Raw genomic sequence first — 230,686 nt, forward strand, 5'->3', positions numbered from 1 at the left:
ATGGACGACGAGCAGAACGTACTGGCCACCGTGTGGCCGGAGGTGGTCGCGGAGTTGACCACCGGTTCGCCCGACGGCGCCATCGGCGCGGTGACCCGAGCTCAGCAGGCCTGGCTCAAACTGGTCAAACCTTTGATGGTCGTCCAGGGCTTCGCGCTGCTCTCGGTTCCTTCCTCACTCGCTCAGGAGGCCATCGAACGTGACCTGCGTGAACCCATTCTCCGGTCGCTCGGCCGCCGGCTCGGCCCGCAGGTGGAAGGTCTCGGGGTCCGGATAGCCGCGCCCCTGCCCACCGGATCCGACAACGGTCCGGCCCGGCACGCGCGGATGACCAGTCGCCCGGAGCCGGCTCCCCGGCCCGACCATTTCGGCAACGGCCGTTCCCGACCGGCACCGTCCACATTTCCCGCGGCCGGACCGGTCGAGACCTCATGGCCGGCCGAGGCCGTGCGCGAACCCGAGGGCGCTGAGTACCCGGGTCGCGGATACCCACCGGATCCCGGATTCCCGCATCCCGCGGAGATCCCCGGTGAGCCGCGTTTCCCCGGGCGGGACTTCTCCCATGAGGCCGAACTGCCGCTGACCGGTGAACTGCCCCACAACCCCACGCTGCCGCGCCCGACCGACCCGCTCGCGGAGGCGCCGCGCCGGTCGACCCTGCCCGAGCTACCGCACGCCGGAGGCTTTCCTTCCGATCCGGCGCTACCCCGCGATATCGAGGACCCGATCCGGGACCCCTACCCGGCACCACGGTCCTACCCCCGCGAGTACACACCGGCCGCGGAATATTCGCGGGACACCGGTTACGAACGGGACCGGGAGTATCCACCCGCGGAATACCTGGACCCCTACGCGGGCAGCCGGGGCGATATCGGCGATCCGGTGACCAACGGCCGGGAGCGCGGTGCGCCATCGGCCCGGGACGGCGGACCCGAACTGGATCCGCTTCTGCCGCCGCGACGTGCCGCCCGGCCCGCCCAGGAAACTCTGTTCGCGCCCGACCTCGCCCCCGGTGATCTCGCGCCGCGGGACGAGGTCCGCGATACCGATCGCGACAGCCTGCGCGAAAGCGTCCGTGACCCGGGGGTCGATCCGGAACCCGATGTGCACCTCGAGGACGAGAAGGTGGTGAACGTCCGGGACTCCTGGCCGACCTTCTTCGCGAAATCCTCGGGTGCCGGGGATACGGCGAAACCGGCGGCCAGCCTGAACGCGAAGTACACCTTCGAAACGTTCGTCATCGGCGCGTCCAACCGCTTCGCGCACGCCGCGGCTGTCGCCATCGCCGAAGCCCCGGCCCGCGCCTACAACCCGCTGTTCGTCTGGGGTGCGTCGGGGCTAGGCAAAACTCACCTGCTGCATGCCGCCGGCCACTACGCCCAGCGGCTCTTCCCCGGGATGCGGGTCAAGTACGTCTCCACCGAGGAATTCACCAACGACTTCATCAACAGCCTGCGCGACGACCGGAAAGTGGCTTTCAAGCGCCGCTACCGGGAGACCGACATCCTGCTGGTCGACGATATCCAGTTCATCGAGGGCAAAGAAGGTATCCAGGAGGAGTTCTTCCACACCTTCAACACCCTGCACAACGCGAACAAGCAGATCGTGGTCTCCTCGGACCGGCCACCCAAACAGCTGGCCACGCTGGAGGAGCGGCTGCGCACCCGCTTCGAGTGGGGTCTGATCACCGATGTGCAGCCGCCTGAACTGGAGACGCGGATCGCCATTCTGCGTAAGAAGGCGCGCATGGACCGCCTCGATGTGCCGCACGATGTTCTAGAACTCATCGCGAGCCGGGTGGAACGCAATATCCGCGAGCTCGAGGGCGCACTGATCCGGGTGACCGCTTTCGCGTCGTTGAACGGGCAGCCGCTGGATCAATCGGTGGCCGAGGTGGTGCTGCGCGATCTGATGCCCGAATCACAGGATGTGGAGATCACCGCGTCCACGATCATGGGCGTCACAGCCGAGTACTTCAATACCTCGATGGACGAACTCACCGGCCCGGGTAAGGCCCGGCCGCTCGCCCAGGCCCGGCAGATCGCGATGTATCTCTGCCGGGAACTCACCGATCTGTCGCTGCCCAAAATCGGTCAGGCGTTCGGGCGCGACCATACGACGGTCATGTACGCGGAGAAGAAGGTCCGCAAGGAGATGTCGGAGCGACGCCGGGTGTACGACCAGGTCCAGGAACTCACCGCACGGATCAAACAGCGCTCCCGCTGACCGTCGCCCACCCGCCGCGGCCGGCGGCGGGCCGCACGGGCTTCGGTCGGGGCAGATGTCTCCGCCCGGTAGGCAGTCGCGGTGCCCACGCCGGCAGCACCGTCGGCGGCACCCGCAGATCGCCTGGCGCGAGTACGGCGACCGGGTCCGGGCGCTCGCCGCCGGCTCGGGGTGGGCCTGTTCGTGTGGGCGGCGGGCCTGTGCCAACCGGCAGTCGACGCAGCGGTAGTGATGTGGAGGCCGGGACGACCCGGGATCCCGAGCGTGGAACCGAACCGGTGGGCAGCCGACGGTTCGGGAGAGCGGCAGGGATGTCGTTCGCCGAACTACCGGCAACCGCGGCGTGGTCGCATCGGGATGCCCGGTCTGGCTTCGCGGTCGTCTATTTGAGCCGGGATAACGACGGCCATCGCCTGGACGGCTGCACCACCGCGGTCGAGGACTATCAGACCTGGTTCGTACGCTACGAGATCACTGTCGATGCGGGCTGGGCGACCCGTACCGCCCGCATCATCAGCCGATCACCGACCGGGGTGCATACGGTGCTGATCGAGTCGGACGGCGCCGGACGGTGGCTGATCGACGGTACGGCGGTGCCGGATCCGGACGGTTGCCTCGACGTGGACCTGGAATCGTCGGCGCTCACCAATACGCTGCCCGTGCACCGCCTGGGACTGCCCGTGGGTGGTCGCGCCGTGGCGCCCACGGTCTATGTCCGCGCGATCGATCTTCCTGTCGGACGCCTGGAGCAGGAGTACCGGCGCACCGCCGACCACGGCACCCGGCAACGCTACGACTACTCTGCGCCCGCATTCGATTTCGCCTGCCGCTTGACCTACGACACGTCGGGCCTCGTGCTGAGCTATCCGGGAATCGCCACCCGCGTCGTCTGAGCGATCCTATCTCCCCGTGCGGGCTGCTTTGGACCCGTGTGGGCCGGTCCCGGTTGTCGCCGCTCCCGGGGGGGGAGAGTGCCTGCCACATCGAAACTCTCACCACTGCTTTCCTTCTGCGACAGGCGCCCGTGCATGCCGTGGCGCCCGAACGGCCCGATGCCGAGCCGCCTGCCCGCAGGGAAGAGTCGGACGAGGATCACCTCGCCCACCGATCCGATCGCGCTCGCCGGGCGGGGGATCCATCGGACGCAGGCTTCGAGCCACTCGCCCGGCCCGAAGCATCGGACGGGCGGGCCGGAATCGTAAGTTGTTCCGCCGCAATCCGCTTGGCGGGCCCGACGAATCACCCGTTTTCCCGCTGCTCTACCCTGCTTCGACCGGCGTCGGCGTGTCGGAAACATCCACAGGTGTGTCGCTAACAGCCTGTGGGAGCCCTGAACTGCGGGTTCGCGGTATCCACACCTGTGGATTCCCCAGGTTGTCCACCGGTCCATCCACAGGATCGGAGGGGTGCTGGGGGCAAGTTGTCCACATGCTGTTTATCCACAGTTTCCACAGGCGATTTCGTCCACAGCTACTGAACAGCGATGTTCCGGTCAGAGGGTTGGGGACAACCTGTGGATTCCTCGAGGAATCCTCGAGGAATCCACAGGTTGTCCACGGATCCATGCACAGTGTGCACAACTGGCGAGAATCTGGGGACCAAGTTGGGGACGAGCTGTGGACGCGGTGTGGACAACAAAACCTGTCCACAGCCGCCCTCGATTCATCCTCGAGTTATCCCCTGGCCATCCACAGGCCGACACGCGGTGTGAACTGCGAAAACAAGCCGAATCCACAGTTTCCACAGGGCCTATTACTACTCCTGTTCTTCATCTAGAAAATTTCTCTTCAAAACAGGTTGTGTGGACAAGTCTCGAGCGGACCGCACCGCCCGACAGCGCCCGGAGGGAGACAAGGAGGGCAGGGGAGGCTCCGGGGGAACGAAGCGATCGCGGGCCGCATACGGCTCTCCCACTGCGCACAGATCTCTCATCTGTTCGGCGTCGAGGAGCCGGGCCGTCCCCTGTTCGCTCGCCGCGGCGCTCACAGCACCGTTCTCCGGCGCTCGCGCAACCGCCCAGCCCGCGCCACCCGGGCCACTGTCCGAAGAGACGGAATCCCGTACTCACGACCGGTCGCACGTCCGGGTTTCCGGCCTCCTTGCCACACCGAGGGGGAGGGCAAGCGCCGCCCGGACGACGAGAAGTCGGGCGCCGGCAATTGCTCGAGGTCACTCGCTCCGGATCTGTCCACACCGCTACCGTGGGACGACTGTGGATACGGCCACGCCACGGGGGAGCGCGACTATCGGCCATCGCGCCCGGATGATCCACAGCGGCCGCCTCCGCGGTTCATCCACACCGGTACACAACTGATCCGCCCAGGCAGCGGCGATTCGATTCGATTCGCCCGCCCGGCCTGGCCCGGGCGCCGCCGGAAGACGTATCCTCCAGTCGGAGGGGCAGCCGACCGCGTAGCTCTGAACGGGGTACGGTCTGATGTCGGCCGCTTGTGCCAGACTCCTGGGGCGGCCGGTCCGGTTTTCCGGCCGCCGCATCGACCGCCGTGCCCCGCGCCGGTGGCGGAGTCGGCGCAGCGGGATACACGGGGGCAGCACAGCCGTCGATCCACACTGAACGGGAGAGGACACCTCGGGCGATGGACCTTGCAGGCATGAAGTTTCGGGTCGCGCGTGAGGATTTCGCGGAGTCGGTCGCCTGGGTGGCGCGCAGTCTGCCGTCCCGCCCGCCGGTCCCGGTACTCGGCGGAGTCCTGCTGGTCGTGGACGAGGACGGCCTGACCGTCTCCGGGTTCGACTACGAGGTCTCCGCGCAGATGCGGGTCGCCGCCGAGGTCGCCGGTCCCGGGCGCGTCCTGGTCTCGGGCAAACTGCTGGCCGATATCACCAAGGCACTGGCCAACAAGCCGGTGGACGTTTCCGTGGACGGCACTCGCGTGCTGATCCAGTGCGGTAGCGCCAAGTTCTCGCTGCCGACCATGCCGGTGGAGGACTATCCCCAATTGCCGGAGGTGCCGCAGTCGAGCGGGGAACTGGCGGTCGAGGTGTTCGGCGAGGCGGTCGGCCAGGTGGCCGTCGCGGCCGGCCGCGACGACACGCTGCCCATGCTGACCGGTATCCGGGTCGAGATCGAGGGACCGCAGGTGGTCCTGGCGGCGACCGACCGGTTCCGGCTCGCGGTGCGGCACATCCAGTGGCAACCCGCGCGCGCCGATATCGAGACCGCGGTGCTCATTCCCGCCCGCACCCTGTCCGAGGCCGCCAAGACGCTGGGGACCTCCGATCGGCCGGTGCAGCTGTCGCTGGGGTCCGGAGCGGGCGCCGACGGGCTGCTGGGCATCGTCAACGGCGGTCGCCGGACCACCACCCGACTGCTGGACGCCGAATTCCCCAAGTTCCGTCAGCTGCTCCCCAAGGAGCACACCTCGATCGCGACGCTGGAGGTCGCCTCGCTCGCCGAGGCGATCAAACGTGTCGCGCTCGTGGCCGAACGCGGCGCCCAGGTGCGGCTGGAGTTCTCCGGCGAGGGTCTGCTGTTGTCGGCGGGTGGCGACGATGCCGGCCGGGCCGAGGAATGGCTGATGGCCGATTTCCGGGGCGAACCGCTGACCATCGCCTTCAACCCCGGCTACCTGATCGACGGCCTGTCCGCGCTGCGGTCCGAGCGGGTCACCTTCGGGTTCACCACACCAAGTCGCCCGGCTGTGCTGCTGCCCGCCCGCGAGGAGGAGCCGGAGCCGCTCGATTCCGGTGCGTATCCGGCGCTGGAGAGCGACTACATCTACCTGTTGATGCCGGTTCGGCTCCCGGGCTGAGCGGGAGTGGGTTCGGAAACGACGAACCGGCGCACCTCCGCCCGGTACCAGGGGGATGGGTGTACCGTACCTGCGATGGCGGTCGGTAGCGATACCTCCGCAAACCACTGCCGCGACCTGCGCTCTCCCCAGTTATCCACAGCTGTGGATAACTGGGCTGTCATTTGCCGGATGGTGTGAACAGGTGCATATCCGTGCTCTGACCTTGCGTGATTTCCGATCCTGGGAGCACGCTGAGATCGAGTTATCCACAGGCCCTACGGTTTTCCTGGGGGCGAACGGTAACGGCAAGACCAACCTGCTCGAAGCGCTGGGCTATCTGTCCACGCTGGGGTCGCACCGGGTCTCCACCGACGCGCCACTCGTCCGGGCCGGCGCCGAACGCGCCCGGATCGGCGCGAACGTGGTGCATCTGGGCCGCGAATTGCGGATCGACATCGAACTCAACCGCGGCGCGGCCAACCGGGCCCAGATCAACCGGTCTCCGGTGCGCCGGCCGCGTGAGATTCTCGGCATTCTGCACACGGTGTTGTTCGCTCCCGAGGATCTGGCGCTGGTCCGCGGCGACCCTGGGGAGCGGCGTCGTTTCCTGGACGAGCTGTGCACTGCGCGGCGCCCCGGCCTGGCCGGTGTACGTGCTGATTACGACCGGGTGCTGCGGCAGCGTTCGGCTCTGTTGAAAACCGCGGGCCGGTCCGCGCGGGCGGATCTGAGCACATTGGATGTCTGGGACGGACATCTGGCGGATCATGCGTCGATCCTGCTCGCGGAGCGATTGCGTCTGGTCCACGAACTCCATCCGCATCTCGTCCGCGCGTACGCGGCTCTCGCGCCGGAGTCGCGGCCGGCGGCGATCGGGTACCGCAGCGGGGCGCTGCCGGCCGACTTACTCGATCCCGGACGGCCGCCCGATCCCGGGGACGCGGCGCTGTTGGAGGAGGTCCTGCTGCGCGAACTCGCCACCGCGCGGTCGAAGGAGCTCGAACGAGGCGTCTGCCTGGTCGGTCCGCATCGGGACGAACTGGAGTTGATGCTCGGCGAAACTCCGGCCAAGGGCTTCGCGAGTCACGGGGAGTCCTGGTCGTTCGCGCTGGCGCTGCGGCTCGCGGCATTCGAACTGCTCCGCGCGGACGGAGCCGAACCGGTCCTGTTGCTCGACGATGTCTTCGCCGAACTCGACCGGCGTCGCCGCACCGCGCTGGCCACGGTGGCGGCGGCCGCCGAGCAGGTACTGATCACCGCGGCCGTCCCCGAGGATGTGCCCGCCGAGCTGATCGGCGCGACTCTGCGGGTGACGACCACCGGGGACCCGGAGCATCGGATATCCGGTTTCGCGCCGGATAGTCCGGTCGCCGGAGGCGACCCACCGCCGGCTGTCGCCGGTGATCCGCCCGGATGACGGACACGCGCCGCCGCTGTCTTGCATGCGCGCCGGGCCGTTCGTAGAGTGAGCCGGTACACCGGACCGTTATCCCCCGTCCGGCATCGGAACCAGGTTATCCACAGCCTGTGGATAACCTATTCGACCAGGTCGTCGCCACTTACTCCGGACGGCTGCCCGGTCCATTCGGTGACAACCGGAACCGGCACCTGAAATACCAGCCCTGAGCTGCGCGTATTCTCGATGGCTCGGCCTTCGGGCCGATCCGGGAGGCGCGATGCCGGACGCAGGTTCCCGGATGTGCACAGACTGAGGAAAAACCGGTCGAACCTGGGGATAACTCGCACCGGTGAGTGGAGCAGCGATGACCGACCAGCCCGGAACGCCCGGAGGTGCAACGCCTCCGACCGAACCGGAGTTGCGCGGGGTCGACCTGGCCCGCCGGGCGCTGGAGGAGGCTCGGGCGGCGGCACGCGCCAGCGGTAAATCCGTCGGTCAGGGACGTTCCTCCCCGCGTCGTGGTGTCCGTTCCGGTGCCCGCCGCCGCAGCGGGTGGTCCGGCCCCCGCCCTGACGACCGCGACCCGCAGCCGCTGTCCAAACTCGCCACCTCGATCGCGCGCAGCCGCGGCTGGTCCACCAAGGTCGCCGAAGGCACAGTGTTCGGGCACTGGTCGGGTGTGGTCGGGGAGGACATCGCCGCCCATGCCAAACCGGTCTCTCTCGAGAACGGGGTATTGAGTGTCGCGGCCGAGTCCACGGCCTGGGCCACACAGTTACGCCTGCTGCAGGCGCAGCTGCTCGCGAAGATCAGCGCGGCGGTGGGGCCCGGGGTGGTGCGTTCACTGCGGATCTCCGGGCCGACAGCGCCGAGCTGGCGTAAAGGGCAACGTCATATCCGGGGTCGTGGACCCCGCGATACCTACGGTTAGAACCCGGTTTCACGTGGAACGCGGCCGTGCGTCCGGGGCCCCCGCGCCTCAGTGAACTCTCAGGCCGAATCTGGTGCTTCGAAACGGCCACATCGCGAGGGGACCCGTGCCGGTCCGATTTCTCTCACCCAGGAAGCCGTCAGGGGTGTCGCAGGTGCACTGTAAGTTGGGCCGCGAAGTAGGATGGAACTGTAAATCAGCGGCGATACCCTCGGCGCGTTGCGTGCAGCCCTCTGATCGGTCCCGGGCCCACGTGCGCTGTCCCACCGCCGTCCCGGGGATCAGCAAGTAAGGAGAGCTACCGACCAGTGGCTGCCAAAGACTCCAAAGCATCAGGCTCGAGCGCATCGGAAAAGCAGGACTACGGTGCCTCCTCCATCAAGGTCCTGGAAGGCCTCGAGGCGGTGCGGATGCGCCCGGGCATGTACATCGGCTCCACGGGTGAGCGCGGTTTGCACCACCTGATCTGGGAGGTCGTGGACAACTCGGTCGACGAGGCGATGGCCGGCCACGCCACCAAGGTCGAGGTCACTCTCCTCGCCGATGGCGGTGTCCAGGTCGTCGACGACGGCCGCGGTATTCCCGTCGCCATGCACGCCCAGGGCATTCCGACCATCGAGGTCGTCATGACCCAGCTGCACGCCGGCGGCAAGTTCGACTCCGATTCCTACGCCGTATCCGGCGGTCTGCACGGTGTCGGTATCTCCGTGGTCAACGCGCTGTCCAGCCGGCTCGAAGCCGAGGTGGACACCGACGGGTACCACTGGAGCCAGACCTACAAGGACGCGGTCCCGGGGCAGTTGGTCCAGGGCGAGCCGACCAAGGCCACCGGCACCACCATCCGGTTCTGGGCCGATCCCGCGGTCTTCGAGACCACCACCTACAACTTCGAGACCGTATCGCGGCGCCTGCAGGAGATGGCCTTCCTGAACAAGGGCCTGACCATCGTCCTGACCGACGAGCGCGTCAGCGATACCGAGATCACCGACGAGGTGGTCAGCGACACCGCGGAAGCGCCCAAGCACGACGACAACGGCGAGAAGCCCGCGGCCGAACCCAAGGTGAAGACCCGCACCTACCACTATCCGGGCGGTCTGGAAGATTTCGTCCGGCACATCAACCGGACCAAGCAGCCGATCCACAACTCTGTGGTCTCCTTCAACGGTAAGGGCACCGGGCACGAGCTCGAGGTCGCGCTGCAGTGGAATTCCGGCTACTCCGAGTCGGTGCACACCTTCGCCAACACCATCAACACCCATGAGGGCGGCACCCACGAAGAGGGCTTCCGTGCCGCGCTGACCACGGTGGTCAATCGGTACGCGAAGGAGAAGAAGCTCCTCAAGGAGAAGGACGGCAACCTCACCGGGGACGATATCCGCGAGGGCCTGGCCGCCATCGTCAGCGTCAAGGTGAGCGAGCCCCAGTTCGAGGGCCAGACCAAGACCAAACTCGGCAATACCGAGGTCAAGTCGTTCGTGCAGCGGTCCTGCAACGAGCATCTCGCGCACTGGTTCGAGGCCAATCCGGCGGATGCCAAGACCATCGTCAACAAGGCGGTGTCCTCGGCGCAGGCCCGGGTCGCGGCGCGGAAGGCCCGTGAGCTGGTCCGGCGCAAGAGCGCGACGGATATCGGCGGCCTGCCGGGCAAGCTGGCCGACTGCCGGTCCAAGGACCCGAGCAAATCCGAGATCTACATCGTCGAGGGCGACTCCGCCGGCGGTTCGGCCAAATCCGGCCGGGACTCCATGTACCAGGCGATCCTGCCGCTGCGCGGAAAGATCATCAATGTCGAGAAGGCGCGTATCGACAAGGTCCTCAAGAACGCCGAGGTCCAGTCGATCATCACCGCTTTCGGCACCGGTATCCACGACGAGTTCGATATCGCCAAACTGCGATACCACAAGATCGTGCTGATGGCCGACGCCGATGTCGACGGCCAGCACATCTCGACGCTGCTGCTGACGCTGCTGTTCCGCTTCATGCGGCCGCTCATCGAGCACGGGCACGTGTTCCTGGCGCAGCCGCCGCTGTACAAGCTGAAGTGGCATCGGGTCGATCCCGAGTTCGCCTACTCCGACCGGGAGCGCGACGGTCTGCTGGAAGCCGGTCTGGCCGCCGGTAAGAAGATCAACAAGGACGACGGTATCCAGCGGTACAAGGGTCTCGGCGAGATGAACCCCAAGGAACTGTGGGAGACCACCATGGACCCCTCGGTCCGGGTGCTCCGTCAAGTGACGTTGGACGACGCGGCCGCCGCGGATGAGCTGTTCAGCGTCCTGATGGGCGAGGATGTGGCGGCTCGCCGCAGCTTCATCACCCGTAATGCCAAGGACGTCCGCTTCCTCGACGTATAGGGCGGTCCGCCCGCAGCGCTCACGCGCGCGGTGACCCGCCGTATTCCGTCAGTACCTAGGAGATTGCATGACCGACACCACCCTGCCGCCGGAGAGCGCGGGCGACCGGATCGAGCCGGTCGATATCCAGCAGGAGATGCAGAGCAGCTACATCGATTACGCGATGAGCGTGATCGTGGGCCGCGCGCTCCCCGAGGTCCGTGACGGCCTCAAACCGGTGCACCGCCGGATCCTGTACGCGATGCACGACAACGGTTACCGACCCGATCGCAGCTATGTGAAATCGGCGCGCCCGGTGGCCGACACCATGGGCAACTACCATCCGCACGGCGACTCGGCCATTTACGACACCCTGGTCCGCATGGCCCAGCCGTGGGCGATGCGGTACCCGCTGGTCGACGGCCAGGGCAACTTCGGCAGCCGGGGCAACGACGGCGCCGCCGCCATGCGGTACACCGAATGCCGGCTCACCCCGCTGGCCATGGAATTGTTGCGGGAAATCGACCACGACACGGTCGATTTCATCCCCAACTACGACGGTAAAACCCAGGAACCGGTAGTTCTGCCCAGCCGGGTGCCGAACATGCTGATGAACGGCAGCAACGGCATCGCGGTCGGGATGGCGACCAATATCCCGCCGCACAATCTGAACGAGCTGGCTGCGGCGATCTACTGGATTCTCGACAACCACGAGGCCGACGAGGAAGCCGCCCTCGCCGCCTGTATGGAACGGGTGAAGGGCCCCGACTTCCCGACCTCCGGTCTGATCGTCGGGTCTCAGGGCATCCACGACGCCTACACCACCGGTCGCGGTTCCATCCGGATGCGCGGTGTGGTGGAAATCGAAGAAGATGTCCGCGGGCGCACCACGATCGTCATCACCGAACTGCCCTACCAGGTCAACACCGACAACTTCATCAACGCGATCGCCGAACAGGTCAAGGACGGCCGGATCGCGGGCGTCGCCGATATCCACGACGAATCGTCGGACCGCGTGGGTATGCGCATCGTCGTCACGGTCAAACGCGACGCGATCGCCAAGGTCGTGCTGAACAACTTGTACAAGCACACCCAGCTGCAGACCAGCTTCGGTGCGAATATGCTCTCCATCGTCGAGGGCGTTCCGCGCACCCTGCGGCTGGATCAGATGATCCGGCTGTATGTGAACCATCAGCTGGAAGTCATCGTCCGGCGTACCCGCTACCTGCTGCGCAAGGCCGAGGAACGGGCTCATATCCTGCGCGGTCTGGTCAAGGCGCTGGATCAGCTGGACGAGGTCATCGCGCTGATCCGCCGGTCGGCCAATACCGAAACCGCGCGGACCGGCCTGATGGAACTGCTCGATATCGACGAGACCCAGGCCACCGCGATCCTGGATATGCAGTTGCGGCGTCTCTCGGCGCTGGAGCGGCAGAAGATAGTCGACGAACTGGCCAAGCTCGAGGCCGAGATAGCCGATCTGAAGGACATTCTGGAGAAGCCGGAACGGCAGCGCGCGATCGTCAAGGACGAACTCGCCGAGATCGTGGAGCGTCACGGCGACGAGCGGCGGACCCAGATCATCTCCGCCGACGGCGATGTGGCCGACGAGGACCTGATCGCCCGTGAGGACGTGGTCGTCACCATCACCGAGACCGGGTACGCCAAGCGCACCAAGACCGATCTGTACCGCAGCCAGAAGCGCGGCGGCAAGGGTGTGCAGGGCGCGGGTCTGAAGCAGGACGATATCGTCCGGCACTTCTTCGTGACCTCGACCCACGACTGGTTGTTGTTCTTCACCAACAAGGGCCGGGTGTACCGGGCCAAGGCATATGAATTGCCGGAGGCCAATCGCACCGCGCGTGGACAGCACGTGGCGAATCTGCTGGCCTTCCAGCCGGACGAGAAGATCGCCCAGGTCATCCGGATCAAATCCTACGAGGATGCCGCCTACCTGGTGCTGGCCACGCAGAAGGGCTTGGTCAAGAAGTCGCGCCTGGTCGACTTCGACTCCAACCGCAGCGGCGGGATCGTGGCGGTGAACCTGCGCGACAACGACGAATTGGTCGGCGCCGTACTGTGTTCGGCCGAGGACGACCTGCTGCTGGTCTCCGCGCAGGGGCAGTCGATCCGCTTCTCGGCCACCGACGAGGCGCTGCGCCCGATGGGACGCGCCACCTCCGGGGTGCAGGGTATGCGGTTCAATGCCGAGGATGCCCTGCTGTCGCTGAATGTGGTCCGGGACGGGACATACCTGCTGGTAGCGACCTCGGGTGGCTATGCCAAGCGGACCGCTATCGAGGAGTACACCGCCCAGGGACGCGGCGGAAAAGGTGTATTGACGATCCAGTACGACACCCGGCGTGGCACGCTGGTAGGGGCGCTCATCGTCGACGACGACGACGAGTTGTATGCCATCACCTCCAGTGGAGGCGTTATCCGTACTGCCGCCCGGCAGGTGCGCAAGGCCGGTAGGCAGACCAAGGGCGTGCGATTGATGAACCTCGCCGAGGGCGATACCTTGCTTGCGATCGCACGTAACGCCGACGAGCCCGAACAGATCGACGGCGGCGGTTCTCCCGAGCAGTAATCCCATATCGGCGGCAAAGAACGGATCCGAGGATTCCCATTGACCACTCCGAAACAGCCGAGCGACGAGCGGCAGCAGACGAACGGCGTGACCGAGCGGGTCACCCCGTCCCCGATTTCGCCGCGCCCGACTCAGCGGCCGGGCGAGGCCGCGGACCACGAACAGGCAGGCGGGCAGCCGGGCGGTAACCCGTCCGGCGGTGCGCCCGCCGGTGGTCCGCAGCCCGAAAAGCAGGAGCAGCAAGGCGAATTCGCGTCCGAATCGCGCAACGCCCCGACGGACCGGAGTTCCGGTCCGTCGGCCGGTGGCGGACCGGGCGATCAGCAGGGCGGCGCGGGCAACCAGCAGCCCGGCAACGGGCAGGACACCAACCGATACCAGGAGGGCTGGTCGCAGCTGCCGCAGCGGGAACCACAGTCGAATCTCTCGCGGCCCGGCCATATGCCGGTGGGCGGCGCCCAGCGGTCGGTCGGCCTGCAGGGCGGCGGCGGCCTGCAGGGCGGCGGCCTGCAGGGCGGGGTCACCAATGCCCGCACCACCAGCGACCTGGCGGCCAAGGCGGCACGCAAGGAAGCGGCCATGTCCAAATCCGTTGGGCTGGACGGGCCGACGCGCAGCATCGCGCGTCCGGAGCTGGTGAAGGATATGCCGGATCTTTCCGAGATCCGGCATCCGCTACCCCCGGAACAGCCGCCCAATCAACCGCACAATCCGTACACACCGCCGGTCGCGACCCCGTCCGCGCCGGCGGCGCCGCGCGGGCTGCCGCAGGCGGTGCTCGGCGGAGAACCGTTGCGCGCCACCGTGCAGGTGCGCCGGATCGATCCGTGGTCCACGCTGAAGATCACCCTGGTGATCAGCGTGGCCATGTTCTTCGTGTGGATGATCGCCGTCGCGCTGCTGTACATGGTGCTCGCGGGCATGGGTGTTTGGGAGCGGCTCAACAGCACCTTCACCGATATGGTGTCTCCGGACAGCGGCTCGGTGGGGCTGATCGACGCGGGTACGGTCTTCGGCTACGCCGGGGTGATCGGGCTCATCAATGTCGTCTTGTTCACCGCGCTGGCCACGGTCGGCACATTCATCTACAACCAGTGCTGCGATATGGTCGGCGGGATCCAGGTCACGCTGGCCGACCCGGACTGATTCGTACACATCTGGAACGGCCGGCGCCAGGCCTGGGCGCCGGCCGTTCCGCTTCTCGGTCGAGCTTCGACGTCAATGCTCTGACCAGCTGTTTTGGTTGAAATCACGGTTTCCTGTAGTCTCTGTTCTCGGTCATAGAACTACAGTTCACGTGCGAAACTGAAGTTCGATGCACCCCGCGGGTCTATAGCTCAGGCGGTTAGAGCGCTTCGCTGATAACGAAGAGGTCGGAGGTTCAAGTCCTCCTAGACCCACACTTGTACGAGACACCAGCCCTCGAACCTTTCCAGGTTCGGGGGCTGATTCGTTTCCCTCGGCGTTCCCGGATACCGTCCGGTCCGGAATTGAGCTGTCCCGGTGCCACAGGACTAGGCTCGAGAGCATGAAATACGTTCTCACCATCGGTCTTGTCGCTGCGGTTCTCATCGGTATCAGCAAGCTGCGCCAGCGTGACGACGCCGACCTGTGGCACGAGGTCACCACACGCTGACCTTGCCCCGGGCGACGTTCGCTGTCGTTGCCGGCGGACCCGGTGACAACCGGGTCGCCGTGATCACGGCCGGGCCAGCAGTTCGATGACCGAGTACACCTGTTCGGTGGTCGGCGTCGGCAGATTGTCCCGGCCGTGGATCAAGCCGAGGCCGATGTAGACCATCGCGCCTGCCCGGAGGCCGGCCTGGTTCTCGTCGAATCCCAGGTCCAGCATCGTCCGGTGAACCGTCTCGAACACCCGCTGGTCGAGGGTGCGTACCGCATCGGCCACCTTGGGGTTGCTACGCGACCATTCCCGCACTGTGGTCTCCACGATCCAATGCCGGTGGTCGACGAGCATGGCGGCCATCTTCTCGATCCGCTCCTCCACCGGGATCTCCACGAAGCCGCCCAGCTCCCGTATCGTCTCGCTCTGTACCGCGCTCCAGCGGTCGGCCATTGCCGCCATGAGCTGTTCGATATCGTCGAAATGCCAGTAGAAGCTGCCCTTGGTCACTCCGAGCTCCTGGCACAACCGCGGAATCCTGATCGCCGCGATGCCTTCGCGGGACAGCAGTTCGAGCGCCCCGTCGACCCAGTCGTCGTAGGACAGCCGGGCGGTGCGCCGGCGCCGGGTCTGTTGGGCGCGAGCCTTTTTCGATCGGGGTCGGGGTGGCGCCGTCCGGTCGTCGGCGGGATCGGGGTGCGAAGCCGTTGACGAACCCGCCGTCATCGGTTCGACAGGTCAGCGCTGAGTCTCATACTCCGATGGTAGGGGAGGGGGCCGACGGCCTCGACGTATTCGCCCATCATGGCCGGACGCCGGTCGAGCCCGCGATCTGTGTCTCTGCCGTGCGGAAGTGTCCGATGCCATCTCCGTACTATGAAGTACAGTTAATCCATACGATTCGGTATGGGTGGGATCGCGCGCCGTCGCGGTTCGCCACCAGGTCCCGGGCGGCCCCGGTGAGGAGAGCAGCGATGTCGATACCAGCGGCGACACCGGCCGGGGACGCAACGGACACACAATGCCCGACGGCCTTCCGTTACTGGCAGGCGCGAGACACTCCCACGGTCAGGCGAGTCGAACGGGTTTTCCGGACGATGACCGTTCGGGGCTGTTTCCGACCGACGAGCAGGCGCGGGCGCTGTGCGCGGATATGTTCGCCGGCGATCCGGTCGCGGAACGTTTCGCCGCGGAGGTCATGTGCGGGGAGACCGGCCGGGAGCACGGCCGTCGGCTGCTGGACACCGCGCTGCGTGGCGGCATCGACTCGGTCCCCGACGCACCGATGGCCATGCGCGAGCTGTTCGACGAGTTCGAGACAGTACCCGACTGGGTCCGTCCGGAGCTGGTCGAACGCGGCGCCGCGGTCTGGCGGCGCTGGGGCACCGTGCTGTTCGGTTTCGCGGGTGCGGAGACCTTGGAGATGTACACCGAATCCGCGGTCGCGACACCACTTTCGCTGGCCGGTGGTTACGCTGGGGACAGCGCGCTGCGCCGCTTCCTGGAGACCTGCCGGTTCTGGATGGATGTCTCCCAGCCCGGTGCGCTGCTGAGTCCGGGCTCACCGGGGTGGGCCACCGCGCTGAAGGTGCGGATCATGCACGTCTCGGTGCGCGCGGGTGTACAGCGGCATCCGGAATGGGAGATCGAGCGGTGGGGGCTGCCGATCAGCCAGACCTATCAGTTGCTGACGCTGATCGCCGGGAGCACGATTCCGGGCCTGGGGCTGTGGGCGCTGGGCCACCAGACGACCCCCGCGGAGTTCCGGGCGCTCCTGCATTTCCAGAAGTACATGGGATATCTTCTGTGCGTTCGGCTGACGTGACACCCCGAGACCGTGGCCGACACGCTGCGGGTGATGGCGATGACGATGGTCGCGAGGTCGTACGACTCCGGTGCGCAGGGCGCCGAACTCATCGAGTCCTATCCCGCGGCATTCGCCCCCCGCCCGGAGCAGCGGGGCGCGGCTCGGCCGGGTGCATGAGCGGATCATGCTCTGGCACCGGGAGAACTGGTATCGCGAACAGATGCAGGGCCGGGAAGCGGAGTTCGAGGCGACCGGTGCCCTACGGCGCTGATCGGTGCCCGCGGGTATCCTTGTTTGACGGTGTACGTGTCGGAACGCTAGTGTTTCGCAGGCAACTTGCGGCTCCGGCCGCACGACTGCCCGGGGCCTTAGCTCAATTGGCAGAGCACTGCCTTTGCAAGGCAGGGGTTAGGGGTTCGATTCCCCTAGGCTCCACTTCGGGCGATTAGCAGGCGACTGCGGCCAGATGGCCGCGGTGCCTGTCTCCCCATTCCTCGAGCGGACGCAGCGCCTGGGCGAGCTCCTCCCCGAGCGGGGTCAGCGAGTATTCGACCCGCGGCGGGACCTCCGCGTACACCTCCCGCCGGACGATGCCGCCGGCCTCGAGTTGGCGCAGATTCTCGGTCAGCACCTTCTCGCTGACCCCCGTCAACGCCCGGCGAATCTGGCCGAACCGCTGTGGGCTCGCACCCAGGACCCACATCAGGTGCAGTTTCCACTTGCCACCGACCACCTCGATGGCCAGCGACATCCCACACACTTGGTGATCCGCATCACTCGCGCCGGCCACCTTGTCCTCCTGACCTCGTTACGGACCTGGCGGTAAGCAACCACATCCGCAGGTGCGTTCTTGTCCGACTCTACCCACGTGACCAGCATCGGTATCGGCGCCGCAACCAGCTGAACCACTACCGAGAAGGACATCGAATGTCTCAGGAGAAGATCCGGTCCGTCAGTGTCATCGGGCTGGGGCCGATGGGCCGGGCGATGGTGCGGGCGTTCCTCGCCGCCGGTATCGAGGTCACCGTCTGGAATCGCAGCGGCGACAAGGCCGACGCGATGGTGGCCGAGGGCGCGAAACGTGCCGCGACCGCGGTCGACGCACTGGAAGCCAATGAAGTCACCGTGCTCAGCCTGACCCATTACGCGGCGATGTACGACGTACTCGGCCCGGCGGCCGGCAGTCTGCCCGGCAAGGTGATCGCCAACCTGTCCTCGGATTCGCCCGAGAACGCGCGTAAGGGTGCGGCATGGGTGCGTGAGCAGGGTGCCGAATTCCTTTCCGGCGGTTTCATGTCCGCCGGGGACAATATCGCCCACCCGGCCTCGTATGTGTTCTACAGCGGACCGCGGGAGGTTTTCGACGCCCATGCCGAACTCCTGCGGCCGTTGAGTCCGCAGGAGTACCTCGGGGTGGACGACGGTCTGGCGCAGGTCTTCTATCAGGCGTTGCTGACCGTCTTCCATCCGTGGATGCTCGCCTTCGACCAGGCGCTCGCCGTTATCGACCGCTCCGGGGTCGATATCGACCAATTCCTGCCGTACGCTGTGCGGTCCAGCGAGGCGTATCCGTTCTTCATGAGCGAGTACGCCGCAGCGGCGAAGGCCGGAGGCTGGGGCGATCTCGCTGCCTTCGAGATGATGGACGCGGGAGCGCAGCATGTCATCGATGCCGGTGCCGAGGCCGGCGTGGACACCACCCTTTCCCGTGCGGCTCAGGGGTTGTGGCGCCGGGCACGGAGCGCGAGTGAGAAGGCCGGACGTCCGGTACCCATCTTCGAACTGATGCGAGGCGGCGACTCCGCATAGGTTTCGGCCGGGCCCGGACCCCCGCTATCCGCGGGGGCCGGGTTCCGGTGCCGGATTCGCCAGGCGGGCCTTCTCCGTGATCTCGGCGGCGTACTCCATATGGTCCACGCCCGGAAGTTGCTCCAGGGTGAGGCTTTCGATATCCCAGCGCGGCCGGGCGTCGGCGATGAACCGGATGGCGTCCCGGACGAAGCGCTCACCGGCCGGTCTGCCGATATGCGCCGACGGCGTGAAGAGGCGGAGCCAACCCAGCAGATCCGCTGCCGTGCCGTCGATCCCGGTGGCTTTCACGGGTTCGCCGGCCGTCGAGGTGTCCGGCAGTAGAAGGCTGGTCGGTGAGACGCCGAGCGCGACCGCCAGTGCGATCAGATCGTCCACGTCCACCCGGCGCTCACCCCGTTCGATCCGGGCCAGGCCGAGTACCGGGATCGGACGTCCGATGGCCTCGAGCCTGCGCGCCAGATCGGCATAACCGAAGTTCATCCGGTTGCGATACCGCAGGACGTTCGCGCGCACAGTATCGCCGGTGGGGCCGAGCGGGTTCTTCTTGATCACCACCTGACCAGGGTTATCTATCGAAATGATGCCGTCAAATATCGTTTCGATGTAGTGATCGAGAGCACGGCACGCGGGCTGTTCGCGGGAAAACCGATCAACCTGATACCTATCAAAATGATGTCATACATGATCCTTTTGATAGAAATAGCGGTTTCTATCAACTCGAGCGGGTCGCCATCAAGTACGCCTGCCCGGTCCGTTCCCCGTCCTCGGCGCTGCGGTCGAGCCGCAACTCGATGCTGAATCCCATCACCGTAAGGGAATCGGCGAGCTCGCCGGTCGAGATGCGGTGGAAGTCCAGCGATATGGCGTGCCCGTAGCCCTCCTCCAGATGCAGGACGTCCGCACCCGACTGGAAGGCCAGCAGCAGTTTGCCGCCGGGGCGCAGAACTCGCCGGAACTCGGCGAGCACACCGCCGCGTTCGGCCGCCGGGATATGAATGAGGGAATACCAGGCCACCACGCCGGCCCGCGAGCCGTCGGGGATATCGAGCGCGGTCATGGATCCCACCTCGAAATCGATATCCGGATAGGTGTTCCGCGCCAGTTCCACCATTGCCGGGGACAGGTCGATACCGTGGACCCGGATCCCTTGCGCCGCCAGATGAGCGGCGATCCGGCCCGGCCCACATCCGATATCGGCGACCGGACCCGAAACGCCGACCGACTCGGCGAACGCGGTGAGTACCGCTCGGTCCCAGAACCGCCTGTCCATTTCGCCGGCCGCATGCTCGGCGTAGGCGGTGGCGATCGCGTCGTAACCGGCGCGGGTACGAGAGAGAAAACAGGATTCGGTCACCGGGAAGACAGTAGTGTCCAAGGCGTAACCCGGCGGCGCTCGTGACGTTCGCGGTGCCGGGGCGTAGCTTTGGTGGTGTCGCCCCTGCGCAGACGAGGGAGAAGACCTGGTAATGCCTGCTACGGATTTCAGCGGGCCCGGGATCGACGGATCGGACTGGAGACGCGGACGGGTCTTCTGGTTCGACTCGGAGAAGGGCTTCGGCTACATAAAACCCGACGACGGAACCGATCAGGTATTCGTCGAGTACCGGTGCATAGAGACCGACGGCTACCGCACCCTGCACGCGGGTCAGCCGGTGCTGTTCGTCAGCACTGCCCGGCCCCGCGGGCACGAGGCGGTGACGGTCCGGCCGGAGGCCGGCGCCGGACTACCCGATACCGTCCCGGGCGGCGGCCGCAGCCGGAATTAACGCCGGACCCGCATGGCGCCACAGAGCGGTGCCGGCCAATCCACCGCGGCCGCTGTGAGTTCCCGGTCGAGGGCGGCCGCGGTATCGGCGGCGAACGCCGCGGCCGTACGGCTGTGCGTTTTCGGGGTAGTACCGGATGTGGTGTTCGCCGGTGAAGAAACCGGTACCCCGGTCGGCGCGGTATTCGTCGGTGATTCCCGCCCGTTCGAAGACCCCGGTCGCGGCCGATACGCACAAGGCGAAATAGTGCGTGACGTTCATATGGTCGTTCTCGTCGCGGTAGACCTCCGGGACTGTGTATGGCCGAGCTCGCGGGGTAGCGTCACCACCTGCTCGTAGCCGGGAATCGAAATCGTCCCGGTCATGATCAGCTCCTCCTCGTCCCCGGCGTTTCAGAGCGGCCGCACATCGATAACCTTACGCAGCCGTGCCTTGTCGCGTTCGAGCCTGCGGGCCTCGTAGGCGATGGGGAAGTACCGCAGCCGTTCCGGCAGCAGCGGGACCAGTCGGGCGAGGAACCAGCCGAGGACGCGCAATTTCCGTTCGTCGGATTCGCTCCAGGTGAGACCGAGTTTGCGGCGGGCCGCCTCCGGCGTGGTACCCACGGTGACGAAGTACTGCATCCGGCCGAACGGGCCGGTCAGCGTCTGCCACACCGGGCGCAGCGCCCCCGGCAGCTGGGTGGGTGGGGCGATGGTCCGGATGACCTTCAGATAATCCTTCGCGGTCTGTGTGGCCTCCAGATGGTTCTCGACCTGGTCGGCGAAGAATTTCTCGAAATCGGCGTAGGTGGCCGGCAGTTCCTTGGGGGGTACCGAGAAGTTGCGCATCAGCTGCAGGGCTTCGCGATAGTAATCCTCTTTCTCTGCCGCGGTGAGCGGGCGCTTCGAGAAGTACTTCGCGTTCTCGGAGAAGGCGAAGGTGCCGGTGTGCAGCACCCAGGCCCACGGGCCGCTGGACAGCGCGGTGTGCCGGACGCCTTTGGCGTCGGTGGTGTTGAGGGTGGCGTGCATCTTGCGTAGCCGGTCGGTCTCGCCCAGCGATTCCTCCCCGCCGTAGGTCCACATCATCACCGCCGAGAGGCTGCGTACCGCGCGGCCGACCGGGTCGGTACGGAAGGTGGAGTGGGCATCGACCACCGCGGAAATGGTGGGTTCCATGGTCTGCAGGAGGAAGGCGGAGCCCGCGGTGAGGGAGAAGGTGATCAGGCCGGTTTCTTCCCAGGTCCGGGTGCCGGGACCGAAGGGGCGGCGCTCCACCGGAGCGTGCGTGTCGGTGGCTACGACGGACGCGGTCATGCGGATCTCCCTTGATCTACTGCATCGATCTGATGAGACGATGATACTGCAAATCTCTCACTATTGCGTTGGGGGATGTGCGCGGCGTCCTGATGTAGGGCGGGAAGTGGTTTCGGGAGCCGTACGTGACCGATGTTCGCGGAGCGGAACGCGGTACCCGAAAAAGGGGGAGCGGGGGCCGGGTGTGCGGTGGCGACGGAGCCCGGATATGAGAGCGGGCCTCGGCGAAGGGGGGGAGTTAGCCGAGGCCCGCGTAAGGTCGGCCCGGGGGGGAGGGGCCGACGGCACCGATCCTACGCGATATCGCGAAAGTACGCGCATATGGGGCCCAGGAGTTTCGAACTTTTTTCGGTGCGGATCACAGTGTCGTGCCGGGGTCGGTGGACCATGCGGAAGAACGGCCGGAAGTGTTGTCGATCAATCGAATTGACCTACCGGTCCGTTGTATTCCGCCCAGCGGAACACGGCGATATGCGGCCCTCGCCGAGCATTGTCCGGGCCGACTTGTCGGACCCGGCTGTCACTATGCCGTTGTGCACTGTCGGCGTGCGCACGGCCACTTCGACTGTCGTGCTCCGGAGCGCACTCGAGTAGCCGCGGAAACCGAATCGAGTGGTGCGCCACGCGCGATTTCGCGACCGGGAGCGATGGATATGAGATCCGGTGTGTCCCGCATCCGTTGCCGGTCCGCGATGGGCCCTGGAGTAGTGGGGGAGGACGCCGGAGAACCGGATAAATCGGATGAAAACGTCGGTGGCCGCGACGATACTGCACAGTGTCGGCCGGGCGGCCGAAGCGCCTGAGGTCGGTGGCTCGCCACCGGCGATATACGACTCGTCCTTGTCGATCACTCAGTTCAGGAGAATCATGCCCGACGCAATAGTCGCCGAGGGTCTCGTCAAACACTACGGCCGCCGGGTGCGCGCACTCGACGGCCTCGATCTGACCGTGCCCGAAGGCACGGTCACCGCGCTACTGGGACCCAACGGAGCCGGTAAGACCACCACCGTTCGAGTGCTCACCACTCTGCTGGTGCCCGACGCCGGCCGGGCGACTGTCGCAGGGATCGACGTACTCGCCCGGCCGCGTGCGCTCCGCTCGCGGATCGGGGCCTCGGGGCAGTACGCGGCGGTCGACGAATATCTGACCGGTTTCGAGAACCTGGAAATGGTCGGGCGGCTTTATCACATGGGCACGCGGCGCAGTAAGGAACGCGCGCGCGAGCTACTGGAGAGATTCCGTCTCAGTGATGCCGCCGACCGCCCGGTCCGCGGCTACTCCGGTGGTATGCGCCGTCGGCTCGACCTGGCCGGGGCACTGGTGGCCAACCCGCCGGTGCTGTTCCTCGACGAACCCACCACGGGTCTGGACCCACGGGCCCGGCTGGACCTCTGGGATGTCATCGAGGAACTCGTCGCCGGCGGTACCACCCTGCTGCTGACGACCCAATATATGGAAGAGGCCGACCGCCTCGCCGATGCCATCGCGGTCATCGACCGGGGTCAGGTGATCGCCCGCGGCACCGCCGACGAATTGAAGAGCATGGTCGGGGGTGATCGGATCGAGTTGACCGTCGATCACATCGACAATCTGGCCGTGGCCCGGCGGACGCTCGCGCCGCTGGCCGACGGCGATATCCATATCGAACCCGGGCTGCGTCGGGTGGTGGTCCCGGTCAGCGACGGATCCCAGGCGTTGGTCGCCGCCATCGGCAAGCTGAGCGACGAGGGGGTGAAGATCCAGGACGTCGGGTTGCGGCGGCCCTCGCTCGACGATGTGTTCCTCACGCTCACCGGGCATGAGGCCGAGGAAACGGCCGATGACGGCGGCGATTACGAGCAGGGCCGGACGTCCGAGGGCGGTGGGCGCCCCGGAGAGGTCCCCGAGGCGGATACGGCCGGCGGATCCGGTCCGCCGCGCGAAGTCGAAGCAATCGAGGCGATGGAAGGAAGAAGCAGATGACCGCGCTGGCGACCGTCGGTGATATCGGGGAGAACCCCACCTTGGTCGAGCGGCTGTCCATGGTGGTCAGCGACAGTCTGACCGTCACCAAACGCAATGTGATCAAGATAAAGCGAGTGCCCGACGTGCTGATCTTCAGCACCCTCTCGCCGATCATGTTCGTCCTGTTGTTCGCCTATATCTTCGGTACCGCAATCAAGGTGCCCGGTATGGAGGGCGGCTACCGCGAATTCCTGATCGCGGGCATCTTCGTCCAAACAGTGGTGTTCGGGTCCACGTTCACCGGGCTCAGCCTCGCCGAGGATATGCAGAAGGGCATCATCGATCGCTTCCGCTCGCTGCCCATGGCCCCGTCCTCGGTGCTGATCGGACGCACGGTCAGCGATGTGGTCATCAACGTGGTCAGCCTGGTGGTCATGTCACTGACCGGACTGGTGGTCGGCTGGCGGATCCGCGGGTCGGTCGTGGACGCGATCCTGGCCTACGTCCTGCTGCTGCTGTTCGCCTACGCCATCTCCTGGATCATGGCCGTGGTCGGCCTGATCGTGCGCACGCCCGAGGTGTTCAACAACGCCAGTTTCATGGTGATCTTCCCACTCACCTTCCTGGCGAACACCTTCGTGCCGATGGACGAGCTGCCGACACCGCTGCGCGTTTTCGCCGAATGGAATCCGGTCTCGGCCCTCACCCAGGCGTCCCGGGAACTGTTCGGTAATACCGCGCCGCTCACCGCGGAGTCCACCGCCTGGTCGATGCGGCACCCGGTGGCGACCACCCTGGTCTGGGTGGTCATCATTCTGGCCGTGTTCGTCCCGCTGGCGCTGCGGCAGTACCGCAGGACCGTCAGCCGCTGAGAACGGTCAGTCCGCGGTGGCTTCGGGACCGTCCGGAGCCGCCGCGGCGCCGTTGCGCGTATAGCCGATCCGGGGCGGTGCCGGGGCCGGCTCGGGCGGTTGTGGGCGCTTGCTGCGCACCAGCCACGCGGTACCGCCCGCAGCCGCCACCGCGGCGGCGGCCAGCAACCGATAGCGCGAACGACTGGATGGACGCAGTGGCCTCGAGCTCATGGCACAACTCTGACACAGCCCGGCGGATAACGCAGACCGGCAGGTCAGGGCGCTGTCATCGGCCCGGAGTGCAGCACCGTCGAGCTACGGACCGCGGGCGCGCATGGCACGATGGGCTGGTGAGTACGACACGCCCGGCCAGGTCGGGAGCGCACTGCGGAACAGCTCCGGCAACGAAGCGGAGTCCCTGGTGAACCCCCAGCAGCCCTCGACCCCGGCTCGGGTGTGTGTCCGGCACGCCGACCGCCCGACCGGTCTGTCCTGTACCCGCTGCGGCCGTCCGGCCTGCCCGGAATGCCTGCGTCCGGCCTCGGTCGGGCAGCACTGTGTCGATTGCCTACGCGCCGATCAGCGCAGCACACCGCAGATGCGGACCGTATCGGGTTCGGCCGCGGCCCGTAGCTCGGTCCCGTTCGTCACCTACACCCTGATCGCGCTCAACATCGTGATCTACGCCGTCACCGCGGCGCAGTCCCGCAGCGTGATGGAGAACGAGCGCGGGTCGGCCCTGTTCGTGGATTGGGTCATGTACCCGCCCGCCGTGGCCGGCGGCGACTGGTTCCGCGTGATCGGTTCCGGGTTCCTGCACTACGGGCTGATCCACCTGCTGCTGAACATGTTCGCGCTGTATATCGTCGGCCGCGATATCGAACTGGTGCTGGGCCGGACCCGCTACCTGGCCGTATACCTCATATCGCTGCTCGGCGGATCGGCCGCGGTGATGTTGCTGGCCCAGGACAGTCTCACGGCCGGCGCCTCGGGCGCGGTCTACGGCTTGTTCGGCGCGATCACGGTCGTGCTGATCCGGTTGCGGCAGAACCCGAACAATATGTTGATCCTGATCGCGATCAACGTATTCATCAGCTTCTCACTACCCGGCATCTCGCTGTGGGGGCATTTGGGCGGTCTGGCCGCGGGCACGCTGGCGACCCTCGGCGTCATGTTCCTACCCGCCTGGCTACGGGTTCGCACGCCGGAGCGGGCACGGCTGGTCGGGGTGCTCGCGTTGGCGGCTCTGGCGGTGGTGGCCGTCGCGGTGATAGTGCTCGCGGCGGTTTCGCTGCGCTGAGCCGGACGGGCCCGGCCGCAGCTCCGACGCCGTGGGCCCCGGCATGTTCAACGTGAAACATTCGGCCGCGCGGAGTTCATGTGGCCATGATGCCGCCCGCCTGGGTGCTCAGCGCGCGGCGTCGCCACGCAACCGCAGTTCCGTCCGCACCGCGTCGTAGACATCCTCGGGGCTCGTGCCCAGATCCCAGCGGCCGAAGATCAGCAGCCGTTCGGATCCCAGATGGTCCACATCGATCTCCAGCATCGGCGACTTCCGGCCCAGGCGGCGGTAGCCCACCACCCGGGCACGCAGGATCTGGTCACGGGTGTACTCGGTGACGCCGGTGAGGGTGCGCAGCACCAGCCGCGGATTCTCCCCGGGTACCACCGCGAGCCGGGGCCGCTGGCGCATTCCCAGCACGGCCAATCCCAGCAGTACCAGTGCGGCCACCCCGAGCAGGAATTTGCCGGGCAGCTCGGTCATCAGTACCGCCGCTACCGCCAGGACCACCCCGCCACCGGCCGCCGCGATCAACGCGGGCAGGGGAGTCGTCCAGGCGAGACCGGGTTCGGTGCGGTCGGGCTGCACGCGGTGTACCTCCATCTGAGGTCGAGGGTTATCCACAGAGTTATCCACAGGTGTGCATTAATTACACCGGTGTAACCCCGGTAGAGGTGCCGCTAGCGCCACCGCATCGTCATGATCAGCCCCACCACCATCAGCCCGAACCCGATCAGGAAGTTCCAGGCATTCAGGTTGCTCATCCAGCTGATCTGATCGGCCGCGAGGTAGTAGACCAGCAACCAGACCAGGCCCGCCAGCATGAAGCCCAGCATGATGGTGACGTACCAGACAGGCGACGGACCGGCTGCCTTCACCTTCACCGGCGTACGGCTGGCGGGGTTGATCGTGTAGTCGGTCTTCTTCCGGACCTTCGACTTGGGCATGATGTCCTCGAGTTCAGCGTGCAGGTCGTATTCCAAGGCTATCCCACCAGGTAATCGGTGTGATGCCCAGCGGCCGTACGGTCCGCGTGCCCGATTGTGTCGCAAACGCAGGCCGGACCGGGTGTCCGGGCGTGCGAACACGTAATCTTTGGGCATGCGTGTACTGGTCGTCGACAACTACGACAGCTTCGTCTTCAACCTGGTCCAGTATCTGGGCCAGCTCGGCGTCGAGGCAGTGGTCTGGCGTAACGACGACCCGGAGCTCGCGGACCCGAGGGCCGTGGCTGGCGAATTCGACGGAGTTTTGATCAGCCCCGGCCCCGGCACCCCGGATCGCGCGGGCGCCAGTATCGACCTGGTACGCGCCTGCGCCGACCGGCGGACCCCGCTGCTGGGCGTCTGCCTCGGACATCAGGCCATCGGCGCGGCCTTCGGCGCCACGGTGACCCGGGCCCCGGAACTGCTGCACGGGAAGACCAGTTCGGTATTCCATATCGGTACCGGCGTCCTGGCCGGGCTCCCCGATCCGTTCACCGCCACCCGCTATCACTCGCTCACCGTGGTGGAGAAGACACTCCCGCCCGAATTCGACGTCATCGGCCGGACCGAGACCGGGATCGTGATGGCCCTACGTCACCACGAACTGCCCATCCACGGTGTGCAGTTCCATCCGGAATCGGTCCTCACCCAGGGCGGGCACCGGATGCTGGCGAACTGGCTGGAAGTCTGCGGCGAGCGCCCCGAGGAGGGACTGGTGCAGATGCTGGAGGCGGAGGTCGCCTCCCTGGCCGTCTGATATACGAAACCGGGCGGCCGATGCACGGCCGCCCGGTTTCGTATATCCAGGTGAGCACGCCGGGCCGGGCCCGGCAGCGGATCAGGGCGGTCCCAGGGGGAGTACGCCGGTATTGACCGTCACCGTTGTCGACGAGGGCACGGTGGTTCCGGCAGAGGGCTGCTGGCTGAGCACCTTGCCGGCCTGGTCGGAGTTGAGCGTGATCTGCGTGATCTGGCGGACCTGGTTGGCGCTGCCCTGCCAGCCGCTTTCGCGCAGCTTGTCCACGACCTCCGCGGTGGTGAGCCCGACCAGGTTCGGCATGGCGATCCGATCGCTCTGCGCCACCTGTACCGTGACCGTGGAACCCTCGTCGGCCGTCGAACCGCCGGCCGGGCTGGTGGAGAGGACCTCGCCGCGCGGCCGGGCCGACTGGACCTGCTCGATCACGATCTTGAAGCCGGCACCCTCCAGGTTGGGCTGGGCCACGTCGATCAGCTGGCCGACCACCTCGGTGACGCGGACCTGCTTGGGGCCGGTGCCGATGGTCAGCGTGATCGGACTGCCCGCGTCCATTTCGATACCGGGTGAGGGATCCTGTCCGATCACCTTGTCCTTGTCCTGCGCGCTGGACGGCTCCCGCTTCACATCCGGGTTCGCCTGGAGCCCGACATTGTTGAGTTCCTGTTCGGCATCCTGCTGGGACAGGCCGGTGAGCCGGGGGACCGGCACCTGCTGCGGGCCGGTGGACACCTGTACGGTGATGGTGCTGCCCGCGTCGGCGCGCGAGCCGCCCAGCGGCTGGGTCGCGATCACATTGCCGGCACCGATCTTGCCGTCGGGTTTTTCCTGGACGGCCACATCGAAGCCGAGCGAGTCGAGCTTCTTCTGGGCCTCGCTCGCGGAGGTGTTGGACAGATCCGGGACGGCGACCTGATCGGGTCTGCTACCCGGGCCGAGTAACATCCAGAACAGCCCGAAGGCCGCTACCACCGCGGTGACCACGCCCACCGCGATATAAGCCGTCCGGCGGGAACGGCCCCCGGAATCGTGCGCGTAATCGTCGTAGTCGCCGTCCTCGTCGCCGCGATAGCCTCGGCCGGAGCCTTCCGCCGGGCCCAGCATGGTGGTGCGGTCCTCGTCGGTCATCACCATCGGCGCCCCGGGTTTCTGGCCGCCCAGTACCCGGATGAGGTCCGCGCGCATCTCCGCCGCGCTCTGATAGCGATTGGCCGGATTCTTGGCCATGGCCTCGAGCACGACCGAATCCAGTTCCCGCGGCACCCCCTCGTAGACGAGCGAGGGCAGCCGGGGATCCTCCCGGACATGCTGGTAGGCGACGGCGACCGGCGAGTCACCGGTGAACGGGGGCTGTCCGGTGAGGATTTCGAACAACACGCAACCGACCGAGTAGACATCGGACCGGGCGTCCACCGTCTCGCCGCGCGCCTGCTCCGGCGACAGATACTGAGCCGTGCCGATCACGGCCGCGGTAGCGGTCATCGGGTTGGCGGCGTCGGCGATCGCCCGGGCGATGCCGAAATCCATCACCTTCACCGCACCCGCACGGTTGATCATGATGTTGGCGGGCTTCATATCGCGGTGCACGATCCCGGCCTTGTGGCTGAAATCGAGTGCCGCGCACACATCGGCGACGACCTCCATCGCGCGCCGGGGCGGCAGCGGTCCCTCGTTGCGCACGATATCGCGCAGCGTGTCACCGTCCACGTACTCCATCACGATGAACGGCAGTGGACCGCCGTCGATCTCGGCTTCGCCGGTGTCGTAGACCGCCACGATGGCCGGATGGTTCAGCGCGGCGGCATTCTGCGCCTCACGTTTGAAGCGCAGATAGAACGTGGGGTCCCGGGCCAGGTCGGCGCGCAACACCTTGATCGCGACATCCCGGTTCAGCCGCAGATCGCGGGCTTTGTGGACCTCGGACATACCGCCGAACCCGATGATCTCACCCAGCTCGTAGCGCGAGGAGAGATTCTTCGGGGTGGTCATGGCTGTCCTTGCGGATTAAGGTCCGGCGCGATGTTGCTGACATTCCCCGGGAAGGGGATATCGATCGACGGCACCGGCGGGCGGCGACGCGTGGTGGTCTCCTCCTCGCCGGTGGTTTCTTCGCTCGCCGTCGTCTCGGTGGTGCTCGGAGCCGCTGAAGTGGTGGTGGTCGGCGGCTGAGTCGTCGTGGTGGTGGGCTGCGGGGGCGTGGTGGTCGTCGGGGCCGGCGGCGCGGTGGTGGTGGGTTCCACGGTCGGCGTCCAGACCGGGGGCTCGGTCACCTCGTAGGTGGCGGTGACCGGTGGCGGCAGCGGACGGGTGGTGGGTGCCGTGGAGGAGGTGCCCGGCGAAGTTCCCGCCGGGTTGGTGTCCCCGCCGAACAGCAGCCACACCACGGCACCGCCCAGCAGCAGCGCGCCGATACCCAGCGCGATCATCCACTTCTGGTTCTTGTTGAGGCTGCCGCCGCCGGGTTTGTCGTCGCGGTAGCCGTCGTCGCCGGGATCGTGCGCGCCGCGGTCGTACGTGGTCGCCGGCCCGGCCATGGCGGCGGGCGGTGTGTTGTACCGGACGGTCGCGGTCTCGTCGTAGCCCGGCTGCGGCGCAGCGATCACGCTGGTGGGCCCGGCCACCGGGAGATTACGGGGTGGGGGCGGGCGGCGGCCCGAACGCACCGCGGCGACCGCCTCGGCGAATTCACCGCCGTCGGCATAGCGCTGGGCCGGGTCCTTGGCGAGCGTGATCTCGACCAGTTCGCGTACATTCGGCGGCAGGTCGGTGGGCATCGGCGGCGGCACTTCGCGGACGTGCTTCATCGCGACGGTGAGGGCACCGTCGCCGGTGAACGGCCGCTGCCCGGCGAGCGCCTCGTATCCGACGACACCGAGGGAATACACATCGCTGGCCGCGGTGGCGTCCTCACCGACCGCCTGTTCGGGCGCGATGTACTGCGCGGTGCCCATCACCATGCCGGTTTTGGTGACCGGGGAGGCATCGACCGCCTTGGCGATACCGAAATCGGTGATCTTCACCTGGCCGGTCGGGGTGACGAGGATATTTCCCGGTTTCACATCGCGGTGCACCACGCCGGCCAGATGTGCGACCTGGAGTGCGCGGCCGGTCTGCTCCAGCAGGTCCAGGCCCTGGGCCACCGAGAGTCGGCCGAGCCGGTTCAACACGGTGTTGAGCGGCTCGCCCTGGACCAGTTCCATCACCAGGTAGGCGGTTTCGCCGCCCTGGGGATCGTAGGTCTCGCCGTAGTCGTAGATACCGGCGATACCGGAATGGTTCAGCTGCGCGGTGGTCTTGGCCTCGGTGCGGAACCGGTGCCGGAAGGTCGGGTCCGCGGAGAACTCGGACTTGAGGACCTTGACGGCGACCCGGCGATCCAGCCGGGTGTCCAGGGCTTCCCAGACCTGGCCCATCCCACCGGTGGCGATCAGCCGCTGCAGCCGGTAGCGGTCCGCGATCAACGCGCCGTTTGTCAGCATCGGGTTCCCCGCAGATTCACTCGCACATCCATCTCGTTCAGCGACCTCGCAGACCTGCGTCCAGCACCGCCCGGGCGACCGGCGCGGCGACCGACCCGCCTGTTGCCGCCAGCGCCCGGTCACCGCCGTTCTCCACGATGACCGCGATAGCGATCTTCGGGTTCTCGGCGGGTGCGAAAGCTATGTACCAGGCATGCGGCGGAGTGTTCCGTGGATCGGCGCCGTGCTCGGCCGTACCGGTCTTCGACGCGATCCGGTAGGACGTTCCGCCGCTGCCCGCGGTGTTCTCCTCCGAGGCGACCATCAGCTCGGTCAGCGTAGACGCTACATCGGCGCTCACGGCCTGGCCGACCGAGACCGGCTCGGTTGTGGAAAGCTCGCTCAGGTCCGGGTTCTGCAACTGGTCGACCAGGTAGGGCTCCATCCGGACACCGCCGTTGGCCACGGTAGCGGCGATCACGGCGTTGTCGAGCGGGGTGAGCGCGACATCACGCTGGCCGATACTGCTCTGCCCGAGCGCGGCATTGTCCGGGATATTGCCCACGGTGCTCTCGGCGACCGGCATCGGGATCCCGCGATGCGGTCCGATACCGAACGCGGCGGCCTCGTCTTCCAGGGCGGCCGCCCCGACATCGACGCCGAGTTCCACGAACGCGGTGTTGCACGACCGCCGGAACGCCTCGTAGAGGGTGGCGGTGGCACCGGATCCGCAGGTCGAGCCGTTGTAGTTCTCCAGGGTCGTGTTCGTGCCCGGCAGGGTGATATTGGGCGCCGCGGTGAACTGGGACTGCGGATTCGCCTTCCCGTTGGACAGCGCGGCCGCCGTGACGACCACCTTGAAGGTGGAACCGGGAGGGTAGGTCTGCGAGATCGCCCGGTTGAGCATCGGCTGCTTCTCGTCGGCGCTGAGATCCTCCCAGGCCTGGGTGCCCTGGGCGCCGTCGTGCCCGGATAGCAGGTTCGGGTCGTAGCTCGGAGTGGACACCATGGTGAGGATCTTGCCGGTGCTGGGTTCGATCGCCACCACCGAGCCGGTGTAACCCTTGCTGGTGAGCTCGTTGTAGGCGACCTGCTGCATCATCGGGTCGATGGTGGTGACGACATTGCCGCCGCGGGGGTCACGACCGGAGATCAGGTCGATCAGCCGGCTGCCGAAGAGCTGGGCGTCCGAACCGTTGAGCACCGGATCCTCGGCCCGTTCCAGCCCGGTGCTGCCGTACTGCATAGAGTAGAAACCGGTGACCGGGGCATAGGCCTGCGGATCGGTGGGGTAGACGCGCAGATACTTGTAGCGGTCGTCGGTGGCCACCGAACTGGCCAGCACGGCGCCACCGGCCGAGATCTGGCCGCGCTGGCGGGAGTACTCGTCGAGCAGCACCCGCGAGTTACGGGGGTCGGCGCGGTAATCGTCGGCTTTGATGACCTGGACGTAGGTCGCGTTGAGCAGCAGGGCGACGATCATCACCATGACCGCCATGGCGACGCGGCGTAATGGTGTGTTCAACGCTGCAGACCCCCTTGCCGTCGTGACACCATCACTGTCTGCGCTTCCGCCAGCGGCGCGGGGGCCGGTTCGCGGCGGCGGGCCGGCGCGGGTTCGCGAGCCGCGTCGGAAATCTTGATGAGCAGGGCGATCAGCACATAGTTCGCCAGCAGCGAGGAACCGCCGTAGGAGACGAACGGCGTGGTGAGACCGGTCAGCGGGATCAGCTTGGTCACGCCGCCCACCACCACGAAGACCTGGATGGCGATGGTGAACGAGAGCCCGGCCGCGAGTAGTTTGCCGAAACTGTCCCGGATCGCCAGCGCGGTGCGCATACCGCGCAGCACCAGCACCAGGAACAGGATCAGGATCGAGGTCAGGCCGATGAGACCGAGTTCCTCACCGATGGTCGTCACGATGAAGTCTGTTTTGGCGAACGGCACCTGCGACGGCCGCCCGGCACCCAGGCCGGTACCCGCCAGACCACCGGTGGCCAGGCCGAACAGCGACTGCACGATCTGGTAGCCGGTGTTGTTGTAGTCGTCGAACGGATGCAGCCAGGTCGCCACGCGCACCCGGACGTGCCCGAACATCTGGTAGGCGAACACGAACCCGAGAGCGAGCAGACCGCCACCGATGAGCAGCCAGCCCACCCGTTCGGTGGCGATGTAGAGCATCACCAGCACCGTGCTGAAGATCAGCAGCGAGGTGCCGAGGTCCTTCTCGAGTACCAGGACACCGATGCACACGATCCACACGGCCAGGATCGGGCCCATATCGCGGGCCCGCGGGAATTCCATGCCGAGGAAGTGCCGCCCGGCCGCGGTGAACAGCTCACGCTTCGAGACCAGCACCGAGGCGAAGAAGATGATCAACAGGATCTTCGCGAATTCGCCGGGCTGCAGGCTGAGACCCGGCAGCCGGATCCAGATCTTGGCGCCGTTGACCTCGGACAGCGAACTGGGCAGGATCGCCGGGATCGCCAGTGCCACCAATCCGACGAGTCCGAGGGTGTAGGCGTATTTGGCCAGCGTGCGGTAGTCGCGCAGCACCAGCAGGATCGTGACGAACAAGATGATGCCCAGCGCGGTCCACAGGATCTGCTGGTTCGCGTCGGGGGAGGGGATCTCCCACGAGTTGTAGGCGGCGGTCTGCTGATCGGCCAGATCGAGCCGGTGGATCAGCACCAGGCCGATACCGTTGAGCAGCGCGACGATCGGGAGCAACAGCGGATCGGTGTAGGGCGCGAAACGGCGCACCGCGAGGTGCGCGACGGCGAAGAGGCCGAGATAGGCGAGACCGAGCTTGGCGATATCCCAGGTCAGCGATTCTTCCTGGCTCGCTTCCACCAGTGCCAGTGCGGCGGTGGTGATCAGCGCCGCGAATCCGAGCAGCATGAGCTCGGTATTGCGCCGGGTCGTCGGCGACGGCGCCGGAGCGAAACCGCCCGGGGGACTCGGAAAAGCCCCGGCGGACGGTGGTGCCGGTGCGGACATCAGTCCGTCACCCGGCAGTTCTCCCCGGCGATCTGGGGCTGGGCGGTGGTCGTCGGAGCCGGGACGGTGGTGGTCGGCGGCGCGGGCGGCGCGGGATTCTCGCCATTTACGCCGGGCGCGGGCGGCTGGCCGGCCGGGGCCGGGGGAGCCGCTTCGGTGGGCGTCGGCGCGGGCGGCGCCGGAGCGGGGGCAGGGGCGGGAGTGGTGGTGACCACGCCCGGCTGCGCGGCGGAGGCGTTCTTCTTGCACACCGGCAGCAGTTCACGATCGGCCAGCACGGCCATCTGTGCACGGGCCTTGTCCAGGGTGCCGGGCGGCAGCCCGCGCTCGACCTGGTCGCGGCCGGTCTGTTCCAGATCGCCGACCTTCAGCACTCGGCAGCCCTGGGGCAGGGGAGCGCCGCTCTCGACGAGGCCGAGCTCGCCCTTGACGGTGACGCAACCGACCAGGTTCACCTCGTTGATCGAGTAGCCCAGGATCGACCCGGGCAGCCCCTGCATGACCACGACACCGTCGTTGTCCGCCCCGACGTAGTAGTTCGTCCGGATCATCTTGTAGCCGACGACCAGCCCGACCACCACCGCGAGCACGAGGGCGACCGCCAGCAGCAGCCAGCGCAGTTTGTGGGATTTCTTCGGCTGCGGTTCGGGCTCGCCGGCGGCCCGGCGCGGCGCGGCGGCCGGTGGGCGCATCGCGGCGGCCCGCCCGGCCGCGGTGTTCGGCGGCGGGTTGTCGTCGGCTTCGCCGGACGCGGCCCCGGCCACGATCGGATGACTCTGGCCGTAGTCGAGGTCGATGACATCGGCGACGACGACGGTCACATTGTCCGGTCCGCCGCTGCGCAGCGCGAGCTCGATGAGCCGGTCGGCGCATTCGTCGGTACTGCCCTCGCGCATGGTGTTGGCGATGGTCTCGTCGCTCACCACATCGGACAGGCCGTCCGAGCAGAGCAGATAGCGGTCCCCGGCCCGGGCCTCGCGCATCACCAGGGTCGGCTCGATCTCGTTACCGGTGAGCGCGCGCATGATCAGCGAGCGCTGCGGATGGGTATGAGCCTGTTCCGCGGTGATCCTGCCCTCGTCCACCAGCGACTGGACGAAGGTGTCGTCGCGGGTGATCTGGGCCAGTTCGCTGTCGCGCAGCATATAGGCGCGCGAATCGCCGATATGGACCATGCCGAGTTTCTTGCCGGCGAACAGGATGGCGGTGAGCGTGGTGCCCATGCCGTCGAGTTCGGGTTCTTCCTCGACCTGTTCGGCGATGGCGGCATTACCGGCGTGGGTGGCCCGGTTCAATTTGCCGAGTAGATCCTCGCCGGGTTCGTCGTCGTCCAGATGCGCCAGGGCGGCGATCATCAGTTGCGACGCCACCTCACCGGCCGCGTGGCCACCCATGCCGTCGGCAAGGGCCAGCAGCCGGGCGCCGGCGTAGACGGAATCTTCGTTGTTGGCGCGGACCAGGCCGCGGTCGCTGCGCGCTGCGTAGCGGAGAACAAGTGTCACGATCGGAGCTCGATCACTGTCTTGCCGACCCGGACAGGAGTGCCGAGCGGAACGCGGACTGCGGTGGTGACTTTGGCACGATCCAGGTAGGTACCGTTGGTCGAGCCGAGGTCTTCGACGTACCAGTCGTCACCGCGTAGGGACAGCCGGGCATGTCGGGTAGAGGCGTAATCATCGGTGAGCACCAGCGTGGAATCGTCCGCACGGCCGATCAGCACCGGTTGGGTACCGAGCGTTATGCGGGTACCGGCGAGAGAACCTTGAGTCACCACAAGATATTTGGCGCCCTTCTGGCCTCGGCGCATGGACGGCAGCACCGCGGAACCACGCGGTCCCCGGGTCTGCAGTCGTTTGCCGGAGGCCGCGTAGATATCACTGCGGAGGGTACGCAGGATTGCCCAGACGAACAGCCACAGCAGCAGGAGGAACCCGGCTCGGGTCAACTGCAAGATCAATCCCTGCACGGCGCTCCACCTCCTGTTCGACCGTGTGTCGGCGCTGTAGGCGTGGTGCGACCCACCCCACGGCGATGCTCGTCCCGGCGGACCGCTGTGCGGTGCCGCGCGTGTGTTGGCACATCATAGGGCCGTCGGACGATACCGATCACGATTAGGCCGCCCCATTATGCGAGAGCTGCCTCATGATCCGCACGGCGAGCCTACGGCATCAGACAATACGGATGAGGATCTCGGAGTGCCCGGCACGGATGACATCGCCGTCGGCGAGTTGCCAGTCCTGGACGGGAGACCCGTTCACCAGGGTGCCGTTGGTGGAACCGAGGTCGGACAGCATTGCGGTCTGGCCGTCCCAGCGGACCTCGATATGGCGTCGGGACACACCGGTGTCGGGGAGACGGAAGTGCGCGTCCTGCCCGCGGCCGATGATGTTGCTGCCTTCCCGGAGCTGGTAGGTGCGGCCGCTGCCGTCGTCGAGCGCGAGGGTCGCCGAGAAGCCGGGCCCCGCCGCCGGTGCTGCGTATCCGCCCGGTGCCCCGTAACCGCCCTGCTGGGCCTGCGGGGGATAGCCCTGGCCCTGCTGCTGGCCGTAGGCCTGCTGGTCGTAACCCTGGTCGTAGCCGGGCTGCTGGGCGTAGCCCTGCTGGTCGTAACCCTGGTCGTACCCGGGTTGGGCGTAGCCCTGCTGGTCGTATCCACCCTGCTGGGCGTAGCCCTGCTGATCGTAGCCCTGCTCGTAACCCTGCTGGCCCTGGTAACCCTGGTCGTAGCCGGGCTGGCCCTGATAACCGCCCTGGTCGTAGCCGGGCTGCTGGCCGTAGCCCTGCTGGTCGTAACCCTGGTCGTAGCCGGGTTGGGCGTAGCCCTGCTGACCGTAGCCCTGGTCGTAACCGCCCTGCTGGGCGCCGTAGGCCTGCTGGTCGTAGGCGGCGCCACCCTGCTGGTAGTCGTAGCCGTTCTGGTAATCCGGGCCGCCGTTGTAGGGCGCGCCGGGACCGTAGTCCTCGGGGTACGCGCCGTTCTGCGGCCCGCGTCCCGCGGGTCCGGGAGCGTACCCGCGATTACGTGGATCGGCGTCCGCGTGCTCACGGCTCGGGTCGTAGCCAGAGTTCTGCGTCATGGGGCCAGCTCCTGGTTGCGGGTTAGCGGGTCGTTGTAGCGGTTCGGGGCGGTGAGCCGGGGCGGCTCCACGGCCGGCGTCGGGGTCGACGCGACCGCTCGTCCTGAACATTCCGGTGTGCAGCGTAGGGGATGCCTCGAACGCCACGTGTACTTCGCCATAGGTCTGCCAGCCTTGCTCACGGATGTAATCCTGCAGATGTTTGGCGAAAGCACGGGTTGTGAGGTCGTGATCGGCGTCGAACTGCCGGTGGTCCGACGAGTTGATGGTGATCACGTAACTGTTGGGTGCGAGCAGATGCCCGCCGCCGACATCTCGGACGTTGTCGGCGGCCTCACGCTGCAGCGCTGCCTCGACCTCCTGGGGAACAACGTTCCCGCCGAAGACTCTGGCGAAGACGTCACCGACGGCGCCCTGTAGGCGACGCTCGAAACGCGAGACGATCCCCATTCGGGCCCTCCCTTCGGTGAGTCTCTCCTCATTCTTTACGACGACACGCGAATACGGCGTGTCGTTCTACGAGCACGTTCTCTGCATGATATCCACGTTCCGCTGTACCTGTAACTACCGGAACCGTGCCGGAGTTCCCTTCTCGGCGCTCTTCCTGCTCCGAGTCCTGGTCAGCGGCGGGTTCGAAAAGGCCGTGACCACGCGATTTCGTCTCCCCGACATCCCCGTGCTAGTGTCTGACCGTCGCTCGGGCGAGTGGCGGAATGGCAGACGCGCTGGCTTCAGGTGCCAGTGTCCTTCGGGACGTGGGGGTTCAAGTCCCCCTTCGCCCACCGAGAAGAAGCCGTGGATCCTTCGGGTCCACGGCTTCTTCTTTTTCTGCCACCGGGGCGCGTATTGCTCCGGCATCATGGTCGCGAAATCGGTGTGTGTTGTTGGTCATGGTTGTTCTGTCGCGGCTCGTACGATCACCTAGAACGTGTTTCAGAAATCTGACGGAAAATCCGCGGAACCCGTTGACTCCCGATGCGAACCTGTTCTAATTCATGCCATGCGGAGATATGAAGGCCGTCGAGTACTGGTGACAGGTGCGGGATCGGGGATCGGCCAGGGTGTGGCCCTGCGACTGCTGGAGGAAGGAGCCCGACTCGTCGCCGCCGATATCAACGAGCCCGGTCTGGCGGCCACGGTGGAGAAGGCCGGGGATGTGGCCGACCGGCTGAGCACCGTGGTGGTGAATATCGCGGATATCGAGTCGGTGCGCGCGGCCGCCGAGACGGCGCTGGAAACCCTGGGCGGATTGGACGTGCTCGTCAACTGTGCGGGCATTCTGAAGCCGGCCCGTACGCACGAGATGCCACTCGACGAGTGGAACCGGGTCATCACCGTCAATCTCACGGGCACATTCCTGGTGACCCAGGCGCTGCTGCCGCCCCTGCTCGAATCCGGCCGGGGTGTGGTGATCAATATGTCATCGACATCGGCCTTCCAAGCGGCCCCCTATCTCGCCGCCTATGCCGCCTCCAAGGGCGGCGTGGCGTCCTTCACCCACGCGATCGGCCTGGAGTACGCGAAACAGGGACTGCGGGCGGTCAATATCGTCCCGGCGGGAATCACGAGCGGGATCACCACCGAATCCATCACCGAACAGCCGGAGGACGCGGACTGGACCCTGTTCGCCCGGCTGACCGGTTGGCTCAACGGTGGTGCGCTGGGTACCCCGGAGGATATCGCCGGCGTCGTGGCGATGGTCGGGTCCGATGAAGGCCGCTACATCACCGGTACCGAGATCAGGGTCGATGGCGGCGCGCTCATGTGATCTCTCACAAGGTTCCTGGGCCGCAACGGTGCTCGCGCGAGTCGCGATCGCCGCTGCGGCCTTTCTCTTTTACCGGGCCCCGGCGTGGCTCCCCCGGCCGGTCGTTCCGGCGCGCCGCAGCGGACGAATACGGTCGCCGGAGCGGGCGCAAACGTCGCGCCGTACTCCCGGTATGCCTGAATGAGACCGAGATCACATAAGAACTTTTCGATTGCGGCGGCGCTGCTGAGGGTTACCTCAGTAGGTGGCTTCGGTGACCCAGTTCACGTCTCGGGACCGCCTTGGTTAACTACCGCGAGGTGTTTACCGGGCCCCCATACGGGGGGTATGGCAGGTTTGTCCGCGCTAAACAAACTCTGGGTATTTTTCGTTCGTATCGCCTGTTCGGCAACCGTGTTAACGGCGCGCGAACGCGCAGTTCGGCACCGGAAAGGTCGAGTTGACGGCGGTTCGGGCGCACTGCGCGGCGAACCCGTTTCGGATTGGGCGTAACCATGGTTACGGATATGTCCGTGACCAGTAAAAACTAAATGTACTTGCAAATGAAAGCACCGCTGTAAGTCCGGCAGCGCCTGCTGGAAGTTAGCTGCACAAGGGTGAAGTCGGGGGTTTCTGGATGTTTGCCGAACTGCGATGCGTACCTGTGACCTCAGCCGCAATGGGTTGCGTAGGGATAACGATTGTGTAGAGTCAACGGTAACGCTGGCCGCAGCTAGAGCGGCGACTCGCTGCGGCCAGCGGAATTCAATTGGGGAAATCTACGCAGGTCATCCGGTTCGCGTTGCTGCGACCTCACAATACGTGGCCGATCGCTGTGTGCTCGACGTTGTCTGCCCGTTACCGCGAAAGTTGCGCTACCGCTACTTCTGCCGTCGTCGGCTCGGCAACCCGTGTGGCTCGGCTGCCGGCGAGAACGATGTAGGCGAGAAAGGCCGTCTCGGCGGCGAATCCGATGGCGATCCGGGCCGGCGTGGGTAAGCCGCTCGGCGTCACGAATCCCTCCAGAAGTCCCGCTACCAGCAAGGTCGGTACCAAACCGAGCGCGATGGCGGCAGTGACGCGGCCCTGCCGGGCGACCGCTTCGGCCCGGCTCAGGCGGCCCGGATCGATCAGCGTCCAGCCGAGTTTCAGGCCTGCTCCGCCCGCGATGAAAATGGCTGTCAGCTCCAGCATCCCGTGCGGCAGCAGGAATCCGAAGAACGAGTCCAGCCGGCCGGCCTCGGCCATCAACCCTGCCGTAATGCCGATATTCAGGGCATTCATGAACAGTAGATAGAGTACGGGCACGATGAGTGCGCCCAGAAAGAGGGCCAGTGCGGATACCCACGCATTGTTGGTCCAGACCAATGCGGCGAACGCATCGTTGGAATGCTCGGTGTAATAGGTCTCGAAGGCGCCACCCGGAGCGGTCAGCGCACCCGTATCGCCCTGCAGGCCCAGCCTCTTCCGGGATGACGGATCGTGCGCGATCCAGGCCGCGAACCCCGCCGACACACTCAGGAAGACCACGGCGACCGTGAGCCACCAGCCCAGCGCCCGATATACCGCGCCGGGGAATCCGTGGGTGAAGAACCGGACGATCTCGGTCCAGGTGTTCGGCGCGCTGCCGACGATCCGGCCGCGGGCCCGGGCGATCACCGCGCTGAGCCCGGCCACCAGTTCCGGTTCGGGACTGTGCGTCTGCAACCGGGCCAGCTGCTGCGAGGTGCGGCGGTACAGCAGCACCAGTTCGTCGGTTTCCGGCCCGGTGAGGGAGCGTTTGCGCGACAGCGTGTCCAGCCGGGCCCACAGGTGCCGGTTCCTCGCGCTGTATGCGTCCACATCCATGGGCTCGCCTCCCGCTCCCGCCTGTACCGCCGACGTGCCCAGGGCGGCACCCGCCGCGGACCGCGCACAACGGCAGGGCGGCCCGCACTCGGCGAACCGATGGCGACGGCTGTACCCCCGTGTCATCGACGCGGGGCCGGAAACCGGCCGCCATGAAAGAATGCTATGCGATATGGCCGAATTCACGACGGGCGAAGCGGTGGCGATCGAGCTACCGGTCGCCCGCGTCCCGACCCGCGCGGCGGCCTTCGTGCTCGACCTGATCGTGCAGGCCGTGCTCGGAGCCGTGTTGTTCACCGGTGTCCTGCTGCTCGTCCGCGGTGACGACGCCGACCCGTGGTTCAGCACCTTGACGCTGGTTTCGTTGGTCACGGTGCTCGTCGGGTATCCGGTCGCGTTCGAGACACTGTTGCGTGGTGCCACCCCGGGGAAATTGGCGCTGGGGCTGCGGGTGGTGCGCGCCGACGGTGGCCCGATCGATTTCCGGCACGCCCTCACCCGGGCCCTCACCGGCGCGATCGTGGATTTCTGGATGCTCGGGCTCTTCGGTGTCATCGCCGTGGCGAGCTCGATGTGCTCGCCGCACGCACGCCGGGTGGGTGATGTGCTGGCGGGCACCGTGGTGGTGCATATGCGGCAGCGACTGTCGGTGCCCGCGCTGGCCGTGCCACCGGTCTGGCTGAGCGGTTGGTCGGCCGAATTGGATCTCGCGGCGCTGCCCGAGGATCTGGCCCTGGCCGTGCGGCAGTACCTGACCCGGCTCGACTCGCTGACACCGGCGGCGCAGTACGAACTCGGGCAGGCGCTCGTCCACGCGGTGTGCGCCCGGCTGCGGGTCGTGCCGCCGGCCGGGTACCCGCCGGTGCAGATTCTGGGCAGCGTGATCGCCGAACGTCAGCGTCGCGCGCTTCCGGTGCCCGCACCCCCGGCGTACGTCTTGCCGCCGGTGGCGTTCGCGCCCATTTCCTGACAGCGTGTCTGATAACTCGTGTGGATTACCGGACACCGCCCTTCCCGGGCGTCCTCGGTTCACACCCTGACCGGGGAATCAACTGTGGTTTCCGCGTCTTCCGGGCCGGTTGCACCGGCACCCGCAGGGTGCCGGTCAGCGCCTTTCCGTCGGCGGACATTGGTAACCCGGCCCCTTGCTCGGAGGTCCGGGGATCCTGAGACGTCTCCATTGCCGGCCCAGGCGGAGAGGTTGACCGCGGCATTCAGATCCCGATCCGCGCGGTACCCACACCCACAGGTGAACACCCGATCCGCCAACGTGAGACCCGCGTTCACCGCACCACAGGCCGAACACCGTTTACTCGACGGGAACCAACGATCCGCAGTGACCACGGCACCACTGCGCCACTGCTGTTTCTAGTGCAGAAGCCGCGCGAAATTCGTCCATCCGGCATCACTGACCGCCCGTGACAGACGCCGGTTGCGCAGCATCCCGGCCACATGCAGGTCTTCGATTACGAGCCCGTCGTGGGTCTTGACCAGCCGGTTGGTGACCTGATGTAAAAAATGGCGACGAACATCGGCGATCCGGTGATGGTGGCGCGCCAACCGGGTGGCGGCCTCTGTCCGGTTACGTGATCCCTTCTGTTTCCTCGACAGTGCTTTCGCCAACCGCCGCTGCCGGGCTTGTCCGCGGCCAGCGGCTTGGGCGCCCCGATTGATCCGGACGGTTTCAGCACCGTCGGCGGTGGCGGCGACCAGGAACGCCGACAAACCGCGGTCGATCCCGACCCAGCCACCACCATCACCACTGCCCCGGGGCCGGTGGTGGTGGGCAGGATGCAGAGCGGCCGCCTCGACCGCCAGGCTGATCCACCACCGAGACAAACCCCGCCGCCGATCGTGGGCCGGGACAGCAGCAACATCGACAAGGCCCACGGACTGCAGTTCCCAGGCACGCTCTGAGGCCCGGCGGGTCCGGTGGGCTACCGAGTCACAGAGCCCCGGATCGTTTGAGCTCCAGGTACTCGTCGGCCAGGGCCGCGGGCAGATCGGCCCCGGCCGCGGCGACCACGGCGATCCCCATCCGGCGCAGCGATTCCTGCAATAGCGCGTGCTCGGCGATCCGCGATTCGGCCGCGGCTGCCCGGTACAGCGCGGCCGGGCTGCCGCGGTCGGCCGCCGCGGCGGCGATATCGGGATCGGTGACCGACACGATCAGTACCCGATGCCGTTCGGCCAGGACGGGGAGCACCGGAAGCAGGTTCTCGGTGACCGCCGCGCCGTCCAGGCCGGTGAACCACACGACCAGGCTGCGCCGCCGGGCCCGCTGGACAGCGGCTCGGACCAACCCGTCGGCGTCGGTGTCGACCAGCGCGGGGGTGACACCGGCCAGGGCGTGCATGAGTTTGGGTTGGATGCCGCGGCCGCCGGCCGGTACCTCGGCGCGCACCACCCGGTCGTAGGCCAGCAGGCCGACCATATCGCCGCCGGCCGCGGCCAGGCCGCCCAGCAGCAGGGCCGCCTCGATCGCCGTCTCCAGGCGGGTGCCCGCCCCTACCCGCCCCGCGCTGATCCGGCCGGTATCCAAGAGCATGAGCACCTGCCGGTTGCGTTCCGGACGCCAGGTGCGGACCAGCACATCGTCGGCTCGCGCGGTGGCCCGCCAGTCGATGGTGCGGACATCGTCGCCCGGTACGTATTCACGGAAGGAGTCGAACTCGGTGCCCTGGCCGCGTATATCGGCCGGATTGCGGCCTTCCAGATGGTGCAGCCGTTTCACCTTGGCGGCGAGGAGCCGTTCGCTGCGGAACGGCGGCAGGGCCCGGACCCGGGCAGGGACATCGCGGTGGAATTGATGCCCGGCCAGACCCAACGGCCCCCACAGGCGCAGGGTCACCGGTCCGGCGGCGCGATCGCCGCGGTGGGTGGGAGTGAGCGTCGTGCGCAGGCGGATCCGGCCGGACGCGGGGACGGTGATCCGGTGTTCGCGTTCGGTGGCGTGGGCACTGTCGGGCCAGTCGTCCCACAGCAGGCCCCGCACGGTCCGGGCTCCGGTATTGGTCAACGTCAGCTCGACCTCGGTGTGCGCGCCCAGGCGCAGCACCGTCAACTCGGGCCGTTCCAGCATCACCTCCGCGCTCCGCGCGGCCAGCAGGCGGTCGGTCACGGCGAGCGCGAAAATCAGCGCACCGGCGACCAGGACGGCGGTCCAGGACGGAGCGAGCAGCATGACCGCCGGTGCCGCGGCGGCCGCGACGACGACCAGCCGGCCGGTGACGACCACGGCCTACACCGGGACCGGGATCGACAGCAGCAGCGCGGCCATCACCTGTTCACCGGTCACCCCGTCGAGTTCGGCTTCGGGACGTAGTTGCAGCCGGTGCCGCAGGGCCGCCACGGCAACGGTTTTCACATCGTCGGGCGTGACAAAACCGCGTCCGTTCAGCCAGGCCAGCGCCCGGGCCGCGGACATGAGCGCGGTGGCGCCGCGAGTGGACGCGCCGTGCTGCACCGCCGCCGCGGCCCGGGTGGCGCGGCACAGATCGACAATATAGGCGAGAACCTCCGGCCGGACCGTGACTTCGGCGATCGCGGCGCGGGCGGCGGCGATATGCGCCGGCCCGGCCACCGGCCGCAACCCGGCCGCGGTGAGGTCGCGGGGGTCGAATCCGTCGGCGTGGCGCTGCAATACGCGGAACTCGGCGTCCCGGTCGGGGAGATGGATATCGACCTTGAACAGGAACCGGTCCAATTGGGCCTCGGGCAGCGGATAGGTCCCCTCCTGCTCGATGGGATTCTGGGTGGCGACCACGACGAAGGGGTCGGGCAGCGGCCGGGGCGAGCCATCGACCGAGACCTGACGCTCCTCCATGGATTCCAGCAGTGCCGACTGGGTTTTCGGTGGGGTGCGGTTGATCTCGTCGGCCAGGAGCAGGTTGGTGAACACCGGACCGTCACGGAAGGTGAACTCGGCCGAATGCGGATCGTAGATCTGTGATCCGGTGACATCGGCCGGCATCAGGTCCGGGGTGAACTGGACCCGGGTGTGCCGTAGGTCGAGGGCGGTGGCCAGGGCCCGGACCAGCAGGGTCTTCGCCACCCCGGGGACCCCTTCCAGCAGTACGTGGCCGCGGCACAGCAGCGCCAGCACCAGGTACATGACGGCGTTGTCGTTACCCACCACCGCCTTGCCGATCTCGGTGCGTAGTGCCGCGAAGGCGGCGGCCGCCTCGGCGGGAGTGGGGGCCGCGGCTGCGCCCGCGCCGGCCTTACCGGTGTCAATGCTGGTCATCCGACCTCCGCTTCGATCCATTCGAGTTGCGCGGCAACGAATTGCAAGGTCGGCGCGTCCGGCACCGGCCCGTAGAGGGCCGACCCGACAATGGCCGGGTCGGCGCCGATCCGTGCGGCGACCGCCGCCGTCAATTCCTCCGGGGATGGCCCGGCGCCGAGCGCGCGGCGCACCCTGCGCACGGTCGCGGCGCGCAACACACCCGCGATATGCGCGTGATCACCGGAGCGGCGGTAGAGCCCCGCCTGTCCGGCCAGCAGTTCATCCGCCGCGACCTCCACCGGCCGCGGTTCACCGACCACCGTGCCCCGGCGCCGCGCCCGCCACCACACCAGCAGGGCGGCGGCGATCAGGAATTGCAGCCCGCCGAAGGCCAGCCAGTCGGGGGTGCGCTCGAAGAAGGAGTCGTCGCCGGTCGGTCGGGGTAGGTCCGGGTCGTAGCCGTCGCTCGGCGGGTTCGCCGGGGGTGGTGGCGCGTCCGGGAGCCGCGGCGCGCTGGGTCCGGAGCAGCCTTGCAGGACCGCGTACAGCACCAGCAGGAGCACGACCAGCGCTGCGGCCCAGGCCCAGAACCGGGGGGCGCGCAATATCGTGGGCCACCGCACGGAGCCCGGCCGCCACCGCGACCCGCGGCGGGCCGGTTCGATATCGAACGGTTCGGCCGCGGGGGGCGGCGCCGCCGCGGAGAACCGGTCGACCCGGGTCAGGCGGCGATACTCCTCTTCATCCGCCCGGCGGCCGCCGTAGACGACCTCGTCGAACGACTTCGCGGCGGAGGCGAATCCACCGGAGTCCCCGGCGGGCAGCTTCACCGCCGCTTCGTGCGAGGTTTCATGGGCGGTGCGCGATCGGCGCACCTCGAGCAGTCCGCGCTGTTCCAGCCCGCGCAGCACCGCCCGGAAACGTTCACGTAGGGCGGTATCGAAGTCACCGCGGGCGGCCGCGTGTTCGGCTGCGGCCGAATGGACCGCGGCGGCGTCCAGCCGGGGCTGCTCCGGAACGGCCCGGGACGGATCGGTCACCGGCCACCCCTGTCGGGGATCCGGATATCGGCGCCCTCCCGCCGGCACCGGAGATCCAGGTAACCGACCACTCGGCCGCTGGACTCCACGATCTCGGTGAAGGCCGCCACCAGCAGCCCGGCGACGGTGACCAGTACCAGGAACGCCCACCGGTGGGTGCCCGAGATATCACCGACGAACAGTACGAGGCCCAGCAGTGGTGCCATGAGCAGTGTGAAGAGCAGGCGCTGGCAGATCCAGAGACCGGTCCGCCGGGTCCGCAGATTCGCGACCAGCGCGCCCGACCGCGACAGCGCCGCCCGGGCGCCGGCGCCCTCGGCGAACAGCACCGGCACGGCCGCGAGATGACGCGCGCGCAGCCAGGCCAGCCAGAGCAGACAGCAGGGGTAGGTGACCACGAACCACAGCAGGCCACCGAGGAAGGTGAACGGGAAGAGCGCGGCGCTGATACCGAGCACCGCGACCCCGATCGCGGTGAACGAGAGCTGGGTGAGCAGCAGCGGGCCCAGCCTCGCCGCGGTGCGACGCAGACTTTCGCGCAACCCGATCGGGTGCCCGCCGACCCGGGCCAGGCCGGTGCCGACCGTGACACCGCGCAGGACGAGCCGGATGGCCCAGGCGCAACCGAGCGTCGCGAACAGCGCGGCGAGGGCGGTCCCCGTATCGGAGCCGTCGGTCAGATGCGAGATCAGCCCGATCGACCCGGCCACCACGAGTTCCCCGGACACCAGCAGTACGGCAGCACCTCCCGCCAGCGTCCGGATATCGGCCTGCAGGAGCGCGAACGGCGCGTCGAGAAGTTCCCGGAAACTCAGCGGACGGATCGGCACCGTCGCTACCTGGGCTCGGCCTTCCGGGTGTATTCCCGCCCCGACGGAACCGGCCGTATCAGCGGCAGGCTGCACGTGGCCGAGTCTAATGGGCACCGGTGCGGTCCGCGCCCGCCCGGAGCGAAGGCCGCGTTACGCCTGCCGGTGCGGTGGGTCGCGGACGTGGGGCGAGCAACCGGGCCGAGTCGGGTGGGGGTCAGCTGCCCGGGGGCAGTTCGCGCGGCGGGGCGAATTCCCTTTCACCGCCGGCTGGAAGCGCGGTGGCGGTCGCCGGCTCGAGATGGGTCGTGGCGGAGACGATGGCCTCCGAGCCCAGGGTGATATCGGCGTCCTCGCGGCGGCCGGCCCAACGGTTACCGACGGTGCGCGAATCGTCGATATCGCTGTCCACGCTCACCTTTCGTGCCCGGCGCAGCGTGAAGGTGATCTCCTCGGCCTCGGTGAGCACCTGGCGGGCGGTGCGCAGCGGCCGGCTCGCGGTATCCACGGCGTTGTCGATGGCCGAACTGACGAAACCTGGGACCAGCGGTCGGATCAAGCGGGCGGCGGTATCGGTGAACGGGACGGTACCGATGAGCGGGAGTTCCAGGCCCGCCGGATCCCGGACCGCGATCTCTTTGCTCAGCGGGGCCGGCAGCTCCGGTCCATCACTTCCCGGCGGCAACGCGCCGGGCCGGGCCGCTGCCGGGACGGCGGCGGCCGGGTCGCGTTCGGTGACGCCGATCTCGAGTCCACCGAGCGCGGCGATAACCCGGGTGCGCTGGCGTTCCCGGTCGATGGTGGTATCGGCCGCGGCCGCCAGTTCGGCCGCGGTGAGCTGTTGCTCGAGCCGGACCGCGGCGGTATCGGCCCGGACCCGGGCCTCTTTCTCGGCAATGGCCGCGTCGGCGGCGCGTTCGGCGCGGTCGCGTACGGTCTCGGCGGCCCGCCGCCGCTCCTGCGCGGTCTCACCGCGCCACCAGCGCAGGATCAGCGGCAGCAGAGCCAGCAGCGCGAAAAGCAGCCAGGTCAGTGCGCGCAGGCCCAGCGCGCCCAGCTCACCGGTGGTGTACTCGTGTGCCGCCGACCACCGCGCACCGAACCCGCGGTCACCGTCGGCGGCCGTTACCTGTGCGTCGTGCAGCACCAGGCGGGCATCGGATACGCGCTGGTCCAGCGGGGCCACGCGGTTCTGCGCGGTGCTCAGCGCGGTGCGGGCGTCGTCGAGCATCGCATTGGCGGTCTGCGCCTCAGGTCCCCGCCCGGGTACCCCGGTGATCTTGGTCTGTGGGCACTGCGGGGAGGGATTGAACTCGCACCGGGCGATGATCAGGGCATTGTCGATATCCGCGGTGGCCGCCGCGATGGTCCCGTCCAGCGCGGTGCGGTCGGCGACGGCGCGGTCCAGTTCATCCCGGGCGGTACGGACGGCGGGGGCCGACGCGCCCGCGGTCGCGGCGCGTTCCTCGAGTATCCGGTCCACGGTGCCATCGAACAGTACGGTGAGCGCCATCTCGGCCACCACCACACCGGCCAGCAGCGCGGTCCCGACCCGCGCGGCGACCGCCGGAACATTGACGGTTCCCGCGGGCAGATCTGGGTGGGCGGTGGGCTGGGCCCCGGCCAGCGCCCGGCCGAGCAGGCCCCCGAGGACTCCGGCCACCAGGGCAATGGCGGCGACCGCGGCGGGTGGTTGTCCGGCGGCGCCCACGGCCGAGGCGGTGACCGCGCCGGCGGCGAGGGCGAACAGCGCCACCCCCACTCCGGTGACGGTATAGCCCGTGCGCTCGTATCCGTCGGCGGTTTCGGCGGGCTGCCCGCCGCCGAGCCGGATGAACATGCCGGTGACGCTCATGGGGCCCATATCCTCTGCAGCTGTCATCGATTCGTTGTCTCAGCGTGACAGGACACACGCCTGTCCATCGACCCTTGGCGATCGGGTGTGGGGATCTTCACAAGGGTGTCGCGCAGCATACGGTGACCGCTCCGCGAGCCGCGTCCGGGTCGTACCCCGGGGCCCGCCGAAACCCGCGCTCGCGCAACGGAAGCGATGCGCGAGCGGCTCGGAGAAGTGTGTCGTAAACCACTTGTACGTGGGTTTGCTGATCATGTGCTGTGGGTGTCGATGGACAAAACAGGCCGAACGGTCGGATCGTGTTCTGTGCTCGTCACGACGCTGTCACGAACATCTCACCGGTATGCGCAACAGTTAGCCGCAGGCCGATGGGTTTGCCATCCGCTGCTGTCGGGAATTCATCTTCGATGCAGGTGAGCGTGGGTTCGGTGGATGCGGCGCGGCATCGGGAAAGGCTCGGATCCGATGGATCGCCGCTGTTCGGAGGGGCGATCCCGGGATCGATTCACCCCCGAAAGCTGCTTTACACTAGAAAACGCGCATATGTGGAGGAACGAATGAAGAAGCCCAGCTAGATCCGATTATTAGGGCAACCTTGGTTGGTTGGGTCCCGGACCTGGCTTATCGTTTGCTCTTACGCCGCACATACCCATGTCCGGCCGAAGGGCGTGCTCGGGCGACCACCGATCAGGCCGGCCTGGCGGGCGAAATCCCGCTCCCGGGTTCCGGACGCGTAAGCGTTTCGTTACCGGCGGGTACCTGCGCACAGCGACAGGTGGAAAAAACTTCAGACGTGACTGCACGCCGAACACCATCAGCGCGGCTGGTGTCGGCCAACGTACGAACGCAGTCCAAGCAGGGAGCGTTCGACAGTACCGGCGTTCGACAGGGCGTTCTCGCAAAGGCCGCACCACGTCGAGGTCGACTTTCTCGAAGGCAGAGGCATGACGCAACTACCTGGCCACAGGTCCCCCGGACCCATCGGGCTCTACGACCCGGCGAACGAACACGACGCCTGCGGTGTCGCCTTCGTCGGTGATATGCACGGCCGCCGCAGCCGTGACATCGTCGACAAGGCTATTACGGCCCTGTTGAATCTGGAGCACCGCGGTGCCGCGGGCGCCGAGCCGAACTCCGGTGACGGCGCGGGCATCCTCATCCAGGTACCCGACCGGTTCTTCCGGGCAGTCGTCGACTTCGACCTGCCGTCGGAGGGCTCCTACGCCACCGGCATCGCCTTCCTGCCGCAGGCCCGTCGCGAGGCCGCGCGCGCCTGCTACGGCGTGGAGAAGATCGTCAAGGAAGAGGGCCTGACGGTCCTGGGCTGGCGCGAAGTGCCGATCGACGAATCGTCGCTGGGCGCGCTGTCGCGCGATGCCATGCCGCTGTTCCGGCAGGTGTTCATCGGGTCACCCGCCGATTCGGCCGCGCCGCTGTCCGGGATGGACCTCGAACGGCGCGCCTACGTGGTACGCAAGCGGGTCGAGCACGAACTCGGTCGCGCGGGTGCCGGCGAGGGCTCGGTGGGCAAGGAGTCGGTGTACTTCCCGAGCCTGTCCGGCCAGACCTTCGTCTACAAGGGCATGTTCACCACCCCGCAGCTGCGGGCCTTCTACCTGGACCTGCAGGACGACCGGGTGGAGAGCGCCCTGGGTATCGTGCACTCCCGGTTCTCCACCAACACTTTCCCGTCCTGGCCGCTGGCCCACCCGTTCCGGCGGGTGGCGCACAACGGTGAGATCAACACCGTCGCCGGTAACGAGAACTGGATGCGGGCGCGTGAGGCGCTACTGCGTTCGGACATCTTCGGTAAGGATGCTGCCGGTAAGAACCGGCTGGACAAGATCTTCCCCGTCTGTACCCCGGGGGCCAGCGATACCGCTCGTTTCGACGAGGTCCTGGAGCTGCTGCACCTCGGCGGCCGCAGCCTGCCGCACGCGGTGCTGATGATGATTCCCGAGGCCTGGGAACGCAACGAGAACATGGACCCGGAGCGCCGGGCGTTCTACGAGTACCACTCGATGCTGATGGAGCCGTGGGACGGCCCGGCATCGGTGTGCTTCACCGACGGCACCGTCATCGGCGCCGTCCTGGACCGCAACGGTCTGCGTCCGAGCCGGATCTGGGTCACCGACGACGGTCTGGTGGTCATGGCCTCCGAGGTCGGTGTCCTCGATATCGACCAGTCCAAGGTCGTCCGCAAGATCCGCCTCCAGCCCGGCCGCATGTTCCTGGTCGACACCGCCCAGGGCCGGATCGTCGGCGACGACGAGATCAAGGCGAAGTTGGCCGCCGAACACCCCTACCGGGAATGGCTCGACGAGGGCATCAAGAACCTCTCCGACCTCCCGGACCGGCCGCATGTCCACATGTCGCACGATCGGGTGCTGATCCGCCAGCAGATCTTCGGATACACCAACGAGGAACTCGGGCTGCTGATCTCGCCGATGGCCAGGACCGGCGCCGAGGCGCTGGGTTCGATGGGTACCGATACGCCGATCGCGGTGCTGTCGGCGCGCCCGCGGCTGTTGTTCGACTACTTCTCCCAGCAGTTCGCGCAGGTCACCAACCCGCCGTTGGACGCCATCCGCGAAGAGGTCGTCACCAGCCTGCGCCGCCATATCGGCCCGGAGTCCGATCTGCTGCACCCGAGCCCGGAGTCCTGCCGGCAGATCGTGATCCAGCAGCCGATCATCGACAACGACGAACTGGCGAAGCTGGTCCACATCAACGACGACGGCAGCCAGCCCGGACTGCGCTCGGTGGTCGTGCGCGGCCTGTACGAGGTCGCGGCCGGGGGCGTTGGGCTGCGCCGGGCGCTGGACGCGATCAACACCCAGGTCTCGGCCGCCATCGGCGGTGGCGCCCGGATCATCGTGCTGTCCGACCGCGAATCCAACGAGAAGCTCGCGCCGATCCCGTCGCTGCTGCTGACCGCGTCGGTACACCACCATCTGGTCCGGGAACGCACCCGCACCATGGTCGGTCTGGTGGTCGAGGCCGGTGACGCCCGCGAGGTGCACCATATGGCGACGCTGGTCGGTTTCGGTGCCGCCGCGATCAACCCCTACATGGCCTTCGAGTCGATCGAGGACATGCTCGAGCGTGGTGCCCTGGAGATCCCCGGCAGTACCGGGGACCTGTCCGCCGACTACCGCAAGGCCGTCGCGAACTACAACAAGGCCGCCAGCAAGGGCGTGCTGAAAGTGATGTCCAAGATGGGCATCTCCACCGTCGCCTCCTACAACGGCGCGCAGTTGTTCCAGGTGATCGGTCTGTCGCAGGAACTGGTGGACGAGTACTTCACCGGTCTGCGCTCGCATCTGGACGGGATCGGCCTGGACGAGATCGCCACCGATGTGGCGACCCGGCACGCGGTCGCCTTCCTGGAGAACCGCAGCGAGCGCGCGCACCGAGAGCTCGAGGTGGGCGGTGAGTACCAGTGGCGGCGCGAGGGTGAATACCACCTCTTCAACCCGGACACCGTCTTCAAACTGCAGCACGCCACCCGCAGTGGTCAGTACTCGATCTTCAAGGAGTACACCAAGCTGGTCGACGACCAGTCCGAGCGGCTGGCCTCGTTGCGCGGCCTGTTCAAGTTCAAGAAGGGCGCGCGCTCCCCGATTCCGATCGAGGAGGTCGAGCCCGCCGGCGAGATCGTGAAGCGTTTCTCCACCGGCGCCATGAGCTACGGCTCCATCTCGGCCGAAGCGCACGAGACCCTGGCCATCGCCATGAACCGCCTCGGTGGCCGCTCCAACTCCGGTGAGGGCGGCGAATCGCCGGCCCGGTTCGAACCGGAGGACAACGGCGACTGGCGGCGCAGCGCGATCAAGCAGGTGGCCTCCGGCCGTTTCGGCGTGACCGCGCACTACCTGACCAACTGCACCGATATCCAGATCAAGATGGCCCAGGGCGCCAAGCCGGGCGAGGGCGGCCAGCTGCCCGCGCACAAGGTGTACCCGTGGGTCGCCGAGGTCCGCCACTCCACCCCGGGTGTCGGCCTGATCTCGCCGCCGCCGCATCACGACATCTACTCCATCGAGGATCTGGCCCAGCTGATCCACGACCTGAAGAACGCGAATCCGCAGGCGCGGATCCACGTGAAGCTGGTCGCCGAGCCCGGTGTCGGCACGGTCGCGGCGGGTGTGTCCAAGGCACACGCCGATGTGGTCCTCATCTCCGGCCACGACGGCGGGACCGGTGCCTCCCCGCTGACCTCGCTCAAGCACGCCGGCGGCCCCTGGGAGCTCGGCCTGGCCGAAACCCAGCAGACCCTGCTGCTCAACGGCCTGCGCGACCGGATCGTGGTGCAGGTCGACGGCCAGATGAAGACCGGCCGCGATGTGATGATCGCTGCCCTGCTGGGCGCCGAGGAGTACGGTTTCGCGACCGCGCCGCTGGTGGTCTCCGGCTGCATCATGATGCGGGTCTGCCATCTGGACACCTGCCCGGTGGGCGTGGCCACCCAGAACCCGGTGCTGCGCGAGCGGTTCACCGGTAAGGCGGAGTTCGTCGTGAACTTCTTCATGTACATCGCCGAGGAAGTCCGGGAACTGCTGGCGGAACTGGGTTTCCGTACGCTCGACGAGGCCATCGGCCGGGTCGATCTGCTCGATACCGCCAAGGCCAAGCGGCACTGGAAGGCGAGCAAACTGGATCTGTCGCCGATCCTCGACGATGTCGAGACGGCGTTCATGTTCCAGGACCGCCGCCGGACCAAGGACCAGGACCACGGCCTGGACAAGGCGCTGGACAACGAGCTGATCGCGCAGAGCCGCGACGCGCTCGAGTTCGGCAAACCGGTCCGGATCGATACCAAGATCACGAACGTGAACCGCACGGTCGGCACCATGCTCGGCCACGAGGTCACCAAGCTCTACGGTGGCGCCGGTCTACCCGACGACACCATCGACATCACTCTCACCGGCTCGGCCGGTAACAGCTTCGGTGCGTTCGTCCCCGCCGGTATCACCCTGCGAGTGCAGGGCGATGCGAACGACTATGTCGGCAAGGGTCTTTCGGGTGGCCACCTGGTCGTCCGCCCGGCGCCCAACGCTCCGGCCGATTTCCGGGCCGAGGAGAACATCATCGCCGGCAATGTGATCCTGTTCGGCGCGACCAGCGGCCAGGCGTTCATCGGCGGTGTGGTCGGCGAACGGTTCGCCGTGCGCAACTCCGGTGCCACCGCGGTGGTCGAGGGTGTCGGTGACCATGCCTGCGAGTACATGACCGGTGGCCGGGTGGTCATCCTCGGCGATACCGGACGCAATTTCGGTGCCGGTATGTCCGGTGGCCTGGCGTTCGTCTACGACCCCGACGGCACTTTCGCCGGCCGGCTCAACCCGGAACAGGCCGAAGCCGTCGAACCGCTGTCCGGTGACGATTTCACCTGGCTGCGCGACATCATCGGTCAGCACCGCGAGCAGACCGGCTCGGCGGTGGCCGAACGGATCCTGGGTGATTGGTCGCAGCAGGTCAACCACTTTGTGAAGGTCATGCCGCGCGAGTACAAGAAGGTGCTGCTCGCCATCTCCGAGGCCGAGAAGAGCGGTAAAGATGTCGATGAGGCGATCATGGAGGCCGCTCGTGGCTAGTAAGAAAATTCCGGCGGCGGCGTCGATGAGCCGCTGTGACTATTCGAGGCCGCTCGTGGCCGGTGAGAAAATTCCGCAGATGGCGTCGATGAGGCGCTGCGACTATTCGGGGGCCGCTCGTGGGTGACACCCAAGGATTTCTGAAGCACACGTCCCGGGAGCTACCCGAACGCCGTCCGGTGCCCTTGCGGCTGATGGACTGGAAAGAGGTCTACCAGGAGGGTTTCCCGCACCAGACCCTGCAGCGACAGGCCAGCCGCTGTATGGATTGCGGTATTCCGTTCTGCCACAACGGTTGTCCGCTGGGGAACCTGATCCCCGAATGGAACGACCTGGTCTACTCCGACCGTTGGCGTGAGGGTATCGACCGGCTGCACGCGACCAACAACTTCCCGGAGTTCACCGGGCGGCTGTGCCCGGCTCCGTGTGAGGCGTCCTGCGTGCTCGGGATCAACCAGGACCCGGTGACCATCAAGCAGGTCGAGGTCGAGATCATCGAGAACGCCTTCGACGAGGGCTGGGTCGCACCGGTCTACCCGACCCGGCTGACCGGTAAGAAGGTCGCCGTCGTGGGGTCCGGCCCCGCGGGGCTGGCCGCCGCGCAGCAGCTCACTCGCGCCGGTCACACCGTGACCGTGTTCGAGCGGGCCGACCGCATCGGCGGTCTGATGCGGTACGGCATCCCGGAATTCAAAATGGAGAAGCGGTTCATCGATCGCCGTCTGGCGCAGATGGAGGCCGAGGGCACCATCTTCAAAGCCGGTGTGAATGTCGGTGTCGATATCACCGCAGACGAGCTGCGCGAGCAGTTCGACGCGGTGGTCCTCGCCGGTGGCGCCACCCAGGCGCGTGACCTGCCCATTCCGGGCCGGGAACTCGACGGGATCCATCAGGCCATGGAATTCCTGCCGTGGGCCAACCGGGTCCAGCACGGTGATCCGGTGACCGACGACAAGGGTCTGCCGCCGATCCACGCGCACGGTAAGAAGGTCGTCATCATCGGCGGCGGTGACACCGGCGCCGACTGCCTGGGCACCTCGCACCGGCAGGGTGCGGCCAGCGTGCACCAGTTCGAGATCATGCCGCGGCCGCCGGAGGAGCGGGCGGGTTCCACCCCGTGGCCGACCTATCCGCTCATGTACCGGGTGTCCTCGGCGCACGAAGAGGGCGGCGAACGGGTGTTCTCGGTGAACACCGAACGTTTCGTCGGCGCGGATGGCAAGGTCACCGGGCTCGACGCGCACGAGGTCAAGATGGTCAACGGCCGGTTCGAGAAGGTCGAGGGCACCGATTTCACCCTCGAGGCGGATCTGGTGCTGCTGGCCATGGGTTTCGTCGGCCCGGACAAGCCGGGTCTGCTCACCGATCTCGGGGTCGGCTACGACCAGCGCGGCAATGTCCAGCGGGACAAGAACTGGGCCACCAATGTTCCCGGTGTCTTCGTGGCCGGCGATATGGGCCGCGGCCAGTCCCTGATCGTCTGGGCGATCGCCGAGGGCCGGGCCGCCGCGTCCGCGGTGGACCGGTATCTGGAAGGCGAGACGGCGTTGCCCGCGCCGATTCCGCCGACCGCCGTCGCCCAGCGCTGATCTCGGCACGGCGCCCCGGAACCGCTGTACCGGAGATGCTGCGACACAATTGAATACGTTACGGCGCGGTGTTCCCGGTTTTCTGCGGGACACCGCGCCGATGTATTTCGGGCGGTAACCGAATTCGACACGATGCATTTCCGGTGAAGTGTGGGCGATCGCTTGTCCCCGGTGGTCAGCGTGGGGTTGGGCTGGCGATACCAAGATCGTCGCTCTATTGTTATCTGCGGTGTGTCCCGGTACGAGATCGTGATCCGATCGTGTAATTGTGACGCGTGGTTGTTGTTCACCTGTTACACACATCGGTGTCATCGGCCGGGTTCAGCATCTTGGCGATGGCTTAACGGGAGCGTCCCGATCAGGGGCCAGGGTTGACTGGAGCAGAATGCAGTTCAAAAGGGTTGCCGCGGCGCTGAGTGCCTGTGCGGCGGTTGCGTCGGGATTGGTTTTCGGGGGATCGGTGGCATCGGCCGACCCCGGATGCCCGAGTCTGTACGTGGTGGCGATTCCCGGGACCTGGGAAACCGGCCACGACAAGCGCCCCACACCGGGCATGCTCGCCCGGGTGACCAACGGCCTACCGTCCTCGGCGAAGGTCGACTACGTCACCTACGCGGCAACCGCTTTTCCGTGGGAGGGCGATATCTACGCCGACTCCAAAAGGGAGGCCGTGACCAACGCGCGCGGCATGATCACGAATATGGTGCAGCGCTGCGGCGCGACCAAGGTCGCGCTGGTGGGTTACAGCCAGGGCGCCGACGCCGCCGGTGACCTCGCCGCCGAGATCGGTACCGGCCTCGGCCCGATCCGGCCGGAGAGTATCGCGGGAGTCGGGCTGATCTCCGATCCGCGGCGTTCGCCCGGTGATATCCAGGTCGGTCCGCCCGCGCCCGGCGCCGGTGCCGGTGGTCCCCGGGTCGGTGGGTTCGGCTGGGTCAGCGACCGTACCCGCACGGTGTGCATCCCCGACGATCTCTACTGCGCTACCGCGTCGGACGATTTCGTCACCCGGTTCGCCGGTTTCCTCGCGCAGAGCTCCGACGCGAACCCGGCCAATATCTGGCGTTATCAGCTGGAAGTAGGCGCCATCGTGAGCGATCTGCTCGCCAACGGCGGTCTGCCGACGCTGCAGGCCCAGCTGACCCGCGGCGCCAACGAGAAGCGGGTCAAGGATCTCGACACCTTCTACCGGTCCGAGTCGCATGTCGCCTACGGCAGCTACAAGGTCGGTGGCGGCCAGACCGCGCTGTCCTGGATGCACAACTGGATCGCCGGAATGGCCTGATCAGCCGGAGATATTACGGGGAAGCAATTCCCAGACGTGTCCGTTCTCGTTCACGGTCGCCGCGGTGCGGCGACCGGTGCGGGAGAACAGGATCCGAGTGATCGAGCAGTAGTCGATCGGGAAGGTCAGCGGCCGGGCCAGACCGAGAATGTCCTGCAGGGTGACATTGATGACGCCGCCATGCGCGAACGCCACCACGGTGTCGGCGGCGGGGGTGGTGGAGGCGATCTCGGTGATCGCGTCGTGCACCCGGTGCCGGAAGGCATCGGCATCGATCTGCGCCGGTAGGTATCCGGCCTTGATCCGGTCATAGGTGTCCCGGAACTCCACCTTGGCGTCCTCGATCGGGATATAGGACGGCAGGTCGCGATCGTATTCGGCCAGGTCGTCCATGATGTCCACGTCCAGGCCCAGCTTCGCGGCCGTCGGCGCGGCGGTTTCGCGGGCCCGGCGTTGCGGGCTGCTGATCACCCGGACGATGCGGTGGGGTTCCAGTGCGGCCGGTACCCGTTCGGCCTGCTCCGCGCCGATGGGCGCCAGGCCCGGGTCGGCTGCCTGCCCGGCATTGTCGACCCGGAGCGGTTGGCCATGGCGAACGAGTATCAATTGCACGCGTCCACTCTGCCGTATCGGCCCGGTGGGTCGGTAGCGAGGTGGTGTCCCGCCGGCTGAACGAGAACCGGGGGACCCGGCGGCGCCGAGCCGGACGAGATCGCCTGATCCGGACCACTCCCGGCCCGGCGCTCGCGTAGCGCAGCAGGGCCCGGTTCACCGTGATCACGGCGAACCGGGCCCTGCTGCGAGCGGATTACTGCCCCGTGGGCGGGTACGGTGGCTGGCCGCCCTGCGGGGGATTGGGGTAGTTCGGGTCGGCCGGGTAGCCGCCCTGCTGGGGGTAGCCACCTTGCGAGGGGTAGCCGCCCTGCTGGGGGTAGCCACCTTGCGAGGGGTAGCCGCCCTGCTGGGGGTAGCCACCTTGCGAGGGGTAGCCACCTTGCTGGGGGTAGCCGCCCTGCTGCGGATAGCCACCTTGCGGGGGGTAACCACCCTGCTGCGGGTAGCCCCCCTGCTGGGGGTATCCCTGCGGGGGCCGGCCGGGCTGGGGGAACTGGCCCGAGGGGTTGTTGTCGTTCTTCTTCTTACGGGCCAGCAGAATGACGCCGACGATGATCGCCACCACGAGTACACAGCAGATCAGGCCGAACAGACCGAAGCCGCCGCCCTTGCCCTTGCTCCGCTTGCGGGCGCTCAGCTCGACCGCGGACGTCAGCGTATCGGTGTCGGCCCAAGCCGAATAGTCCAGCTGGCCGGCGTGGGTGAGCAGGTCCACGTAACTCAAATCGAACCCCGTTCAGAAGGTAGGCCCCTCCTCCCAGGGCCGAAGTCCACTACACCGTACTTCCCCGGGTGACGGGCCGGAAACATTCCGGCCCGATCAGTGCGGGGAAGTGCCTGATCATCGCGGCCGGACCAACGGGAAAGGCTGGGTCTCCCGGAGCGCGCGCCCGGTCAGCATCATGATCACTCGGTCCACACCGAGACCCAGACCGCCTGTCGGTGGCATGGCGTGTTCCAACGCGCACAGGAACTCCTCGTCGAGCTCCATGGCCGCCTGCCCGCCGTCGGCGGCGATGCGGGACTGGGCGGCGAGCCGGCGCCGCTGCTCCACCGGATCGGTGAGTTCGCTGCACCCGGATGCCAGTTCGATACCCCACGCCACCAGGTCCCAGCGTTCGGCCAGTGCCGGGTCGCGGCGGGCCGGGCGAGCCAACGGCGACATCGAGCTCGGAAAGTCGGTGTAGAAGGTCGGTTCTCGGGTCGCCTCCACCACCAGCCGCTCGTAGAGGGCGTAAACCGTCCGGCCCTCGTCCCAGCCGGGTTGCGCGACGATATCGGCCTTCTCGCACAGTTCCCGCAGGTCCGGTAGAGCAGTGCGGGGCGTGATATCGACACCGACCTCCGCCGACAGTGCCTCGTATATCGACCGCACCCGCCATTCACCGGAGATATCCACCGCGTGCAGCGAGCCGTCCGGGGTCGGCCGCATGGCGATCACCGAATCATTGGCGGCCAGCGCCGCCTGCTGCACCAGCTGCCGGCACAGTGTCATCATGCGCCGATGATCACTGTGCGCTTCGTAAGCCTCCAGCACAGTGTATTCGGGCAGGTGGCGGGCATCGGCGCGAGTGTTGCGGAAACCCGCACCCAGTTCGAACAGTTTCTCGACGCCGCCGACACACAACCGTTTCAGCGCCGGCTCCGGAGCGGCCCGCAGATGCAGATCGGTGTTGTCGGCATCGATATGGGTGCGCAGACTGCGGGCGGCCGCGCCGCCGGGGCTGTGCTGCAGTACCGGTGTGGTGACCTCCAGGAACCCGCAGTCGTGCAGGGCGTCGCGCAGGGTCCGCAGCACCGCACTGCGCCGGGCCAGCAGTTCGCGCGCTTCCCGGTCGATCATCAGATCCAGGTAACCGCGCCGCAGCCGGACCTCCGGATCGCTGAGGCCACGCCATTTGTCGGGGAGCGGATGCAGGCATTTGCCGAGCAGCCGCCAATCCGCCACCAGCAGGGACAGTTCCCCGCGCCGGCTGTATCCCAGCTGACCGCTGACCGACACCAGATCGCCCAGGTCGACGAGTTCACCGAATTCGTCGAGGCGTTGCCGGCCGAGCCGGTCGCGGTCGAGCAGCAGTTGGATATCGCTGGTCCAGTCCCGGACCACCCCGAAGATCACGCCGCCGTAGTCGCGCCGGCGCAGCAGACGCCCCGAGATGCGGACCGTCGTCCCACGCGGTGTCCGGCGGGCGGCCGCGATCGTATGCGTCGGCGGGAACGGCAGGGGATAGGGGTCGACGTTCGCGGCGGCGAGCCGGTCCAGCTTCTCGATCCGTACCCGGACTTGTTCGGGACGGTGCGCGGTGATCGGCTCCGGTTCGATCTCCGCCGGTCCGGTATTCGCGCCGGCGCCGGCAGGGGCCGGATGTTCCGGCGCGGCACGGTGCCGCCCGGTATGGGTGAAGGTCGTGGATCGTCCGTCCGCCCGTGGCAGCAGGCCTTCGGCCCGCGCCGCGGCGACGGCGATCAGTGCCAGGTCGCGCGCGGAGTCGCACAGGACATAGCGGGGATCCCAGCGCGGCTGGTACCGCATACTCGCGCGATGCAACTGGGCCAGCTGCCACCAGCGCGAGAACGCGAGCGGCAGGGCGCGGGCACCGCGCACGAAACCGGCCGCGGTGTGCAGGGCGGCCAATGGTCTCCGGTAGGTCGCCGGAACGTATTCGCGTGCCGCCGCCTCGAACACCGACCGGAACAGGGTGAAACTCAGCGAAACCTGGTGGATGCCGTGCTGTTCGGCGCGCAGCGCGAATTCCGCGATCAGCAGGTCGGTCGTCTCCGTGGGGCTGCCGGGTGCCCGGCGCAGTAATTCCAGTGTGGCGCCGGTCTTTCCCCAGGGCACCAGGGACAGCATCCCCAGCACCCGGTCGTCGGCGTCGACGGCCTCCACCAGCAGGCAGTCGCCGTCGCGGCGGTCGCCGAGGCGGCCCAGGGGGAGCGGGTACCCTCGTTCGGTCTCGCTGTGCCGCCACTCCTCGGCGCGTACCGTGAGCCGGGCGAGTTCGGCGGTACCGATATCGCGATGCCGGCGGATCCGAACTGTCGCACCCGCTTTGCGGAGCCGGGTGACCGACTGCCGGACCGGCGCGAGTTCCGGGGCGGCCAGAGAGAAGCTGCGGGTGTCGAGTACGGCCTCCGCGCCGGCGGTCACCGCGGTGAGCCCGGCACGCTGGTAGACCGGTACAGCGGATTCGCTCGCTCCGATCACCGCGACCCGCCAGCCGAAATCGCGAGCGTGGCGTCGCCAGGTCTCGATCGCCTGCGGCCAGGAGTCACGTGCGCCGATCGGATCGCCCAGGGCCAGGCAGACCCCGTACTCCACGCGATAGCCGATGGCCGCCCTCCCGTTGGGGGTGAAGATCAGGGCCCGGTCCCTCCGGGTCGCGAAGTAGTCGATCGAGCCGGAGGGGTCCGTGCCCGCCAGCAGCTCGCGCAGCGCCGACTCGTCGGCATCGGTGAGCGCGTACTCCGTGCGTTGGGTGCGGTGCAGGACCAGGGCGCTCGCCGCGACCGCCAGGGCGCCGAAGAGCCCGACCAGGAACTGGGCCGGGAAAGGCGGTACGCCGGAGGTCTCCGGTGCGCCGGGTATCAGATGCGCGGTGAGTTCGGTGACCACCCAGAGCGCACGCTGCGCGATGGACGGCAGCGACCCGGGAAGGGTCTGGACCACAGCCCAACCGGTGACGGCCGCCATCAGCAGGCCGGCGGCCAGGGTCAGCGCGGCCGGGCGCAGCGCGCAGCGGCGGATCCGGGCGCCGAACTCCGCGCGGCTCAGGACCAGTACCGCCAGCGTGGCCACGTGGATGAGCGCGGCCACCGCGGCATGCCGGTCGTGTGCGCGCGCGATATCGACCAGATTCGCCGGGACCCGGCTCGCCAGGTAGAGCACCAGTACCCACCAGGCCACCCGTTTGCGCCCGGCCAGTCCGAGCGTCAGCAAGCCGAGCAGCCCGGCCCACAGCAGGTTCGTATCGGGTGCGTACAGGTAGTAGCGGTCCAGGTAGTGGCGGGCGGCGGTGAGCGCCCCCGAGAGTGCCGGGGAAAGGCTCCACAGCAGGCAGACAGCCGCGAGAACACCCGACACCAGCGTGGTGACACGCGGTATCTCCGCGAACCGTCCGGGCGTGCCGGATGGGCCGGGTGGTGCGGGGTGTCGCTGTTCCTGCGTGGATATCACGGGTCCAGTCTGCCGCCCGGAATCACTGAATCATGGCTGTGGTCCGGCGTGTTTGTGGTATGTCGGGCCGGAAACGCATGTATTCCCCTGTGCGGGGGCACGGTTGGCCGATATGGGAAACCGGGCCCCGGGCGTGGCGCGCGAAGGCGCCGTGAAATGCCGGAAATGTCTTATTGTTACGCGCCCGGAGCGGTCCGCGAGCCGAGTGTCCGGGGCCGGTAGGAAAGCGTCGTGACCGGGAGAGTAAGCATGAACCTATGTCGGATCCCATCGATGTGCCGATCGACGACGGCGCCATACGACTCGGGCAATTCCTGAAGCTGGCCAACTTGATCGAATCCGGGTCGGAGGCCAAAACCGTTATCGCGGCCGGTCTGGTACGCGTGAACGACGAGGTCGAATTGCGCCGCGGACGGCAGCTGCAGGTCGGTGACGTGGTCGCCATCGCCGGTCACGCCGCCAGGGTGAGCGGCGGATAACACCCGGCCCCGGCCCTCGCCGGAACCGGTCCGCGACGATCAGGACTCGGCGCGGACCACGATGCCGTCGTGGTCGCTGTAGAGCATCTCGCCGGGATTGAAGGTGACGCCGCCGAACTCCACCGGGACGTTCTTCTCGCCGCTACCGGTCTGGGTGCTCTTGCGCGGGTTGGTGCCCAGGGCCTTCACGCCGATACCCAGGGTGCGCAGAATCGCGGAATCGCGGACCGCGCCGTTCACCACCACCCCGGCCCAGCCGTTGTCGACCCCGCGGCCGGCGATGATATCGCCGACCAGGGCGGTGTGGATGCTCGCGCCGCCGTCGACGACCAGGACCTGCCCGGCACCGGGCTCCCCGAGTGTCTGTTTGACCAGCAGATTGTCCTGGAAGCAGCGGATCGTGGTGATCCGGCCGGAGAAGACCTGGTGGCCGCCGAACTGGATGAACTGGGTGTCACAACTGCGGATATCGGGCCCGATCTCGTCGGCGAGATCCGCGGTGGCCACCTGCTGCTCTGATTCGGTCACGGTCCCGATTGTGCCGGGTGTGTCCCGGCGGCGCCCATCAACCCCCGTGCCCGAACCTCGTCGTCCGCGGCCTCGCGGTGCTGACGGCGATAACGCAGGTTGTAGATCTCACGATCGCAGTCCTTGCATTTCTCGTGGTCGACCAGGTCCGGGTCCAACCCGTGCTGGACCAATCGGAACCGCCGCCAGACATAGGTCAGGGCGATCGTGAAGATAATCAGCGGAACGATCATCATGACGATCAGGCCCAGCTTGAGGGTCATGGGTCCCGGGAACAGCAGGATCAGCACGAAGAAAGGGACGATCGGGCCGACGAATCGGACCAGGTAGCGCTCCATGGCGCCATGGCCGACGACGTCCTGAACCACCCACGGGTGCAGCTCCGCGGGCAGTTCGCCGCCCAGATCGTAGGCGATCCGTTGCTTGAAGGTCGGCTTGTCCATAGCTCCAGGCTATGCTTGTGTGAAATCGCTCACCAGGGGTAATTCGGGCTTCGCTCAGCCCCGGCCGTGCCGTTGCTCGTAGGCTGCGCGTTCGATCTCCGCCCGGCGGCGGACGTCGGCGTCGGCAAGCGCCGGGTCCAGTCCGTGCTTGACCAGCCGATTGCGCCGGAAGACATAGGTCAGCGCCACGGTGAAATAGATCAGCGGTAGCAAGAGCAGCAGCATCATCGACGCGCCGATCCACAGCGGGCCGGGGACCAGCAGGAACAGCAGCAGCACCAGCCCCAGCGGTACCAGCATCCGCACCAGGTAGCGGCGGGTCGCGCCCGGGCCGGTGAGATCGTTCAGCACCCAGTCGGCGTATTCGGCGGGCAGAGTGCGACCGCAGATGTACCCGATCCGCTGGACGAGATTCGGAGTCGGGACACCGGCAGCCATGCTGCCAGGCTATCCCGTGATGGCCAGGGACGCCGCCAGCCCGAACACCACCGCCATCACCGAAACCTCCAGCACCGCGCGCCGCAGCGAGCCCGCCGCCGGTATCTGATGCCGGGCCGCCGCGACCACCCAACTCCGCCGCCACCACCAGCCCAGCGCCAACAGGACCGCCAGCAGCACGGTCTTGGCGAGCATGATCCGCCCGTAGCCGGTGGTGAAGAACGGCGCGATACCCCCGACGCGCACCAGACCGTTGATCACACCGGTCAGCGCCACCGCGGCGATCATGGGCAACGCGACCGCCGAGTACCTCGGCAGCGCGTCGGCCCACCCGCGGCGTCCACGCACCACCAGGGCCAGTGCCAGCAGCAGGCCCAGCCAGGTCGAGGCCGCCAGGGCGTGTACCCCGGCCAGTACCGACCCGGCCGGTTGCTGCGACATATGTCCCGTGATCGGCCGGAGCGTCACGCTGACGGCGGCGAACACCAGCACCAGGTCCGGCGAACCCTGCCCGGGGCGCCGGAAGACGATCGCGGCGTACACCGCGATCGCCGCGGTGGCCAGCAGGATGGCCAGGCCGATCTGACCGGCGCTGATCCGTGCCAGATAGGTGCCGAAATCGGCCGGGCTCAGCGCCGTCACCCCGGAGCCGGCCACCTCGCCCGCGGCGAAAACCAGGGTGGCGAACTCCAGGCAGCACCACAGACCGGCCAATACCGCCACCATCCGCCAAGGCAGGTCGAGCCGGTCCGCCAGCCGGGGCAGCACGGCCAGGCCGAGCACCGTCGCACCCGCGATATCGGCGCCGAATCGTACGGCCGATGCCGCCGGAACCCCGCCGAGTGCCCAGGCCAGCAGCACGCCGAGCAGACCCGCCGGTATCACGAGTCCGAGCGCGAACCGGTCGTCGGTCCCGCTCGGAACACCGTTTCTCACCGCTGGTTCTTGCCCTTGCCCAGGTTCGAGCCGAACAGCGCGAAGGCGAGACCGCCACCGAACAGGACGATCACACCCACGATGTACACCCAGACCGGAATGCCACCGCCCGCGCCGTCACTCGCACCGCCGGCGTTCGCGGCCGGGCCCGGGGTGCCGTTACCCTGCTTGCTCAGGGTGAAGGCGCGCTCTCCGTTGACCACGTGACCGTCGGCCGACGTGACCCTGAAGGCCATCCGGTAAACGCCTGCCGGACCGAGCTCACCGACCTCGACGCTGAGATCCCGGCCGTCGACGACGGGCTCGCCCTTGGACCACAGGTTGCCGTCCGGCCCCACGACGGTCATGGCCGGGAAGTCGGGCTGCAGTGGTTCGTTGAAGGTGATGGTGGCGCGCTGGGGCCCCACCTCGACGGTCGCGCCGTCCGCGGGGTCGCTGCCCACCACCGCGGAATGGGCTGCGGCCGGGCCGGCCAGCGCGCCCAGAGTCACCATGAGCAGGGTGGCGACCACTGCGAAGCGCCGGCCCCACCGGGTCGTGCGGTGGTTCATCGCCGGCTCCGGACCACCGCGCCGACTCCGGCGCCCAGCGCCAGTGCGCCCAGTGCCAGTCCCAGACCGCCCAGCCAGCGGGCGGTGGTGTCGCCACTGTCGTCGGCGGGCGCGGCGGCTGCCTCGTCACCGTGATCGCCGTGTTCGGCTTCGGCGCCGGTCAGGGTCAGGACAGGCGAGGGGTGTTCGACCGAATCGTGGTCGCCGGTCTCGTTCCAGCGCACGACGGTGCCGTCGCTGTAGGTCTGTTCCGCCGGGAAGGCGACCGACTCCGAGTCCGGGAACGGTCCGAGCGATACCGCGAAGCGCTGGAATTCGCCCGGCCGGATACCGGGGGATCCCGGATTCGCCGTCCAGGTGACGGCGGTGACCTGGTCTTTGTCGTTACGGTCGATTTTCGCGGCCCAGCCGGGCACCGGTTCGGTGCGCGCGGTGGAGAACCCGGGCACGGTGATCCGCACCGATGTGGTGGCGGCGGTATCCGACTCGGTCGGGACGCTGAAGGTGGCGACCGCGCCGTGACCGGGTGCGGCGTCCGGTGCGGAAACGCTCACGTGCGCGGCGGCGGTACCGGCCGCGGCCAGTACAAAGCCTGCGGCGAAGGTCGCGGTCAGACCGCGGCGCAGGACAGGGGAGATCCCGTGGGACATGTGTTGGAAGCTTTCTCTCCGAGGGAAGGGGTGGCGGGGTCGGTTCGCGCGGGCGGTGCGCGTGGACCCGGCGTTCCTTTCGGAGAGCGATGGGCCGTGACCGTGGTGGTCGCGGTGATACGGACCCGCGGCGGGCCCGGGGTGGGGCATGGTGGTTCGAGCAGCGCGCGCAGGACCGAGGATGCGCACCGGTAGAGCCGCTCGGCCGCGGTGATGGCCAGTGCGCAGAGCGCGACGGCGAACAGGTGGAAGGCGGCCATCCCCACCCCCGACACAGTCGCGGGGGCCGTCTCGACGGAGGTGCCGTGATGGCCGGTGCGGCCGGTCAGCGCCCAGTGCCCGGCGAACTGCCCGGCCGCGAGAGCGATCAGCGTGTTCCGGCCCGGTCCGGCCCGCGACCGCCCCGATACGCCGATGACCGAACCGGCGGCCGCCCCGGTCATCAGAGCCGTCAGCAGGAGTAACGCCGCTCCGGCGGACGTCGGATATCCGCCACCCGCGATGCCGTGGGCGGCTACGGCCAGGATTCCGGTGGTCGCGCCCACCACGCAGCCCCGCAGCGGTGCGGGAGACGGGTACGTGGGCATCGCGGACTTTCGGATTCGGCCGACCTGACCGGGCCCGGCTGGTCGGGGAGTGGGCAGGGCAGTGTCCATGGTCGCCGACCGGCCCCGGGCCCGCGCACCCGGCCCGCAGATCGGACCGGGACGCCATTCGGCGGCCGGCCGGGGTCAGGCGACGCCGAGGCGAGCCAGGACGTCCGCCTCGATCCGGGACAACTCGGTGGTGATGGACGCGTACACCGCGCGCCGCCGTCCGGCGGGCATCTGGTCGGCGGTGCGGACGGCGGCGGCGAGCGCGTCGAGCCGGCTACGGGCGTCGGCGACGAACTGCTGGGTGTCCTTCTCGTTGCCGGACCGTCCGTCCGCGATCTTGTCCAGCGCGGCCTCGGTATTGCCGATCCGGGCCTGCAACCGGCCGCCGTGCCCGGCGTAGTCGGCGAGCTGGGTGACCCCGACGCCGAGTTGTTTGGCGCGGCGGGCGTCGAGCTCCCCGCGCAGATAGGTCGCGCCGCGGTAGGCCAGCGGGGCGACCACCGGAACCAGCACCCGTGCCACCCCGATGTACTTCTTGATCTGGGCCGGGCTGAACGGGTCACGTTCGGCCCGCGCGGCCGCTTTGAGGGCCGCCTTCTCCTCGGCCTGCAGCGTGGCGACCTGCGCCTGGGCGACCTTGCGCTGGGAACGGGCTTCCGCCCGTTGGCGTTTCCGATCGTTCTTGGCGCCGAGTTTGGCCTCCATGGCGGCCTTGTGCTTGAGAGCCTTGGCCTCGGCCCGCCGACTCGGCCGCCGTTTGCGCTTGGTGAACAACCCCATCGAAGGCCCTCCGTAATGCTGGTTCGCTACGGCGATACGACACGGAAAACCGCACCGTCCACCCGTGTCACACGGTTCGCCGACACCCTATCGGGTTACCGCCCGCGGCGGCGAGAGACGCTGCCCGCGGCGGTGCGGCGGCGCTGCTCCCGGAAGCTCGATTGGGTGGTCTGTCGGGGACAGGGACCATACTGCTTGCGTGCAACCGGGCAGTGTCGACAGCGAAGAACCCCCCCACGCCGATCACGAGCGGCGGGAGCCCGCCGGGTCCGCCGGGCCGGTTACCGCCGGCGCGGGCCGGCCGGCGTTCCTCGATGCCCGGGGTCTGATCGGCTGCCGGCATCGGCTCGGGATGGATGCCGCGCATCCGGAACAGCTCGCCGAGGTACGCGAGGACACCGGGGTACAGCAGCGGCGAGCGGCGGCGCAGGCCCATCGCGAACGGGTCCGCGAGACTCTGGTCGAGGCCGACCCCGGTGGCTGGGTGATCATCGACCCGGCGCTACCGGCGAGTGCGCGTGCCGAGGCCACGCTGCGCGCCTGCGCGGCGGGCACGCCCCGGATCTGGGGTGGGCTGCTGCCGCAGGAGCCCGATACCGGGCGTCGCGGCGGCGCCGAGATCCTGCTGCGCGACGACCGCAACGGCGGCTATATCCCGGTCATCGTGGTCAACCACAAGGTGACCGACCCGCGCCGACCGGACCCGGCCGAGTTCCACCCGCTGACCTCGGATCTGCTCTCCTGGAACCCCGTTCCCGACCGCGCCCGCAAACTCCGCCAGCAACCCCGGGACCAGCAGCGGCTGGCCCATGTGTACCGAATGCTGGAGCGGCACGGGCTGGCGCCGGCCGCCCGGGTCGGCGGGGTCATCGGTTTCCATTTCGACCGGATCCTCGTCCACGACCTGACCGCGGTCCTCCCGGACTACGACGGTCGGTTCGCCGATCGGATCGCGGTGGTGCGCGGGCAGCTGGAAACCGTGCCGTCGAAGGTCCCCGAATGCCGGCAGTGCATCTGGTGGAGCCGGGGCGCCGAAGGCGGCTGCCAGGCGTGGTTGAACGATCATCGTGATGTGAGTGTGGTGGCGCCGGGTTCGCGCGCGGAGGTATTGCGTGGGCACGGGGTGCGGACCATCGACGAACTGGCCGCCTGGTCCGGGCCCGAACCCGAGGACTGGCAGCACGGGCCGTTCGAGGAAACCGTGGTCACCGCCCGGGCATGGCTGGTGCAGGCGCCGCTGGTGCGCCGGTTCGACCGGGTCTGGGTGCGCCGGGCCGATATCGAGGTGGATGTCGATCTGGAGAGCTATCAGGAGGAGGGCGCCTACCTGTGGGGGACCCTGCTCGACGGGCGGTACCGGGCGTTCGTCACCTGGGATCCGCTCCCCACCGAGGACGAGGGGCGCTCTTTCGGCGAGTTCTGGACCTGGCTGATGGAGATACGGGCGCAGGCCCTGACCGCCGGGAAGACCTTCGCCGCCTACTGCTATTCACGCAGTGCCGAGGACAAATGGCTCTACGAGTCGGCGCGGCGATTCGCCGGGCGTCCCGGCGTGCCGACCGAAGCGCAGGTCACCGAGTTCGTCGATTCGATCCAATGGGTCGATATGTTCCAGGCGGTCACCGATCAGTTCATCTGCCCGAGCGGTAAGGGGCTCAAGAAGATCGCCCCCGTGGCCGGTTTCGCCTGGCGCGATCCCGAGGCGGGTGGGGAGGCGTCGATGAGCTGGTATCGGCGTGCCGTCGGTTACGACGCCGAGCCCGACCTCACCCAGCGCACCCGGCTGCTGGAGTACAACGAGGACGATGTCCGGGCCACCGCGGTCCTGCGCGAGTGGATGAACCCCCGGGTACCGCGGGAGCACTGCGCCGAATGTGAGGTGCCCGCGCTGAGCGACTTCGCCGCGCCGCCCGGAACACCACCGGACCTGTCGACGAGTTCCGCGCAGGCTTGATTACCATTGGCCAGCGTGACAGAGCACGTCGAACAACTCGAGTTCCAGGCCGAGACCCATCAGCTGCTCGAGCTGATGATCCACTCGGTCTACTCCAACAAAGACACGTTCCTGCGGGAGCTGATCTCGAACGCTTCCGACGCGCTGGACAAGCTGCGACTGGAGTCCTACCGGGACAAGGATCTGCACGTAGACACCGACGACCTACACATCGAGCTGGAGGTCGACAAGGATCAGCGGATCCTCACCGTCCGGGACAACGGAATCGGCATGTCCCGTGCCGAGGTGGTGGACCTGATCGGCACCCTCGCGAAATCCGGAACCGCCGAGGTGCGCCGGAAACTGAACGAGGCGAAATCCGAGGCCGCGGCCGGTGAGCTGATCGGCCAATTCGGTATCGGCTTCTACTCGACCTTCATGGTCGCCGACAAGGTGGTGCTCACCAGCCGCCGCGCGGGGGAGACCACCGGCACCCGCTGGGAATCGACCGCCGGATCCGGCACCTACACCATCGAAACCCTCGACGAGGCCCCCCAGGGGACCGCCGTCACGCTGCACCTGAAGCCGGCGGACCCCGAAGACCACCTCTTCGACTACACCCAGGAACACAAGCTCCGCGAGATCGTCAAGAAATACTCCGATTTCATCGCCTGGCCGATCCGGACGCAGGTCGAGCGCACGGTCACCGAGGGCGAAGGTGAGGAGAAGGAGGAGAAGACCGTCGTCGAGGAGCAGACGCTCAACTCGATGAAGGCCCTCTGGACTCGCCCGCGCAGCGAGGTCTCCGAGGAGGAATACCAGGAGTTCTACCGGCACGTCAGCCACGCCTGGGACGAGCCGCTGGAGATCATCCCGCTCAAGGCCGAGGGTACGTTCGAATACCAGGCGCTGCTGTTCCTGCCCTCGCAGGCGCCGTTCGATCTGTTCACCCGCGAACACAAACGCGGTGTCCAGCTCTATGTGAAGCGCGTGTTCATCATGGACAATTGCGAAGAGCTGATGCCGGAGTACCTGCGCTTCGTCAAGGGCGTGGTCGACGCGCAGGATCTCTCGCTCAATGTGTCCCGGGAGATCCTGCAGCAGGACCGGCAGATCCAGATGATCCGCAAACGTCTGGTCAAGAAGGTGCTGAGCAGCGTCAAGGATCTGCAGGGCGCCGAGGACCAGGCGAAATACCGGACCTTCTGGCAGGAATTCGGCCGGGTGCTCAAGGAGGGCCTGCTCTCCGATTTCGACAACCGGGAGACCATCCTGGAGGTGTCGTCCTTCGCCTCCACCCATTCCGACACCGAGGCGACCACGCTGGCGCAGTACGTGGCACGGATGCCCGAGGGGCAGGACGCCATCTACTACATGACCGGCGAATCCCGTGAGCAGGTGGAGAAGTCGCCGCATCTGGAGGCGTTCCGCGCCAAAGACCGTGAGGTGCTGATCCTCACCGATCCGGTGGACGAGATGTGGGTCGGGTCGGTCACCGATTTCGACGGTAAGCCCTTCCAGTCGATCGCCAAGGGTGAGGTCGATCTGGAGACCGAGGAGGAGAAGAAGGAATCCGAGGCCCTGCGCGAACAGCAGGACAAGGATTTCGCCGAGGTGCTGACCTGGCTGGGTAAAACCCTCGAGGACAGCGTCAAGGAGGTCCGCCTCAGCTCGCGCCTGACCAGTTCACCGGTCTGCCTGGTGGGTGATGTGTTCGATATGACCCCGATGCTGGAACGGATGTACCGAGCTTCGGGCCAGGAGCTGCCGCAGTTCAAGCGAATCCTCGAACTCAACCCCACCCACCCGCTGGTGACCGGTCTGCGCGACGCCTACGACACCCGCAAGGACGACGCCGACGCGGGTAAGGTTCCCGAGCTCACCGAGACCGCCGAACTCCTGTACGGCACGGCAGTGCTGGCCGAAGGTGGGGAATTGAAGGATCCGGCCAAATTCGCGCAGATCCTCGCCGACCGGCTGACGCGTACGCTCTGAGGGCACAGCCGGGTTCCTTTCGTCCGCGAATCGGCTACGGCAGTAGGCGAGCGCGGACGGCGGGCGCCCGGCCGTAGGGGAGACCGTGGCCGCGCCGCGGTCTCCCGGTACGCGCTGAGGTATCGACGAGATCGGATACGACCCGTGCCCGAAGACCCACTCGCCGCCGTGGATCCGTGGGATCGGATAGCCGAGGACTATGCGGTGTCCACCATTTCGGTGATGCGCCCGTTCGCCGCCGCGGCCGTGCGGCTGGCCGGCCTCGCCGGGCATACGCGGCCCGCCCGGGTGGTCGATGTCGCCGCCGGACCGGGCACGCTGAGCCTACTGGCCGCGGAGCACGCCGAGCGGGTGGACGCGGTCGATTTCTCCGCGCCGATGATCGAGCAGCTCGAGCGCGCGGTGACAGCGGCCGGTGCGGACAATGTGGTGGCGCGGGTCGGTGACGGGCAGGAATTGCCGTTCGCCGATGCCGAATTCGACGCGGCGTTCTCCATGTTCGGGCTGATGTTCTTCCCCGATCGTGCGCGCGGGTTCGCCGAACTGTTCCGGGTGCTGCGGCCCGGTGGGGTCGCGGTGGTGTCGAGCTGGGCGCCGGCCGACCGGTCGACCTGGATGCAGATGTCGTGGCGTGCACTGGGCTCCGCCGATCCGGATATCCGCCCACCGGCACCGAACCTCGCAAGCTTGGAGAACTCCGAGGTATTCGAGCGTGAGATGTGCGCGGCGGGGTTCGAACGAGTATCCGTGGTGCCACATACCGTGGAGACGGTCTTCGCCGATGCCGACGCCCTGCTCGCCCGGCTCACCCGCGGTAACGCGCGACTGGAGTTGATGCGGCGTAGTATCGGCGACCTGGCGATGGCCGAGCGTATCGCGGCCATGCGCTCCTACCTGACCGAGCATTACCGGCCGGGTAGCCCGCTGACCACCACCGCATATCTCGGAGTCGGCTACCGGTAGCGGTTATGCGCCGCCGGGGCGTATGGCGCGGGTCGATCGGGCGACGCCCCATATCGGGTGCGTCATCCGAAACCGTTCGGGTGCAACAGGTTTCACGAGGGAGCTGACCTGAGGTAACACGTCAAGGGGTGTAGGCGATGCATCATCCGGGATACGAATCGTATTCCGGATAGGAGATCGATCATGTCGACCACTCGTGCGGCGCGCCGCGGATTGCGCCATACCTCGCTTCGGATCGCAGTGCTCGGCGCACTGATCGCCGCACCCGCCCTGGTGGCCGTACCGGCGTCGGCGGGACCGGGTGCCGGCCCGATCACGACGCATTTCGCTCCCGTCTCCGACGACGACACATTCGGCTACGACAAGGACGGCTACGACCGGTTCGGTCGCGACCGCAGCGGCTACGACAAGGACGGGCTCGACCGTTTCGGCTACGACCGCGACGGCTACGACGAGGACGGGCTCGACTTTTTCGGGCGCGATCGCGGCGGCTACGACGAGGACGGGCTCGACAGTTTCGGGCGCGATCGCGGCGGCTACGACCGCCACGGCTACGACCGGTGGGGTTACGATCGCCGCGGTTTCGATCGTGAGGGGTACACGCGCGCGGGCTGCCGTGTCGACGGCAACGACCGGGACTCGGCAGACCGTGCGGTCTGCGATGCGTGGCGGGCGCGTCTGGCCGACCGGCAGCGACCGCCGACCGGCAGCGCCGGCTGACCCGCATTCGGTACGCCGCGCCCGGCACACGAACGCCCGCCGCCCCGGACTTCCGGGACAGCGGGCGTCGTAGTACGGCCCGAAGACTACCGCGGCGCCATGCGCAGCGCGCCGTCCATGCGGATGGTCTCGCCGTTGAGGTAGTCGTGTTCGACGATGTACTGCGAGAGCTGCGCGTACTCGTCCGGCCGGCCCAGGCGGGACGGGAAGGGCACACCGGCCTCGAGGCCCTGCCGGTATTCCTCGGTCACACCGGCCAGCATCGGGGTGTCGATGATGCCGGGGGCGATGGTGTTGACCCGGATACCGAACTGCGCGAGGTCACGCGCGGCCGGCACGGTCATACCGTGCACGCCGCCCTTGGACGCCGAGTACGCGATCTGGCCGATCTGTCCCTCGAACGCCGCCACCGACGCGGTGTTGATGACGACACCGCGCTGGCCGGCCTCGTCCACGGCGTCGGTCTTGGCGATCGCGTCGGCGGCCAGGCGCATCACGTTGAAGGTGCCGAGCAGGTTCACGGTGATGACCGTGCGGAACAGCTCCAGATCGTGCGGCCCGTTCTTGGACAGGATGCGCCCGGCCCAGCCCACCCCGGCGCAGTTGACCACGATACGCAGCGGCGTACCCGATTCGACCACCTGGGCGACAGCGGCGGCGACCTCGTCGTGGCTGGTGACATCGGCGGCGAGCAGGGTGACCCCGTCGGGGACATTGTCGCCGGCGCGCTCGATCGACTGCGGGACATCGAGCCCGAAGACGGTGGCGCCCAGATCGGCGAAACGCTTGGCAGTGGCGGCGCCCAGACCGGACGCGCCCCCGGTAACGATGGCGGCGGAACCCGAAATCTCCACGATGGTCCTCTCGTTCGTGACAAGCCAGTTGGCCTAACGTCAATTGCACCCTAACCGGTGCGTGCGGAGAGTTCGTGGACGGTCCCCTTGCGCTGATCGGCCAAATCGTACTCAGTAAAGAACCTAGGCCCGGCGCGGCGAGATCTCGGTGGCGGCGGCCTCGGCGGAGAGCCGGTCCGCGGCCACACGGCGCGTCCGTAGCAGCCAGAGCGCCAGGGCTGCCACAGCCGGTACGAGCAGAGCGATACCGGCCGCGCCGGCGAGCGCGAGTTCCGGGAATGTGGTGTTTATGCCGGTGAGCGCCCCGATGAACAGGAAGAGCAACCCCGACCCGAAGCCGATGGCGCGTTCGGGCAGGTGCTTGCCCACCAGGATGCCCGCGGCGATGGCCAGGGCATCGGCGGCGACCATGCCGATCGTCGAACCCAGCCAGACCGCCGCCCAGTTGTTGTCGGTGGCCAGCGCCGCGGTGGCGAACATGGTGCGGTCACCGAGTTCGGCCAGCAGGAAGGCCGAGAGCACGACCAGGAAGGGCGCCGTGGTGGCGAACCGTGACGGGGCCGGTTCCTCGTCGTCGTCCGCACCGCTGATCAGCTCGCGCAGTGTCCACAGACCTACGGCGAGGAATGTGATCGATGCCACCGCCGCGATGGCGGTGGTGGGCAGGGCCGCGCCCAGGAAATGCCCGATGGCGACCGAAATGACGTGCACCGCCGCGGTGGCGGTGGCAATTCCGCCAAGCACGACCCACCAGCGGTAGCGCAGGGCGAACGTCAGGGCCATGAGCTGGGACTTGTCACCCAATTCGGCCAGGAAAACGATGCCGATGGCGAGTCCGACGGTGGCGATCATCTGACGAATGCTCCCGATCCGCCGGCCGGAAACGGGTTCGCCTCCGGCCGACAACGAAATTGCTGTACGGCCGAAGGTCTCGCCCACCGGAAGGACCGGTTCACACGACCGGACCCACCGATGTGCGGCGGGTCAGTATGTCGACCGCGTGATTGGGGGCTACTCCCCTTCGCTGCTGGCAACCATACCGCACCCATGCCGGTGTCGCAATTACGCAACGGCGAAAAATGGCTTCTGACAATAAGTTTGGCTAAGGTAGCGGCATAGTTAGGGGGGCCTGATAACTGTTGTCCGGTCGTCCGGAACGGATTGATGGCATCGCTACAGCAAACAGATCGCAAGCCCTGAACCGCGGCATGTGGGGTTCGCGACGGCCACACCCAGGGGCGGAAGCATCCTTATGAGTCGTGGAAGTGTCACCGGCCGCTGAATAGCCGGATCACCGGAAGAAACGATGCCGCGAGACCGGACGGACGCCTGACGGAACCGGTCGATCGGTAAACTACCGACCAACGAGAGGACCACTCCAGATGTCGATCGAGAACCGCCTTGCTGTCCTGGAGGCCCAAGTCGTGCAGATCATCAACGAGCGGGATCGGGAGCCGGAATCGGTCCGGGCCCTGCGAGCTCGGATCGACAGCAATCACAATGCGGTCCTGGGCGAACTCGGCAGTCGGCACGCGGATGTCCAGGACCTCCGGACCGGCCAGGCTCGGCTCGAGGCCGGGCAGACGAAGCTGCGCGGTGACGTCCAGGAGCTGCGTGGCGACGTCCGCGAGCTGCGTGGCGACGTCCGCGAGCTACGCAGCGGCCAACAAGCCGTCATGGACAGCCTTGCGGAGATCTTGGCGAAACTGCAGTAACCAGCGGATCGTCTCGCCCGGGAGCGGGTGGTGGCGGCATCGACGCGAGCCCGGCGCCTGCCGGGTCCGGTACACGGCTCAGGCGGTCAGCAGCATGGCCAGCACGGCGGTATCGGGGTCGCTGATCGGGTTCAGACCGACCCGGCTCACCAGCGAGGTCACGGTACCGTCCGCTTCCGCCTCGGCCCAGGCCGCGCGGTGTTCGAGCCCCAGGTGAGGCAGGCCCGGCAGCAGTACGCACCCGGAGGCGGCGCCGGTGCACTCGGGCAGGGACGGATTGGTCTCCGCCGGCGGGTGCAGCATTAACAGGGCGGGCGGAATGTGCTCGGCGAACCGGCCCGGCCGCACCCCGTCCTCGCCGAGAACCGGCCCCTCGGCGATCACCAGGCCGACGGTATCCGGCTCCGGCTCGTCGGGTAGTTCCTCGCGGACCCCGAAAACGGTGGAGGTGGTCAGCAGGCCGGGCATGGATGCCACCCGTACGGCGAGCACCAGCAGCTGCGACCACTCTTTGGTGGTGGCGGGCCAGCGTCCGGAGATGACGAATCCGCGTAGCGTGCCGCCGGCGTGGAACGGCGTGACGCCGATCGGTCCGTTGCTGCGCATGAGGCCTCCCGTGCGTAACCGGGGGCGGCTTTGCCCGTCCTCGAACTGTCGTGGAAGAAGAGGATCGCGCATAAGGCATCTGGCACACAAGTACCAGAGAGTGCCAATTCGGGCAGAAGAGGCAAAAGACCCGCGGGCTCGACGGCCCGCGGGTCCTGCGTGAATTCGGTCGCTCAGCCGAAGATGAGGCCCTGCGCCTGGCTGGTGGCCTTGGCGAAACGCTCCTGGACGTCGGCCCAGTTGACCACGTTCCAGAAGGCCTTCACATAGTCGGCCTTGACGTTCTTGTACTGCAGGTAGAAGGCATGCTCCCACATATCGACCTGCAGCAGCGGGATGATGCCGAGCGGCACATTGGCCTGCTGGTCGTAGAGCTGGAAGGTCAGCAGCTTCCGGCCCAGGGTGTCGTAACCGAGCACCGCCCAGCCCGAACCCTGCAGTCCGTTGGCGGCAGCGGTGAACTGCGCCCGGAACTTGTCGAAGGAGCCGAACTGATCGTCGATGGCGGCGGCCAGTTCACCGGTCGGCTTGTCGCCACCGTTGGGGGAGAGATTCTTCCACCAGATGGAGTGGTTGACATGGCCACCGAGGTGGAAGGCGAGGTTCTTCTCGTGCAAGAAGATGGCGCCGTGATCATCGGCTTCACGCGCGGCTTCGAGCTTCTCCAGCGCGGTGTTCACTCCGGCGACATAGGTCGCGTGGTGCTTGGAGTGGTGAATCTCGTTGATCTGCCCGGAGATATGCGGCTCCAGGGCGCCGTAGTCGTAATCCAGATCTGGCAGCGTGTACTCAGCCACGAATGTCCCTTCCTTGTCGGGTCGAGTGCGTCCTGTACGGGATGCTCCCGACCATTCGTACACCCGATCGGTCCAACTCGCCCCGACGCCCCACCATTCCACATCGGGTCGGAACCGACCATTCGAGATCGACCGGCGCCTCCCACGCGGCTCGGTGAAACCTGCTTCGGAGCGGTACGAAGTCGACGCCGCACCCCTGCGCCGAGCCGCGGGGTGCGGCGTCGCGCCCGTCACCAGCCGACTCCGTCGCCGCCCATCCGGATCCGGTCGATACACAGCTCGGGAGTGTCCGCGCGCGAGCGCTACAGCGGGGGCGCGATACCGGGATGGGTGGCCCGGGGATCGCCTTTGGCATGGGCATCCCACCAGCGTTCGGACCCGGCGACCAGCTCCGGCAGTGGAACTGTTCGGCCCCCGGTGGTCTGTGCGGTGACGGTATCGAACCACACCCGGATATCGAGGGCCCGGGGATCGACGCCCTCCTCCTGGGAGAACTCCAGCACGTGCCGGGCGATCCGGGTGTCGATGGTGGTGTCGAAACTGAGCAGCTCACTCCACAGGGTCCAGCCGCTGTCGTCCAGATCGACGAACTCCCAGCCGTGCAGGCGGCTACCGCCGAAACTCGCGACGGCAGCGGGTAGTCCCGGCAGCTCCAGCGGCAGGACCCGCGGCTCCAGATCGTCCCACCGCTGTATCCGCAACGATGCGGCAATCCTGGTGACCCCCTGGAACACCAGCCGAACCCGCCGGCAACCGGTTCCGGATTCCGGATGTTCTTCCGATATGCCGGAAATTTGCTCCGGTAGGCTCAGTATCTCCAGATCGAGCTCCAGTCGTCCGGCCTCGGAATCGATTTCCAATCCCAGACATCCGGCCTCCGACAGCGCCTTGTCGAGGCCGGCCGCGTCCAATTCGTCGAGTAACCCCCTGGTGGATGTCATGGCGCCAGGTTACCGATGTTATGGCCGGGAACAGGGGATTTCGTCGATTTCCGGTTCCGGTGGAACCGATCCGGGGTCCTCCGCGTCCAACTCGATATCGGGTCACGCAACGGCGCGTGACCCGATCGAGTGGCCGGGCGGCCGCTCCGGGATTTTTGGAGGGGAGTACCGGATCGGCCGTACGGTTGTGCCGTTACTGCAGGTCAGTGGGCATTTCTTGAGGTACCTGGGATATTGGTGCGCTGAATGATAGCTGATACCAGTGGATTTCGTGATGGCTTATGCACATAACTCATGAAAAACTTGCCGGCGCGGCGTCGGCTCCGGTTGGTAACGAGGGGGTCGATCACGGTCCGCGAATATGTCGCATCGTCCGGCGTGTCGGCGTCGGTGACGCCCGGCCGACCGGCTCCGGGCATGCGGGCCCGGCCCGAGCATCCGCTCCCATGAGAGCCGGGCAGCCGCCGAGGTGGTTATGGCAGGATCAAAGGGGTGACGAGCTTCGGAGTCCCGTCGGTACCGGTGGAAGCCGTACCCACTGAATTGGACCATCCGCACGGGGAGGCGGCTGCCGCCGCCATCCTGCTCGATGTGCGCGAAGACGACGAATGGCAGTTGGGCCACGCACCCGGCGCCGTGCATATTCCGCTTGTGGACGTTCCGGCACGCTACGGCGAACTGGACCCCGACGCCGATCTGTACGTTGTCTGCCGCCAGGGTGGCCGTTCGCTGGAGGCCGTGAAGTTTCTCGCGAGCGTGGGTTATGAAGCGGTGAACGTGGCAGGCGGGATGGTGGCCTGGCAGCACACCGGTCGTCCACTGGCCACCGAGGGTGACGAGCCCGCGAAGATCTACTGACGAAAAGCGAGGTGCGCGGTGAGTACGGTGGTGCAGCCATGTGCCCGCTGCGGTACACGCTGGGCGGTGCAGGGTCCGCCGATGCACTGGTGCCCGCGTTGCCGCGGGGTACTGCTCTCGCCGGGGCCGATCGATGCCCCGCCGGAACGCCGTAACTACCGCTGGGTCGCACGCCGTCCCGGCCGGGCCGGCCGCCCGTCCCGGGGCGCGGCCACCGGTGGTCCGAACACCGAGACCCCGCACTACTCGGAGGTCCCGCGCTGGGGTCTGCGGGATCGGCCCGCCCCGGACCGCGAAGCGGACCGGCACCGTCCGCTCGGCACGCTGACCCGCTGGACGCACGCCGCCCTCTTCGCCACGGCCTTACTGTTCGCGGTATCCGCCGTGGCCGAAACGGTGCGCTACCTGCTCCTGTTGCGCAACCGCACCCGCCTCATCGAACCCCCGCTGCTGTGGTTCTCCGATGCCCTGGTCAACACGGCGGCGTTGTTCGCGCTGATCATGGCCCTCGTCGCCGCGGTGGCGACGCTCGGGTGGCTGATCGAGGTCCGGCGCGCCGCCTTCGCCTCGGCCGGTCGCCGCGACCCCCGCTCGCCACGCATGCTCGCGCTGGGCTGCCTGATCCCGGTGGTCAACCTGGTCTGGCCCGGGGTGTTCCTCACCGAGGTGGTGGCCGGCCGTACCGACCCGCGGGCCCGGATCGTTGTCCGCATCTGGTGGGCGGCGTGGGTGTTCGGCGGGCTGGTCACCGTCGCGGCGCTGTACTGGCGGACCGCGGACTCGCTACAGGCGAAGGCCGACGGTGTGCTCTTCACCGCATTCACCGACGCGGTGGCCGCCGCCGTCGCGGTGCTGACGCTATGGGTCGTACGCACGTTGGAGGGCCGCGACCTGCGCGGTCGCAGCCGGCTCGCCCAGCGCTGGGTGGTCGCCGTCGACCCGGCCCCACCGTTGATCGAACCGGTGCACCCGGGGACGACCGCTACGGTGAGCACCGCGGCGGACGCCGACAGCGCCGATTCCCCCGACGGCGCCGATCGAGCACCACAGGAGGTTGTGGCCAAGTGAGCGAGGGCACTGACCAGTCGGTCCAGAACGGCCGTGCGCCGTTCGTGGTCGCGCACCGAGGTGCCTCGGCGGCGCGCCCCGAACACACCCTGGCGGCCTACGAACTGGCTCTGGAGGAGGGCGCCGACGGGGTGGAATGCGACGTCCGGCTCACCCGCGACGGACATCTGGTGTGCGTGCACGATCGAACGGTGGACCGTACCTCCACCGGCAGCGGCCTGGTCAGCGAACTGACGCTGGCCGAACTGAAGGATCTCGACTTCGGTGACGGCGCCACGACCGGGGTTCTCACCCTCGGCGAACTGATCGAGTTGGTACTGGATTGGCGCAGCCGGCCGACGAAACTGTTCATCGAGACCAAACACCCGGTTCGGTACGGCTCCCTGGTGGAGAACAAGGTGCTGGCGGAACTGCAGCGCTTCGGGATCGCCACCCCGGCCTCGGCGGCCCATTCCCGTGCGGTGGTGATGTCGTTCGCCGCCACCGCGGTCTGGCGGATCCGCCGCGCGGCGCCGCTGCTGCCCACCGTGTTGCTGGGGGAATCGTCGCGCTATCTGGGTGGCAGTGCGGCGACGACCGTCGGGGCGACCGCGGTGGGCCCGTCGGTGAAAACTCTGCGCGAACACCCGGATCTGGTCGACAAGGCGGCCGCGGCGGGCCGGGCCACCTACTGCTGGACGGTCGATGAACCCGACGATATGCAGTTGTGCGCTGACCTCGGCGTGAGCTGGGTGGCGACCAATCATCCCGGCCGCGCGAAAGCCGTGCTGGCCAACAGTTGAAGGGTGTGGCCTGCGGCTGATCCGGTGTGGTGCCGTGTAGTTTGACCAGCCGTGGGTAAGAGCAAACGCAATAGTCCGAAACCCGGCGGCAACCGGGCCCAGCGTCTGGCCGAACGCCGGGCGGCGTTGCAGGAGAACGAACAGGCCGTGGTCCGGCCGTTCGAGGGCCTGGCCGCCGAATGCGATCTGGTCGCGCTGCGGGAGTTCGTGCCGTCGGCGACTGCCGAGCTGAAGCTGGCCGACGGTGTCGCCGCCGAACGTGCCGTGGTGCTGGCCACTGTGCTCCCGGGCGCGGTCTCCGCGCTGGTGCGGGCCGGGGATTCGCCGACCGGTTACGTCGGCGTGCAGGTGCAGACGCCGAGTTCGGATCCGGGCGCCGATATCGCCGCCTCCATCCTGTGGACCCAGTCGGCGGACCCGGGCGATTCGCTGGCCGTCGCACACGCCGCGCCCGGCGGCCCCACGCTGGCCGATGTGCTGGTGGCCGACGCCGCGCTCGAACTGACTGTGCACCAGGACTTCGACTGGTGGGTGCCTGAGGGTGTGCAGCCCGATCCGCAGATCGCCGCGACCATCGAACAGGCGAAACAGGCCATCATGCCTTCGGATCGGCTGGATCTCGGAGCGGAAGCGATCGGGGCCCCCTGGTGGGTCGACGCCGGGGACAAAGCCCACCTGCGCTGGGTCCGACCGGAATCCGAAGACGACCTGATGCTGGCGCTCGCGCGTTTGCACGCCGCCGGCGGATTACATCTCGGGGAAGGTTCGCGGTTCGCGGGCTCCTTCCGCACCCATGGCCTGCTGGTGCCGGTGTTCGATCTCGACCCGGATCGGCATGTGAGCGAATGGCGTTCCCCGGCAGTGGAGTTCGGGGCCCGGCTGGCCGACGCACTGGCGGTGGACACCCCCCTGACCGCGGAGCAACGGCGCTCGCGGGATGGGCTGCGGTCGCGGCAGGTCACCCTCCGCTGAATAAACCGGAGTATTTTTAGAAAAACTCTTCTTTCCGGCGGCGATCTCGGCTAAGTTTCAGAGGTCGCCGTTTCTGGAACCCCCCGGCGACGCAACGTCAGCCGACACAACGACCCGGCGCCGGCTGACGTAACGGAGCATCGGCCGCCCGACCTCGGCGCAGTGGGCCGGGACGGCCGATGCTCCAATCATCACCCGGGCCCGCATCAGCCCGCCCCGGTTCCGACTCACGGAGCTCATCGGCGGGCACACACGGGCCGTTACCGATCAGACGCTGCCACCGGCGGCCGACGGCGCACCCGAAACCTTCGACGGGTCACCGCTCATCTCACGCGCGATGAACTCCTCCAGATCGAACAGGTTCGAACCCGCCCGGTCGGCGACGGTGAGCAGGGTGGTCATCTTCGCCACTTCCTCCACCTGCTCCTTGAGGAACCACTGCATGAACTGCTCACCCAGGTAGTCGCCCTCCTCGCGGGCCGAACTGGCCAGCTGGACGATCTGATCCGTGACGGTCTTCTCCTGATCGAGCGCCATGGCGATCGGCTCCCGGGCATTCTCGAAATGCGATTTCGCCGCATCGATGCCCGTGAGATCGACGCTGATGTCCCGATCCAAGAAGTACTGGACGATCATCATCGCGTGATTGCGTTCCTCCACGGCCTGCGCGTAGAAATGCTTGGCGAGCTGCGGAAGATCGGCATTGTCGTACCACACCGCGATGGCGATGTACTGGTGCTCGGCATTGAACTCCTGCCGAATTTGGTCGTGTAGTAGGGCGTGGAATTTGCTGCGGGGACTCTCCGGATGATTCGACATACCTCGACATTAACGCCGAAATGTAGGACTGTCATCCAAGTGCAACCTTATTGAGGATAGTGTTGCCTTATGGAAACAAGGGTAGTGTTGCCTTATCGATTATGGCCCGCTCCAGCAATTTTCGGCACGGATTGATTCGCCACGGGAACTGTCGAACGCAACTCCCGGGCCACGAACTCCTCCACGTTCAGGAGGTTTCCGGCCGCGCGATCCGTCACAGCCAATAGTGTCGACATACCGGCCACCTCCTGTTGCCGGCATTCGAGCAACCAACGAATGAATTGCTCTCCCGGATAGTCGGACCATTCCCGCGCCAAATGCGCCAGCTCGGTCACCTGATCTGTCGCTGTCTCCTCCCTGGCCAGCAGGAAAGCTATTGCCGCGCGCGGCGATTCGAAAGTCTGCCGTACCTCCCCCAAGCCCCCGATGGTGATCTCCAGATCTCGATCGATCAGATACTGCACAATTCGCAGCGCATGTTCCCGGTGCTGTCCCGAACGCACATAACTATGACCGGCCAATTGCGGTAACCGTTGGATCTCGAAGTACACCGCGGCCGACAGATACTGCTGGGAAGCGGTGAGTCCGTGCCGGACCTGCGCGCGCAACTGGGCGATGAACGGCTGAGCCAGATCGCTGTCGTGCATATGATCGACGTTACGGCATTTTTGGCGCCGCCTGCGCCTCAACCCTTTGAGGTGTCTCGCAAAAATCGACACATGGGGTCCCGTCGGTGTGGGACGTCGTAGTCGGTATGTGGACCGGTACGCACCACAGAGCATCGCCGGAATTCGCCCTGCCTTACGTTTTCGTCTCCGAGTCTGAACACAACGAACGGCGGAGCCCCGCCCGCGACACCGGTGAGACGGGCGGCGAGGACGGCCCTGCCCCACTTGTGCGGGCGGCCGCGCACCCGGGTGGATACGGGCGAGGGCGAACGGCCGCCAGCGCCGTCGAGAGGATTTCTCGGTGCGCAGGTGCCTATTCGCCTGTCAGGTCCGCGGGGATCGGGTCGCCGTCGGCGAGGGCTTGGAAGAAGCGGCTTGCGTCGGGATCGGCCCAGAGCACCACATTTCCGCTGTCGGTGTCGGCGAAGCCGCCGACCGGTACCGTGGTGGCGAGGGTGTCGCCGCGCAGCGCCCAGGCAAGGCGGGCCAGATCCCAGATGTGGTCGTTCTTGTCCACGGTCAGGGAACCGGCGGTATCGCTGGCCATCGGCCACAGAGCGAAGGGGTTGACCAGGGTGGCGGGGCTGGTCGCCTTCTCCAGCAGAGCCGACAGGAACAGGCGCTGGTTGTTCATCCGGTCGATATCGGCCAGGGCGGTGGCGCGGCTGCGGACGAAACCGAGAGCCTCCGGCCCGTTCAGTTCCTGACAGCCGGCCGGGAGGTCGATACCGGCCAGGGGGTCGTTGATGGGCTGCGGTACACAGATATCGATACCGCCCAGCGCGTCCACGACGCCGGCGAAACCGGCGAAACCGATCTCCGCGTAGTGGTCGATGTGCAGTCCGGTCGCGATCTCCACCGTTTGCGTCAGCAGCGGTGCGCCGCCGAATGCGAACGAGGCGTTCAATTTGTCCTGGCCGTACCCCGGAATATCGACGTAGGAGTCGCGGGGCAGGCTCACCAGCGTGGTGCGGCCCGACGGGGGGACGTGCACCAGGATGATCGTGTCGGTGCGCGGATCGCCGACCTCGCCGCCGGTGGCCAGACCGCTGGTCTGCTCCTCGGAGAGTCCGGCCCGGCTGTCCGAGCCGACCAGCAGCCAGTTGGTGCCGGCGGTGTTACCGAGCCGGTCCTCGTAATCGCTGAGCGCGTCGATACGGGTGAGCGAACCGTCGAGCTTCACGACCGCGTAGACGAACAGGGCCAGTAGCGCCAGCAGGATCGCCAGGAACCAGCGGCTGATATGGCGTTTACGGCGCGGACGCCGGGACGGCGGCGCCGCCGGGCGGCGGCCCGGTGGATTTCCGGTCGGGGGCGGGCGGCGGCGACCGTCACGGTACGGGACCGGCCGTTGGGTGGGGGCGTGGCCACCTTCGCGGTACGGCACCGGGCGTTGCGGCGGCGCGTGAGTGGGTGGCTGCGGTTTGCCGCCGCGGCCCGGTGCGGGGGGCCGGGCCGGGGGAGCGTTACGACCCTGCGGCGTCTGTGACCAGGCCCGTGGTGGTTCGTAGCGTTCGGTGGGGCGGCCGGGCTGCGCCGGCCCGGGATTACGGCGCATGACCTGCGGCGGTTCGACCGGCGGACGCCCACCCGGCGGCGGTGGTGGCCGGCGCGCGCCGGCTCGTCCGGGTCCCCCGCTGTGCGGCGGCACCCGGCGCATACGTGGGTCGTCGCCGTTCATCATCATCAAACTGTACTTATCGATCGGGGCCTGTTCTGTCAGCGGCGGTGGCGTCGGTTCGACCCGCAGGTGAGCGCGCTGCGCCGGTATAGACGGCTTACCCCGCTAAGGCAGCCAGGACACCCGGCCCTGCAGCAACCCGTAGCCCACATAGGCCACGATGTCGATGAGGGCGTGCGCGATGATCAGCGGCCACAACCGGCCGGTGCGCTGCCAGAACCGGCCGAAGATCACCCCCATCACCACATTGCCGAGCCCACCACCCAGCCCCTGGTACAGGTGATAGCTCCCACGCAGCAATGCGGACGCGGCCAGCGCGGAATTGTCCGACCAGCCCAGTGCGCGCAGCCTGGTCAGCAGAAAGGCCACCACGACGATCTCCTCGGCCGCCGAATTCGCGCATGCCGAGAGCACGAGGGCGGGAATGCGCCACCAGTGGTCGCTCAACGCGTCGGGCACGATCGTCACATTCACGCCGAGCGACTGCGCGATCAGATACAACCCCAGACCCGGCAGCCCGATGACGGCGGCCAGTGCCAGGCCGTACCACCCGTCGGGCCGGAAACGGGCCCGTGCGAGTCCGATCGCCCGGGGGCCGATACCGCTACGCCACAACAGGTAGAGCGCCAGCCCCGCCCACGCCGCCAAGCGCAGCACGCCGAGCACCTGGAAGAGCAGATCGATGACGGACTGGGTGGCCCGCGACGAGTTCAGGGCGACCGTCTGCCCGCCGACGCCGCCCGGTGCGAGCGCGCTCTCCAGCAGTGACAGCGCCGCGTTCATGCCGCTGAGCCCGAAGGTCACACCGAGGACGACCAGGATCTCGAGCCGGATCCCCCGCTGCTCCCGGGTCCGGTCGTCGACCGAGCTGCTCTCGCGCATATCCAGAATCTACGTCCCGCGGTGCCCGGCCCCCGACGGCGTAGGCGGTGCCGAGGGATTCAGCCGCGGCGTAGGCCGTTGAGGAAGGGGCAGCCGGCCAGGATGCGGACGGCGCGCCCCAGGGCTTCGACGTCTTCGGCCGGAGTCGCGAAGGGGAGGCGGAAGTCGTGGTCGCCGTCGATACCTTCGATGCGCAGGGTGAGGCCGTAGCGGTCGATGGCCAGGGGATGGATGCGGCCGTGGCGGAGCTTCGCCGGTAGGTGCCGGGCCAGCTGGGCGACCACATCGGCGTGGTCGGTGTCGAGATGCTGGAGCCAGGCCGATTCCAGCCCACAGAAGGGGTCGGGTGCGGCCAGCCGCAGTTCGTCCACGCAGACGGATTCGGCGCCGGCGGCGTCCGCCACCACGGCCGAGTTCAGGACCAGGCGCAGCAGGGTGGTGGTATGGCCGATATCCAGTAGGCCGGGGTGCGGGTGTTCCTCGGCGACGGCGCTGACCAGCGTCCGTTGGGCGCGGGCCGGTACACCACGGATCCAACCGCGCAACCAGACCAGGGCCCGGACCGGTTCGCGGAGGGGCAGTGGTGCGTGGTCGGTGAGTTCGAGGACGGCGGGTGCGCCGGCGATGGCGGTGTTCGCCACGAAGACGGCCGCGCTGTCGTTGGGTACCGCGATCACCACGTCGCCGCACCGGCGCAGGAAATGCACCGATACCGGGGTGGGATCGGCACCGGGGAGGGCGAGCACTGCCTGTTCGGCATGTGCGCAGGCGCTGCGGACACGTTCGGCGGTGGACGGGGCGGATGCGGCGGCGGTCGGCGCCATCGGTACCTCCATTGCGGGCGTGCCCGACTTCACAAGCTCTGATTTAGGTAAACCTAAGCTAAGTTAAAGAAGGGTGCAGCGCAAGGGCCCGATGGCTGCCGGCATCGGAGAGCGCGATCCGCTGTCGCCGTTCGACGGGTACGCGCTACGCGGCCGCGGACCCCCCCGGGCATACGATCTGGGGGTGGTAGCTGGTGAATCGCAGCCGGTACTCGTCGAACTGACCGTCCCGAAGCGCACGACCGAACGCGGACTAGTCGACGGTCTGGTGGTCCCGACCGGAACATTCGCCGGGGTTCGGCTGGTCGAGTCGGCCATCTCCGACGAAGCTGTCGCCGATCTGCTGGCCGAGGTCGCGCACAGCCCGGACGGTTTCGCGGCTCGCGCCGATACCGCCACCCGTGCGCTCGCCATCGTCGCCGCCACCGCCGCCGCACTGTGCGGCGACGATATCCGCACAGCCCTGCGCAGCCCGAACACCGCCTTCCTGGCCGGTCTCTCCGGTGGCGCGGTCGAGGCGGTCCGCGAGGTGCTGCTCGGGATCGAGAGCGAGGAACCCGCCGACCTGGAGCAGGCGTTGCGGGCGGCACTGCGCTGACCGGAGTGGCCCCGGCTGCGGCGTCCGGTATCTCGCCCGCGCTCGAACCCCGGCTCCGCGGGGCCGTCGATAGTGAGCTGATCCGGGCGCGCCCACGTCACCGGCTCGGTCCTGTGATCGTCCGGATCCCGTGGTCGGCGGGCCCGGCGCCCACACCAGTAGTCTCGTAGACGTGCCGCGTATCGCGTATTTCGGTCCGTCCGGAACTTTCACCGAGATGGCCCTCGCCGAATTCGAGAGCTCGGGGTCCTTCGACGGGCCGGTCGAGCGGGTCGCCGCGCCCAGTCAGTCCGCCGCCCTGGACCTGGTCCGGGCAGGCGAGGTGACCGCGGCGGTGGTACCGATCGAGAGTTCGGTCGAGGGCTCCATCTCGGCGACCCTCGATTCGCTGGCGATCGGGCCCCGCCTGCAGATCATCGCCGAGGTCGAATTGGAGGTGACCTTCACGATCGTCGCGCGTCCGGGCACCGAGATCGGCGCGGTGCGCACGCTGGCGGCCTATCCGGTCGCGCTCGCGCAGGTCAGGCAGTGGGTCCAGGACAGCCTGGGGGAGGTGGCGCTGCACACGTCGAGCTCCAATGCCGGGGCCGCCGAAGACGTGCGGGCCGGGCTGGCCGACGCCGGGGTCTCCACCATGCTCGCCGGGGACCGACTCGGGCTGATCGCGCTGGCCTCGGGCGTCGCCGACCACGAACAGGCAATCACCCGGTTCGTGCTGGTCACCGCGCCGCGGGTGGCGCCCGCCCCCACCGGCACCGACCGGACCTCCATCGTGCTCGAGGAACTGCCGAATATGCCCGGCTCGCTGATGCGGGCTTTCGCCGAATTCGCGACCCGCGGCGTAGACCTCACCCGGATCGAATCCCGGCCCACCCGCACCGGTATGGGAACCTACCGATTCTACCTGGATTGTGTCGGTCATATCGAAGACGCGGCGGTGGCCGAAGCGCTCAAAGCGCTGCACCGCACCGCGCGGATCCGGTTCCTCGGATCCTGGCCGGCCACCTCGGCGACCGGTACTCCGCCGCCGTCGGACGAGGACGCCGCCATCTGGTTGACACAGCTACGCAAAGGGGTGGCCGACCTGTGATGCGATCCCCCCGCCTTCACCGCGGACCAGATATATCCGCTCCGGAGGAGGCGATATGACTGCGAAACTGATACTGGTGCGACACGGGGAAACCGAAGGCAATGTCGCCAAAATGCTGGACACCAAGCTCCCCGGGCTCCCGCTGACCGAGCGTGGCGTGGCGCAGGCCAAGGCATTCGGTGCGGCCCTGACAGTCCCGCCGCGCGCGCTGTTCCACTCGCGGGCGCTGCGCGCCCGCCAGACAGCCGGCTATATCGAGGCCGCTACCGGGGTGACCGCGGTAGAGCGCGACGGCGTACACGAGGTGCAGCTGGGCGCTCTGGACGGACAGAGCACCAAGGAGGCCCACGACCGGTTCCAGGCCGTGTACCGGTTGTGGCACGAGGGCCGGTTGGACGAGCGCATCGCGGGCGGCGAAACCGCGCAGGAGGTGCTGGATCGGTTCGTTCCGGCGGTGACCGGGCTGCGGACCGAGTTCCTCGACGGTAGCGACAGCGGCGACGTTCTGGTCGTCACCCACGGCGCCGCCATGCGCTTGGTCGGCAGGTTCCTCGCCGGGGTCGCGCCACCGTTCACCACCAACAACCACTTGGACAACACCGAGACGATCGAACTCGTCTCGCGCCCGGACGGCGGCTGGGAATGCGCACGCTGGGGTCGCTTCACGCCGCCGTTCGGGGCGAAGGCGGAGGCCGGCGCCGATGACCCGATGGGCTGATTCCGGCTCAGGCGAGGTGCGGGTTACGGGGGAACTCGGCGCGTTCGGGTAGCGAGTTGATCAGATCCTGGAGTGCGATCCGGAGCCGGGCATCGGTACCACTGCTGAACGAAGTCCATTTGGTGCCGTCGTCGGCCAGGCTGGCCGTCGCGATGAACCGGCCCGCCCGGGTATCGAACACGGCGATATGGTTCTCCGCGATATCGCGGCTCGCATCGCCGTACACCACCCCGACGATCTCCGCGTGCGAGTCGCAATGTGCCATCGCCGAGGCGATCACCTGTGCGTCCCGCGGGGGGGTGCCGACCTCCGCCAGCCGGGCCGCGGTGGCCGTCGGATCTCTCGCATCGTCGAAGATGGGTACCAGTCGTTCGGTGGGAGCGTTCATCCCGGTGAGTTCCAGCGGTTCGGCCGGGCCGAGCGCCATGATGACGGGGGCGGGCAGATCCTCGGTCGCCTCGTCGATTACATAGGTCTGCGGGCCGCGGAGGGCGACGGTCACCAGGTCGTCACCCTTCGCCAGACACATCCGGCTCACCTGCCCCGCGACGATGAGGCGCAGCGCGACCACCCAGTGCGGCCGGTACAGGCCGCGCAGGCGTTCCGCGAGTTCCGGATGAATTCGTTCACCGTCCAACAGATCCCGGTCGGTGAGCGACCGGGCCGCGGCGTCCATCGCGGCGTCGTGGTCGACCTGGTTGTCATAGCGACCCCGTGCGTCGAGCACGACGGGTACCTCGTCGATCTCCAGTGCCTCCAGGAGGTACTGCATTTCGTCGAGGGACAGCGTGACCGCCGCCAGTGTCGACGGTCCGCGCCCTGCTCCGAGCACTGTCACTTGTCCGCTCGTGGCGGTTCGGCGCCGATCACACCGTCGGCGATGTAGCGACCGTCGGTGAAGTGATCACCGCGCAGGTACTCGGCGCCGTCGTGTTCCTGCTCGTCCTCGCCGGCGGCGCCGCGCGAATTGCCCAGCAGGGGACTGGTGGACGAGCCGGGGCCGGCCGGACGCACCGGTGCCGCCTCCCCGCGCGTGAGCGCGACGGTCTCCGTGGCCGGGGCCGTGGCATTCGTCGCCGGGGCGCCCCACCCCTCGGGCACCTTCAGGCCGCCGTTGTTGAGGCCGAGTGCCGAACCGCCGGGCATACCGCCGGCCCGGGTGGCCGCCGCCGCGGTGGCCGCTACGGCTCCGGTGACCATCGAGGGCGCCAACGGCGCCACGGCAGCCGGGGCCGGGGCGGAGGTGGTGGCCGCGACGAGCGCGTTGGCCCCCAGATTGCCGACCGTGGTGACACCGGTGCTCGCCACCGAGCCGGCGACATGCGCCGCCTGCGTTGCCGCGCTGGCCAATCCGGGATTCTGCGCCAGCGCGGTGCCGGCGGCGGCCAGCATCTTCACCGGGTCGCCGTTGGCCTCCTTCATGGCCTCCTCGGCGGAGGAGGAATCGACCTGACCGGCGCCGTTGGCGATCGGCGGTGGATTGAAGAACTCACCGGGGGTGAGCACGGTGGCGGAGATGGCCGCCTCGTAGGTCTCCATGGTGAGCGCGGCCCGCAGATCCAGCGCGGCCTTGGCGGCCTCGGCCACCTCGGAGGTGCCGTTCAGGACGCCGCCGGTGGAATGCGCCGCTACGCGAGCGGCATTGACCGCGGCGATCTCGGGCAGGCTCGGCATGGCGATCGAGGCGACGGTGTAGGCGGTGGCCTGCGAGGCGGCCTTGGTGCCGAGGGTGGCGGCCATGGCGCCCTGCTGCTCGGCCCATCCGGTGAAGCCGACGAGCCGGGCCAGGGCACCGATACCGTTGACGCTCTGCATACCGACGCCGAGCTCGGCCATGACCCGGACGACGGTGGCGGTCGCGTCGACCCACGCACCGGTGAGCCCACCCCAGGCTCCGGCGGCCGCGCTCATCGGAATGGCGTGCGAGCCCGCGTTCAGCGCGATCGAATTCCCCTCGGCGAGTCTGGGCAGCCAGAACACCCCGGTGATACCTGCGGTCATGTTTGTTTCTCCCCTTGTGAACTATCGATGGTGAATCGGCGGTCTCGCCGCATATGCGTGGTCACCGTGCTCTGCTCCTCGGTCCTGGCCTCGGTGTGGGCCGGCCGTACCGCCGCATCCGCTTCGGCGTATGAACGCGGACGGGCGCCGCCCGGCAGCACCACTAGGCAGCGATCGACCCGAACGGTGCCCCGGTCAGCGCCAGCACACCCGCCGAGGCCGCGTCCTGGACCAGGTACTGGGCCAGCTGGGTGCGCAGGATCGCGGCCGTATGGTGCAGTTCGAGGACGGCCTGGGCGAGCGAGGTCTGATGGGTGGCGGCGGCCTTGTTCATATGCATCGCACCGTGGATCGAGGCCTCGTCCGCGCCGGACGGCACGACATAGGTGGCCGGTACGGTGGCCGCGGCCACCCCGGCCAGCCTGTCGGCGAGCAGATCCAGCTCGACCGCGGCGGCCAGGATGAGCTCCGGTGTGACGTCGACGTTGCCAATCATGTCCTCGACTCCTTCTGGTGGCGGCTCTTGGGCGGAACCACGAGAATTCCCCCTACGAGTAGATCGGACGCGATACCCCCGCCGGCGGTTCCATCGATTCCGAAATTTTCTCCGTCGGCCCAGCCCCCGCCCGTGCATCCCCTGCCGGCTCGTTGCGTGGACCGGACTGAGCTTAACCCCATCCCAGCTGATGGAGACGGTCTTCGTCAATCCCGAAATAGTGTGCGATTTCGTGGATCACGGTGATCCGTACTTCCTCGATCACCTCGGACTCGTCGGAGCACACGTCCAGCAGCGCGTCTCGGTAGATGGTGACGGTATCGGGCAGCGAGCCGCCGTAGTGGCTGTCGCGTTCGGTCAGCGCGATCCCGTGATAGAGACCCAGCAGATGCGGGTCGTCGGGATTGCGCGGTTCGATCAGGATCACCACATTGTCGATGGCGCGGGTCAGCTCGGCCGGGATCTGGTCGAGCGCATCGCCGACCAGCTCCTCGAATCGTGCCTCGGACATACGGACCGGCATCATCACGCTCCGGCTATCGGGGCGCGGGACGCGGTTCCGGCTGCGGGGGCAGCGGTGCGGCGCCGGGCAGCGGCTTGGGCGTCGAACGGCCGGAGTTGGGCGGCGGTACGGGTTCCTGGCCGTTGATGAGCAACCGGCCCCGCGCCGGACCCACGATCGGCGCGAAACCCTCCTGGTCGGCACCCTTTCCGATCATGCAGTCGAGTTTTCGGCTACCCGCCAGCCAGCTGCGTACGTCGATGAAGTCGAAGAACACCGTAAGGGTCTTGTCCCGCAGCACATGGGGGCCGCCGAGATAGTCGTTGGTGAGCCGGCCGCATTCCTCTTCCAGGTACCGGTCCTGGTCCTCCTTGGCCGGCGGCCCGCCCGGGAAGCGCTGGGACAGATCCACGGTGGCCGCGATCTCGACGGCGTGTTCCTGACCGCAATCGATCGGATCGGTCGGGAGGTTCTGGTTGATACCGAGGCAGACGCCGGTTTCGTAGACCTTCGACTGGTCACCGTCGGATACCCGGCCAGTGGTGGCGATCGGATTACCGCTGAGTCCCGGGACCTGCAGCCCGCAACGCAGGATCCTGTCGCCGGAGTTGATCCAGCCGTCGTTGCTCGGATACATGAGTCCGACGGCGTAGCGGCCGCGCGGATCGAGCCGTCCGTTCAGGTACCGCTGGGCGGCGGGCACGCAGTGTTCCTCGCGGAGCTCGGTGAGCCGCAGGGAATCCGGCCACGGCGCCGCGGGCCCGAACTCGGAGCCGGGATAGACGCTCAGGTCGATGGTGTCGGTGACCTCGAAGAGATGATCATCGGCGCAGCCGAGTTCGACCAGATCGGAATGGTCGGGTTTGGTCCAGGTGAGACAGTCACCGGTGCCGACGGAGGCGAATACCTTGTCGGCCTTGGCCACCGAACCACCCGGGCTGCGGGCCTGCAGATTGGAATCGTTGTCGAACCCACTGACGAGCATGGTGCCCAGTGCCGCGACCACCGCGCCCATGGCGACCGCGAGCAGGCCCCAGCGCAACCTGGGCGCCGGTATCCGGCGCGGTTTCCCCCCGGTCCGGCGGGAACCGCCCGGCGCACCGGCACCGGAGCGGTTCCGGCGCTGCCCGGCCGCCGCGCTCCGGTCCGGGGACTCCGATGCTGCCGGCCCATCGGACCGCGGACGCGCCGCATCGGTCCTGCGACCGCGGCCCGGGCGGGCGGCACGCGAGCGCAACGATTGGGCGCCGCGAGGGCCGCGCCGGCTGGTGGGCTCAGTTTCGGAGGACATCGCGGTCCATCATGGCAGCGCCGCACCCGAACGTGCCACGAACCCGGCCGATCGGGATCGCGCGCGTGTTGTCCGAACAGGGTCTGCGGCGGGTCGGGGCGATACTCGGTTGAGGCGAGAATTCCGCGACCATTACGCTGGTCAGCCATGATCGACCTCCGCCTCCTGCGCGATGATCCCGAGCTGGTCCGCGCCTCGCAGCGAGCCCGGGGCGAGAACCCGGCCCTCGTCGACGCGCTGCTCACCGCCGACCACGCGCGCCGGTCCGCGATCGCGACCGCCGACAAATTGCGTGCCGAGCACAAGGCCATGGGCAAGCAGGTCGGCAAGGCGAGCAAGGAGGAGCGTCCGGCGTTGCTCGCGCAGGCCCAGGAGATGTCGGTGCGGGTCAAGGAGGCCGAGACCGCCCAGCACACCGCCGAGGCCGAGCTGCAGGAGGCGCACCGGGCGATATCGAATGTCGTCCAGGAGGGGGCGCCCGCGGGCGGCGAGGACGATTACGTCCTGCTCGAGACCGTCGGCGAAGTACCCGAATTCGATTTCACTCCGCGTGATCACCTGGAACTGGGTGAGGCGCTGGGGCTGATGGATATGGAGCGCGGCGCGAAGGTCTCGGGGTCGCGGTTCTATTTCCTCACCGGATACGGCGCGCTCCTGCAGCTGGGTCTGCTGCAACTGGCGGCCCAGCAGGCGGTGTCCAACGGTTTCACCATGATGATCCCGCCGGTACTGGTCCGGCCCGAGATCATGGCGGGCACCGGTTTCCTGGGGCAGCACTCGGCCGAGGTGTACCACCTGGAAGAAGACGATCTGTACCTGGTCGGTACCTCCGAGGTGCCGCTGGCCGGCTATCACGCCGACGAGATCCTGGACCTCGCCGCCGGGCCGAAGCGCTACGCGGGCTGGTCGTCGTGTTTCCGGCGGGAGGCCGGTAGCTACGGCAAGGACACCCGCGGCATCATCCGGGTGCACCAGTTCGACAAGGTCGAGATGTTCGTCTACTGCCGTCCCGAGGACGCCGACGCCGAACACCGGCGGTTGCTGTCCTGGGAGCGGGATATGCTCGCCGCCCTCGACGTGCCCTATCGGATCATCGATGTCGCCGCCGGTGACCTGGGCAGTTCGGCCGCGCGGAAATTCGACTGCGAGGCCTGGGTGCCCAGCCAGGGTACCTACCGCGAGCTGACCTCGACGTCGAACTGCACGACCTTCCAGGCACGCCGGCTGTCGGTCCGTTATCGCGACGAGAACGGTAAGCCGCAGACCGCCGCGACGCTCAACGGCACGCTCGCCACCACCCGGTGGCTGGTCGCGCTGCTGGAGAACCATCAGCAGGCCGACGGTTCGGTGCGGGTTCCCGCAGCTCTGGTGCCTTTTGTCGGGACCGACCTGCTCGCTCCACCGAACTGATGTGGTTGCGCGGCGAGAAATCGGGTACTTCATATACCCGGTTGGGTCGCCGGTGAGCTGATCAGTTGTTTAGGCTGTTCATCGTGCGAGGAAGCGGGTCTCGCGGCGATACCCGAACGCGGGTACGGGCCGCGTCTGGTGTGGCAACGGCCATGGTCATGTCCCGGACCACCGGGGCCTTCTATGTCATGGGCGGGGTCCTCGGTCTGCTGGTGACCGTGATCGCGCCCACCCAGGTGCTGTACCCGGGCGACGAGGGCAACCGGATGCTGGTCGGTTCGGCCGCGGCGGTCGCTCTGTTGCTGGGGATCAGCCTGCTCGGGTGGGGCCGGCGGATGCCGCACTGGCTGCACCACGTGTATGTCGTGCTGGCGACGGTTCTGGTGACCATCGCCGTGCACTCGTTCCCCAATACCGTCGCCGCGATCACACTCGCCTCGTTCTACGTGTTCGTGGCCTGCGACGCCGCGCTGTTCTTCGCCTGGACACAGGCCGCGGCCCATATCGCGCTGTGTATGGCCCTGTGCCTGTGGGTGCTGCCGACCCGCGCCGGTCTGCCGTGGTGGTCCGGGCTCATCCCGGCGGGTATCACCTTCGGCGTCGGGGTCGTGGTGGGCATCCTGACCCGGATGGCGTCGGAGGCCGATATCGACACCCTCACCGGGTTGCTGAACCGCCGGGGTTTCGATCGCGCGCTCAATACCGCGCTGGAACAGGCCGACCGTTCCGGCCAGGCGCTCGCGCTGGTCCTGGTGGACCTGGACCGTTTCCAGAAGGTCAACGATCATCTGGGGCACCGTGCCGGTGACGCCGTGCTGCAGAAGGTAGCCGATACCTGGGCCGCGCTGCTCGGGCCCGAGCAGCGCCTGGCCCGCTACGGCGGTGACGTGTTCGCGGCGCTGCTGCCGGGCACCACCGAGCAGGCTGCCATCCTGCTCACCGAGGAGCTGCGTGCCGCGGTGAGCACCGGATGTTCGGCGGGTGTCACCTCCTGGCAGCCGGGGGAATCGGCGTCGTTGCTGGTCAGCCGGGCCGATGTGGGGCTGTACCGGGCCAAGCAGGCGGGCCGCAACCGCACGGTACTGGAGTCGGGGCATCGCACTCCGCTGGCCGTGGAGCTGCGCGAAGCCATCGACAACGGCAGCCTGGACGTGCACTACCAGCCGATTGTCAGCCTCAGCGACGGCGGTGAGAAAGCGGTGGGGGTGGAAGCGCTGCTGCGCTGGTCGTCCAGCGCCCAGCCCGATGTCACCACCGAAGGACTGATCCGGGTCGCCGAGGAATACGACCTCATCGCCGACCTGGACGAACTGGTTCTGCGCCGGGCCTGCGCCGATGCCGCCCAGTTACAGGAGACGTTCGCCGCGCTGGAGCTGACCCTGAATGTGAACGTGAGCGGTCTGGAATTGGCGGAGTCGGGATACGCGGACAAGGTGGCCGCGATCCTCGAGACCACCGGCTGGCCGGCGGAGCAGTTGGTGCTGGAGGTGACCGAGACCGAACTGGCCGCCGAATCCGATACCGCCATCGCGAATCTGCATACGCTGCGCGACCGCGGCGTGCGGATCGCCATCGACGATTTCGGTACCGGGTACTCCTCGCTGAGCCGGTTGGCGACCCTGCCCAGCGACATCATCAAGGTGGACCAGTCGTTCGTGGCCGCCATCCGCTCCGATTCGCCGGCCCCGCCGCTGCTCGGTGTGATCGCGGCCCTGAGCAAATCCCTGGATCTGCAAGTCATCGCCGAAGGCGTGGAGACCGAGCACCAGGCAGCCGTACTGACCGAACTGGGTTTCGCGCTGGCGCAGGGTTACCACTACAGCGATTCGCATCCGGTGGCCGAATTGATCGGCGATATGAACAGCGGCCGCCTCGGTGCGCTGAGCGCTCGCGCGCTGGGCGATGCCACGGCCGACGAGAACGGCTGGGTCCCGCTGTGAACTCCGGCCGGTAGCCGCTCGCGTTCCCGACGTCCGCGGTGCGAACCCGAGAAAACCGCTTGACCCGCGCACACGCCTCGCGGATGCTGATCGCTATGCGACTGGTCTTCTACCACTGTTGAGCCGGAACCACGGGTTCCGGCCGTAGGGCCGGACGACGCGCGCTCGCCCTGCGAGCGACCCTGTTCGCTGCGACCGGGGACCTGGTCCCCTACTACGCGCTGTACGCGCTCCTCTTCGCCGACCACGGCTTCGGCCCGGGACAGATCTCGCTCCTGCTGGCCTGCTGGTCGGTGACGGCCTTTCTGTTCGAGGTCCCCTCCGGCGCGTGGGCGGATACGGTGTCCCGGCGTGGGCTGCTGATCCTGAACGGCTTGCTGATGACGGCCGGTTTCGTGGTGTGGACGGTGGCGCCGTCCTTTATCGGCTTCGCGCTCGGGTTCGTGCTGTGGGGCGTGGCCGGTTCGCTGCGCTCCGGAACCTTCGAGGCGCTGCTCTACGACGAGCTCGCCGCCCACGGTGCGGCCCGTGCCTATGCCCGGGTGATCGGTTACACCCGGACGGGGAGCGAATCGAGCGCGGTGCTCGCGATCCTCGCCGCGACCCCGCTCTACCTGTGGGGCGGGTACGCGCTCGTGGGCTGGGTCAGTGTGGGCTGCGCTGTACTGCACACCGCGCTGGCCACGAGCCTGCCCGCGGCCCCGAAATTCGTCTCGGCCGCCGACGTGGGCGAGCTGGCGGAGGTGAGTGCGGAGGGCGCGACCCCGGCGGTGATCACTCCGAGTCCGCGGCCGGTGATCTCGGGCCCGGGGGCTCCGGCCGTGCCCGGACCGGGAACGCTGGGGCGGTATGTGCTGATGCTGCGGACCGGTGTCGCCGAGGCGGTCCGGATCCGGGTGGTCCGGCACGGGGTGGTGCTCGGGGCACTGCTCTACGGGATCACCGCGTTCGACGAGTACTTCGGGCTGGTCGCCGGCGAAGCGGGCGTGGCCACTTCGTTCGTTCCCGTACTGGTCGGCGTGACCGTGCTCGGTTCGCTGCTCGGTTCGCTGCTGGCCGGGCGGACCGAAGCGCTTCCCGCGCGCACCCTGGCGTGGGCGCTGGGGGCGGCCGGTGCGCTGTTCGGTGCGGGCGCGGTGGTGGCCGGGCTCGCGGTGCGCTGGCCGGGCGCGGTCTATCTCTGCACCGGGCTCGGTTTCGCGTCGATCGCCGCCGCCTACGGGGTGGTGTACAACGCGGCGATCGTCGCCGAAGCCCGGCTCCAGGACGCCATCAGCGGTCCCGCGCGGGCCACGGTGATGTCGGTGTCCGGACTGCTGGAGGAACTGCTGTCGCTGGCGGTTTTCGGGTTCGTCGCGGCGGCCACACTGTGGCTTTCGGTCTCCTCGACGATCGCGCTGCTGGGCATCGCCATCCTGGCGCTGGGCGGATTGACGCCGTTCTGGCTGCCGCCCCGGCCGGAATCGGCGACCGCGGCGGAGGCCTGAGCCGCGGGTGGACGGCCCGGGCGCGGCGGCCGTTGGCGTCGTAGGGTGCGGTCATGGTTTCGCGGCGGTGGGGTCTGGGTTCCGGGCTGTTGATCGGAGCCGGGGTCGCGGTTCAGGGACGGATCAACGGTGAGCTGGGGGCGCGGCTGCAGGATGGGGTCGCGGCGGCGGTGGTGAGCTTCGGTAGCGGGTTCCTGGTGCTGGCGGTGGCAGTGCTGTTCGGTCCCCGGCTCCGGGCGGGGCTGCGGGCGGTCCGCCGCTCGCTCGCCGCGGGCGAACTGCGGCCCTGGCAGTTGCTGGGCGGGTTGTTCGGCGGGTTGTTCGTGGCGAGTCAGTCGCTGACCGTCGCCGCGCTCGGGGTCACGGCGTTCACGGTCGCGGCAGTATCCGGTCAGCTGCTGAGCAGTCTGATCGTGGATCGGCTCGGGGTGGGCCCGGGCGGCCGCACCCCGGTCACCGCGGCGCGGCTCGGCGGCGCGGTGCTGGCGGTGGGCGCGGTACTACTGGCCGGCTCCGGGGGCTCGGCGCCGGTCTCGCTGCGCACCTCGTCGTGGCTCGAAGGTGTGCCCGGACCACTGCTCCTGCTGCTACCCGCGGCGGCCGGCATCGGGCTGGCCTGGCAGCAGGCGTGGAACGGCCGGATCGGGGCGACGGGGAGCCCGTTCGCCGCCACGGTGATCAATTTCGCTGTCGGGCTGCTGGGCCTGCTGATCGTGGAAGCGCTGGTGGTGGCCCGGGCCGGTGCACCGGCCGAGTTCCCCCGCGAACCGTGGCTGTACCTGGGCGGTGTGATCGGGGTGCTGTTCATCGCCGCCGGGGTGCTGGTGGTGCGGTGGGTCGGGGTACTGCTGATGGGGCTGAGCACGGTGGCCGGCCAGTTGACGGCATCGCTCGTTCTCGACTGGGCGCTGCCCACGGGCGCCGAGCTGTCCCTGGTGAAACTGCTCGGTTGTGTCCTGACCCTGAGCGCGGTGGTTGTCGCGGCGAGAGCACCGGTACCGGGGGATCGCGAACCCGTGCGCTGATCATGCGCCGGGCCCCGGAAGTGGGACATCCGGGGCCCGGCGCGGTCGTGCTCGGTCAGTGGGTGGGGCGGAAATTCCGCAACCGCAGACTGTTACCGACCACGAATACCGAGGAGAACGCCATGGCGGCGCCGGCCAGCATCGGATTGAGCAGACCGGCCATGGCCAGCGGAATCATCGCGACGTTGTAACCGAAGGCCCAGAACAGATTGCCCTTGATCGTGCCGAGGGTGCGGCGGGCGAGCCGGATGGCGTCGGGGGCGGCGGTGAGGTCGCCCCGGACGAGGGTGAGGTCGGCGGCCTCGATGGCGATATCGGTGCCGGTGCCGATGGCCAGGCCCAGATCGGCCCGGGCCAGGGCGGCGGCATCGTTCACGCCGTCACCGACCATGGCGACGCGTTTGCCCTCCCCTTGGAGGCGTTCGATCACCGCGACCTTGTCCGGTGGCAGCACCTCCGCGATCACCTCGTCGATACCGACCTGCCGGGCGATGGATTCCGCCGCGGTGGCATTGTCGCCGGTGAGCATGATCGGGGTCAGGCCGAGCGCCCGCAGGCGGGAAACCGCCTCGGCAGAGGTCGGTTTCACCGTATCGGCGACCACGAGCACCCCGCGGGCCCGGCCGTCCCAGCCGACCGCCACCGCGGTACGGCCCTGGCTCTCGGCGTCCCGCATCGCCTGCCGCAGTGATTCGTCCAGGTGCAGTGCGTAGTCGGCGAGCAGTCCCGGCCGGCCGACGACCACCGCGTGGCCGTCCACCACGCCCGCCACACCCAGTCCGGCGCTGTTGCGGAAGCTTTCGACCGGTGACAGGCCGGTTGTCCGTTCCCGGGCACCGTCGGCGATGGCCCGGGCGATCGGATGTTCGGAGGAGTCCTCCAGCGATCCGGCCAGCCGCAATACCTCGTCGGTGTCTTCGCCGGCGGCGGTCACCACGTCGACCAGGGACATCCGGCCGGTGGTCACGGTGCCGGTCTTGTCCAGGACCACCGTATCCACCTGGCGGGTGGACTCCAGCACTTCGGGTCCCTTGATGAGGATCCCGAGCTGGGCGCCGCGTCCGGTGCCGACCATGAGCGCGGTCGGCGTGGCCAGGCCCAGCGCACACGGGCAGGCGATGATCAGGACCGCCACCGCCGCCGTGAACGCCGCGGCCACCGAACCGCCGGTGCCGAGCCAGAATCCGAGCGTCGCGACCGCGAGCGCGATGACGATCGGTACGAAGACCCCGGAGATTCGGTCGGCCAGCCGCTGGGCCTGCGCCTTCCCGGTCTGCGCGTCCTCGACCAGTTTCGCCATCTGCGCGAGCTGGGTGTCCGAGCCGACCCGGGTGGCGCGCACGGTGAGCCGGCCGCCCACGTTCACGGTGGCGCCGGTGACCGTGTCCTCGGGCCCGACCTCCAGCGGCACCGATTCGCCGGTCAACATGGAGACATCGACCGCCGAGGCGCCGTCGGTGATCACGCCGTCGGTCGCGATCTTCTCGCCGGGCCGCACCACGAAACGCTCGCCGACCGACAGTTGTTCGACCGGTATCCGCTGTTCGGCCCAGGCGTCCTGCCCGGTCCGGCGCAGTACCGAGACCTCTTTGGCGCCGAGTTCGAGCAGCGCCCGCAGCGCCGCGCCGGCCTGTCGCTTGGACCGCGCCTCGAAGTACCGGCCCGCCAAGATGAAGGTGGTGACCCCGGCCGCGGCCTCCAGGTAGATGCTGCCGGTGCCGTCCATCCGGGCGATCGTGAACTCGAAGGGATGCGTCATCCCCGGTGTTCCGGCGGTGCCCCAGAACAGGGCGAAGATCGACCAGCCGAAAGCGGCCAGGGTGCCGAGCGAGACCAGGGTGTCCATGGTCGCGGTGGCGTGCCGCAGGTTGGTCCAGGCCGCCCGGTGGAAGGGCAGGGCGCCCCACACCACCACCGGAGCCGCCAGGGTCAGCGACAGCCACTGCCAGTTGGTGAACTGCAATGCCGGGATCATCGCCATGGCGATCACCGGGACGGTCAGCACCAGCGAGATCAGTAGTCGGGTGCGTAGCCGGTCGACGGGGTCGGCCGGTTCGGTGGTGCCGGTTTCCGCGGCGGGCGGCTGCGGCAGGCTCGCGGTATAGCCGGCCTGTTCCACCACCGCCACCAGGTCGGCGGGTACCACGGTGTCCGGGTAGTGGACCCGGGCCTTCTCGGTGGCGTAGTTGACCGTCGCGGTCACTCCGTCGAGCCTGTTCAGTTTCTTCTCGATGCGATTGGCGCAGGATGCGCAGGTCATACCACCGATCGCCAACTCGACCTGCGCGGTCCGGTTATCGATTCGCGCGGTGTCCGGTGCAGTCTGTGTGTTCATCGTTGGCTCCGTTGGCCGGGGGTCAGTGCCCATGGCCGTGTCCGGTGGGTTCGGGGGCGGTCTGCGCGTCGGCCGGGGTGTTCCCGGCCGGGGCGCCGGCGGTTTCCGCGACGGGCACGGTGAACTCGGTGCGGTGCACGCCCGCGCCGTGGCGGAACTCGAAGAACAGTCGGTAGTCGCCCGTGCCGGGCGCCGTCACCGCGAAGGTTACGCCCGGTCCGGCCGGGGTGCTCCCGTCGCCCGGGTGACCGGCCGGATGAACGTGGAGATAGCCGAGGTCGGCGGTCCGCAGCGCCACGAGATGACCGTACGCCCCCAGATAGGGCTGCAGATCCGTCACCGGCTCGCTGTCGCGGGTCACGGTGAAGGTCACATCGGTGGCGCGCCCGGGGGCGACGGTGCCGTTCAGAGCGACGGTGTAGCCGTCCACGGTGACGGTGGTGTCCGGCGCCGGCAGCGGGCGTGGCGTGTACTGCCCGGCAACTCGCAGGTCGGCCCCCAGCGTGAAGGGTTGCCCGTCGGCGGTGACGAAATCGGCGAAGACCCGGTGGTCGCCGGCGCGGGTGAGATCGACCGGGGTGCTCCAGGTGCCGTCCGGCCCGAGCGCCGGGTGCAGATGCTGGTAGCCGGCGGTATCACGGCGCACCAGGATCAGATGCAGATCCTTCTCGTGGTTCGGGGTGTATCGCGTCACCGGCCGGCCGGAGCTGTCCTCGATCCGGAACCGCAGGGTCGCCGCCCGGGTGGCAGTGGTGATCGGCTCGTCCAGGACCAGGGTGTAGCCCCCGTCGCTGCTGGTCAGCCCGCCGGGGGTGACGTCCACGCCGGGCTCACGGGCCGCGGCGTCGTGGATTTCCGGCCCGCTGTCCCCAGTGCCGGCCAGGGCGCCGACGCCCAGTGCGACCCCGAACAACGCGACGAGTCCGAGCGCGAACCCGGCGAACTTTGTCGGCGTATTCATTCGATGCTCCGTTTCCGTGGAGGCTCCGGCGGTTCTCCGCCCTCCCGCTCTCCAAAGGTTACGGTACCCCCCTAGGGTATTTTGTCAACAGGGCAGGTGAAGGCCAGCTCGTGAAAGGTCACCACCGAAAAGTCGAAGCCGAAAGCGATGCACGATGCCTGCGAGCCGGCATGCGACCCGACCGTCGGCAATCGATGTCCCGAGTCCGAATGCGGACCAAGACGTGCCGGGGACAGTCTTGACCCGGGTCGGATCCGGGTGGGGTGCCCGAACGGCCCGGTGGTCCCCGACCCCGTTCCGGGAGCGCCCCGTAACCTACGGGCGCCGGATCCGCCGCCGGGCGTACTCCTCGGCTTCCAGGACCGCGGCCTGCTCCAGCGTCGGAGCGCTGCCCCCCAACCGGGCCGGGACCCACGGCTGCCCGGCCGGCATCGGGTAGCCCTCCCGCGCCGCCGTCAGGAGTTCGTTCATCCGGCCGCGTAGCGCGGTGGTCGCCTCGTCTACCGAACCCGCGGCGACCAGCGGTTCGCCGATGCGGATGTGGACCGGGAAATTGTGGCGGCCCAACTGTTTCGGGAAACCTTTGGTCCAGATCCGGTGGGCTCCCCAGATGGTGAGTGGAACGATCGGGGCCCCGGACTCCAGCGCCATGCGCGCCGCGCCGGATTTGAATTCCTTCAACTCGAAGCTGCGGCTGATGGTGGCCTCCGGATAGACCACGACCAGCTCACCGTCGCGCAGCGCCTCGACCGCCCGGCCGAACGATTTCGCGCCGGCGGTCCGGTCGACACCGATCGCTTTGCAATGCTTCATGAGAAATCCGACGATCCCGTGGTCGAGCTCGGCTTTCATCATGAATCGCACATTGCGGCGCGACCGGCGTCCCACGACCCCGACCTCCATGAAATCCAGGTAGGAGGTGTGGTTCACCGCCAGCACCGCCCCTCCGGTGCGCGGCACATTCTCCTGGCCGCGGATATCGAGCCGTACCCCCTGCGCGAAGAGGACGGTGTGCGCCAGCCCGGCCAGCACATCGAAAACCGGCTCCCGCGCCATCGCAACTCCTGCTCACTACCTGCGGGTTACCCGCTGCTCGGCACCTACCCGCCCGTGGTGGATATACGTTACGCGCCGGTGTCGTCCTGGTCGGTCAGTTCGGCCCGTCTCCGGGCAATCCGTTCCGCGACCTCGGCGGCGTCCATCGCATCGGCTTCTTCCAGGGTAGGCGCACCGCCCCCGAGCCGGGCCGGAACCCAGTACGCGCCGGGTTCGTGGGAGTAGTTCTCCTGCAGGCCGCGCAGTAGTTCCTGCATGGCGGTCTTCAGCTCGGCGGTCAGGTCGGATGCCGGTTCATAGGGCTGGATCGGTGTGCCGACGGCGATGGAGATGGGTGTGTTGGTGCGGCCCAGCCGTTTCGGATGACCTTTCGTCCAGACCCGCTGGGCGCCCCAGATGGTGATCGGGATGATCGGCACGCCGGCTTCGATCGCCATCCGGGCGGCACCGGATTTCAGGTCCTTGATCTCGAAACTGCGGCTGATGGTGGCTTCGGGGTATACGCCGACCAGTTCGCCGCGCCGCAGATATTCCACGGCGGCCTGGTACGAGTCGGCCCCCGCGGCCCGGTCCACCGGAATATGTTTGAGAGCTCGCATGATCGGCCCGGCGATCTTGTTGTCGAAGACCTCGCTCTTGGCCATGAAGCGGATATAGCGTTTGGGGGTGCGCGCGGGCAGACCCGCATAGGTGAAATCCATATACCCGGTGTGATTGACCGCGAGTACAGCGCCCCCTGCGGCGGGAATGTTCTCATCGCCGGTGACGGTGAACTTCAGGCCCTCGAGGAAGAAGACGGTCCGGGCCAGCCCGATGATCGTCCGGTAGACGGGTTCCACAAGTCCGCTAGCGTAGTCGCTGCCATGATGACCGGCAGCGTCCGGCCCGCCGCGCGCGCCCCGTCCGCCGGATCCCGGGTTCGGCGTGGCGCGGTCGAAACCACGCTGTCTCGACCGAACCGGTATGTACCGCAGGAAAGGTGATCGTCGAAGTGGAACGCGCCCGTCCCGTACCGTTGCGCCGAATCGGCCGCGAGACCGCGCGCCGCGCCCGCGTCCGTGGCCTCGCCGTGGGGCTCGCGGTGTCCGGGGTGCTGCTGGGCACCGGATGCGACTCGGTATCCGGAATCCCGGGCGACGACGCCGGCAGTCCGCCGGCGCAGGCATCCGCGGGCGACGCGCCGAGCACCGAGCAGCAGGACACATCCGCGGGAGCGCCGCCGGTTCCCACGCTGCCGCCGGTCCCCGCCGACGCGCCCGCGGTCGGTGCGGTCCCCGGCGTACCCGATGCCGCCCCCGCGCTGCAACGGTTCGCCGCCGACCTGCGCTCGGCGGATATCGCGACGCTACAGAGCACCTGCTGGACCATTCCGCCGCTCACCGTGCAAACCATGTATACCGACCGCGATGCCGTGCTCAGCGCGCTCGCTCAACCGGGTACCGCGGCGGACGGCACGCTCACCTGGACCGATGGAGTCACCACGGTCACTGTGGACGAGCACCGGGTGGCCGCCGGATATGCCTGCGGCCGGGTGTCCGTGGCGGGTGCGGAACCGGTCTACGACGCCGCCGATGCCCGGCACACCGTGCGCCGCTATCTGTCCCGCTCGACCGGGCAGCCGCTGGACCCCGCCGACCTGGAGGAGCAGTACCCGCTGGTGTGCGCGGCGAGCCCGGCCACCTGGGATCCCGAGGGCAGCGGCGCGCCCGTGGCCGCGCCGCTCGCCGAGAATCCCGGTACGCTCGGCACGATCACCGGATTCACCGATCAGCAGATCAGTTCCCAGCCGCTCACGACCGGATATATGGCCGTCGCGGTGCCGGTGACGAATGCGTCCGGAATCACGCAGAACCGGACATTTCTACTCGAACAGGGTGATGACGGCTACTGCATCGGCGACATCTCGTCGTGAAGCACTACCCTGGAGGGCCGTAAACGGTCAGGAGGAGCGAGCTCGTGCAGATCACCAGCGTCGGACATGCGGGATTCCATATCCGGACAGCGGCCGGCTCGATCCTATGCGACCCCTGGGTGAACCCCGCGTACTTCGGATCCTGGTTCCCTTTTCCGGACAACACCCAGCTCGACTGGGAGGAACTGGGTAACTGCGATTTCCTCTATGTGTCGCATCTGCACCGCGACCATTTCGACGCCGCGCATCTGGCCGAGTACGTGAACAAGGACGCGACCGTTCTGCTGCCCGAGTACCCGGTCCCGGATCTGCGCCGTGAGCTGGAGAAACTGGGTTTCCACAAATTCTTCGAAACCGAGGATTCGGTCAAACACAAGATCAACGGGTCGATGGGGATCGGCGGTGGTGATCCGGCCGCCGAACTGGACATCATGATCGTCGCGCTGCGCGCACCCGCGGACGGTCCGATCGGTGACTCCGGGCTGATCGTCTCCGACGGCGAAACCACCTGTTTCAATATGAACGATGCACGGCCGGTCGATATGGATGTGCTGCACGAAGCCTTCGGCACGATCGATATTCACCTGCTGCAGTACTCGGGCGCCATCTGGTACCCGATGGTCTACGACATCCCGGCCCGGACGAAATCGAATTTCGGTAAACAGAAGCGCCGGCGCGGAATGGACCGGGCCCGCAGCTATATCGAACAGGTCGGCGCCACCTGGGTGGTTCCGTCCGCCGGACCGCCGGTCTTCCTCGACGACGAACTGCGCTATCTCAACGACGACCACGGCGACGAGGGCAATATCTTCCCCGACCAGATGGTCTTCCTCGAGCAGATGCGCGAGCACGGCCACGATCGCGGCGTGCTGATGGTGCCGGGTTCGGTGGTCGAGGTGCACGGCGCCGAACTGGAACTGGATCATCCCTACGATCCCGAGACCATCTGGCACGACAAGGCCGCCTACATCGAAAAGATGGCGCAGCGGCTGGCGCCGGTGCTGGTGGCGGAGAAGAAGACCTGGGCACCCGCCGAAGGCGAATCCCTCCTGGAACCGCTGCAGGCGCTGTTCGAGCCGATCATGGCGCAGAGCGATCTGATCTGCGACGGTATCGGCTACCCGGTCGGCCTCGTGATCGGCGAGGAGACCGTGGTTCTGGACTTCCCGAAGCGGGCCGTCCGCGCGCCGCTGGAAGGCGAGGGCAAATACCGTTACGGCTTCCGGATCGCCCCCGAACTGGTGCGCACCGTGCTGCGCGATAACGAACCCGACTGGGTGAACACCATTTTCCTGTCCACCCGTTTCCAGGCGTGGCGGATCGGTGGCTACAACGAATACCTGTACACCTTCTTCAAATGCCTCACCGATGAACGGATCGCCTACGCGGACGGCTGGTTCTCCGAAGCGCACGACGATTCGGCCTCGGTGGAGGTGGCCGGCTGGGAGATCCAGCGCCGCTGCCCGCATCTGAAGGCGGACCTGTCGAAATTCGGTGTGGTGGACGGCAACACGCTGACCTGCAACCTGCACGGCTGGCAGTGGGATCTGGAGTCGGGCCGCTGCAAGACCTCCAAGGGACATGAGCTGCGCTCCCGGAAGGTGTCCGAACCGGCCGGGTAGCGCGGTGCGGTCGGCGTCGAGCCGACGGTGCGGCACGGGCCGGGGTCTGCTCGACGCGGCGCTGGAGATGGCTTGGCTGCGGGTTCGCCGGGCCCGGCTTTCGTTCGTAGACCCAGTCGTCGATAATCGCTCACCATCGTCCTCTACCTCTCGACAGATTCCTGGGCTGCGGTATGTCACGTCGTAGGTGGGATACTTGCCTGCGGTTCTGCGGCCGGCAAGGTTGTGCCTACCTGGATTGTTCGACGACCTGTACCATAAACCGGTACCATTCAGTGGCGACACCGGGAAGGGAACCGGCCGATGACCAGCATGTCCGCCAGCGAAGCGCGGGCCAACCTGTACCCGCTCATCGAGCAGGTGAACGACGACGCCGTCGCCGTGCATATCACCAGCCGCAAAGGCAACGCTGTCCTGATCTCCGAGGACGAGTACAACTCCCTTCGCGAGACCCTCTACCTGATGCGTTCGCCCGTCAATGCCGCGCGCTTGGCCCAGGGTATCGCCCAACTGGAGGCCGGTGATTCTGTTGAAGTGGACTTGGCGAAGCTCGCCGAAGAGCTCGAATGAAAGTCACCTTCGCGAAGGTCGCATTCGAAGACCTCGGCCACTGGATCTCCACCGATCGAAAAATGGCGTTGCGGGTCATGCGTTTGATCGACGATATCGATCGTGACCCGTTCACCGGGCTGGGCAAACCTGAGCCGTTGAAGGGCGATAAGTCCGGGTACTGGTCTCGCCGGATCAACGACGAGCACCGTCTCGTCTATGCCGTCTCCGGAGACAACATCCTTATTGCCCAGGCTCGCTACCACTACTGACTTTCATCCGGCCGTAACCAGGGTCACTCCCGTCCGAAGCGCGTACCACCGCCCCTCGGGGCGGATTCCGGCGACGGTAGAGTCACGCCATGGCCTCGCGCATTATCCGGGTCGCGACCCGGGCCAGTCCTATGGCAGTAGCCCAAGCCGAGCAGGTCGCGGCCGGTCTGTCCGAGTTCGGTGTCGAAACCGAACTGGTGAAGGTGACCTCCGCCGGTGACCGCTGGATGGGTGATCTGGCGAAGCTCGGCGGTAAGGGGGCTTTCGTCAAGGAGATCGACGACGCGCTGCTGGAGGACCAGGCCGATCTCGCCGTGCACTGCCTGAAGGATATTCCCGGCGATATCCCGATTCCGGAAGGTATCGCGTTCGCCGGTTTCCCGAAGCGCGACGACGTGCGCGACGCGATCATCACCAAGGACGGCCGACCCCTGTCCGAGCAGCCGCCGGGGACGGTTGTCGGGACCAGTTCGGTGCGCCGGTCCGCGCAGTTGCGCCTGCACTATCCGGGGCTGGTGATGAAACCGCTGCGCGGGAATATGAACACCCGGCTGGAGCGGCTAGAGGACGGCTACTGCGATGTGCTGATCGCCGCCGTCGCCGGGATGCATCGCATCGGCCGCGAGGATCGGATCACCGAAATCCTGCCGCTCGAGGTCATGTGCCCGCCGATCGGCGCGGGCGTGCTGACGCTCGCCTGCCGCGCCGACGACGACGAGGTCCGCGAACTCACCGGTCGTCTCGACCATGCCGAGACCCGCCGCGTCGCCGACGCCGAACGCGCCATGTTGCACGCCCTGCAGGGGCACTGCAATTCCCCGATCGCCGGGGTCTGCGTGATCGAACCCACCGGCCGGCTCTCGTTGCGCGGCAAGGTGTTCGATCTCGAGGGCACCCGGTGGCTGGATTCACAGCACTGGGGCGTCCCGGAGGATCCGCAGGCCCTCGGTTTCTTCGTCGGCTCCGATCTGCTGCGCCAGGGCGCCCGGGCGATCATCGATTCCATCCCGCACTGAGTTCGCCCGAGACGCTCGGCGACGTTCACCGGCCGCGTGGGGCTGCGACGCCTCGGGCACAGCTGCTGCCAGGCCTGGCATTTTTGCGTTATGGGTCCCTCGACCTCACATAGGGAATGTGACGGATCGAGCTGGGGTGCCGGTCCGGGTATTCGGCGACAGCACGCCGGATGACATCGCTCTGCGCTGCTGTCGCGCTCGGCTCGGGCGATCGGCCGCTCACGAAAGGCATCGGGCAGTCGGATCGAGTGTCCGGTATCGAGCCTTTCAAGGTCGACCGGGCGGCCTGCCCGCAGCGCTTGCGAGGGCGCTCAGCATGTCTGCTGTCCGTGTCTGTTCGGTTTCGGTGCCGATGGGCATTGCCACCAGTTCTGTCGCTCCGGCGTCGAACAAGCTGCGAATCCCGCGTTCGACGGCTTTCTCGTCACCGACTATCGCGGTATGTTCGGGTCCGCTGACGCCTTCTCGGTCCAGCGCGGTGCGGTAGCTGGCGATCCGGCCCGCTGCGCCGAAGCGGTCGGCGAGTGCAGCTCGGAGGCTGTCCGCGTCATCTGTCACACCGACGAACAGACATACCACCACTCGCGGTGCCGGCCTTCCCGCAGCTGCCGCAGCGCGGGTGAGGATCGGAACGATATGGTTGTCCAACGCCGTCGGCCCGATCCATGTGGTCACCGTGCCATCCGCCAACTCGCCGGCGGCCCGCAGCATCGCGGGTCCCAGGGCGCCGACGAGAACCGAGGGGGGCGGTAGCCGCGGGACATCGATCCGTCCCACAGCCGTCAGGCGATCCCCGGTGGTAGACACACTCTCGCCGCGCAGCAAGGGCATCAGCACTCGCAGGTACTCCCGCAGGTGCCGCGCGGGACGATGGAACGAATAACCGAATCTCCCCTCGATGATGTGTGGATGGCTGACACCGATGCCGAGTGTCAAGCGGGATCCGGTGGCGGATTGGGCTGTCAAAGCCTGGCCGGCCAGTACCAGCGGGTGGTGTGGATAGGTGGGGATCACCGCCGTTCCCACCTCGATCGCGGGGACCTCTGTGCCGATGACCGCAGCCGCGGTGAGCGCATCCCAGCCGGAGTCCTGGCCGAGCCAGACGCTGTGCCGCCCCGACTCGGCTGCCTGGCGAGCGTGATTCACCAGATCGTTCACCGTGGCGTTCGGTCCAGGGGAGATCAGGGTTCCGATACGCATTCCAGTTCCTTCAGTTCGTGGTCGGGTAGAGCAGCGCGCGAGCACGGTCGGCGGTCTCTGCGAACAGGGAGATTGCTCGCTCGTGAATGTCTCTGACAGCCTCGAAGGCCGATTGCGGGGGTTCGAAGGCGTGTTGCACGGTGGTGGCCAGCAACCGCGCCTTGCGTTCCTGCGAAAGTTCCGGTGCGCCCCGGTCGTAGGAGTCTTCGCTCAGATAGCCGTGCAGGACTGCGTGGTAGCCGTAGGAGATCTCCTCGATCGACAGGTCGTTACGCAGCAACCCATGATCGGCCAGCAGTCTCAGGTAGTCGTCGAATGCGCGGTGATGGTCGAGGCCCTGGCCGGTATGCAGTTCGGCGGCCAGTCTCCCGAGAACTTCGGGGTCGGTCGTGTACAGCGCCCGCAGCAGCGGCCGACGCATCACTTCGAGGAAGTGGACCTCGGTCATTCGATGGAGCACGATAGTCGTCGCATCGTCGCGCAGCATGCTCACGAGTTGGTCGATCGAATGTACGACCTCGCGTTGCAGCACCGCGAGCAACAGCTCGTCTCTGGATTTCCAGTGCAGATAGACGGTGCCTTTCCCCACGCCGGCCCGACCAGCGATGTCGTCCACGGTCACTCGGCGGTAACCGGCGCGGAGCAATAGCTCCGACGCAATATCCAACAGCTGATCCGCCCGCCGTCGGCGGGCCTCCTCGGTGTGGGCGCGGCCTCCGGGGGACATGACTATGACCATATGACCAAATGAGAAATATAGTCAACTAGTCGGAGTTCCGGCGATTGCGCAGGGGTCAGCTCGGGTCCGACCCGCGGATGGCGCCGAGCCAGGTCCCGGTCGCGGCCGCCACACACAGGGCGGCAATGAACGCCCCGGTCCCGCCACCCATCACATACAGCCACAACAGGGCGACGAATGGGGCGGCGACCGCCGACTGGGCGTCCAGCAGCAAGCGGCGGGTGGTCTTGGCGGTGGTGGCCGCCCGGGTCTGCGATTCCGGGTCCACCCGCGTCGGATTGTCGACCAGGCGGCCGGGCGGTTCGGTCTCCCGGGCCCGGCCGGCCGGGAGCACCCGGAACTCGCGCCGCGGTCCACCGGGCGGCCCGGTGCCGCCGAACTCTGGCCGCAGCACGATCTGCCGTCCGCTCAGCAAGGCCGTACCACCGGTGAAACCGATCAGCTCCGGCGTGAAGTACACGGGCAGCCAACGCTCGTCACCGCCGCCACGCAACTCCAGCCAGGAACGGCTGACCAGCTGATATTCCTGTCTCACCCGCCGCACCGCCACTGTCGTGGCGCCCTCGGCTCGGTAGCCGACCACCCCCAGCGCCACCGCGAACCGGTACCCGCTGTACCCCACAACCCCCACGCCGACCACCGCCAGCCCGCTGAGCTGGTCCGGATCGGCGAACGGCGCCCACGCGGTGAGTACCGCGAGGGCGCCGATGGTCACGCACAGCGGATAGGCCAGCGGATGGCCTATCCGGGAGCTCACTTCAGGAAACCGATTTTCGTGTAGTCCAGGGAAGCCAGTCCCGCGGCGCCGTAGTTGGCGAGGTTGTCGCGGACACCGACGTTGCCGGCCGACTGCACCAGCGGGATCGAATGACCCTCGGCCCAGACCGCCTGGTCGACCTGATTGGCCAGTTCGATGGCCTTCTGCGGGTCCAGCTCGGTCAGTGTCTTCTCGATGAGGTCGTTCAGTTCGGGCGAACCGATGCGGCCGTAGTTGCCCTGCAGATTATCGGGGTAGTAGCCCCAGATCTGCGGGATGCTGCTCAGCGGGAAGGCATCGCCGGACCACACCCACTGGCCCACATCGAAATTGCCGGGCTGGATGTTGTCGGTGAAGAAGCCACTGCCGGGTTTGGTCTCGATGGCGAGTTCGATCCCCACCTGTCGAAGGTTCTGCTGGATGATCTGCGCGACCTGCACCCAGGTCTTGTCGTTGTACATGACATCGCGGATCACCAGTTTGCGGCCGTCCTTCTCCCGGACCTCCCCGTTCAGCGTCCAGCCCAGGGCGTCGAGTTCCTGCTTCGCGGCCTCGGGGTCGAAGGGCAGGCTGTTGTCCTGGTAGCCTTTCTGGCCCTGGATGAAGATGTGGTTGTTCAGCGGCTTCGGGTCGTTGACCAGGCCGTTCTGCATTGCCTTGGCGATACCGGCGCGATCGATCGCCTTGATGATGGCGACCCGCAGTTTCGGATCCTCCAGCAGCGACCCCGGGGCGCCGTTGAAGGTCAGATGCGACCAGCTGTTACCAGGAGCGCGCCGGATCGCCACCCCGGGGGTATTGCGGGCGGTCTGCATATCGTCGCGGGTGGCCAGGCCGATGGCGTCGATCTCGTTGTTGGCCAGTGCCGGCACCATGGCTTCGCTCGACAGCACACTGAAAGTGATGGTGTCGAGTTTCGGGGTCGCGCCCCACCATTTCGGATTGCGGCCGAGCACGATCCGGCCCTGACCGCGATCGGTGGACTGGATGACGAACGGGCCCGAGGTCTTGCCGGGTGCGTTGCGCCAGGCCTCGTTGAACGCCTCCGGCGTCGCCGTGGCCTCCTTCGGCAGCAGCATGGAGTTACCGGAGAACTGACCGGCCCAATCCGCGTAATGGTTTTCGAAAGTGAGGATCGCCTGGCGGTCGTCGGTGCCGCGTTCGACCTTCTCGATCCGGTCGAATCCATTGGTGTTCCCGATGAGGAACTTCGGATCCCGGCCGCTCATGGCATTTGCCTGGGAAGCGATGTCCTCCCAGGTGATGGGGGAGCCGTCCGACCACACCGCCTTGGGGTTGATGGTGTACGTCACCTGTTGCGGTTCGGAGTTCGTGAGTTCGACGCTGGTGAAGAAATCGGTGTTGACCGAGATGCTCCCGGCCGCGTCGGTGGCGAACGCACGCGGCATCATCGGGCGCATGATGCTCGCCGACTCACCGTCGGAATCGATCTGCATCGGGTTCCACTGCTCCGGATAGGACGTGGCGGCCAAGCGCAGATTCCCGCCGTCGCGCAGTTCGCTCACATCATGCGGGTTGATGTCGTTGACTGTGCCCAGTTCGGCGACCGCGCCCTCGGGTGCTCCCGAATCGCTGGCCCCACAACCGGCCGCGAGCAGGGCTACGGTGCACAGCGGTACCGCCAGCCTCCGCATTGATCGAATCCTCATGGCCGTTCTTCCTTCCTGCCGGTGGGTCCGGAGAACACGTCCGTCAACCCTCTACCACGGGTACGGGCACGGCCTCGATCAGTGATCGTGTGTATTCGTGTCCCGGATCGCCGAAGATCTGTTCCGCCGGTCCCGCTTCGACGATCTTGCCCCGGTACATCACCGCGATATCGTGGGCCAGATTGCGCACCACCGAGAGGTCGTGGGAGACGAAAAGATAGGAGAGACCCCGTTCGGCCTGCAGGTCGCGCAGCAGATTGAGTACACCCGCCTGGATCGAGACATCCAGGGACGACACCGGCTCGTCGAGCACCAGCAATTCGGGGTCCAGGGCCAGCGCCCGGGCGATACAGATGCGCTGCTTCTGGCCGCCGGAGAAATCGCCCGGATAGCGGTCGGCATGTTCGGGCCGCAGGCCCACCTGCCGCAGGAGGTCCGGTACGCGCTGGGCGATCTCGGATTTCGGCCGCTTCGCGATGCGCATCGGCTGGGAGACGATATCGGAAACCGGTAGTCGCGGATCCAGCGAGGCCGTGGGGTCCTGGAAGACGATCTGCAGTTTGCGTCGCAGTTCACGACGCTGCGCGGAGTTGAGGGTGGCGGTATCGCGGCCCATGATCTCGATGGTTCCGGCCTGCGGTTTCACCATGTCCAGGATCTGGGTGAGCGTGGTGGATTTACCCGACCCGGATTCACCGACCAGGGCCAGAGTGCGTCCGGCGCGGACCTCGAAACCGATCCCGTCCACGGCGCGAACCTCGCCCTTGCGGCGACGCAGGATCACCCCGGAGGTGATGGGGAAGGTTTTGACCAGATCCGTCACCTTCAGCACCGGCTGCGGATCGGTCGCGGGGGGCACCGCCGGTTCCCCGATCTCGCGGCGGTAGGCGTCGAACAGCGCCGGCGAATCGACCTCGTCCGTCCGGATGCACGCCACGCGATGGCCCGGAGCGGCCTCGGCCAGCGGTGGTTCCGCGGCGCGGCAGCTCTCGATCGCGACCGGGCAGCGTGGCGCGAACGAACACCCGTGCGGCAGTGCGTGCATGGCCGGAGGCGCGCCGACGATGGGGATCAGCGGTGCGCGCGGCGGTCCGTCCATACGCGGGATCGAGCCGAGCAGACCTACGGTGTAGGGCATCCGGGGGCTCCGGAAAACCTGCGCGGTGGTCGCGGTTTCCACGATCCGGCCCGCGTACATCACGGCCACACGATCGGCGAGGGTGGCCGCGATACCCATATCGTGGGTGATCATGACGACGCCCGCGCCGGTGATATCGCGGGCTTTGCGCAGCAGGTTCAGGATCTGCTTCTGCACTGTCACATCGAGTGCGGTGGTCGGTTCGTCGCAGATGATGAGCGCCGGATCGTTGGCGATCGCCATGGCGATGACCACCCGCTGGCGCATACCGCCGGAGAATTCGTGCGGGAAGGCCTTCGCACGCAACTCCGGATCGGGGATACCGACCAGATCGAGCAGTTCGACCGCGCGTTTCGCCGCCTCGGCCTTGCTCATATTCCCGTGCGCGAGCAGCGCTTCGGCGACCTGATCGCCCACCCGGTACACCGGGGTGAGCGCGGAGAGCGGGTCCTGGAACACCATGCTCACCGCGCTGCCGCGCAGTTTCGACAGTTCCCGGTCACCGAGGCCGAGCAGTTCCCGCCCGCGCAACCGGATCGAGCCGGTGACCCGGGCCTGTTCGGGCAGCAGACCCATCACCGCGAGGGAGGACACCGATTTCCCGGACCCGGATTCACCGACGATCGCGAGGACCTCGCCGTCGGTGACCGTGTAGTCCACCCCCCGGACCGCGTCGACGCGGCCTTCTTCGCTGGGGAACGAGACGCGCAGATCCGATACCTCCAGCAGGGGCGCGCGGCCCTGGCCCGCGCCGGATGCACCGGGCACGGCCCGGTCCGTTGCCGATCGCACCGTCGTGGTCTCTCCGGTCATGTCCGCGCTTCCTCCGCCTGCCGGGACTTCTCCGCCGCCTTGCGCGCCTTGCGTGACGGCCGGGACCGGGCGCGTTTCGCGCCGGGGTCGAAGGCGTCGCGCAAGCCGTCGCCGACCAGGTTCGCGCACAGCACGGTGATGATCAGCAGACCACCCGCGAAGAGGAACAGCCACGGATAGGTCATGGCGGAACTGGTGCCGTTCGCGATCAGCGTGCCCAGCGACACATCCGGCGGCTGCACCCCGAAACCGAGGAAGCTGAGCCCGGTTTCGGCCATGATCGAGGCGCCGACGGTGAGCGTGGTGTCGATGATCAGGATCGAGGCGATATTCGGCACGATATGGGTGAGGATGATCGTCCGGGTCGGGGCACCCATATAGCGGGCGGCCCGGACGAATTCGCGTTCGCGCAGGCTCATGGTCAGGCCGCGTACGATCCGCGCGCTGATCATCCAGCCGAACACACTGAGCAGGATGATCAGCAGCAGGATCGAACCGCTGCCCTTGGTACGCGGCGCGAACAGGGCCACGATGATGAAACTCGGTACCACCAGCAGCAGATCGACCACCCACATGATGGTGCGGTCGGTCCAGCCGCCTAGCAGCCCGGCCACCGCGCCGGTAACGGCGGCGATGGTGGTGGAGAACACCGCCACGCACAGGCCGATGATCAGCGATTTCTGTAGCCCGCGCAGGGTCTGGGCCAGTACGTCCTGGCCGATCTCGGTGGTACCGAAGGGATGCTGGGGGCTCGGCGGTTCGAGCAGAGCGGTGTAGTCGATGTCCTGATAGTCGTAGGGCAGGAACGACGGCAGGACGAAACTGGCCAGGAACATCAGGACCAGCACCGCGGCGCCGACCAGCGCGGGTTTGTTGCGCAGGAAACGGCGCAGGATGAGTTTGCGCCGACCGGAGGCGGCTGGTTCGGGCGCGCCCTGGACCAGGATCTCGGTTTCGTTGATGCTCACGCTGTGCCCTCGGGGGATTCGCGGGGACGTCGGTGGTTGTGCTCGCTCATCCGCTCATGCTGTGTCTTCGGGCATGAGCGGGGCGGCGGCCCTGCGTGGTTATGCTTCGCTGCCGCCTGCGGGCCTGACCCGTTCATGCTGTGTTTTCGGGGATGATCGGGGGGCCCTGCGTGGTTATGCTTCGCTGCCGCCTCCGGGCCTGACCCGCTCATCCCACCCGCACCCGGGGGTCGAGAATCGCGTAGACGATATCGGAGAGCAGGCCCGACACCAGCACCACCAGCCCGGCGAAGGCGGTCACCGTGGCGACCACGTAGATGTCCTGGGCGTTGATCGAATCGACCAGCCATTCCCCAACCCCGTGCCAGCCGAAGATCTTCTCGGTGAAGGTGGCACCGGTGATCAGTCCGCCGAGGCTGTAGGCGAACAGCGTCGCCATCGGAATGAGCGCGGTCCGCAGGCCGTGTTTGTAGAGTGCCCGGTTGCGGGTGAGACCTTTGGCCCGGGCGGTCCGGATGAAATCGCTCTGCAGCACGTCGAGCATGGCATTGCGCTGATAGCGGCTGTATCCGGCCATCCCGCCCAGGGCCAGGGCCAGGGTGGGCAGCACCAGATGTTGCAGGCGGTCGACCAGCTGGGCGCCGAACCCCTCGATACTGGTCGCCGACGTTTCGCCGGTGTAGAGGAAGATCTGCGTTCCGGTGGCCGAGTTGATCTCGAGCGCACCGAATTTCAACAGTGTCGCCAGCAGGAACACCGGGGTCGACAGGATCAGCAGGGATATGACGGTCGTGAAATAGTCACTGAATCTGTACTGGCGGATCGCGCCGGCCGCCCCGATGAGGACGCCCAGCACTGTGCCGATGATCGAACCGAGAATCAGCAACCGCAGACTGACCCCGATCCGGCGGCCCAGTTCCTCGCTCACCGGCTGCCCGCCGAGCGTCTTACCGAAATCGCCGTGCACCGCGCCCGTCACCCAGGTGACATAGCGCTGCGGAATCGGCTCGTTCAGATGCAGTTCCTCGGCCTTGGCGTCGATCACCGACTGCGGCGGTCGCGGATTGCGCTGTTCCAGGCTGTCCAGTGGCCGGAAGGTCAGCGAAGCGAGGCTGAAGGTGAGAAAGGACGCCAAGAGCAGCAGCACGACGTAATTGAGCGCCCGTCGTAGCAGAAAGCCGGCCATCATTCCCCTCGATATCAGGTGTAGCCCCTGATCATAGGGAGCGATCTTCCGGGATGCGCGACGGACGGCCTGCTGCGTGTTCGCCCCGCGAACGGGTACGCCCGCCGGGGTGTCGCGGCCGACCCAGCAGAATGGGACGGGTGAGCGCAACGCGGCAGACCCGACCGGAATTGGTGGCCTCCGATGTGGACGGCACCCTGATCGATCCCTACGAGCGGGTTTCGGCGCGGACCCGGGCCGCGGTGGCGGCACTGATCGCCGACGGAGTGCCGTTCGTGCTGGCCACCGGTCGTCCGCCGCGCTGGATCGCCCCGGTGGTGGCCGGGCTCGGTTTCGCACCGCTGTGCGTATGCGGCAACGGCGCCGTGCTCTACGACGCCGAAACCGACAAGGTGCTCGGGGCCTCGGTACTGGATGTGGAAACTCTCGGCTGGATTGCCGATATCGCGGAGAAGGTACTGCCCGGATGCGGGCTGGCGGCCGAGCGGATCGGCGCGAGCGCGCACGACGCGGCCACCCCGCAATTCGTGAGTTCACCGCAGTACGAGCACGCCTGGCTCAATCCCGACGACACCGCCGTGGCCCGCGACGAGGTCATCGACTCCCCGGCGATCAAAATGCTGATCCGGCTACCCGGTGCCCGCAGCGGCGATATGGCGGTGACGCTGGCCGCCCATATCGGCGACCGCGCGGATATCACCTACTCCACCGAACACGGCCTGATCGAGATCTCCGCGCTCGGTGTCACCAAGGCGTCGGGGCTGCGGACTCTGGGCGAGCGGCTCGGAGTCGACCCCGCGGATATGGTCGCGTTCGGCGATATGCCCAACGACATCCCGATGTTGCGCATGGTCGGGCGGGGGGTCGCGATGGGGCACGCCCACCCGGAGGCACTCGCGGCCGCCGACGAGATCACCGGGAGCAACAGCGAGGACGGTGTCGCGCAGGTCCTCGAACGCTGGTGGCCGGGGGAGGGATAGCCGCGGCGGAATCGCCGGACCACCTGTGCGAAAACGACCGCGCCGGATCGTGCGGGGCACGATCCGGCGCGGTCGGTACGCGGAGGTCAGGCGGCCGGTGGGGGCGGCGGCGCAGCGGGCTCCGGCGGAGGTGCCGGACCGGCCTCGGCGGCGGGTTCCGGCCCCGCTTCGGCCGGCGGTGGGCCGTCCTGAGCAGCGGCTGCCGGGTCGGCCGGGGCGGCGGGCGGCGGCGCGGACTGCGGTACCGGTGACTGTTCCTCGGCCGGTGCGGCGACGGGTGCGGGCGGTGCCGCGGCCTCCGGAACCGGGCCCGTGACCTGCGGTACCGGTGACTGTTCCTCGGCCGGTGCGGCGACGGGTGCGGGCGGTGCCGCGACCTGCGGAACCGGGCCCGCCACCTGCGGTGCCGGGCTCGCGCCGGGTGTTGCGTGCGGTGCGGTGCCGGGTTGTGCGCCTTTGCCCTGCAATTGCTGCTGGTAGGTGTCGTTGTAGGTCTTCCAGACGGTGGTGACGATATCGGCCACCTGGTTCAGGATCAGGGAGCCGTTCTGGAAGTCGGTGCGCAGCCCCTCGGGGACCGGGTAGGCATCGGTGAGCGGCAGACCGAGCGCACCGGCGTCGGCGCCGAGTTCCAGAAAGCGATCCAGGACCTTGCCCACGACCTCGTGCACCTGACCGTCCGGTGCGGTGTAGACGTATCCGTTCACGAATTTCGCGTACTGCTGGCCCTGGGCCGCGGGCAACGGTTCGGAAGCGGCCTGGCCGAGTGGCCCGTCCGGACCGCCCTTGGCGACCCAGTACTTCGCGATCACATTGTCGTTCACCATGGTCAGCAGCTTGGCGGTGAGATCGGCCAGCGCGGCCAGATCCGAGCGGGAGGCCTGGCTGCGCGGGGTCGACGACCGGGTCGCCCCCGCTTCACCGGCGGCGATCGTGCGGATCCGGTCCATCTGCCCGTAGGCGGCATCGCCGGGGCAGCTGGTGTTGCCCACGTCGCGGTGCGCGAAGACCACCGGCAGATGCACTTCCTCACCCTGTGCGTACGGGGTGAACTCGGTGCCCTCTGAATACATGGTGGTCTGGCCCTTGGGATCGAGTCCGGCGATCCGGGCACGCCAGCCGATGAACTTGCCGGTGGCCTCGATCGAGGCGTCGGTGGGCCGTTCGACCTGGTAGTCGCCCATGATCGCGACACCGGAGGTGTTCTCGTTGAAACCACCCGCGTGCGCGCCCTGCACCGGCTTGTCCAGACCCCCGTAGCGGCCCTCGAAGATCTGCCCATACTTGTCGACCAGTGCGTTGTATCCCATATCGCACCAACCCAGCGTCTGCGAATGGTAGGCGTAGATGGCGCGGACGATCCCGGCCGATTCGGATTTGCTGTAATCGTTGCGGCCGGCCGTGTGGTGGACGGTGATTCCGCCCAGCCCGTCGTCGTAGGTGGGCTCCTGGCAGCGGATCGATTCGTCGGCGCCCCACTGGTTGCGGGTGATGACCCGGGGGCCGCCGCCGGGCAGTGCGGCGGCGATGTCCTGGAGTTGATCGTCGACCGCGCCGCGGCCGGGATCGATGAGGACGGCGGTGAGGTCGGGCGGCTGCTGCGGCCCGCCCGCCGCGGCGGGGGTCCGGCCGAGCGGATCACCCCCGTGCTGCTGCGGTTTCCGGGTTACGAGCACCTGCACCGAGGTGGTGTTGCCGACGTAGATGGGGTCGGTGCCGGTGGGCCCGCCGGCCGCCACGCCGGCGGCGCCGTCGATCGGGTTGGCCTCATACCACTGGCCCCAGCCGCCGTCGGGCTGTTTGGCCCGGATCATGACGGTGGTGTTCGCCAGGTCCGGAGCGGTCAGCGCGATCATGCTGAAAGGCTGTTCCCGGTTCAGTTCTTTGACCTGCGCGCCGACCGCGTCCATGAATTCCGGCGGAATGACGCCGGGTGTGAGCGCGGGCGTGTCCGCGGGTGGTGGCCCGCCTTCGGTCACGAAACCCGGGCCGGGCTGCCGCTCCGGCAGCCGGCGGCTCGGTTCGGTGGGTGTGGTCGTACCGTTCGGGGTGATGCCGGGTGCGCCGAGTGCCTGCAGATCGCCCAGGCGCAGGTCCGGCAGGTCGAGTCCGGTCAGTTCACCCAGCGGCAGCACGGTATCGGGGGCGCTGCGCAGCGCGAGTTCGGTGAGCTGGGGCGGTACCGCGGTCAGTTCGATCTGATCGGTCGATCTGCCCAGGTCGGTGACCATGGGCAGCAGGATCGGGCCCGCTACCGCTACTAGCGCGACAACCGGCAGTACACAGGAACGCTTCGGTTTGCGGTAGGGCACGAGCTTCTCCAATCAGGGTTGCAACCAGTGATCGGTGAGCAAGTCATGCTTGCGAACTTCAGTCCCACGGACCACACTAGCCACATTCGTCACAAATCTAAACCTGAGGTTGAGGCTTTCCTGTTCGCTCGAATGTAGCTCCCGGAGCGTGGCCGGTCGAAACGACATGCCGACGTCGTACCGAGTCGAAAGCGTCCGGGCTGACGATGGGAGTGCTCGTATGTCATATCGAAACAACATGACTCGGCCGAAAGTCTCAGGGCGTCTGGGTAACACGCTGGTAGTTGCGGTTTTGCCACAGTCGATGAGAGGTCGGCGGATTCGTCCAGGCCCATTACTAGCCTGCGGCGCGACGGCTCTGGCCATCGGCGGGGCGCTGCTGGTGCCCGGCGCCGGAGAGGTGTACCGGATGCTTGCCGAGGCAGGTCCGGGGCACGGGCGCGGACTGAGCCAGCACGGGGCACTGCAGAACGCCGACAACGGGCAGAACGTCGATCAGATCCTCGCCCACTACTATCCGGGCGCCGAGTTCGGCACCATCGGACCGGCCTCGGTATCGGTCCGGCTGCAAGAACAGGACGGTGCCGATCTCGTCGTCACCTCCGCCGCCGGTATGCGGCTCGCCGGACAGGAACTGCAGGCGGGTGAGGCCGTCCGGCTCACACCGTTGGCCGACGGCGGCGCACACGCGGTGGTCACCCAGGGCTGTGCCGGACCGGTCCTGTGGGAGAACCCGATCCAGGATCCGTGGGTCTATCCGATCGACCCCAACCCGAACCGCCCGGCGGCGGAACATCTGACGCTGTGCGGCGGCGGCGCCTATCGCGGGTCGCTGGGGGTGGCCGCCGAGAACGGGGAGACCCGAACCGTCAACCGGGTGGAAATCCAGGACTATCTGCTCGGGGTGGTCCCGGCCGAGATGCCGCCGGACTGGGCGCCCGCCGCCCTGGAAGCCCAAGCGGTCGCCGCCCGGTCCTACGCGCTCGCCGAAACCCGCTGGCCCTACGCGCAGACCTGCGATACCACCGACTGTCAGGTCTACAGCGGCACCGCTCAGGAGGACCCGCGCACCACCGCCGCGGTGGAGGCCACGACCGGCCGGGTACTGCTGCGCGACGGGCGGATCCTGCGCGCCGAGTACTCCGCCGCCCCGGACGGCGGATCGCCGGCCGATATCCAGACTTTCGAGGTCGGGCCTACACCCGCCGAACTCACGGTCACCACACCGATGCCGCTGCCACCTCCGGTGAACACGCTGCCGGAGGGCGCCGCTCCGGGAACCCCCGAGCCGTGGAACGAGACCTCGCCGGAAGGCTCGAAATCGGGTGCTCCGGTACCGCGTACCCCGGAAGGCTCGCTCCCGGTCTCCCCGGAGGGCACGCTCCCGGGCGTCGCACCGGGCGCGACCCCCTCGCCGATCGATACCGCCTACGCCGAAATGGGCGGTATGCAGGGCGCGCTCGGATTGCCCGTCACCCCGGAACTGTCCCTGCCCGAGGACGCCGGCAAGTATCGGCTGTACGAGAACGGCGTCATCGTCTACACCACCGACCTGGGCGCGCAGGTGGTCGACTTCGACACGCTGATGCAGCTGGTACCCGGTCTCACCGAGGGAGCCGGTAGTGCCGAAGCCGGCGGCGTGGCGCCCGCCGACAGCGAATCCGGCGGTTTCGGGCCGGGCGCGGCCGATTCCGAGGCGGCGACGATTCCCGGTCGGCTGCCTGCCGGCCGCGCCGTGCCGGACAGCACTCCGGAGTTCGACACCCGGCCCGCCGGGTCCGGCACGCTCGACGGCGACCGGCCCGCAGCCGTACCCGGGGCCCAGCGGATCCCGACGAGAATAGAGACCACCGAGGTGTTCTAGCCGCCGCCCGAGCCGGACGGCTTGACCTTTACGCTGCGTCAACTTGCAGGCTGGTGACACCGACGCGGAACGGAAGAGGTGAAGGTCGTGGGCGCGGGTTCCCGCAACGACGAATGGTCCATCCAGGATCTGGCGAAAGCGGCCGGTACCACCAGCCGCACCCTGCGCCACTACGGGCAGCTGGGGCTGTTGCCGCCCAGCCGGATCGGCGTGAACGGCTACCGCTACTACGACGAGCGCTCGCTGGTCCGGCTGCAGCGGATCCTGCTGCTACGTGAACTCGGCGTGGGCCTGCCGGTGATCGGCGAGATCCTCGCCGGGGAGCGTGACGCGATCACTGCGCTGCGTGCCCAGCTGGACCTGCTGCGGCAGGAACAGGACCGGATCGGCCGCCGGATCGTGTCGGTACACACCACATTGGACAAGTTGGAGAGAGGTGAACGACTCGTGGCGGCGGAAGTCTTCGAGGAATTCGATCACACGCAGTACAAGGAGGAGGTCGTCGAACGCTGGGGCAAGGACGCCTACGAGGGCGGCGACCGCTGGTGGCGTTCGCTGAGCGCCGCGGAGAAGCAGGCGTTCCAGCAGGCGCAGCTCGATATCGCCGCGGCCTTCGGGCGGGCGCGTAAAGCCGGGCGCGCCCCGGATAGCGCCGAGGTCCAGGAGATCACCGCGCGGCACTACGAATGGGTGACCGGCGGCCGGCAGGGCCGTCGTCCCGGCGCGCGGGAATTCACGGGTCTGGGTGAAATGTATGTCGCCGACGTACGTTTCGGGGCCAACTACGACGTGCACGCCGAAGGCACAGCGGAACTGATCCGGGACGCGATGCGTATCTACGCCGAGAACAATCTCGAATAGCGACGGCCCCCCGCCGCTTACCCGCACACGAATACGTGTGCGGGTAAGCGTGTTTCACATTTACGGGGAATCGGCGGACCGCCGGTCACCGGCGATGCGCGGGTACAGTGCCGGAAACCGTGACGAGGGGGAGGTCCCGTGAATTATCCGTATGGTCAGCCGCCGCCGCAGCCTTTTCCGTCGGCGCCGTATTCGCCGCCACCCGCCTACCCGGCCCCGCCCGGCCATCAGATGGGGTACGCGCCGGGACCGCAGTTCGCCGGCACCTACGGATACCAGGCGCCCCCGAGTGGGGGGACCGGCATCACCGCCGGGATTCTCGCGCTGCTGGGCGGAGTCGCCGGCGCGTTGTCCGCCTTCGGGATGTTCGTGCTGGCCTCGGCCACCTCCGAGAGTTCGCTCACCAGCGGCGCCGTCCTGGCCACCGGCGCCCGCCGTCGCAGCAGTTCGAGTTCGAGTTCCGGCGGTACCGATATCGATTTCGATTTCGACCTCGCGGGAACCGGTGTGGTGCTCGGCATCGCCTACAGCGCCCTGGCTCTGCTGCTCCTGATCGGCGGCATCCTGCTGCTGCGTCGCAGCAATTCCGGACGAGTGATGGTCATCCTCGGCTGCGTGCTCGCCATCGTGCTCACCGTCGTCGTGGTCGGTGTGGTCACCGTCGGTGTCGGGATCAGCGTTCTCAGCGCTCCGCTCTTCGCGGTGCTCACCCTCGTGCTGGCCGCCATCGCCCCCACCAAGCGGTGGATCGAGGCCGCCCGCGTACCCGTTCCGGTCGGTGCCTACGGGGTCGCCCCGCACGGTTACCGCTGATGGCGCCGGTGAACGGCGGTTTTCCCGCGCCGGGGCCGGTTCGCACCGGCCCCGGCGCGGGCTTTTCGCCGGCGGACGGCGCGAAAGCCGCTCACCTGGCAATACCCCTGACCTTCCGACTCCGACTGGCGCCGGGAAACGCTTCCGATACGCTGGGCTCCCGTGACCGCCGCATCGTCTCCGGGTAACTCAGATAACACCGCACAGTTCGACCTGATCGTCGTCGGCTCCGGCTTCTTCGGGCTGACCGTCGCCGAGCGCAGCGCGAACTTACTGGGCAAGAGAGTCCTCGTGCTGGATCGCCGCCCGCATATCGGCGGTAATGCCTATTCGGAACCCGAACCGGAAACCGGTATCGAGATCCACAAATATGGCGCGCATCTGTTCCATACCTCGAACAAACGGGTCTGGGACTATGTCACGCAGTTCACCGAGTTCACCGGCTATCAGCACCGCGTTTTCGCCCTGCACAAAGGTCAGGCGTACCAGTTCCCCATGGGGCTGGGCCTGGTGTCGCAATTCTTCGGCCGGTATTTCACCCCGGAGGAGGCGCGTGCGCTCATTGCCGAGCAGGCCGCCGAGATCGAAACCTCCGACGCGCAGAACCTCGAGGAAAAGGCCATCTCGCTGATCGGCCGTCCGCTGTACGAGGCGTTCGTCCGCGACTACACCGCCAAACAGTGGCAGACCGACCCCAAGGAGCTGCCCGCGGGCAATATCACCCGGCTCCCGGTCCGCTACACCTTCGACAACCGCTACTTCAACGACACTTACGAGGGCCTGCCCAAGGAGGGGTACACGAAGTGGTTGGAGAACATGGCCGCGAGTGACCTGATCGAGGTCCGGGTGGACACCGACTGGTTCGACGTCCGCGACGAACTGCGCGCGCAGAACCCGCACGCCCCGGTCGTGTACACCGGCCCGCTGGACCGCTACTTCGACTACGCCGAGGGTGAGCTGGGCTGGCGCACCATCGACTTCGAAACCGAGGTGCTGGCCACCGGCGACTTCCAGGGCACGTCGGTGATGAACTACAACGACGCGGATGCGCCCTACACCCGGATCATCGAGCCGCGGCATTTCCATCCGGAACGGGATTACCCGACGGACAAGACGGTGATCATGCGCGAATACTCGCGTTTCGCCAAGACCGGCGACGAACCGTACTATCCGATCAACACCCCCGAGGACCGGGCCAAACTGACCGCGTATCGCGAACTGGCCAAGAAGGAGACGGTCGACGCGTTGGTCCTGTTCGGCGGCCGCCTCGGTACCTACCAGTACCTGGACATGCATATGGCCATCGCGAGTGCGCTGAACATGTTCGACAATGTGCTGCGTCCGCACCTGGAGACGGGTGCGCCGCTGGCCGAGGAGAACAACGACGTATGACCTCTGCATCACTGGCGCACAGTGCGTCCGCGACCCGAGCGAAATCGCTGCTGCAACGGGTGATCCTGCCCCGCCCGGGCGAACCGCTCGATGTGCGCACCCTCTACCTGGAGGAATCGGCGACCAACGCGCGGCGCGCGCACGCCACCACCCGGACCTCGCTGTCGGTCGGCGCGGAGTCCGAGGTGTCGTTCTGCACCTACTTCAACGCGCTGCCGGCCAGCTACTGGCGGCGCTGGAGCATGCTCGACTCGGTGGTGCTGCGGCTGGAACTGGCCGGACACGGCCGCGTCGACCTGTACCGATCCAAGGCCGATGGGTCCCGTATCCACGTCCAGGGCCGTGAGTTCGCGGTGGCCTCCGGCGCGGAGACGGTGTCGGTCGAGATGGAGGCCGATTTCGGCCCGTTCGAGGACGGCGGCTGGCTCTGGTTCGACATCACCACCGACACCGCGGTCACCCTGGTGTCCGGAGGTTGGTACGCGCCGATCGAGGCGCCGGGAGAGGGCCGGATCGCGGTCGGTATGCCGACCTTCAACCGTCCCACCGACGCCGTGACGACGCTGAAAGCGCTCGGGGCCGATCCGCTGGTACTGGCGCAGATCGACGCGGTGATCATTCCCGACCAGGGCACCCGCAAGGTCGTCGACGAACCGGGATTCGACGAAGCCGCCGCGGTCCTCGGTGACCGGCTCGCCATTCACGATCAGCCGAATCTGGGCGGGTCGGGCGGGTACAGCCGGGTGATGTACGAGGCCCTGAAAACCACCAGCGCCGAATTCATCGTCTACATGGACGACGATATCGAGATCGAACCGGATTCGATTCTGCGCGCGCTGGCGTTCGCCCGCTTCGCGAAATCGCCGGTACTGGTGGGCGGCCAGATGCTCAACCTGCAGGAGCGCTCACATCTGCATGTGATGGGCGAGGTCGTCGACCGCAATATCTTCATGTGGTCGGCGGCGCCGAATGTCGAATACGACCACGATTTCGCGAAATACCCGCTGCGCGACCGCGATAATTCGAAACTGCTGCACCGGCGTATCGATGGGGATTTCAACGGCTGGTGGACCTGCGTCATCCCGCGGCAGGTGGCCGAACAACTCGGCCAGCCGCTGCCGCTGTTCCTGAAATGGGACGATGTCGAATACGGGTTGCGTGCTCGGGAGGCCGGATATCCGACGGTCACCCTGCCCGGCGCCGCGGTCTGGCATATGGCGTGGAGCGACAAGGACGACGCGATCGACTGGCAGGCGTATTTCCATCTACGCAATCGCCTGGTCGTCGCCGCCCTGTACCAGCCGGGCAACGGCCGGAACATGATCGCCCACACGGTCAAGGCGACCCTCAAACATCTGCTCTGCCTGGAGTACTCGACGGTCGCGATCCAGAATCTGGCGATCCGCGATTTCCTGGCCGGTCCGCAGCGTCTGTTCGAACTGTTGCCGAGCGCGCTCGGCGCGGTACACGAACTGCGCAAACAGTATCCGGACGCGGTGATCCTGCCCTCGTCCACCGAACTCCCGCTGGCCAGCGGGATCGGGGTCGGCGCGGTGGGCGAACCCGCCAATCCGATCGCCAAGATCCTCCGGCTCGGCAAGGGCCTGCTGCACAACCTGCGGCCGGCGCACGAGCAACACCACGACCGGCCCCAGCTGAACGTACCCACGCTGGACGCGCGCTGGTTCCTGCTCTCGCAGGTCGACGGGGTCACCGTCACCACCGCGGACGGGCGCGGCGTGGTGTACCGCAAGCGTGATCCCCGCCAGGCCTACGGCCTGCTCCGGGAAGCGCTGCGGTTGCGCAAGGAACTCGCCGCGCGACTGCCGGAGATGCGGGGGCGCTACCGCGCCGCGCACGCGGAACTCACCGGTACGGCCGCGTGGGAGAAGGTTTTCGGGATCGACAGCAGCGAGGAGAGCCAGCGGTGAACGCCATGAACCCGAGCCTGCGGGATTCGGGTACCGGCCGGGCACCGGCGGAAGTCAAGATCCTCGAAGCGGTCCAGGGTGCCATCGCGACCCCGCCGGTGATCTCGGCGGCACGCGGTATGTCGCATTTCGGGGAGCACGCGCTCGGCTGGGTCGGTATCGCCGCGGTGGGCGCACTGGTCGACAAACCCCGGCGTCGGCAGTGGGCCGGGGTGGCGGTAGGTGCCGTGGGGGCGCACGCGGCCTCCATCGTGATCAAGCGGATCGTCCGTCGGCCCCGCCCGCACGCACCATCGGTGCAGGTCAACGTGTCGACACCGAGCAAGCTGAGCTTCCCCTCCTCACACGCGACCTCGACAACCGCGGCGGCGGTGCTACTCGGAAAATTGACCGGGCTACCCTTGCCTGCGGTGCTCGTACCGCCGATGTTGCTGTCCAGAGTCGTGCTCGGGGTGCATTACCCCTCCGATGTGCTCGCCGGTTCCGCGCTCGGTGCCGCGTCCGCCGCCGCCCTGCTCGCCGCCGAAAAGAGACTCGACAGTGACCGCACAAGACGAAAAGGCGCTGCCCGCCATGAGTGAAGAGCCCACCGGCGCTGATCTGGCCGAAGCCGAAGTCAAAGGGCCTCCCAAAACGCTGGTCGGTGGCCTGGTCAAGGCAGCTCGTCCGCGCCAGTGGGTGAAGAACGTCCTCGTGCTGGCCGCGCCGATGGCGGCGGGTTCGGTGACCGATCTCGATGTGCTCGCCAATGTGGCCATCGCCTTCGTCGTCTTCTGCATGGCCGCGTCCGGTGTGTACCTCACCAACGACGCGATGGATGTCGAGGCCGACCGGGCCCACCCCACCAAGCGGTTCCGTCCGATCGCCGCCGGCGTGGTCCCGGTGAATCTCGCCTTCGCGCTGTCGGCGGTGCTGCTGCTCGGTTCGCTGGCGCTGTCGTTCCTGGCGTCCTGGCAGCTGGCCGTCACCATGGCCGTGTACATCGGGGTGCAGCTGGCCTACTGCTTCGGTCTCAAACACCAGGCGGTCCTGGACATCTGCATCGTGTCCTCGGGCTTCCTGTTGCGTGCGATCGCCGGCGGTGTGGCGGCGGGGATCCCGCTGTCCCAGTGGTTCCTGCTCATCATGGCGTTCGGCTCGCTGTTCATGGCAGCCGGTAAGCGCTACGCCGAGCTACAACTGGCGCTGTCCACCGGCGCGAAGATCCGTAAATCGCTGGAGTACTACACCCCGACCTACCTACGGTTCATCTGGAGCCTGGCCGCGACCGCGGTGGTGGTCTTCTACGGTCTGTGGGCCTTCGAACAGGGTGCGGCCAAGGACACCGAATGGTTCGCCCTCTCGATGATCCCGTTCACCATCGCGATCCTGCGCTACGCCGTGGACGTCGACGGTGGTGAGGCCGGTGAACCCGAGGAGATCGCGTTCGGCGATCGTGTCCTGCAGTTGCTCGCCATCGCCTGGATCGGAGCGGTAGGTGTCGCTGTCTATCTCTTCTGACGAGATTGCGGTAGCCGAAACAGAACAGCCCGACGAGCGTGCCGCCACCGAGCGGCGGCGTTCGCCGGGTGGTTCGATCTCACGCGCGGTGTTCGCGGGCGGCATCCTGGTGACCGTCGCCCTGTTCGCCTTCGGCGGCTGGGAACGGCGCTGGATCGCCGACGACGGGCTCATCGTGTTGCGTACCGTGCGCAACCTGCTGGCCGGCAACGGCCCGGTCTTCAACGCGGGCGAGCGGGTGGAGACCAACACCAGTACGGCATGGACCTATGTCGTCTGGTTCTTCAGCTGGCTCACCCAGGGGCGGCTGGAATACGTGGTGCTCGGTGTCGCGCTGACACTGTCGCTGCTGGCGGTGCTGTTCGCGATGCTCGGCACCGGCAAACTCTGGGGTCCGGCTTCCTCGACGCTGCTGCTGCCCGCCGGCGCGCTGGCCTATATCTCCGTGCCGCCCGCTCGCGACTATGTGACCTCCGGCCTGGAGAACTGCCTGGTCATCTGCTGGATCGCGCTGCTGTGGCTGCTGCTGGTGCGGTGGAGCAAGGCCGAACGGCCGACCGTGCCCGGACTGCTGGGCCTGGCCTTCCTGGCCGGTCTGGCACCGTTGATCCGGCCCGAGATGACCGTGGTGGGCGGCCTTGCCCTGCTGCTGATCTTCTTCGCGCCCATGCCGCGATCGCGGCTGCGTCCGTGGCTGCTGCGGGGGCTGGTGGTGGCCGTCGCCGGCGCGGTGCCACTGCTCTACCAGATCTGGCGGATGGGCTACTACGGCCTGCCCTACCCCAACACCGCGGTCGCCAAGGACGCGGGCGGAGCGAAATGGGGTCAGGGCTTCACCTACCTGTGGGATCTGGCCGGTCCCTACTACCTCTACGTACCGCTGATCGTCCTGCTGGTCGCCGGCCTGGTGGCCGCGCGGGCGCATTACGTGCGCCCCGATACCGGTACCGCGGTGGACCCCGCCGCCGGGCGGCTGCGGCAGTTCCGGGAGCGGTTGCGTTCACCGTCGGCGGTGGTGGGCCTGGTGCTCGGCGCCGCGATGCTGCTCACGATCTACGCGCTGCGCGTCGGCGGCGACTTCATGCACGGGCGGATGCTATTGCCGCAGCTGTTCCTGTTCCTGCTGCCGGTCGCGGTGCTGCCGGTGCGGTTGCCCGAGGGCGGGCTGCGGTCGTTGACCCGCCGCGAGGCCCCCACTTTCGCGGTCTTGGTCGTCGCGCTGGTGGGCACGGTGGCGTGGGCGCTGCTGGCGTCGGGCACCACCGCCATCAAGACCGGTACCCACATCAATAAGTCCGGGATCGTGGACGAGCGGATCTACTACGTCCTCAATACCGGTCACGACCACCCGATCCGCGCCGAGGACTACCTCGACTACGCCCGGATGCGGCCCATGGTGGAAGCGATCGAGAACAACCCGGACGGCGGTCTGCTGCTCAATTCGCCGTCGTTCATGATGTGGTACATCGCGCCGCCGCCGCTGCCCATCCCGCCGGGCGGGGCCGGCCATACGGTCTACTTCCTCAACCTCGGTATGACCAGCATGAATGTCCCCCTGGACGTCCGGGTCATCGATCCGATGGGTCTGGCCTTCCCGCTGGCCGCGCACACCGATCGGCTCACCGACGGGCGGATCGGGCACGACAAGAGCCTGTACGCGGACTGGGTGATCGTGGAGACCGGCATGGTCGACATCAAGCCCTGGCTGCCCTGGTACATGGACGAGGACTGGGTCAAGCAGGCCCGGGTGGCGATGTCGTGTCCGGACACCTACGCGCTGGAGCTCTCCTACAAGGGCCCGCTGACGTTCGAACGGTTCAAGCACAATCTGTTGCACGCTTTCGATTTCGCGTCGTACCGCATAGACCGGGTACCGAAATATGAGATTCAGCGCTGTGGTCTTGTCGATCCGATACCACCGGTGCGCTGAACTGCGGTTTCCTCGACAGTAGTTCGGCTGTTCGCCGCGTCTTCGCATTCCTGGTGGTCGGTCGGACTGCGGTCGGGTTAGAGTGCTGGCGTCCGGCCCCGGCTCGTCCGGGCCGGGGACCGGTAGTCGTACTGCGCGGCCGTGGGTCGCACGACGGAGGGCGGGAAACATGCGAGGGGTTATCGGCCGCGATGGCCGGAGCGCGCGTCCGGGGCGACGGCTGGGCGGTCGGCTGAAGCGCACGGTGCTGTTGTCGCTGGCCGCCCTGCTCCCGGTCGGTGCCTCGGTGGCCGGGCCCGCTGCTCCGGCATCGGCGCAGTTCGATCCGAGCGGTATCGATTTCTGGGTCGATTCGGAGATGGGGCCGATCAAATCGCGCGTGTTCCGCGCCGCCGACGGCAATACCGGCCGGGTCGTGTACGCACTTGACGGAATGCGTGCCCGTGACGATCTCAGCGGCTGGGAGATCGATACCGATGTCGCCCGGGAACTGACCAAGTGGAATATCAACGTGGTCATGCCGGTGGGCGGCCGGTCGAGCTTCTACGCGGACTGGAACGCCCCGAGCGATTTCTTCGGACTGGGCAGTTCGGGTAGTGCCGGCGGTGCGACCGGTTCGGCGGCCGATTCGGGCTCGGGCCTGGCCTCGGGTTCGGCGGCCGGCGTCGGGCGGACCACCACCTACAAATGGGAAACCTTCCTGACCCGTGACCTGCGCTGGGCGCTGCGCGACCGGCTCGGCTTCAACCCGAACGGCAACGGCGTGTTCGGCCTGTCCATGGGCGGCAGCGCCGCGCTGACCCTGGCGGCCTACCATCCCGATCAATTCCGCTACGCGGGCTCCTATTCGGGATATCTGAACGTCTCGGCGCCCGGTATGCGGGAGGCGCTGCGCGTGGCCATGCTCGACGCCGGCGGGTTCAATATCGACGCCATGGCACCGCCGTGGAGCCCGCAGTGGCTGCGGATGGATCCGTTCGTGTTCGCGCCGCAGCTGCGCGCGCACAACACCCGGCTGTGGATTTCGGCCGGTAGCGGCCTGCCGGCCGCCACCGACGGTCTGGGCTTCGACACGATCAACGCTATGGGTCTGGAGGCGTTGGCGCTGGCCAATACGCGGGCGTTCCAGGTGCGGATGATGTCGCTGGGGGCCACCAACGCGACCTACGATTTCCCGGCCGTCGGCGTGCACAACTGGCAGTACTGGGCGACCGAGGTCTACCGGATGATCCCGGATCTGTCGGCGAGTATCGGCTGACCGGCCGCGGACGGCGCCGTCCGGCCGGCGACTTTGCGCAATGGTTGCCAAGGGGTGTGGTCGGCCGGTTCGGCACCGGAGCTGCGCGCCATCTCGCGAATGATTGTGACCTACGCCACTATTTGGCAACATGGAGGCGGGTATAGCCGCTTCACGCACCAGGAACAGGTATCCAGATAACGGCTTCCGTCTCCCGATGGTCGCCGTGATCTATGTATCCGAGATGGGGCCGGTAATGTAGCCAGTTACTTGCTGCCCGGCTGTCCAGGCGAAAGGTCTAGTCGAATGCAAAGTGCGCGCAGACCCGGATCGGTGCGTACCCGGCGGTGGGTACAGCGATGGGTGATGGGGGTGGCGGTGGCGCTGCTGGCCCCCCTCGCGGTGGCTCTCTCCGATGTGGCTCCCCGGGTCGAGGCGGCTCCCAATCCGGCCGGCTTCGATTTCTGGGTCGATTCCCCGGAAATGGGCCCGATCAGGTCGCGGGTATTCCGCGCCAAGGACGGCAACACCAACCGGGTGGTCTATGCCCTCGACGGTATGCGGGCTCCCGAAACGCACAGCGGCTGGGAGAACGACACCAACGTCGCCAACGCGCTGACCGACTGGAATATCAATGTCGTCATGCCGATCGGCGGTATGTCCAGCTTCTACGCGGACTGGAACGCGCCCAGCTCCTTCCTCGGGATGGAACCGACCGGTTCGTCCTCCGGTTCCGGGGCCCTGAACGTCCTTTCCGGAGGCCCGGGCAAGAGTTACCGCTACGCCTGGGAGACCTTCATCAACCAGCATCTGCGTTGGGCTCTGCGTGACCGGCTCGGCTTCAATCCGAACCGCAACGGCGTATTCGGTCTGTCGATGGGCGGCAGCGGCGCCCTCGCCCTGGCCGCCTACCACCCCGACCAGTTCAGCTTCGCCGGGTCCTATTCCGGATATCTGAACGTCTCCGCGCCCGGTATGCGCGAGGCCCTCCGGGCCGCCATGATCGACGCCGGTGGTTACAACGTGGACTCCATGGCGCCGCCGTGGGGCCCGCAGTGGCTGCGGATGGACCCGTTCGTCTTCGCGCCGCTGCTGCGCGACCACAACACCCGGCTGTGGATCTCCGCCGGCAGCGCGCTGCCCGGGCCCGGCGACGGATTCGACGGCAACACGATCAACGGTATGGGCCTCGAGGCGCTCGCGTTGGCCAACACCCGCTCGTTCCAGCTGCGGATGATGTCGCTCGGCGCGAACAATGTCACCTACTCGTTCCCGGATACCGGTATTCACTCCTGGACCTACTGGGAGGCCGAGGTGTATCGGATGCTTCCGGATTTGTCGGCGAATATCGGATAACGGCAGTTCGGGGTCCCGTCCGCGGGGCCCCGAACTGCAGCGCAGTGTGCCCGCCCGGAAGGAATCGTTCGGGGCGGGCACACTGCTGTCGATAGGAATTCGTCCTCGGTTCGTATTCCGTTACACAAGCCAGGTCGGAGCGCGATTTCGATAACAGTTGAATATCCCGGCCCGCCGAGACATCAACGCTCCGGCAAGGTATCGTCACGGGGCGATCACAGCGGTTCTCGCGGCGGATTTCGGCCCCTCGATCAGCACGGCCTTGCCCGGCTCGGCGCGGTCGAATAAAGTCCAGCGAGCACATCTGTGACCAGATCGTTGTAGCGCTGTCGGCCCAGTGATAGGTCGGGACCGGCCGCCGGCGCCGCCGAGGAGAAACGGGGTGTTGTCCGCGCAGCGGTAGCGACAACGCCACAACAGCAGAAAGAGAGCAGAATTCATGCGTTTCGGCAGGGCAGCCGGCCCGAAGAGAAGTACCGGGCGGTCGCGGGCACCCCGCGGTTGGCGTAACCGGATTCTGGCTATCGGTGCGGCAGTACTCGCGCTACCGGTCGCGGCAGGTGTCGCGGCCCCGACCGCACTGGCTTCGCCCGCGGCACCGGTCAAACGCGGCGCCTTCGAAGAGCTGCTGGTTCCCTCCAGCATGGGTCCGATCAAGGTTCAGGTCCAGTGGGCGGCGCGCGGCGGCAACGCCGGGCTCTACCTGCTCGACGGCCTGCGCGCCCGCGACGACCGCAACGCCTGGTCGTTCGAGACCAATGCGCTGGAGCAGTTCGGCAACGACAACATCTCGCTGATCATGCCGGTCGGTGGGCAGTCGAGCTTCTACGCCGACTGGTACTCGCCCAGCAACACCAACGGGCAGAAGTTCACCTACAAGTGGGAAACCTTCCTGACCCAGGAACTCCCCGCCTTCCTCGAGGGTCACGGTGTCTCGCGTACCAACAACGCGATCGCGGGCCTGTCCATGGGTGGTAGCGCCGCCCTGGCCCTGGCCGCCTACCACCGCGACCAGTTCCGCTCGGCCGCCTCCTACTCCGGCTACCTGAACATCTCGGCGCCGGGTATGCGTGAAGCCATCCGTATCGCCATGCTGGACGCGGGCCGCTTCAATGTCGACTCGATGGCCGCGCCGTGGAGCCCGCAGTGGCTGCGGATGGACCCGTTCGTGTTCGCCCCGCAGCTGCGCGGCCTGCCCCTGTACATCTCGGCGGCCAGCGGCCTGCCCGGCCCGCACGACAAGCCGGCCGGTGCGGTCGGTGCGTTCAACACCGGTAACGCCATGGCGCTGGAAGCGCTGTCGCTGGTGAACACCCGCGCCTTCCAGGCGCGGCTGAAGACGCTGGGCATCAACGCCTACTTCGACTTCCCGAGCGTGGGCACCCACTCCTGGAAGTACTGGGAGAGCCAGCTCTTCGCCTCGCGCAAGATGTTCCTGGATTCCACCAACGGCTGGTGAGCGAAGGTACGCATGTATCGATGCAGCATGGGTGAGGGCTCTACGTGGTTACGCTCCGCTACCGCCTCCGGGCCCGACTCGCCCATGCTGATCGGTTGCCGCTGAACCGATAGTTCTCTCCAAGGGCGCCACCTGCTTCGTATCGAAGCAGGTGGCGCCGTTGTCGTAGGCCCACACGGCGGTTGCGAACTGGTTTGCTGCCCGCGCGTCCTACCGGGTATCCGCATGCCACGGCGGTACAAACAGTGGGTGGCAGGGATGACACGCGCATACGGGGGAACGACCGGCCGGTCCCGCGGACGCGCCCGGCGACAGCTGACGGCCTGGGCCGCCGCCCTGGTGTTTCCCTTCGCCGTGGCACAGGCCCCCGTCTCCGCTCAGCCGACCGCCGCCGCCGCGTCTCCGGCCACGATCCGGAATGTGGTCTGGCACACCGACCGCGATGTGGCGGTCTGGGTCGACTCTCCCGCCATGGGGGCCCCCATCCAGGTGCGGCTGCTGCTCGCCCGGGACTGGAATACCCAGCCGGACGCGAAGTTCCCGGTGCTGTACATGCTCGACGGCCTGCGTGCCACCGACGACGAGAACGGCTGGATAAAGGACGCCGGGGCGGTGGATTTCTACGCCGACAAGAACACGACCGTGGTGCTGCCGGTCGGCGGGCGATCGAGTTTCTACTCCGACTGGCTGCAACCGGACAACGGCAAGAACTACAAATGGGAGACCTTTCTCACCAAGGAGCTCCCCCCGCTGCTGGAGAGTCAGTGGCGCGCCACCTCGACCAGGGGAATCGCCGGACTGTCCATGGGCGGAACGGCCGCAATGTTCCTGGCCGCGCGCAATCCCGAGTTCGTGAAATACGCCGCATCCTATTCGGGCTTTCTCACCACCACCAGCCTCGGTATGCCGCAGGCTATTCGACTGGCAATGGCGGACGCCGGGGGCTTCGACTCCGGTGCCATGTGGGGACCGCCCGGCAGTCCACAGTGGGAAGAACACGATCCGCTGTTGCTCGCCGATCGGCTGAAAGGTAAATCGCTCTACATCTCCAGCGGGACCGGTGTCTCCGGCAAACACGACGAGGGCAGCGAAATTCCGGGCGTGAGCACGAATATGTTCGGGATGGGCCTGGAGACACTGGCCCTGCTGACCTCACAGAACTTCGTGGACAAACTCGGCGAACTGAGAATCCCCGCGACCGTGAAGTACCGGGCCGCGGGCACCCACACGTGGCCGTACTGGGATTTCGAAATGCGGCAGTCGTGGTCACAGGCCGCCGGTGCGCTCGGGGTACCCGCCGCGAAACCCGAATGCGCGGTCGCGGGCGCCGTCGGCGCGGTCGTCGGTGGCAATGACTGGCTCGGCGACTGCCTCACCGGCGAATACCAGGTGCCCGGCGGGCTGGCCCAGGATTTCCGCCACGGCCGCGTCTTCTACTCCCCGGCCGGCGGCGCGTATCCGGTGGCCGGCCGGATCGGCGGGGGCTACCAGGCGGCAGCCGGACCCAGCGGCGTGCTCGGTCTGCCGACCGGTGCCGAACAGCCACTACCGGACGGCCGCGGCCGCTTCCAGCAGTTCCGGCACGGCTCGCTCTACTGGACTCCGGAAACCGGCGCGCAGGTGGTGCGGGGAGCGATCCTCGAGGAATGGGGCAGGCAGGGTTTCGAGGGCGGTCCCGCACGCTACCCCGTCGGCCCCGAAGTGAGAACGCCGAACCGTGACGGCTCGGTCCAGCCCTTCGAAGGCGGCCCCTTCTACTTCAGTCCCGCCACCGGCGCACATCGCGTCGAAGGCACGATCCTGGCCAAATACGCCGAGCTGGGTTTCGAGAACAGCAGGCTCGGCTTCCCGGCCGCCGCCCAGGTCCCGCTGAAAGACCTCGGTCAGTTCACCCGCTTCGAGGGCGGCAGCATCTACTGGAGCCCCCTCTCCGGCGCATGGGCGGTCCGCGACGGCCCCCTCATGGACGCCTGGCGTGACGCGGGTTACGAGAACGGCCGGCTCGGCTTCCCCATCAGCGATGAATTCCCGATCCCGGGTGGAGTCCAGCAGAACTTCCAGCGCGGTTTCATCACCATCAAGGACAACCACCCCGAAGTCCACGGTTGACCCGCACGCAAGTGAGCCGCATCACCGCGTGAACGCGGTGCGGCACAGCGCCTGCAGCGGTCTCCTCCCCGCGCGGGCCCCATGCGACCCCGGACCCCGGACCCCGGACGCAACCCGTATGTGTCGAGTTTTGCGAGAAACCTCAAGGGTTGAGGCCCGTCTCGCCGTTTCGGCCTCGAAGCGCATGCGCCGCAGGCGCGAGTCTCGAGGCCGAAACGGCGAGACCAAGGGGGCCTCAACCCCGCGGCGCCGGAGGCGACGCCAAAAAACACAGCACCTCCGCGAGCAGGTCCACGCTTCGGCCTTTGCGAGCAGGTCCACGCCGTGGTCTTCGTGAGTGATCCGACTCTTGGCTTTCGCTGGTGAGTCGGCCCCCGCCCTCGCAGGTGAACCCCTCCCACCCGGGCGACCTATCCACCTCCCACCCCACCCAGGACTTCACACCATCCCCGATCCACCCCGCTCACCGCACGATCCGCCCGCCCGAAGCAAGTCGTCGGACCCCCGTCCCCCGGGCAGTCCAGCGGCGATTCCGGGTCTAGTACTACCCTCGGTGGTCGCGGCCCGGGCCAACCCGCCGGGCCGGGACGCACACCCGACCGTCAACCCAGTGGTTCGGCGGCCCCCGACTCGAGCGGCCGTGAACCCGCGCGCATCCGTGCGCCGGAACACAGGATGGAATGTATGTATCGGACCCGAGGCACACTGCTCGGAGTGGTGGCGGCGGTGGCGGCCGCCGGATTGCTCGCCGGCTGCGGCAACGACGACTCGACCGCGACCGGCACCCCGACGCTGTCGACTTCGGCCGGCACGACGTCCGCGAGTGCGGCTCCCGCGCCCTCGAGCGAGAGCCCGGCACCGGCGCCCGCGCCGGAGGGCGAAGCGCCCGCGCCCGAACAGCCGGCCGAGCCCGAGGCGCCGCCGGCCGAGGAGCCGGAGCGTCCTGCCCCGGTCCCGCCGCAGGAAACCGATACCGGGCACCTCGGCGCGAAGGAGCAGACCTTCGTCGACGAACTGACGAAGCAGGGTGTCACGCCGTCGTCCCCGGATATCGCGCTGAGCATCGGCAACTACGTCTGCCAGGGCGTGGCCGCCGGGACCTCCGATGCCGATATGGCGACGTTCGTGAACGCGATGGCCGGTTCTGATCCGTCGTTCGATCCCGCGAAGATGCCGGTGGAGCAGGCCGGGCAGATCTACATCAGCACCGCCAAAGCGCACTACTGCCAGTGATGGCCGATGAGTAGAGGACGTACCGGGTCCCGTCGGTCGCGGCCGAAGGGTTGTCTGACATTGCTCGCGGTGGGAGTCGTCGGGCTCGTCATCGTGATCCTGCTCTGGTATCTGCTGGCCGGCTGCCTGCGGGAACCCGGGCCGGGCCCGGGTCCCGAACCGGGGCCGGAGAAGCCGACCAGTCAGCCCGCGAGCTGCCCGGATGTGCAGATGATCTCGGTGCCGGGTACCTGGGAGTCCAGCAGCATCGACGACCCGTACAACCCGACGGCCAACCCGGCCTCGCTCATGCTCAATGTGAGCAATCCGGTCCGGGCGCAGTTCCCGGAGGGCCGGGTCGACGTCTACACCGTCCCCTACATCGCGCAGTTCTCCAATCCGGTGGCGATTCCGCCGGACGGTCAGGCCTCATACAACGCCAGCCGCACCGAGGGCAGTCGGCGGACCTTCGATTTCCTGACCCAGCGCCATGAGGAGTGCCCACTCACCACCTATGTGCTGGCCGGGTTCTCGCAGGGCGCGGTGATCGTCGGTGATATCGCCGAACAGATCGGCAAGGGCAACGGTCCGGTACCCGCGGACCGGGTGCTCGGGGTCACCTTGATCGCCGACGGGCGGCGGTCCGGCGAGACCGGTGACGGGCAGCCGATCCAGGTCGGCACGCCGCCGCCCGGGGTCGGCGCGGAGGTGGCGCTGGCCGGGTTGACGGTCCCCGGGATCACCATGACCGGTGTCCGTAAGGAGGGTTTCGGCGAGTTGGCCGACCGGGTGTACACGATCTGCGCGCCCGGCGACCTGATCTGCGACGCGCCCCGCAATGCGCTGAGTCCGGCCAATATTCTCGGCAGTATCGGCACGCTCACGCAGGCCGTGGGCAATCCGGTACACAGCCTCTACCACAATTTCGTTGTCGATCCGAACGGCACGACCGCCACCCAGTGGGCGGCGGACTGGGCGGTCGGTCTGGTCGGCAGCGCGCCGTCTCCGCCGCACTCGTGATCCGCGGATTCGGCCCGGACGTCGCCGTGGCGGCCGTCTTGTGACAATTCACCGCAGTCAGCGTGTTCCTCGCTGCCTGGCAGGCTGTAAAGTGCGCTGGTGATCGCGCCATCCCGGGCCCTGCGCCGGCACGGGATGCGCAGACTTCCGATATCCAGGAGCATGAGTTCATGACAGAAGCCGCCGCACCGGTGGATGAGTTGAGCGCGCTGGGCACTCGGCTGCGTAAGTTCCGCTTCGCGGCCGCGGGTGAGGGAAACAAGCAGGAGGGCGGCGCCCGCAAGTTCATCCAGACGGCGCAGCAGGCCGAGGAGTACGGCTACGACACCTTCGTGGTGCCGGATCATCTCGGTGACCAGATCGGCCCGATCGCGGCCCTGGGTGCGCTCACCCAGGCCACCGATCGGATCCGCCTCGGTACTTCCGTGCTGGCCAACGGTTTTCGGCACCCCGTGGTGCTGGCCAAGGATCTGGCCACCATCGATGTGCTGTCGAAGGGCCGGCTCGAGGTGGGGATCGGGGCCGGCTGGAAGGCCGACGAGTTCGCGGCCGCCGGGCTGGACTACGACCGGCCCGGGGTGCGACTGGCCAAACTCGACGAAACACTGACCATTCTCGACACGCTGCTGCGCGGACAGGTTTGCACTTTCGAGGGCAAGTACTACCAGGTGCAGGGTGTCAAGGGGACCCCACGGCCGCGGCAGGGCCCGCGGCCGCCGCTGTGTACCGGCGGTGGCGGTCCCCGGATGCTGAGACTCGCCGCGAAGCACGCCGACATCATCTCGATCGTTCCGGTCACCACGTCGAACGGTAAAGGTCTGCTCTCGGGGATCACCTTGGAGAAGACCATCGAGAAGGTGAACCTGATCAAGGAGGCCGCCGGCGACCGGTTCGAGCAGATCGAGCTGAACTGGGCGATCACGGCCATCGTCATCACCGACGACCGGGAGAAGACCGCCGAAATGGCGCTCTCGGCCATCGAGCGCGGGTTGCATCCCGACCTGGAAGTCGACGTGAAACTTTCGGTCGAGGAGATCCTGAGCTCGCCGTATGTGGCGATCGGCACGTTCGAGGAGATCGCCGACCAGATGCGCCGTGTGCGGCAGCTCACCGGTATGTCCTATGTGGGGATATTCCCCACCCAGATGGACGCATTCGCGCCGGTGATTCCCTTGCTCCGGGAGGAGTGAGAAGCTCGTCTCTGTAACATGTCTCTGGTTTGAGAACATCTAGCCGATAGCGGTCACCGCGCAGACCGCACCCAGAACCCGCAGGGTCGGTTCTCGAATGGAGAGCGCCCGTGGCGAAAGCGAGTCGGGGCCACACAGTAAATAACGGCAATCGTGCCGTTGCCGCGTGCGCCTCGGAGGAGAAGGAATGGACGAGACTTTCGACGACTACCTGGACGAGAACGGGAACATCACCATTCCCGATGATCGCACCCTGGTCGACCACGTCGAGAAGCACACCCGTAACGACGCGAACACCTTGGCGTACCGCTACATCGATTACTCGCGCGAGCGCGATGGCGAGGTACACGAGCTGACGTGGCAACAGTTCGGGGTCCGGCTGCGCGCGGTGGCCGGTCGCCTGCAGCAGGTCACCAGTCCCGGTGACCGAGTGGCGGTCCTCGCGCCGCAGGGACTCGACTATGTGATCTCATTCTTTGCCGCCATCTACGCGGGCACGATCGCGGTGCCGCTTTTCGATCCGGACGAACCGGGCCATACCGACCGGCTGCACGCGGTACTGGGTGATTGCAAACCGTCGGCCATCCTCACCGCCAGTTCGGCGGCGTCCGGCGTGCGCCAGTTCTTCCGGGGGCTGCCCGCCGCGCAGCGGCCGCGCATCATCGCCGTGGACGCGATTCCGGACAGTGTCGGTGACAGCTGGTCGCGCCCGGATATCGCGGTGGACGATATCGCCTATCTGCAGTACACCTCGGGTTCCACCCGGACCCCCGCCGGTGTGGAGATCACCCACCGCGCCGTGGGCACCAACCTGCTGCAGATGGTCGACGCCATCAACCTCGACTGGAACTCCCGCGGTGTCACCTGGCTGCCGCTGTTCCACGATATGGGTCTGCTGACGGTGATCCTGCCGGCCGTGGGCGGCAAGTTCATCACCATCATGTCGCCGGCGTCGTTCGTGCGGCGGCCGTACCGGTGGATCAAGGAGCTGGCGGCTGCCTCCGACGGTGCGGGCACCTTCGCCGCCGCCCCGAACTTCGCCTTCGAGCACGCGGCCGTGCGCGGTCTGCCCAAGAACGGTGAATCGCTGGACCTGTCCAATGTGATCGGCCTGATCAACGGCAGTGAGCCGGTGACCACCTCGTCGATGAAGAAGTTCAACGACGCGTTCGCGCCCTACGGGCTGCCGAAGACGGCCATCAAACCGTGCTACGGCATGGCCGAGGCCACCCTGTTCGTCTCGGCGACCAAGGCCGAGGACGAGGCCAAGGTCACCTATGTGGACCGCACCGAGCTCAATGCCGGGCGCATGGTGCGGGTCGAGCAGGGCTCCGAGAACGCGATCGCACAGGTGAGCTGCGGCTATGTGGCGAAATCCCAGTGGGCGGTGATCGTCGATCCGGAATCGGTCGACGGTGACGCCCGGGAGCAGCCGGACGGCCATGTGGGCGAGATCTGGCTGCACGGCAACAATATGGGCATCGGGTACTGGGGCCGGGCGGCGGAGACCGCGGCGACCTTCCAGAACAAGATCGTCACCCCGCTGGCGGAGGGTAGCCACGCCGCGGGTACCACGCCCGACGCGTACTGGATGCGGACCGGCGATTACGGCGTGTACTTCGACAACGAGCTCTACATCACCGGCCGGGTCAAGGACCTGGTGATCGTCGACGGACGCAACCACTACCCGCAGGACCTCGAGTTCTCCGCGCAGGAGGCCAGCAGTGCGCTGCGGCCGGGCTTCGTCGCGGCGTTCTCGGTACCGGCCAACCAGTTGCCGGCCGAGGTGTTCGCGCAGGGCAGTCACTCGGGTCTGAAGTTCGACGCCGACGACGCCTCCGAGCAGCTGGTGGTCGTGGCCGAGCGCGGCCCGGGCGCCGGTAAGGCGGATCCGCTGCCGATCGCCGACGCGGTTCGAGCCTCGATCTCGCAGCGGCACGGTGTGACAGTGCGCGATCTGCTCCTGGTGCCGGCGGGTTCCATTCCGCGTACGTCCAGCGGCAAGATCGCCCGGCGTGCCTGTAAGGCCGCCTATGTCGAGGGCACCCTGCGGGGCGGTTACACCCAGCAGGCGTTCCCGGACGCGCCCGAGGAATAGCCCGACAACCGAGCCGGGTCGCGGCCTCGAGTGAGCGAAGCGCCCATCCACCACAGCGATGCGAGGCTGCTGCCGGGCACCGCGTAAAGACAGGTAGCTTGAGGACTGATGGCTGAGAACGAGGGCATGTCGCCGGAGACGACCGAGAACCTTTCCGCCGCGGAGGGCCGCGCCGCCGGGGCCGGCGACGCGCCCGCGGCCGGCGAATCCACCCCGGGCACCGAACTCTCGGTCGCCGAGCTGCGGGAATGGTTGCGGCGTTGGGTCGCCGAGGCTACCGGGCAGTCGGTCGACAAAATCACCGTGGACCGTCCGATGGAGGAGTTCGGACTCGCTTCCCGGGACGCGCTCGCGCTGGGTGGTGAGATCGAGGAACTCACCGGTGTGGTGTTGAACGCGACCGTGGTGTACCAGCACCCGACCATCGCCTCGCTGGCCGACGTCATCGTCAACGGCCCGCCGGAGCTCACCGCCGAGGCCACCGACGACCAGTTCTATACCGCCGGATACGCACCGGGAGATGCGCACGATATCGCCATCGTGGGCCTGTCGACCCGGCTGCCCGGCGCGGGCGACACCCCGGAGTCGACCTGGGAATTCCTGATCAACGGTGGGGACGCCATTCGCGATCTGCCCGAGGGCCGGTGGGCGGAGTTCCTGAGCGAACCGCAGTTGGCGCAGGCAGTGGCCGAGGGCAATACTCGCGGCGGGTATCTGGACCAGGACGTCGTCACCGGATTCGACGCCGAGTTCTTCGCCATGTCGCCGGTCGAGGTCGAGCGGATCGACCCGCAGCAGCGGCTCATCATGGAACTCACCTGGGAGGCGCTCGAGCACGCCCGGATCCCGGCCAGTGACCTGCGCGGTGAGTCGGTCGGTGTGTATATCGGTACCTCCACCACCGACTTCCAGCTGGTCGCCGCGATGAGCCTGGGTGAGACCGATCCGAACGTCCCCGCTTCGGCGGAGGGCTACAAGATCACCGGCAGTGCCAGCAGCATCATCGCCAACCGCGTGTCCTACTTCTACGATTTCCGCGGCCCTTCGGTCGCGGTGGATACCGCTTGCTCCTCGACCCTGGTCGCGGTGCACCAGGCCGTCCAGGCGCTGCGCGCCGGTGACGCCGACGTGGCGCTGGCCGGCGGGGTGAACATGCTGCTCATGCCGATGACCACGCTCGGTTTCGACAAGATCGGCGCGGTGGCGAAGGACGGTCGGATCAAGGCGTTCTCTTCCGACGCGGACGGGATGGTCCGCTCCGAGGGTGCCGGGCTGATTGTGCTCAAACGGCTCGCCGACGCCGAACGCGACAACGACAACATCCTCGCGGTGGTCAAGGGCTCCGCCGTGAACAGCGACGGCCGGTCCAACGGGCTGCTCGCGCCGAATCCCGACGCCCAGGCCGATGTACTGCGCCGCGCCTACCGTGATGCCGGTATCGTGCCCTCCACCGTCGACTACATCGAGGCCCACGGCACCGGCACCCTGGTCGGCGACCCCCTCGAGGCCCAGGCGCTGGGCCAGGTGGTCGGTGCCGGTCGCGCCGCCGACGCACCCGTGCTGCTGGGTTCGGCGAAAACCAATTTCGGCCATCTGGAATCCGGAGCGGGCGCGGCGAGCTTGGCGAAGGTGCTCCTGGCGTTCCAGCACGATGTGCTGCCCGCCACGATCAACTACGCGGGTCCGAACCCTTACATCCCGTTCGAGCAGGCCCGGTTGAAGGTCGTCGACGAGCCGACTCCGTTCCCGCGCTACAGCGGTACCGCCACGGTCGGTATCTCCGGTTTCGGTTTCGGCGGGACCAATGCGCACGTGGTGCTGCAGGAGTACGTGCCCGCCGTGCCGGTGGAGGTCTCCGAGCCCTTCGTACCGGACGCGGACAGCGACACGCTGGACGTGGTGAGCACCGATGTGGTCGCCGAGGCCGAGGCGGTAGCCGCCGACGCCGCTCCCGAGCCCGAGTGGTCGGCCGACCGTTCCGAGCCGCTGCCGGTGATCCTGGCCGTCTCCGCCTATCTGCCGTCGCGCCGCCGCCAGGCCGCTGCGGACCTGGCCGACTGGCTGGAAACCGAAGCGGGACAGCGGACTCCGCTCGTGGACGTGGCCCGGTCGCTGGCCCGGCGCAGCCACTGGCGTTCGCGCGGTGTGGTGCTGGCCTCCGATCACGCCGAGGCCGTGGCCGGACTGCGGGCGATCGCCGCCGGCAAACCGGGCCAGGGCGTTTTCACCGCCGATGCCCCGGCCGCGCAGGGACCCATGTGGGTGATGGCCGGGTTCGGCGCCCAGCACCGGAAGATGGGCAAACAGCTCTACCAGGAGAACGCGATCTTCCGGCGCACCGTCGACGAGGTCGACGAACTCGTGCAGGACGAGGCCGGGTACTCGGTGCGCGAGATGATCCTCGACGACGGCCAGGACTACGACGTGGGCACCTCCCAGGTCGGTATCTTCACCATCCAGCTCGGTCTGGCCGCGCTGCTGCGGGCGCACGGCGCGGAACCCGCGGCCGTGGTCGGGCACTCCATGGGCGAGGTGGCCGGTGCCTACATCTGCGGCGGCCTGTCGCTGGAGGACGCGGTGCGCGTCATCTGCGCGCGGTCGCGGTTGATGGGCGAGGGCGAGCAGATGCTTTCCGACGCCGATGTGCGCAATATGGCACTGGTCGAGATGAGTGCCGACGAGGTCGCCGCGCTGCTGCCGGAATTTCCCGATGTCGAGGTCGCGGTGTACGCCGCACCGACCAATACGGTGATCGGTGGTCCGGTCGACCAGGTCTCGGCGATTGTCGGCCGGGTGGAGGAAGCCGGTAAATTCGCCCGCGTCCTGCAGACCAAGGGCGCCGGGCACACCTCCCAGATGGACCCGCTGCTGGGCGAACTGGCCGCCGAACTGGCCGGTATCGAGCCCACGAAGCCGAAGGTCGGCTTGTACTCCACGGTCGACAAGGAGCAGTACTACGTGCCCGGCCACGACCCGGTGCACACCGAGGACTACTGGGTGAAGAACATGCGGCACAGCGTGTACTTCACCAACGCGGTACGACTCGCGGTCGATTCCGGCATCACCACGTTCCTGGAGCTGGCGCCGAACTCGGTGGCGCTGATGCAGGTGCTGGGCACCACCTTCGCCGCCGGGCTCCCCGACGCGCAGCTGATTCCGACGCTCAAGCGCAAGGAAGACGAATCGGCCGGTGTCATCGCCGCGCTGGCGCAGCTGTACGTGCACGGCCATGCGGTCGACCTGGGCTCACTGGTACCGGCCGGGCCGTACGCCGATATCCCGCGTACCGCGTTCGTCCGGAAACCGTACTGGCCCAAGATGAGTGGCTTCTCGGCCGGTGGGAACGCCCGGGTACCGGGTGCGTCGGTCGCGCTGCCGGACGGCCGGCACGTCTGGGAGGTCCGGGCCGCGTCGGTCGACGATCTGCCCACGCTGGTGCGTTCGGCCGCCACCCAGGTACTCGCGGATGTGAATCCGGGCGCGAGTATCGCGCACGCGCCGCTGCCCGCCACCGGCACACTCGTCACAACGCTGACCCCGCATCCGGGTGGCGCGTCCATCCAGGTGCACGCGCGCGACGGTGCGCAGTTCCGGCTGCTGTTCGACGCGGTGGTCACCTCCGGTGCCGCGCTGCCGGCGCCCGCCGAACCGGCCCCCGCCGCGCCCACGCACACCGAACCCGAGGCCGTCGAAACGGCCATCGACACCGCCGGTTCCGGTGACCGCTGGAATCCGGACAGCGGTCAGACGGTGGAGGAGCGGCTGGCGCTGATCGTCGCCGAATCCATGGGTTACGCGGTCGAGGATCTGCCGATGGAGATCCCGCTCATGGAACTCGGGCTGGACTCCCTGATGGCCATGCGGATCAAGAACCGGGTCGAATACGAGTTCGATATCCCGCAGTTGCAGGTCTCCGCGGTTCGCGACGCCAGCCTGCACGAGGTCGGCAAGGTGCTCCGCTACGCGATCGAGCACCGCGACGAGGTCCAGGCGATGGCCGACCAGCAGGCCAGTGGGGAATCGGGCGCGCTCAGCGTGGACGACGATTTCGTGAACGCCGCCAAGGCCGCCATGGAGGCCGGGGAGGACCCGGTCGCCGCGCTGAACCAGGGGACGGGCGCTTCGGAAACCCCGGCTGCTGCGCCGGCCCCTGCCGCGCCGAAGGCCGAACCGGCCGCGGGTGCCGCGCTCTTCGGCGGCGGGGCCGCGGGGTCGGACGAGGACAACGTTCCGCCACGTGACGCTGCCGAGCGCCTCACCTATGCGACCTGGGCAACCATCACCGGCGAATCGGCCGGGGGGATCTTCAATACCCTTCCGATCCTGGACGAGGACACCGCGGAGAAGCTCGCCGCCCGTCTCACCGAGCGGGTGGGCGCGGAGGTCACCGTCGACGATGTGCTCGATTCGGAGACCATCGAACAGCTCGCCGATGTGGTGCGCACCCTGCAGGACAGCGGTGCCGATGTCGACGGCTTCGTCCGTCCCATCCGGGCGCGGGGCGAGAACTCCGATGCAGTACCCGTGTTCGTCTTCCATCCCGCCGGCGGAAACACCCTGGTCTACGAGCCACTGCTGAAGCGGCTGCCCGAAGGCACGCCGATGTACGGGTTCGAGCGGGTCGACGGTGCGATCGAAGAACGGGCTCGAGAGTACGTACCCGAACTGCGCAAGCTCCAGGGCGACGGACCCTATGTCCTCTACGGCTGGTCGCTGGGCGCGGTCCTGGCGATGGCGGTCGCGCAGATCCTCCGTGCCGAGGGTGCCGATGTGCGCCTGGTGGGCCTGATCGACCTCGCGATCCCCGCCCAGCCGGAGGACAACAGCCCGCAGGAGCGGCTGGAGCGTATGCGGCGCTATCAGGTGTTCGCCAAGAAGACCTTCAATGTCGCCGGTGAACTCGACGACGACCAGCTCCGTGAACTGGCCGACTCCTCCGAGGAGGAGCAGTTCAAGATGATCACCGACCTGATCAGGATGACCGGGGCCAAGATCCCGGGTGGAGTACTCGAACACCAGAAGACCTCGTGGATCGAGAACCGCGCGCTGCAGCGGGTCCAGCCCACGCACTACGAGGGCGATGTGGTGCTCTATCTGGCCGACCGCTACCACGACGGCGCGATCGAGCTCGAACCCCGCTATGCCGAGCGCCGGCCCAACGGCGGCTGGGACGAGTACCTCCCCAACCTGGAGATCGTGCACATCCCCGGCGACCACCTCCAGATCATCGATGAACCGAGGATCGGCCGAATCGGTACAGACCTGACCGCTAAACTCGACCGGATCACCTCGAGCGCGGCCAGGAAAGGGAGCTAGTGAGCACGACTGCGGAGAAACTCGCCGATCTGCGTAAGCGCCTGGAGCTGGCGCAGGAACCGGCAGGGGAGGCCGCTGTCGCGAAGCGGGCGCGCAAGGGGATCCCCAGCGCGCGTGATCGGATCAAGATGCTGCTCGATCCGGGTTCGTTCGTGGAGATCGGTGCACTGGTCCGGCGCCCGGGTGATCCGGACGCGCTCTACGGCGACGGTGTGGTCACCGGTCACGGCCTGGTCGACGGTCGCCCGGTCGCGGTGTTCTCCCACGATCAGACCGTGTACGGCGGTTCGGTCGGCGAGATGTTCGGCCGCAAAGTGGCCGCGGTGATGGAGTACGCGGCCAAGGTGGGCTGCCCGCTGGTCGGTATCAACGATTCCGGCGGTGCCCGGGTGCAGGAGGCGGTGTCTTCGCTGGCCTGGTACGCCGAGCTGGCGACCCGGCAGGAACTGCTGTCGGGGATGGTCCCGACCGTTTCACTCATCCTGGGCAAATGCGCCGGTGGCGCGGTGTACTCGCCGATCAACACCGATGTCGTGGTCGCCACCGAGGCGGCCTACATGTTCGTCACCGGTCCCAAGGTGATCCGTGAGGTCACCGGCGAGGACGTCAGTCTGGAAGAACTGGGTGGGGCGCACAGCCAGGCCCAGTACGGCAATATCCATCATGTCGCCAAGGACGAGCAGGCGGCTTTCGAATGGGTCCGGGACTACCTGTCCTATCTGCCGACCAGTTGCCAGGAGAAGCCGCCGATCGTGAACCCCGGCCTCGAACCGGAAATCACCGATTCGGATCGGGAATTGAACTCCCTGGTACCGGATTCGGACAACTCCGGTTACGACATGCACGAGGTGCTGCTGCGTATCTTCGACGACGGCCACTTCCACGAGTACGGCGCCGAAGCCGGCCGCAACATCATCACCGGATTCGCCCGGGTGGACGGCCGCAGTGTCGGCGTGGTGGCCAATCAGCCGATGGTCTACGCGGGTGCCCTCGACGCCCGGGCTTCGGACAAGGCCTCACATTTCGTGCGGCTCTGTGATGCCTACGAGATCCCGCTGGTGTTCGTGGTCGACACCCCGGGCTTCCTGCCCGGCGTGGAGCAGGAGAAGGTCGGCGTGATCAAACGCGGCGGCCGGTTCCTGTTCGCCTTCGTGGAGGCGACCGTGCCGAAGGTGACCGTCGTTGTCCGCAAGTCCTACGGCGGCGGCTACGCGGTGATGGGATCCAAGCAGCTGGGTGCCGATATCAATCTGGCCTGGCCCACCGCCCGGATCGCGGTGATGGGTGCGGAGAGCGCGGTGAGCCTGATCGGTGCGGCGCAGATCGCGGCCGCGCCCGAGGACCAGAAAGCGGCCGTACGCCAGCAGATGATCGACTTCTACAACGCCACCATGGCCACGCCGTGGGTCGCGGCCGAACGCGGCTTCATCGACGCGGTGATCGAACCGGCGCAGACTCGGCTGGAGCTACGACGGGCGCTACATCTGCTGCGGGACAAGACCGTGATCCGTAACCCGCGTAAACATCACCTGCTGCCGCTGTAGCCGCTCGCGGTTCGGGTTGTTCCGTGGGAACAACCCGAACCGTCACGTACCGATCCTGCTCAGCCGGTGATCGCCGCGGATTCGATGACCACGTTGTCCACCGGGACGTCCTGGTGCATGCCCTGCGACGAGGTGGACACGCCGGCGATCTTGTCGACCACGTCGGTGCCGTCGGTGACCTCGCCGAATACGGCGTAGCCCCAGCCCTGGCCCGCCGGCTGGGTGTGGTTGAGGAAGTCGTTGTCGGCGACGTTGATGAAGAACTGCGCGGTCGCCGAGTGCGGATCGTTGGTACGCGCCATGGCGACCGTGTACTTGTTGTTCTTCAGGCCGTTGGCCGCCTCGTTCTGGATGGGCGCCTGCGTGGGCTTCTGCTGCATCTGGCCGTCGAAACCACCGCCCTGGATCATGAAGCCCGGGATAACGCGGTGGAAGATCGTGCCGTCGTAATGTCCCGACTTGACGTATTCGACGAAGTTACGGACGGTGTCCGGCGCCTTCGCCTCGTCAAGTTGGAGGCCGATGGTTCCGTAGTTCGTCTCGAGATTCACCTTGGTCATGCCCCTACCTTTCCATTACCGCCGCTGGACCCCGCGCTTAAGGGGGTGTTTCCCGGCAGATTGTGCCAGCCGCCCGTCTTTACCCCATTCGGGTGGTTTGTATGCGCCGGTTGTCGGGTGTGTTCGCGCTCGGATCGGGTACGCGCCGGGGGCACCACCGGGCCCCGCGCGCCGCGCCCAAGTAGCATGCCAGCGTGCCAGAAGTCGCCACCGCAGTACTGACGAAGACGCCACCGGAGCCGGAGCCGAAGGTCGCGCCGAAGGATTTCCGGATCGCGCGTCTCGTCGCGATCGTCACCGGTGTGCTGGGGGCGCTGTTCGCGGTCGCCACACCCTTCCTACCCGTCACCCAGACCACGGCGACGCTGAGCTGGCCGCAACACGACAGCCTGGCCAATGTGCAGGCACCGCTCATGTCGCAGGTGCCGATCGACCTCACCGCGACCATCCCGTGCGCGGCGGTGAATCAGCTGCCCCCGCAGGGCGGCATGCTGCTGGCCACCGCACCTCCGCAGGGCGACCGCGCGGCGCTCGAGGCGCTGTTCGTCCGAGTTTCGGAAACCTCGGTGGATGTGGTGGACCGTAATGCGGTCGTGGCGACCGCCGACCGGGCGGAGATGGCGAACTGTTCGGCCATCACCATCCATTCCGATATCGAAGCCACCAGCGCGGCCTTCGTCGGGCTCACCACCGAGGCCGGCGAACCCAACGCGGGCCGGCTGGTCGGTGACCTGCGTCCGCAGATGGTCGGTGTATTCACCGATATGACCGGCGGTATACCGGCCGGGCTGAGCCTGGAGTCCACGATCGACACCCGGTTCAGCTCCAGCCCCACCTGGATCAAACTCGCCGCGATCGTGGCCGCGGTGCTGTGCACGGTATTGGCGCTGGTGGCGCTGGCGCGACTGGACACCAGTGATGGGCGCGGCCACCGGCGTTTCCTGCCGGCGCACTGGCTGAAGCCCACCCTGGCCGACGGCGGGGTCGTCGGCACGCTGCTGCTCTGGCATTTCCTGGGCGCCAACACCTCCGACGACGGCTACATCCTGAGCATGGTCCGGGTGGCGCCGGACGCGGGCTATATGGCCAATTACTTCCGCTGGTACGGCGTGCCCGAAGCACCATTCGGCTGGTACTACTACGTGATCCAGCTGTTCGCCCAGGTCTCCACGGCCAGTCCGTGGGTCCGGCTGCCCGCGCTGGCATGCGGGATCCTGTGCTGGATGGTGATCAGCCGCGAGGTGGTGCCGCGGCTGGGCAACGGCCTGCGCGGTGCGCGGGGACGCGCCTGGTTCGGCAGCGTCCCGCTGTGGACCGGCGGCCTGGTCTTCCTGGCGTTCTGGCTGCCCTACGACAACGGTCTGCGGTCGGAGCCCATCGTCGCGCTCGGCGCACTGCTCACCTGGGTTTCCATCGAACGCGCCATCGCGACCGGGCGATTGCTGCCGGCCGCGGTGGCGGTGGTGGTCGCGGCGTTCACCCTCGCCGCCGCGCCGACCGGCCTCATGTGTGTGGCTGCGCTGCTGGCCGGTATCCGGCCCATCACCCGCATCATCGTGCGCCGGCACCGGGAGCACGGTACGGTCGCGCTGCTCGCGCCGTTGGCCGCCGCCGGATTCCTGGTACTCACCGTGGTCTACGGCGACCAGACCTTCGCCGGTATCCAGGAGGCGAACCGGATCCGGCAGCTGGCCGGGCCCAACCTGGCCTGGTACGAGGACTACCTGCGGTACTACTACCTGTTCGTCGAGACCGTCGACGGGTCGCTGTCGCGCCGCTTCGCCTTCCTGGTGATGCTGCTGTGCTTGTTCACCACCATGCTGGTGCTGCTGCGCCGGCGGCGGGTGCCGGGTATCGCCGCCGGGCCGACCTGGCGGTTGATGGGCGTGGTGTTCGGCACGATCTTCTTCATGATGTTCAACCCGACCAAGTGGACCCACCACTTCGGCGCCTACGCCGGAATCGCGGGTTCGCTGGCCGCGGTGACCGCCGTCGCGGTATCGGCCTCGGCGCTGCGGGCGCGCAAGAACCGGGCGATCTTCTTGGCCGGGTTGCTGTTCACGCTGGCGCTGGCGTTCTCCGGTATCAACGGCTACTGGTATGTGTCCAGTTACGGGGTGCCCTGGTTCGACAAGCGGGTGGTGCTGGGCGGTATCTCCTCCAACACCGTGATGCTGGTGCTGTTCGCCGCGGCCCTGCTGTTGGTCGGCTGGCACACCCTGCGTGAGGGGTACGCCAAACCCCCGAACTCCACGCGCACCGCCCGGGGCCGCCGCGTCCGTAAGTTCGCGGCGATCCCGCTCACGCTGGTGGCCGCGGCCATGGTGCTGTTCGAGGTGCTCTCCCTGGCCAAGGGCGCCTACTCGCAGTATCCGGGGTATTCGCTGGCCCGCGGCAATATCGATGCGCTGACCGGGCAGAGCTGCGGTCTGGCCAACGATGTGCTGGTCGAATCGAACGCGAACGCCGGCCGGCTGAACCCGATCATCGACCCGGCGAATCCGCCCACCAACCCGAACGATCCGCTGGCCGGCGTCGATCCGGTCGGCTTCTCGCCCAACGGCGTCCCCGACGATCTGTCCGCCGACGCGGTCGAGGTGAAACCGGGTACCGGCAACACCTCCAGTCAGTCGGTGGGCGCGGCGTTCGCCGAGGGCCAGAACGCCGGTACCGGCGGCGGACAGGGCGCGCAGGGTGTGAACGGCAGCACCGTGGCCCTGCCCTTCGGCCTGGACCCGGCCACCACGCCCGTCCTGGGCAGCTACCAGGAGGGTGTACAGCAGCCCGCGTTCGTCTCGTCGAGCTGGTACGAACTGCCGGAACGCTCGCCCGACCATCCGCTGGTGGTCATTACCGCGGCCGGCCGCATCCTGTCCTACGACGACACCGGTGCCATGCAGTACGGCCAGTCGCTGACCGTCGATTACGGCAAACGGCAGCCGGACGGTTCGGTAACACAGCTCGGCACCTACCTGCCTCGCGATATCGGCCCCTTCCCGTCCTGGCGCAACCTGCGGGTGCCGCTGGACGAGATCGCCCCCGAGGCCGACGCCGTACGGGTCGTCGCCAACGATCCGATCCTGATCGGCGACCAGTGGCTGGCGTTCACCCCGCCGCGGTTGCCGAAACTGGAATCCGCCAACGACTACCTGGGTTCGGAGCAGCCGATTCTGCTCGACTGGGCAGTCGGCCTGCAGTTCCCCTGCCAGCGCCCGTTCCGACACGTGAACGGGGTCGCCGAGGTACCGAAGTTCCGCATCCTGCCGGACCGCCCGCTCGCGGTGAGCTCCACCAACACCTGGCAGGCCCAGGAGTTCGGTGGTCCGCTCGGGTTCTCCCAGATGCTGGCCAAGTCGACCACGATCCCCACCTACCTGAAGAACGACTGGGGCCGGGACTGGGGCACGCTGGAACGCTACGACCAGTACTACGACGCGGTACCGGCGGAACTGGCGACGGGCACCGAGACCCGTAACGGGTTGTGGGATCCGGGCAGGCTGCGGGTTTTCTGATCCCCCGACGACTGCGGCGACCGGGCACCGGAATGTACAATTTCTGGTGTCTGGTCGCCGAATTTTGTACAGGAGGTTCTCATGTCGCTAACCCATATCGAGATCGACGACGAGGAGCTGGAGACCGCCAAGAAACTGGGTGGGCACAAGACCAAGACAGCGGCGGTCGCCGAAGCATTGCGGCAGTACAACCAACGCATGAGTCGTGCGGCCGCTGTTGACTACTACTTCGAACTAGCGCAGGACTGGGATATCGAAGGAGCTGAAGCTGCCCATGCGGCAGAGAAGAGGGCATTCCGCCGGTGACCGGCTACCTTGTCGACTCCTCGGCGCTGTGGCGCATCCTTCGGGACCGCACGGTCCTGGACCGGTGGCGGGAAACTCTTGCCAACGGGGAGTTCCGTTCTTGCTACCCGCAACGCAGCGAATTCTTGACCTCGGCGCGAAATCTGAAGGAGTATTTGGACTTCTGCCGAATGTTCGACACCCTCTACCGAGATGCTTCGGTCCCGAAGGTGGCCGGTCAGTGGATCGGGAAAGTCCAGTATTTCGCGGCCGAGCGAGGCAGTCACCAATGCTTGTCGGCAGTGGACCTGCAAGTGTGTGCTACTGCGGCGCATCACGGTCTGGTGGTCGTGCACGATGATTCGGACTTTGTCACCGCGACCAGGCTCTCGGTCGAGCTCCAGCAGATCAATGTGCATGAAGGTCCGATCGATCCCGGCCGCTGAGTCCACTGCCCGCGACACCTCGGATCACCGCCGTCGTCCACGTTCTGTGTGCACGCGGTCCGAGCAACAACCCTGCACTAGGCTGACCGACGCCCAGTAGGTGGATCGGGAGCCGGAGGTAAGTACGCCGATGACTACGAGTCGCGGCGCGCGGTTGGTGCGTCAGGTCGGGGCCGGAGTCGGCGAAGCGGTGCTCGCGACGGTGGTCGCGGTGGTGGTGGTCGCCGTCGGGCTGGTCGCGTTCTCCCTGGTGCAGTGGCCCGCGTTCAATTCCTCCAATGTCGTGCGGGCACTGACCACTGTCGGTCAGGTGGGGGCCGCGGCGCTCATCGCGGGGTCCATCGCCCTACTGCGACTGCGGCGTTCGCGATGGCTCGCGAAACTGCTGTCCTGGACCGGTATCTCGGCGTTCGTCACCGTCACTCTCGGGATGCCGCTGGCGGCCACCAAGCTGTACCTGTTCGGTATCTCGGTGGACCAGGAGTTCCGGACCGAATACCTGACCCGGCTCACCGACAGCGCCGCGTTGCGCGATATGACCTACGCCGATCTGCCGCCGTTCTATCCGGCCGGCTGGTTCTGGGTCGGCGGCCGGGTGGCGAATGTGCTCGGGATGGACGGCTGGGAAGTGTTCAAACCGTATGCGATCGGGTCGATCGCGGTGGCCGCGGTGGTATCGCTGGTGCTGTGGACCCAGCTGATCCGCGCGGATTGGGCGGTGGGGGTCACCAGCGCGGTGACGGCCGTGGCCGTCACCTATGCCGCGCCGGAAGCCTATGGCGCGGTGATCGCGATTCTGTTGCCGCCGGTGCTGGTGATGGCGTGGGGCGCGCTGTACCGCCCCGCGGAGATCGCCGGCCCGACCGCGGACGCGGCGGAAACGCGTACCGCGGGTGGCTGGGGCGCGGTGCTGGGCACCGGGCTGTTCCTGGGGCTCGCCGCCGCCTGCTACACCCTGTACTTCGCCTTCGCGGTGTTCACCGTCGTGCTCATGGCGCTGGTCGCGGCCGGACTCGGCCTGCGGTTGCGCTACGCGGCCCGGACACCGCGCCGGGTGGCGGCACACACCGGGGAGTCGCACGCGCCGGTCGGTAGCGCCGGCCGGGCTATCGGCGCACCGCTGTTGCGACTGATCGTGATGGGCGTGATCGCCGCCCTGATCGCGCTGCCGGTGTTCCTGCCGTTCCTGGTCCGGATGCTGGATCGGCCGAAACTGCAGTCCGGGGGCGCGTTCCACTACCTGCCGGAGGCCGGATCCGAGCTACCGTTTCCCATGGCGCATTTCTCGCTGCTCGGCGCGCTGTGCCTGATCGGAACCATCTGGCTGGTGATGCGCGCGAGCTCCTCCCGCCGTGCCCAGTCGCTCGGCCTCGGCGTGGTCGCGGTGTACCTGTGGTCGCTGCTGTCGATGCTGGCCACCGCGGCGGGATCCACGTTGCTGTCGTTCCGGCTGGAACCGGTGCTGCTGGTCCTGCTGGCGGCCGCGGGCGGGTTCGGTTTCGTGGAGGGGGCGCGGGCGGTATACCAGGCGCTCAACGAACCGACGCGGTTCCGCTGGGTGGCCATAGCGCTGGCGACGGTGGGCGCGCTCGCCTACTGCCAGGACATCCCCCATGTCCTGGCACCCGAGATCACCACCGCCTACACCGATACCGACAGGGACGGCCGGCGGGCCGACCAGCGCGATCCGTCGGCGGTCCGGCACTACCACAACATCGACGACGCACTGCGGGTCCAGACCGGCCGCGAACCGTCGGAAACAGTGTTGCTCACCGGCGACACCACCTTCCTCGCCTACTACCCGTACTTCGGTTTCCAGGGCATGACCTCGCACTACGCCAACCCGCTGGCCGATTACGCGGATCGGTCCGCGGCGATCGAGCAGTGGAGCGAAAAGGACACACCGGACGAACTTCTCGACGCGCTGTCCACGGCGCCGTGGCGCGCGCCCGACGCGTTCCTGTTCCGTCGCAGTGGTGACGAGTACACCCTGCGACTGGCCGCCGATGTGTACCCGAACGACCCGAACGTCCGTCGCTACACCGTCGCGTTCCCCGCGAAATTGTTCGACGTCCCGCGTTTCACTGTGACCGATATCGGCCCGTTCACCCTGATCGTCGTGAACCGCTGAGCGGTATCGCCAGCCGCCGGCCGCCCGGTTCCCGCGGTGTCCGGCCGGCCGCACTCGCGCCGCCGAGCCGGCCGCTCCCGGTCTGCGGGTGAGCTCCGCTCAGCAGCGCCTATTAGAGTCGAGCCCCGTGCGACCGGACCGATCTCCTCGAGCGTTGAACCGTATCCGCCTGCTGGCTCTCGTATCCGGGCTAATCGGGTTCGTGCTGGCCGTCGCGGCGCCGCTGCTGCCGGTGCGCCAAGACCAGACCGCGCTGGACTGGCCGCAGGCCGGCGCGGCGAGTGTCGAGGCCCCGCTGGTGAGCTATCAGCCGCTGCGGCTGGATCTCACCGTGCCGTGCCCGGTGCTGAACACCGCCGAGGGCACGGTGGTGGAAACGGTGCCGGACGGTTCGGGTCAGTCGTCGGCGCGCGGGCTCCGGGTCGCGGTGACCGGCGACACCCTGTCGGTGGTGCTGCGTGATGTGCCGCTGTTGTCGGCCGAGCGTGCCGAACTGGGCGGCTGCCAGGCCCTGACGCTCACCTCGGCGGCCGCCGCGACCACCGCGGAACTGACCGGTACCGCCCGGGCCGACGGAACACCGTTGCGCGCGGAGGTGGACCGGGATATCCGTCCGCAACTGGTCGGGGTGTTCACCGACCTGCCCCGGGAGCAGCTCGACGGTATCCGGTTGCACGCCGATATCGACTCGCGTTTCACTTCGTCCCCGACGCCGCTCAAGCTGGCCGCGATCGTCGGCGCGGTGGTGTTCACGGTGCTCGCCCTGTTCGCGCTGCATCTGCTCGACACCACCGACGGCCGCCGGGCCCGCCGCTTCCTGCCCGCGCACTGGTGGCGCTTCCGGCTCGCCGACGGCGCGGTACTCGGTGTACTCGCCGGCTGGCACATCATCGGGGCCAACACCTCCGACGACGGCTACATCCTGACCATGGCCCGCGTCTCGGACAAAGCCGGTTATCTGGCGAACTACTACCGCTGGTTCGGGGTGCCGGAAGCGCCCTTCGGCTGGTCCTACGAGGTGCTGGCGTGGATGACGCGGATCTCGGAGTCGAGCCCGTGGATGCGGCTGCCCACGCTCCTGGCCGGGATCGTGTGCTGGCTGGTGATCAGCCGGGAGGTACTGCCCCGGCTGGGTGCGCGGGTACGGGGCAATCAGATCGCCCTGTGGACCGCGGGCCTGGTGTTCCTGGCGTTCTGGCTGCCCTACGACAACGGTCTGCGCCCGGAACCGCTGATCGCGGCCGGTGCGCTGCTCACCTGGTGTTCGATCGAACGCGCGATCGCCACTGCCCGGCTGCTGCCCGCCGCGATCGCGGTGCTCATCGCGGCCTTCTCCCTGGCCGCCGGACCCACCGGACTCATCTGCATCGCCGCATTGATCGCCGGCTCCCGCCCGGTGCTCCAGATCATCATCGCCCGCGCCCGTGGCGGCGCTTCCCGGGCGGAGTCGCTGTGGCGCTACGCGAGCCTCGTCCTGCCGGGCCTGGCCGCCGGAACCCTGGTGTTGGTGGTGATCTTCGCCGACCAGACCCTGACCACGGTGCTGGAGGCCACTCGCGTCCGTACCGCGGTCGGGCCGAATGTGGCCTGGTTCGACGAACGCACCCGCTGGGATTCGTTGCTCATGCTCTCCCCGGACGGTTCGCTCTCGCGGCGGTTCGGGGTCCTGCTCATGCTGCTCTGCCTGCTGGTGTGCGTACTGCAGGTGCTGCGCAAGGGCCGGATCCCCGGGACTTCGCGCGGTCCGTCGGTGCGGATCCTGGGCATTGTCTTCGCCTCGCTGCTGCTGATGATGTTCACACCCACCAAATGGACCCATCACTTCGGTGTCTACGCGGGTCTGGCGGGTTCACTGGCCGCGCTGGCCGCGGTCGCGGTGGGCAGCAACGGTATCCGGGCACCGCGCAATCGCGCCCTGTTCGCGGCCACCGTGCTGTTCCTGCTGGCGATCACGTTCACCGGCTCCAACGGTTGGTGGTACGTGTCCAGTTACGGTGTGCCGTGGTGGGACAAGGCGCCGCTGCTCGCCGGTAAGGGCCTGTCCACCCTGTTCCTGGGACTCAGCGTGCTCGCCCTGCTCACCGCGTTGTGGATGCACTACCGGATGCCGTACCTCCGTGGTTCGGGGCACCGAGGGGGCTCCGGAACCGCGACGCCGAAGGCGGCGCAGTATTACACAGCGCCGCTCACGGTGGCGGCGGCATTGCTGGTGCTCTTCGAGGTCGCTTCGCTGGCCAAGGCGGCCGTCGGACAGTACCCGGCCTACTCCGTCGCCAAATCGAATACCCGTGCGCTGGCCGGCGATCCGTGCGGGCTGGCAGACGATGTGCTGGTGGAGACGAATACCGCCGATTCCCTGCTGCTCCCGTACGAGGGCAACCCCGCCGATGGCCTGATCTCCAACGATCCCGAGACGCGGACTGTCGGATTCACCCCGGACGGCGTGGCCGAGGATCTGACCGCCGATGCCGAGGAAACCACTTCCGGCGGTGCGAATTCCGTCGAATCCGACACCGAGAACAAGACCACCGACACCACCGGTGCCGGGACCGGTGGCGGCACGTCCGTGCAGGCCGGTATCAACCGTTCCACGGTGGCGCTACCGTTCGGCCTCGACCCGGCCCGCACCCCGGTGCTCGGCAGCTACCGGAGCGGCGACCAGCAGCAGGCGAAGCTCACCACCGGCTGGTATCGCCTGGATCTCACCGACGAGATGCGGACCGACCCGGCCTACCGGGTGCTCGCCCTGACCGCCGCGGGCCGGATCAAATCGGTGGATTCCGACGGCGTGCTCACCTACGGCCAGGACCTCACGGTGGAGTACGGGACGCGCGGCGCCGACGGCACCATGACGGTGCTCGGGTCGGTGACACCGCTGGATATCGGCCCCAATCCGTCCTGGCGTAATCTGCGCGTACCCCTGGACCGGTTGCCCCGGGAGGTGAACGCGGTCCGTCTGGTGGCCGTCGACAACGACATCACGGCACGGCAGTGGCTGGCCGTCACGCCGCCGCGGTTGCCGCGGCTGGCCACGCTGGATTCCGTTGTGGGACACACCGACCCGGTGCTGCTGGACTGGCATGTCGGACTGGCCTTCGGCTGCCAGCGGCCGTTCGACCACAGCCACGGCGTCGCGGAGGTGCCGCGCTGGCGGATCCTGCCCGACCGCGTCGGTTCCGATGCCTCCAACGCGTGGCAGGACCGTATCGGCGGCGGTCCGCTCGGCTGGACCGAGCTACTGCTGCAAGCCGATACAGTGGCGACCTATCTGTCCGACGACTGGGGCCGGGACTGGGGTTCGCTGGAGCGTTTCGCTCCGTATCGTCGCGACGCGGTACCGGCCGAAACGACCGTCACCGAGGCGGATCGAAGCGGTATGAGCACCGACGATCCGATCAAAGTGAGTTGAACGAGGTTGCGCTACATCGAGACTCGTCTATCAAGTGTTATGGCTCACATATCGGTTTATCTCCATGTGAGGGAATTGTCGAACGGGTGACGAACCGCAGCACGGCCCGTAGGCTGGTTCACATGACTTCGGCCTTCGATGATATGGAATTGCGCGATCTCGTCGGCTTGCTCACCGATGAGGAGCAAAGGGAACTACGACCGTCGGTATTGCGCGTCCTCGGGCGTCTGCCGTCCCAGGAGGTGCTGCGCCGCGAGCTGGGCCAGCGAATGACACGCGTGTGACAGTGGCTGCGGCCGCCGTACACGGTGGCCCGCCGGAAGTACCCGAATACGACGAGGGCCGTCGAACACCGGATCGAATCGGTGCGCGACGGCCCTCGAGCATTGTGCGGGGGTGAGCAGGCTCACCGGCCCTGCCCGCTGGTGCGGGCAGAGCCGGCGGAGCGGAACTAGACGGGGAGCCTGCGGAAGATCGGCCGCGGGATATGACGCAGGATCATCATCACGTACCGAAACGCGCCCGGCGCCCAGATGAGCTCCTTGCCCTTCTCCGAGGCGTCCACCGCCAACGCGGCGACCTCTTCCTTGTCGACCGTGAACGGCGCCTCTTTGGCGCCCGTGGCCTTCCAGTGCTCGATCGTGGTGGTGGTGCGCACCTGACCCGGCCGGATTACCAGCACCCGGGGCCCGTGCGGGCGCAGCGCCTCGCCGAGGCCCAGATAGAAACCGTCCAAGCCGGCCTTGGTGGAGCCGTAGACGAAGTTGGATCGGCGCACCCGCTCGCCGGCCGCCGAGGACATGGCGATGATCCGGCCGAAGCCCTGCGCCTTCATCTTCTCGCCGGTCAGCACGCCGACCGAGACCGCGGCGGTGTAGTTGATCTGCGCGATCTGCACCGCTTTGCGCTGGTCCTGCCACAATTCCTCGGCATTGCCGAGCAGTCCGAACGCGACGATCGCGACATCGACGTCCCCGTCGGCGAAGGCCTGGTCGACGACCTTCGGGTGGCTATCGGTGTCGAGCGCGTCGAAATCGATCACATCGACCTGGCTCGCGCCCGCGGCCTTGGTCTGCGCCACCGCGGTATCACGCAGCGGATCGCCCGGCAGGGTGGCCAGGATCACCCGGGCCGGACCCTTCTTCAGGTACTCCGCGACGATCGCGAGGCCGATTTCCGAGGTCCCGCCGAACAGCAGAATGGACTGCGGATTGCCTACCGCGTTGATCACTGAAGCTCCAGCCTTCTCGCCATATCGGACATGAAAACGCCTGTGGGGTCGACGCTGCGGCGGACCTTGATCCACTCGTCGATCCGGGGATACATCTGATGGAAGGTCTCGGCGGTCGTACGCGAGTCCTTACCGGTGTAGAGCCGTCCACCGAATTCCAGTACCCGCCGGTCCAGTTCGGTGACGAAATCGTTGAGACCGGGCGCGATCGGGAAGTCCAGGCAGACGTTCCAGCCCGGCATGGGGAAGCTCAGCGGCGCCTGGTTGCCCTCGCCGAAGTACTTGAACACGTTCAGGAACGAATAGTGCCCGCTCGCCTGGATGTCGATGAGGATCTGCTTGAACTCCTCCACCGCCTCCGGCGGCACCACGAACTGGTACTGCAGGAAGCCCCGCGACCCGTAGGCCCGGTTCCATTCGCCGAGCATATCGAGGGGGTGATAGAACGCCGTCAGATTCTGCGGCTTCTGCCGGTAGGTGGCGCCCTTGCGATACCAGACCTCGGTGGCGAGGGTGAACGTCTTGTTGTTGAGCAGACCGTTGGGGAACACATCGGGGAACGTCAGGAATGTTTTCCCGGTGAAACCCAGCGGGTTCGTGCGCAGCTTCTTCGGCAGCTGATCCAGCTTGGCCAGCGAACCCCGCGAGATCACCGCCCGGCCCAGTTTGGGCATCGGGCTGAGCGCGTCGAACCACGCCGAGCTGTACTCGTAGTTGTCCTCGGACCCGTCGCTGTGGAACGCGATCGTCTCGTCGAGGCCGGAGGTCACATCGCCGTCGGCGATGAAGTACGCGGTCTCGGTCGGCGTCATCTCGATGGTGGCGCGCAGGATGATGCCGGTCAGGCCGCAGCCGCCGATGGTGGCCCAGAACAACTTGGCGTTCTTCTTGGGGCCGATGGTCTGTACTTCGCCATCCGCGGTGAGCAACTGGATGGACCGGACATGGTTGCCGAAACTGCCCGCGCTGTGATGGTTCTTACCGTGGATATCGGAGCCGATGGCGCCGCCGACGGTGACCTGCCGAGTGCCCGGCAGAACCGGGACCCACAGGCCGAACGGCAGCGCGGCCTTCATCAGCTGGTCGAGCGTGACACCCCCGTCGACATCCACCAGCCGGGTGTCCTGGTCGATCCGGTGGATCCGGTTGAGCGCGGTCATATCGATGACCAGCCCACCCGCGTTCTGCGCATTGTCGCCGTAGGAGCGGCCGAGCCCGCGGGCGATCACACCGCGCCGTAGGTGCTCTGATTTGCCGTCGTTGTCCTCGGCGACAGCGGCGACCGCGCGGGCGATGAGTTCGGGGTCGCTCGTCGAGAGCACTTCGGCGGTGGTGGCCGCCGTACGGGCCCACCCGGTGAGCGTCCGGGTTCGCGTGGGTAGCGTGAACCCCGTACCGGCGCTAACTGGATCGTCGGCCGGCGGGGTCTCGGTACCGGACGCCTGAGTCGAGGTCGGAGCTTTCGTGGACATCGGCTTAGAGGCTACAGGCTGTATCCATTTGCGGCGCCTTCGGCGCCGCGGGGGTCGGGGCCCTGTGACCCCGATTCTTCCCTCCTCCGCTCAATCGCTGCGCTCCTTCGCTTCGTCAGTCCAGAATCGGGGGCGGGCCCAGACCATGAACGCAGACCATCCGGAGTAGGCGGAAGGTGGGTGCTGTCGTGCGCCTGGGCCGGCCTGGGGAGGTTGACGACTCTGTAAGTGCTCAATGATCGCCGCTCTGTGGACTGTCGACTGCACACGCTCAGTCGCTACGCTCCTTCGCTCTGTCGCTCCAGAACCGGGGTCGGGCCCCGACCACGGACGCTGACGATCCGAAGTAGATAAAGAGGTGTGCGCCGATGTGCGCCTCGACCGGCATGGGTAGGTTCACGGCACTGTAAGTGCTCAATGATCGCCGTCCCATGGGCGGTCGACCGTACTCGCACACGCTCCGGAACCGGGGCGGGCCCCGACCTCGGGTGCCGGCTGTGCGGAGTGGATAGAGCGGCACGGGGACCTGGGACATGGTCGACCTGGGTAGGTTCACGACTCGGTAGGTGCTCAATGGTCGCCGATCTATGGACGGCCAACTGCACCCGCGGGCCCACGGGCGGCTCCGGACAAGTACATTTCCGTCGGTGGGCCCTGAAAGCAACGCAGTGAGCCGGAGCCCCCGGGTGACGCCGGGCGGCACCGGGGATGTTCCCGTCGCGGCCGAGGATCCGGCCGTCGCCGTGCGGGAGCCGGACGATGCCGGATCCGGGAGTGCGCAGATCGGTCTGGTGACCCAGTTGGTGCGGTTCGCGGTCACCGGGGCATTGTCGGCCGTGGTCGACTTCGGGCTCTACGTGCTGCTGCTCGAGGTGGTGGGGCTGCCGGTGAATCCGGCCAAGGCGATCGGTTTCATCGCCGGCACCACGACCGCTTATCTGATCAACCGCCGGTGGACCTTCAACGCGGCCCCGAGCCGGGCCCGTTTCACCGCGGTGGTGATCCTCTACGCGCTGACCTTCTGCGTCCAGGTGGGTATCAACTGGGTCTTCTACCATGCCTTCGACGAGGGGCTGTGGTGGCGCGTCCCGCTGGCCTATGTGATCGCGCAGGGTACGGCCACGGTGATCAACTTCGTCGTCCAGCGCCTGGTCATCTTCCGTATCCGCTAGTTCCCCGCGCACAGTGATGAGCCCCGGTCGTCGCGGACTTCCGGGGCTCATCGCTATGGGTTTCTCTTGTTTTCTCGTCGGGTACTACCGAGGCCGCGGTGGTCGCGGCCGGCGCCTCAGGCGCAGGCGACGCTGGCCAGGCGCTGCGGCCGGCGGGCACGCACGGAACGGACGGCGGCGCCGATCGCGACCACCGGCGGGATCCAGCGGGCTTCCTCCGGGTCCACGCTCCAGCTGGCCGAACCGGCCGAGAGGTGGGTGGGCGGCAGCGGGATGCCGTCGCCGTCGGTGTGCACGACCGCACCGGCGGCCCGCAACGCCGCGACGGCGCGTCCGGCCTTGCGCATCCCGGTGACCAGATGGATCTCCCGGCGCTCGGCGCCCGGAATCTCGATCACCGGACCGGTCATGTTGTTCGCTCGCAGATACCGGCGGACCGACGCGGCCAACTCCCCGGTGACCTCGACGGCGGAAAGGTCTGCGTCGGTGATCAGGCACAGGCCGTTGGTCGTTTCGGCGACCGTCCAGCCACGCTGGGCGTAATCCCGCGCGGCAGCGGACTTGGCGGCCGCCGAGACGGAAGTCGGAAACGTCGTACGCACTGTCATCTCCATTCCCCGGTATAGATAAGCTCCGGCTTTCATGGGTCGTATCGGTGCCGGGTGCCCGGGGCGTTACGCCGTTCCAGCGATTTTTTTTCGACTGTCGGCTTCCTCTCATTTGTGGCAGCAGTCGACATTCACTGGTACAGGACGATCGTCGGGATGTTGGTTGGCTTCGCGGGCGCAATCCGGGAAGTATTCCGTTATGGCCAGCGAGGCAGCGGACGAATCCCCGAGAACCGGTCCGGCGGTGGCCGGAGCACCTGAGGCGGCGGTTCCTCTCCCGGCCGGCGCGGGAGTGAGACCGCCGGAGGAGGACGATACTGCGGATTCGTCTGGTCGGCGAATCCGGCGGAAGCTCAGTTGGCGCGCCGAAGCCGCGCAACGCTTCGCCGACGCGGCCGCCGCCGAGGACGAAGCCCTGCCCGAGGCCGGCGCTCGGACGGTCCGGCACTGGGACGCCGACGCCATCCGCGGACTGCTGGATGTGCAGTTCCGCAGGCCCGCCACCAAAACCTTGCTACCGCTGGTCTACCTGCTCGGACTGGTCCTCGCGGTGATCGTGCCGGTGGCGCTGACCGTGCCGGCTCAGCGGGTCTCGGCGCTGCTCGGGGTACTCGCGGCCCTGCTGGCGCTGCCTTTCGCGGTGGCGATCGCCGCCGCGGTCCGGCTCTTCCTCGATTTCCTGGTGAACGCCTCCCGGCCGGCGACCGGGTGGAACACATCGGCGATCTCGCCGACGACCTGTTCCAGGTGCTGTCCGAGGTGGCCGAACCGGTGAACCAGCTCTCCGAAGATGTGCGGGCGGTGCAGTTCTGGCGTTTCCGCCGTGGGTCGCGCAAATAACACCGCGACTCGCGTAATAGCGCCGAATTCTCGCGGTAGGGCAAATCACTGTCGCCGGGCGGCCGAATAACTCGGCCGCTTCCCGGATAGAAGGGTCGGGTCGCCCGGCCCGTATTTCAGCGGTTTCGCAACCGGGGCGCCGCGGCATCCTTCGGGGAGCGCAGAAAGGTGAGCCGTTGCCCGTCCCGACCGGTCTCCGGCCAGTCGATGGCCAGGTCCGGATCGAAGGCGTCCAGATCGTGGTCGTGCTCGGGTCTGTACTCGAGCGAGCACAGATAGGTGAGGACCGAATCGTCCTGCAGTGACAGCACCGCGTGCCCGAGCCCCTCGGACAGGAACACCGACCGGCGGTCCACATCGTCGAGCACCACGCTGTCCCAGCGGCCGAAGGTGGGGGAGCCCGGCCGCAGATCGACCACGACGTCGAGGAAGGCGCCGCGGCCACAGGTCACGTATTTGGCCTGACCCGGCGGATCATCGGTGTAGTGGATGCCGCGCAGCACGCCGGCGGCCGAAACCGAGGTGTTGACCTGGAGCAGATCGAAGGACCGGCCGGTGGCCCTCTCGAACTCCGAGGCCCGGAAGGTCTCGGCGAAGGCGCCCCGGTCGTCGCCGTGGATCTTCGGCGTGAAAACCCAGGCGCCGGGGACCGACATCTCACTGATCCGCATCTACCCACTCACCAACTTCGTCCGCGCTCGAGCAGATCGAGCAGGTATCCACCGTAGCCGGAGCGGGTGAGCGGGTCGGCGAGCAGGCACAGCTGCTCGTCGTCGATATAGCCCATTCGCCACGCGACCTCCTCGGGCACTCCGATCTTCAGACCCTGCCGCTCCTCGATGGTGCGGACATAGTTGGCCGCGTCCAGCAGTGAGTCGAAGGTGCCGGTGTCCAGCCAGGCGGTACCGCGGGCCAGCACATCGACACTGAGCTTGCCCGCCTCCAGATAAGCCCGGTTGATATCGCTGATCTCGTATTCGCCGCGGGCGGAGGGGCGCAGCCCGCGCGCGATCTCCACCACGTCGTTGTCGTAGAAATACAGTCCCGGGACCGCATAGTTGGATCGCGGCAGTTTGGGTTTCTCCTCGATGGAGATCGCCTTGCCGTCGGCGAATTCGACCACGCCGTAGGCGGTCGGATCGGATACCCGGTAGGCGAAGATCGCGCCGCCGTCGATCGCGGCGAACCGGCTCAGGCCGGTGCCGAGGCCGGGGCCGTGGAAGATGTTGTCGCCCAGCACCAGTGCGGCCGGATCGCGGCCGATATGGTCGGCGCCCAGTACGAACGCCCGGGCCAGACCGTCGGGGACCGGCTGCACGACGTAGTCGATCGCGATACCGAACTGGGCGCCGTCGCCCAGTAGGCGCTGGAAGGACGCGGCGTCCTCGGGTGTGGTGATCACCAGGATGTCCCGGATTCCGGCCAGCATGAGAGTGGACAGCGGGTAGTAGATCATCGGTTTGTCGTAGACCGGGACCAGCTGTTTGCTCACCCCGCGCGTGATCGGATGCAAACGCGACCCGGTGCCGCCCGCCAAAATGATTCCGCGCATGTTCGGTCAGTGTGCCAGCCCGGGTGCGAGCGGGTACGTGCGGCGGTACTTCGCCGCGCCGCCGGATGCAGTGGGCCGGGACCGCGCGGCGGGCCGCGGGCCGCCGCGTCCTCGGCACCGTTTGGTGGCGCGCTTTCTGGGTACTCACCGACAATGAGGGCGATACAGGGGTCCGATCCAGATCCGTTTCGATATTTTTTTGAGGATTCGGTCGAGTATCCGCCCGAATTCTGTGCCGCCGCGGTTTTCCGTGTACGGCCGTGATATTGCGCCCTCGAGATCTGATAGGTGCGAAACGGGATTGAGAGGGGAGAGGCTTTGTCGGTTCCGGCTGTGGACGCGAGAAAACGAAACCCGGAGAAGGGGTATGTAGCGCTTTTGGGTTGGAGTCTCAATGCGGTCGAGGCGATAGATCGTTTCGATAGGCGTTACGTGGTGGTGGCCCCGGAATGGGCGGAGGAATACTGTGCGGAGCACGGGATACCATATATCCCCTGGAATTTCGAACGGCTGAACGAGCGTTCGGTGGAAATCGCCGAGACATTACGTGACATGGGCGTCGACGTAGCCATTCCGATCTTCGAGGAAACTGTCGAATGGGCGGGAGCCATAAATTCCGTACTGATGGACAACCCGCGGCTCTTCGGTCAGGCCATGCTGCTGCGGGACAAAGCTCTGATGAAACGGCGTGCGCAGCTCGGCGGTATCAGGGTGGGGATCTTCGAGGAAGCGCACGAGCGCGATGACGTGATCCGTTTCCTGAAACGGGTCAACCAGACCTTGATGAAACTCGACGGCGACCCCAACGACCCCATCCACATCAAGGCTTTCGACAAGGCCGGTTGCCTCGGCCACCGGGTCATCCGGACGCCCGACGAGATCGAGACCATCCCCGACGACGAATTCCCGGTGCTGATGGAATCCCATCTCGACGGGTGGGAGTTCGCGGTCGAGGCGTGGATCCACGACGGTAAGATACGGTTCCTGAATATTTCGGAATATGTGACCCTCGGCTACTCCGTTTTCGTCCCGGCGACCCCGGAACTGGAGAAGTACAGGCCGGAGATAACCCGCCAGGTGGAGCGGCTGATCAAAACGTTCGATATCGAATTCGGGTTCGTCCACCCCGAGTACTTCGTGACCAGCGACGGTGAGATGTATTTCGGTGAGGTCGCCTACCGGCCGCCCGGATTCAAAGTGTTCGAGTTGCTGGAGCGAGCGTACGGTTTCAATGCCTACCACGGGCTGGTGCTCGCATTCGACCCCAAGACGACGGAAGACGAGATCACGGAATTCTTCCCACAGGAGGTGGTCGAGGCCAAGGGGCATGCGGGTACCTTCGGAGTCTATCCGCGCCGCCGGGTGGTCAGCCGATTGTCGGTGCCGGAGGAGACCGAAGATCACGAATATTTCGATACACACGAGCTCACCGCTCCGCTGACCGAAAAAGTGATGAAGCGTACGGCTTTTGGAAACCATTGGGGTCTTCTGTACTTCTTCGGAGAGGACCCGTACACTCTCCGGGACCTGTTGAAAAGGCAGGAAGAGCTCGATTTCTATATTTGATCCGTTGTCGGCAACGGGTTCGTCGGGGAGGTTCGGCGATTGAGTCCACTCAACAGCGGCGGGGAGTCCATGGACAGGCATATGGCCCGATTGGACGAGGCCACCCAGGCACTTGCGGATGCCGGTGATTTCGGCAAGCAGGTCAAGCTGTCGCGAGTATTCGGCGCGCTGCGCCGCGTACTGCTGCTGCCCGAAGGCTGCGCCGCGGTGCGGTCACGCGCGGCGCGGCTGGATACCGCCGGACTGTTCCTCGGTACCGACTGGGCACGCCCGCAGATCCTCATCCCGTCGCTGAGCAGCGGCTCGCTGCGCAGCACCAATCCGGACACCGTCGTCCTGGAGACGGTGAGCAATCTACGGTTGCTGGAGGTCGCCAAGGGGGCGTATGTGCATCCGCAGATCTCCGCGGAGCAGGCCCACCACCATGTGTCGCAGGTGCTCGCCATCAACCTGTCGTTGCTGTTCACCCCGCCGTCCGAGGCCGAGCGGACCCAGCAGGGACGGATGGCCCAGGTGCCCCGGGAGTTGCTGCGCCACCTGGTGGAGGAGGTGGGCTACGAGAAGGTCCTGGAGAATCTGGTCGACGAGATCTGGCGGATTCTGCGGCAGCGCCCGATCCAGGTCGACTCGGTGAAACGGATGATCACCCAGATCGCGGTGGCGCGCAGCAATCCGGATATCGATCTGGGCGCCGGTGGGCTGGGCGCGGACCGGCTGATCAGCAGTCTGTACGGCACCACCGACGCCTGCCGTGAGGATCCCGGTGTCGAGGTGTATCGCACCCGGCTGGAAACCATGGACGACAGCGCCCTGCAGTACGAGACAGCGGGTTTCGCGCGCTCGATGCACGATACGGGCCTGGTGTCGCCGTACCACGCCGTCCTGCTGCGCTTCCTGCTGAACAAGGGCGAGTACCTACTGGGCGAGGCACTGGGATTGTCCAGCACCGGGCGCGAATGCCTGCTCTGCTACCACGAACTGGTGCGGCAGCTGATCGACGAGGCCGTGCACGTCGAGACGGCGCAGTGTATCTACGGGCTGGCGCTGATGCTGGAACGCGGCATCCTGTACCAGCCCCCGGTGGCCCCGGCCCTGTGGCGGCAGCTGGCGCTGCAACTGTCGGCGCATGCCCGGCAACGCCTGACGCAGGCCTTCGGAGCGGACCCGGCTCCCCGCGCCCGGTTGCTGGCGGGCATGTTGTCGGTACTCGGGCTGCCGCTCGGGATCGGCCAGGGTGACAACCCGACCTGTCAGTCCGCGCGAGCGCTGTCCATGTGGGCCTACAACGACCCCGACTATCTGCTGCAGACACTGGCCTGGGCCGCCCGCGACGACGAGGTCGTCATGCATTTCGAGGGCGAGCCGATCTCCTCGCGCGACAGTGCCGGCGGGGTCGCCACCGAGCTGCCGGTGGACCTTGATCCGGTATCGCTGCTGGTCGTGCCCCATCTGGACCGGATCTACGCGGAGATGGGCCGCCGCTGCGTGGATCGGGAGGGCGATCCGCACCGCTGGATCAACCCGGAATTCCACGGGTGGTGGTCCGGGCGCGGCTTCCGGATCAATGTCGACGTGGCGACCGGCAACCTGACCGATCTCGACGAGTTCCTGCGGCATTTCTACGCGAGCTACCACCCCTTCCACAACGGCAACCAGCCGCTGATCCACCCGCAGCCGGCCGGAATCGCGGTGACCGACAGCGCCGCCCGATTCGTCGGCTGGCATGCGATCACGGTGCTGCGGGTTGCGCTGGACCCACAGGAGCGGATGCGGGTCTATTTCTACAACCCGAACAATGACAGCGGGCAGGACTGGGGAGACGGCGTGGTGGTCGGTACCGCCGGGCACGGCGAACGGTTCGGTGAGGCATCGCTGCCGTTCGAACAGTTCGCCTCGCGTCTCTATATCTTCCATTTCGATCCGCTGGAGCCCGGCGAACTGGCCTCGGTGGACCGGGAGGAGCTGGATCGGGTGGTGGGCTATGTGCACCGCAGCTGGGGCGCCGACCGGCTGCCCGCCTGAGCGTTCAGACCCGGTACCGCTCCAGCAGTTTCGCGAGTTCGTCCAGATCGCGCAGGGAATCCGCTTCCGGCCGCGTTTCCAGCTTCAAGGTAACCCGTTCCACTCCGGCCTCGGCGTAGGCGTCCAGTACCGCCGGGTCCGTCGGTGCCGGGGTGACCGTCACGGGCAGACCACTCGCGGTGAACTCCGCGAGCTGGGCCGGTACCGCGGCGGGATCGGAGACGCCGTTGGGGATCCAGCCCACGCCGTGCCGGAGCGCGCGCCGCGCCGCGGCTTCGCCACCTCCGATGAATACGGGCGGATGGGGTTGCCGGTGCGGTTTCGGCCAGGCGTAGATCGGGTCGAAATCGACAAATCGCCCGTGGTATTCGGCGAGGTCCTCGGTCCAGATGCGGATGATCGCCTCGAGTTGTTCGTCCAGCAGGGCGCCGCGGGTGCGCGGATCGGTGCCGTGGTCGGCCATCTCCTCGCGGTTCCAGCCGACGCCTACGCCGAAGACCACACGGCCGCCGGAGAGGTGATCGAGGGTGGCGACCTCTTTGGCGGTGTGGATGACGTCGCGCTGAACGAGCAGCGTGACCCCTGTTCCCAGGACGAGCCGGTCGGTGACCGCAGCGATCGCGCCGAGTACGACGAAGGGATCGAAGGTGCGGTAGTAGACCCGCGGGAGGTCGCCGCCGCCGGGGTAGGGGGACTCCCGGCTCGCCGGGATATGCGAATGCTCGGCGAGGAACAGTGATTCGAAACCGCGTTCCTCGAGTGCCGGCCCGAGTGCGGTCCCGCTGATTCCCTCATCGGTCAGGAAGGTATTGACGCCGATCCTCATGACAAGACGAACGCCGTGTCCACCCGCGATTATTTCGCGGGTGGACACCGTGGCGGACGAGAATATCCGCAGGTTACCGAGCCGGAGTCGAGCCGGTCGGCGGGAACGGTTCGTTGACGGTGGTGACGTACTGGATCACCGCGCCGATGATCACCGGGGCGGTGACGAAGAGCTGGCCGGCCACCGTGCCCAGGGCACCGATCGCGACGATTCCGCCGAGGCAGCCGATCACCGCGGCCGGCACGAACGGACCGAAGAGCCCGACGATGGTCGCCGCGGCCACGGTCGCGCCGGCGATGCCCCCGAGCACACAGCCGACCGCGGCGCCGCCCAGTCCGCCGACCGCGGTGCCGACCGCGGCTCCGGTGGCAATGGTGTCCTTGAGCCGGGTGAAGGCGGCGACCTCACGGTCGTAGGGGGTCTTCCAGGGCGCTGATTCCTGATGGGGCAGCGCGGCCGGTCGGTACACCGCCCGGTCCGGGTCGAGTTGCGGGGTGAGCGTCGCGGTGTGGCCGGAGATCGCCGCCGCGATGGGGAACTCGAAATCGTCGAGCCGGAATGTCAGCGGTGTGCCGGCCACCACCGTGCCATCGGCCGCTTTGATCTTGAAGGTACCGTCCTCGACCACCATGGACCCCGAATCGGTGGTGACGACGGAACGCCCGTCCACAACCTCCGCGGTGAAGCCGACCGGCGCCGGCCGAGCGGTGGGTGTGGCGTGGGCGCTGCCGGATGCGATACCGAGCGCGGCGATGAGCAGCGTCGACATCGTGGTCAAACTCCTGACGAGCATGGATGTATTCACCTCATATGGGAGTGCGGGCACAGATACGTGTCAATCGAACGGAAGCGACCGCCCGGTGGGGCCCGGTCGAATCCAGACAAAAAGGTTAATGGCCCGGTAGCGGCCTCTGGCCTAGGGGGTCCCGAAAACCCGTCGCACTCTTGCTTTTTCGGAAAATCTCGTGTTCCTGATCGACCCTCGGTGTAGTTCGGAGCACCCTGCGACGCGGCGCACGGAGCCGGACGCCGGGCCGGGAGCGCCGGGGTGCCACCGAGCGCCGCCCGGCCTGGTGACCAGGACGTAGAGTGAACGGGTGCGCCTACTCGTGACCGGTGGAGCCGGGTTCATCGGAGCCAACTTCGTTCAGCACACGGTCGCCGAACGGCCGGATACGACGGTGACCGTGCTGGACGCGCTCACCTACGCGGGCAACCGGGCCTCGCTCGCCCCGGTGGCCGATCGGATCGACTTCGTCCACGGCGATATCGCCGACCTGGACCTGGTCGATGAACTGGTGAGCGGGGTGGACGCGGTGGTCCATTTCGCCGCCGAATCACATAACGACAACTCGCTGGCCGAACCCTGGCCGTTCGTGCAGACCAATATCGTCGGCACCTATTCGCTGCTCCAGGCGGTCCGCCGCCACGATGTGCGGTACCACCATGTCTCCACCGACGAGGTGTACGGGGACCTCGGCCCCGACGACCCCCCGTTCTCCGAACGCACCGCCTACAACCCGTCGAGCCCGTACTCGGCGACCAAGGCCGCCAGCGATATGTTGGTGCGCGCCTGGGTGCGTTCCTTCGGCCTGCGTGCCACGCTGTCGAACTGCTCCAACAACTACGGGCCGTACCAGCACGTGGAGAAATTCATTCCCCGCCAGATCACCAATCTGATCGACGGGGTACGCCCCCGGCTCTACGGCGCCGGACATCAGATCCGTGACTGGATCCACGTGGAGGACCACAATCGCGCGGTCTGGGATGTCCTCGACCGGGGCCGGATCGGCCGGACCTACCTGATCGGGGCCGACGGTGAACTGGACAACCGGACGGTGGTGGAACTACTCCTCGCCGAATTCGGGCGGGATCCCGGCGATTTCGACCATGTCACCGATCGCGCCGGACACGACCAGCGGTACGCGATAGACGCGGGCCCGCTCCGCGCGGAACTCGGCTGGCAGCCGCGTTACGCGGACTTCCGGGCGGGGCTGTCGGCCACGGTCGCCTGGTACCGGGATAACGAATCCTGGTGGCGTCCGGTCAAAGCCGCTACCGAGCGGGCGTACACCGACGCGGGGGAGCGGACCATCTCCGTGTCATGACAACGCCCGGCCCCGCCGTAGCGTGGACCGGGCGTATCCGGTGCGATCGCGGTCAGGCCCAGACGTAGATGTGGTACTTCGCCACCGAGGCGATCAGGGCGATCAGTGTCGCGACGACGATGGTCACTGCGGCGTAGCGGCCGGGTTCGCGGTCGCCGGGGCCGCGGAGCCGGAAGGGCATCCAGCGCAGCAGTACCGCGAACGACACAATGGCCAGCGGAACGAAATAGCGGCCCTGGACGCCGTCGATGATGTAGTAGCCGACCGGGGTGAAGGACATATAGAGGGTGACGTAGATCATCGCGACACTGGCCGCCATGGTCAGCGCCACCACCAGCGTGCGCCGGAAATCCGGGCGGTCGAGGCGTTCCGCCGTCCCCACGCTCACCGCGAAGGCCAGCAGGCAGGCCACGATCGCGGTAGCCGGCACGTTGATGTAGGCGAAACCGAGTTCCCCGAAGAATTCGGGGAACCACTCCTGGTCACGCCGCAGAATGCTCTCCCAGAAGGTCCGCAGGAAGCCGAACGGGTCGGTGATGATGCCCATCAACTGCTCGCCGGTGTCCACCGTGTACCACTGGTGTGGGGGCCGCATCAGGCTGGTGCCCTCGCCGGTGGGCGCGGCGATCTTCATCCATACCGCGAACCCGATCGCACCGATCGCCGCGCACACCCAGGTGAGCCACCGGCGCCAACCGGTCAGGCCCATCCGCTCGGCCGGAATCAGCACCACCAGCATGGCCAGCAGCACATAGGTGGGTTTGCACAGCGGCAGCGCGATCGCGGTACCCAGCACCGCGACGGTTTCCACCCGGCCCAGCCGGTCCCCGAGGAACAGGGCCTTCACCAGGAGCGCCGACACCAGGACGGCCAGCGCGTTGGTGAGGGTATCGGCGGTGACCGTCCCGGCCTGGAACACGGCGATGGGCAGGACGGCCACGGTGAAGACCAGCCACTGGACGCGATGTGCCCGCAACGCCCACAGGGCGAAGCCGACCACGAGCAGGTAGGCGGCCAGCCCGGACAGCCGGGTGAGACGCAGCATGGTGCCGGCGTCGGCGTCGATCAGTTCGGCGAATCCGATACCGATCGCATTGGGCACATAGGGGACCGCGGAGTAGGCGGCGGTATTGGTGAACCAGATGATCTTGCGTTCGTCGGTGACCGGGGCATCGCTGAGCCGCTGGTAGGCGGCCGGATCGGCCACATCGGGATACGGTTCGCCCGGATTGTGGGTGTAATCGTCCAGGGCGTAGCCCATCAGCGCTTCGATCGCCGCCGGCACCTCACCGCCGTAGGCGACGCCACGGTCGTCGTCGATCCGGGTGGGGTTCAGTCCGCCGTGGGCCACCTGGTAGGCGCGCCCGAACTGGGTAATCTCGTCGTGACCCCAGAACGGCGGGCTCATCACCGCGAAGACGAGCCCGAAGATCCCGGCCAGCAGGGCGAACGCGATGGTCGCCGGACCCATCCTGCGGGACAGGACCTCTCCGGCGTGCCGGGGACCGGCCAGGAAGGAACGACCCGCGGCCTGCTCGTCTCCGGCAGGGCGGGCCGCGGTCTCGGCGGTCAACGGATGTCCCCGCCCACCTGGTCGCTGTGCTGTCCGGGCATGAGCGCGGACCCTGCGTGGTTACGCTGCGCTACCGCCGCCGGGGCCGACGTGCTCATGGCGGCCGCGGCGCTCGCGCCGGGGGCCTCGTAGCGGAGATAGATCAGGCGTGCCGCTTCGTGTCGGGACCGGCGAATACCGTCCAGGATCAGACCGGCGGTCCAGGCCAGGAAACCGACCAGCAGCAAGGTGCAGGCCAGGAACAGGGTCGGGAAACGGGGCACGGTGTGGGTGTCGTAGTACTCGATGATGATCGGGACGGTCAGCACCACCGAGATGAGCCAGCCGACCGTACCCAGCAGGCCGTAGAAGGCGACCGGCCGCTCGTGCCGAGCCAATCCGACGATGAGGGCGAGGATCTTGAAACCGTCGTGGTAGGTGCGCAGTTTGCTCTCACTGCCGGCCGGCCGGTCCCGGAAACCGACCGGCACCGCCGTCTGCGGGACCCGCAGGTGCAGTGAGTGCACGGTGAGTTCGGTTTCGATCTCGAATTCCCGGGAGACCGCGGGGAAGCTCTTCACGAAGCGCCGGGAAAATACCCGGAAGCCGCTGAGCATATCCTCGACGTTCTCGCCGAAAACCTTGCCCACCACGCCGTTGAGGACTTTGTTCCCGGTTTCGTGGCCCGCCCGGTAGGCCGATCCGCTCTCGTCCTGTTTCCGGACGCCGAGGACATGGTCGTACGGGCCCGACAGCAGTGTTTCGATCATCGCCGGCGCCGCGGACGCCTCGTAGGTGTCGTCGCCGTCGATCATGAGATAGATGTCGGCCTCGATATCGGCGAAAGCGCGGCGCACCACATTGCCTTTGCCCTTGGCCCGCTCCGCCCGCACGATCGCGCCGGCGGCCCGGGCCTTCTCGGCGGTCGCATCGGTGCTGAGATTGTCGTACACGTAGACGACAATTCCGGGCACCGCGGCCTTCAGGTCTGCGATGACCTTGGCGACCGACGCCTCTTCGTTGTGACACGGGACGACGGCCGCAATGCGCAATTCGTCGGTGGATTCCACCTGGTCAAATCCTCGAAATCGACGGATATGGGAACACGGGGAGAGTACCGGGTCTGTGACATTGGGCATGAGCGAGGGCCCTGCGTGGTTGCGCTGTGCTGCCGCCTCAGGGCCTGACCCGCTCATGCTGTTTTCGTCGGGCATGAGCGGGGGCCCTGCGTGGTTGCGCTGTGCTGCCGCCTCAGGGCCTGACCCGCTCATGCTGTTTTCGTCGGGCATGAGCGGGGGCCCTGCGTGGTGATGCTGCGCTGCCGCCTCCGAGCCTGAACCGCTCATGCCGTGCCACAGAAGATGGCTCAGGTCGCTGCGGTACCGTCGGCGCGTGTCATCTGGTGAGCCCACGGCCGCTGTCGCCGCCGACGCGCCGGCCCCCCGCTCGCTCGCCGAGCGCCTGCGGACCGGGCTGCGGCAGAGCGCGGCGTTCCTGGTCGTCGGCGTGATCGGCTTCCTGGTCGATGCGGGGACCTACAACCTGCTGGTGTTCAATCTGGGCGCCTGGGGTGGCGAGGGTCTCATGTACTCCGCGCCGCTGCCCGCCAAGATCATCGCGATCGGGGTGGCCACGGTGGTCACCTACTTCGGCAACAAGTGGTGGACGTTCTCGCACAAGCAGTCCGGCAGTCCGGTCCGCGAGTACGTGCGCTACGCGGCGATCAATGTGATCGCGATCGGCCTGCAATTGGGCTGCCTGGGTTTCTCCAGGTACGTCCTGGATCTGGCCACGCCGCTGGCGGACAATATCTCTGGAACATTGATCGGTCAGATCGTTGCCGTGGTCTTCCGGTATTGGGCTTATGACAAGTTCGTGTTTACCGGGGAACCCGATAGGGAAACGACCAACCGGGCGACCGGCGTGGCTGATTGATATCCTCGGGCCCGCCGCGAACCGTATTCAGGGACATGTTTGTCCAGTCGGCACAGTATGAGTTGGTCAGGCCCGGAGGCGGTAGCGGAGCGTAACCACGCAGGGCCCTCGCTCATGCGCGAAAATATTGAGGATTTCGAGGACTTCATGGACCAGTCGGCTATGCAGGCCGTTACCGAGACGAACGATCACGCTGCGGTCGCGCCGGAGTCGCTGCGCGCCGAACACCACCGGGCTCCGCGCAGACTGGTGCTCGCCCGGGGCATCTTCACCGGGCCCTCGGCGAAGATCAGCGACGAGCTGTACGCGGTGGTCAAGGGCCGTGCCACCCGCGACCGGATGAGCCTGCGCTTGGACAAGGGCTCGACCGCGCACACCAACACCTACTTCGGCCGTTTCGCCGCCAGCTACTGGCAGCGCTGGACCGTGGTCACCGAGGTGCAGGCCACCATGACCCTGCAGGTCGGCAAGCACGCCAGGGTGCGGATCGTGGCCTCCGATATCGCCGGGCACCGCCGGATCGTCGGCACCGCCGAGGTCACCGGCAGCGGTCCGCTGACCCTGACCGCGCCGCTGGACCAGTTCGTCGACGGCGGGGCTCTGTGGCTGGAGTTCGAAGCGGTCGGTGCCGACCTGGAGATCTCCGAACTCACCTGGACCGCGACCGCACCCGAGACCGTACGCCCGGTCGCCATCGCCATCTGCACCTTCAATCGCGCCCAGGACTGCGCCGAGACCATTGCCGCACTGGCTTCCGACCAGACCGTCCTCGGCTCGCTCGACGCGGTGTACGTGGTGGACCAGGGCACCGATCTGGTGGAGAATCGCCCGCTGTACCAGGCCACGCGGTCGATGTTCGGGGACAAACTCCGCTACATCCGCCAGCCCAATCTGGGCGGTGCGGGCGGTTTCACCCGCGGGCTGTACGAGGTGTCCGCGGCCAACGAACACGCCGATGTCATCCTCATGGACGACGATATCCTCTGCGAACCCGAGACCGTGCTGCGGTTGCAGGCCTTCGCCAACCTCACCGTGGAACCGACGCTGGTCGGCGCGCAGATGCTGTTCCTGCTCAACCCCGACTACCTGAATGTCGGCGCCGAGGATGTGCACCTGCACCGGCTCATGCACGGCCAGAAGGTGCCCAAGGCGCTGCGCAACACCAGCATGCTGAAAAAGAACCAGGAACGCCGGGTCGACGCCGGATACAACGCCTGGTGGACCTGTCTCATCCCGGCCGAGGTGGTGAAGAAGATCGGGCTGCCGCTGCCCATCTTCTTCCAGTGGGACGATGTCGAATACGGGGTCCGCGCCCGCGAGCACGGGTTCGTCACGGTCACGCTGCCCAATGCGGCGGTCTGGCACGCGGACTTCTACTGGAAGGACTTCGACGACTGGGCGCGGTACTTCAGCACCCGCAACTCGCTGATCGTCAGCGCGATGCACGCGGACCTGGACCCGGGCACGATCACCCGGCAGCTCCTCCGGAACATCTCCGAATACCTGGTCGCGATGCAGTACGGGCTCGCGCACACCACCCTGCAGGGCATCGAGGACTTCCTGGCGGGGCCGTCGATCCTGCGAGACGGCGGTATCGAGCCGCTGAAACGGGCCCGGACCAGTCGCGCCGACTACACCGAGACCGTGAAGCACCCCGCGGCGACGCCGCCGGTGGACGCCTCCGAGATCCGTGTACGCCGCGCCGGCGGCGAACCCAGCCGGCTGCTGGCAGTGCTGATCAAACGCGCGATCCAGCAGTGGACCGGCAAGGTCCAGCACGGGCTGGTCGGGGTCACCCGCGAGGACGCGCACTGGTGGCATGTCTCGCTGTTCGACCATGTCGTGGTCACCGATGCCTCGCAGTCCGGGGTCCGGGTCCGCAAGCGCGACAAGGCGACCGCCCGCGCCCTGCTGCTGCGCACGGTGCGGGTACTGCGCCGGCTGTACAAGGAACTGCCGGACCTGCAGCAGCGCTACCGCGACGCACACGCCGAACTCACCAGCCGGGAGAACTGGGAGCGGCTGTACGGAATCGACGCCGACCGGAACTGACCCGGGACGCCCGCTGTCCGCACGGGCCACGCCGTAACGCGGCGTGGCCCGTGATCGTCAGAGGAACAGGTCGGTGGTGAGGGACTCGTCGCCCGGGGTCACCCGGTACTTGTCCAGGTCGGTGATGCCGTGGGTGGCGAGCACCTCGTCGTCGATGAAGAAATTGCCGGTCGTCTCGGTGGCCGGTGAGGTGAGTACCAGGTAGGCGGCATCGGCGTAGATATCCGGGGTCCGCGAGGTCCGGACCATTTCCTCACCACCGAGCAGATTGCGTACGGCCGCGGTCGCGATCGTGGTGCGCGGCCAGAGTGAATTGACGCCCACACCGTCGGATTTCAGTTCCTCGGCCAGCCCCAGCGTGGTCAGCGACATCCCGTACTTGGCGATGGTGTAGCCCAGGGAGGACCCGGCCCATTTGGGGTCCAGATTGAGCGGCGGCGACAGCGTCAGGATATGCGGGTTCCGGCCGGCGCCGGCGGAGTCACGCAGCGCCGGTATGCACAGCTTGGACAGCAGGAAAGTGCCGCGGCAGTTGATGTCCTGCATGAGGTCGTACTTCTTCATCGCCAGCGAATCGGTGGGAGACAGATCGATGGCGGAGGCGTTGTTGACCACGATATCGATACCGCCGAAGCGCTCGGTGGTCAGCCGGACCGCCTCGGCGACCGATTCGTCGATCCGCACATCGCCGACGAACGGCAGTACGGTCGCCCCCGCCTCCTCCAGTTCCGCGGCGGCGGTGTGGATGGTGCCCGGCAGTTTGGGATGGGGCTGATCGGTTTTGGCGATCAGCGTGATGTTCGCGCCGTCGGCGGCCGCCCGTTTGGCGATCTCCAGCCCGATACCGCGGCTGCCGCCGGACATGATCACCGTCCGGCCGGCGAGCGGTTTGTCTCCGGTAGCTGTCATTGCCTGCCCTCCTGTTGGTCGCGGGCGCCGACCGCCGTACGTTCGGCGCTGCGCTTCGAGCGTAGGCAACAGGTGGGGGCTTGCCCAGGGACCGCGCGATCCGGTGCCCTGGTGTCGGGCAGACGGCCGACCGGATACCGGTGCCCGCGGCTCGGATGCGGCCGGGGCGCGCGGGCACCGCCGACGCGCAGGCGGCAGGCACCGGGTCGCGTGAGCGGGCCGGGTCCGCATTCGGCGGGGCCCTGGGGACCTCGCCGCATGCGGACATCCGCTCACATCGTGGCGATCACCAGGATGTTCAGCAGGAAGATCAGGGCGACGAACGCCCAGATCACGTACATGACCACCATGCCGGGGGTCTTCTGCGGTACCGGACCGATCGCCCCGTTGAGGAAGATGAGCGCCGGTGTCCGGTAGTAGTACCGCACCGCTTGCCCCGGCTGCACGGGCACCGCGATATCGGCGGGACCCATATCGAACAGCCACGGCGTGGTGACCCGCAGGTGGTACTGGCCGGCACCGACCGGAATGTGGTTGGCACCCCACCTGGTGTTCGGCACTCGCTGCCCGTTCACCGTGATCTTGGGTTTGGTGATCGCCAGGAGGAACATCATCGGGGTGTAGGAGCAGTCCACCGTGATACCCGGTGGGTCGTTGGGCGCCGCCCGGGGCGGCTGCCCGTAGGGTCCGGGCTGCCTGCCCGGCCCGAACTGGGCCGGGGGCTGGCCGGGCGGTTGTGCGTAGGGACCGCTGGCATAGTGCGGTTGGGCGGGCGGCTGTCCGTAGCCCTGCGGCGGCTGGCCGGGGGGCGGCGCTCCCCACGGCTGCGGGCCGCCCTGTGGCCCCCCTGGATACTGTGGCTGCCCACCCTGGTTCGGCGCCGGCGCCGCGAACTGCTGCTGCGGCGGCGGGAACTGGCCGGGGGCGGGTTGGCCCTGTGGCGGCTGACCGCCGGGGTAACTCATCGATCTCCTCCCGAATCATGCAGATTGCCAGCCGAACTTACCCGGCGGGGAGGAATCTCTCGCATCGGTCGTCAACCCTGGTTGTCCGGTGGGCGACCGATGCGAGTGCCGGCGTGTGCCGCGGACTAGTCCGGTTTCTGGAACTGCTCGTTGCGGCCGAGGCTGCGCAGATGGAACCACTCGCGCAATCCGGCCGGATCGCGGCGGGTCACCAGGAAGAACCAGGAGAAACGAATCCATTCCTGGGGCAGTAGCTTTCGCATACCCGGCTGGGACATGAGGTAGCCCCGGTTGCGGTAGGTGAAGTACCGCTTCACCGGATCGTCCGGGTACTGGGTGTGCATCCGGCCACCGAGGATCGGCTTGAACTCGGCCGCGCCGTTGGGGTGCAGATACGCGGTTTGCAGGCAGGTTCCGAAGGGTAGCCCCGACCGGACCAGCCGCCGGTGCACCTCGACCTCGTCGCCGCGCACGAACAGCCGCAGATCCGGCACGCCGATCACGTCCACCGCCTGCGCGGAGATCAGGGCCCCGTTGAACAGCGAAGCGATGCCGGGCAGGAAGTCCTCGCCGCCGAGTTCCGATCGCAGGCGCCGCCACACCACGCCGCGGCGCAGCGGAAACGCCAACCGGTCCGGTTCGTCGATATCGCAGACGACCGGCGAGACCTCCACCAGTTCGTGGCGTCGCGCGCAGTCGAACAGGGTGGCCAGTACCTCGGGGCCCTCCGGCCGGCCGTCGTCGTCGGCCAGCCAGACCCAGTCGGCGCCCAGGCTCAGCGCGTGCAGCATGCCCAGCGCGAAACCGCCCGCCCCGCCCAGATTGTGCGCCGAACCGAGATAGGTGGTCTCGATGGGCTGCTCCGTCACCAGTTCGGCCACTTCGGCCTCGTTGCCGTTATCGATCACGATCAGGTGATCGACGGCGCGCGATTGCGTGGCGACGGCTTTCAGCGATTCGGCGAGCAGCTCGCGACGCTTGTGCGTGACCACTACGGCGACGATCTTGGCGTCCGGTCCGTACTCGACCTCCGGTAGCACCGCGGCGGCCGCGTCGTGCTCCGGAGCCGGACGTCGGAGGCCGGCGGTGCCGCGTCCACCGGCGACCGGCGAGGCCTCCGTGTCATCGACCTCCTCCGGGACTTCCGGTGTCGGTTCGCCGGTTTGTTCATCGGTTGTCGGCGTGGACTCCGCCTCGTGGCGACCGTCTTTCGCTTCTGGAGCCGACTCGCTGCCGCTGTGTCCGCCGGGCACGGGGGAGGACGCTGCCGGGGCACGCTCTGCTTCCGCGCCGGAGCCGGACTCACTCGTGTTGTCGTCGGGCACTGTCGAGGGTCCGGCGTGGTCACGCGCCGCTTCCGCCCCGGAGCCGGACCCACTCATGCTGTCGTCGGGCACTGTCGAGGGCTCTACGTGGTCACGCTCCGCTTCCGCCTTCGGGCCTGACTCGCTCATGCTGTTCTGTTCGAGCATGATCGAGGGCCCTACGTGGTCACGCTCCGCTTCCGCCTTCGGGCCTGACTCGCTCATGCTGTTCTGTTCGAGCATGATCGAGGGCCCTACGTGGTCACGCTCCGCTTCCGCCTTCGGGCCTGACTCGCTCATGCTGTGTTGTTCTCCAGTTCTCGTTCGCCGTCGGCCGACTCCGGTGCGTCGTCGGCACGATCGGACTTCTCGGCCTCGATCTCCCGTAGGACCGTCGCCACATGATTACCCGCGTCCGGACCCTCGTAGGCCCGGACGACCTCTTCGATTCCGCCCTGCAATCGCACCTGCCCGTGATCGATCCACATGGCGGTATCGCAGAGCTGGGCCAGGAACTCGTTGGAATGGCTGGCGAACACCAGGATGCCCGAGCGGGCGACCAACTGCTGCAACCGGATCCGCGCCTTCTTCATGAATTCCGCGTCGACCGCGCCGATCCCCTCGTCGAGCAGCAGGATCTCCGGGTCGATGGAGGTCACCACGCCCATCGCCAAGCGGACCCGCATACCGGTCGAATAGGTGCGCAGCGGCATGGACAGATATTCGCCGAGTTCGGTGAAATCGGCGATCTCGTCGATCTTGGACAGCATCTGCTTGCGAGTCTGTCCCAGGAACAGGCCGCGGATGATGATGTTCTCGTAGCCGGAGATCTCCGGGTCCATTCCGACACCCAGGTCGAACACCGGCGCGACCCGCCCGCGGATCCGCGCGCTACCGCGCGAGGGCTCGTAGATCCCGGACAGCAGCCGCAGCAGCGTGGACTTGCCCGCGCCGTTGTGGCCGACCAGGCCCACCCGATCGCCCTCTTTCAGCGACAGGTTGATATCGCGTAGGGCCTCGACCACCACGACATCGGACTGGTTGCGGCCGATCGAACCGCCCGCCTTACCCAGGAACGCCTTTTTCAGCGACCGGGATTTCGCGTCGAAGATCGGGAACTCCACCCACGCGTTGCGGGTTTCGATACTCACATGATCACTCATGATCGCCTGACTCCTAAACCCAGTAGGGCACGCGCGAACGGTACCGGCGCATTGCCAAAGCAGCCGCGATCCAGCCCACCACGGTGATAGCGCCGACGATCGCCCAGTGGTACAGCTTCTGATCGTCGCCGAGCAGCGGTGCGCGCACGATCTCCAGATAGTGGTAGGTGGGCACCACTTCGGCCAGCCGGGCCCGTTCGGCGACCTGACCGCCCTGCTCCTGCAGGCTCTTGGTGTTCCACATCACCGGGGTGAGTACGAACAGCATCAGCGTCATACTGCCCAGGATCGGCGCGATATCGCGGTAGCGGGTGCTGAAGATGCCGAACAGCACCGAGACCCACATGGCGTTGAGGAACAGCAGCATCAGGGCCGGTATCGCGAAGATCGCGGTCCAGTGCAGTTCACGCCAGACCCCGAACAGCGCCAGTACGACGAAGTAGATCGCCGCGTTGTGCGCGAAGAACAGGATCTGCCGCCAGACCAGCCGGTACACGTGCACACTCAGCGCGGACGGCAGCTGTTTGATCAGTCCCTCGTTGGCGACGAAGACATCCGCGCCCTCCAGGATCGAAGCGTTGATGACGTTCCACACGATCAGGCCGACCGCCACGTACGGCAGATACTCGGTGAGCGGCTGGCCGAGCAGCGCGGCGTACAGGATGCCGATGGCGGTGGCCTGCACACCGGTGGCGATGGTGATCCAGAACGGCCCCAGCACCGACCGCCGGTAGCGCTGTTTGATGTCCTGCCAACCCAGTGAAAGCCACAGTTCGCGCTGCCCGAACCCGTCGCGGATATCGCGCCAGGCCCGGGACCAGGACTGCGAATCGGACTGGATGGGATCCGTGGCGGTCACCTCGGCGGTATCGGCGCCGGCGACCGGGGTCTGCTCGGAACTCACGGGCTTCTCATCTGCGGCGGGGTCGTGGTCGGGGCGCACCGGGCTCTCGTCGGTGCTCTCCGGATCGTCAGGGTTTACCAGGTCGGAGCGAGCGGAAGCTGCAGGCACGGTGCACGACACTACCTCGGTGGGCGAGTCGCGGTACCGGCCGCCTATACACCACCGCGTTCAGAGGTATTGTCCGGTGCCTCCGATGGACGGGCCCGGCTGCGCGCCGCGACCCTCGGCGGTATGGATACCCGGAGGCAGGGCGCCCTGGCGCATCTGCTCCAGCTGTGCCCGTGCGGCCATCTGCTGGGCGAACAGCGCCGTCTGGATGCCGTGGAACAGGCCCTCCAGCCAGCCCACCAGCTGCGCCTGCGCGATACGCAGTTCCGCGTCCGAGGGGACGGCGTCCTCGCTGAACGGCAGGGCCAGCCGTTCCAGTTCCGCACGCAGCTCCGGTGCGAGGCCCTGTTCCAGCTCCCGGATGGAGGATTTGTGGATCTCGGCCAGCCGGGTCCGGCTCGCGTCGTCGAGCGGGGCCGCCCGCACCTCCTCGAGCAGCTGTTTGATCATGGTGCCGATCCGCATGACCTTGGCCGGCTGCTCGACCATATCGGCCAGCGATTCGGAGGTGTCGCGCTCGGCGCCCTCCTGCTCGGGCGTCTCCCGCCCGGGGTAGGACGCGCTCGCCGCGGCGCCCGCGGGCAGCACCAGCGGACGGCCCTCGGGGCCGATCACGACAACGGGATCCGATGCGTCATCCGATTGCGTCATGGTCCCCATCATGTCGTGTTCGCGCCGAACGCGCTAAAGCCGGTGGTGGTGACGCGGGTTGCAGACCCCGGACCAGGGTTACCGGAATATGTGCGCTGCCTTAAAGTGACCTGCATGACTTACGACGTCGCGCGGGTCCGGGGCCTGATCCCCTCCCTCGCCGACGGCTGGATCAACCTGGCTCCGCAGGCGGGCATGCTTGTTCCGGATTCTGTCTCGCGCGCGGTGTCCATCGGTTTCCGCTCGTCGTCGTTCTCCCACCTCGGCCGTCACGATGCCGCCAAACGCAGCGCCGATATGCTGCACGACGCCCGGGTGGCCGTCGCGGATCTGGTCGGCGCGGATCCCAGCGGGGTCGTGCTGGGGCCGGACCGCGCCGTCCTACTGGCCTGGCTCGCCGAATCCCTGAGTTCCCGGTTGGGCCTGGGCACCGGGATCGTGCTGTCCCGGCTGGACGACGAGGCGAATGTGGCGCCGTGGCTGCGGATCGCCAACCGCTACGGCGCCCATGTGCGCTGGGCCGAGGTGGAGATCGAGACCTGCGAGATGCCGGCCTGGCAGTTCGAGGAGCTCATCGGGCCCACCGCCCGGCTGGTAGCGCTCACTGCCGCCTCACCGATCGTGGGTTCGGCGCCCTCGGTGCGGGTCGCGGCCGAACGGGTACACGAGGTCGGCGGCCTGCTGGTCGCGGACGCGGTCGGCGCCGCACCGTACGCGCTGATCGGTATCGACGACCTGAACGCCGATGTGGTCGCGTTGAGCGCGCCGAGCTGGGGCGGTCCGCAGGTCGGCGCGCTCGTCTTCCGGGACCCGGCGTTCCTGGACCGGATCCCGTCCATGTCGCTGAACCCCTACGCCAAGGGCCCCGAGCGGCTCGAGGTCGGCGGGCACCAGTACGCGCTGCTGGCCGGTCTCACCACCTCGATCGACTATCTGGCCGGGCTCGACGAACGGGCCCGCGGCACCCGCCGGGAGCGGCTGGAACTGTCGATCACCTCGTTGCAGGACTACCACGACCAGCTGTTCGACCATCTGATGAGCACCTTGGAGAAGATCGGCGGGCTCACCGTGATCGGCCGGGCCTCCACCCGGATCCCGACGGTCAGTTTCACCATCGACGGTATGCAGGCGGAGAAGATCGCCGCCGAGCTGGCGGACAAGCGCATCAATGTGCTGGCGGGCTCGCACGGCGGCAGCCGGTTACTGGACGCATTGGGTGTGAACGACGAGGGCGGCGCGGTGACCATTGGTCTCGCGCCGTACACGACTCGCCGGGAGATCGATCAGTTCGGCCGGGCCCTGGCCGCGCTCGGCTGATCGGCCCGGCCGCTTTCGGGCGCGCGGGCCTCCGTGGTCGGGCTCTTCTCCTACCGGCCCGGTCAGCTCACGCCCTCGTTACCGATCCGCAAGATCACCTTGCCGAACGTGTCGTGTTCGTCGAGCAGTTCGTGTGCCCGGGCCGCCTCGGCCACCGGGACCTCGGCGTGGATCACCGGGACGACCGCGCCCGTCTCCAGCAGCGGCCAGACGTGCGCCTGTACCTCGGCGATGATGTCGGCTTTGCTGCCGCGGCCGGTGGCCGGGCGATCGCGCAGTTTGATCGCGCGCACCGTCCCGCGTTTGGCCATGAGCTCGCCCAGGTTCAGTTCGGCGTTCCCCCCGCCCTGCATGCCGATCACCAGCACCTGCCCGTCCAGGGCCAGCGCCGCCACATTGCGCCCGAGGTAGGCAGCGCCCATGTTGTCGAGGATTATATCCGCGCCCGGTCCGCCCAGGCCCTGTTCGGCCCGGATCAGATCGACGAAGTCGTGTTCCCGGTAGTTGATGAGCACGCTCGCGCCCAGTTCCGCGCAGCGTGCCAGTTTCGCCGCCGACCCGGCCGTCACCGCGACCCGGGCGCCCAGCTGCGCCGCCACCTGGATGGCGTGGGTGCCGATACCGCTGCCACCGCCGTGGATCAGCAGCAACTGCCCGGAGTGCAGGCCGGCGGTCAGTACCAGATTCGACCAGACCGTCGCCGCGACCTCGGGCAGTCCCGCGGCCGCCGCCAGATCCACGCCATCCGGCACCGGTAGCACCTGACCGGTGGGGACCACCACTTTCTCGGCGTACCCGCCGCCGGACAGCAGCGCACACACCCGGTCGCCGACGGACCATTCCCGGACACCCTCGCCGACGGCCGCGATCACCCCCGAGCATTCCAGCCCGGGCACGGCGGTGATGCCCGGCGGAGGCGCGTACAGGCCGCGCCGCTGTAGCAGATCGGCCCGGTTCACCCCGGCCGCCGCCACGTCGATCAGTACCTCGCCATGCCCGGGTACCGGGTCCGGGGCGTCGGACCACTCCATCACCTCGGGGCCGCCGAATCCGTTCAAGTTGATCGCACGCACGGGACCCATACTGCATGAGAAATTGCCGAGAGGGTGCCCGCGACTGGCCGGACACGGCTAGCGTGAGCGCCGTGAGCAGCTTCATCGACTTCCAGAACGAGATCTATCTCCAGGGAATGGGCGGGACCGTCCCCGAACTGCCGATGAGCGCGGACGGGTTCGCGGACCGGGCCCGGGAGTTGCTCGACGCACGCGCGTACGCCTATGTGGCCGGTAGCGCCTCCACCGGACGCACGGCCGCGGCCAACACCTCCGCGTTCGATCGGTACCGGATCGTGCCGCGCATGCTCTGCGGGACCAGCGGTCCGGGTGCGCGCGACACCGCGGTCGAGGTGCTCGGCACCAAACTGGCCGCCCCGGTGCTGACCTCGCCGGTCGGGGTGCTGGAACTACTGCATGAGAAGGGCGAGGTGGTGGTGGCCCGGGCCGCGAAGGAGCTGGGGGTCGGCACCGTCCTGTCCACCGCGTCCTCCGCGACCATCGAGGAGGTGGGCGAGGTCGCCGGCGACTGGTGGTACCAGCTGTACTGGCCCGCCGACGACGAGCTGGCGCGTTCGTTCGTGGAGCGCGCGCAGCGGGCCGGGGCGAAGGCGATCGTGGTCACCGTGGACACCCCCGCCCTGGGCTGGCGGCCGCGGGATCTCGAACTGGGCCATCTGCCCTTCCTGCTGGGCAAAGGTATCGCCAACTATCTTTCCGACCCGGTCTTCCGGGCGAAGCTGTCCGCACCGCCCGAGGAGAGCGAGGACGCGCTGCGGATGGCGATCCTCACCTGGGTCGGCCTGTTCGGCAACCACACCCTGCGTCCCGCCGACCTGGCCAAGCTCCAGGAGTGGACCGATCTGCCGATCGCGGTCAAGGGTGTGCTCCATCCCGACGACGCCCGGCTGTTGGTCGACGCCGGCGCGGACGCGGTGTGGGTGAGCAACCACGGCGGCCGGCAGATCGACAATTCGATCGCCGCGCTGGACGCGCTCGGCGCGGTGGTCGGCGCGGTCGGCGACCGGGCCGATGTGCTGTTCGACTCCGGTATCCGTTCCGGCTCGGATGTGCTGGTCGCACTGGCTCTCGGTGCCAAAGCGGTGGGTTACGGCCGGCCCTGGGCCTACGCCCTGGGTATCGCCGGCAGCGCGGGGGTACGCCACGCGTTGCGCCTGCTGCTCGCCGATTTCGATTCCGCCATGGGACTTTCCGGTTGCGCCGACCTCGCCGGCATCACCCGTGACCTGCTCGCCGTGCCCCGCTGACCGCGCGGACGGGCCGCTCCCGGCCCTATCGGTTACCATCGAGGCCCTGGAGACGTGGCAGAGCGGCCGAATGCACTCGCCTTGAAAGCGAGAGTCGTGAGAGCGACCGGGGGTTCAAATCCCTCCGTCTCCGCCAGAATCGGCAGTCCGATCGACTGTCGGCCCCGGCTGTGGCCCCGTCGCAAATGGCCTGTTCCGCAAGAAGGCTCGGTAGGTCGCGCGGTGGCCGCGGCCGAGTGGTTGTCCCCGCCCGTCCGGCTGTGCAATGGTTTGCCGATGCAGAACGCGGTGTGGGAGCGCCGCGGGAGGGAGGGGACGAATGCCGGAAGAACTCGATGTCGATCCGGAGGAAGTCGACAAATTCTCGGCGAGCTTGCAGAAGCTGGCGGATGAGAATGCGAGCGCCACGGCCTACATCGACAAATGGCTGGTGGTCGACAACACGGTATGGGGCGACGGTGGACTGATCCGGCTCGGACTGAGTGCCGTCAGCGAGGCCCATGCGAAGTTGAAGCCGAACTACGAAACACTGGGCCGGCTGTCCGCAGCCGCCGCGACCGAACTGGCCGCGGTGGCGCAGATGTACCGGACCACGGACCGCGCGAATGCCGCGGCATTGGACCGCACGTACGAGGCCGGTAAGTGATGGCCGGCGCACCTGTCGAGAAATTGGCCGAGCCCGCGCTCGAGGATCCCATGAACGACAAGTTCGAGTTCCTCGTGACCTCCAACGAGATCTCACCGACGTATTGGGCGTGTACCTGGCTCAAGAATGTTGTCGGCGTGGACCCTGTGGAGTGGTTCTCGCAGAAGGTCGCCGGCGATTGGGAGGCGCTGCAGCAAGCGGGTGTGGCTGTCGAGAATCTCGCGGCCTACAACACGAGCTTCGCCACCGAGGTCGAGAACGCGGCCAAGGCGGTCGACCCCACCTGGGATGGCAACGCGGCCACGAACGCGCAAACGTACTTCGCCGAGCTGGCGACCGCGGTCACGGCTCAGGTCGATGCCTTGAACGCTGTCGCCGACGAGATCAAAAACTACGCCAACGCCGCGTACTACGGCGCGAAGACGATCGGCGATTCGGTACAGACGCTGCTGGATATCGGCGCGATCGCGATCATCGAATGGGCTGCGGTCAAGGTTTCCGCGGCCACCGGTGTCGGGGTCGTCGCCACTGCGGCGCTGGTCGCAGCCGCTACCTTGACCACGCTCCGGGCAATCGCGGAATTCAACATGATGGTCTCGAAGCTGTCCGCCCTCTATATCGGTTTGGAAGGGACGGCCGGGCTCATCTACGCGGGCCTCGGTGCGATCCAAACCGGCGACCTACCCACACTGCCGCAGAAGTCCTACGACCATCCAGGGGCGTGAAGTGAGTTCACCGGAGCCGGTACACGACCTCGCGCGCGGCGACCTCGGGGTCTCGCGCCAGCTCTCGAAGGCGCTGCAGGTCATCATGGCGGGCACAACCGACCCGCGACTGAAAGATCAGATCCGTGCGATTCTCGACGGCCGGGCCAGCGCTCGGGAATTGATGCGCAGCGACGCTTTCAACGCGGTTCTCGATCAGACCATGCCCGCGGCGATGCAGCAGTTCGCGGAGATGCCCGAGGGGGAACGCCAGCGGCTCGCGGAGCAGGGACAAAGACAGCTCGACCAGCTCCGCGAGCAGCCGCCGACATGGTCGGTCCCGGCGCAGTCGGCCGAGCCGTCGCCTCCGCAACAGTCACAGGTGCCGCCGCAGCCGCCCGTGTCCTCTGCGGCGAGCGGCCGTCGCGGGTCCTATCGCGACCAGGTGGTCACCCCTGACGAACCCGATGAAGACGACCTCTACTTCCGTGATCGCTGGAAGAACGGCTGGCTGCGGTGACCGGGCGGCAGAAGGTGCTGTTCGAGACCGAGATGGATCCGGACCGTGTCCCGCTTCTCACGACAGCACCGCTGAACCTGAAACTTGCCGAGTCATTGCCCGCTGTGTGCAGCGAACACGGCCGGCCTGCTGTGGAGAGTCGTTCTTTCACAGTGAATTCCATGGGGCAGCCGGGGTCGGAGATTCCGACGATGCGGTCTTTCCTCGGATCGATCAGGCCGCCCTGGAAGCCGCGGGAGAACTACGGGGTGCAGGCCTGCCTCCGGTTCGAGTATCCGGCCTGCGAATACTGCATGCACGAGGTCCGTCGGTTCCGGCGGGTTGCGCTGCTGATGCTGCTGATCGTCGTGGCGACGATCGGGGCGCTGGTTGCGGCGGTTGTTTTCCGGGTCGAGCAGCTCTATGTGCCGCTGGGCTTCGCCGCCGTGCCCGGATGCTTCCCCATCGCCATGGTTGTCGGCCTGGTCTCCTGGATGCGGTCCGACTACTTCGCGGATGTCTGGTTGACCGATTCGGCCGAGCAGTTGATCGTGTCGTCGCACCCGGACTTCGTTACGGCCGTGGATCGGTTTCGAGCGGAGGCAGGTGACTGAGGACCGGTAGGGGCGGTGTTCATGCGGGAACAGCCCGTCGGACGACGGACGAGCGCTGGATGCGGGCACCGATCGAGGCTTTCGGAGAGGTGGCAGAGCGGCCGGAGCAGGCGCCTCGAAACCGACAGTGGTGAGAGACCGGGATTCGAATCTCTCGGTCTCCGCTGGATGTTGCCCGTACTGCATGCGTCCGGGTTCAGGTTCGGACCGTCTCCTCCACCAGGTTCATCTCGTTCCACAGCCGGTGCCAGTCCGCGGCCTGCCCGGGGCGGCCGGCGTATGCCTGTGTGAGCTCTTCCCGGAAATCCCGGTTTCGCGCGGAGTAGGTGTATTCCTCGGCCAGCGTGCGTGGGCGACCCCGCTCCTCCGCCAGGACCAGTCCGCCCTCCGGCGGTGCGGACCATTCGCCCGTCGCCGTCCGGTGGTTCTCGTACAACAGGTCGGAGCGGGAGCGCACCTTGATCTCGTCGACATCCACCGGTGGATGCGGCGATTCGAGCAGGCGCAGCAGCTCGGCCGAACCGTCGAAACAGATGTCCTGCGCGCGGGTGGGCACATATCGGCCGGTACCGTCGCGTAGGCGCTCACCGAGGAAGCGGGTGAGCACCGATGCCCCGCTCTCCCGACGTGATACCGCTACGGCTTCGACGGTCGAGTGATAGGTGTGCATCCGGAAGCGCTCGATGACGCGTGCCGCACGCGCCGGGTTGCCCGCGCCCTCCTCGAGGACGGCGTTCCGGCGGCCCGCGATCACATGGTCGATGGCCATATCGAGCCATCGTTCCGCGGTCGGATAGAGGTGGTCACCGGCCGTGAAGTCGTCGTGCGCACGGAGTTCGGCGAACATCGGGTGGTACCGCATGTAGTCGTCGGCGATCAGCGGGACCGCGCCGCCGCGGTCGCCGAAGGACGCCACGATGGCCCGTATGGCCGTGGACTTTCCCGCGCCCGGCTGGGCCAGCGCGACGACCAGCCGGGGCCGCTCCGTCGCCGCCTTGGTCCGACCCGGGATATCCAGTTGTTCGGGAACGATTCTCGTCTCGAATATCCGGCGCATATCGTGATCGGACAACGCGAAGCGAAGGGCGCTCTTGCGCAGCTCGCTCGCGAGCCCGTGCACCGTTCCCCGCAGTTCGCCGCTCGCGGAGTAGATCGCGTTGCCGATTCGGCAGGCTCCCCGCGCCGCGACCGCTGAAACCGGTGACCGCAGGTACTTCACATCAGTCCACAGGATGTGATTGTGTCGGATTCTCGCCGGTGGGTAGCCCACGGTGCTACTCGGCCGCGGCCCCGGGGACCTGCCGGAGCGGCCACGCACCTCGGCGAGGGAGCGTAACCGGGTTCGCGTCGCGGATCCCCGTTCACTCCGTGTCGGCATAGGAGGCGGGTCGGAGCCGCGGTCACCGCGACGCGGAACACGGCCCGTATAAGCGCCGCGGGCGCGGGTGTTGCGTACGGTGGACACGTGACGCAATCGAGCGACGTAACCCCCGGTCCGGCGGCGACGCCGGCCGCCGGACGGTGGCCCGCGGTTCTCACCTGGCGCGCGCACGACGGCTCGCGGATGGAATCGGTTCGCGTAACGCTCAACGGCAACCGGATCCGCGCCAGCGGCCGCATCGTCGGCAGCGGGTGCGGCGAGCACACCGCGTTCAGTGCCTCCTACGACCTGGTCACCGACGAGAACGGCGCGACCAGGCGCCTGTCGATGAGCAGCACCACCGCGGCCGGGGAGCGGCACGCGTCCCTGGCCCGCGACGAGGAGAACTACTGGCTCGTCGATGCCACCGGCACCCATATCCGGTCCATGTTCGGCGGCGCCCTCGACGCGGACGTGGTGCTCAGCCCGTTCTTCAACACCCTGCCCATCCGCCGGTTCGATCTGCAACACGCCATGGAGGATGTGCAGGTCCCGGTGGTCTATGTCCGGTTGCCGGAGCTGACGGTGCAGGAGGCCGATCTCACCTACAGCAGCGCCAAAGACGGGATCAGCGTCCTTTCGCCGGTGTCGAGCGCGACCCTCACCGTCGATCCCGACGGTTTCGTGCTGGACTACCCGGGTCTGGCCGAGCGGGTCTGAGTACGGTCAGTCGCCGGCCGACGCCGCGAGGTGGGCGACGACCCCGCCCGCCCGGCCCGCTTCCTGTAGTTTCTCCAGCCAACCCGGCGCGCCCGGGGAGACGTCGGTGATCTCCCAGCGCTCGGCCGCTTCGTAGCGCTGCCGGGCGGCGTGACCGGCCGCGGTCAGTTCGGCGAGGGAGGTCTGCGCGCCGAGGGACTCCCGGGCCTCACCCAGCGCGGTCAGCGTCTCGTCCAGTACCGCCAGCAGCGCCTCGGAGTTGGGTTCACAGATCGCCCGCACCAGATCGGGCGCGGTGCCCGCGACCCGGGTGCCATCCCGGAACGACCCGGCCGCCAGTCCGAGCGCGAGGTCACCGCCGCGGGCCCCGGCCACCGCCAGCGCTTCGGCGAGAACATGCGGTAGGTGGGAGATCCGGGCCACGGCACGGTCGTGTTCGGAGGCGGTCACCGGGACGGCTACCGCACCGCAGTCCAGGGCCAGCCGGGTGACGCGTGTCCAGACGTCCGCGTCGGTGCCCGGGTCCACCCCGACCGCCCATGCCGCGCCGCGGAACAATTCCGTATCGGTTGCCTGCCAGCCCGATTCGGCGGTGCCCGCCATCGGGTGCCCGCCGACGTAGCGGGCTTCGAGTCCGTACCGCCGCACCGCCGCCGCGACAGGGGCCTTCACACTCACCACATCGGTCAGCGCGCATCCCGGCGCGTATTCGGCGATCGCGTCGAGCATCGCGTGCACCGCCGGCATCGGCACCGCCACCACGATGAGAGCATCTGCTTCGGCGGCCCGGCGCAGTACCGCCGCGAGATCGTCGCTGACATCGAAACCCGAGGTCCGGGCCGCCGCCACGCCCGGCGCCGAGCGGTTGTATCCCCAGCAGGTCCGACCGGCCGCGGTCGCCGCACGCAGCAGCGAGCCCCCGATCAAACCCATCCCGAGAACACAGAGCGCCGTATGGTCGTCAGCAGTCACCGGAACAGATTCGCATACGACTTCATCTAACGGCCCCGGGCCGACTACCGTTGCGCCCATGGCAGCACAGCGCTCGGGGACGAACAGGGCGACGTCGGATGATTACGACGACGTGGAAGGGTTCGCGGTGGCCGTTGTCCGGGAAGACGGTACCTGGCGGTGCGCTCCGTTGACCTCGGCCGCGCTCACCACCCTGTCGGCCGCGGAGAACGAGCTGAAAGCTCTGCGTTCCTCCGGCGCGGTCTTCGGACTCCTGGACATCGACGACGAGTTCTTCATCGTGGTACGGCCCGCTCCCAGCGGTACCCGGCTGCTGGTGTCGGACGCGACCGCGGCGATCGACTACGACATCGCCGCCGATGTCCTCGAGGAACTCCATGTCGAGATCCCCGATATCGATCCCGACGAACTCGACGATGTCGAGCCGTGGGAGGAGGGCGACCTCGGCATCCTGGCCGATCTGGGCCTGCCCGAACCGGTGCTCAGTGTGATCCTCGCCGAGACCGATCTCTATCCCGATGAACAGCTCGCGATGGTCGCCCAGCGGCTGGGTTTCGCGTCGGAGTTCTCCGCGGTGCTCGACAAACTGCCCCGCTGAGGTGAGCGTTCCGCTCGCCGATATCGAGATGGTGCGTACGGCTCTCGCCGTCGCCGCCACCGCTGACCCGCGGGATGTACCCGTGGGCGCGGTGGTGTTCGACGACCAGGGCCGCGAGTTGGCCCGCGCCACCAATGCGCGCGAGGCATCCGGCGATCCCACCGCCCATGCCGAGGTGCTGGCCCTGCGCCGCGCGGCCGCGGTGCACGGCGACGGCTGGCGGCTCACCGGCACAACTCTCGCGGTGACCTTGGAGCCGTGCACCATGTGCGCCGGCGCGCTGGTGGCGGCCCGGGTGGACCGGCTGCTGTTCGGGGCATGGGAGCCCAAGACGGGGGCGGTCGGTTCGTTGTGGGATGTGGTCCGCGACCGGCGTCTCAACCACCGGCCCCAGGTACGCGGCGGGATCCTGGAGGCCGAATGCGCGTCGATCCTCGACGATTTCTTCCGGAACCAGCGCTGAGTTCCTGTTCATCGAAGTTCCGGCATCGGTGCCGGAGTGGGTTGCCGGTGCGGCCCGGAGCGGATTCGCGACGGTGAGGGCTCATCGCACGGGCGCCTCCGGAGATTCACAGGTCGGGCCCTCGATTTAGGGATACGGGGCTGTTCCGGTATTGTTGCGGGCGGTGGCGTGTCCGAGCGGCCTAAGGAGCACGCCTCGAAAGCGTGTGAGGGGTAACCCCCCTCCGAGGGTTCAAATCCCTCCGCCACCGCTCCAGCCCCTTACCTGAATTGTCAGGTGAGGGGCTTTTTTCATCTCCGCGGAACGCCCGTCCGGGCCCAATGCCCACATTTGGCCCACATTCCGGCGGGCGTGCGCGTCGTGTATCGCCTGCGCGACCTCGTCCAAGTCGTCGTCGAGTAGGTCCGCGTAGGTGTGCAGCGTCTCCTTGGCGTCCTTGTGTCCGAGTGGGCGCGCCAGGCCGAGCATCAGCTACTTTCGCGGCCAGAGACAGCCGGTCGCGCTCAATCCTGCTGGGTGAGCTCGGCGTTTAGTTCCTGGGCCTCGGCGAGTTGGTCTTCGAGGATGATGATCCGACACGTCGCTTCCAAGGGCGTGCCACGGTCGATGAGTTCGCGGGCAGCGATACGCAGCTGGTATCGGGAGTAGCGGCGGTGCCCGCCGGGCGAGCGTTGCGGGGTGATCAGGTGCGCGTCGTCCAGGGTGCGCAGGAACGCTTGGCTGGTGCCGAGCAGGTCGGCGGCGCGGCCCATGGTGTAGGCAGGGTAGTCGTCATCGTCGAACTTCTCGTTCGCGGTCGTGGGTTCGGTAATCGTGTGGTCTCCATACGCCGAAGTGCCCCGGCGCCTGCGGCGCCGGGGCACTGAAGGGGAGAATTACTTCGTCTTCCGACATGTAACCGAAACGTCGGCGATCACCCCGACTACATAACTTCGCGGGTGACCGACGGGCAACGCCTCCCTTCTCTTCACGGTGTTACTTCATCTTCTTTCCGTGCAACTTCACCCGCTTCCCAGCGGGCGGCGGAACCGTCATTCGTGCTGGCCCCTTGGCCGCGCCCGCGGTCTTACCTGTCACGGGTAGTTTCGTCATCTCCCGTGCCGTCTGGATACTTCTTTCTCTTCCAACGCCACAGAAGCTACCACGCGCTCTCGTGAATGTCTATCGTTGTCGCTACAGATTTTTTTATGTGCCTGAGGCAGGGCGTAGCGCGAGGTCTTGATCAGCGACGGAGCCGTTGCGCAGCGCGGCCGCTGCGTCTTCGGGATGTGTGGCATGCTGGGTGTCGAGCACGGGTTGTTGCAGTGATCGCCCGGCTCGCAACAGGAAGTAAATAAAAGTATGTCGCAAGGCAGTGTGAAGTGGTTCAACGGCGAAAAGGGCTTCGGTTTCATCGCGCAGGACGCGGGCGGCCCTGACGTGTTCGTCCACTACTCCCAGATTTCCGGCTCCGGCTTCAAGTCCCTCGACGAGGGCCAGCGTGTCGAGTTCGAGATCGGCCAGGGCCAGAAGGGCCCGCAGGCCCAGGACGTCCGCGCCATCTAGGAGCCGACCGTTACAGAAGCCCGCGCGATACGCGCGGGCTTCTTGCTTTTCCGGGCCGGATCGGTCAGGCGGGGCATACGACGGGCGGCCGTATGGCACTCATCGACAGCAGCACCCCTTCACTGTTGGTGCTGTTGCTGCCTGCGTCGTACGCGCCTGATCGCCCACTCATGCAACGCTTTGCGGCGCAGAACCTTCTGCTCCGCGCGGGCCTTGTCCTGCAAGGCCCGCTTGGCCGCACGAGGCATCTGCCCCTCATGGCGTGCCTTCTCCCGCAGCGCGACCTTGCCCTCGACCAGTGCCGAACGTAAACCGCGCCGCCGGCCGGTGTGCGGATCGATTCCGGGCCAATGGTGCTGGACCCACTGACCGGCCGCCGGCAACGCCGACCCGGCCGGTCCCGCGAATTTCTGCTCCGAGGCGGTTTCGGGTGCGTCGTCGGCGGTGCGGCGCAGGAACCGGTCCGGCAGCGCGAGCTTGTGAATCGTGCGGAAAGACAGCAGGTACTGCCTGCCGAGGGAACCGGTCGTGTAGGGCAGGTCGTAGGTGTCGCACAGCCGGCGCACCCGCGCGGCGATCTCTGGATACCGATTGCTCGGAAGGTCGGGGAAAAGGTGATGCTCGATCTGGTAGCAGAGATTGCCACTCATGAACGCCATCACGGGACCCGCCCGGAAGTTCGCGCTGCCCAACATCTGACGTAGATACCATTCCGCGCGCGTTTCGTCGGCGAAGTGCTCCTCGGTGAACTTCTCGGCGCCATCGGGGAAGTGCCCGCAGAAGATCACCGCATACGCCCACAGATTGCGGGCCAGATTGGCGATGAGGTTCGCCGTCAGCGTCTGCTTCCACGCCGGGCCGGTGAGCAGCGGATGGATCACGAAGTCCTTGGCCACCTGCCGCCGGGCCTTGCGAAGGAACGCTCTGTTCGGCCCGGACAGCAGCCGTGAACCCGGCTCGCCGATGCGGGCCTGCTCGGCCGACAGGTCGTGCCAGGCGATGCCCCACTCGAAGGTCGCGGCGAGAACCAGGTTGGCCAGCGGTTGAACGAGATGAACGGGCCGCCAGGCTTCGTCGCGGGTCATCCGCAGGATGCCGAATCCCAGGTCTTCGTCTCGGCCCAGCACGTTGGTGTAGGTGTGGTGCGAGTAGTTGTGCGCCTGCTTCCACTGCGCCGAGGTCCCGATCATGTCCCACTCCCAGCTGGTGGAGTGGATTTCGGGGTCGTTCATCCAATCCCACTGCCCGTGGCTGATGTTGTGCCCGAGCTCCATGTTCTCGATGATCTTCGCGACCGACAACAGCGCTGTGCCGGCCAGCCACGCCGGCCGCTTCCTGCCCGCCAACAATGTGACCCGGCCGACGACCTCCAATATGCGCTGAACGCGGATCGCCCGACGAATATAGTTCGCATCCCGCTCGCCCAGCGACTTCTCCACATCGCCGCGAATGGCGTCGAGCTCCGCGCCGAGTGCCTCGATATCAGCAGGCGTCAAATGCGCGTAGGCATTGATGTCGGTGATGGCCACCGTGATCCCTTTCCGTATCCAGGTTGCACGGGCCACAGCGATGCGGGCACAGGGTCTCCTCGACCGCATCCGGGCATGAGCAACTCGACCGGCACCGAGAATATCGCTGCAGACCAGCAGCAGCTCACACGTCACAACAGCGGTCACCACCACCCGAAAGTCACACTCGCCTCGCGCCTACTCGAACTCGCCGGGAAATCGCTGTCCCGCATGCCAATCCGAGGAGAGCGGTTCAGGCGCTGCTGTCAGAGGGTAAGAAGGGTTCAAATCCCTCCGCCGCCGCTCGGCCCTTACCTGAATCGTCAGGTGAGGGGCTTTTCAGTGGAACGGCCGAGAAGGCACCGCTTCGGGGGCCGGGGTGGCCCGTGTTGCCGGGCAGCGTTCGAGATGCAGTGTGCAGGTGGGGTTCACCCGCGGCAGGGCACGCGCGGCGGCTTCCTGCATGGGAGTGGGGCCGCAGACGTAAACGGCGGCATGCGGGTTCGCGCGGGCCAGGATCTCCTCCATATCCGGCGTCCCGAACTCGTCGTCCGGCCGGATGACCGCGCCGGGGACTCGGTCGAGGAAGGGCATCGACTCCCGGCTGCGCCCGACGTAGACGAGGTGGCCCCGCCGGCCGGCCGCCTGGGCCATGGGGAGGATGGGAGTGATTCCCATGCCTCCGGCGACGAAGAGATACTCCTCCGCGTCGATGAACGGAAAGGTGTGCCGGGGGCCGTGGACCCGCAGCGCGTCACCGCTGCGGAGGGTTTCGTGGATTTCGATCGAGCCGCCGTTGCCGTGCGGCATGAGCCGGACGGCGATCCGGTAGGCCGAGCGGTCGCGGGGATCGCCGCACAGTGAGTACTGCCTGCGGCGTCCGGACGGTAGGGACAATTCCAGGTGGGCGCCCGGTAACCAGGCGGGTAACGGGTCGCCGTCGGGATCCACCAGGACCACGGTCACCACGTCGACGGCCTTGCGCCGGATCGCGGCGACCACGAGCCTGCGGTTGAACCCGCTGTGCCAGAGCACCTTCGAATGCGGCAGCAATGAGGCGGGCCGGTGGGCGACGAATATGGACCGGCAGACGTCCACAGCCGTGCCGATCATCTGGAATCCGCGAGCCGGTACCTGGGTGCCCATCAGTTGTCTCCCGATAGTCGGGATGTACGACGCACCAGGGTGAAACAAGCGGCTGCTTGGCTGGTCTGCACCATTCGGCGAATCTACATCGCAACATAATTAATAGCAATGTTGCAATATTGCGAGTGCCCGATAGGTGTTTGCGCTCACGCGGTACTTGCTAGCGTTAACTGCATGTCCGCCGCGTATACATCGTCACCCGGACTGCAGGACGGTATCGAGGCTCGCATTCTGGACGCGGCGTTGATCAGATTCAGCGAGTTCGGCGTCAAGAAGACGACAATCGAAGACATCGCCAGGCAGGCCGGTGTCGACCGCGTCACCATATATCGCCGCGTCGGTTCCCGCGACGATGTGGTGCAGGCGGTCGTGAGCCGAGAGGTAGCCGCGGTCCTCATCGAGGTCGACGCCATTTCCACCCGGCACTCCAGCCTGGCGGACCTGATCGCCGATATTTTCGTGACAATCGTCACACGGTGGCGTGATCATCCGCTGGTCAAGCGCATGTTGACCGTCGAACCCGAACGCATTCTGGAAAAACTGACCGTGGAGGGCGGTCCGGTCTTCGCCATGTCGGTGGCGGCCGCCCATACCGCCCTGTGCCGCGCCGCGGACGCCGGCCTGTTCACCGAACCCGCCGATCTGCTGACCCGCGCGGAAGTGGCGTGCCGGCTGGTGCACTCGTTCATTCTCTGCCCGTCGGGCCTGGTGCCCTTGGAGTCCGACGAGCAGCTCGACGAATTCGCTCGCGCCTACGTGGTTCCCATCGTGGCCTCCGGGCAGTGAGAACCGAGCCGCCCCGAGGCGGCGCAGCGGACAGCAACTGACCGCAACGGATGTCATGCTCGCGCCATGACCACTACACCGCTGATCAGTCCCGTGTCCGAACTCGGCAACGGTTACGGGAGCGTCAACGCATTCGCCGCGGTCAAGGGACCCGGTGGCGCCCGGGCCTTCATCGAATTCCTGGGCGCGGTGTTCGACGCAGTCGAGACCCCGGAGGCGCACGCCGTCGACACCGACGGCCTGCTGATCCACGCGGAAGTGCGGATCGGCGACTCCTGCCTGATGGTGGTGGACTCCAAACCGGACTGGGTGTTCACTCCGGCCCTGCTCCAGGTCAATGTGGCCGACTGTGACGAGATACTGCGGCGGGCCGCGGCCCGGGGCGCGCGGATCATCACCGAGACCACGCCCTTCTACGGCGCTTCCTCGCTCGCCCGTTTCATCGATCCGTGGCGCAATGTGTGGTGGCTGTTCGGGCCCGCGATCGAGAACGCGCCGGAACCGACCTGGGACCCGGACGCGGCGACGGAAGAGTCCGAGATCCACGCGACCATCTGCCAGGCCATGCGGGAATTGTCGGCGCCGGCGGACTCGACGACGTAGTTCCGCGGCGGCGGACTGTCCGCCGGGCTCCGGGTGGTGCCCGTAGCGGCAGTGTCACGGTTTCGGCGCGGACCGCGGAAATCGTCGCCGGGCAGCGCGCGGCGCCCTGGAGAATCGAGGGTATGACCGCTCTCGTCCTGACGCCCGAACGCCGAACCGAATTGGCCGCGTTGCTCGACGACGAGGTCCGGTTGCGGACCGAGTACCCGAAGGTCGCCGAGTACCTGGCCACCGCTCCACTGCTGGACGGGACCGGTGATCCGCACGCCGATGCGGCGTTCGATCTGCGGTTCGTGCACTACATGACCGGCGGGGACGCCGAGTCGGGCAATCCGTACTGGAATATCGTCGGCCCGGCCGTCGGATCCGCCGGCGACCGGCGAGTCGTCGACGGCGGTAACCCGCGGGGGAGTGTGCGGCTGGGGTTCGCCCAGACGATCCTGCAGGCCACCTACGCCTACGCGATTCCGGCACCCGAGACGCTCGACTGGATTGTGGCCTTCGGCGCGGGCCGCCCCGTGGTCGAGTTGGGGGCGGGTCGCGGCTACTGGGCGAAACTGCTCGCCGACCGGGGGGTCGCGATGACGGCTTTCGATTCCGCGCCACCGAACAGCACGGTGAACGCGTCCTTCCCGGACAGCGCGGGGAACCCGGCGGTGTGGTTTCCGGTCGGCGCGGCCGATGAGTTCGCGGCCGGGTTGGACGCGGAGTCGGTGCTGTTCCTGTGCTGGCCGCCGGGCTGGGGCGATCGAATGGCGTCGGACGCACTCGAACTCTTCGAGTCCCGAGGCGGCCGGCGCCTGATCTATGTGGGCGAACCCCCGGGCGGCAAAACCGGCGACGACGCGTTCTTCGATCGCCTCGCGGCCGGGTGGTCGCTGGAATCGGTGGACGAGCGGCACGTCCGCTGGTGGAACCTCGGCGATATGGCCCAGGGGTGGGTACGGAACGGAAACCTGCCCTGATACCGGCATTGCCCGGATGCGCCTCTCTCCGCAGATACTGGTTGGTGCCCACCGTTTTCGGGCCCGCCTCGATCTCGGTCTCGCGGTCCCCGTGGCGATACCACCCTGATCAGAGCAGGCCTCGTGCCGGATCGCCGTCAGGAAGCAGCGCCGTTGCCGGACGACCGTTGTCGCGCCCTGGTACGAATCACGTAGATCGCCACCCCCACACCGGTAGCCGCCACACCGGAAGCCACGGCGGTCCAGGGCAGGGTGAACGCCAGTACCAGGCATCCGAACAGGCCCAGTATCGGGATCACGCGTGGTGGCCGGTTCTCGGCCGCCGTCAGCGTCCGGGCCGCGGCGTTGGCGACGGCGTAGTACAGGAGCACCCCGAAGGAGGAGAACCCGATGGCCGAACGCACATCGACGGTCGCCGCGACCACCGCGACGACCACTCCGACCCCGATCTCGGCGCGGTGCGGCACTCCGAACTGGGGGTGCACCACCGAGAACGTCTGGGGCAGATACCGATCGCGCGCCATGGCCAGCGCGGTGCGCGAAACCCCCAGGGTCAGGGCGAGGAGCGAGCCGAGTGCCGCCATCGCGGCACCGGCGCGGACCACGGGTTCGAGCCAGGTCACACCGGTGGCATGCACGACCTGTGAGAGGGGTGCGGCCGCCGCCGCCAGCTGCCGGGGGCCGAGCACGGCCAGCGCGGCCGCCGCGACCACCGTGTAGACGGCCAGGGTGATGGCCAGCGCGAGCGGTATCGCCCGCGGGATCGTGCGCGCGGGATCGCGTACTTCCTCTGCCAGGGTGGCGATTCGCGCGTACCCGGCGAACGCGAAGAACAGCAGTCCGGCGGACTGGAGGATCCCGCCGACGCTCACCTCGTCGTCGAACACGAACCGCCCCGTATCCGTATGCCCGGTGGTGAAGGCAGCCACCACCACGGCGGCCAGCACACCCAGCACGACCGCCACCACGATACGGGTCAGCAAGGCCGATTTCCGCACACCGCGGTAGTTGACCGCGGTCATCGTCACCACGGCGGCGACGGCGACGGCATGTGCCCGGTCCGGCCACACATAGGCGCCCACGGTCAGCGCCATGGCCGCGCACGAGGCGGTTTTGCCGACCACGAAACTCCAGCCCGCCAGAAACCCCCAGAATTCCCCGAGCCGCTCCCGGCCGTACACATAGGTGCCGCCGGACACCGGATACCGCGCCGCCAGCCGAGCCGACGAGGTGGCGTTGCAGTAGGCGATCACCGCCGCCACCATCAGTCCGGCCAGTAGCCCGGCCCCGGCCGCGCGCGCGGCCGGCCCGAGCGCGGCGAAGATTCCCGCACCGATCATCGAGCCCAGACCGATCACCACCGCGTCGGAGAGTCCGAGCTGCCTGCGCAGCCCGCCGGGAACCCCCTCCGGCGGGTCCGGGGTAGACGATCGCTCGGCCACAACTTCTCCTAGTAGCACGCCGAGCCGGCAGCTCGGACAACCGACGGGCCGATTCGCAACCTATGCCCCTACCGGCGTCTCCGCTACCCGGCCGGACGCCCGGCGCATTCAGTCGATGCCGGCGCGATACCGGGTGACCGCTTCCTCGATCTGCCGGCCGTCACCGGAGTTCTCCCGCTCTACGGCCCGGAGCACGTCCGCGATCTTCGCCATGCGCCGCTCGACCTGTTCGCGGTAGGTCTCGATATCGGGCTCGTGGTAGCCGGCGATCGCCGACAGGACCTCATCGAGTTCCGTCGCCACATCGGCGGCCCCCAGCTCGACCAGCCGGTCGCGCACAGCGGTCAGCTCGTCGCTCCGGCCGCGCAGTTCCTCGGGTCCCAGTTCGGACAGATACTTGTCGCCGCCGCTGCTCATGTCTGCATCCTTCCGGGTCCAAGTTGTCGTGGGGTCGGTCCTCGCCGCCGGTATAACCACTTTCTCGCTTCGCTACCTCCCCGGGCTGTCGATCGACGAGTAGAGCGGTGGTTGCCGGCACGGCGTCTGTGCTCGATCACGCGCAACTATCGATCGACCACGCCGGCCGTGGTCACCAGCCTCGCAAGCGTGACCACCAGCTGCCACGAGCGATTTCTCCGGACCTCGTCTTCGGTGAGGTGCGGAACCACAACTGCCTCGGCGTCGGATTCCAGCATGTGATGGACAGCGATGAGCGCCGCGAGCTGTGGGGCCGAATCCGTGACGACCGTGTACACGATGTCGAGGCCGTACTCGTGTGCCAGCCGGTCGACAACGCCGCTGTCGCAATCGGTCCGGCGCAATACAAGTGCTCTCCGCTTCCCGGATATCGGCCGGCTCACGGGCGTGCCCGGGCCGCGAACTCCGCCGCCGTTTCGAAGCGGGGACAACGGAGTCGACCGCCTGACCTGGTCCGCGGCGAAGTCGGGCGACTCGGTGTGGATCGCTGCGGCCCAATTCCAGCGTGCGGCCATTCTGACCGCAGGGGGCGACTGGACTGCCGCGATGTGTTTCCTGGAGAGCTGCCGGACCTATATCGAAATTCGGCTCGGTACCGCCACCCGGAAGGACCTCATCGCGTGGGGCGGGCTCCACCTCCAGTCGGGCTGGGCGGCGTCTCGTTCCGGGAAGCGTGATCTTGCCGATGAACACCTGGCCGAAGCTCGCGAGGCTGCGCGACGGTTGGGTGATGACCGCGATCGAATACTGTCGTTCGGTCCGACCAACGTAGCTATCTGGTCGGTCGCCCTTCCGGTAGAAGCGATGGATGCGGCGACAGCTCTGAGCCGAGCGCAGACGGTCGTGATCCCGGCGACGACACCGAAGGAGCGGGCCGGACATCACTACATCGACCTCTCGCGGGCGTTCCTTCTCCAGGGCGACCGTGGCCGGGCCCTGAAATCGCTGTCTATCGCAAAAAGGATCGCGCCCGCCCAGACCCGGTACAACCCGATGGTCCGCGAAACGGTGCGGGCTCTGGCGCGCGCCGAAGCCCGCAAGGTGGATGCCGTGCACGGGTTGGCCGTGTGGTGCGGGATCGCCGATCGGCTGTGATCAGGGCAGGCCTTTGGTAGTGGCCGGGGTGAGGAACTCGACCCGGAAGTCGGCCACATAGTCGGCGCGCCGATCGAGGAAGCGGCGGGTATGGGGCTGTCGCTCGTGTTCCTCGAACGCTTCGCGGTCCCGGTAGACCTCGTAGAAGACGCGGGCGAGTGGTGCGTCCGTCACGGTGTGGGTGGCGTAGACGAGGGTCCCGGGTTCCGACTCGGTGATGCCCTCGGTGGTCTCCGCCACCAACCGGTCGAATGCTTCGGCGGCCTCGGCGTCCTTCAGGTTGAACCTCACCACGAGCGCAAACATCGACCCTCCAATACACCAAACTGCACGGAGGGCCAGTGTCGCACGCGTGCACATCCGGGGCCCGGTACGTGTCTTACCCGATCGGCTCGACGACTACCGACGGCCCGGCATTCGATCGTGTTGACCTGTAGTGCCGAATGCGCATCGAGACGTATGGGCAAGAGCCCGGTTGCGTCAAAGAGATCCGGGTATCGGCCTTCCTTCATCGTGAGGCTCGAAGTCCGGTTTTGCGATCACTTCGGCGAGCCAATGACCAAGCTCGTTACTTTTAGAGTGGTATTCGTCGACCTCGGCGCGCACGGCCTCCTTCGCCTGCTCCCAGAACCAACCGTAAAATGTACGAGCCCTTTTGGAGTATTTTTCTAGCAGGGGAAGGAACTCGACGTACGGCTCTCGTCGTGCCCACACTTCTCGATAACCCAGTGTTTCGAAGGAGGAGTGCAGCCGCTTGGCCTCATATCGCTGAGTCGATAGGCCTGCTGCTCATGGCTGGTCGTACGTCGCACCCGACGGCCACGGGCTCATGCGACCAGCGATACCTCGAGGCGCTGGCCGACCGCGCGGGCCAGCCGGTCGAGCATGTCGATGGTCGGCACGCGCCCGCCGCCCTCGATCTTGGCAATCGTGGGCTGAGTGGTGCCCATGCGGCGGGCGAGCTCGGTCTGGGTCAAACCGGCACCGGTACGCGCGGCGTAGAACAGTTCGGCCATGCGCAGCGCCAGACCCGCCTCCTCGTATGCGGCTTCGTACTCGGCGCGCTCTTCGTCGGTCATCTGTGCCAGCCGTGCGCCGAACACCTCATCGTGGCTCATCATCTTCATCAGCCCCTCTCTTTGTCCTTGTCGGTACTCGGCCGGTCGCGGTAGCGCTTCAACGCCTTACGAGCGCGGGCGACCTCGCGGACTTCGTTTTGCCGTTGCTTGCGGAAGGTGGTCAAGGTAATCACCTTCCGCGGTGGGTCGAATGTGTAGGTGATGCGCCGGTTGACCTCTTCCGCTGCGAATCGCAGCTCGTACAACTTCTGTCCGAGGTACTTCGCGTGCGGCATGCGTAGCATCGGGCCCTCGGCGGCCAGTAGGTCGAGCTTGCGCCGGGCAGCCGCGAGATCGGCGACGCTGAGCGATTGCAGCCACGTGCCCACTTCCTCCGAGTACTCGATCTGCCACATGACCACAATATATCATCGAAGGCATATTCCTAGGAGGGAGGGCCGGGCGGCCACGGGTCGGCGAGCTGTCGCGACGTGCTTGTGCATAGTCTCGGCACGAAGGAGGTCGCCGCAGCACCGCGGTGGAACTCGGTGAACTCCTCGAAACGCCGATCGGCCCCCGAGCCGCTTTCGCGGATCGGGGGCCGATCTCTGTGCGCCCGAAGGGATTCGAACCCCTAACCTTCTGATCCGTAGTCAGATGCTCTATCCGTTGAGCTACGGGCGCATACGCATATTCAGTTGTCGCCCGGTTTCCCGGGCGTGGCGGAGGCGAGAGGATTTGAACCTCCGGTCCCCGTGAAGGGACAACTCATTAGCAGTGAGTCCCATTCGGCCGCTCTGGCACGCCTCCTGGAGCCTTCTCTTCGAGGGCACCGGTCCTTTCGAACCGCCGAGCAAGAAGGCTACCCGAGCTTGTAGGAAAACTGCAAAACGGCTGGTCGATCAGCGTAAATGGCTGTCGAACCAGTCGAAGATACGGGTTCGGGGGTCGACCAGGTCGTCGCCGTCCTCACCGCCCGCGTGGTCGGCGCGGTGGAGCCGGCCGGGGTAGGTGACCACGAGGCTGGCAACGGCGGCGGTGGCGGTGGCGTCGCGGAGGGCGTCCACATCGCCGGCGCACGTGTCCGCCTCGCCACCGAACAGGCCCAGCCAGGGGGCCTGCAGGCGTGGTGCGGCCACCACCAGTGCCTCGGCTTGTTCGGTGATGGGGGCGGTGATACCGGTGGCGCCGACGCTGACCGCGGCGCCGACGGGGCGGTTGGTGGCGACGAGGAAGGTCGCGGTGCCGGCGGTGTCGAAACCGAGCACGCCGATGCAGTCCGGGAAGACGCCGCGGTGGGTGAGCCAGTCGAAGCAGGCATCGAAATCCTCGAAGAGTTCGTCGCCGTACACCCCGGACGCCGACGCGGTGGCGCGGTGGAACAGGTTCGGTGCGACGACCAGCCACCCCTCGACGGCGAGGGCGCGCATGAACTCCAGCAACGATCCGGTGAACTCTCGCGCCTCGTGCAACAGGACGATTCCGCCACGGGCGAAGCCGTCGGGTTCGATGACTGTGATGGGCACATGTTCGTCGGCTTTCGGGCTGGTGACAGCCCCTGTCGGCGCTTGGTCGTATCCGTTCGCTTCCGTTTCGCCGCGCCGCAGGAGCGCGATATCGTCATAAGTGCCCGACATGTTCCCAGCGTAGGGCGATATCCCGGGACCGGGGAGAATTAGTGGTTGAGCAGCCCGAACGTGGCTCGATCGAGACCGGAACTAAGCTCGTTACGTGACCGCGCACATCCGGCCGGACCTCGATTCCATTCCGGCATACGTTCCCGGCCGCAGCCATCCCGGCGCGGTCAAACTGGCGAGTAACGAGACCACCATCGGTCCGCTGCCCGCCGCGAGCAAGGCCATCGCCGAGGCGGTGGAACTGGCCAACCGTTACCCGGACAACCAGTCCGGCGAACTGCGAGCGGCGCTGGCGGAGTTCCTCGGTGTCGAGCCGGCGAATATCGCGGTCGGTTGCGGGAGTGTGGCGCTGTGCCAGGAACTGGTCCAGATCACCTGCGCGGACCCGGCCGACGAGGTGCTCTACGCGTGGCGTTCGTTCGAGGCGTATCCGATCATCACCCAGGTCGGCAACGCGACCGCGGTGACCGTGCCGCTGCGTGATCATGTGCACGACCTGGACGCGCTGGCCGCTGCCGTCACCGAGCGGACCCGACTGATCTTCGTGTGCAACCCGAACAATCCCACCGGCACCGCTGTCGGCCGGGCGGAACTGGAGCGGTTCCTGGACCGGGTGCCCGGCAATGTCCTGGTCGCGCTGGATGAGGCCTACTACGAGTACCTGCGGATGACGCCCGGTGATCATCCCGATGGGGTCGAGCTGGCCCGGAACCGGCCGAACGTGGTTGTGCTGCGGACTTTCTCGAAGGCCTACGGGCTGGCGGGACTGCGGGTCGGGTACGCGGTGGGCGCGCCGGAGGTGATCGCGGCGCTGCTGAAGGTGCATATCCCGTTCAGCGTGAGCCGGGTCGCCCAGGCCGCGGCCATCGCCTCCCTGGAGGCCCGCCACGAATTACTGGACCGCACCGAAGCGGTGATCGCTGAACGCGACCGGATGCGTACCGCGCTGCTGGCGGCGGGCTACCGGGTGCCGGTGAGCGAATCGAACTTCCTGTGGATCACGTCGGACGCCGCGACCACCGAATTCGCGGAGGCGAGCGCGGCGGCGGGCGTGCTGATCCGGCCCTTCGCCGGTGAGGGTGTCCGGGTGACCGCGGGCGATCCGCACGAGAACGATCTGTTCCTGGATTTCGCGACCGACCCGGAGACCGCGGCCCGCTTCGCCGGCTCCTGACCGGCGGTTCAGGCGAGTCCGAGCCCGCCGGCGATGGTGGGCCAGGAGGTGACCAGTTCGTCGGCCCAGTACGGCCACGAGTGGGTGCCGGTCGGGCGGAAGTTGGCGGTGTAGGTGATGCCCAGGGTGTCGAGACGCTGGGCCAGCCGGCGGGTGCAGAAATCGGTGGCGGCCTCCAGCGGGCCGCCCATCACCACGCTGGTGGGGGTTTCCGGGTTGGCCAGGGTGTCGTGGACACCCGGGCGCCCGCTGCCCACCGACAGGTAGAGCGCTTTGCCACGCAGCGCGGCGGCGTGCAGGGTCACGTCGTGGGCGAGCCAGGCCGGGTCGTCGGGGGCGCCGAACATGTTCTCCGGATCGCCCTTGTAGGTGGAGACGACGATGCGGGCCTGGGCCTGACCGAGATCGGTGCCGGTCGAGAAGCATCCGCTGTGCGCGCCGACCGCGGTGTACAGCTCGGGTTTGCGGATGGCGAGCATCATCGCGGCCTCGGCGCCCATTGAGGTGCCGATCACGGCGTTACGGCCGTTCCCCGAGAACCGGGCGTCCAGCAGCGGGGGCAGTTCCTCGGTGAGGAAGGTCTCCCATTTGTTGACGCCGAGCACCGGGTCGGGGCGCTGCCAGTCGGTGTAGAAACTGGCGGGCCCCCCGACGGTGAACACCACATTGACCGGTTTGTCGGCGAAGAACCGGGCGGCGTCGCCGCGGTCGAGCCAGTTGTTGCTGTCGGGCTGGGTGCTGCGGCCGTCGAGCATGTAGACGGTGGGGCGGGGTGTGCTCCGGTCGGTGGGTAGCAGGACCAGCACCTGCACCGTGCGGTGCATGGCCGGTGAATCGACGAACACCCGCATCAGCCGGTCGGTCACCGGTTCGGTACCGATGATCGCGGCGTGCGGGGCGGGGACCGGTTCGGCTTTCTCCACCGGGCCGGGGTCCTCGGCGGAACCGGTGTCGGGCCGCGCGGGCGCGGCATGCGGCGGTTCGGGGGTGGCCGTCGCGGTGCCGGGCAGGATCGCACCGGACAGGGCGAAAGCGCCCGACACCACGGTGGCCAGACCGACACGCAACTTCATGGCGCCCATCCTGCCAGACCTCCGGGCCGTGACCGCGAACCTGAAACCACCAGAGATAAACCCCTGACCAGGTATTTCTATGGTGTTGTCGCTGAGTAACTCTGGATTGACCATGATCGACTCGCGGACAGGCGCATATGTGACGGTGGTGTATCTCACGGCCGCGAACCGCTCCTGGAGAGAGCCGCGTTCGGGAATCGCGCACTCGGGCACCGCGACCCGGAAAGCCGGAAGAATCCGCGGAGTAATCTCCCTTCGGGAGCCGGACCGGATGGAGAGAGGACTTCGTGGCGGGCGCGCGAATGGTGGGGCTTTTCGCCGGGATCGGAGGTCTCGAACTCGGGCTGTCGGCGCACGGATGGCAAACGACTTTGCTCTGTGAAATCGACCCGGGCGCACGGGCGGTGCTGGCGAGCCGCTTCCCCGATGCCGAACTGCACACCGATATCACCCGGCTGCGGGCGCTGCCGCCGGATACCGAACTGGTCGCCGCGGGTTTCCCGTGTCAGGACCTGTCGCAGGCGGGCCGCACCGCGGGTATCACCGGAACCCGATCGAGTCTGGTCGACCATGTGTTCCGGCTGGTCCGGCGCAAACGTGGGCCGCGCTGGCTGCTCATCGAGAACGTGCCGTTCATGCTGCAACTCGGCCGCGGGGCGGCCATGCGCCATATCACCGCGGCCCTCGACGAACTCGGCTACACCTGGGCCTACCGGGTGGTGGACGCGCGCGCCTTCGGCCTGCCGCAGCGACGCAACCGGGTGATCATGCTGGCCTCGCGCACCGAGGATCCGCGCACGGTGTTGTTCGCCGACGACGCCGGGCCGCGACTGCTGGGTTCCCCGGAGGACGATCCGTGCGGCTTCTACTGGACCGAGGGTGTGCGCGGCCTGGGCTGGGTGGTCAACGCCGTCCCGACGTTGAAGGGTGGATCGGGTCTCGGTATCGCCAGCCCGCCGGCGGTGCGGCTGCCGTCCGGGGAGATCGTCACGCCGGGGATCACCGACGGGGAGCGGTTGCAGGGCTTCGCGCCCGGCTGGACCGAACCGGCGCTGGACGCGCCGGGGTTCCGGCCGGGACAGCGCTGGAAACTGGTGGGCAATGCGGTGAGTGTGCGGATGGCGGCGTGGGTCGGCTCCCGTTTGCGTACTCCGGCCGAGCCGATCCCGGGGCATATCCCGCTGCCGCCAGGCAGTCCGTGGCCGGGCGCGGCGTGGGGCCGGGCCGGGGCGGCGTTCGAGGTGCCGATCTCGCCGTGGCCCGTGCACGACCACTACGAGGACCTGCGCTTCTTCCTCACCGACACGCAGTTGCTGTCGGCGCGGGCCACTGCTGGTTTCCTGCGCCGCACCGGTATGGGGTCGCTGCGTTTCCCGGCCGGGTTCCTCGACGATGTGCAGGCCCACCTGGATCGGATGGGAGGCTGGGCGGCATGACCGGCGACGGCTCGTGGCGTCCGCCGACCGACGCGGCGACCAGTGCGCGGATGTCGCGGCAGCGGCGCGCGCATACCGCCCCAGAACTGGCACTGCGTCGTGAACTGCATCGGCGGGGCCTGCGCTACTTCGTGGACCGCGCGCCGATCCGGGGGCAGCGGCGCCGCGCGGACGTGGTGTTCCCGCGCCGGCGGATCGCGGTCTATGTGGACGGCTGTTTCTGGCACCGCTGTCCCGACCATGCCACCGACCCGAAGAACAATGCCGCCTGGTGGACGGAGAAACTGGCCGGCAATGTCGCGCGGGACCGGGCCACCGACGCGGCATTGCGCGCGGCGGGCTGGCAGGTCGTCCGGATCTGGGAACACGAGGATCCGGTGCGGGCCGCCGACCGGGTGCAGGCGGCCCTGGGGGAAGATCCGACGGGCCCGGAAACCGCTGGGATTCAGACATATCCCGGAAGTAGGGTCGGAGCCGTGCCCAGCGATTTCATCGAACTGCTCACCGCGCGGACGCAGGCGGTCACCGACGCCACCCGCGCGCTGCTCGCCACCGTCGACACTCTGGACGACGCGGCGGTCGCCGCTCCGTCGGCGCTACCGGGCTGGACCCGGGGCCATGTGTTGACCCATCTGTCCCGCAATGCCGACAGCCTGGTCAATCTGCTGCTCTGGGCCCACACCGGGGTGGAGACGCCGCAGTACGCCAGCGCCGCCTTGCGGGACTCCGATATCGCGGCGGGTGCGCCGCGTCCGCTCGCCGAACAGCGCGCCGACCTGGTGGAGTCGGCCGACCGGCTGGCCGGGATGGCCGGAGTGCTCTCCGCCGAGCAGTGGCGGACGGAGGTCCGGACCAGGCAGGGGACACCGGTCGAGGCGACCCGGATCCCGTGGATGCGGTTGCAGGAGATCCTGATCCACCACCTCGACCTGGACGCCGGTTACACCCACGCGCACTGGCCGGCGGATTTCGTGGCCGAACTGCTCGCCGAGGCCGCCGTCGACCTGGGCGGGCGTGCGGGCGTGCGGTCCTTCGCCGTCGATGCGACCGATACGGGTTTCACGGCGATCATCGGAGCGGGGGAGCCGGAGCAGGTCGTGGCGGGGCCGGCGTCGGCGCTGCTGGCCTGGCTGCTGGGCCGTGGTGCGGACAGCGCGCTGCCGCAGCCGCTGCCGGAACTGCCCGCCTGGCGCTGAGTGGAACTGCTTGCCCGGCGCTGAATGCATCCGTTTGCCCGGCTATGAGTGGGCTTGTCCACCCGGCGGCGCAGGGACTGTCCACCTGGCGCGGAGGGGACTGTACGACCAGCGTGGAGTGCACTCGTCCGCCCGGCGTGGAGTGCACTCGTCCGACCGGCGTGGAGTGCATCCATCCGACCGGAGTGGGGTGGGCCTTCCCCGTGGCAGGAACGGAGAGTGGCCGGGAACGGGAACGGCCGGCGTCCATTGCGGACGCCGGCCGTTTTCCGGAGATACCGGTGGATCAGACTCCAGCGGGTTCGGATTCGGCCGCGGGGGTTTTGGCGCGCTGCTGGAGTTCCCGCAGCTTCGTCCCCTCGACATCGATATCCGGCAGGATCCGGTCCAGCCAGGCCGGCATCCACCAGGCCCACTTGCCCAGCAGGGCCAGCAGCGAGGGGATCAGCACCATCCGCACCAGGAAGGCGTCGAAGAACACACCCGCCGCCAGGGCGAAGCCCATGGACTTGGAGGTGATGTCCGGCGAGAGCATGAAGCCGCCGAAGACCGAGATCATGATGATCGCGGCCGCGGTGACCACGCGGGCCCCGTGGTGATAGCCGCTGACCATCGCCGCCTTCGGATCCTTGCCGTGCACGTACTCCTCGCGCATCCGGGTCACCAGAAAGACCTGGTAGTCCATCGCCAATCCGAATACCAGGCCGATCAGCACGATGGGCAGGAAGCTGATGATCGGATGGGTGTCCTTGACCAGGCCGAAGGCGCCCTCCTGGAAGATCAGCACCGTGACGCCGAAGGTTGCGGCCATCGACAACAGGAAGCCCAGCGCGGCGGTGAGCGGTACCAGGATGGACCGGAACACCAGCAGCAGCAGCACGAACGCGGCCGCGGCGACGATCGCCAGATACGGGATGATGCTGGCCAGCAGGACATGGTTGATGTCGGCGTAGATGGCTGTCTGGCCGGTGACGCCGTATTCCATGCCGTACTGCGTCTTCAGCGCGGCCTCGGCATCCCGGGCGTGGGCCACCAGGTCCTGGGTCTCGGCACTGTTCGGGCCGGAATCGGGTACCACCTGGAACAGCGCCGCCTGCCCGTCCTGGCTGGGCTGCGCGACGCTCAGGTAGTCCACGCCGTCGTAGCCCGCCAACTTGTCCCGCAGGGCGGTCAGCGCGGCGTCGCGCTGATCCTGCGGGGTCTCGGAGAGGTCCACCGCGACCACGAGTGCGCCGTTCTTGCCCTCGCCGAAGCCCTCGGTCTGCAATTCGTAGGCCTTACGCACCGAGGAGTCCTCGGGCATGCTGTCGCCGCCGGGCAGGCCCAGGTTCAGCTGAGTGGCCGGGGCCGCGAGCGCGCCCAGCACGATCGCGCTCGCCACCAGCGTCAGTACCGGCACCCGGGCGATGATCCGAGCGAAACGCATCCCGTTGGTGACCGAATCGTCATCCTCGGGATCGTGCTGGGCGACCAGTGGCAGTTTCGGCTTGAACAGGAAGCGGCCGAGCGCGCCGAGCAGCGCGGGCATCAGGGTTATAGCGGCCAAGACCGCGAACCCGGCCGCGATGGCCCCGCCGATACCCATCATGGTGAGGAAGCCGATACCGACCACCGACAGCCCGAGCAGGGCGATCACCACGGTGAGTCCGGCGAACACCACGGCCGAACCGGCGGTGCCGACCGCGACACCCGCGGCCTCCTCGGGCGAGTCCTGGACCACCAGCTCGTGTTTGTACCGGGAGACGATGAACAGCGCGTAGTCGATGGACAGCGCCAGGCCGATCATGGAGGCCAGGATCGGGGTGAAGGTCGGGACCTCGGTCAGCGAGGTGCCGGTGAGGATGAGCGCGCCCGCGCAGGCGACACCGACGATGCCGGTGACGATCGGGACGAACGCCGCCACGATGGCGCCGAAGGCGATGATCATGACGATCAGCGCGACCCCGATACCGATCATCTCGGCCTGGCCTGATTCGACCTGGGTCTGGGCGATGGCGCCGGTCAACTCCACGGTCAGGCCGGCGTCGCGGCCCTGCTGGGCGATGGCCTCGGCGGCCTGCCGGTTCTCCTCGGTGATATCGGAGAAACTCGGCATCGTGAATTTCACGTCGAGCACGGCGACGGTTTCCGGGTTCTTCTCGTTGAGCACGTTCAGCGGAGCGCCGCCGCACAGCCCTTTGAACTCCGGGGAACCCTGACCGTCGAGGCAGTTCGGCTCCGGCAGCGGCGGGGCCTCACCGGGCGCGAGTCCGGCCGCGGCCTGCGCCTGGGCCTTGGCGGCTTCCTGGCTGGCGGGCATCATCGAGGTGGCGAGAACCGGGTTGACGGCCTGCTCGGTGTGGTCGACGATGTCGAGCTCGTTCAGCCGCTGGACCAGTGCGTCGAGTGCGGCCATATTCGGCTCGTCGGTGAGTTTGCCGTTCTGGGCCGCGATCACATAGGTGCCGTTGATGGCATCGATGCTGAACATCGCCGCCATCTGCGGCATATGTTCCTCGAGGATGCCGGTGGCCTTCTCCGACGGTAGTCCCGGCATCTCGAAGCTGTCCTGGAACGGCTTCGACAGCGAGGCTGCCGCCCCACCGAGCAGTACCAGGATCAGCGCCCAGACGGGCAGCACTATCCATTTCCGGCGGAAAGCGAACTTTCCCCATCTGTACAGGAATACGGACACGAGGGATTTCTCCTAGTGAGGCCGGGACGGTTTGGTCATTGCGCGTGACGAGCTGACGGCCGACGTCGCTATCGCGGACCGGGGCTGCGCGGGCCGAACGCTTTTGCGTGCCAGGAGCCGGTGGATCCGCCTACACGGTGGACGCCAGATTATCTACCGTACGGTAGGTAGGCTACCGGTAGGTTAAGTGGAGGAACAAGCTCGACTTCCGGTGCCGACCACGCCTGTCACCGGAAGAACGAGAAGGGGCCGAGCATGGCGAATCGCAGAACTGGCGACCACGTTACCGCAGGTCGAGATACCAAGCGGGCCATCCTGGACGCCGCCGTACAGTTGTTCGTGGCCAAAGGTTACGAAGAGACGAGCCTGCGCGAGGTCGCGGATGCGGTCGGAATCACAAAGCCGTCGCTCTACTATCACTACGCCTCGAAACTGGAACTGCTCGTGGCGATCGTCAACCCGCTCCTCGACGAGCTGCGCGCACTCGCCGAGCAAGTCGAGCAGATGCCGTCGGACGCCGCCACTCGCCGGACTGTGCTGCAGTCCTATATCCGGGCCATGATCCGCCACCGCGACGCGGGTGAGATGATGCTGCGCAATGCCGTGGCCATCGTCAACGCGCTGGCCGACCAGTATCCGGTGATCGTGGACGCCAACAAGGCGCTCCGGAACTGGCTCGCCGGGCCCGAACCCAGCGCGGTCCGGTTGCTACGGGCGAGCGCCGCCATGGAAATCCTCGCCGTCGCGCTTATTTCCAACGAAGTCGCACAGGACGCAGGAGATGATGTGGTGGAGGCGACGCTGCTGGACGCGGCGCTCGCGGTTCTCCAACTCGGCGCCGACTAGTTTTGTCGCGTCATCGTGCCCCGGCACAGCGAAAGGTCAGGTCAGTCGTGCACATCACCGCCAAGGTGGATCACGCCGTGCGGACCCTGCTCGAGATCACGGCATCCGACCAGGCTGTCGCGGTGAAGGCGGAGTCCATCGCGGCAGCTCAGCGCATACCACCCAAAGTGCTCGAGAGCGTCCTGGCCGAATTGCGCCGGGCCGGGCTGGTGACCAGCCGGCGCGGCCCCGACGGCGGTTACCGGCTGGCCCGCCCGCCCGCCGATATCTCCATCGCCGACGTCATACGTGCGCTCGAGGGCCCGCTCGCCTCGGTACGGGGCCTGCGGCCCGAAGAAGTGCAGTACGCGGGGGTGGCCGAACCGCTGCTACAGGTGTGGATCGCGCTGCGGGTCAACCTGCGTGCGGTGCTGGAGAACGTGAGCCTGGCCGATATCGCCGCGAACGGTCTACCGGAATTCATCGGGACGCTCACCGCCGACCCCGGCGCCTGGGTGCGCCGCGAACCGCACCGCACCGAGCCGCCGAAAATCACAGGCCGTCCCACCGGGACAGACGGTAGCGTGCGGTCATCATGTTGATCCGACTGCTCCGTGGTTTCCTGGGCCCGTACCGGAAACAGTTGACCGGGATCGTGGTACTACAGCTGATCTCGGTGATCGCGATGCTGTACCTGCCGAGTCTGAACGCCGACCTCATCGACGAAGGGGTCACCAAGGGCGATATCGGCTACATCTGGACGGCCGGGCTGCGGATGCTGCTGGTCTCCGGGGTGCAGATCATCGCCTCCGCGTCCTCGGTGTTCCTGGCCGCGCAGGCGGCGATGAGCGCGGGCCGTGACCTGCGCGGCGCGCTGCTGCACCGGGTGGGGGCCTTCTCGGCGCGTGAGGTCGGGATGTACGGTGCGCCCTCGCTGATCACCCGCAACACCAACGATGTCCAGCAGGTCCAGCTGCTCATCGTCATGGCGGCGACCGTGGCGGTGATGGCGCCCATCATGTGCGTCGGCGGCATCGTCATGGCGCTGCGCGAAGATTTCGGGTTGTCCTGGCTGCTGCTGATCGCGGTGCCGGCCTTGGCGCTGAGCATGGGTTTCATCATTGCCCGCATGGTGCCCGCGTTCCGGCAGATGCAGACCCGGCTCGACCAGGTCAACCGGGTGCTGCGTGAGCAGATCACCGGGATCCGCGTGGTCCGCGCCTTCGTCCGGGAGCCGCTCGAGACATGGCGGTTCGGAGTGGCCAACAACGACCTCACCGATATCTCGCTGCGGGTGGGCCGGTTGATGGCGCTCATGTTCCCGACGGTCATGCTGATCAGCAATGTCACCTCGGTGGCGGTGATCTGGTTCGGCGGAAAGGCCATCGACGCGGGCGAGATGCAGATCGGCTCGCTGACCGCGCTGCTCTCCTACATCATGCAGATCCTGATGGCCGTCATGATGGCGTCGTTCCTGGCCATGATGGCCCCGCGCGCGGCGGTCTCGGCCGACCGGATCTCCGAGGTCCTCGACACGCCGTCGTCGGTGCGCTCACCGGACCTGCCGAAGCCGTTCCTGGGGGATCCCGCCGAGGTGCGGGTGCGCGACGCCGCGTTCAGCTTCCCCGGTGCCGAGAAACCGGTGCTGTGCGGAATCGATTTCGCGGTGCGTCCGGGGGAGACCGCGGCGATCGTCGGTTCCACCGGGTCCGGTAAGACCACCCTGCTGAATCTGATCCCCCGCCTCATCGACGTCAGCGAGGGCACGGTGGAGATCGGCGGCACCGATGTGCGCGACCTCGATCTGGCCGAATTGCGGTCGCGGATCGGGCTGGTGCCGCAGAAGGCGTACTTGTTCTCCGGCACGGTGGCGAGCAACCTGCGCTATGGCGATCCGGACGCCACCGACGAGGAACTGTGGCGCTGCCTGGAGATCGCCCAGGCCGCCGACTTCGTACGCGCCATGCCCCAGGGCTTGGAGACCCCGGTCGCGCAGGGCGGGACCACGGTCTCGGGCGGGCAGCGGCAGCGGCTGGCCATTGCCCGGGCCCTGGTACGCCGGCCCCGGGTGTATCTGTTCGACGATTCGTTCTCCGCGCTCGATGTGGCCACCGACGCGCGGCTGCGCGCGGCCCTGCGCCCGGCGACCGCGGATGCCGCGGTGATCATCGTGGCCCAGCGGATCGCCACCATTCGCGACGCCGACCGGATCGTCGTACTTGAGGACGGTGAGATGGCGGGCGTCGGTACCCATGAGGAACTGCTGCGTGATTGCGCGGAGTATCGCGAGATCGTCGAATCCCAGCTGAGTGTGGAGGAGGCGCGATGATGCGATACTGCGAAACCTTCGCCGCGCCCTCCGCGGACCGGATGAAACCGCCACGAGGCGGCGCGACACTGCGCGAGTTCCGCCGACGTTGTGGCGTCCGCCGACCGCATCGGCTCGCATCGGAGGAGGTGCTGTGAGGCCGGGAACGCCGGGAGCTCCGGACGCCAAACCGAAATCCTTCAAACCTTCGCTGAAACGGCTGGTGCGGCGGCTCGCGCCGGAGCGGGTGCGGGTGGGCGTGATCATCGGGCTGGGCATCGTCTCGGTGGTGCTCAATATCGCCGGGCCGTACCTGCTCGGCAAGGCCACCAACCTGATCTTCGACGGAGTCGTCGGCCGGCAGCTGCCCTCGGGCGTGAGCAAAGAGGAGGCGATCGCCGGCCTGCGGGCCCAGGGGCAGGACACCATGGCCGATATGCTGTCGGGGATGGATGTCGTACCAGGTGTCGGCATCGACTTCGACGCGGTCGGGCGGGTGCTGACGCTCGTGCTCGCGCTCTACCTGGGCGCCGCGGTGTTCGGCTGGTTGCAGGCCTTCCTGCTCAACGATGTGATCAACCGGGTCATCAAACGGCTGCGCTCCGATGTCGAGGACAAGATCCACCGGCTGCCGCTGAGCTACTTCGACTCCGCGCCCCGCGGCGATGTGCTCAGCCGGGTCACCAACGATGTGGACAATGTCTCGCAGAGCCTGCAGCAGACCATGAGCCAGTTGCTCATCTCGGTGCTCTCGGTGATCGGCATCCTCGGCATGATGTTCTGGATCTCGTGGCTGCTGGCACTGGTCGCCCTGCTGACGGTGCCGGCGGTGGTGGTGGTGACCGCCCAGATCGCCAAACGGTCCAAACCGCATTTCGTGGACCAGTGGAAATACACCGGATTGGTGAACGCCCAGGTGGAGGAGGCCTACACCGGGCACGAGGTGATCACCGCGTTCGGCCGCAGCAAGCAGGTCGGCGCCGAGTTCGACGAGCGCAACGACCATCTCTACAAGTCCAGTTTCCGGGCGCAGTTCGTCTCCGGCCTGATCATGCCGTCGTCGATGTTCCTCGGGAACATCAACTACGTGCTGGTCGCGCTGATCGGCGGGCTGCGGGTCGCCTCGGGTCAGCTGTCGCTGGGCGAGGTGCAGGCCTTCATCCAGTACTCGCGCCAGTTCAGCCAGCCGCTCACCCAGATCGGCGCCATGGCCAACCTGCTGCAGTCGGGGGTGGCCTCGGCGGAGCGGATCTTCGAGATACTCGACGCTCCGGAACAGAGCCCCGACCCGGCCGAGAAGGTCACCCGCCCGCCCGAACGCGGCCGGGTGGAGTTCGCCGACGTCTCCTTCCGCTACGAACCGGAGACGCCGATCATCGAGGCCCTCTCGCTGGTCGCCGAACCCGGACATGTGGTCGCCATTGTCGGACCCACCGGCGCGGGCAAGACCACGCTGGTCAACCTGCTGCTGCGGTTCTACGAACTCGACTCCGGGGTGATCACCATCGACGGGGTCGATATCACCGCGTTGAGCCGGGAGCAGTTGCGTTCGCGGATCGGGATGGTGCTGCAGGACACCTGGCTGTTCAAAGGCACCATTCGGGAGAACATCGCCTACGGCGACCCGACCGCGAGTGACGACGATATTCTCGCCGCCGCCCGAGCGGCCTACGTGGACCGGTTCGTGCATGCCCTGCCGGACGGGTACGACACCGTGATCGACGAGGAGGGCACCGGGGTCAGCGCGGGGGAGAAACAGCTCATCACCATCGCGCGGGCCTTCCTGTCCAAACCGGCCATCCTGGTGCTGGACGAGGCCACGAGCTCTGTCGATACGCGGACCGAACTGCTGGTGCAGCAGGCCACCGCGGAACTGCGGCGCGACCGGACCAGTTTCGTGATCGCGCACCGCCTGTCCACCATCCGCGACGCCGACCTGATCGTGGTGATGGAGGCGGGCCGGATCGTGGAGACCGGGGCGCACGAGGATCTGCTGGCGCGCGGGGGCGCGTACTACCGGCTCTACAGCGCCCAGTTCGCGGCGGCCGCGGTCGACGCCTGACCCCGGCATGGGCCGGGCTCGGAGGAGCCGCGCAGCGGAAGCGTGCAGGGCACCCGGTCACGCCGATGGACCCCGGCATGAGCGGGTCGCGCCCGGAGGAGGTAGCGCAGCGTGGCCATGTGGGGCCCTCGCTCGTGACCAGTAGATACTGCCTGAGAGGATGTCGGCCGTGTCGGATGGCGTCGGATTCTCGTTCAGTGTCGGTACCCGCCTCGAGGGGCGGCACGGTCGCACGGGGGTGCTGCGTACCCCGCACGGAACCGTCGCGACCCCCGCCTTCATCCCGGTCGGCACCAAGGCGACCGTGAAGGCGGTCCTGCCGGAGGCTATGAAGGAACTCGGGGCGCAGGCGCTACTGGCCAACGCCTACCACCTGTACCTGCAGCCCGGCCCGGATATCGTCGACGAGGCCGGCGGTCTGGCGGCCTTCATGAACTGGCCGGGGCCCACCTTCACCGACAGCGGCGGCTTCCAGGTCATGTCGCTGGGGGTGGGATTCAAGAAGGTCCTGGCCATGGAGACCGTCGACGTGCGCAGCGACGACGTCATCGCCAAGGGCAAGGAACGCCTGGCGACCGTGGACGACGACGGGGTGACCTTCCGGTCGCATCTGAACGGGTCGAGGCACCGCTTCACCCCGGAGGTTTCGATGGGGATCCAGCACCAGCTCGGCGCGGACATCATGTTCGCCTTCGATGAGCTCACCACGTTGATGAACACCCGTGGGTACCAGGAGAAATCGGTGCGGCGCACGCACGACTGGGCGCAACGGTGCATCGATGAGCACGAGCGGCTCACCGCCGAACGCGTACACCGTCCCTACCAGGCGCTTTTCGCGGTTGTGCAGGGTGCGCAATACGAGGACCTGCGGCGCAAGGCGTCCCGGGACCTGGCCGAGATCCGCGGCACCGCGGGAACCGGTTTCGACGGATACGGGATCGGCGGGGCGCTGGAGAAGAACAATCTCGGCACCATCGTCGGCTGGTGCTGCGACGAACTACCCGAGGACAAGCCCCGACATATGCTCGGGATCAGCGAACCGGAGGATATGTTCGCCGCCATCGAGGCCGGCGCGGACACCTTCGACTGTGTGAATCCGTCCCGGGTGGGCCGCAACGGCGGCATCTATGTGGAGGCCGGCCGGTTCAATATCGACACCCTGCGCTTCAAACGGGATTTCACTCCCATCGACGAGACCTGCGACTGCTATACCTGCGCGAACTACACCCGCGCCTATATCCACCACCTGTTCAAGGCCAAGGAGATGCTGGCCTCCACCTTGTGCACGATCCACAACGAACGCTTCACCATCCGGCTCGTGGACCGTATCCGGGCCAGTATCGACGGGGGCTACTTCGACGAGTACCGCGCCGAAGCCCTCGGCCGCTGGCAGGGCCGCATCACCGCGCCGTAACATCGGCGGCCTCCGACTGCGGATGCCGACCATCCGGAGAAGACTGAAGATGAGTGCTGACGTGCACCTTGTTCCGCCGCGGTAGGTGCACAACCATTGTCGGTGCTCAAAGGTCGCCACTCTCTGGACGGCCGACCGCACGCGCTCCGTCGGTCCGGGAGTCGGGGCGGGCTCCGACCGGGAACGCGGACGAACCGAAGTAGACATAAGTGGGTGCGGCCGTGCCGGACGGTGGTTGCCGAGTGCGGACCGGAATGTGTTGTGCCCGGCGCGGTGACCGGGCACAACAGGTCCGGATCAGGAGCGCAGCGGGGCGGCGTCGCTCGGGGCGTAGGTCGGTTCGTGTTTCTTGAGCAGCGCGATCACCTGATAGGTCACCGGCAGGACCAGCACCTCGCAGAGCGTTTTCCACAGGAACCCGATGATCACATAGTTGACGAACTGGCCCCAGCTGTCGATACCGATGGCCGTGGCGGCGATCGAACAGAAGATCAGCGTATCGGCGAGTTCGCCGACCACCGTCGAGCCGATCAGCCGCGCCCACAGATACTTCTCCCGGGTCCGTTCCTTGATCAGTACCAGCGTCGCGGAGTTGAGCAGCTGACCGACCAGGTAACCGGCCAGACCGGCCGCCACCAATTGCGGTGTGGTGCCGATGACGCTGCGGAAGGCCTCCTGGTTCTCGTAGAACACCGCGGCGGGCAGCCGGATCGCGACGGCGAAACAGATAACAGTCAGCAGTAGTGCGGCGAAACCATAGAAGACAGCGTGCCGGGTGGCACGGAATCCGTAGACCTCGCTGAGCACGTCGCCGACGATGTAGGCGAGGGGGAACAGGAAGAACGCGGCATCGGTGGTGATCGGCAGGATCTCCAACGGGCCGAGGGTCAGCGAACTGCCGGCGAAGAACTGCACCCCCTTGGTCGCGCAGATATTGGAGACGATGAGTGTTGCGGTGAACAGTACGACGATCGGTGTGTAGTACCCCCGCGCCACCTGTGCGTGGGCCGCATGCGCGGGCGCGGGGTGTCCAGACTTGCCGGGTAAAGGGGTTTTGTTCGAATCTTCCACCCGACTATCCAATCAAACTCTCGAATAGGCTGTAGTCATGACGAACCCCGGTGAATCCGACGAGTGGTGGAAGCAGTACGGGGGGTCGGGCGTTTCGTCGGACCCCGCTGCCGGGCAGCATCCGTCCGAACCTTCGAGTTATCCGTCGGCACCGCAGTACCCCTCCACCCCGGCCGGGTCCCCCGCACCGCCGCACGGGCAACCGTCGTACGCGACCCCGCCGCCCGCGGCTCCCTACCCCGGACCACCGCCCTACGCGCCCTACGGCGCGCCGGGGGCCGGGTATCCGGCGGGCTACCAGCCCTACGGTTATCCGGCCAACCGCGGTACGAACGGCCTGGCCATCGCTTCGCTGGTCACCTCGCTGGCCGGTTTCGCGACCTGCGGCGCCACTTCGATCGTCGGGATCATCCTCGGCGTCATCTCGCTCAATCAGATCCGCGACAGCGGCCAGGAGGGCCGCGGGATGGCGCTCGCCGGTATCTGGATCGGGGTGGGCCTGATCGCCCTGGGCGTCATCTGGTTCGTGGTGATGATCGTCGCGAGCGCCGCGGGGGCCTGACCCGCCGGGTACTCAGGCCGCGATGACCTGGGTGCCGCCCGCGAGTTTGTCGTTCCAGCCCTGCCGGTTCGGGTTCTTGTCGAGGGTGGCGGCCGTGTAGAGCATGAGTGCGGCCCCGGCCACCCAGCCGACACAGGGCACGATCAACACGGCCAGGAAGATATTGCGTTTCAGCGCGAGCAGCGGCGGGACGGCGGGCGCCCCGTCCGGTGCCACGACCTTGAGGCCCAGGATCTTCTTGCCGAGGGTGGCGCCGGTCTTCCACTCCATGAGCACGTAGTACACCAGGGTGACCGCGAAGATGATGGCGTAGCTGACCGCCGGCCCGGTGAGACCGGTCATGTTCGGCATGAGGACGAAGTTCAGCAGCAGGGCCAGTGGGAGGGCGATGATGAGATTGTCGATCAGGCGGGCCGCGAACCGCGGCCACAGGTTTCCGGGGACGCCGAACGCGGGCTGATAGTGCCCGTACTGTTGGCCGCCGTACTGGGCCTCCGGGAACACCGTCTGCTGGTAGCGGGGAGCCGGCTGGGCCGGAGGGGCGGGAGGGGCCTGCTGACCGTAGGGCTGTGGCTGCGGCTGTCCGGGCGGCGGATTGTAGTGCGGCGGCTGGGGAGCGTACGGGTCCGGCTGTGGCGCATACCGGCCCGGCTGTGGAGCGTACTGCCCGGGCTGCGGGTACTGCGGGGGCTGCCCGTACGGCTGCCCGGCCTGGGGGTGGTTGCTGGGGTCGTACCCGCCACTGGTCATCTCGCCTGCCTGAACTCGAATCCGAAGACCTGGTCGCAGGCCAGGTTACGGACAGCGGCCCGCGACCACCAAGCTGTCGGGGTCGAGCACCCAGGGTTCGCGGGGGAGCCGTTCCGGGTCGAATCCGGGGAGTAGTTCGGCCGCACGGTGACCTACCAGGCCGAGTGAGCCGGCGAGCCTGCCCACCACCTGGCCGACGGTTTCCCCGCGCGCGAGCCGATCGGCCAGCGTGACCGCACCGTCGCGTTTGGCCAGCCGCTTGGCCGCGGTATTGAGTACCAGCGGCACATGCGCGTACTCGGGTATCGGCAGTTCGAGCAGCGTGGCCAGATAGGCCTGCCGCGGTGTGGACGGGAGCAGATCGTCACCGCGTACCACCTGATCCACCCCCTGTTCGGCATCGTCGACCACGACGGTCAAGTTGTAGGCGGGTATTCCATCGCCGCGGCGCAGCACCAGATCGTCCACCGGGCCCCGGTACCGGCCGTGCAGGCGATCGGTGATCTCGAATTCCGAACGGGCCGAACGCAGCCGCACTGCGGCGGGCCGGCCGGCCGCGCGGCGCCGCGCGCGTTCGGTGGGGGAGAGGTCACGGCAGGTGCCGGGGTAGGCGCCCAGGGGTCCGTGTGGTGCGGTGACGGCCCGCTGTATTTCCTTTCGCGTACAGAAGCATTCGTAGGTCAGTCCCGCGGAGGTGAGCCGGTCCACGGCGGCGGCGTAGTGGTCGAGGCGGTCGGACTGGTGGGTCACCGGTCCGTCCCAATCGAGACCGATGGCGCGCAGGTCGGCGAGCTGGCGTTCCTCGGCGCCGGACCGCACCCGGTCCAGATCGTCGACGCGCAGCACGAATCGGCGGCCGGTACTCCGGGCGAAGAGCCAGGCCAGCAGGGCGGTACGCAGATTGCCCAGGTGCAGATCCCCCGACGGGCTGGGCGCGTACCGCCCCGCGAATGCGGCGGACTCGGTGATCGGCATCGGGGTCATGGTATGTCCCGGCGCAGCCGGGGCATCAGCCCGGACCGGTCGATCCCGGCCGGTGCCCGGTGTTCGTGTCCGGCGGTGACGCCGTTGTTCTCCGGTGTGACTGTCAGCTCCGTCAGCAGAGTTTCGGCGTGGGCGATGAGGCCGGGCCCGTCGAGATCGTAGGGGAGTTCTCCCGCCGGATACCCGGCGGCGGCCGGATCGAAGGCCCGGAGCCGCCCGACCGCGCGTTCCAGCAGCGTACGCGCGCCTTTCGGGTTTCCCCGCTGGATATGGGTGAGGCCGACCGCGTACTGCGCGAGACCCTGCCACAGCATGCGTTCGGCGTCCGGGCCGTTCTTCCAGACCGATTCCAGCACTTCGTGCGCGTTGAAGGCCAGCCCCTGATCCAGCAGCTGCTGGGCGTAGTCGAGGGCTGCGGCGGGAGCGAGGTCCAGGTCGTCGGGTATCCGCGGTACGCCGGGACTGCCCGGTGGCAGCGGGCGCCCCAGGCGGTCCCGGGGCCGGGCGTTGGTGGCGCGCCCCTGTTCGTCTCGATCGCGTTCGGGCATGCCGCCATCATCCCGCCGCGGCACGATCGACGCCGCGGTAGGGGTATTGACAAATGATAATCAGGCCATCACATAACAATCACTTCCGGCCATTAGTGGTCCGGTCCGGTTTTTTTGAAGCAAAGCCATCCTTATAAGTCTGCAATTACGCAGCAATACGGCATCTTAGCAGCGTTGCCAAACGCATTGGCGCAGTTCACAAGAGAGCGGCAAATCTGGTGTGAACCTGCTAGTGTTCGAAGTGCGGGGCGCCCTCACATGGGGTTTTGGGTCACCGCGTCAGATGTGTTCGCGGAAGTGCGAGTCCGATCCTGGCATACCGGATATTTGCTCGCTATCTGCGCGTGCATCCGTGTATTCGGTGGTATCCGCCGGATACCAGCAAGTCAGGAACTATGCAGGTATCGAATATCATTATCGACGCAGCGAAGGAGTGCAGTGCCGTGAAGGTGGATATGACGGGTGCTGTGTGGCGGAAGAGTACATACAGCGGCCCGGACGGGAACTGCGTGGAGGTGGCATTTCTCGTAGACGGCAACGTGGCGGTCCGTGATACGAAGGACCACGGCAGCGGGCCGGTGCTGGCCTTCGCGCCGGGCGAGTGGGCCGAGTTCCTGTCCGGAGTAACGGCAGCGGATTTCCACGGCGCCTGACGGTTTTCCCGATATCAGGCAAGGCGGCCCCGGACCTCGCGGGTCCGGGGCCTTTGCGTGCGCGGACCGCGACCGGGGCGCGGACGGCGGCATCCATTAGGGTCGGCCGGTGACCCCGCTGGCGCCCCAGGACGCGACCATGTACTGGCTCTCCCGGCGCACCCTCAACGACCAGTTCCTCCTCTACTGCTTCACCGAATCCACCTGGGAGAACACCAGATTGCGCGATGCGCTCGTCCAACGGTGTGCCGCGATCCCCGAACTGCTGGTCAGGTTGTGCCCGGACCCCACCGGCCTGTCCTACCCGGTGTGGGTTCCCGCCGAACCCGAACCGGACCAGTTCGTGACGCACCGGCTCGACCGGCCGCACTGGCCCGACCTGCTCGCGGCCGTCGGACGGTTGCTCGGCACCGGAGTCGACGCGGTGCGGTACCCGTGGCGGCTGCATGTCTTCCGCGGTATCCGGGAGAGTCCGGCGCCCGATCCGACGGTGACCGTGGTGGTGTTGCAGATATCGCACGCACTGGTCGATGGTCGCGGCGCGTCCCGGATCGCCCGTGCCCTATTCACCGACGACCCCGGCGCCGCGTCCACACCGGCCACGCGCCCGGTACCGCGTGCCCGGATGGCAGTGCGGGCGGGGCGCGGGGGGCTGGCCCTGCCATCGGGTATCGCGCGGACCGTCCGGCGCGGACTCGCCGCCGGCCGGGCCCGGAACGAACTCGCGGAACTCACTGCCGCCGGGCAGGTGCCGCCGGCCGCGCCGGGCTACCCGCCGGGGGTGCTCAATGTGCCGGGCGCGGTCACCGGCCATGCGGTGCGGATGCTGGTCTGTCGGACGGTGGATTTCCGGATGCCCGGCCGCAGCGTCACAGTGGTGGGTCTGACGGCCGTATCGCTCGCGCTCCAGCGGTATCTGCGCGAGCGCGGTGCGGAAGCCGCTGCCCTGGGCGCTCAGGTGCCGATGGCGACACCGCCGCGGCCCGGAGTCCGGAACAACTATCGCAGCCTCGGCGTCGATCTGGCGATCGGTACGGACGACCCGGTGCGGCGGGCCGCGGCGATCGCCGCCGATCTGGCCGCCCGGCGAGACCGGGCCGTCCATCCACTACTCGCCGCGCAGGACGCGGTGACCGCGGTACTTCCGCCGCTGCTACTGCGACGCGACGTGCGGAACTACCCGATCGATCTCGTACCGGACCGGATCACCGGCCATACCGTTGTCTCCAGCGTCGACCGCGGCCCGGCCGATCTGCGCTTCGGCGCGGCCCCGGTCCGGTTCACCGGCGGCTTTCCCGCACTCGGCACGGTGATGCACCTCACGCACGGTATCCACGGTATTGGGGACACCGTCACCCTCTCCCTACACGCCGATCCCGCGGTCGTCCCGGACCTCGACAACTATGCCGAACACCTGCGTGCGGCATTGCGCGATATACGCGGCGCCGATTGAGCGAGGACGGCCCGGTCGCGCGCCGATCGCTCAGTTCGGTTCGATGTCCAACTCTTCGCGGGTGGCGCCGATGAGTTCGCGCTCGGCCGCCCGGACCTCGCCGAGCAGCTGGTTCTTGTGGTCGCGTGCGGCGCGGATCTCCTCGGCCGGGGCGTCCTGCAGTTTCTTGCGCTGTAGCGTAAGGGCGGCCAGTAGCGCGTCGGAGAGAGTATCGGCCAGCCGGCGCCACTGTTTGTAGTGGTGATCCGAGCCGACCAGGCGCAGCACATTCGCGCGTTCCGAGCCGTCCTCCAGATCGTGGATCAGATCGCCGATGAGCTCGTCGGTCCACTCCTCGTCCCGCCGCAGCGCCTGGCAGAGCCGGCCGGACATACTCAACGTATCGGCTATCGCGGCCACCACGGTGCCGCGGCGCCAATTCTCACCCGCCTGCCCGAGCGCCACCGCGTGCGCGGATTCGACCTGGTGATGGGCGGCGTCGAGCTGCAACCGGGTCGTGTCGACCTGGCGTTTCGCGCTGTCGTTCTGTTGCTGGGCGGCCGCGGCCAGGGTGCGCTGAGCGCGCTCGTCGGCGGCAGCGATCGCATCTCGGTTCGTCCGGTTGTTGACCAGTACCGCGATCACCGCCGCGCCGCCGAGGACGAGCGCACCGAGCAGTGGCAGCCACGACTGCCACCAAGCCGGGGAACTCTGAACGACTTCGATCACCTGGGGATCCACGGCGCCCATCATGGCACCGTCGGCGCGAGTAGGCGCGACGGCCGTCACAATTAGGTGATCAGCGCGGCAAACTGCTGGATATCTTGCCCGATAACGGGATTCGTGCTATGAGGCCGGTCGGTGTGCCGGGGTCCGAACGGGGTATGAGCGGGCGTTTTCACGATGGGCCGGGGTGGCAGGTATGCTGCTCGGCGGAGGATTCGCCTAGTGGCCTATGGCGCTCGCCTGGAACGCGGGTTGGGTTAACAGCCCTCGCGGGTTCGAATCCCGCATCCTCCGCCACCGAATCCGCCGGTAGCAGTCACGCTACCGGCGGATTCGTTTCATTTGCGCAGTTCGTCGAGCACCTTGCGGACCTGGTCCCGGCAGCTCCGATCCACCGTCGACCGGTCCACCACACCGTCGTAGGTGATGTACAGGCTCACCTTGACCGAAACGTTGCTGTCCTTGGCCGCGACCGTGTAGTCCAGGGTCTGGAAGGACGAGTAGTCGTTGACCTGGGACGAGTAGTAGGCGTCCTCGCCCAGTTCGGTCACCGCACCGGAGGAGTAATCCGTGCCGGTGGTGGCAGTATCGGATTTTTTCCAGTCGTCGTAGCCGTATGAGCCGTATTCGCTGTCGAATGTGACGTCCAGCCCGAGCCGGGCGCTGTTGGAGTCGGTGCCCTCATTGCTGACCTGACAGTTCAGCGATCCGCCGCCGTAACTGGCCGGGGCGTCCTCCTGATGGGTGGTCTCGTCGCGGTTGGCGGCCCACTGGTCCAGGACGGAGGCGTCGACGAGGTCACAGGCATTGGTGACGTTCTCCATGCCGTAGTCGCCGTCCGCCCCCTCGGACCCCGAGTCGGAGTTCACCAGCGCGATCCCCCCGATCCCGCAGATCAGCAGGATCACGAACAGCACCACGCCGACCACGATCAGGGCGGTGTTGTTCTTGGACCGCGAGCGAGCGGCCGCGGCGGCCCCGTATCCGGTGGGGCTTCCGAAACCGGACGGCCCGGACTGCCACGCGGGGCCCTGGGTCGGATACTGCGGCTGCCCGCCGGGGTACTGCTGCCCGCTCGGATACTGCTGTTGCCCGCTCGGGAATTGCTGTTGCGCGCTCGGCGGCTGCTGTCCGCCCGGGTATTGCGGTTGCTGCCCGCTCGAATACTGCTGTCCACCGGGATACTGCTGTTGCTGACCGCTCGAGTACGGTTGCTGCCCGCTCGGATACTGCTGCTGACCGCTCGAGTACGACGGTGCCGCGGATGGGTTCTGGTCGCTGGGGAACTGCGCGGCGGCGTTCGGGTTCATCATCGTCGGATCGGCGCCTGGAGTGCTGCCCGGCCCCGGCTCGCCCACCCCGCCGCCGGGTGTCTCCCACCACTTCGTCTGCTCCGCGCGCTCGTGCTCCGGCGGATTCTCCTGGGTCATCCTCGCCATCCCCTCGTGTGGTGAGGGAATGTCCCCCTCCGACTCAGAAGAATGGTAGCGAGCACGGGGCCTGCCCGTACCCGGCCCGGCGCGAGCCGTACCGGCCCCCCGCAGCGCGCGGCGGGGGTAGCCGCTACACTGGCCGACGGATCCCGCGCGGCGCGCATCCTGTGAACTCCCCCAGGGCCGGAAGGCAGCAAGGGTCAACGGGCTCTGCCGGGTGCGCGGGGTCCCCTTATTCAGGCGTGGTCTTCTGCCCGGGACGCATCTCGGTCCGCCTTTTCGTGCACCGGATGGTCTATCTCGGTGGCCGATGCCGACGGGGCCTCGGCCGGACCTGCCGAAGGCGGGGCAATCGAACACAGCACGCAGACTCCCAACCCCTCCCGGTGGCGGCGGGTGCCCGGGTAACGTGGCTCGGGGCGGCCGGACCCAGGGGCCGTCCGTAAGCGAGCATTCACCAGGTAGTTGGAAAGGCTGTCCACGATGCCCCGGCAAACGCAGATCGGTTTGATGAGTCCCGAGGAACTCACCGCCGAGCACGAACTCCAGTCCGCGAACTACGCGACGCTGCAGGCTGCTCAGCTCACCCTCGATCTGACCCGGGGGAAGCCCTCGCCGGAACAACTCGCCCTGTCCTCGGCGCTGCTGTCGCTGCCCGGCGACGGTGACTTCCGCGACGGTACCGGTACCGACTGCCGCAATTACGGTGGGTTGCACGGACTTCCGGAACTGCGGGCCATCTTCGGCGAGCTGCTCGGTATCGGCGTCGACAACCTGATCGCGGGTAACAATGCCAGCCTGGAGTTGATGCACGACGCCATCGCCTTCGCGACCCTGTTCGGGCTACCCGATTCGCCGCGGCGGTGGGCCGACGAACCCACCGTGAAGTTCCTGTGCCCCAGCCCCGGTTACGACCGGCATTTCGCGATCACCGAATCGCTGGGCTTCGAGATGATCCCCGTGCCGATGCGGCACAACGGGCCCGACACCCGGGTCGTCGCCGAGCTGCTGGCCGACGATCCACAGATCAAGGGTCTGTGGGCGGTGCCGAACTATTCGAACCCGACCGGTGTCGTCTTCTCCGAAGACGTGGTGCGCGAACTGGTTTCGATGCCGGCGGCGGCCCCCGATTTCCGGCTGTTCTGGGACAACGCCTACGCGGTGCACCCGCTCACCGATACCGCGGCACCGGTACTGGATGTACTCTCGCTGGCCGCGGCGGCCGGAAACCCGCACCGCCCGCTGGTTTTCGCCTCGACCTCCAAGATCACCTTCGCCGGCTCCGGAGTCAGTTTCTTCGGCGCTTCGACCGAAAACCTGGACTGGTACCTGAGCCATGCCGGGAAGAAGAGCATCGGCCCGGACAAGATCAATCAGCTGCGGCACCTGCGGTTCTTCACCGATGCCGCCGGGGTGCGGGCGCATATGCAGAAGCATCGCGCGATCCTGGAGCCGAAGTTCGCGCTCGTCCTGCGGATTCTCGAGGAGCGGCTGGGCGCCTCGAAGGTCGCGTCCTGGACCGAGCCGAAGGGCGGCTACTTCATCAGCCTCGATGTACTCGAG

197 protein-coding genes, 8 tRNA genes, 1 other RNA gene and 3 pseudogenes (1 of these 209 cut by a window edge) are annotated in these 230,686 nt (G+C 67.6%); 108 read left to right on the forward strand and 101 right to left on the reverse strand.

Translation table 11 applies throughout. From position 1 onward, the window contains the following. From dnaA to ACQPYS_RS00045, 9 genes are all read left to right on the forward strand, one after another. On the forward strand, positions 1-2,226 hold the full coding sequence (gene dnaA / locus ACQPYS_RS00005) for a chromosomal replication initiator protein DnaA (protein ID WP_433491370.1): 2,226 nt from the start codon (positions 1-3) through the stop codon (positions 2,224-2,226). A gap of 311 nt (positions 2,227-2,537) precedes the next feature. Further along, on the forward strand, positions 2,538-3,119 hold the full coding sequence (locus ACQPYS_RS00010) for a putative glycolipid-binding domain-containing protein (RefSeq protein WP_433491371.1): 582 nt from the start codon (positions 2,538-2,540) through the stop codon (positions 3,117-3,119). Between the two features lie 1,704 nt (positions 3,120-4,823). Further along, positions 4,824-5,999, forward strand: a complete 1,176-nt coding sequence (gene dnaN, locus ACQPYS_RS00015; RefSeq protein WP_433491372.1) for a DNA polymerase III subunit beta — start codon at positions 4,824-4,826, stop codon at positions 5,997-5,999. Between the two features lie 184 nt (positions 6,000-6,183). Then, on the forward strand, positions 6,184-7,398 hold the full coding sequence (gene recF, locus ACQPYS_RS00020; RefSeq protein WP_433491373.1) for a DNA replication/repair protein RecF: 1,215 nt from the start codon (positions 6,184-6,186) through the stop codon (positions 7,396-7,398). Between the two features lie 346 nt (positions 7,399-7,744). Beyond that, a complete protein-coding gene (locus ACQPYS_RS00025) occupies positions 7,745-8,311 on the forward strand; it encodes a DUF721 family protein (RefSeq protein ID WP_433491374.1) in 567 nt (188 codons plus the stop codon). A 308-nt stretch (positions 8,312-8,619) separates the two neighbouring features. Continuing rightward, positions 8,620-10,665, forward strand: a complete 2,046-nt coding sequence (gene gyrB / locus ACQPYS_RS00030) for a DNA topoisomerase (ATP-hydrolyzing) subunit B (protein WP_063040402.1) — start codon at positions 8,620-8,622, stop codon at positions 10,663-10,665. A gap of 67 nt (positions 10,666-10,732) precedes the next feature. Beyond that, positions 10,733-13,234 carry a DNA gyrase subunit A gene (gene gyrA, locus ACQPYS_RS00035; protein ID WP_433491375.1) on the forward strand — a complete coding sequence of 834 codons (2,502 nt, stop codon included), beginning with the start codon at positions 10,733-10,735 and terminating at the stop codon, positions 13,232-13,234. A gap of 39 nt (positions 13,235-13,273) precedes the next feature. Then, positions 13,274-14,380 (forward strand): DUF3566 domain-containing protein, encoded by a 1,107-nt coding sequence (locus ACQPYS_RS00040; protein ID WP_433491376.1) that lies wholly within the window; start codon positions 13,274-13,276, stop codon positions 14,378-14,380. A gap of 180 nt (positions 14,381-14,560) precedes the next feature. Continuing rightward, positions 14,561-14,634, forward strand: a tRNA-Ile gene (locus ACQPYS_RS00045). Positions 14,635-14,933: 299 nt separating this feature from the next. Here ACQPYS_RS00045 and ACQPYS_RS00050 read toward each other — a convergent pair. After that, complete coding sequence (locus ACQPYS_RS00050) at positions 14,934-15,584, reverse strand: TetR/AcrR family transcriptional regulator (RefSeq protein WP_433491377.1); 651 nt, start codon at positions 15,582-15,584, stop codon at positions 14,934-14,936. A 248-nt stretch (positions 15,585-15,832) separates the two neighbouring features. Between ACQPYS_RS00050 and ACQPYS_RS00055 the strand changes: the two are divergent. Together ACQPYS_RS00055 and ACQPYS_RS00060 are read left to right on the forward strand one after the other, a co-directional pair. Further along, positions 15,833-16,936: pseudogene (locus tag ACQPYS_RS00055) on the forward strand (oxygenase MpaB family protein). 91 nt (positions 16,937-17,027) lie between these two features. Further along, positions 17,028-17,100: transfer RNA gene (locus ACQPYS_RS00060), tRNA-Ala, on the forward strand. A 10-nt stretch (positions 17,101-17,110) separates the two neighbouring features. On the opposite strand, the gene ACQPYS_RS00065 is transcribed toward ACQPYS_RS00060, so the two are convergent. Continuing rightward, positions 17,111-17,416, reverse strand: a complete 306-nt coding sequence (locus ACQPYS_RS00065) for a winged helix-turn-helix transcriptional regulator (protein ID WP_433493157.1) — start codon at positions 17,414-17,416, stop codon at positions 17,111-17,113. 176 nt (positions 17,417-17,592) lie between these two features. Between ACQPYS_RS00065 and ACQPYS_RS00070 the strand changes: the two genes are divergently transcribed. Continuing rightward, positions 17,593-18,474 carry an NAD(P)-dependent oxidoreductase gene (locus ACQPYS_RS00070; protein WP_433491378.1) on the forward strand — a complete coding sequence of 294 codons (882 nt, stop codon included), beginning with the start codon at positions 17,593-17,595 and terminating at the stop codon, positions 18,472-18,474. 24 nt (positions 18,475-18,498) lie between these two features. Here the strand turns inward: ACQPYS_RS00070 and ACQPYS_RS00075 are convergent, their stop codons facing one another. Both ACQPYS_RS00075 and ACQPYS_RS00080 read right to left on the reverse strand, forming a co-directional pair. Continuing rightward, the gene (locus ACQPYS_RS00075; protein WP_431939574.1) at positions 18,499-19,032 is read right to left on the reverse strand and encodes a helix-turn-helix domain-containing protein; all 534 of its coding nucleotides are present in this window, start codon (positions 19,030-19,032) and stop codon (positions 18,499-18,501) included. 157 nt (positions 19,033-19,189) lie between these two features. Next, positions 19,190-19,831 carry a class I SAM-dependent methyltransferase gene (locus tag ACQPYS_RS00080; RefSeq protein WP_433491379.1) on the reverse strand — a complete coding sequence of 214 codons (642 nt, stop codon included), beginning with the start codon at positions 19,829-19,831 and terminating at the stop codon, positions 19,190-19,192. Positions 19,832-19,943: 112 nt separating this feature from the next. On the opposite strand from ACQPYS_RS00080, the gene ACQPYS_RS00085 reads away from it, so the two are divergent. Beyond that, positions 19,944-20,243, forward strand: a complete 300-nt coding sequence (locus tag ACQPYS_RS00085; protein ID WP_063040416.1) for a cold-shock protein — start codon at positions 19,944-19,946, stop codon at positions 20,241-20,243. On the opposite strand, the gene ACQPYS_RS00090 is transcribed toward ACQPYS_RS00085, so the two are convergent. Both ACQPYS_RS00090 and ACQPYS_RS00095 read right to left on the reverse strand, forming a co-directional pair. Then, a complete protein-coding gene (locus ACQPYS_RS00090; RefSeq protein WP_433491380.1) occupies positions 20,202-20,504 on the reverse strand; it encodes a hypothetical protein in 303 nt (100 codons plus the stop codon). The two genes, ACQPYS_RS00085 and ACQPYS_RS00090, sit on opposite strands and share 42 nt — an antisense overlap. A gap of 131 nt (positions 20,505-20,635) precedes the next feature. Beyond that, the gene (locus ACQPYS_RS00095) at positions 20,636-21,541 is read right to left on the reverse strand and encodes an oxygenase MpaB family protein (RefSeq protein ID WP_433491381.1); all 906 of its coding nucleotides are present in this window, start codon (positions 21,539-21,541) and stop codon (positions 20,636-20,638) included. 867 nt (positions 21,542-22,408) lie between these two features. Here ACQPYS_RS00095 and ACQPYS_RS00100 point away from each other — a divergent pair. Beyond that, positions 22,409-23,503: an ATP-binding cassette domain-containing protein gene (locus tag ACQPYS_RS00100; RefSeq protein WP_433491382.1), complete on the forward strand. Its 1,095-nt coding sequence runs from the start codon at positions 22,409-22,411 to the stop codon at positions 23,501-23,503. A 59-nt stretch (positions 23,504-23,562) separates the two neighbouring features. Next, positions 23,563-24,357 (forward strand): ABC transporter permease, encoded by a 795-nt coding sequence (locus ACQPYS_RS00105; protein WP_063040475.1) that lies wholly within the window; start codon positions 23,563-23,565, stop codon positions 24,355-24,357. Positions 24,358-24,363: 6 nt separating this feature from the next. Here the strand turns inward: ACQPYS_RS00105 and ACQPYS_RS00110 are convergent, their stop codons facing one another. Then, a complete protein-coding gene (locus tag ACQPYS_RS00110; protein WP_431939569.1) occupies positions 24,364-24,570 on the reverse strand; it encodes a hypothetical protein in 207 nt (68 codons plus the stop codon). Between the two features lie 187 nt (positions 24,571-24,757). On the opposite strand from ACQPYS_RS00110, the gene ACQPYS_RS00115 reads away from it, so the two are divergent. Further along, positions 24,758-25,639: a rhomboid family intramembrane serine protease gene (locus ACQPYS_RS00115; protein ID WP_433493158.1), complete on the forward strand. Its 882-nt coding sequence runs from the start codon at positions 24,758-24,760 to the stop codon at positions 25,637-25,639. Between the two features lie 108 nt (positions 25,640-25,747). On the opposite strand, the gene ACQPYS_RS00120 is transcribed toward ACQPYS_RS00115, so the two are convergent. Both ACQPYS_RS00120 and crgA read right to left on the reverse strand, forming a co-directional pair. Continuing rightward, positions 25,748-26,209 carry a PH domain-containing protein gene (locus ACQPYS_RS00120; RefSeq protein WP_433491383.1) on the reverse strand — a complete coding sequence of 154 codons (462 nt, stop codon included), beginning with the start codon at positions 26,207-26,209 and terminating at the stop codon, positions 25,748-25,750. Positions 26,210-26,301: 92 nt separating this feature from the next. After that, the gene (gene crgA, locus ACQPYS_RS00125) at positions 26,302-26,568 is read right to left on the reverse strand and encodes a cell division protein CrgA (RefSeq protein WP_030524428.1); all 267 of its coding nucleotides are present in this window, start codon (positions 26,566-26,568) and stop codon (positions 26,302-26,304) included. Between the two features lie 154 nt (positions 26,569-26,722). Between crgA and ACQPYS_RS00130 the strand changes: the two genes are divergently transcribed. Continuing rightward, on the forward strand, positions 26,723-27,364 hold the full coding sequence (locus ACQPYS_RS00130; protein ID WP_433491384.1) for an aminodeoxychorismate/anthranilate synthase component II: 642 nt from the start codon (positions 26,723-26,725) through the stop codon (positions 27,362-27,364). Positions 27,365-27,445: 81 nt separating this feature from the next. Here ACQPYS_RS00130 and pknB read toward each other — a convergent pair whose 3' ends face one another. From pknB to ACQPYS_RS00165, 7 genes are all read right to left on the reverse strand, one after another. Continuing rightward, positions 27,446-29,353, reverse strand: a complete 1,908-nt coding sequence (pknB, locus tag ACQPYS_RS00135) for a Stk1 family PASTA domain-containing Ser/Thr kinase (RefSeq protein WP_433491385.1) — start codon at positions 29,351-29,353, stop codon at positions 27,446-27,448. Beyond that, the gene (locus ACQPYS_RS00140) at positions 29,350-30,843 is read right to left on the reverse strand and encodes a protein kinase domain-containing protein (protein WP_433491386.1); all 1,494 of its coding nucleotides are present in this window, start codon (positions 30,841-30,843) and stop codon (positions 29,350-29,352) included. Before ACQPYS_RS00140 ends, pknB begins: the two co-directional genes overlap by 4 nt. 37 nt (positions 30,844-30,880) lie before the next feature. Beyond that, positions 30,881-32,347: a peptidoglycan D,D-transpeptidase FtsI family protein gene (locus ACQPYS_RS00145; RefSeq protein ID WP_063040441.1), complete on the reverse strand. Its 1,467-nt coding sequence runs from the start codon at positions 32,345-32,347 to the stop codon at positions 30,881-30,883. Continuing rightward, on the reverse strand, positions 32,344-33,822 hold the full coding sequence (locus ACQPYS_RS00150; RefSeq protein WP_063040442.1) for an FtsW/RodA/SpoVE family cell cycle protein: 1,479 nt from the start codon (positions 33,820-33,822) through the stop codon (positions 32,344-32,346). Before ACQPYS_RS00150 ends, ACQPYS_RS00145 begins: the two co-directional genes overlap by 4 nt. Further along, on the reverse strand, positions 33,822-35,324 hold the full coding sequence (locus ACQPYS_RS00155; protein ID WP_063040443.1) for a PP2C family protein-serine/threonine phosphatase: 1,503 nt from the start codon (positions 35,322-35,324) through the stop codon (positions 33,822-33,824). Before ACQPYS_RS00155 ends, ACQPYS_RS00150 begins: the two co-directional genes overlap by 1 nt. Next, on the reverse strand, positions 35,321-35,788 hold the full coding sequence (locus ACQPYS_RS00160; protein WP_030524421.1) for an FHA domain-containing protein FhaB/FipA: 468 nt from the start codon (positions 35,786-35,788) through the stop codon (positions 35,321-35,323). Before ACQPYS_RS00160 ends, ACQPYS_RS00155 begins: the two co-directional genes overlap by 4 nt. A gap of 202 nt (positions 35,789-35,990) precedes the next feature. Beyond that, positions 35,991-37,349 carry an FhaA domain-containing protein gene (locus ACQPYS_RS00165; protein ID WP_433491387.1) on the reverse strand — a complete coding sequence of 453 codons (1,359 nt, stop codon included), beginning with the start codon at positions 37,347-37,349 and terminating at the stop codon, positions 35,991-35,993. 249 nt (positions 37,350-37,598) lie between these two features. On the opposite strand from ACQPYS_RS00165, the gene ACQPYS_RS00170 reads away from it, so the two are divergent. Both ACQPYS_RS00170 and ACQPYS_RS00175 read left to right on the forward strand, forming a co-directional pair. Beyond that, positions 37,599-37,681: transfer RNA gene (locus ACQPYS_RS00170), tRNA-Leu, on the forward strand. A 218-nt stretch (positions 37,682-37,899) separates the two neighbouring features. Continuing rightward, positions 37,900-38,667 carry an SDR family NAD(P)-dependent oxidoreductase gene (locus ACQPYS_RS00175; RefSeq protein ID WP_063040449.1) on the forward strand — a complete coding sequence of 256 codons (768 nt, stop codon included), beginning with the start codon at positions 37,900-37,902 and terminating at the stop codon, positions 38,665-38,667. An 837-nt stretch (positions 38,668-39,504) separates the two neighbouring features. On the opposite strand, the gene ACQPYS_RS00180 is transcribed toward ACQPYS_RS00175, so the two are convergent. After that, positions 39,505-40,494: a stage II sporulation protein M gene (locus tag ACQPYS_RS00180; protein WP_433491388.1), complete on the reverse strand. Its 990-nt coding sequence runs from the start codon at positions 40,492-40,494 to the stop codon at positions 39,505-39,507. A gap of 172 nt (positions 40,495-40,666) precedes the next feature. On the opposite strand from ACQPYS_RS00180, the gene ACQPYS_RS00185 reads away from it, so the two are divergent. Further along, complete coding sequence (locus ACQPYS_RS00185; RefSeq protein ID WP_433491389.1) at positions 40,667-41,464, forward strand: RDD family protein; 798 nt, start codon at positions 40,667-40,669, stop codon at positions 41,462-41,464. A gap of 59 nt (positions 41,465-41,523) precedes the next feature. Here ACQPYS_RS00185 and ACQPYS_RS00190 read toward each other — a convergent pair. From ACQPYS_RS00190 to ACQPYS_RS00220, 7 genes and pseudogenes are all read right to left on the reverse strand, one after another. Beyond that, positions 41,524-41,850 (reverse strand): annotated as a pseudogene (locus tag ACQPYS_RS00190) (zinc ribbon domain-containing protein); the annotation flags it as partial. A gap of 12 nt (positions 41,851-41,862) precedes the next feature. Continuing rightward, positions 41,863-42,384, reverse strand: coding sequence for an RNA-guided endonuclease InsQ/TnpB family protein (locus ACQPYS_RS00195; protein ID WP_433491390.1), 522 nt, complete (start codon positions 42,382-42,384; stop codon positions 41,863-41,865). A 55-nt stretch (positions 42,385-42,439) separates the two neighbouring features. Beyond that, positions 42,440-43,732: a DUF58 domain-containing protein gene (locus tag ACQPYS_RS00200; protein WP_433491391.1), complete on the reverse strand. Its 1,293-nt coding sequence runs from the start codon at positions 43,730-43,732 to the stop codon at positions 42,440-42,442. A gap of 3 nt (positions 43,733-43,735) precedes the next feature. Further along, a complete protein-coding gene (locus tag ACQPYS_RS00205; RefSeq protein ID WP_433491392.1) occupies positions 43,736-44,740 on the reverse strand; it encodes an AAA family ATPase in 1,005 nt (334 codons plus the stop codon). Further along, positions 44,737-45,762 carry a DUF4129 domain-containing protein gene (locus ACQPYS_RS00210; RefSeq protein ID WP_063040455.1) on the reverse strand — a complete coding sequence of 342 codons (1,026 nt, stop codon included), beginning with the start codon at positions 45,760-45,762 and terminating at the stop codon, positions 44,737-44,739. The genes ACQPYS_RS00205 and ACQPYS_RS00210 overlap by 4 nt, the downstream gene beginning before the upstream one ends. Further along, entirely contained in the window at positions 45,759-46,592 is an 834-nt protein-coding gene (locus ACQPYS_RS00215) for a hypothetical protein (RefSeq protein WP_431939555.1), read from the reverse strand. Before ACQPYS_RS00215 ends, ACQPYS_RS00210 begins: the two co-directional genes overlap by 4 nt. Before the next feature lie 196 nt (positions 46,593-46,788). After that, the gene (locus tag ACQPYS_RS00220; protein ID WP_433491393.1) at positions 46,789-48,453 is read right to left on the reverse strand and encodes a DUF4407 domain-containing protein; all 1,665 of its coding nucleotides are present in this window, start codon (positions 48,451-48,453) and stop codon (positions 46,789-46,791) included. Positions 48,454-49,370: 917 nt separating this feature from the next. Here ACQPYS_RS00220 and gltB point away from each other — a divergent pair. From gltB to ACQPYS_RS00235, 3 genes are all read left to right on the forward strand, one after another. Beyond that, positions 49,371-54,023, forward strand: a complete 4,653-nt coding sequence (gene gltB / locus ACQPYS_RS00225; protein WP_063040461.1) for a glutamate synthase large subunit — start codon at positions 49,371-49,373, stop codon at positions 54,021-54,023. 119 nt (positions 54,024-54,142) lie between these two features. Next, on the forward strand, positions 54,143-55,612 hold the full coding sequence (locus ACQPYS_RS00230) for a glutamate synthase subunit beta (RefSeq protein ID WP_063040463.1): 1,470 nt from the start codon (positions 54,143-54,145) through the stop codon (positions 55,610-55,612). A 385-nt stretch (positions 55,613-55,997) separates the two neighbouring features. Further along, on the forward strand, positions 55,998-56,897 hold the full coding sequence (locus tag ACQPYS_RS00235) for a cutinase family protein (RefSeq protein ID WP_433491394.1): 900 nt from the start codon (positions 55,998-56,000) through the stop codon (positions 56,895-56,897). Here the strand turns inward: ACQPYS_RS00235 and ACQPYS_RS00240 are convergent, their stop codons facing one another. The 3 genes from ACQPYS_RS00240 to lysX form a co-directional block, all read right to left on the reverse strand. Next, entirely contained in the window at positions 56,898-57,509 is a 612-nt protein-coding gene (locus tag ACQPYS_RS00240; protein WP_433491395.1) for a histidine phosphatase family protein, read from the reverse strand. It abuts the gene before it with no gap. Between the two features lie 196 nt (positions 57,510-57,705). Next, positions 57,706-58,236 carry a hypothetical protein gene (locus ACQPYS_RS00245; protein WP_433491396.1) on the reverse strand — a complete coding sequence of 177 codons (531 nt, stop codon included), beginning with the start codon at positions 58,234-58,236 and terminating at the stop codon, positions 57,706-57,708. Between the two features lie 117 nt (positions 58,237-58,353). Then, positions 58,354-61,689, reverse strand: a complete 3,336-nt coding sequence (gene lysX / locus ACQPYS_RS00250; RefSeq protein WP_433491397.1) for a bifunctional lysylphosphatidylglycerol synthetase/lysine--tRNA ligase LysX — start codon at positions 61,687-61,689, stop codon at positions 58,354-58,356. Positions 61,690-61,946: 257 nt separating this feature from the next. On the opposite strand from lysX, the gene ACQPYS_RS00255 reads away from it, so the two are divergent. After that, entirely contained in the window at positions 61,947-62,168 is a 222-nt protein-coding gene (locus ACQPYS_RS00255) for an RNA-binding S4 domain-containing protein (protein ID WP_063040485.1), read from the forward strand. A 39-nt stretch (positions 62,169-62,207) separates the two neighbouring features. Here the strand turns inward: ACQPYS_RS00255 and rraA are convergent, their stop codons facing one another. The 8 genes from rraA to ACQPYS_RS00295 all read right to left on the reverse strand — a co-directional run bounded on the left by rraA (position 62,208) and on the right by ACQPYS_RS00295 (position 67,090). Next, positions 62,208-62,696 (reverse strand): ribonuclease E activity regulator RraA, encoded by a 489-nt coding sequence (gene rraA, locus ACQPYS_RS00260; protein ID WP_063040487.1) that lies wholly within the window; start codon positions 62,694-62,696, stop codon positions 62,208-62,210. After that, positions 62,693-63,139, reverse strand: a complete 447-nt coding sequence (locus ACQPYS_RS00265) for a DUF5313 family protein (RefSeq protein WP_169811957.1) — start codon at positions 63,137-63,139, stop codon at positions 62,693-62,695. The genes rraA and ACQPYS_RS00265 overlap by 4 nt, the downstream gene beginning before the upstream one ends. Positions 63,140-63,193: 54 nt before the next feature. Continuing rightward, on the reverse strand, positions 63,194-63,577 hold the full coding sequence (locus tag ACQPYS_RS00270; RefSeq protein WP_433491398.1) for a DUF5313 family protein: 384 nt from the start codon (positions 63,575-63,577) through the stop codon (positions 63,194-63,196). Positions 63,578-63,586: 9 nt separating this feature from the next. Further along, positions 63,587-64,513: a CopD family protein gene (locus ACQPYS_RS00275; RefSeq protein WP_063040490.1), complete on the reverse strand. Its 927-nt coding sequence runs from the start codon at positions 64,511-64,513 to the stop codon at positions 63,587-63,589. After that, complete coding sequence (locus ACQPYS_RS00280; protein ID WP_433491399.1) at positions 64,510-65,064, reverse strand: copper resistance CopC family protein; 555 nt, start codon at positions 65,062-65,064, stop codon at positions 64,510-64,512. The genes ACQPYS_RS00275 and ACQPYS_RS00280 overlap by 4 nt, the downstream gene beginning before the upstream one ends. Further along, complete coding sequence (locus ACQPYS_RS00285) at positions 65,061-65,714, reverse strand: YcnI family copper-binding membrane protein (protein WP_433491400.1); 654 nt, start codon at positions 65,712-65,714, stop codon at positions 65,061-65,063. Before ACQPYS_RS00285 ends, ACQPYS_RS00280 begins: the two co-directional genes overlap by 4 nt. Beyond that, positions 65,675-66,301: a hypothetical protein gene (locus ACQPYS_RS00290; protein WP_433491401.1), complete on the reverse strand. Its 627-nt coding sequence runs from the start codon at positions 66,299-66,301 to the stop codon at positions 65,675-65,677. Before ACQPYS_RS00290 ends, ACQPYS_RS00285 begins: the two co-directional genes overlap by 40 nt. A gap of 144 nt (positions 66,302-66,445) precedes the next feature. Next, positions 66,446-67,090 carry a DUF6474 family protein gene (locus tag ACQPYS_RS00295; RefSeq protein ID WP_063040498.1) on the reverse strand — a complete coding sequence of 215 codons (645 nt, stop codon included), beginning with the start codon at positions 67,088-67,090 and terminating at the stop codon, positions 66,446-66,448. A 352-nt stretch (positions 67,091-67,442) separates the two neighbouring features. Between ACQPYS_RS00295 and ACQPYS_RS00300 the strand changes: the two genes are divergently transcribed. The 4 genes from ACQPYS_RS00300 (at position 67,443) to ACQPYS_RS00315 (ending at position 72,701) form a co-directional block, all read left to right on the forward strand. Beyond that, positions 67,443-69,044 carry a TM0106 family RecB-like putative nuclease gene (locus tag ACQPYS_RS00300; protein ID WP_433493159.1) on the forward strand — a complete coding sequence of 534 codons (1,602 nt, stop codon included), beginning with the start codon at positions 67,443-67,445 and terminating at the stop codon, positions 69,042-69,044. Positions 69,045-69,059: 15 nt separating this feature from the next. After that, entirely contained in the window at positions 69,060-71,018 is a 1,959-nt protein-coding gene (htpG, locus tag ACQPYS_RS00305) for a molecular chaperone HtpG (RefSeq protein WP_063040679.1), read from the forward strand. Positions 71,019-71,162: 144 nt separating this feature from the next. After that, positions 71,163-71,981 carry a class I SAM-dependent methyltransferase gene (locus ACQPYS_RS00310; protein WP_433491402.1) on the forward strand — a complete coding sequence of 273 codons (819 nt, stop codon included), beginning with the start codon at positions 71,163-71,165 and terminating at the stop codon, positions 71,979-71,981. Positions 71,982-72,164: 183 nt separating this feature from the next. Then, positions 72,165-72,701: a hypothetical protein gene (locus ACQPYS_RS00315; RefSeq protein WP_433491403.1), complete on the forward strand. Its 537-nt coding sequence runs from the start codon at positions 72,165-72,167 to the stop codon at positions 72,699-72,701. Between the two features lie 86 nt (positions 72,702-72,787). On the opposite strand, the gene ACQPYS_RS00320 is transcribed toward ACQPYS_RS00315, so the two are convergent. Both ACQPYS_RS00320 and ACQPYS_RS00325 read right to left on the reverse strand, forming a co-directional pair. Continuing rightward, positions 72,788-73,555 (reverse strand): SDR family NAD(P)-dependent oxidoreductase, encoded by a 768-nt coding sequence (locus ACQPYS_RS00320; protein WP_063040502.1) that lies wholly within the window; start codon positions 73,553-73,555, stop codon positions 72,788-72,790. A gap of 123 nt (positions 73,556-73,678) precedes the next feature. After that, a complete protein-coding gene (locus ACQPYS_RS00325; RefSeq protein WP_433491404.1) occupies positions 73,679-74,407 on the reverse strand; it encodes a TMEM165/GDT1 family protein in 729 nt (242 codons plus the stop codon). A gap of 530 nt (positions 74,408-74,937) precedes the next feature. Between ACQPYS_RS00325 and ACQPYS_RS00330 the strand changes: the two genes are divergently transcribed. Next, complete coding sequence (locus ACQPYS_RS00330; protein ID WP_433491405.1) at positions 74,938-75,270, forward strand: hypothetical protein; 333 nt, start codon at positions 74,938-74,940, stop codon at positions 75,268-75,270. Between the two features lie 78 nt (positions 75,271-75,348). Here the strand turns inward: ACQPYS_RS00330 and ACQPYS_RS00335 are convergent, their stop codons facing one another. The 3 genes from ACQPYS_RS00335 to ACQPYS_RS00345 form a co-directional block, all read right to left on the reverse strand. Further along, complete coding sequence (locus tag ACQPYS_RS00335; RefSeq protein ID WP_433491406.1) at positions 75,349-75,876, reverse strand: peptidase; 528 nt, start codon at positions 75,874-75,876, stop codon at positions 75,349-75,351. A gap of 173 nt (positions 75,877-76,049) precedes the next feature. Further along, entirely contained in the window at positions 76,050-76,673 is a 624-nt protein-coding gene (locus ACQPYS_RS00340; protein ID WP_063040510.1) for a superoxide dismutase, read from the reverse strand. 302 nt (positions 76,674-76,975) lie between these two features. Beyond that, a complete protein-coding gene (locus tag ACQPYS_RS00345) occupies positions 76,976-77,614 on the reverse strand; it encodes a hypothetical protein (RefSeq protein ID WP_433491407.1) in 639 nt (212 codons plus the stop codon). Between the two features lie 492 nt (positions 77,615-78,106). Here ACQPYS_RS00345 and ACQPYS_RS00350 point away from each other — a divergent pair, with 492 nt between their 5' ends. The 4 genes from ACQPYS_RS00350 to ACQPYS_RS00365 all read left to right on the forward strand — a co-directional run bounded on the left by ACQPYS_RS00350 (position 78,107) and on the right by ACQPYS_RS00365 (position 81,294). Beyond that, on the forward strand, positions 78,107-78,472 hold the full coding sequence (locus ACQPYS_RS00350; RefSeq protein WP_084481648.1) for a rhodanese-like domain-containing protein: 366 nt from the start codon (positions 78,107-78,109) through the stop codon (positions 78,470-78,472). A gap of 81 nt (positions 78,473-78,553) precedes the next feature. After that, a complete protein-coding gene (locus tag ACQPYS_RS00355; RefSeq protein WP_433491408.1) occupies positions 78,554-79,540 on the forward strand; it encodes a DUF4328 domain-containing protein in 987 nt (328 codons plus the stop codon). Continuing rightward, positions 79,537-80,322 (forward strand): glycerophosphodiester phosphodiesterase, encoded by a 786-nt coding sequence (locus ACQPYS_RS00360; RefSeq protein ID WP_063040516.1) that lies wholly within the window; start codon positions 79,537-79,539, stop codon positions 80,320-80,322. The genes ACQPYS_RS00355 and ACQPYS_RS00360 overlap by 4 nt, the downstream gene beginning before the upstream one ends. 51 nt (positions 80,323-80,373) lie before the next feature. Continuing rightward, complete coding sequence (locus tag ACQPYS_RS00365) at positions 80,374-81,294, forward strand: DUF5926 family protein (protein WP_433491409.1); 921 nt, start codon at positions 80,374-80,376, stop codon at positions 81,292-81,294. A gap of 267 nt (positions 81,295-81,561) precedes the next feature. Here ACQPYS_RS00365 and ACQPYS_RS00370 read toward each other — a convergent pair whose 3' ends face one another. The 5 genes from ACQPYS_RS00370 to ACQPYS_RS00390 form a co-directional block, all read right to left on the reverse strand. Continuing rightward, positions 81,562-82,113, reverse strand: coding sequence for a ferritin (locus ACQPYS_RS00370; protein ID WP_063040521.1), 552 nt, complete (start codon positions 82,111-82,113; stop codon positions 81,562-81,564). Positions 82,114-82,205: 92 nt separating this feature from the next. After that, on the reverse strand, positions 82,206-82,760 hold the full coding sequence (locus tag ACQPYS_RS00375; protein WP_433491410.1) for a ferritin: 555 nt from the start codon (positions 82,758-82,760) through the stop codon (positions 82,206-82,208). A 334-nt stretch (positions 82,761-83,094) separates the two neighbouring features. Next, entirely contained in the window at positions 83,095-84,462 is a 1,368-nt protein-coding gene (locus ACQPYS_RS00380; RefSeq protein ID WP_433493160.1) for an LCP family protein, read from the reverse strand. Between the two features lie 105 nt (positions 84,463-84,567). Continuing rightward, positions 84,568-85,344 carry a CPBP family intramembrane glutamic endopeptidase gene (locus tag ACQPYS_RS00385; RefSeq protein WP_433491411.1) on the reverse strand — a complete coding sequence of 259 codons (777 nt, stop codon included), beginning with the start codon at positions 85,342-85,344 and terminating at the stop codon, positions 84,568-84,570. Between the two features lie 59 nt (positions 85,345-85,403). Continuing rightward, a complete protein-coding gene (locus tag ACQPYS_RS00390; RefSeq protein ID WP_433491412.1) occupies positions 85,404-86,168 on the reverse strand; it encodes a DUF2470 domain-containing protein in 765 nt (254 codons plus the stop codon). A 184-nt stretch (positions 86,169-86,352) separates the two neighbouring features. On the opposite strand from ACQPYS_RS00390, the gene ACQPYS_RS00395 reads away from it, so the two are divergent. The 3 genes from ACQPYS_RS00395 (at position 86,353) to ACQPYS_RS00405 (ending at position 88,574) form a co-directional block, all read left to right on the forward strand. Next, positions 86,353-86,766: a hypothetical protein gene (locus tag ACQPYS_RS00395; protein WP_063040527.1), complete on the forward strand. Its 414-nt coding sequence runs from the start codon at positions 86,353-86,355 to the stop codon at positions 86,764-86,766. A 172-nt stretch (positions 86,767-86,938) separates the two neighbouring features. Then, on the forward strand, positions 86,939-87,856 hold the full coding sequence (gene pheA, locus ACQPYS_RS00400) for a prephenate dehydratase (RefSeq protein WP_063040529.1): 918 nt from the start codon (positions 86,939-86,941) through the stop codon (positions 87,854-87,856). A gap of 55 nt (positions 87,857-87,911) precedes the next feature. Next, positions 87,912-88,574 carry a histidine phosphatase family protein gene (locus ACQPYS_RS00405; protein WP_433491413.1) on the forward strand — a complete coding sequence of 221 codons (663 nt, stop codon included), beginning with the start codon at positions 87,912-87,914 and terminating at the stop codon, positions 88,572-88,574. A 7-nt stretch (positions 88,575-88,581) separates the two neighbouring features. Here the strand turns inward: ACQPYS_RS00405 and ACQPYS_RS00410 are convergent, their stop codons facing one another. From ACQPYS_RS00410 to ACQPYS_RS00430, 5 genes are all read right to left on the reverse strand, one after another. After that, positions 88,582-89,412, reverse strand: a complete 831-nt coding sequence (locus ACQPYS_RS00410; protein WP_433491414.1) for an ESX secretion-associated protein EspG — start codon at positions 89,410-89,412, stop codon at positions 88,582-88,584. Further along, positions 89,409-90,575 carry a PPE domain-containing protein gene (locus ACQPYS_RS00415; protein ID WP_063040535.1) on the reverse strand — a complete coding sequence of 389 codons (1,167 nt, stop codon included), beginning with the start codon at positions 90,573-90,575 and terminating at the stop codon, positions 89,409-89,411. Before ACQPYS_RS00415 ends, ACQPYS_RS00410 begins: the two co-directional genes overlap by 4 nt. Positions 90,576-90,738: 163 nt before the next feature. Next, entirely contained in the window at positions 90,739-91,071 is a 333-nt protein-coding gene (locus ACQPYS_RS00420; RefSeq protein WP_063040537.1) for a PE family protein, read from the reverse strand. 172 nt (positions 91,072-91,243) lie between these two features. After that, positions 91,244-91,594, reverse strand: a complete 351-nt coding sequence (locus ACQPYS_RS00425; protein ID WP_063040687.1) for a metallopeptidase family protein — start codon at positions 91,592-91,594, stop codon at positions 91,244-91,246. Positions 91,595-91,607: 13 nt separating this feature from the next. After that, positions 91,608-92,615: a septum formation family protein gene (locus ACQPYS_RS00430; protein WP_245664737.1), complete on the reverse strand. Its 1,008-nt coding sequence runs from the start codon at positions 92,613-92,615 to the stop codon at positions 91,608-91,610. A gap of 396 nt (positions 92,616-93,011) precedes the next feature. Here ACQPYS_RS00430 and serS point away from each other — a divergent pair, with 396 nt between their 5' ends. From serS to ACQPYS_RS00450, 4 genes are all read left to right on the forward strand, one after another. Then, positions 93,012-94,274, forward strand: a complete 1,263-nt coding sequence (serS, locus tag ACQPYS_RS00435) for a serine--tRNA ligase (protein ID WP_433491415.1) — start codon at positions 93,012-93,014, stop codon at positions 94,272-94,274. Positions 94,275-94,432: 158 nt separating this feature from the next. After that, positions 94,433-96,214: a putative bifunctional diguanylate cyclase/phosphodiesterase gene (locus tag ACQPYS_RS00440; protein ID WP_433491416.1), complete on the forward strand. Its 1,782-nt coding sequence runs from the start codon at positions 94,433-94,435 to the stop codon at positions 96,212-96,214. A 293-nt stretch (positions 96,215-96,507) separates the two neighbouring features. Continuing rightward, entirely contained in the window at positions 96,508-97,701 is a 1,194-nt protein-coding gene (locus ACQPYS_RS00445) for an MFS transporter (RefSeq protein WP_433491417.1), read from the forward strand. Between the two features lie 53 nt (positions 97,702-97,754). Then, positions 97,755-98,726, forward strand: coding sequence for a DMT family transporter (locus tag ACQPYS_RS00450; RefSeq protein WP_433491418.1), 972 nt, complete (start codon positions 97,755-97,757; stop codon positions 98,724-98,726). 55 nt (positions 98,727-98,781) lie between these two features. On the opposite strand, the gene ACQPYS_RS00455 is transcribed toward ACQPYS_RS00450, so the two are convergent. The 4 genes from ACQPYS_RS00455 to ACQPYS_RS00470 all read right to left on the reverse strand — a co-directional run bounded on the left by ACQPYS_RS00455 (position 98,782) and on the right by ACQPYS_RS00470 (position 103,917). Then, positions 98,782-101,061, reverse strand: a complete 2,280-nt coding sequence (locus ACQPYS_RS00455) for a heavy metal translocating P-type ATPase (RefSeq protein ID WP_433491419.1) — start codon at positions 101,059-101,061, stop codon at positions 98,782-98,784. A 22-nt stretch (positions 101,062-101,083) separates the two neighbouring features. Next, on the reverse strand, positions 101,084-102,022 hold the full coding sequence (locus ACQPYS_RS00460) for a hypothetical protein (RefSeq protein WP_433491420.1): 939 nt from the start codon (positions 102,020-102,022) through the stop codon (positions 101,084-101,086). 315 nt (positions 102,023-102,337) lie between these two features. Beyond that, on the reverse strand, positions 102,338-103,078 hold the full coding sequence (locus tag ACQPYS_RS00465) for a lysophospholipid acyltransferase family protein (RefSeq protein ID WP_433491421.1): 741 nt from the start codon (positions 103,076-103,078) through the stop codon (positions 102,338-102,340). 68 nt (positions 103,079-103,146) lie between these two features. Further along, positions 103,147-103,917, reverse strand: a complete 771-nt coding sequence (locus ACQPYS_RS00470; protein WP_433491422.1) for a lysophospholipid acyltransferase family protein — start codon at positions 103,915-103,917, stop codon at positions 103,147-103,149. Positions 103,918-104,057: 140 nt separating this feature from the next. Between ACQPYS_RS00470 and ACQPYS_RS00475 the strand changes: the two genes are divergently transcribed. From ACQPYS_RS00475 to hemC, 5 genes are all read left to right on the forward strand, one after another. Next, entirely contained in the window at positions 104,058-104,990 is a 933-nt protein-coding gene (locus ACQPYS_RS00475) for a hypothetical protein (protein WP_245664738.1), read from the forward strand. A 44-nt stretch (positions 104,991-105,034) separates the two neighbouring features. Next, positions 105,035-106,612 (forward strand): Rieske 2Fe-2S domain-containing protein, encoded by a 1,578-nt coding sequence (locus ACQPYS_RS00480; protein WP_433491423.1) that lies wholly within the window; start codon positions 105,035-105,037, stop codon positions 106,610-106,612. Between the two features lie 303 nt (positions 106,613-106,915). Continuing rightward, positions 106,916-107,182, forward strand: coding sequence for a type II toxin-antitoxin system Phd/YefM family antitoxin (locus ACQPYS_RS00485; protein ID WP_030524359.1), 267 nt, complete (start codon positions 106,916-106,918; stop codon positions 107,180-107,182). Continuing rightward, positions 107,179-107,433: a Txe/YoeB family addiction module toxin gene (locus ACQPYS_RS00490; protein ID WP_030524358.1), complete on the forward strand. Its 255-nt coding sequence runs from the start codon at positions 107,179-107,181 to the stop codon at positions 107,431-107,433. The genes ACQPYS_RS00485 and ACQPYS_RS00490 overlap by 4 nt, the downstream gene beginning before the upstream one ends. An 89-nt stretch (positions 107,434-107,522) precedes the next feature. Beyond that, a complete protein-coding gene (gene hemC, locus ACQPYS_RS00495; protein ID WP_433491424.1) occupies positions 107,523-108,449 on the forward strand; it encodes a hydroxymethylbilane synthase in 927 nt (308 codons plus the stop codon). A 267-nt stretch (positions 108,450-108,716) separates the two neighbouring features. On the opposite strand, the gene ACQPYS_RS00500 is transcribed toward hemC, so the two are convergent. The 7 genes from ACQPYS_RS00500 to ACQPYS_RS00530 form a co-directional block, all read right to left on the reverse strand. Further along, positions 108,717-109,649 carry a TIGR03564 family F420-dependent LLM class oxidoreductase gene (locus tag ACQPYS_RS00500; RefSeq protein WP_433491425.1) on the reverse strand — a complete coding sequence of 311 codons (933 nt, stop codon included), beginning with the start codon at positions 109,647-109,649 and terminating at the stop codon, positions 108,717-108,719. A gap of 10 nt (positions 109,650-109,659) precedes the next feature. After that, positions 109,660-110,376 (reverse strand): TetR/AcrR family transcriptional regulator, encoded by a 717-nt coding sequence (locus tag ACQPYS_RS00505; protein ID WP_433491426.1) that lies wholly within the window; start codon positions 110,374-110,376, stop codon positions 109,660-109,662. Between the two features lie 67 nt (positions 110,377-110,443). Then, positions 110,444-111,145: a hypothetical protein gene (locus ACQPYS_RS00510; protein WP_433491427.1), complete on the reverse strand. Its 702-nt coding sequence runs from the start codon at positions 111,143-111,145 to the stop codon at positions 110,444-110,446. Then, positions 111,142-112,815, reverse strand: coding sequence for an ABC transporter family substrate-binding protein (locus tag ACQPYS_RS00515; RefSeq protein ID WP_433491428.1), 1,674 nt, complete (start codon positions 112,813-112,815; stop codon positions 111,142-111,144). The genes ACQPYS_RS00510 and ACQPYS_RS00515 overlap by 4 nt, the downstream gene beginning before the upstream one ends. Before the next feature lie 43 nt (positions 112,816-112,858). After that, the gene (locus ACQPYS_RS00520) at positions 112,859-114,766 is read right to left on the reverse strand and encodes an ABC transporter ATP-binding protein (protein ID WP_433491429.1); all 1,908 of its coding nucleotides are present in this window, start codon (positions 114,764-114,766) and stop codon (positions 112,859-112,861) included. Beyond that, the gene (locus tag ACQPYS_RS00525) at positions 114,763-115,728 is read right to left on the reverse strand and encodes an ABC transporter permease (protein WP_063040697.1); all 966 of its coding nucleotides are present in this window, start codon (positions 115,726-115,728) and stop codon (positions 114,763-114,765) included. Before ACQPYS_RS00525 ends, ACQPYS_RS00520 begins: the two co-directional genes overlap by 4 nt. 214 nt (positions 115,729-115,942) lie before the next feature. Next, entirely contained in the window at positions 115,943-116,920 is a 978-nt protein-coding gene (locus tag ACQPYS_RS00530) for an ABC transporter permease (RefSeq protein ID WP_063040699.1), read from the reverse strand. Positions 116,921-117,051: 131 nt separating this feature from the next. On the opposite strand from ACQPYS_RS00530, the gene ACQPYS_RS00535 reads away from it, so the two are divergent. Beyond that, positions 117,052-117,900: a Cof-type HAD-IIB family hydrolase gene (locus tag ACQPYS_RS00535; protein WP_063040575.1), complete on the forward strand. Its 849-nt coding sequence runs from the start codon at positions 117,052-117,054 to the stop codon at positions 117,898-117,900. 86 nt (positions 117,901-117,986) lie between these two features. Here the strand turns inward: ACQPYS_RS00535 and ACQPYS_RS00540 are convergent, their stop codons facing one another. Then, entirely contained in the window at positions 117,987-120,212 is a 2,226-nt protein-coding gene (locus ACQPYS_RS00540) for an N-acetylmuramoyl-L-alanine amidase (protein ID WP_433491430.1), read from the reverse strand. A gap of 409 nt (positions 120,213-120,621) precedes the next feature. Between ACQPYS_RS00540 and ACQPYS_RS00545 the strand changes: the two genes are divergently transcribed. The 18 genes from ACQPYS_RS00545 to ACQPYS_RS00630 all read left to right on the forward strand — a co-directional run bounded on the left by ACQPYS_RS00545 (position 120,622) and on the right by ACQPYS_RS00630 (position 149,044). Then, complete coding sequence (locus ACQPYS_RS00545) at positions 120,622-122,076, forward strand: SpoIID/LytB domain-containing protein (protein ID WP_431939514.1); 1,455 nt, start codon at positions 120,622-120,624, stop codon at positions 122,074-122,076. 87 nt (positions 122,077-122,163) lie between these two features. Beyond that, positions 122,164-122,937: a MerR family transcriptional regulator gene (locus ACQPYS_RS00550; RefSeq protein WP_433491431.1), complete on the forward strand. Its 774-nt coding sequence runs from the start codon at positions 122,164-122,166 to the stop codon at positions 122,935-122,937. Between the two features lie 138 nt (positions 122,938-123,075). Next, positions 123,076-123,750 carry a hypothetical protein gene (locus tag ACQPYS_RS00555; protein WP_433491432.1) on the forward strand — a complete coding sequence of 225 codons (675 nt, stop codon included), beginning with the start codon at positions 123,076-123,078 and terminating at the stop codon, positions 123,748-123,750. A 162-nt stretch (positions 123,751-123,912) separates the two neighbouring features. After that, positions 123,913-125,142, forward strand: a complete 1,230-nt coding sequence (gene glf / locus ACQPYS_RS00560) for a UDP-galactopyranose mutase (RefSeq protein ID WP_063040581.1) — start codon at positions 123,913-123,915, stop codon at positions 125,140-125,142. After that, positions 125,139-127,073 (forward strand): glycosyltransferase, encoded by a 1,935-nt coding sequence (locus tag ACQPYS_RS00565; RefSeq protein WP_063040583.1) that lies wholly within the window; start codon positions 125,139-125,141, stop codon positions 127,071-127,073. The genes glf and ACQPYS_RS00565 overlap by 4 nt, the downstream gene beginning before the upstream one ends. 5 nt (positions 127,074-127,078) lie before the next feature. Further along, positions 127,079-127,654: a phosphatase PAP2 family protein gene (locus ACQPYS_RS00570; protein ID WP_063040705.1), complete on the forward strand. Its 576-nt coding sequence runs from the start codon at positions 127,079-127,081 to the stop codon at positions 127,652-127,654. Continuing rightward, positions 127,647-128,573: a decaprenyl-phosphate phosphoribosyltransferase gene (locus ACQPYS_RS00575; protein ID WP_039821477.1), complete on the forward strand. Its 927-nt coding sequence runs from the start codon at positions 127,647-127,649 to the stop codon at positions 128,571-128,573. The genes ACQPYS_RS00570 and ACQPYS_RS00575 overlap by 8 nt, the downstream gene beginning before the upstream one ends. Further along, complete coding sequence (gene zomB, locus ACQPYS_RS00580; RefSeq protein ID WP_433491433.1) at positions 128,551-130,503, forward strand: flagellar motor control protein ZomB; 1,953 nt, start codon at positions 128,551-128,553, stop codon at positions 130,501-130,503. Before ACQPYS_RS00575 ends, zomB begins: the two co-directional genes overlap by 23 nt. A 169-nt stretch (positions 130,504-130,672) precedes the next feature. Beyond that, positions 130,673-131,761, forward strand: coding sequence for an alpha/beta hydrolase (locus ACQPYS_RS00585; RefSeq protein ID WP_433491434.1), 1,089 nt, complete (start codon positions 130,673-130,675; stop codon positions 131,759-131,761). 285 nt (positions 131,762-132,046) lie between these two features. Continuing rightward, positions 132,047-133,096: an alpha/beta hydrolase gene (locus ACQPYS_RS00590; RefSeq protein WP_063040590.1), complete on the forward strand. Its 1,050-nt coding sequence runs from the start codon at positions 132,047-132,049 to the stop codon at positions 133,094-133,096. Positions 133,097-133,535: 439 nt separating this feature from the next. After that, positions 133,536-134,555 carry an alpha/beta hydrolase gene (locus ACQPYS_RS00595; protein WP_063040591.1) on the forward strand — a complete coding sequence of 340 codons (1,020 nt, stop codon included), beginning with the start codon at positions 133,536-133,538 and terminating at the stop codon, positions 134,553-134,555. Between the two features lie 258 nt (positions 134,556-134,813). Next, complete coding sequence (locus tag ACQPYS_RS00600) at positions 134,814-136,664, forward strand: alpha/beta hydrolase-fold protein (protein ID WP_431939509.1); 1,851 nt, start codon at positions 134,814-134,816, stop codon at positions 136,662-136,664. Between the two features lie 684 nt (positions 136,665-137,348). Then, positions 137,349-137,897, forward strand: a complete 549-nt coding sequence (locus tag ACQPYS_RS00605) for a DUF732 domain-containing protein (protein WP_063040593.1) — start codon at positions 137,349-137,351, stop codon at positions 137,895-137,897. 6 nt (positions 137,898-137,903) lie between these two features. Continuing rightward, the gene (locus ACQPYS_RS00610; RefSeq protein WP_063040595.1) at positions 137,904-138,896 is read left to right on the forward strand and encodes a cutinase family protein; all 993 of its coding nucleotides are present in this window, start codon (positions 137,904-137,906) and stop codon (positions 138,894-138,896) included. 170 nt (positions 138,897-139,066) lie between these two features. Beyond that, entirely contained in the window at positions 139,067-140,086 is a 1,020-nt protein-coding gene (locus tag ACQPYS_RS00615; protein ID WP_431939507.1) for an LLM class F420-dependent oxidoreductase, read from the forward strand. Between the two features lie 187 nt (positions 140,087-140,273). Further along, entirely contained in the window at positions 140,274-142,184 is a 1,911-nt protein-coding gene (gene fadD32, locus ACQPYS_RS00620; RefSeq protein WP_433491435.1) for a long-chain-fatty-acid--AMP ligase FadD32, read from the forward strand. A 108-nt stretch (positions 142,185-142,292) separates the two neighbouring features. Then, on the forward strand, positions 142,293-147,500 hold the full coding sequence (pks13, locus tag ACQPYS_RS00625; protein WP_433491436.1) for a polyketide synthase Pks13: 5,208 nt from the start codon (positions 142,293-142,295) through the stop codon (positions 147,498-147,500). Further along, on the forward strand, positions 147,500-149,044 hold the full coding sequence (locus ACQPYS_RS00630; protein WP_364595743.1) for an acyl-CoA carboxylase subunit beta: 1,545 nt from the start codon (positions 147,500-147,502) through the stop codon (positions 149,042-149,044). Before pks13 ends, ACQPYS_RS00630 begins: the two co-directional genes overlap by 1 nt. Positions 149,045-149,103: 59 nt before the next feature. Here ACQPYS_RS00630 and ACQPYS_RS00635 read toward each other — a convergent pair whose 3' ends face one another. Further along, positions 149,104-149,604, reverse strand: coding sequence for a peptidylprolyl isomerase (locus tag ACQPYS_RS00635; protein WP_063040605.1), 501 nt, complete (start codon positions 149,602-149,604; stop codon positions 149,104-149,106). 194 nt (positions 149,605-149,798) lie between these two features. Here ACQPYS_RS00635 and ACQPYS_RS00640 point away from each other — a divergent pair, with 194 nt between their 5' ends. The 6 genes from ACQPYS_RS00640 (at position 149,799) to ACQPYS_RS00665 (ending at position 159,671) form a co-directional block, all read left to right on the forward strand. Continuing rightward, positions 149,799-153,116 (forward strand): arabinosyltransferase domain-containing protein, encoded by a 3,318-nt coding sequence (locus ACQPYS_RS00640; protein ID WP_433491437.1) that lies wholly within the window; start codon positions 149,799-149,801, stop codon positions 153,114-153,116. Positions 153,117-153,197: 81 nt separating this feature from the next. Then, positions 153,198-153,422, forward strand: a complete 225-nt coding sequence (locus tag ACQPYS_RS00645; RefSeq protein WP_431939502.1) for a type II toxin-antitoxin system VapB family antitoxin — start codon at positions 153,198-153,200, stop codon at positions 153,420-153,422. After that, positions 153,419-153,847 (forward strand): PIN domain-containing protein, encoded by a 429-nt coding sequence (locus tag ACQPYS_RS00650; protein WP_431939501.1) that lies wholly within the window; start codon positions 153,419-153,421, stop codon positions 153,845-153,847. Before ACQPYS_RS00645 ends, ACQPYS_RS00650 begins: the two co-directional genes overlap by 4 nt. Before the next feature lie 130 nt (positions 153,848-153,977). Continuing rightward, positions 153,978-155,978 carry a galactan 5-O-arabinofuranosyltransferase gene (locus ACQPYS_RS00655; RefSeq protein WP_433491438.1) on the forward strand — a complete coding sequence of 667 codons (2,001 nt, stop codon included), beginning with the start codon at positions 153,978-153,980 and terminating at the stop codon, positions 155,976-155,978. Between the two features lie 154 nt (positions 155,979-156,132). Next, on the forward strand, positions 156,133-159,387 hold the full coding sequence (locus ACQPYS_RS00660) for an arabinosyltransferase domain-containing protein (protein WP_433491439.1): 3,255 nt from the start codon (positions 156,133-156,135) through the stop codon (positions 159,385-159,387). 122 nt (positions 159,388-159,509) lie between these two features. Then, positions 159,510-159,671, forward strand: coding sequence for a hypothetical protein (locus ACQPYS_RS00665; protein WP_168165647.1), 162 nt, complete (start codon positions 159,510-159,512; stop codon positions 159,669-159,671). 167 nt (positions 159,672-159,838) lie between these two features. Here the strand turns inward: ACQPYS_RS00665 and ACQPYS_RS00670 are convergent, their stop codons facing one another. After that, the gene (locus ACQPYS_RS00670) at positions 159,839-160,618 is read right to left on the reverse strand and encodes a decaprenylphospho-beta-D-erythro-pentofuranosid-2-ulose 2-reductase (RefSeq protein WP_433491440.1); all 780 of its coding nucleotides are present in this window, start codon (positions 160,616-160,618) and stop codon (positions 159,839-159,841) included. Beyond that, a complete protein-coding gene (locus tag ACQPYS_RS00675; protein ID WP_433491441.1) occupies positions 160,615-162,090 on the reverse strand; it encodes an FAD-binding protein in 1,476 nt (491 codons plus the stop codon). Before ACQPYS_RS00675 ends, ACQPYS_RS00670 begins: the two co-directional genes overlap by 4 nt. Positions 162,091-162,833: 743 nt before the next feature. Here ACQPYS_RS00675 and ACQPYS_RS00680 point away from each other — a divergent pair. Further along, positions 162,834-163,262, forward strand: a complete 429-nt coding sequence (locus ACQPYS_RS00680) for a GtrA family protein (protein WP_431939605.1) — start codon at positions 162,834-162,836, stop codon at positions 163,260-163,262. A gap of 116 nt (positions 163,263-163,378) precedes the next feature. Here ACQPYS_RS00680 and ACQPYS_RS00685 read toward each other — a convergent pair whose 3' ends face one another. Then, entirely contained in the window at positions 163,379-163,876 is a 498-nt protein-coding gene (locus tag ACQPYS_RS00685; RefSeq protein WP_174551742.1) for a hypothetical protein, read from the reverse strand. A 286-nt stretch (positions 163,877-164,162) separates the two neighbouring features. Here ACQPYS_RS00685 and ACQPYS_RS00690 point away from each other — a divergent pair, with 286 nt between their 5' ends. Next, positions 164,163-164,645: a DUF4282 domain-containing protein gene (locus tag ACQPYS_RS00690; RefSeq protein ID WP_433491442.1), complete on the forward strand. Its 483-nt coding sequence runs from the start codon at positions 164,163-164,165 to the stop codon at positions 164,643-164,645. Positions 164,646-164,826: 181 nt separating this feature from the next. On the opposite strand, the gene ACQPYS_RS00695 is transcribed toward ACQPYS_RS00690, so the two are convergent. Together ACQPYS_RS00695 and rfbA are read right to left on the reverse strand one after the other, a co-directional pair. Next, positions 164,827-165,381: a dTDP-4-dehydrorhamnose 3,5-epimerase family protein gene (locus ACQPYS_RS00695; RefSeq protein ID WP_433491443.1), complete on the reverse strand. Its 555-nt coding sequence runs from the start codon at positions 165,379-165,381 to the stop codon at positions 164,827-164,829. Between the two features lie 8 nt (positions 165,382-165,389). Then, on the reverse strand, positions 165,390-166,262 hold the full coding sequence (gene rfbA, locus ACQPYS_RS00700; protein ID WP_433491444.1) for a glucose-1-phosphate thymidylyltransferase RfbA: 873 nt from the start codon (positions 166,260-166,262) through the stop codon (positions 165,390-165,392). Positions 166,263-166,787: 525 nt separating this feature from the next. Here rfbA and ACQPYS_RS00705 point away from each other — a divergent pair. Beyond that, a complete protein-coding gene (locus ACQPYS_RS00705; RefSeq protein ID WP_431939604.1) occupies positions 166,788-167,828 on the forward strand; it encodes an ATP-grasp domain-containing protein in 1,041 nt (346 codons plus the stop codon). Positions 167,829-167,909: 81 nt separating this feature from the next. Then, on the forward strand, positions 167,910-169,850 hold the full coding sequence (locus tag ACQPYS_RS00710) for a hypothetical protein (protein ID WP_084481669.1): 1,941 nt from the start codon (positions 167,910-167,912) through the stop codon (positions 169,848-169,850). Between the two features lie 4 nt (positions 169,851-169,854). Here ACQPYS_RS00710 and ACQPYS_RS00715 read toward each other — a convergent pair whose 3' ends face one another. Next, complete coding sequence (locus ACQPYS_RS00715; protein ID WP_433491445.1) at positions 169,855-170,676, reverse strand: LLM class F420-dependent oxidoreductase; 822 nt, start codon at positions 170,674-170,676, stop codon at positions 169,855-169,857. 73 nt (positions 170,677-170,749) lie between these two features. Beyond that, positions 170,750-171,469: a hypothetical protein gene (locus ACQPYS_RS00720; protein WP_431939493.1), complete on the reverse strand. Its 720-nt coding sequence runs from the start codon at positions 171,467-171,469 to the stop codon at positions 170,750-170,752. A 304-nt stretch (positions 171,470-171,773) separates the two neighbouring features. Here ACQPYS_RS00720 and rfbB point away from each other — a divergent pair, with 304 nt between their 5' ends. After that, entirely contained in the window at positions 171,774-172,784 is a 1,011-nt protein-coding gene (gene rfbB, locus ACQPYS_RS00725; RefSeq protein ID WP_431939492.1) for a dTDP-glucose 4,6-dehydratase, read from the forward strand. 52 nt (positions 172,785-172,836) lie between these two features. Here rfbB and ACQPYS_RS00730 read toward each other — a convergent pair whose 3' ends face one another. Next, positions 172,837-174,357 (reverse strand): DUF2142 domain-containing protein, encoded by a 1,521-nt coding sequence (locus ACQPYS_RS00730; protein WP_433491446.1) that lies wholly within the window; start codon positions 174,355-174,357, stop codon positions 172,837-172,839. Then, positions 174,354-175,406, reverse strand: coding sequence for a glycosyltransferase (locus ACQPYS_RS00735; protein ID WP_245664743.1), 1,053 nt, complete (start codon positions 175,404-175,406; stop codon positions 174,354-174,356). The genes ACQPYS_RS00730 and ACQPYS_RS00735 overlap by 4 nt, the downstream gene beginning before the upstream one ends. A gap of 322 nt (positions 175,407-175,728) precedes the next feature. On the opposite strand from ACQPYS_RS00735, the gene ACQPYS_RS00740 reads away from it, so the two are divergent. Together ACQPYS_RS00740 and ACQPYS_RS00745 are read left to right on the forward strand one after the other, a co-directional pair. After that, a complete protein-coding gene (locus ACQPYS_RS00740; RefSeq protein ID WP_431939489.1) occupies positions 175,729-176,271 on the forward strand; it encodes a GtrA family protein in 543 nt (180 codons plus the stop codon). A gap of 147 nt (positions 176,272-176,418) precedes the next feature. Beyond that, on the forward strand, positions 176,419-178,323 hold the full coding sequence (locus ACQPYS_RS00745; RefSeq protein ID WP_431939603.1) for a glycosyltransferase: 1,905 nt from the start codon (positions 176,419-176,421) through the stop codon (positions 178,321-178,323). A 57-nt stretch (positions 178,324-178,380) separates the two neighbouring features. On the opposite strand, the gene ACQPYS_RS00750 is transcribed toward ACQPYS_RS00745, so the two are convergent. The 6 genes from ACQPYS_RS00750 to ACQPYS_RS00775 all read right to left on the reverse strand — a co-directional run bounded on the left by ACQPYS_RS00750 (position 178,381) and on the right by ACQPYS_RS00775 (position 184,327). Further along, positions 178,381-179,232: an SDR family oxidoreductase gene (locus ACQPYS_RS00750; protein ID WP_433491447.1), complete on the reverse strand. Its 852-nt coding sequence runs from the start codon at positions 179,230-179,232 to the stop codon at positions 178,381-178,383. Between the two features lie 272 nt (positions 179,233-179,504). Then, positions 179,505-180,197 carry a hypothetical protein gene (locus ACQPYS_RS00755; RefSeq protein ID WP_433491448.1) on the reverse strand — a complete coding sequence of 231 codons (693 nt, stop codon included), beginning with the start codon at positions 180,195-180,197 and terminating at the stop codon, positions 179,505-179,507. A 125-nt stretch (positions 180,198-180,322) separates the two neighbouring features. Continuing rightward, positions 180,323-181,237 (reverse strand): galactofuranosyltransferase GlfT1, encoded by a 915-nt coding sequence (gene glfT1, locus ACQPYS_RS00760; protein ID WP_431939602.1) that lies wholly within the window; start codon positions 181,235-181,237, stop codon positions 180,323-180,325. A gap of 560 nt (positions 181,238-181,797) precedes the next feature. Continuing rightward, positions 181,798-182,664: a galactan export ABC transporter ATP-binding subunit Wzt/RfbE gene (gene wzt / locus ACQPYS_RS00765; RefSeq protein WP_063040636.1), complete on the reverse strand. Its 867-nt coding sequence runs from the start codon at positions 182,662-182,664 to the stop codon at positions 181,798-181,800. 13 nt (positions 182,665-182,677) lie between these two features. Continuing rightward, complete coding sequence (gene wzm, locus ACQPYS_RS00770) at positions 182,678-183,523, reverse strand: galactan export ABC transporter permease subunit Wzm/RfbD (protein ID WP_431939601.1); 846 nt, start codon at positions 183,521-183,523, stop codon at positions 182,678-182,680. 213 nt (positions 183,524-183,736) lie between these two features. Beyond that, complete coding sequence (locus ACQPYS_RS00775) at positions 183,737-184,327, reverse strand: bacterial proteasome activator family protein (RefSeq protein WP_084481660.1); 591 nt, start codon at positions 184,325-184,327, stop codon at positions 183,737-183,739. 114 nt (positions 184,328-184,441) lie between these two features. Here ACQPYS_RS00775 and ACQPYS_RS00780 point away from each other — a divergent pair, with 114 nt between their 5' ends. Beyond that, positions 184,442-185,644 carry a cysteine desulfurase-like protein gene (locus ACQPYS_RS00780; protein ID WP_063040640.1) on the forward strand — a complete coding sequence of 401 codons (1,203 nt, stop codon included), beginning with the start codon at positions 184,442-184,444 and terminating at the stop codon, positions 185,642-185,644. Positions 185,645-185,706: 62 nt separating this feature from the next. On the opposite strand, the gene ACQPYS_RS00785 is transcribed toward ACQPYS_RS00780, so the two are convergent. Further along, positions 185,707-186,717 carry an NAD(P)H-quinone oxidoreductase gene (locus ACQPYS_RS00785; RefSeq protein WP_433491449.1) on the reverse strand — a complete coding sequence of 337 codons (1,011 nt, stop codon included), beginning with the start codon at positions 186,715-186,717 and terminating at the stop codon, positions 185,707-185,709. Positions 186,718-186,788: 71 nt separating this feature from the next. Between ACQPYS_RS00785 and ACQPYS_RS00790 the strand changes: the two genes are divergently transcribed. From ACQPYS_RS00790 to ACQPYS_RS00815, 6 genes are all read left to right on the forward strand, one after another. After that, complete coding sequence (locus ACQPYS_RS00790) at positions 186,789-187,964, forward strand: alpha-hydroxy-acid oxidizing protein (protein ID WP_063040642.1); 1,176 nt, start codon at positions 186,789-186,791, stop codon at positions 187,962-187,964. A 48-nt stretch (positions 187,965-188,012) separates the two neighbouring features. Further along, a tRNA-Ser gene (locus tag ACQPYS_RS00795) sits at positions 188,013-188,100 on the forward strand. A gap of 183 nt (positions 188,101-188,283) precedes the next feature. Next, the gene (locus tag ACQPYS_RS00800; RefSeq protein ID WP_431939484.1) at positions 188,284-188,610 is read left to right on the forward strand and encodes a type VII secretion target; all 327 of its coding nucleotides are present in this window, start codon (positions 188,284-188,286) and stop codon (positions 188,608-188,610) included. Between the two features lie 23 nt (positions 188,611-188,633). Further along, the gene (locus ACQPYS_RS00805; RefSeq protein WP_433491450.1) at positions 188,634-189,335 is read left to right on the forward strand and encodes a WXG100 family type VII secretion target; all 702 of its coding nucleotides are present in this window, start codon (positions 188,634-188,636) and stop codon (positions 189,333-189,335) included. 1 nt (position 189,336) lies between these two features. Further along, a complete protein-coding gene (locus ACQPYS_RS00810) occupies positions 189,337-189,834 on the forward strand; it encodes a hypothetical protein (protein ID WP_431939483.1) in 498 nt (165 codons plus the stop codon). A 191-nt stretch (positions 189,835-190,025) separates the two neighbouring features. After that, entirely contained in the window at positions 190,026-190,427 is a 402-nt protein-coding gene (locus tag ACQPYS_RS00815; RefSeq protein WP_433491451.1) for a hypothetical protein, read from the forward strand. 196 nt (positions 190,428-190,623) lie between these two features. On the opposite strand, the gene ACQPYS_RS00820 is transcribed toward ACQPYS_RS00815, so the two are convergent. Beyond that, a complete protein-coding gene (locus ACQPYS_RS00820; RefSeq protein WP_433491452.1) occupies positions 190,624-191,646 on the reverse strand; it encodes a zeta toxin family protein in 1,023 nt (340 codons plus the stop codon). Positions 191,647-191,892: 246 nt separating this feature from the next. Between ACQPYS_RS00820 and ACQPYS_RS00825 the strand changes: the two genes are divergently transcribed. Continuing rightward, complete coding sequence (locus ACQPYS_RS00825; RefSeq protein ID WP_084481664.1) at positions 191,893-192,507, forward strand: putative glycolipid-binding domain-containing protein; 615 nt, start codon at positions 191,893-191,895, stop codon at positions 192,505-192,507. A 6-nt stretch (positions 192,508-192,513) separates the two neighbouring features. Here ACQPYS_RS00825 and ACQPYS_RS00830 read toward each other — a convergent pair whose 3' ends face one another. Further along, positions 192,514-193,479: a prephenate dehydrogenase gene (locus tag ACQPYS_RS00830; protein ID WP_433491453.1), complete on the reverse strand. Its 966-nt coding sequence runs from the start codon at positions 193,477-193,479 to the stop codon at positions 192,514-192,516. Between the two features lie 58 nt (positions 193,480-193,537). On the opposite strand from ACQPYS_RS00830, the gene ACQPYS_RS00835 reads away from it, so the two are divergent. The 3 genes from ACQPYS_RS00835 (at position 193,538) to ACQPYS_RS00845 (ending at position 194,790) form a co-directional block, all read left to right on the forward strand. Next, complete coding sequence (locus ACQPYS_RS00835) at positions 193,538-194,077, forward strand: tRNA adenosine deaminase-associated protein (RefSeq protein ID WP_431939479.1); 540 nt, start codon at positions 193,538-193,540, stop codon at positions 194,075-194,077. 28 nt (positions 194,078-194,105) lie between these two features. Continuing rightward, positions 194,106-194,540 carry a nucleoside deaminase gene (locus tag ACQPYS_RS00840; RefSeq protein ID WP_433493161.1) on the forward strand — a complete coding sequence of 145 codons (435 nt, stop codon included), beginning with the start codon at positions 194,106-194,108 and terminating at the stop codon, positions 194,538-194,540. 162 nt (positions 194,541-194,702) lie between these two features. Further along, positions 194,703-194,790, forward strand: a tRNA-Ser gene (locus ACQPYS_RS00845). A 253-nt stretch (positions 194,791-195,043) separates the two neighbouring features. Here the strand turns inward: ACQPYS_RS00845 and ACQPYS_RS00850 are convergent. Next, complete coding sequence (locus ACQPYS_RS00850; protein WP_433493162.1) at positions 195,044-195,352, reverse strand: MerR family DNA-binding transcriptional regulator; 309 nt, start codon at positions 195,350-195,352, stop codon at positions 195,044-195,046. 529 nt (positions 195,353-195,881) lie between these two features. Here ACQPYS_RS00850 and ACQPYS_RS00855 point away from each other — a divergent pair. After that, positions 195,882-196,085: a cold-shock protein gene (locus ACQPYS_RS00855; RefSeq protein WP_039828343.1), complete on the forward strand. Its 204-nt coding sequence runs from the start codon at positions 195,882-195,884 to the stop codon at positions 196,083-196,085. A gap of 119 nt (positions 196,086-196,204) precedes the next feature. Here ACQPYS_RS00855 and ACQPYS_RS00860 read toward each other — a convergent pair whose 3' ends face one another. Together ACQPYS_RS00860 and ACQPYS_RS00865 are read right to left on the reverse strand one after the other, a co-directional pair. Beyond that, complete coding sequence (locus tag ACQPYS_RS00860) at positions 196,205-197,614, reverse strand: fatty acid desaturase family protein (RefSeq protein ID WP_433491454.1); 1,410 nt, start codon at positions 197,612-197,614, stop codon at positions 196,205-196,207. Between the two features lie 318 nt (positions 197,615-197,932). Next, on the reverse strand, positions 197,933-198,739 hold the full coding sequence (locus ACQPYS_RS00865) for a ferredoxin reductase (RefSeq protein ID WP_063040656.1): 807 nt from the start codon (positions 198,737-198,739) through the stop codon (positions 197,933-197,935). A gap of 174 nt (positions 198,740-198,913) precedes the next feature. Here ACQPYS_RS00865 and ACQPYS_RS00870 point away from each other — a divergent pair, with 174 nt between their 5' ends. The 3 genes from ACQPYS_RS00870 to ACQPYS_RS00880 all read left to right on the forward strand — a co-directional run bounded on the left by ACQPYS_RS00870 (position 198,914) and on the right by ACQPYS_RS00880 (position 201,093). Further along, positions 198,914-199,525: a TetR/AcrR family transcriptional regulator gene (locus ACQPYS_RS00870; RefSeq protein WP_063040658.1), complete on the forward strand. Its 612-nt coding sequence runs from the start codon at positions 198,914-198,916 to the stop codon at positions 199,523-199,525. 66 nt (positions 199,526-199,591) lie between these two features. Next, a complete protein-coding gene (locus tag ACQPYS_RS00875) occupies positions 199,592-200,128 on the forward strand; it encodes a VOC family protein (RefSeq protein ID WP_431939477.1) in 537 nt (178 codons plus the stop codon). A gap of 122 nt (positions 200,129-200,250) precedes the next feature. Beyond that, positions 200,251-201,093: a hypothetical protein gene (locus ACQPYS_RS00880; protein WP_431939476.1), complete on the forward strand. Its 843-nt coding sequence runs from the start codon at positions 200,251-200,253 to the stop codon at positions 201,091-201,093. Positions 201,094-201,230: 137 nt separating this feature from the next. On the opposite strand, the gene ACQPYS_RS00885 is transcribed toward ACQPYS_RS00880, so the two are convergent. The 3 genes from ACQPYS_RS00885 to ACQPYS_RS00895 all read right to left on the reverse strand — a co-directional run bounded on the left by ACQPYS_RS00885 (position 201,231) and on the right by ACQPYS_RS00895 (position 203,356). Beyond that, positions 201,231-202,535, reverse strand: coding sequence for an APC family permease (locus ACQPYS_RS00885; protein WP_433491455.1), 1,305 nt, complete (start codon positions 202,533-202,535; stop codon positions 201,231-201,233). Positions 202,536-202,643: 108 nt separating this feature from the next. Then, positions 202,644-202,952 carry a hypothetical protein gene (locus ACQPYS_RS00890; RefSeq protein ID WP_431939474.1) on the reverse strand — a complete coding sequence of 103 codons (309 nt, stop codon included), beginning with the start codon at positions 202,950-202,952 and terminating at the stop codon, positions 202,644-202,646. Positions 202,953-203,098: 146 nt separating this feature from the next. Beyond that, positions 203,099-203,356 (reverse strand): hypothetical protein, encoded by a 258-nt coding sequence (locus ACQPYS_RS00895; protein ID WP_433491456.1) that lies wholly within the window; start codon positions 203,354-203,356, stop codon positions 203,099-203,101. A gap of 460 nt (positions 203,357-203,816) precedes the next feature. Between ACQPYS_RS00895 and ACQPYS_RS00900 the strand changes: the two genes are divergently transcribed. Then, positions 203,817-204,107: a hypothetical protein gene (locus ACQPYS_RS00900; RefSeq protein WP_433491457.1), complete on the forward strand. Its 291-nt coding sequence runs from the start codon at positions 203,817-203,819 to the stop codon at positions 204,105-204,107. On the opposite strand, the gene ACQPYS_RS00905 is transcribed toward ACQPYS_RS00900, so the two are convergent. From ACQPYS_RS00905 to ACQPYS_RS00930, 6 genes are all read right to left on the reverse strand, one after another. Further along, on the reverse strand, positions 204,108-204,401 hold the full coding sequence (locus ACQPYS_RS00905) for a putative quinol monooxygenase (RefSeq protein ID WP_245664748.1): 294 nt from the start codon (positions 204,399-204,401) through the stop codon (positions 204,108-204,110). 533 nt (positions 204,402-204,934) lie between these two features. Continuing rightward, positions 204,935-205,234 carry a helix-turn-helix domain-containing protein gene (locus tag ACQPYS_RS00910; protein ID WP_307718780.1) on the reverse strand — a complete coding sequence of 100 codons (300 nt, stop codon included), beginning with the start codon at positions 205,232-205,234 and terminating at the stop codon, positions 204,935-204,937. Further along, positions 205,234-205,581, reverse strand: a complete 348-nt coding sequence (locus ACQPYS_RS00915) for a type II toxin-antitoxin system RelE/ParE family toxin (RefSeq protein WP_063040675.1) — start codon at positions 205,579-205,581, stop codon at positions 205,234-205,236. Before ACQPYS_RS00915 ends, ACQPYS_RS00910 begins: the two co-directional genes overlap by 1 nt. 195 nt (positions 205,582-205,776) lie before the next feature. Then, a tRNA-Arg gene (locus tag ACQPYS_RS00920) sits at positions 205,777-205,849 on the reverse strand. Between the two features lie 36 nt (positions 205,850-205,885). Beyond that, positions 205,886-205,975, reverse strand: a tRNA-Ser gene (locus tag ACQPYS_RS00925). A gap of 92 nt (positions 205,976-206,067) precedes the next feature. Next, entirely contained in the window at positions 206,068-206,802 is a 735-nt protein-coding gene (locus ACQPYS_RS00930; protein WP_433491458.1) for a dienelactone hydrolase family protein, read from the reverse strand. A 94-nt stretch (positions 206,803-206,896) separates the two neighbouring features. On the opposite strand from ACQPYS_RS00930, the gene hisC reads away from it, so the two are divergent. After that, positions 206,897-207,976: a histidinol-phosphate transaminase gene (gene hisC / locus ACQPYS_RS00935; protein WP_433491459.1), complete on the forward strand. Its 1,080-nt coding sequence runs from the start codon at positions 206,897-206,899 to the stop codon at positions 207,974-207,976. An 8-nt stretch (positions 207,977-207,984) separates the two neighbouring features. Here the strand turns inward: hisC and ACQPYS_RS00940 are convergent, their stop codons facing one another. Then, positions 207,985-209,049, reverse strand: a complete 1,065-nt coding sequence (locus ACQPYS_RS00940) for an alpha/beta hydrolase (RefSeq protein ID WP_063035317.1) — start codon at positions 209,047-209,049, stop codon at positions 207,985-207,987. 302 nt (positions 209,050-209,351) lie between these two features. Here ACQPYS_RS00940 and ACQPYS_RS00945 point away from each other — a divergent pair, with 302 nt between their 5' ends. The 3 genes and pseudogenes from ACQPYS_RS00945 (at position 209,352) to ACQPYS_RS00955 (ending at position 211,681) form a co-directional block, all read left to right on the forward strand. Next, the gene (locus tag ACQPYS_RS00945; protein WP_174551669.1) at positions 209,352-210,485 is read left to right on the forward strand and encodes a DNA cytosine methyltransferase; all 1,134 of its coding nucleotides are present in this window, start codon (positions 209,352-209,354) and stop codon (positions 210,483-210,485) included. Then, a pseudogene (locus tag ACQPYS_RS00950) lies at positions 210,482-210,904 on the forward strand (very short patch repair endonuclease); the annotation flags it as partial. The gene ACQPYS_RS00945 and the pseudogene ACQPYS_RS00950, both read left to right, overlap by 4 nt. After that, on the forward strand, positions 210,881-211,681 hold the full coding sequence (locus tag ACQPYS_RS00955) for a maleylpyruvate isomerase family mycothiol-dependent enzyme (RefSeq protein ID WP_433493163.1): 801 nt from the start codon (positions 210,881-210,883) through the stop codon (positions 211,679-211,681). The pseudogene ACQPYS_RS00950 and the gene ACQPYS_RS00955, both read left to right, overlap by 24 nt. A gap of 286 nt (positions 211,682-211,967) precedes the next feature. Here the strand turns inward: ACQPYS_RS00955 and ACQPYS_RS00960 are convergent, their stop codons facing one another. Next, on the reverse strand, positions 211,968-214,355 hold the full coding sequence (locus ACQPYS_RS00960; protein WP_433491460.1) for an MMPL family transporter: 2,388 nt from the start codon (positions 214,353-214,355) through the stop codon (positions 211,968-211,970). Positions 214,356-214,610: 255 nt separating this feature from the next. Between ACQPYS_RS00960 and ACQPYS_RS00965 the strand changes: the two genes are divergently transcribed. The 5 genes from ACQPYS_RS00965 (at position 214,611) to tgt (ending at position 220,964) form a co-directional block, all read left to right on the forward strand. After that, positions 214,611-215,201 (forward strand): TetR/AcrR family transcriptional regulator, encoded by a 591-nt coding sequence (locus ACQPYS_RS00965; protein ID WP_433491461.1) that lies wholly within the window; start codon positions 214,611-214,613, stop codon positions 215,199-215,201. 47 nt (positions 215,202-215,248) lie between these two features. Further along, on the forward strand, positions 215,249-215,782 hold the full coding sequence (locus ACQPYS_RS00970) for an RrF2 family transcriptional regulator (protein ID WP_063035204.1): 534 nt from the start codon (positions 215,249-215,251) through the stop codon (positions 215,780-215,782). Beyond that, positions 215,776-217,509 carry an ABC transporter ATP-binding protein gene (locus ACQPYS_RS00975; RefSeq protein ID WP_431939466.1) on the forward strand — a complete coding sequence of 578 codons (1,734 nt, stop codon included), beginning with the start codon at positions 215,776-215,778 and terminating at the stop codon, positions 217,507-217,509. The genes ACQPYS_RS00970 and ACQPYS_RS00975 overlap by 7 nt, the downstream gene beginning before the upstream one ends. A 133-nt stretch (positions 217,510-217,642) precedes the next feature. Next, the gene (locus ACQPYS_RS00980; protein WP_433491462.1) at positions 217,643-219,550 is read left to right on the forward strand and encodes an ABC transporter ATP-binding protein; all 1,908 of its coding nucleotides are present in this window, start codon (positions 217,643-217,645) and stop codon (positions 219,548-219,550) included. 160 nt (positions 219,551-219,710) lie between these two features. After that, positions 219,711-220,964 (forward strand): tRNA guanosine(34) transglycosylase Tgt, encoded by a 1,254-nt coding sequence (gene tgt / locus ACQPYS_RS00985; protein ID WP_433491463.1) that lies wholly within the window; start codon positions 219,711-219,713, stop codon positions 220,962-220,964. Between the two features lie 297 nt (positions 220,965-221,261). Here the strand turns inward: tgt and ACQPYS_RS00990 are convergent, their stop codons facing one another. Beyond that, positions 221,262-222,035, reverse strand: a complete 774-nt coding sequence (locus ACQPYS_RS00990) for a queuosine precursor transporter (RefSeq protein ID WP_084480428.1) — start codon at positions 222,033-222,035, stop codon at positions 221,262-221,264. A gap of 37 nt (positions 222,036-222,072) precedes the next feature. On the opposite strand from ACQPYS_RS00990, the gene ACQPYS_RS00995 reads away from it, so the two are divergent. After that, the gene (locus ACQPYS_RS00995; RefSeq protein ID WP_063035209.1) at positions 222,073-222,597 is read left to right on the forward strand and encodes a DUF4190 domain-containing protein; all 525 of its coding nucleotides are present in this window, start codon (positions 222,073-222,075) and stop codon (positions 222,595-222,597) included. A 12-nt stretch (positions 222,598-222,609) separates the two neighbouring features. Here ACQPYS_RS00995 and ACQPYS_RS01000 read toward each other — a convergent pair whose 3' ends face one another. The 3 genes from ACQPYS_RS01000 to ACQPYS_RS01010 are packed head-to-tail and all read right to left on the reverse strand — an operon-like array spanning position 222,610 to position 224,879. After that, a complete protein-coding gene (locus ACQPYS_RS01000; RefSeq protein ID WP_084480429.1) occupies positions 222,610-223,347 on the reverse strand; it encodes an RDD family protein in 738 nt (245 codons plus the stop codon). Between the two features lie 45 nt (positions 223,348-223,392). Further along, on the reverse strand, positions 223,393-224,331 hold the full coding sequence (gene gluQRS, locus ACQPYS_RS01005) for a tRNA glutamyl-Q(34) synthetase GluQRS (protein ID WP_433491464.1): 939 nt from the start codon (positions 224,329-224,331) through the stop codon (positions 223,393-223,395). Then, complete coding sequence (locus ACQPYS_RS01010; RefSeq protein WP_431939461.1) at positions 224,328-224,879, reverse strand: DUF309 domain-containing protein; 552 nt, start codon at positions 224,877-224,879, stop codon at positions 224,328-224,330. The genes gluQRS and ACQPYS_RS01010 overlap by 4 nt, the downstream gene beginning before the upstream one ends. A gap of 455 nt (positions 224,880-225,334) precedes the next feature. Between ACQPYS_RS01010 and ACQPYS_RS01015 the strand changes: the two genes are divergently transcribed. Both ACQPYS_RS01015 and ACQPYS_RS01020 read left to right on the forward strand, forming a co-directional pair. Continuing rightward, a complete protein-coding gene (locus ACQPYS_RS01015; RefSeq protein WP_063035320.1) occupies positions 225,335-225,532 on the forward strand; it encodes a DUF397 domain-containing protein in 198 nt (65 codons plus the stop codon). 109 nt (positions 225,533-225,641) lie between these two features. Further along, positions 225,642-226,985 carry a wax ester/triacylglycerol synthase domain-containing protein gene (locus ACQPYS_RS01020; RefSeq protein ID WP_433491465.1) on the forward strand — a complete coding sequence of 448 codons (1,344 nt, stop codon included), beginning with the start codon at positions 225,642-225,644 and terminating at the stop codon, positions 226,983-226,985. Positions 226,986-227,015: 30 nt separating this feature from the next. On the opposite strand, the gene ACQPYS_RS01025 is transcribed toward ACQPYS_RS01020, so the two are convergent. Continuing rightward, entirely contained in the window at positions 227,016-227,753 is a 738-nt protein-coding gene (locus ACQPYS_RS01025) for a hypothetical protein (RefSeq protein ID WP_433491466.1), read from the reverse strand. Positions 227,754-227,898: 145 nt separating this feature from the next. On the opposite strand from ACQPYS_RS01025, the gene ACQPYS_RS01030 reads away from it, so the two are divergent. Further along, a tRNA-Ser gene (locus tag ACQPYS_RS01030) sits at positions 227,899-227,987 on the forward strand. Positions 227,988-228,028: 41 nt separating this feature from the next. Here ACQPYS_RS01030 and ACQPYS_RS01035 read toward each other — a convergent pair. Beyond that, positions 228,029-229,120: a hypothetical protein gene (locus ACQPYS_RS01035; protein ID WP_433491467.1), complete on the reverse strand. Its 1,092-nt coding sequence runs from the start codon at positions 229,118-229,120 to the stop codon at positions 228,029-228,031. Positions 229,121-229,264: 144 nt separating this feature from the next. Here ACQPYS_RS01035 and ffs point away from each other — a divergent pair. Continuing rightward, positions 229,265-229,359: signal recognition particle sRNA small type (gene ffs, locus ACQPYS_RS01040), an RNA gene on the forward strand. A gap of 247 nt (positions 229,360-229,606) precedes the next feature. Further along, positions 229,607-230,686: the 5' portion of an aminotransferase class I/II-fold pyridoxal phosphate-dependent enzyme gene (locus tag ACQPYS_RS01045; RefSeq protein ID WP_433491468.1), read on the forward strand. 207 nt of this gene lie beyond the right edge of the window; the window shows 1,080 of its 1,287 coding nt (coding positions 1-1,080); the start codon lies at positions 229,607-229,609; the stop codon falls past the right edge of the window.

Source organism: Nocardia grenadensis, from assembly GCF_050942415.1.
Taxonomy (GTDB): domain Bacteria; phylum Actinomycetota; class Actinomycetes; order Mycobacteriales; family Mycobacteriaceae; genus Nocardia; species Nocardia grenadensis.

Excerpts from the sequence above, each read along its gene's own strand:
- gluQRS (WP_433491464.1), bottom strand. The coding sequence starts at position 224,331 with ATGACCCCGATGCCGATCACCGAGTCCGCCGCATTCGCGGGGCGGTAC.
- ACQPYS_RS00330 (WP_433491405.1), top strand. The coding sequence starts at position 74,938 with ATGTCGATCGAGAACCGCCTTGCTGTCCTGGAGGCCCAAGTCGTGCAG.
- ACQPYS_RS00910 (WP_307718780.1), bottom strand. The coding sequence starts at position 205,234 with ATGAAGATGATGAGCCACGATGAGGTGTTCGGCGCACGGCTGGCACAG.
- ACQPYS_RS01010 (WP_431939461.1), bottom strand. The coding sequence starts at position 224,879 with ATGCCCGAACGCGATCGAGACGAACAGGGGCGCGCCACCAACGCCCGG.
- ACQPYS_RS00490 (WP_030524358.1), top strand. The coding sequence starts at position 107,179 with ATGAAAGTCACCTTCGCGAAGGTCGCATTCGAAGACCTCGGCCACTGG.
- ACQPYS_RS00575 (WP_039821477.1), top strand. The coding sequence starts at position 127,647 with ATGAGTGAAGAGCCCACCGGCGCTGATCTGGCCGAAGCCGAAGTCAAA.
- ACQPYS_RS00205 (WP_433491392.1), bottom strand. The coding sequence starts at position 44,740 with ATGACCAGCATTGACACCGGTAAGGCCGGCGCGGGCGCAGCCGCGGCC.
- ACQPYS_RS00880 (WP_431939476.1), top strand. The coding sequence starts at position 200,251 with ATGACCGCTCTCGTCCTGACGCCCGAACGCCGAACCGAATTGGCCGCG.
- ACQPYS_RS00755 (WP_433491448.1), bottom strand. The coding sequence starts at position 180,197 with ATGAGTTACCCCGGCGGTCAGCCGCCACAGGGCCAACCCGCCCCCGGC.
- ACQPYS_RS00375 (WP_433491410.1), bottom strand. The coding sequence starts at position 82,760 with ATGCACGACAGCGATCTGGCTCAGCCGTTCATCGCCCAGTTGCGCGCG.
- ACQPYS_RS00585 (WP_433491434.1), top strand. The coding sequence starts at position 130,673 with ATGCGAGGGGTTATCGGCCGCGATGGCCGGAGCGCGCGTCCGGGGCGA.
- ACQPYS_RS00385 (WP_433491411.1), bottom strand. The coding sequence starts at position 85,344 with ATGCGCGAGAGCAGCTCGGTCGACGACCGGACCCGGGAGCAGCGGGGG.
- fadD32 (WP_433491435.1), top strand. The coding sequence starts at position 140,274 with ATGGACGAGACTTTCGACGACTACCTGGACGAGAACGGGAACATCACC.
- ACQPYS_RS00595 (WP_063040591.1), top strand. The coding sequence starts at position 133,536 with ATGCGTTTCGGCAGGGCAGCCGGCCCGAAGAGAAGTACCGGGCGGTCG.
- ACQPYS_RS00615 (WP_431939507.1), top strand. The coding sequence starts at position 139,067 with ATGACAGAAGCCGCCGCACCGGTGGATGAGTTGAGCGCGCTGGGCACT.
- ACQPYS_RS00280 (WP_433491399.1), bottom strand. The coding sequence starts at position 65,064 with ATGAACCACCGCACGACCCGGTGGGGCCGGCGCTTCGCAGTGGTCGCC.
- ACQPYS_RS00975 (WP_431939466.1), top strand. The coding sequence starts at position 215,776 with ATGTTGATCCGACTGCTCCGTGGTTTCCTGGGCCCGTACCGGAAACAG.
- ACQPYS_RS00255 (WP_063040485.1), top strand. The coding sequence starts at position 61,947 with ATGTCGGATCCCATCGATGTGCCGATCGACGACGGCGCCATACGACTC.
- ACQPYS_RS00535 (WP_063040575.1), top strand. The coding sequence starts at position 117,052 with ATGGGACGGGTGAGCGCAACGCGGCAGACCCGACCGGAATTGGTGGCC.
- ACQPYS_RS00085 (WP_063040416.1), top strand. The coding sequence starts at position 19,944 with ATGCCTGCTACGGATTTCAGCGGGCCCGGGATCGACGGATCGGACTGG.
- ACQPYS_RS00110 (WP_431939569.1), bottom strand. The coding sequence starts at position 24,570 with ATGAGCTCGAGGCCACTGCGTCCATCCAGTCGTTCGCGCTATCGGTTG.
- ACQPYS_RS00775 (WP_084481660.1), bottom strand. The coding sequence starts at position 184,327 with ATGACGCAATCGGATGACGCATCGGATCCCGTTGTCGTGATCGGCCCC.
- ACQPYS_RS00335 (WP_433491406.1), bottom strand. The coding sequence starts at position 75,876 with ATGCGCAGCAACGGACCGATCGGCGTCACGCCGTTCCACGCCGGCGGC.
- ACQPYS_RS00465 (WP_433491421.1), bottom strand. The coding sequence starts at position 103,078 with ATGGCGCGGGAGCCGGTTTTCGATGTGCTGGCCGGGCTGGCGCACACC.
- ACQPYS_RS00065 (WP_433493157.1), bottom strand. The coding sequence starts at position 17,416 with ATGTCGCTGGCCATCGAGGTGGTCGGTGGCAAGTGGAAACTGCACCTG.
- ACQPYS_RS00645 (WP_431939502.1), top strand. The coding sequence starts at position 153,198 with ATGTCGCTAACCCATATCGAGATCGACGACGAGGAGCTGGAGACCGCC.
- ACQPYS_RS00010 (WP_433491371.1), top strand. The coding sequence starts at position 2,538 with ATGTCGTTCGCCGAACTACCGGCAACCGCGGCGTGGTCGCATCGGGAT.
- ACQPYS_RS00390 (WP_433491412.1), bottom strand. The coding sequence starts at position 86,168 with ATGGCGCCGACCGCCGCCGCATCCGCCCCGTCCACCGCCGAACGTGTC.
- tgt (WP_433491463.1), top strand. The coding sequence starts at position 219,711 with ATGTCGGCCGTGTCGGATGGCGTCGGATTCTCGTTCAGTGTCGGTACC.
- ACQPYS_RS00265 (WP_169811957.1), bottom strand. The coding sequence starts at position 63,139 with ATGGACAAGCCGACCTTCAAGCAACGGATCGCCTACGATCTGGGCGGC.
- rfbA (WP_433491444.1), bottom strand. The coding sequence starts at position 166,262 with ATGCGCGGAATCATTTTGGCGGGCGGCACCGGGTCGCGTTTGCATCCG.
- ACQPYS_RS00870 (WP_063040658.1), top strand. The coding sequence starts at position 198,914 with ATGTCCGCCGCGTATACATCGTCACCCGGACTGCAGGACGGTATCGAG.
- ACQPYS_RS00455 (WP_433491419.1), bottom strand. The coding sequence starts at position 101,061 with ATGAACACACAGACTGCACCGGACACCGCGCGAATCGATAACCGGACC.
- ACQPYS_RS00940 (WP_063035317.1), bottom strand. The coding sequence starts at position 209,049 with ATGAAGTTGCGTGTCGGTCTGGCCACCGTGGTGTCGGGCGCTTTCGCC.
- ACQPYS_RS00930 (WP_433491458.1), bottom strand. The coding sequence starts at position 206,802 with ATGTCGGGCACTTATGACGATATCGCGCTCCTGCGGCGCGGCGAAACG.
- gyrA (WP_433491375.1), top strand. The coding sequence starts at position 10,733 with ATGACCGACACCACCCTGCCGCCGGAGAGCGCGGGCGACCGGATCGAG.
- ACQPYS_RS00165 (WP_433491387.1), bottom strand. The coding sequence starts at position 37,349 with ATGGGGATCGTCTCGCGTTTCGAGCGTCGCCTACAGGGCGCCGTCGGT.
- ACQPYS_RS00440 (WP_433491416.1), top strand. The coding sequence starts at position 94,433 with ATGTCCCGGACCACCGGGGCCTTCTATGTCATGGGCGGGGTCCTCGGT.
- ACQPYS_RS00025 (WP_433491374.1), top strand. The coding sequence starts at position 7,745 with ATGACCGACCAGCCCGGAACGCCCGGAGGTGCAACGCCTCCGACCGAA.
- ACQPYS_RS00655 (WP_433491438.1), top strand. The coding sequence starts at position 153,978 with ATGACTACGAGTCGCGGCGCGCGGTTGGTGCGTCAGGTCGGGGCCGGA.
- gltB (WP_063040461.1), top strand. The coding sequence starts at position 49,371 with ATGACGCAACTACCTGGCCACAGGTCCCCCGGACCCATCGGGCTCTAC.
- ACQPYS_RS00890 (WP_431939474.1), bottom strand. The coding sequence starts at position 202,952 with ATGAGCAGCGGCGGCGACAAGTATCTGTCCGAACTGGGACCCGAGGAA.
- ACQPYS_RS00345 (WP_433491407.1), bottom strand. The coding sequence starts at position 77,614 with ATGACATCCACCAGGGGGTTACTCGACGAATTGGACGCGGCCGGCCTC.
- ACQPYS_RS00270 (WP_433491398.1), bottom strand. The coding sequence starts at position 63,577 with ATGGCTGCCGGTGTCCCGACTCCGAATCTCGTCCAGCGGATCGGGTAC.
- ACQPYS_RS00095 (WP_433491381.1), bottom strand. The coding sequence starts at position 21,541 with ATGACCGCGTCCGTCGTAGCCACCGACACGCACGCTCCGGTGGAGCGC.
- ACQPYS_RS00130 (WP_433491384.1), top strand. The coding sequence starts at position 26,723 with ATGCGTGTACTGGTCGTCGACAACTACGACAGCTTCGTCTTCAACCTG.
- ACQPYS_RS00460 (WP_433491420.1), bottom strand. The coding sequence starts at position 102,022 with ATGAATACGCCGACAAAGTTCGCCGGGTTCGCGCTCGGACTCGTCGCG.
- pks13 (WP_433491436.1), top strand. The coding sequence starts at position 142,293 with ATGGCTGAGAACGAGGGCATGTCGCCGGAGACGACCGAGAACCTTTCC.
- ACQPYS_RS00425 (WP_063040687.1), bottom strand. The coding sequence starts at position 91,594 with ATGCCGGTCCGTATGTCCGAGGCACGATTCGAGGAGCTGGTCGGCGAT.
- ACQPYS_RS00945 (WP_174551669.1), top strand. The coding sequence starts at position 209,352 with ATGGTGGGGCTTTTCGCCGGGATCGGAGGTCTCGAACTCGGGCTGTCG.
- ACQPYS_RS00415 (WP_063040535.1), bottom strand. The coding sequence starts at position 90,575 with ATGACCGCAGGTATCACCGGGGTGTTCTGGCTGCCCAGACTCGCCGAG.
- ACQPYS_RS00815 (WP_433491451.1), top strand. The coding sequence starts at position 190,026 with ATGCGGTCTTTCCTCGGATCGATCAGGCCGCCCTGGAAGCCGCGGGAG.
- ACQPYS_RS00450 (WP_433491418.1), top strand. The coding sequence starts at position 97,755 with ATGGTTTCGCGGCGGTGGGGTCTGGGTTCCGGGCTGTTGATCGGAGCC.
- crgA (WP_030524428.1), bottom strand. The coding sequence starts at position 26,568 with ATGCCCAAGTCGAAGGTCCGGAAGAAGACCGACTACACGATCAACCCC.
- wzt (WP_063040636.1), bottom strand. The coding sequence starts at position 182,664 with ATGAGTGATCATGTGAGTATCGAAACCCGCAACGCGTGGGTGGAGTTC.
- ACQPYS_RS00515 (WP_433491428.1), bottom strand. The coding sequence starts at position 112,815 with ATGAGGATTCGATCAATGCGGAGGCTGGCGGTACCGCTGTGCACCGTA.
- ACQPYS_RS00530 (WP_063040699.1), bottom strand. The coding sequence starts at position 116,920 with ATGGCCGGCTTTCTGCTACGACGGGCGCTCAATTACGTCGTGCTGCTG.
- ACQPYS_RS00635 (WP_063040605.1), bottom strand. The coding sequence starts at position 149,604 with ATGACCAAGGTGAATCTCGAGACGAACTACGGAACCATCGGCCTCCAA.
- ACQPYS_RS00235 (WP_433491394.1), top strand. The coding sequence starts at position 55,998 with ATGCAGTTCAAAAGGGTTGCCGCGGCGCTGAGTGCCTGTGCGGCGGTT.
- ACQPYS_RS00140 (WP_433491386.1), bottom strand. The coding sequence starts at position 30,843 with ATGCTGACAAACGGCGCGTTGATCGCGGACCGCTACCGGCTGCAGCGG.
- ACQPYS_RS00420 (WP_063040537.1), bottom strand. The coding sequence starts at position 91,071 with ATGATTGGCAACGTCGACGTCACACCGGAGCTCATCCTGGCCGCCGCG.
- ACQPYS_RS00695 (WP_433491443.1), bottom strand. The coding sequence starts at position 165,381 with ATGCGGATCAGTGAGATGTCGGTCCCCGGCGCCTGGGTTTTCACGCCG.
- ACQPYS_RS00745 (WP_431939603.1), top strand. The coding sequence starts at position 176,419 with ATGGACCAGTCGGCTATGCAGGCCGTTACCGAGACGAACGATCACGCT.
- ACQPYS_RS00220 (WP_433491393.1), bottom strand. The coding sequence starts at position 48,453 with ATGACAGCTGCAGAGGATATGGGCCCCATGAGCGTCACCGGCATGTTC.
- ACQPYS_RS00500 (WP_433491425.1), bottom strand. The coding sequence starts at position 109,649 with ATGCGTATCGGAACCCTGATCTCCCCTGGACCGAACGCCACGGTGAAC.
- ACQPYS_RS00840 (WP_433493161.1), top strand. The coding sequence starts at position 194,106 with ATGGTGCGTACGGCTCTCGCCGTCGCCGCCACCGCTGACCCGCGGGAT.
- ACQPYS_RS00610 (WP_063040595.1), top strand. The coding sequence starts at position 137,904 with ATGAGTAGAGGACGTACCGGGTCCCGTCGGTCGCGGCCGAAGGGTTGT.
- ACQPYS_RS00315 (WP_433491403.1), top strand. The coding sequence starts at position 72,165 with ATGTCGACCACTCGTGCGGCGCGCCGCGGATTGCGCCATACCTCGCTT.
- ACQPYS_RS00995 (WP_063035209.1), top strand. The coding sequence starts at position 222,073 with ATGACGAACCCCGGTGAATCCGACGAGTGGTGGAAGCAGTACGGGGGG.
- ACQPYS_RS00520 (WP_433491429.1), bottom strand. The coding sequence starts at position 114,766 with ATGACCGGAGAGACCACGACGGTGCGATCGGCAACGGACCGGGCCGTG.
- ACQPYS_RS00865 (WP_063040656.1), bottom strand. The coding sequence starts at position 198,739 with ATGGGCACCCAGGTACCGGCTCGCGGATTCCAGATGATCGGCACGGCT.
- pknB (WP_433491385.1), bottom strand. The coding sequence starts at position 29,353 with ATGACCACCCCGAAGAATCTCTCCTCGCGCTACGAGCTGGGTGAGATC.
- ACQPYS_RS00185 (WP_433491389.1), top strand. The coding sequence starts at position 40,667 with ATGGCCGAATTCACGACGGGCGAAGCGGTGGCGATCGAGCTACCGGTC.
- ACQPYS_RS00570 (WP_063040705.1), top strand. The coding sequence starts at position 127,079 with ATGAACCCGAGCCTGCGGGATTCGGGTACCGGCCGGGCACCGGCGGAA.
- ACQPYS_RS00285 (WP_433491400.1), bottom strand. The coding sequence starts at position 65,714 with ATGTCCCACGGGATCTCCCCTGTCCTGCGCCGCGGTCTGACCGCGACC.
- hemC (WP_433491424.1), top strand. The coding sequence starts at position 107,523 with ATGGCCTCGCGCATTATCCGGGTCGCGACCCGGGCCAGTCCTATGGCA.
- ACQPYS_RS00800 (WP_431939484.1), top strand. The coding sequence starts at position 188,284 with ATGCCGGAAGAACTCGATGTCGATCCGGAGGAAGTCGACAAATTCTCG.
- ACQPYS_RS00545 (WP_431939514.1), top strand. The coding sequence starts at position 120,622 with ATGCTTGCCGAGGCAGGTCCGGGGCACGGGCGCGGACTGAGCCAGCAC.
- ACQPYS_RS00290 (WP_433491401.1), bottom strand. The coding sequence starts at position 66,301 with ATGCCCACGTACCCGTCTCCCGCACCGCTGCGGGGCTGCGTGGTGGGC.
- ACQPYS_RS00405 (WP_433491413.1), top strand. The coding sequence starts at position 87,912 with ATGACTGCGAAACTGATACTGGTGCGACACGGGGAAACCGAAGGCAAT.
- ACQPYS_RS00685 (WP_174551742.1), bottom strand. The coding sequence starts at position 163,876 with ATGGAGATGACAGTGCGTACGACGTTTCCGACTTCCGTCTCGGCGGCC.
- ACQPYS_RS00105 (WP_063040475.1), top strand. The coding sequence starts at position 23,563 with ATGGTGGTCAGCGACAGTCTGACCGTCACCAAACGCAATGTGATCAAG.
- ACQPYS_RS01000 (WP_084480429.1), bottom strand. The coding sequence starts at position 223,347 with ATGACCAGTGGCGGGTACGACCCCAGCAACCACCCCCAGGCCGGGCAG.
- ACQPYS_RS01015 (WP_063035320.1), top strand. The coding sequence starts at position 225,335 with ATGACGGGTGCTGTGTGGCGGAAGAGTACATACAGCGGCCCGGACGGG.
- serS (WP_433491415.1), top strand. The coding sequence starts at position 93,012 with ATGATCGACCTCCGCCTCCTGCGCGATGATCCCGAGCTGGTCCGCGCC.
- ACQPYS_RS00485 (WP_030524359.1), top strand. The coding sequence starts at position 106,916 with ATGACCAGCATGTCCGCCAGCGAAGCGCGGGCCAACCTGTACCCGCTC.
- ACQPYS_RS00835 (WP_431939479.1), top strand. The coding sequence starts at position 193,538 with ATGGCAGCACAGCGCTCGGGGACGAACAGGGCGACGTCGGATGATTAC.
- ACQPYS_RS00900 (WP_433491457.1), top strand. The coding sequence starts at position 203,817 with ATGGATGCGGCGACAGCTCTGAGCCGAGCGCAGACGGTCGTGATCCCG.
- ACQPYS_RS00100 (WP_433491382.1), top strand. The coding sequence starts at position 22,409 with ATGCCCGACGCAATAGTCGCCGAGGGTCTCGTCAAACACTACGGCCGC.
- dnaN (WP_433491372.1), top strand. The coding sequence starts at position 4,824 with ATGGACCTTGCAGGCATGAAGTTTCGGGTCGCGCGTGAGGATTTCGCG.
- ACQPYS_RS00180 (WP_433491388.1), bottom strand. The coding sequence starts at position 40,494 with ATGGATGTGGACGCATACAGCGCGAGGAACCGGCACCTGTGGGCCCGG.
- ACQPYS_RS00150 (WP_063040442.1), bottom strand. The coding sequence starts at position 33,822 with ATGTCCGCACCGGCACCACCGTCCGCCGGGGCTTTTCCGAGTCCCCCG.
- ACQPYS_RS00965 (WP_433491461.1), top strand. The coding sequence starts at position 214,611 with ATGGCGAATCGCAGAACTGGCGACCACGTTACCGCAGGTCGAGATACC.
- ACQPYS_RS00875 (WP_431939477.1), top strand. The coding sequence starts at position 199,592 with ATGACCACTACACCGCTGATCAGTCCCGTGTCCGAACTCGGCAACGGT.
- ACQPYS_RS00370 (WP_063040521.1), bottom strand. The coding sequence starts at position 82,113 with ATGTCGAATCATCCGGAGAGTCCCCGCAGCAAATTCCACGCCCTACTA.
- ACQPYS_RS00090 (WP_433491380.1), bottom strand. The coding sequence starts at position 20,504 with ATGAACGTCACGCACTATTTCGCCTTGTGCGTATCGGCCGCGACCGGG.
- ACQPYS_RS00675 (WP_433491441.1), bottom strand. The coding sequence starts at position 162,090 with ATGTCCACGAAAGCTCCGACCTCGACTCAGGCGTCCGGTACCGAGACC.
- ACQPYS_RS00855 (WP_039828343.1), top strand. The coding sequence starts at position 195,882 with ATGTCGCAAGGCAGTGTGAAGTGGTTCAACGGCGAAAAGGGCTTCGGT.
- ACQPYS_RS00710 (WP_084481669.1), top strand. The coding sequence starts at position 167,910 with ATGGCCCGATTGGACGAGGCCACCCAGGCACTTGCGGATGCCGGTGAT.
- ACQPYS_RS00715 (WP_433491445.1), bottom strand. The coding sequence starts at position 170,676 with ATGAGGATCGGCGTCAATACCTTCCTGACCGATGAGGGAATCAGCGGG.
- ACQPYS_RS01035 (WP_433491467.1), bottom strand. The coding sequence starts at position 229,120 with ATGACCCAGGAGAATCCGCCGGAGCACGAGCGCGCGGAGCAGACGAAG.
- dnaA (WP_433491370.1), top strand. The coding sequence starts at position 1 with ATGGACGACGAGCAGAACGTACTGGCCACCGTGTGGCCGGAGGTGGTC.
- ACQPYS_RS00780 (WP_063040640.1), top strand. The coding sequence starts at position 184,442 with ATGACTTACGACGTCGCGCGGGTCCGGGGCCTGATCCCCTCCCTCGCC.
- ACQPYS_RS00505 (WP_433491426.1), bottom strand. The coding sequence starts at position 110,376 with ATGTCCCCCGGAGGCCGCGCCCACACCGAGGAGGCCCGCCGACGGCGG.
- ACQPYS_RS00300 (WP_433493159.1), top strand. The coding sequence starts at position 67,443 with ATGGATGCCGCGCATCCGGAACAGCTCGCCGAGGTACGCGAGGACACC.
- ACQPYS_RS00605 (WP_063040593.1), top strand. The coding sequence starts at position 137,349 with ATGTATCGGACCCGAGGCACACTGCTCGGAGTGGTGGCGGCGGTGGCG.
- ACQPYS_RS00665 (WP_168165647.1), top strand. The coding sequence starts at position 159,510 with ATGACTTCGGCCTTCGATGATATGGAATTGCGCGATCTCGTCGGCTTG.
- ACQPYS_RS00565 (WP_063040583.1), top strand. The coding sequence starts at position 125,139 with ATGACCTCTGCATCACTGGCGCACAGTGCGTCCGCGACCCGAGCGAAA.
- ACQPYS_RS00590 (WP_063040590.1), top strand. The coding sequence starts at position 132,047 with ATGCAAAGTGCGCGCAGACCCGGATCGGTGCGTACCCGGCGGTGGGTA.
- ACQPYS_RS00600 (WP_431939509.1), top strand. The coding sequence starts at position 134,814 with ATGACACGCGCATACGGGGGAACGACCGGCCGGTCCCGCGGACGCGCC.
- ACQPYS_RS00050 (WP_433491377.1), bottom strand. The coding sequence starts at position 15,584 with ATGACGGCGGGTTCGTCAACGGCTTCGCACCCCGATCCCGCCGACGAC.
- ACQPYS_RS00070 (WP_433491378.1), top strand. The coding sequence starts at position 17,593 with ATGTCTCAGGAGAAGATCCGGTCCGTCAGTGTCATCGGGCTGGGGCCG.
- ACQPYS_RS00720 (WP_431939493.1), bottom strand. The coding sequence starts at position 171,469 with ATGCTCGTCAGGAGTTTGACCACGATGTCGACGCTGCTCATCGCCGCG.
- ACQPYS_RS00325 (WP_433491404.1), bottom strand. The coding sequence starts at position 74,407 with ATGATCGCCACCGTCGGACTCGCCATCGGCATCGTTTTCCTGGCCGAA.
- ACQPYS_RS00175 (WP_063040449.1), top strand. The coding sequence starts at position 37,900 with ATGCGGAGATATGAAGGCCGTCGAGTACTGGTGACAGGTGCGGGATCG.
- ACQPYS_RS00915 (WP_063040675.1), bottom strand. The coding sequence starts at position 205,581 with ATGTGGCAGATCGAGTACTCGGAGGAAGTGGGCACGTGGCTGCAATCG.
- ACQPYS_RS00750 (WP_433491447.1), bottom strand. The coding sequence starts at position 179,232 with ATGACAGCTACCGGAGACAAACCGCTCGCCGGCCGGACGGTGATCATG.
- ACQPYS_RS00355 (WP_433491408.1), top strand. The coding sequence starts at position 78,554 with ATGCACTGGTGCCCGCGTTGCCGCGGGGTACTGCTCTCGCCGGGGCCG.
- ACQPYS_RS00380 (WP_433493160.1), bottom strand. The coding sequence starts at position 84,462 with ATGAACGGCGACGACCCACGTATGCGCCGGGTGCCGCCGCACAGCGGG.
- ACQPYS_RS00295 (WP_063040498.1), bottom strand. The coding sequence starts at position 67,090 with ATGGGGTTGTTCACCAAGCGCAAACGGCGGCCGAGTCGGCGGGCCGAG.